The 230,686-nt window shown below is 62.1% G+C and carries 209 protein-coding genes and 1 pseudogene (1 of these 210 only partly in view); 131 read left to right on the top strand and 79 right to left on the bottom strand.

The window, feature by feature from the left end; all coding sequences use genetic code 11:
• The 4 genes from yajC to ACZ5G6_RS14080 form a co-directional block, all read left to right on the top strand.
• Positions 1 to 22, top strand: the end of a protein-coding gene (yajC, locus tag ACZ5G6_RS14095) for a preprotein translocase subunit YajC (RefSeq protein ID WP_223937591.1). 362 nt of this gene lie to the left of the window's left edge; the window shows 22 of its 384 coding nt (coding positions 363–384); its start codon lies beyond the left edge, outside the window; it ends in the stop codon at positions 20 to 22.
• Positions 23 to 136: 114 nt separating this feature from the next.
• A complete protein-coding gene (gene secD, locus ACZ5G6_RS14090) occupies positions 137 to 1,888 on the top strand; it encodes a protein translocase subunit SecD (protein ID WP_223933028.1) in 1,752 nt (583 codons plus the stop codon).
• Positions 1,888 to 2,877: a protein translocase subunit SecF gene (secF, locus tag ACZ5G6_RS14085; protein ID WP_223933027.1), complete on the top strand. Its 990-nt coding sequence runs from the start codon at positions 1,888 to 1,890 to the stop codon at positions 2,875 to 2,877. The genes secD and secF overlap by 1 nt, the downstream gene beginning before the upstream one ends.
• Before the next feature lie 161 nt (positions 2,878 to 3,038).
• Entirely contained in the window at positions 3,039 to 5,432 is a 2,394-nt protein-coding gene (locus ACZ5G6_RS14080; RefSeq protein WP_223937590.1) for a RelA/SpoT family protein, read from the top strand.
• Here the strand turns inward: ACZ5G6_RS14080 and ACZ5G6_RS14075 are convergent.
• From ACZ5G6_RS14075 to ACZ5G6_RS14065, 3 genes are all read right to left on the bottom strand, one after another.
• The gene (locus tag ACZ5G6_RS14075; protein WP_223933026.1) at positions 5,429 to 6,031 is read right to left on the bottom strand and encodes a hypothetical protein; all 603 of its coding nucleotides are present in this window, start codon (positions 6,029 to 6,031) and stop codon (positions 5,429 to 5,431) included. The two genes, ACZ5G6_RS14080 and ACZ5G6_RS14075, sit on opposite strands and share 4 nt — an antisense overlap.
• A gap of 113 nt (positions 6,032 to 6,144) precedes the next feature.
• A complete protein-coding gene (locus tag ACZ5G6_RS14070; protein WP_223933025.1) occupies positions 6,145 to 7,698 on the bottom strand; it encodes a DUF349 domain-containing protein in 1,554 nt (517 codons plus the stop codon).
• 66 nt (positions 7,699 to 7,764) lie between these two features.
• Positions 7,765 to 8,559, bottom strand: coding sequence for a peptidylprolyl isomerase (locus ACZ5G6_RS14065; RefSeq protein ID WP_223933024.1), 795 nt, complete (start codon positions 8,557 to 8,559; stop codon positions 7,765 to 7,767).
• A 207-nt stretch (positions 8,560 to 8,766) separates the two neighbouring features.
• On the opposite strand from ACZ5G6_RS14065, the gene hisS reads away from it, so the two are divergent.
• The 3 genes from hisS (at position 8,767) to ACZ5G6_RS14050 (ending at position 12,856) form a co-directional block, all read left to right on the top strand.
• A complete protein-coding gene (hisS, locus tag ACZ5G6_RS14060; protein ID WP_223933023.1) occupies positions 8,767 to 10,116 on the top strand; it encodes a histidine--tRNA ligase in 1,350 nt (449 codons plus the stop codon).
• Between the two features lie 96 nt (positions 10,117 to 10,212).
• Positions 10,213 to 11,994 carry an aspartate--tRNA ligase gene (gene aspS, locus ACZ5G6_RS14055; protein ID WP_223933022.1) on the top strand — a complete coding sequence of 594 codons (1,782 nt, stop codon included), beginning with the start codon at positions 10,213 to 10,215 and terminating at the stop codon, positions 11,992 to 11,994.
• A gap of 70 nt (positions 11,995 to 12,064) precedes the next feature.
• Entirely contained in the window at positions 12,065 to 12,856 is a 792-nt protein-coding gene (locus ACZ5G6_RS14050) for a GNAT family N-acetyltransferase (protein ID WP_498686052.1), read from the top strand.
• 10 nt (positions 12,857 to 12,866) lie between these two features.
• Here ACZ5G6_RS14050 and ACZ5G6_RS14045 read toward each other — a convergent pair whose 3' ends face one another.
• The gene (locus tag ACZ5G6_RS14045) at positions 12,867 to 13,547 is read right to left on the bottom strand and encodes an acVLRF1 family peptidyl-tRNA hydrolase (RefSeq protein ID WP_498686050.1); all 681 of its coding nucleotides are present in this window, start codon (positions 13,545 to 13,547) and stop codon (positions 12,867 to 12,869) included.
• A 40-nt stretch (positions 13,548 to 13,587) separates the two neighbouring features.
• On the opposite strand from ACZ5G6_RS14045, the gene ACZ5G6_RS14040 reads away from it, so the two are divergent.
• The 14 genes from ACZ5G6_RS14040 (at position 13,588) to nusB (ending at position 27,203) form a co-directional block, all read left to right on the top strand.
• A complete protein-coding gene (locus tag ACZ5G6_RS14040; RefSeq protein WP_498686048.1) occupies positions 13,588 to 15,084 on the top strand; it encodes a replication-associated recombination protein A in 1,497 nt (498 codons plus the stop codon).
• A 167-nt stretch (positions 15,085 to 15,251) separates the two neighbouring features.
• Positions 15,252 to 15,872: a 30S ribosomal protein S4 gene (gene rpsD / locus ACZ5G6_RS14035; RefSeq protein WP_011774968.1), complete on the top strand. Its 621-nt coding sequence runs from the start codon at positions 15,252 to 15,254 to the stop codon at positions 15,870 to 15,872.
• Positions 15,873 to 16,051: 179 nt separating this feature from the next.
• Positions 16,052 to 16,423 carry a DUF948 domain-containing protein gene (locus ACZ5G6_RS14030; protein WP_498686046.1) on the top strand — a complete coding sequence of 124 codons (372 nt, stop codon included), beginning with the start codon at positions 16,052 to 16,054 and terminating at the stop codon, positions 16,421 to 16,423.
• A 22-nt stretch (positions 16,424 to 16,445) separates the two neighbouring features.
• The gene (locus ACZ5G6_RS14025) at positions 16,446 to 16,688 is read left to right on the top strand and encodes a DUF6167 family protein (RefSeq protein ID WP_223933017.1); all 243 of its coding nucleotides are present in this window, start codon (positions 16,446 to 16,448) and stop codon (positions 16,686 to 16,688) included.
• Between the two features lie 115 nt (positions 16,689 to 16,803).
• Positions 16,804 to 19,482 carry an alanine--tRNA ligase gene (gene alaS / locus ACZ5G6_RS14020; protein WP_223933016.1) on the top strand — a complete coding sequence of 893 codons (2,679 nt, stop codon included), beginning with the start codon at positions 16,804 to 16,806 and terminating at the stop codon, positions 19,480 to 19,482.
• A 3-nt stretch (positions 19,483 to 19,485) separates the two neighbouring features.
• Positions 19,486 to 20,076 (top strand): Holliday junction resolvase RuvX, encoded by a 591-nt coding sequence (gene ruvX / locus ACZ5G6_RS14015; protein WP_223933015.1) that lies wholly within the window; start codon positions 19,486 to 19,488, stop codon positions 20,074 to 20,076.
• Complete coding sequence (gene mltG / locus ACZ5G6_RS14010; RefSeq protein WP_498686044.1) at positions 20,073 to 21,812, top strand: endolytic transglycosylase MltG; 1,740 nt, start codon at positions 20,073 to 20,075, stop codon at positions 21,810 to 21,812. Before ruvX ends, mltG begins: the two co-directional genes overlap by 4 nt.
• Positions 21,809 to 22,663, top strand: a complete 855-nt coding sequence (locus ACZ5G6_RS14005; protein ID WP_498686042.1) for a shikimate dehydrogenase family protein — start codon at positions 21,809 to 21,811, stop codon at positions 22,661 to 22,663. The genes mltG and ACZ5G6_RS14005 overlap by 4 nt, the downstream gene beginning before the upstream one ends.
• A 26-nt stretch (positions 22,664 to 22,689) precedes the next feature.
• On the top strand, positions 22,690 to 23,889 hold the full coding sequence (gene aroC, locus ACZ5G6_RS14000; protein ID WP_498686041.1) for a chorismate synthase: 1,200 nt from the start codon (positions 22,690 to 22,692) through the stop codon (positions 23,887 to 23,889).
• Between the two features lie 56 nt (positions 23,890 to 23,945).
• Positions 23,946 to 24,455, top strand: a complete 510-nt coding sequence (locus ACZ5G6_RS13995; RefSeq protein ID WP_263422396.1) for a shikimate kinase — start codon at positions 23,946 to 23,948, stop codon at positions 24,453 to 24,455.
• Positions 24,452 to 25,543, top strand: coding sequence for a 3-dehydroquinate synthase (gene aroB, locus ACZ5G6_RS13990; protein WP_498686039.1), 1,092 nt, complete (start codon positions 24,452 to 24,454; stop codon positions 25,541 to 25,543). The genes ACZ5G6_RS13995 and aroB overlap by 4 nt, the downstream gene beginning before the upstream one ends.
• Positions 25,540 to 26,061, top strand: coding sequence for a tetratricopeptide repeat protein (locus tag ACZ5G6_RS13985; protein ID WP_223933010.1), 522 nt, complete (start codon positions 25,540 to 25,542; stop codon positions 26,059 to 26,061). The genes aroB and ACZ5G6_RS13985 overlap by 4 nt, the downstream gene beginning before the upstream one ends.
• Positions 26,062 to 26,229: 168 nt before the next feature.
• On the top strand, positions 26,230 to 26,793 hold the full coding sequence (gene efp / locus ACZ5G6_RS13980) for an elongation factor P (RefSeq protein WP_011774957.1): 564 nt from the start codon (positions 26,230 to 26,232) through the stop codon (positions 26,791 to 26,793).
• Complete coding sequence (gene nusB, locus ACZ5G6_RS13975; protein WP_223933009.1) at positions 26,793 to 27,203, top strand: transcription antitermination factor NusB; 411 nt, start codon at positions 26,793 to 26,795, stop codon at positions 27,201 to 27,203. The genes efp and nusB overlap by 1 nt, the downstream gene beginning before the upstream one ends.
• A 77-nt stretch (positions 27,204 to 27,280) precedes the next feature.
• Here the strand turns inward: nusB and ACZ5G6_RS13970 are convergent, their stop codons facing one another.
• Complete coding sequence (locus ACZ5G6_RS13970) at positions 27,281 to 28,534, bottom strand: PrsW family intramembrane metalloprotease (RefSeq protein ID WP_498686037.1); 1,254 nt, start codon at positions 28,532 to 28,534, stop codon at positions 27,281 to 27,283.
• Between the two features lie 156 nt (positions 28,535 to 28,690).
• On the opposite strand from ACZ5G6_RS13970, the gene pyrR reads away from it, so the two are divergent.
• The 13 genes from pyrR to ACZ5G6_RS13905 all read left to right on the top strand — a co-directional run bounded on the left by pyrR (position 28,691) and on the right by ACZ5G6_RS13905 (position 43,784).
• Positions 28,691 to 29,275, top strand: coding sequence for a bifunctional pyr operon transcriptional regulator/uracil phosphoribosyltransferase PyrR (pyrR, locus tag ACZ5G6_RS13965; RefSeq protein WP_223933007.1), 585 nt, complete (start codon positions 28,691 to 28,693; stop codon positions 29,273 to 29,275).
• On the top strand, positions 29,272 to 30,300 hold the full coding sequence (locus tag ACZ5G6_RS13960; protein ID WP_498686034.1) for an aspartate carbamoyltransferase catalytic subunit: 1,029 nt from the start codon (positions 29,272 to 29,274) through the stop codon (positions 30,298 to 30,300). The genes pyrR and ACZ5G6_RS13960 overlap by 4 nt, the downstream gene beginning before the upstream one ends.
• Entirely contained in the window at positions 30,300 to 31,655 is a 1,356-nt protein-coding gene (locus ACZ5G6_RS13955) for a dihydroorotase (RefSeq protein ID WP_223933005.1), read from the top strand. Before ACZ5G6_RS13960 ends, ACZ5G6_RS13955 begins: the two co-directional genes overlap by 1 nt.
• Complete coding sequence (locus tag ACZ5G6_RS13950) at positions 31,655 to 32,176, top strand: PH-like domain-containing protein (RefSeq protein ID WP_223933004.1); 522 nt, start codon at positions 31,655 to 31,657, stop codon at positions 32,174 to 32,176. The genes ACZ5G6_RS13955 and ACZ5G6_RS13950 overlap by 1 nt, the downstream gene beginning before the upstream one ends.
• Complete coding sequence (carA, locus tag ACZ5G6_RS13945; RefSeq protein WP_223933003.1) at positions 32,157 to 33,407, top strand: glutamine-hydrolyzing carbamoyl-phosphate synthase small subunit; 1,251 nt, start codon at positions 32,157 to 32,159, stop codon at positions 33,405 to 33,407. The genes ACZ5G6_RS13950 and carA overlap by 20 nt, the downstream gene beginning before the upstream one ends.
• Entirely contained in the window at positions 33,407 to 36,715 is a 3,309-nt protein-coding gene (carB, locus tag ACZ5G6_RS13940; protein ID WP_223933002.1) for a carbamoyl-phosphate synthase large subunit, read from the top strand. Before carA ends, carB begins: the two co-directional genes overlap by 1 nt.
• Positions 36,708 to 37,592, top strand: a complete 885-nt coding sequence (gene pyrF, locus ACZ5G6_RS13935; RefSeq protein ID WP_223933001.1) for an orotidine-5'-phosphate decarboxylase — start codon at positions 36,708 to 36,710, stop codon at positions 37,590 to 37,592. Before carB ends, pyrF begins: the two co-directional genes overlap by 8 nt.
• 96 nt (positions 37,593 to 37,688) lie before the next feature.
• Entirely contained in the window at positions 37,689 to 38,015 is a 327-nt protein-coding gene (gene mihF, locus ACZ5G6_RS13930; RefSeq protein WP_223933000.1) for an integration host factor, actinobacterial type, read from the top strand.
• A gap of 21 nt (positions 38,016 to 38,036) precedes the next feature.
• Complete coding sequence (gmk, locus tag ACZ5G6_RS13925; RefSeq protein WP_223932999.1) at positions 38,037 to 38,609, top strand: guanylate kinase; 573 nt, start codon at positions 38,037 to 38,039, stop codon at positions 38,607 to 38,609.
• 39 nt (positions 38,610 to 38,648) lie between these two features.
• Entirely contained in the window at positions 38,649 to 38,909 is a 261-nt protein-coding gene (gene rpoZ, locus ACZ5G6_RS13920; RefSeq protein WP_017197559.1) for a DNA-directed RNA polymerase subunit omega, read from the top strand.
• 28 nt (positions 38,910 to 38,937) lie between these two features.
• Positions 38,938 to 40,197: a bifunctional phosphopantothenoylcysteine decarboxylase/phosphopantothenate--cysteine ligase CoaBC gene (gene coaBC / locus ACZ5G6_RS13915; protein WP_498686028.1), complete on the top strand. Its 1,260-nt coding sequence runs from the start codon at positions 38,938 to 38,940 to the stop codon at positions 40,195 to 40,197.
• An 88-nt stretch (positions 40,198 to 40,285) separates the two neighbouring features.
• The gene (gene metK / locus ACZ5G6_RS13910; RefSeq protein ID WP_223932997.1) at positions 40,286 to 41,515 is read left to right on the top strand and encodes a methionine adenosyltransferase; all 1,230 of its coding nucleotides are present in this window, start codon (positions 40,286 to 40,288) and stop codon (positions 41,513 to 41,515) included.
• A 163-nt stretch (positions 41,516 to 41,678) separates the two neighbouring features.
• Positions 41,679 to 43,784: a primosomal protein N' gene (locus ACZ5G6_RS13905; protein WP_498686024.1), complete on the top strand. Its 2,106-nt coding sequence runs from the start codon at positions 41,679 to 41,681 to the stop codon at positions 43,782 to 43,784.
• A gap of 30 nt (positions 43,785 to 43,814) precedes the next feature.
• On the opposite strand, the gene ACZ5G6_RS13900 is transcribed toward ACZ5G6_RS13905, so the two are convergent.
• From ACZ5G6_RS13900 to ACZ5G6_RS13885, 4 genes are read right to left on the bottom strand one after another with little or no spacing between them, the layout of a single operon-like run.
• Positions 43,815 to 44,891 carry a glycosyltransferase family 4 protein gene (locus ACZ5G6_RS13900; protein ID WP_223932995.1) on the bottom strand — a complete coding sequence of 359 codons (1,077 nt, stop codon included), beginning with the start codon at positions 44,889 to 44,891 and terminating at the stop codon, positions 43,815 to 43,817.
• A complete protein-coding gene (locus ACZ5G6_RS13895) occupies positions 44,888 to 45,832 on the bottom strand; it encodes an alpha/beta fold hydrolase (RefSeq protein WP_498686020.1) in 945 nt (314 codons plus the stop codon). Before ACZ5G6_RS13895 ends, ACZ5G6_RS13900 begins: the two co-directional genes overlap by 4 nt.
• 10 nt (positions 45,833 to 45,842) lie before the next feature.
• Positions 45,843 to 46,724, bottom strand: a complete 882-nt coding sequence (locus ACZ5G6_RS13890; protein ID WP_498686019.1) for an aldo/keto reductase — start codon at positions 46,722 to 46,724, stop codon at positions 45,843 to 45,845.
• 34 nt (positions 46,725 to 46,758) lie between these two features.
• Positions 46,759 to 47,721 carry a sugar-binding transcriptional regulator gene (locus ACZ5G6_RS13885; protein WP_223932992.1) on the bottom strand — a complete coding sequence of 321 codons (963 nt, stop codon included), beginning with the start codon at positions 47,719 to 47,721 and terminating at the stop codon, positions 46,759 to 46,761.
• A 123-nt stretch (positions 47,722 to 47,844) separates the two neighbouring features.
• On the opposite strand from ACZ5G6_RS13885, the gene ACZ5G6_RS13880 reads away from it, so the two are divergent.
• The 8 genes from ACZ5G6_RS13880 to holA all read left to right on the top strand — a co-directional run bounded on the left by ACZ5G6_RS13880 (position 47,845) and on the right by holA (position 59,611).
• Complete coding sequence (locus tag ACZ5G6_RS13880; protein WP_498691866.1) at positions 47,845 to 49,629, top strand: glycerol-3-phosphate dehydrogenase/oxidase; 1,785 nt, start codon at positions 47,845 to 47,847, stop codon at positions 49,627 to 49,629.
• Between the two features lie 169 nt (positions 49,630 to 49,798).
• The gene (locus ACZ5G6_RS13875) at positions 49,799 to 50,551 is read left to right on the top strand and encodes an MIP/aquaporin family protein (protein WP_223932991.1); all 753 of its coding nucleotides are present in this window, start codon (positions 49,799 to 49,801) and stop codon (positions 50,549 to 50,551) included.
• Positions 50,552 to 50,627: 76 nt separating this feature from the next.
• On the top strand, positions 50,628 to 52,142 hold the full coding sequence (glpK, locus tag ACZ5G6_RS13870; protein ID WP_498686017.1) for a glycerol kinase GlpK: 1,515 nt from the start codon (positions 50,628 to 50,630) through the stop codon (positions 52,140 to 52,142).
• A 301-nt stretch (positions 52,143 to 52,443) separates the two neighbouring features.
• Positions 52,444 to 54,972: a leucine--tRNA ligase gene (leuS, locus tag ACZ5G6_RS13865; RefSeq protein WP_498686015.1), complete on the top strand. Its 2,529-nt coding sequence runs from the start codon at positions 52,444 to 52,446 to the stop codon at positions 54,970 to 54,972.
• A 67-nt stretch (positions 54,973 to 55,039) separates the two neighbouring features.
• Positions 55,040 to 56,020: a DegV family protein gene (locus ACZ5G6_RS13860; protein ID WP_498686014.1), complete on the top strand. Its 981-nt coding sequence runs from the start codon at positions 55,040 to 55,042 to the stop codon at positions 56,018 to 56,020.
• A 62-nt stretch (positions 56,021 to 56,082) separates the two neighbouring features.
• A complete protein-coding gene (locus tag ACZ5G6_RS13855; RefSeq protein WP_498686011.1) occupies positions 56,083 to 56,931 on the top strand; it encodes a helix-hairpin-helix domain-containing protein in 849 nt (282 codons plus the stop codon).
• Positions 56,924 to 58,516, top strand: coding sequence for a ComEC/Rec2 family competence protein (locus tag ACZ5G6_RS13850; protein WP_498686008.1), 1,593 nt, complete (start codon positions 56,924 to 56,926; stop codon positions 58,514 to 58,516). The genes ACZ5G6_RS13855 and ACZ5G6_RS13850 overlap by 8 nt, the downstream gene beginning before the upstream one ends.
• A gap of 78 nt (positions 58,517 to 58,594) precedes the next feature.
• Positions 58,595 to 59,611 (top strand): DNA polymerase III subunit delta, encoded by a 1,017-nt coding sequence (gene holA, locus ACZ5G6_RS13845; protein ID WP_498686002.1) that lies wholly within the window; start codon positions 58,595 to 58,597, stop codon positions 59,609 to 59,611.
• A gap of 64 nt (positions 59,612 to 59,675) precedes the next feature.
• Here the strand turns inward: holA and rpsT are convergent, their stop codons facing one another.
• Together rpsT and ACZ5G6_RS13835 are read right to left on the bottom strand one after the other, a co-directional pair.
• Positions 59,676 to 59,936, bottom strand: coding sequence for a 30S ribosomal protein S20 (gene rpsT / locus ACZ5G6_RS13840; protein ID WP_223932984.1), 261 nt, complete (start codon positions 59,934 to 59,936; stop codon positions 59,676 to 59,678).
• Between the two features lie 168 nt (positions 59,937 to 60,104).
• Positions 60,105 to 60,641 (bottom strand): type II toxin-antitoxin system PemK/MazF family toxin, encoded by a 537-nt coding sequence (locus ACZ5G6_RS13835; protein WP_498686001.1) that lies wholly within the window; start codon positions 60,639 to 60,641, stop codon positions 60,105 to 60,107.
• Between the two features lie 203 nt (positions 60,642 to 60,844).
• Here ACZ5G6_RS13835 and lepA point away from each other — a divergent pair, with 203 nt between their 5' ends.
• Both lepA and hemW read left to right on the top strand, forming a co-directional pair.
• On the top strand, positions 60,845 to 62,698 hold the full coding sequence (gene lepA / locus ACZ5G6_RS13830; RefSeq protein WP_216925590.1) for a translation elongation factor 4: 1,854 nt from the start codon (positions 60,845 to 60,847) through the stop codon (positions 62,696 to 62,698).
• The gene (gene hemW / locus ACZ5G6_RS13825; protein ID WP_498685998.1) at positions 62,699 to 63,928 is read left to right on the top strand and encodes a radical SAM family heme chaperone HemW; all 1,230 of its coding nucleotides are present in this window, start codon (positions 62,699 to 62,701) and stop codon (positions 63,926 to 63,928) included.
• 29 nt (positions 63,929 to 63,957) lie between these two features.
• Here hemW and ACZ5G6_RS13820 read toward each other — a convergent pair whose 3' ends face one another.
• On the bottom strand, positions 63,958 to 64,371 hold the full coding sequence (locus tag ACZ5G6_RS13820; RefSeq protein ID WP_159699313.1) for a DUF4870 domain-containing protein: 414 nt from the start codon (positions 64,369 to 64,371) through the stop codon (positions 63,958 to 63,960).
• 134 nt (positions 64,372 to 64,505) lie between these two features.
• The gene (locus tag ACZ5G6_RS13815; protein WP_498691864.1) at positions 64,506 to 65,357 is read right to left on the bottom strand and encodes a DUF3097 domain-containing protein; all 852 of its coding nucleotides are present in this window, start codon (positions 65,355 to 65,357) and stop codon (positions 64,506 to 64,508) included.
• Positions 65,358 to 65,519: 162 nt separating this feature from the next.
• On the opposite strand from ACZ5G6_RS13815, the gene hrcA reads away from it, so the two are divergent.
• From hrcA to ACZ5G6_RS13800, 3 genes are read left to right on the top strand one after another with little or no spacing between them, the layout of a single operon-like run.
• On the top strand, positions 65,520 to 66,527 hold the full coding sequence (gene hrcA, locus ACZ5G6_RS13810) for a heat-inducible transcriptional repressor HrcA (protein WP_498685997.1): 1,008 nt from the start codon (positions 65,520 to 65,522) through the stop codon (positions 66,525 to 66,527).
• Between the two features lie 50 nt (positions 66,528 to 66,577).
• Entirely contained in the window at positions 66,578 to 67,705 is a 1,128-nt protein-coding gene (gene dnaJ, locus ACZ5G6_RS13805; protein ID WP_223932979.1) for a molecular chaperone DnaJ, read from the top strand.
• A 2-nt stretch (positions 67,706 to 67,707) separates the two neighbouring features.
• Positions 67,708 to 68,481 carry a 16S rRNA (uracil(1498)-N(3))-methyltransferase gene (locus ACZ5G6_RS13800; protein ID WP_223932978.1) on the top strand — a complete coding sequence of 258 codons (774 nt, stop codon included), beginning with the start codon at positions 67,708 to 67,710 and terminating at the stop codon, positions 68,479 to 68,481.
• Positions 68,482 to 68,527: 46 nt separating this feature from the next.
• Here ACZ5G6_RS13800 and ACZ5G6_RS13795 read toward each other — a convergent pair whose 3' ends face one another.
• Positions 68,528 to 69,400: a GerMN domain-containing protein gene (locus ACZ5G6_RS13795; protein WP_498685994.1), complete on the bottom strand. Its 873-nt coding sequence runs from the start codon at positions 69,398 to 69,400 to the stop codon at positions 68,528 to 68,530.
• A 422-nt stretch (positions 69,401 to 69,822) separates the two neighbouring features.
• Here ACZ5G6_RS13795 and ACZ5G6_RS13790 point away from each other — a divergent pair, with 422 nt between their 5' ends.
• From ACZ5G6_RS13790 to ACZ5G6_RS13770, 5 genes are all read left to right on the top strand, one after another.
• Entirely contained in the window at positions 69,823 to 70,908 is a 1,086-nt protein-coding gene (locus tag ACZ5G6_RS13790; RefSeq protein WP_498685992.1) for a PhoH family protein, read from the top strand.
• Positions 70,905 to 71,378, top strand: a complete 474-nt coding sequence (gene ybeY, locus ACZ5G6_RS13785; RefSeq protein WP_223932976.1) for an rRNA maturation RNase YbeY — start codon at positions 70,905 to 70,907, stop codon at positions 71,376 to 71,378. The genes ACZ5G6_RS13790 and ybeY overlap by 4 nt, the downstream gene beginning before the upstream one ends.
• Complete coding sequence (locus ACZ5G6_RS13780; RefSeq protein ID WP_223932975.1) at positions 71,375 to 72,706, top strand: hemolysin family protein; 1,332 nt, start codon at positions 71,375 to 71,377, stop codon at positions 72,704 to 72,706. The genes ybeY and ACZ5G6_RS13780 overlap by 4 nt, the downstream gene beginning before the upstream one ends.
• Positions 72,657 to 73,652: a GTPase Era gene (gene era / locus ACZ5G6_RS13775; protein ID WP_498685989.1), complete on the top strand. Its 996-nt coding sequence runs from the start codon at positions 72,657 to 72,659 to the stop codon at positions 73,650 to 73,652. Before ACZ5G6_RS13780 ends, era begins: the two co-directional genes overlap by 50 nt.
• 104 nt (positions 73,653 to 73,756) lie before the next feature.
• Positions 73,757 to 75,328 carry an LCP family protein gene (locus tag ACZ5G6_RS13770; RefSeq protein WP_498685987.1) on the top strand — a complete coding sequence of 524 codons (1,572 nt, stop codon included), beginning with the start codon at positions 73,757 to 73,759 and terminating at the stop codon, positions 75,326 to 75,328.
• 95 nt (positions 75,329 to 75,423) lie between these two features.
• Here ACZ5G6_RS13770 and ACZ5G6_RS13765 read toward each other — a convergent pair whose 3' ends face one another.
• Positions 75,424 to 77,376, bottom strand: a complete 1,953-nt coding sequence (locus tag ACZ5G6_RS13765; RefSeq protein ID WP_498685985.1) for a M13 family metallopeptidase — start codon at positions 77,374 to 77,376, stop codon at positions 75,424 to 75,426.
• A 251-nt stretch (positions 77,377 to 77,627) separates the two neighbouring features.
• Between ACZ5G6_RS13765 and leuA the strand changes: the two genes are divergently transcribed.
• The 3 genes from leuA to ACZ5G6_RS13750 all read left to right on the top strand — a co-directional run bounded on the left by leuA (position 77,628) and on the right by ACZ5G6_RS13750 (position 81,037).
• On the top strand, positions 77,628 to 79,367 hold the full coding sequence (leuA, locus tag ACZ5G6_RS13760; RefSeq protein ID WP_498685983.1) for a 2-isopropylmalate synthase: 1,740 nt from the start codon (positions 77,628 to 77,630) through the stop codon (positions 79,365 to 79,367).
• 87 nt (positions 79,368 to 79,454) lie between these two features.
• Positions 79,455 to 80,210 (top strand): DNA repair protein RecO, encoded by a 756-nt coding sequence (gene recO, locus ACZ5G6_RS13755; protein ID WP_498685981.1) that lies wholly within the window; start codon positions 79,455 to 79,457, stop codon positions 80,208 to 80,210.
• A 2-nt stretch (positions 80,211 to 80,212) separates the two neighbouring features.
• On the top strand, positions 80,213 to 81,037 hold the full coding sequence (locus ACZ5G6_RS13750; protein ID WP_223932969.1) for an isoprenyl transferase: 825 nt from the start codon (positions 80,213 to 80,215) through the stop codon (positions 81,035 to 81,037).
• A 15-nt stretch (positions 81,038 to 81,052) separates the two neighbouring features.
• Here the strand turns inward: ACZ5G6_RS13750 and ACZ5G6_RS13745 are convergent, their stop codons facing one another.
• The 3 genes from ACZ5G6_RS13745 to ACZ5G6_RS13735 are packed head-to-tail and all read right to left on the bottom strand — an operon-like array spanning position 81,053 to position 84,819.
• A complete protein-coding gene (locus tag ACZ5G6_RS13745; RefSeq protein ID WP_498685977.1) occupies positions 81,053 to 82,126 on the bottom strand; it encodes an alpha/beta hydrolase in 1,074 nt (357 codons plus the stop codon).
• Positions 82,123 to 83,130 (bottom strand): alpha/beta hydrolase, encoded by a 1,008-nt coding sequence (locus tag ACZ5G6_RS13740; protein WP_498685976.1) that lies wholly within the window; start codon positions 83,128 to 83,130, stop codon positions 82,123 to 82,125. Before ACZ5G6_RS13740 ends, ACZ5G6_RS13745 begins: the two co-directional genes overlap by 4 nt.
• Before the next feature lie 9 nt (positions 83,131 to 83,139).
• The gene (locus tag ACZ5G6_RS13735; protein WP_498685973.1) at positions 83,140 to 84,819 is read right to left on the bottom strand and encodes an FAD-binding dehydrogenase; all 1,680 of its coding nucleotides are present in this window, start codon (positions 84,817 to 84,819) and stop codon (positions 83,140 to 83,142) included.
• Positions 84,820 to 84,887: 68 nt separating this feature from the next.
• Between ACZ5G6_RS13735 and ACZ5G6_RS13730 the strand changes: the two genes are divergently transcribed.
• Positions 84,888 to 85,973, top strand: a complete 1,086-nt coding sequence (locus ACZ5G6_RS13730; RefSeq protein WP_498685969.1) for a quinone-dependent dihydroorotate dehydrogenase — start codon at positions 84,888 to 84,890, stop codon at positions 85,971 to 85,973.
• Between the two features lie 86 nt (positions 85,974 to 86,059).
• On the opposite strand, the gene ACZ5G6_RS13725 is transcribed toward ACZ5G6_RS13730, so the two are convergent.
• Complete coding sequence (locus tag ACZ5G6_RS13725; protein ID WP_223932964.1) at positions 86,060 to 86,653, bottom strand: DUF3043 domain-containing protein; 594 nt, start codon at positions 86,651 to 86,653, stop codon at positions 86,060 to 86,062.
• Between the two features lie 118 nt (positions 86,654 to 86,771).
• Here ACZ5G6_RS13725 and ACZ5G6_RS13720 point away from each other — a divergent pair, with 118 nt between their 5' ends.
• The 5 genes from ACZ5G6_RS13720 to ACZ5G6_RS13700 all read left to right on the top strand — a co-directional run bounded on the left by ACZ5G6_RS13720 (position 86,772) and on the right by ACZ5G6_RS13700 (position 92,028).
• The gene (locus ACZ5G6_RS13720) at positions 86,772 to 88,244 is read left to right on the top strand and encodes a dipeptidase (RefSeq protein ID WP_498685967.1); all 1,473 of its coding nucleotides are present in this window, start codon (positions 86,772 to 86,774) and stop codon (positions 88,242 to 88,244) included.
• Positions 88,245 to 88,453: 209 nt separating this feature from the next.
• Positions 88,454 to 88,843 carry a HesB/IscA family protein gene (locus ACZ5G6_RS13715; RefSeq protein ID WP_216925609.1) on the top strand — a complete coding sequence of 130 codons (390 nt, stop codon included), beginning with the start codon at positions 88,454 to 88,456 and terminating at the stop codon, positions 88,841 to 88,843.
• 182 nt (positions 88,844 to 89,025) lie between these two features.
• On the top strand, positions 89,026 to 89,898 hold the full coding sequence (ctaC, locus tag ACZ5G6_RS13710; RefSeq protein WP_223932962.1) for an aa3-type cytochrome oxidase subunit II: 873 nt from the start codon (positions 89,026 to 89,028) through the stop codon (positions 89,896 to 89,898).
• 10 nt (positions 89,899 to 89,908) lie between these two features.
• A complete protein-coding gene (ctaD, locus tag ACZ5G6_RS13705) occupies positions 89,909 to 91,630 on the top strand; it encodes an aa3-type cytochrome oxidase subunit I (RefSeq protein ID WP_216925611.1) in 1,722 nt (573 codons plus the stop codon).
• A complete protein-coding gene (locus ACZ5G6_RS13700; protein WP_223932961.1) occupies positions 91,627 to 92,028 on the top strand; it encodes a cytochrome c oxidase subunit 4 in 402 nt (133 codons plus the stop codon). Before ctaD ends, ACZ5G6_RS13700 begins: the two co-directional genes overlap by 4 nt.
• Before the next feature lie 64 nt (positions 92,029 to 92,092).
• On the opposite strand, the gene ACZ5G6_RS13695 is transcribed toward ACZ5G6_RS13700, so the two are convergent.
• A complete protein-coding gene (locus ACZ5G6_RS13695; RefSeq protein ID WP_223932960.1) occupies positions 92,093 to 92,386 on the bottom strand; it encodes an HPr family phosphocarrier protein in 294 nt (97 codons plus the stop codon).
• Positions 92,387 to 92,551: 165 nt separating this feature from the next.
• Between ACZ5G6_RS13695 and ACZ5G6_RS13690 the strand changes: the two genes are divergently transcribed.
• Positions 92,552 to 93,340: a GntR family transcriptional regulator gene (locus tag ACZ5G6_RS13690; RefSeq protein WP_223932959.1), complete on the top strand. Its 789-nt coding sequence runs from the start codon at positions 92,552 to 92,554 to the stop codon at positions 93,338 to 93,340.
• Between the two features lie 100 nt (positions 93,341 to 93,440).
• On the opposite strand, the gene qcrB is transcribed toward ACZ5G6_RS13690, so the two are convergent.
• The 4 genes from qcrB to ctaE form a co-directional block, all read right to left on the bottom strand.
• Positions 93,441 to 95,114, bottom strand: coding sequence for a cytochrome bc1 complex cytochrome b subunit (gene qcrB / locus ACZ5G6_RS13685; protein WP_223932958.1), 1,674 nt, complete (start codon positions 95,112 to 95,114; stop codon positions 93,441 to 93,443).
• Positions 95,092 to 96,162 (bottom strand): cytochrome bc1 complex Rieske iron-sulfur subunit, encoded by a 1,071-nt coding sequence (gene qcrA, locus ACZ5G6_RS13680; protein ID WP_223932957.1) that lies wholly within the window; start codon positions 96,160 to 96,162, stop codon positions 95,092 to 95,094. The genes qcrB and qcrA overlap by 23 nt, the downstream gene beginning before the upstream one ends.
• 99 nt (positions 96,163 to 96,261) lie before the next feature.
• Positions 96,262 to 97,050: a cytochrome bc1 complex diheme cytochrome c subunit gene (gene qcrC / locus ACZ5G6_RS13675; RefSeq protein ID WP_223932956.1), complete on the bottom strand. Its 789-nt coding sequence runs from the start codon at positions 97,048 to 97,050 to the stop codon at positions 96,262 to 96,264.
• 87 nt (positions 97,051 to 97,137) lie between these two features.
• Positions 97,138 to 97,776 carry an aa3-type cytochrome oxidase subunit III gene (gene ctaE / locus ACZ5G6_RS13670; RefSeq protein ID WP_309929666.1) on the bottom strand — a complete coding sequence of 213 codons (639 nt, stop codon included), beginning with the start codon at positions 97,774 to 97,776 and terminating at the stop codon, positions 97,138 to 97,140.
• Between the two features lie 148 nt (positions 97,777 to 97,924).
• On the opposite strand from ctaE, the gene trpD reads away from it, so the two are divergent.
• Entirely contained in the window at positions 97,925 to 98,992 is a 1,068-nt protein-coding gene (trpD, locus tag ACZ5G6_RS13665) for an anthranilate phosphoribosyltransferase (protein WP_498685959.1), read from the top strand.
• A gap of 15 nt (positions 98,993 to 99,007) precedes the next feature.
• On the opposite strand, the gene ACZ5G6_RS13660 is transcribed toward trpD, so the two are convergent.
• Together ACZ5G6_RS13660 and ACZ5G6_RS13655 are read right to left on the bottom strand one after the other, a co-directional pair.
• Complete coding sequence (locus tag ACZ5G6_RS13660; RefSeq protein WP_223932953.1) at positions 99,008 to 99,286, bottom strand: Lrp/AsnC family transcriptional regulator; 279 nt, start codon at positions 99,284 to 99,286, stop codon at positions 99,008 to 99,010.
• Positions 99,287 to 99,358: 72 nt separating this feature from the next.
• Positions 99,359 to 99,748, bottom strand: a complete 390-nt coding sequence (locus ACZ5G6_RS13655) for a DUF3054 domain-containing protein (RefSeq protein ID WP_498685956.1) — start codon at positions 99,746 to 99,748, stop codon at positions 99,359 to 99,361.
• Between the two features lie 131 nt (positions 99,749 to 99,879).
• On the opposite strand from ACZ5G6_RS13655, the gene ACZ5G6_RS13650 reads away from it, so the two are divergent.
• Positions 99,880 to 100,257 carry a VOC family protein gene (locus ACZ5G6_RS13650; RefSeq protein WP_223932951.1) on the top strand — a complete coding sequence of 126 codons (378 nt, stop codon included), beginning with the start codon at positions 99,880 to 99,882 and terminating at the stop codon, positions 100,255 to 100,257.
• Positions 100,258 to 100,309: 52 nt separating this feature from the next.
• On the opposite strand, the gene ligD (ACZ5G6_RS13645) is transcribed toward ACZ5G6_RS13650, so the two are convergent.
• Complete coding sequence (gene ligD / locus ACZ5G6_RS13645; RefSeq protein WP_498685953.1) at positions 100,310 to 101,554, bottom strand: non-homologous end-joining DNA ligase; 1,245 nt, start codon at positions 101,552 to 101,554, stop codon at positions 100,310 to 100,312.
• 102 nt (positions 101,555 to 101,656) lie between these two features.
• Between ligD (ACZ5G6_RS13645) and ACZ5G6_RS13640 the strand changes: the two genes are divergently transcribed.
• Positions 101,657 to 103,405: a pyruvate dehydrogenase gene (locus tag ACZ5G6_RS13640; protein ID WP_498685949.1), complete on the top strand. Its 1,749-nt coding sequence runs from the start codon at positions 101,657 to 101,659 to the stop codon at positions 103,403 to 103,405.
• Between the two features lie 44 nt (positions 103,406 to 103,449).
• On the opposite strand, the gene pdxR is transcribed toward ACZ5G6_RS13640, so the two are convergent.
• Positions 103,450 to 104,847, bottom strand: a complete 1,398-nt coding sequence (gene pdxR, locus ACZ5G6_RS13635; protein WP_498685947.1) for a MocR-like pyridoxine biosynthesis transcription factor PdxR — start codon at positions 104,845 to 104,847, stop codon at positions 103,450 to 103,452.
• A 160-nt stretch (positions 104,848 to 105,007) separates the two neighbouring features.
• Here pdxR and ACZ5G6_RS13630 point away from each other — a divergent pair, with 160 nt between their 5' ends.
• From ACZ5G6_RS13630 to ACZ5G6_RS13620, 3 genes are read left to right on the top strand one after another with little or no spacing between them, the layout of a single operon-like run.
• The gene (locus tag ACZ5G6_RS13630; protein ID WP_498685946.1) at positions 105,008 to 105,859 is read left to right on the top strand and encodes a dihydrodipicolinate synthase family protein; all 852 of its coding nucleotides are present in this window, start codon (positions 105,008 to 105,010) and stop codon (positions 105,857 to 105,859) included.
• Entirely contained in the window at positions 105,856 to 107,088 is a 1,233-nt protein-coding gene (locus ACZ5G6_RS13625) for an MFS transporter (RefSeq protein ID WP_498685945.1), read from the top strand. The genes ACZ5G6_RS13630 and ACZ5G6_RS13625 overlap by 4 nt, the downstream gene beginning before the upstream one ends.
• A gap of 57 nt (positions 107,089 to 107,145) precedes the next feature.
• Positions 107,146 to 107,601 (top strand): Lrp/AsnC family transcriptional regulator, encoded by a 456-nt coding sequence (locus tag ACZ5G6_RS13620; RefSeq protein ID WP_223932945.1) that lies wholly within the window; start codon positions 107,146 to 107,148, stop codon positions 107,599 to 107,601.
• 19 nt (positions 107,602 to 107,620) lie between these two features.
• Here the strand turns inward: ACZ5G6_RS13620 and ACZ5G6_RS13615 are convergent, their stop codons facing one another.
• From ACZ5G6_RS13615 to ACZ5G6_RS13595, 5 genes are all read right to left on the bottom strand, one after another.
• The gene (locus ACZ5G6_RS13615) at positions 107,621 to 109,036 is read right to left on the bottom strand and encodes an aldehyde dehydrogenase family protein (protein ID WP_498685944.1); all 1,416 of its coding nucleotides are present in this window, start codon (positions 109,034 to 109,036) and stop codon (positions 107,621 to 107,623) included.
• Positions 109,029 to 110,075 carry a homoserine dehydrogenase gene (locus ACZ5G6_RS13610; protein WP_498685943.1) on the bottom strand — a complete coding sequence of 349 codons (1,047 nt, stop codon included), beginning with the start codon at positions 110,073 to 110,075 and terminating at the stop codon, positions 109,029 to 109,031. Before ACZ5G6_RS13610 ends, ACZ5G6_RS13615 begins: the two co-directional genes overlap by 8 nt.
• A 150-nt stretch (positions 110,076 to 110,225) precedes the next feature.
• Positions 110,226 to 110,627 carry a RidA family protein gene (locus ACZ5G6_RS13605; RefSeq protein ID WP_223932942.1) on the bottom strand — a complete coding sequence of 134 codons (402 nt, stop codon included), beginning with the start codon at positions 110,625 to 110,627 and terminating at the stop codon, positions 110,226 to 110,228.
• An 89-nt stretch (positions 110,628 to 110,716) separates the two neighbouring features.
• Complete coding sequence (gene arfB, locus ACZ5G6_RS13600) at positions 110,717 to 111,136, bottom strand: alternative ribosome rescue aminoacyl-tRNA hydrolase ArfB (RefSeq protein ID WP_498685942.1); 420 nt, start codon at positions 111,134 to 111,136, stop codon at positions 110,717 to 110,719.
• 62 nt (positions 111,137 to 111,198) lie between these two features.
• Positions 111,199 to 111,861, bottom strand: coding sequence for a TetR/AcrR family transcriptional regulator (locus tag ACZ5G6_RS13595; RefSeq protein WP_223932940.1), 663 nt, complete (start codon positions 111,859 to 111,861; stop codon positions 111,199 to 111,201).
• A gap of 99 nt (positions 111,862 to 111,960) precedes the next feature.
• Here ACZ5G6_RS13595 and ACZ5G6_RS13590 point away from each other — a divergent pair, with 99 nt between their 5' ends.
• From ACZ5G6_RS13590 to ACZ5G6_RS13580, 3 genes are all read left to right on the top strand, one after another.
• Entirely contained in the window at positions 111,961 to 112,434 is a 474-nt protein-coding gene (locus tag ACZ5G6_RS13590; protein WP_498685941.1) for a nuclear transport factor 2 family protein, read from the top strand.
• A complete protein-coding gene (locus tag ACZ5G6_RS13585) occupies positions 112,431 to 113,312 on the top strand; it encodes an NAD(P)H-binding protein (protein WP_498685940.1) in 882 nt (293 codons plus the stop codon). Before ACZ5G6_RS13590 ends, ACZ5G6_RS13585 begins: the two co-directional genes overlap by 4 nt.
• A gap of 107 nt (positions 113,313 to 113,419) precedes the next feature.
• Complete coding sequence (locus ACZ5G6_RS13580) at positions 113,420 to 114,010, top strand: dihydrofolate reductase family protein (protein WP_223937586.1); 591 nt, start codon at positions 113,420 to 113,422, stop codon at positions 114,008 to 114,010.
• A gap of 19 nt (positions 114,011 to 114,029) precedes the next feature.
• Here ACZ5G6_RS13580 and ACZ5G6_RS13575 read toward each other — a convergent pair whose 3' ends face one another.
• Positions 114,030 to 114,449, bottom strand: a complete 420-nt coding sequence (locus ACZ5G6_RS13575) for a DUF1801 domain-containing protein (RefSeq protein WP_498685939.1) — start codon at positions 114,447 to 114,449, stop codon at positions 114,030 to 114,032.
• Positions 114,450 to 114,525: 76 nt separating this feature from the next.
• On the opposite strand from ACZ5G6_RS13575, the gene ACZ5G6_RS13570 reads away from it, so the two are divergent.
• Positions 114,526 to 114,879, top strand: a complete 354-nt coding sequence (locus ACZ5G6_RS13570; protein WP_223932936.1) for a TraR/DksA family transcriptional regulator — start codon at positions 114,526 to 114,528, stop codon at positions 114,877 to 114,879.
• Positions 114,880 to 114,897: 18 nt separating this feature from the next.
• Here the strand turns inward: ACZ5G6_RS13570 and ACZ5G6_RS13565 are convergent, their stop codons facing one another.
• The 3 genes from ACZ5G6_RS13565 to ACZ5G6_RS13555 form a co-directional block, all read right to left on the bottom strand.
• A complete protein-coding gene (locus ACZ5G6_RS13565; protein WP_346347141.1) occupies positions 114,898 to 115,116 on the bottom strand; it encodes a hypothetical protein in 219 nt (72 codons plus the stop codon).
• 95 nt (positions 115,117 to 115,211) lie between these two features.
• Positions 115,212 to 116,468: an MFS transporter gene (locus ACZ5G6_RS13560; protein WP_223937585.1), complete on the bottom strand. Its 1,257-nt coding sequence runs from the start codon at positions 116,466 to 116,468 to the stop codon at positions 115,212 to 115,214.
• 156 nt (positions 116,469 to 116,624) lie between these two features.
• Positions 116,625 to 118,559 (bottom strand): FAD-binding monooxygenase, encoded by a 1,935-nt coding sequence (locus ACZ5G6_RS13555; protein ID WP_498685938.1) that lies wholly within the window; start codon positions 118,557 to 118,559, stop codon positions 116,625 to 116,627.
• A gap of 181 nt (positions 118,560 to 118,740) precedes the next feature.
• On the opposite strand from ACZ5G6_RS13555, the gene ACZ5G6_RS13550 reads away from it, so the two are divergent.
• From ACZ5G6_RS13550 to ACZ5G6_RS13535, 4 genes are all read left to right on the top strand, one after another.
• The gene (locus tag ACZ5G6_RS13550; RefSeq protein WP_498685937.1) at positions 118,741 to 119,688 is read left to right on the top strand and encodes a 5'-3' exonuclease; all 948 of its coding nucleotides are present in this window, start codon (positions 118,741 to 118,743) and stop codon (positions 119,686 to 119,688) included.
• 138 nt (positions 119,689 to 119,826) lie between these two features.
• On the top strand, positions 119,827 to 120,378 hold the full coding sequence (locus tag ACZ5G6_RS13545; protein WP_223932932.1) for a hypothetical protein: 552 nt from the start codon (positions 119,827 to 119,829) through the stop codon (positions 120,376 to 120,378).
• 214 nt (positions 120,379 to 120,592) lie between these two features.
• Positions 120,593 to 121,012 (top strand): YciI family protein, encoded by a 420-nt coding sequence (locus tag ACZ5G6_RS13540; protein ID WP_223932931.1) that lies wholly within the window; start codon positions 120,593 to 120,595, stop codon positions 121,010 to 121,012.
• Positions 121,013 to 121,076: 64 nt separating this feature from the next.
• Complete coding sequence (locus ACZ5G6_RS13535) at positions 121,077 to 122,330, top strand: RNA polymerase sigma factor (RefSeq protein WP_498685936.1); 1,254 nt, start codon at positions 121,077 to 121,079, stop codon at positions 122,328 to 122,330.
• A 24-nt stretch (positions 122,331 to 122,354) separates the two neighbouring features.
• Here ACZ5G6_RS13535 and ACZ5G6_RS13530 read toward each other — a convergent pair whose 3' ends face one another.
• Positions 122,355 to 124,349, bottom strand: a complete 1,995-nt coding sequence (locus ACZ5G6_RS13530) for a DUF222 domain-containing protein (protein WP_498685935.1) — start codon at positions 124,347 to 124,349, stop codon at positions 122,355 to 122,357.
• A gap of 264 nt (positions 124,350 to 124,613) precedes the next feature.
• On the opposite strand from ACZ5G6_RS13530, the gene ACZ5G6_RS13525 reads away from it, so the two are divergent.
• Positions 124,614 to 125,822 carry an IS110 family RNA-guided transposase gene (locus tag ACZ5G6_RS13525; RefSeq protein WP_498685934.1) on the top strand — a complete coding sequence of 403 codons (1,209 nt, stop codon included), beginning with the start codon at positions 124,614 to 124,616 and terminating at the stop codon, positions 125,820 to 125,822.
• Positions 125,823 to 125,842: 20 nt separating this feature from the next.
• On the opposite strand, the gene ACZ5G6_RS13520 is transcribed toward ACZ5G6_RS13525, so the two are convergent.
• Together ACZ5G6_RS13520 and ACZ5G6_RS13515 are read right to left on the bottom strand one after the other, a co-directional pair.
• Positions 125,843 to 126,268 (bottom strand): (R)-mandelonitrile lyase, encoded by a 426-nt coding sequence (locus ACZ5G6_RS13520; protein WP_498685933.1) that lies wholly within the window; start codon positions 126,266 to 126,268, stop codon positions 125,843 to 125,845.
• A gap of 22 nt (positions 126,269 to 126,290) precedes the next feature.
• On the bottom strand, positions 126,291 to 127,196 hold the full coding sequence (locus ACZ5G6_RS13515) for a helix-turn-helix transcriptional regulator (protein WP_498685932.1): 906 nt from the start codon (positions 127,194 to 127,196) through the stop codon (positions 126,291 to 126,293).
• Positions 127,197 to 127,326: 130 nt separating this feature from the next.
• On the opposite strand from ACZ5G6_RS13515, the gene ACZ5G6_RS13510 reads away from it, so the two are divergent.
• Together ACZ5G6_RS13510 and hrpB are read left to right on the top strand one after the other, a co-directional pair.
• Positions 127,327 to 128,370, top strand: coding sequence for an NAD(P)-dependent alcohol dehydrogenase (locus ACZ5G6_RS13510; RefSeq protein WP_223932925.1), 1,044 nt, complete (start codon positions 127,327 to 127,329; stop codon positions 128,368 to 128,370).
• A 103-nt stretch (positions 128,371 to 128,473) separates the two neighbouring features.
• Entirely contained in the window at positions 128,474 to 131,101 is a 2,628-nt protein-coding gene (gene hrpB / locus ACZ5G6_RS13505) for an ATP-dependent helicase HrpB (RefSeq protein WP_498691855.1), read from the top strand.
• Positions 131,102 to 131,119: 18 nt separating this feature from the next.
• On the opposite strand, the gene ACZ5G6_RS13500 is transcribed toward hrpB, so the two are convergent.
• Positions 131,120 to 132,763: an amidohydrolase gene (locus ACZ5G6_RS13500; RefSeq protein WP_498685931.1), complete on the bottom strand. Its 1,644-nt coding sequence runs from the start codon at positions 132,761 to 132,763 to the stop codon at positions 131,120 to 131,122.
• Positions 132,753 to 134,210, bottom strand: a complete 1,458-nt coding sequence (locus ACZ5G6_RS13495; RefSeq protein WP_498685930.1) for an APC family permease — start codon at positions 134,208 to 134,210, stop codon at positions 132,753 to 132,755. Before ACZ5G6_RS13495 ends, ACZ5G6_RS13500 begins: the two co-directional genes overlap by 11 nt.
• Before the next feature lie 156 nt (positions 134,211 to 134,366).
• Between ACZ5G6_RS13495 and ACZ5G6_RS13490 the strand changes: the two genes are divergently transcribed.
• The 3 genes from ACZ5G6_RS13490 (at position 134,367) to ACZ5G6_RS13480 (ending at position 137,927) form a co-directional block, all read left to right on the top strand.
• A complete protein-coding gene (locus ACZ5G6_RS13490) occupies positions 134,367 to 134,984 on the top strand; it encodes a TetR/AcrR family transcriptional regulator C-terminal domain-containing protein (protein WP_223932922.1) in 618 nt (205 codons plus the stop codon).
• Positions 134,981 to 135,715, top strand: a complete 735-nt coding sequence (locus tag ACZ5G6_RS13485; protein ID WP_498685929.1) for a M50 family metallopeptidase — start codon at positions 134,981 to 134,983, stop codon at positions 135,713 to 135,715. Before ACZ5G6_RS13490 ends, ACZ5G6_RS13485 begins: the two co-directional genes overlap by 4 nt.
• Positions 135,716 to 135,842: 127 nt before the next feature.
• A complete protein-coding gene (locus ACZ5G6_RS13480; RefSeq protein ID WP_498685928.1) occupies positions 135,843 to 137,927 on the top strand; it encodes an elongation factor G-like protein EF-G2 in 2,085 nt (694 codons plus the stop codon).
• A 4-nt stretch (positions 137,928 to 137,931) separates the two neighbouring features.
• On the opposite strand, the gene ACZ5G6_RS13475 is transcribed toward ACZ5G6_RS13480, so the two are convergent.
• On the bottom strand, positions 137,932 to 138,597 hold the full coding sequence (locus ACZ5G6_RS13475) for an alpha/beta hydrolase family protein (protein WP_498685927.1): 666 nt from the start codon (positions 138,595 to 138,597) through the stop codon (positions 137,932 to 137,934).
• Positions 138,598 to 138,709: 112 nt separating this feature from the next.
• Here ACZ5G6_RS13475 and ligD (ACZ5G6_RS13470) point away from each other — a divergent pair, with 112 nt between their 5' ends.
• Positions 138,710 to 139,735 carry a non-homologous end-joining DNA ligase gene (gene ligD / locus ACZ5G6_RS13470; RefSeq protein WP_223932918.1) on the top strand — a complete coding sequence of 342 codons (1,026 nt, stop codon included), beginning with the start codon at positions 138,710 to 138,712 and terminating at the stop codon, positions 139,733 to 139,735.
• Between the two features lie 14 nt (positions 139,736 to 139,749).
• On the top strand, positions 139,750 to 140,877 hold the full coding sequence (locus ACZ5G6_RS13465; RefSeq protein WP_498685926.1) for a serine hydrolase domain-containing protein: 1,128 nt from the start codon (positions 139,750 to 139,752) through the stop codon (positions 140,875 to 140,877).
• A gap of 21 nt (positions 140,878 to 140,898) precedes the next feature.
• Here the strand turns inward: ACZ5G6_RS13465 and ACZ5G6_RS13460 are convergent, their stop codons facing one another.
• The 7 genes from ACZ5G6_RS13460 to ACZ5G6_RS13430 all read right to left on the bottom strand — a co-directional run bounded on the left by ACZ5G6_RS13460 (position 140,899) and on the right by ACZ5G6_RS13430 (position 148,189).
• Positions 140,899 to 141,519, bottom strand: coding sequence for an L-threonylcarbamoyladenylate synthase (locus tag ACZ5G6_RS13460; protein ID WP_498685925.1), 621 nt, complete (start codon positions 141,517 to 141,519; stop codon positions 140,899 to 140,901).
• Between the two features lie 20 nt (positions 141,520 to 141,539).
• Positions 141,540 to 142,400 carry an ABC transporter permease gene (locus tag ACZ5G6_RS13455; protein ID WP_223932915.1) on the bottom strand — a complete coding sequence of 287 codons (861 nt, stop codon included), beginning with the start codon at positions 142,398 to 142,400 and terminating at the stop codon, positions 141,540 to 141,542.
• Positions 142,384 to 143,358, bottom strand: coding sequence for an ABC transporter ATP-binding protein (locus ACZ5G6_RS13450; RefSeq protein ID WP_498685924.1), 975 nt, complete (start codon positions 143,356 to 143,358; stop codon positions 142,384 to 142,386). Before ACZ5G6_RS13450 ends, ACZ5G6_RS13455 begins: the two co-directional genes overlap by 17 nt.
• 40 nt (positions 143,359 to 143,398) lie before the next feature.
• Entirely contained in the window at positions 143,399 to 144,583 is a 1,185-nt protein-coding gene (locus ACZ5G6_RS13445; RefSeq protein WP_498685923.1) for a LolA family protein, read from the bottom strand.
• A gap of 117 nt (positions 144,584 to 144,700) precedes the next feature.
• On the bottom strand, positions 144,701 to 145,771 hold the full coding sequence (locus ACZ5G6_RS13440; RefSeq protein WP_498685922.1) for an SIS domain-containing protein: 1,071 nt from the start codon (positions 145,769 to 145,771) through the stop codon (positions 144,701 to 144,703).
• A gap of 40 nt (positions 145,772 to 145,811) precedes the next feature.
• The gene (locus ACZ5G6_RS13435) at positions 145,812 to 146,708 is read right to left on the bottom strand and encodes an N-acetylglucosamine kinase (RefSeq protein WP_498685921.1); all 897 of its coding nucleotides are present in this window, start codon (positions 146,706 to 146,708) and stop codon (positions 145,812 to 145,814) included.
• Positions 146,709 to 146,755: 47 nt separating this feature from the next.
• The gene (locus ACZ5G6_RS13430; protein ID WP_498685920.1) at positions 146,756 to 148,189 is read right to left on the bottom strand and encodes a sugar porter family MFS transporter; all 1,434 of its coding nucleotides are present in this window, start codon (positions 148,187 to 148,189) and stop codon (positions 146,756 to 146,758) included.
• 112 nt (positions 148,190 to 148,301) lie between these two features.
• Here ACZ5G6_RS13430 and ACZ5G6_RS13425 point away from each other — a divergent pair, with 112 nt between their 5' ends.
• Entirely contained in the window at positions 148,302 to 149,048 is a 747-nt protein-coding gene (locus ACZ5G6_RS13425; protein WP_498691854.1) for a GntR family transcriptional regulator, read from the top strand.
• A gap of 38 nt (positions 149,049 to 149,086) precedes the next feature.
• Here the strand turns inward: ACZ5G6_RS13425 and ACZ5G6_RS13420 are convergent, their stop codons facing one another.
• From ACZ5G6_RS13420 to kynA, 3 genes are read right to left on the bottom strand one after another with little or no spacing between them, the layout of a single operon-like run.
• Complete coding sequence (locus ACZ5G6_RS13420; protein WP_498685919.1) at positions 149,087 to 149,950, bottom strand: PaaX family transcriptional regulator; 864 nt, start codon at positions 149,948 to 149,950, stop codon at positions 149,087 to 149,089.
• Positions 149,947 to 151,185 carry a kynureninase gene (gene kynU / locus ACZ5G6_RS13415; protein WP_498685918.1) on the bottom strand — a complete coding sequence of 413 codons (1,239 nt, stop codon included), beginning with the start codon at positions 151,183 to 151,185 and terminating at the stop codon, positions 149,947 to 149,949. The genes ACZ5G6_RS13420 and kynU overlap by 4 nt, the downstream gene beginning before the upstream one ends.
• Before the next feature lie 37 nt (positions 151,186 to 151,222).
• Positions 151,223 to 152,092, bottom strand: coding sequence for a tryptophan 2,3-dioxygenase (gene kynA, locus ACZ5G6_RS13410; RefSeq protein ID WP_223932908.1), 870 nt, complete (start codon positions 152,090 to 152,092; stop codon positions 151,223 to 151,225).
• Positions 152,093 to 152,224: 132 nt separating this feature from the next.
• On the opposite strand from kynA, the gene ACZ5G6_RS13405 reads away from it, so the two are divergent.
• The 6 genes from ACZ5G6_RS13405 to ACZ5G6_RS13380 all read left to right on the top strand — a co-directional run bounded on the left by ACZ5G6_RS13405 (position 152,225) and on the right by ACZ5G6_RS13380 (position 156,896).
• Positions 152,225 to 152,731 (top strand): HAD domain-containing protein, encoded by a 507-nt coding sequence (locus ACZ5G6_RS13405; RefSeq protein WP_223932907.1) that lies wholly within the window; start codon positions 152,225 to 152,227, stop codon positions 152,729 to 152,731.
• Between the two features lie 180 nt (positions 152,732 to 152,911).
• Positions 152,912 to 154,117: an inorganic phosphate transporter gene (locus ACZ5G6_RS13400; protein WP_223932906.1), complete on the top strand. Its 1,206-nt coding sequence runs from the start codon at positions 152,912 to 152,914 to the stop codon at positions 154,115 to 154,117.
• Complete coding sequence (locus tag ACZ5G6_RS13395; RefSeq protein WP_223932905.1) at positions 154,114 to 154,335, top strand: hypothetical protein; 222 nt, start codon at positions 154,114 to 154,116, stop codon at positions 154,333 to 154,335. Before ACZ5G6_RS13400 ends, ACZ5G6_RS13395 begins: the two co-directional genes overlap by 4 nt.
• A gap of 92 nt (positions 154,336 to 154,427) precedes the next feature.
• Positions 154,428 to 155,417, top strand: a complete 990-nt coding sequence (locus tag ACZ5G6_RS13390; protein WP_498685917.1) for a hypothetical protein — start codon at positions 154,428 to 154,430, stop codon at positions 155,415 to 155,417.
• Positions 155,414 to 156,325 (top strand): hypothetical protein, encoded by a 912-nt coding sequence (locus ACZ5G6_RS13385; RefSeq protein ID WP_223932903.1) that lies wholly within the window; start codon positions 155,414 to 155,416, stop codon positions 156,323 to 156,325. Before ACZ5G6_RS13390 ends, ACZ5G6_RS13385 begins: the two co-directional genes overlap by 4 nt.
• Positions 156,326 to 156,338: 13 nt before the next feature.
• Positions 156,339 to 156,896, top strand: a complete 558-nt coding sequence (locus ACZ5G6_RS13380; protein ID WP_223932902.1) for a dihydrofolate reductase family protein — start codon at positions 156,339 to 156,341, stop codon at positions 156,894 to 156,896.
• Positions 156,897 to 156,930: 34 nt separating this feature from the next.
• Here ACZ5G6_RS13380 and ACZ5G6_RS13375 read toward each other — a convergent pair whose 3' ends face one another.
• Positions 156,931 to 157,395 (bottom strand): hotdog fold thioesterase, encoded by a 465-nt coding sequence (locus ACZ5G6_RS13375; protein WP_223932901.1) that lies wholly within the window; start codon positions 157,393 to 157,395, stop codon positions 156,931 to 156,933.
• Between the two features lie 160 nt (positions 157,396 to 157,555).
• Between ACZ5G6_RS13375 and polA the strand changes: the two genes are divergently transcribed.
• From polA to rpsA, 4 genes are all read left to right on the top strand, one after another.
• A complete protein-coding gene (gene polA / locus ACZ5G6_RS13370) occupies positions 157,556 to 160,198 on the top strand; it encodes a DNA polymerase I (protein WP_498691852.1) in 2,643 nt (880 codons plus the stop codon).
• Positions 160,199 to 160,282: 84 nt separating this feature from the next.
• The gene (locus tag ACZ5G6_RS13365) at positions 160,283 to 161,611 is read left to right on the top strand and encodes a GNAT family N-acetyltransferase (RefSeq protein WP_498685916.1); all 1,329 of its coding nucleotides are present in this window, start codon (positions 160,283 to 160,285) and stop codon (positions 161,609 to 161,611) included.
• A 48-nt stretch (positions 161,612 to 161,659) separates the two neighbouring features.
• The gene (locus ACZ5G6_RS13360) at positions 161,660 to 162,679 is read left to right on the top strand and encodes a polysaccharide deacetylase family protein (RefSeq protein ID WP_223932898.1); all 1,020 of its coding nucleotides are present in this window, start codon (positions 161,660 to 161,662) and stop codon (positions 162,677 to 162,679) included.
• Positions 162,680 to 162,884: 205 nt separating this feature from the next.
• Entirely contained in the window at positions 162,885 to 164,360 is a 1,476-nt protein-coding gene (rpsA, locus tag ACZ5G6_RS13355) for a 30S ribosomal protein S1 (RefSeq protein ID WP_216925808.1), read from the top strand.
• A gap of 181 nt (positions 164,361 to 164,541) precedes the next feature.
• Here the strand turns inward: rpsA and ACZ5G6_RS13350 are convergent, their stop codons facing one another.
• A complete protein-coding gene (locus tag ACZ5G6_RS13350; protein WP_498685915.1) occupies positions 164,542 to 165,231 on the bottom strand; it encodes an IMPACT family protein in 690 nt (229 codons plus the stop codon).
• Positions 165,232 to 165,253: 22 nt separating this feature from the next.
• Between ACZ5G6_RS13350 and coaE the strand changes: the two genes are divergently transcribed.
• The 4 genes from coaE to ACZ5G6_RS13330 all read left to right on the top strand — a co-directional run bounded on the left by coaE (position 165,254) and on the right by ACZ5G6_RS13330 (position 171,171).
• Positions 165,254 to 166,495: a dephospho-CoA kinase gene (coaE, locus tag ACZ5G6_RS13345; RefSeq protein WP_498685914.1), complete on the top strand. Its 1,242-nt coding sequence runs from the start codon at positions 165,254 to 165,256 to the stop codon at positions 166,493 to 166,495.
• Positions 166,496 to 166,524: 29 nt separating this feature from the next.
• The gene (uvrB, locus tag ACZ5G6_RS13340; protein WP_223932895.1) at positions 166,525 to 168,621 is read left to right on the top strand and encodes an excinuclease ABC subunit UvrB; all 2,097 of its coding nucleotides are present in this window, start codon (positions 166,525 to 166,527) and stop codon (positions 168,619 to 168,621) included.
• Positions 168,622 to 168,787: 166 nt separating this feature from the next.
• Positions 168,788 to 169,816, top strand: a complete 1,029-nt coding sequence (locus tag ACZ5G6_RS13335) for a TerC family protein (protein ID WP_223932894.1) — start codon at positions 168,788 to 168,790, stop codon at positions 169,814 to 169,816.
• Between the two features lie 29 nt (positions 169,817 to 169,845).
• The gene (locus ACZ5G6_RS13330; RefSeq protein ID WP_498685913.1) at positions 169,846 to 171,171 is read left to right on the top strand and encodes an MFS transporter; all 1,326 of its coding nucleotides are present in this window, start codon (positions 169,846 to 169,848) and stop codon (positions 171,169 to 171,171) included.
• A 2-nt stretch (positions 171,172 to 171,173) separates the two neighbouring features.
• Here the strand turns inward: ACZ5G6_RS13330 and ACZ5G6_RS13325 are convergent, their stop codons facing one another.
• Genes ACZ5G6_RS13325 through ACZ5G6_RS13310 form a run of 4 tightly spaced genes read right to left on the bottom strand, consistent with a single transcriptional unit; the run spans position 171,174 to position 177,012 of the window.
• The gene (locus ACZ5G6_RS13325) at positions 171,174 to 172,523 is read right to left on the bottom strand and encodes an alpha/beta fold hydrolase (protein WP_498685912.1); all 1,350 of its coding nucleotides are present in this window, start codon (positions 172,521 to 172,523) and stop codon (positions 171,174 to 171,176) included.
• Positions 172,516 to 173,028 carry a GNAT family N-acetyltransferase gene (locus ACZ5G6_RS13320; protein ID WP_223932891.1) on the bottom strand — a complete coding sequence of 171 codons (513 nt, stop codon included), beginning with the start codon at positions 173,026 to 173,028 and terminating at the stop codon, positions 172,516 to 172,518. The genes ACZ5G6_RS13325 and ACZ5G6_RS13320 overlap by 8 nt, the downstream gene beginning before the upstream one ends.
• A gap of 29 nt (positions 173,029 to 173,057) precedes the next feature.
• Positions 173,058 to 174,440 (bottom strand): CoA transferase, encoded by a 1,383-nt coding sequence (locus ACZ5G6_RS13315; protein WP_498685911.1) that lies wholly within the window; start codon positions 174,438 to 174,440, stop codon positions 173,058 to 173,060.
• A gap of 37 nt (positions 174,441 to 174,477) precedes the next feature.
• The gene (locus ACZ5G6_RS13310) at positions 174,478 to 177,012 is read right to left on the bottom strand and encodes a DEAD/DEAH box helicase (RefSeq protein WP_223932889.1); all 2,535 of its coding nucleotides are present in this window, start codon (positions 177,010 to 177,012) and stop codon (positions 174,478 to 174,480) included.
• Positions 177,013 to 177,082: 70 nt separating this feature from the next.
• On the opposite strand from ACZ5G6_RS13310, the gene ACZ5G6_RS13305 reads away from it, so the two are divergent.
• From ACZ5G6_RS13305 to ACZ5G6_RS13235, 15 genes are all read left to right on the top strand, one after another.
• Complete coding sequence (locus tag ACZ5G6_RS13305; RefSeq protein ID WP_223932888.1) at positions 177,083 to 177,862, top strand: trans-aconitate 2-methyltransferase; 780 nt, start codon at positions 177,083 to 177,085, stop codon at positions 177,860 to 177,862.
• Between the two features lie 175 nt (positions 177,863 to 178,037).
• Entirely contained in the window at positions 178,038 to 178,418 is a 381-nt protein-coding gene (locus ACZ5G6_RS13300; RefSeq protein WP_223932887.1) for a GntR family transcriptional regulator, read from the top strand.
• 65 nt (positions 178,419 to 178,483) lie between these two features.
• On the top strand, positions 178,484 to 181,411 hold the full coding sequence (uvrA, locus tag ACZ5G6_RS13295; RefSeq protein ID WP_498685910.1) for an excinuclease ABC subunit UvrA: 2,928 nt from the start codon (positions 178,484 to 178,486) through the stop codon (positions 181,409 to 181,411).
• A gap of 110 nt (positions 181,412 to 181,521) precedes the next feature.
• A complete protein-coding gene (locus tag ACZ5G6_RS13290; RefSeq protein WP_498685909.1) occupies positions 181,522 to 182,238 on the top strand; it encodes an HAD hydrolase-like protein in 717 nt (238 codons plus the stop codon).
• Positions 182,225 to 182,893, top strand: a complete 669-nt coding sequence (locus ACZ5G6_RS13285) for a lysophospholipid acyltransferase family protein (protein WP_223932884.1) — start codon at positions 182,225 to 182,227, stop codon at positions 182,891 to 182,893. Before ACZ5G6_RS13290 ends, ACZ5G6_RS13285 begins: the two co-directional genes overlap by 14 nt.
• A 43-nt stretch (positions 182,894 to 182,936) precedes the next feature.
• Positions 182,937 to 184,958: an excinuclease ABC subunit UvrC gene (gene uvrC, locus ACZ5G6_RS13280; RefSeq protein WP_498685908.1), complete on the top strand. Its 2,022-nt coding sequence runs from the start codon at positions 182,937 to 182,939 to the stop codon at positions 184,956 to 184,958.
• Positions 184,959 to 185,044: 86 nt separating this feature from the next.
• Complete coding sequence (gene rapZ, locus ACZ5G6_RS13275; protein WP_223932882.1) at positions 185,045 to 185,968, top strand: RNase adapter RapZ; 924 nt, start codon at positions 185,045 to 185,047, stop codon at positions 185,966 to 185,968.
• Positions 185,968 to 186,984, top strand: a complete 1,017-nt coding sequence (locus ACZ5G6_RS13270; RefSeq protein ID WP_223932881.1) for a gluconeogenesis factor YvcK family protein — start codon at positions 185,968 to 185,970, stop codon at positions 186,982 to 186,984. The genes rapZ and ACZ5G6_RS13270 overlap by 1 nt, the downstream gene beginning before the upstream one ends.
• A 13-nt stretch (positions 186,985 to 186,997) precedes the next feature.
• Entirely contained in the window at positions 186,998 to 187,978 is a 981-nt protein-coding gene (gene whiA, locus ACZ5G6_RS13265; protein ID WP_018777554.1) for a DNA-binding protein WhiA, read from the top strand.
• Positions 187,979 to 188,153: 175 nt separating this feature from the next.
• Complete coding sequence (locus ACZ5G6_RS13260; RefSeq protein WP_223932880.1) at positions 188,154 to 188,777, top strand: superoxide dismutase; 624 nt, start codon at positions 188,154 to 188,156, stop codon at positions 188,775 to 188,777.
• A gap of 270 nt (positions 188,778 to 189,047) precedes the next feature.
• Positions 189,048 to 190,058, top strand: coding sequence for a type I glyceraldehyde-3-phosphate dehydrogenase (gene gap, locus ACZ5G6_RS13255; protein ID WP_223932879.1), 1,011 nt, complete (start codon positions 189,048 to 189,050; stop codon positions 190,056 to 190,058).
• A gap of 9 nt (positions 190,059 to 190,067) precedes the next feature.
• The gene (locus ACZ5G6_RS13250) at positions 190,068 to 191,294 is read left to right on the top strand and encodes a phosphoglycerate kinase (RefSeq protein WP_223932878.1); all 1,227 of its coding nucleotides are present in this window, start codon (positions 190,068 to 190,070) and stop codon (positions 191,292 to 191,294) included.
• A gap of 74 nt (positions 191,295 to 191,368) precedes the next feature.
• Positions 191,369 to 192,184 carry a triose-phosphate isomerase gene (gene tpiA, locus ACZ5G6_RS13245; protein WP_223932877.1) on the top strand — a complete coding sequence of 272 codons (816 nt, stop codon included), beginning with the start codon at positions 191,369 to 191,371 and terminating at the stop codon, positions 192,182 to 192,184.
• Positions 192,185 to 192,220: 36 nt separating this feature from the next.
• Positions 192,221 to 192,478 carry a preprotein translocase subunit SecG gene (gene secG / locus ACZ5G6_RS13240; RefSeq protein WP_216925786.1) on the top strand — a complete coding sequence of 86 codons (258 nt, stop codon included), beginning with the start codon at positions 192,221 to 192,223 and terminating at the stop codon, positions 192,476 to 192,478.
• Between the two features lie 166 nt (positions 192,479 to 192,644).
• Positions 192,645 to 193,040, top strand: coding sequence for an RNA polymerase-binding protein RbpA (locus tag ACZ5G6_RS13235; protein WP_223932876.1), 396 nt, complete (start codon positions 192,645 to 192,647; stop codon positions 193,038 to 193,040).
• Here ACZ5G6_RS13235 and pgl read toward each other — a convergent pair.
• The 6 genes from pgl to tkt are packed head-to-tail and all read right to left on the bottom strand — an operon-like array spanning position 192,993 to position 201,216.
• Positions 192,993 to 193,811 carry a 6-phosphogluconolactonase gene (gene pgl, locus ACZ5G6_RS13230; protein WP_498685907.1) on the bottom strand — a complete coding sequence of 273 codons (819 nt, stop codon included), beginning with the start codon at positions 193,809 to 193,811 and terminating at the stop codon, positions 192,993 to 192,995. The two genes, ACZ5G6_RS13235 and pgl, sit on opposite strands and share 48 nt — an antisense overlap.
• Complete coding sequence (locus ACZ5G6_RS13225; protein WP_223932874.1) at positions 193,801 to 194,742, bottom strand: glucose-6-phosphate dehydrogenase assembly protein OpcA; 942 nt, start codon at positions 194,740 to 194,742, stop codon at positions 193,801 to 193,803. Before ACZ5G6_RS13225 ends, pgl begins: the two co-directional genes overlap by 11 nt.
• Positions 194,739 to 196,295 carry a glucose-6-phosphate dehydrogenase gene (gene zwf, locus ACZ5G6_RS13220; RefSeq protein WP_498685906.1) on the bottom strand — a complete coding sequence of 519 codons (1,557 nt, stop codon included), beginning with the start codon at positions 196,293 to 196,295 and terminating at the stop codon, positions 194,739 to 194,741. Before zwf ends, ACZ5G6_RS13225 begins: the two co-directional genes overlap by 4 nt.
• A gap of 15 nt (positions 196,296 to 196,310) precedes the next feature.
• Complete coding sequence (locus ACZ5G6_RS13215; protein ID WP_498685905.1) at positions 196,311 to 197,942, bottom strand: phosphoglucose isomerase-related protein; 1,632 nt, start codon at positions 197,940 to 197,942, stop codon at positions 196,311 to 196,313.
• 6 nt (positions 197,943 to 197,948) lie between these two features.
• Positions 197,949 to 199,067 carry a transaldolase gene (gene tal / locus ACZ5G6_RS13210; protein WP_223932871.1) on the bottom strand — a complete coding sequence of 373 codons (1,119 nt, stop codon included), beginning with the start codon at positions 199,065 to 199,067 and terminating at the stop codon, positions 197,949 to 197,951.
• Between the two features lie 22 nt (positions 199,068 to 199,089).
• Positions 199,090 to 201,216, bottom strand: a complete 2,127-nt coding sequence (gene tkt / locus ACZ5G6_RS13205) for a transketolase (protein ID WP_223932870.1) — start codon at positions 201,214 to 201,216, stop codon at positions 199,090 to 199,092.
• A gap of 429 nt (positions 201,217 to 201,645) precedes the next feature.
• On the opposite strand from tkt, the gene ACZ5G6_RS13200 reads away from it, so the two are divergent.
• Positions 201,646 to 202,608, top strand: coding sequence for a heme o synthase (locus tag ACZ5G6_RS13200; protein WP_223932869.1), 963 nt, complete (start codon positions 201,646 to 201,648; stop codon positions 202,606 to 202,608).
• 303 nt (positions 202,609 to 202,911) lie between these two features.
• On the opposite strand, the gene ACZ5G6_RS13195 is transcribed toward ACZ5G6_RS13200, so the two are convergent.
• From ACZ5G6_RS13195 to ACZ5G6_RS13185, 3 genes are read right to left on the bottom strand one after another with little or no spacing between them, the layout of a single operon-like run.
• Positions 202,912 to 203,856, bottom strand: coding sequence for a COX15/CtaA family protein (locus ACZ5G6_RS13195; RefSeq protein ID WP_223932868.1), 945 nt, complete (start codon positions 203,854 to 203,856; stop codon positions 202,912 to 202,914).
• A 32-nt stretch (positions 203,857 to 203,888) separates the two neighbouring features.
• A complete protein-coding gene (locus tag ACZ5G6_RS13190) occupies positions 203,889 to 204,653 on the bottom strand; it encodes an ABC transporter permease (RefSeq protein WP_223932867.1) in 765 nt (254 codons plus the stop codon).
• Positions 204,650 to 205,615 (bottom strand): ABC transporter ATP-binding protein, encoded by a 966-nt coding sequence (locus ACZ5G6_RS13185; RefSeq protein WP_223932866.1) that lies wholly within the window; start codon positions 205,613 to 205,615, stop codon positions 204,650 to 204,652. Before ACZ5G6_RS13185 ends, ACZ5G6_RS13190 begins: the two co-directional genes overlap by 4 nt.
• A gap of 109 nt (positions 205,616 to 205,724) precedes the next feature.
• Here ACZ5G6_RS13185 and ACZ5G6_RS13180 point away from each other — a divergent pair, with 109 nt between their 5' ends.
• The 6 genes from ACZ5G6_RS13180 to ACZ5G6_RS13155 are packed head-to-tail and all read left to right on the top strand — an operon-like array spanning position 205,725 to position 210,891.
• Positions 205,725 to 206,546: a helix-turn-helix transcriptional regulator gene (locus ACZ5G6_RS13180; RefSeq protein ID WP_498685904.1), complete on the top strand. Its 822-nt coding sequence runs from the start codon at positions 205,725 to 205,727 to the stop codon at positions 206,544 to 206,546.
• Positions 206,546 to 208,009, top strand: a complete 1,464-nt coding sequence (sufB, locus tag ACZ5G6_RS13175; protein ID WP_223932865.1) for a Fe-S cluster assembly protein SufB — start codon at positions 206,546 to 206,548, stop codon at positions 208,007 to 208,009. Before ACZ5G6_RS13180 ends, sufB begins: the two co-directional genes overlap by 1 nt.
• Positions 208,010 to 208,011: 2 nt before the next feature.
• The gene (gene sufD / locus ACZ5G6_RS13170; protein ID WP_498685903.1) at positions 208,012 to 209,337 is read left to right on the top strand and encodes a Fe-S cluster assembly protein SufD; all 1,326 of its coding nucleotides are present in this window, start codon (positions 208,012 to 208,014) and stop codon (positions 209,335 to 209,337) included.
• A 20-nt stretch (positions 209,338 to 209,357) separates the two neighbouring features.
• Complete coding sequence (locus ACZ5G6_RS13165) at positions 209,358 to 209,714, top strand: non-heme iron oxygenase ferredoxin subunit (protein WP_498685902.1); 357 nt, start codon at positions 209,358 to 209,360, stop codon at positions 209,712 to 209,714.
• Positions 209,715 to 209,759: 45 nt separating this feature from the next.
• On the top strand, positions 209,760 to 210,545 hold the full coding sequence (gene sufC / locus ACZ5G6_RS13160; RefSeq protein WP_223932862.1) for a Fe-S cluster assembly ATPase SufC: 786 nt from the start codon (positions 209,760 to 209,762) through the stop codon (positions 210,543 to 210,545).
• A gap of 13 nt (positions 210,546 to 210,558) precedes the next feature.
• The gene (locus tag ACZ5G6_RS13155; RefSeq protein ID WP_021470428.1) at positions 210,559 to 210,891 is read left to right on the top strand and encodes a metal-sulfur cluster assembly factor; all 333 of its coding nucleotides are present in this window, start codon (positions 210,559 to 210,561) and stop codon (positions 210,889 to 210,891) included.
• Between the two features lie 92 nt (positions 210,892 to 210,983).
• On the opposite strand, the gene ypfJ is transcribed toward ACZ5G6_RS13155, so the two are convergent.
• Positions 210,984 to 211,883, bottom strand: a complete 900-nt coding sequence (gene ypfJ / locus ACZ5G6_RS13150; RefSeq protein WP_223932861.1) for a KPN_02809 family neutral zinc metallopeptidase — start codon at positions 211,881 to 211,883, stop codon at positions 210,984 to 210,986.
• A 61-nt stretch (positions 211,884 to 211,944) separates the two neighbouring features.
• On the opposite strand from ypfJ, the gene ACZ5G6_RS13145 reads away from it, so the two are divergent.
• Both ACZ5G6_RS13145 and ACZ5G6_RS13140 read left to right on the top strand, forming a co-directional pair.
• On the top strand, positions 211,945 to 213,336 hold the full coding sequence (locus tag ACZ5G6_RS13145; protein WP_223932860.1) for a class I adenylate-forming enzyme family protein: 1,392 nt from the start codon (positions 211,945 to 211,947) through the stop codon (positions 213,334 to 213,336).
• Positions 213,308 to 214,609 (top strand): thiolase family protein, encoded by a 1,302-nt coding sequence (locus ACZ5G6_RS13140; protein WP_498685901.1) that lies wholly within the window; start codon positions 213,308 to 213,310, stop codon positions 214,607 to 214,609. Before ACZ5G6_RS13145 ends, ACZ5G6_RS13140 begins: the two co-directional genes overlap by 29 nt.
• Here the strand turns inward: ACZ5G6_RS13140 and ACZ5G6_RS13135 are convergent.
• The 3 genes and pseudogenes from ACZ5G6_RS13135 to ACZ5G6_RS13125 form a co-directional block, all read right to left on the bottom strand.
• Positions 214,534 to 215,172 carry an energy-coupling factor transporter transmembrane component T family protein gene (locus ACZ5G6_RS13135; protein WP_498685900.1) on the bottom strand — a complete coding sequence of 213 codons (639 nt, stop codon included), beginning with the start codon at positions 215,170 to 215,172 and terminating at the stop codon, positions 214,534 to 214,536. The genes ACZ5G6_RS13140 and ACZ5G6_RS13135 overlap by 76 nt on opposite strands.
• Positions 215,169 to 215,798 (bottom strand): annotated as a pseudogene (locus tag ACZ5G6_RS13130) (energy-coupling factor ABC transporter ATP-binding protein); the annotation flags it as partial. The gene ACZ5G6_RS13135 and the pseudogene ACZ5G6_RS13130, both read right to left, overlap by 4 nt.
• A gap of 138 nt (positions 215,799 to 215,936) precedes the next feature.
• On the bottom strand, positions 215,937 to 216,551 hold the full coding sequence (locus tag ACZ5G6_RS13125) for a biotin transporter BioY (RefSeq protein WP_223932856.1): 615 nt from the start codon (positions 216,549 to 216,551) through the stop codon (positions 215,937 to 215,939).
• Positions 216,552 to 216,830: 279 nt separating this feature from the next.
• Between ACZ5G6_RS13125 and ACZ5G6_RS13120 the strand changes: the two genes are divergently transcribed.
• Positions 216,831 to 218,429 (top strand): ABC-F family ATP-binding cassette domain-containing protein, encoded by a 1,599-nt coding sequence (locus ACZ5G6_RS13120; protein WP_223932855.1) that lies wholly within the window; start codon positions 216,831 to 216,833, stop codon positions 218,427 to 218,429.
• Between the two features lie 20 nt (positions 218,430 to 218,449).
• On the opposite strand, the gene ACZ5G6_RS13115 is transcribed toward ACZ5G6_RS13120, so the two are convergent.
• The 4 genes from ACZ5G6_RS13115 to ACZ5G6_RS13100 are packed head-to-tail and all read right to left on the bottom strand — an operon-like array spanning position 218,450 to position 220,564.
• Positions 218,450 to 218,935 carry a YbaK/EbsC family protein gene (locus tag ACZ5G6_RS13115; RefSeq protein ID WP_223932854.1) on the bottom strand — a complete coding sequence of 162 codons (486 nt, stop codon included), beginning with the start codon at positions 218,933 to 218,935 and terminating at the stop codon, positions 218,450 to 218,452.
• A complete protein-coding gene (locus ACZ5G6_RS13110) occupies positions 218,919 to 219,791 on the bottom strand; it encodes an SURF1 family cytochrome oxidase biogenesis protein (RefSeq protein WP_498685899.1) in 873 nt (290 codons plus the stop codon). The genes ACZ5G6_RS13115 and ACZ5G6_RS13110 overlap by 17 nt, the downstream gene beginning before the upstream one ends.
• A complete protein-coding gene (locus ACZ5G6_RS13105; RefSeq protein ID WP_498685898.1) occupies positions 219,792 to 220,067 on the bottom strand; it encodes a hypothetical protein in 276 nt (91 codons plus the stop codon).
• A complete protein-coding gene (locus ACZ5G6_RS13100) occupies positions 220,064 to 220,564 on the bottom strand; it encodes a DUF3099 domain-containing protein (protein ID WP_223932851.1) in 501 nt (166 codons plus the stop codon). Before ACZ5G6_RS13100 ends, ACZ5G6_RS13105 begins: the two co-directional genes overlap by 4 nt.
• 153 nt (positions 220,565 to 220,717) lie before the next feature.
• Here ACZ5G6_RS13100 and ACZ5G6_RS13095 point away from each other — a divergent pair, with 153 nt between their 5' ends.
• The 3 genes from ACZ5G6_RS13095 (at position 220,718) to ACZ5G6_RS13085 (ending at position 224,110) form a co-directional block, all read left to right on the top strand.
• Entirely contained in the window at positions 220,718 to 221,443 is a 726-nt protein-coding gene (locus ACZ5G6_RS13095; protein ID WP_223932850.1) for a beta-ketoacyl-ACP reductase, read from the top strand.
• Positions 221,444 to 221,566: 123 nt separating this feature from the next.
• Positions 221,567 to 222,319 carry an SDR family oxidoreductase gene (locus ACZ5G6_RS13090; protein WP_223932849.1) on the top strand — a complete coding sequence of 251 codons (753 nt, stop codon included), beginning with the start codon at positions 221,567 to 221,569 and terminating at the stop codon, positions 222,317 to 222,319.
• A gap of 174 nt (positions 222,320 to 222,493) precedes the next feature.
• The gene (locus tag ACZ5G6_RS13085) at positions 222,494 to 224,110 is read left to right on the top strand and encodes a sugar ABC transporter ATP-binding protein (RefSeq protein WP_498685897.1); all 1,617 of its coding nucleotides are present in this window, start codon (positions 222,494 to 222,496) and stop codon (positions 224,108 to 224,110) included.
• A gap of 82 nt (positions 224,111 to 224,192) precedes the next feature.
• Here ACZ5G6_RS13085 and ACZ5G6_RS13080 read toward each other — a convergent pair whose 3' ends face one another.
• Both ACZ5G6_RS13080 and ACZ5G6_RS13075 read right to left on the bottom strand, forming a co-directional pair.
• Positions 224,193 to 224,561: a hypothetical protein gene (locus tag ACZ5G6_RS13080; RefSeq protein ID WP_223932847.1), complete on the bottom strand. Its 369-nt coding sequence runs from the start codon at positions 224,559 to 224,561 to the stop codon at positions 224,193 to 224,195.
• 304 nt (positions 224,562 to 224,865) lie between these two features.
• Positions 224,866 to 225,294 (bottom strand): hypothetical protein, encoded by a 429-nt coding sequence (locus ACZ5G6_RS13075; protein ID WP_498685896.1) that lies wholly within the window; start codon positions 225,292 to 225,294, stop codon positions 224,866 to 224,868.
• A gap of 261 nt (positions 225,295 to 225,555) precedes the next feature.
• Between ACZ5G6_RS13075 and ACZ5G6_RS13070 the strand changes: the two genes are divergently transcribed.
• Positions 225,556 to 227,085 (top strand): SpaH/EbpB family LPXTG-anchored major pilin, encoded by a 1,530-nt coding sequence (locus ACZ5G6_RS13070; protein WP_498685895.1) that lies wholly within the window; start codon positions 225,556 to 225,558, stop codon positions 227,083 to 227,085.
• A 62-nt stretch (positions 227,086 to 227,147) separates the two neighbouring features.
• On the opposite strand, the gene serB is transcribed toward ACZ5G6_RS13070, so the two are convergent.
• Positions 227,148 to 228,041, bottom strand: a complete 894-nt coding sequence (gene serB, locus ACZ5G6_RS13065) for a phosphoserine phosphatase SerB (protein WP_223932844.1) — start codon at positions 228,039 to 228,041, stop codon at positions 227,148 to 227,150.
• A gap of 111 nt (positions 228,042 to 228,152) precedes the next feature.
• Between serB and ACZ5G6_RS13060 the strand changes: the two genes are divergently transcribed.
• Genes ACZ5G6_RS13060 through ACZ5G6_RS13050 form a run of 3 tightly spaced genes read left to right on the top strand, consistent with a single transcriptional unit; the run spans position 228,153 to position 230,559 of the window.
• The gene (locus ACZ5G6_RS13060) at positions 228,153 to 228,938 is read left to right on the top strand and encodes an ABC transporter ATP-binding protein (RefSeq protein WP_498685894.1); all 786 of its coding nucleotides are present in this window, start codon (positions 228,153 to 228,155) and stop codon (positions 228,936 to 228,938) included.
• Between the two features lie 18 nt (positions 228,939 to 228,956).
• Positions 228,957 to 229,742 (top strand): sulfite exporter TauE/SafE family protein, encoded by a 786-nt coding sequence (locus ACZ5G6_RS13055; RefSeq protein ID WP_223932842.1) that lies wholly within the window; start codon positions 228,957 to 228,959, stop codon positions 229,740 to 229,742.
• A gap of 7 nt (positions 229,743 to 229,749) precedes the next feature.
• Entirely contained in the window at positions 229,750 to 230,559 is an 810-nt protein-coding gene (locus ACZ5G6_RS13050) for a TrmH family RNA methyltransferase (protein ID WP_498685893.1), read from the top strand.
• Positions 230,560 to 230,686 lie beyond the last annotated feature (127 nt).

Here is a 230,686-nt window from a genome sequence, read left to right as displayed (position 1 = left end):
AGAGGACAAGAAGGACAACTAGCACCGTCAGTCGCGGCAACACCGCGCAAGAACACTTCTACGGCAGCGGAAAGCCGCCGGCAGACGCTTACCAGTGTCCGCCGGCGGCTGTCCGGCGATAACAGGAAGATCGATAATGGCACGGACCGGCCCCAAAAACTCAGCCCGCAGGGTGCTGACTTGGCTTGGAGCAATATTCGTTGTACTCACCGCTGTTCTGGGTGGCGGAGTCATTTCCGGCCATGCCAGCTGGGCTCCCAAGCTTGCCTTGGACCTCGAAGGCGGAACGCAGATGATCCTGGCACCCCGGGTAGAGGGTTCCAGCGAGATCAGTGAGGAACAGCTCAACCAGGCAGTTGCCATCATCCGCCAGCGTGTGGACGGCTCCGGTGTTGCCGAAGCCGAGATCAGCACCCAGTCGGGGCGGAACGTGGTGGTGAGCCTCCCTGGAACTCCATCCAAGGAAACACGCGACCTCATCCAGGCGTCGGCGGACATGAACTTCCGCCCGGTGATCGCTGCGGCTGACCCCGCAGCCATCCCAGTCGAATCCCGCACGCCGGATGACCAACTGCCTAAGCCCACCGCGGATCCCACCAACGCGAGTGACACCAACTGGGTGACTCCGGAGCTTTATAAGGAATTCGAAGCGCTGGACTGCGTCAACCCTTCCACTGAGAAGCGGGAACGTTCTGATCCCGCGAAGCCTTTGGTGACGTGCGAGGCCGCTACTGACAAGACTCCCGCCATCAAGTACATTCTTGGGCCGGTTGAGGTCAAAGGCCAGGACATCAGTTCTTCCTCGTTCTCCCAGGTCCAAGGGGCGCAGGGATCCGTGACCAACTCCTGGGGCGTGAACATCACGTTCAACGCCGAGGCAACTGCCAAGTTCAAGGAAGTCACGGAGCGGCTCAACCAGTTCTACACAGCGTCACTTGCCCAGGGTGGCAACGACCCCAAGGCACAATTCGCCATTGTCCTCGATGACAAGGTCATCTCGGCACCGAGGTCCCTTGCGGTCATTACTGACGGAAAACCGCAGATCACGGGTAACTTCACCCAAGCCTCAGCGAAGGCCCTGTCCGACCAACTCCGCTATGGCGCTTTGCCGATCTCCTTCGAGATCCAGTCCCAGGAGCAGATCTCGGCCACGCTCGGTGGCGACCAGCTTCGTCTCGGCCTGTTGGCTGGCCTCATCGGCCTCTTACTCGTGGTGGTGTACTCGCTCTTCCAGTACCGTGCCCTCGGCTTTGTCACCATCGCTTCCCTGGTGGTCGCCGGTGGTTTGACCTACCTTGCCATCGCGATTCTCGGTTGGACTGAAAACTATCGTCTTTCCCTTGCCGGTGTTGCTGGCCTGATCGTCGCCATCGGACAGACGGCCGACTCGTTCATTGTGTACTTCGAACGAATCCGCGATGAACTTCGTGAGGGCCGCGGACTCGTGTCCGCCGTCGAGAACGGCTGGAAGCGTGCCAAGCGGACCGTACTGGCCTCCAAAGCAGTCAATTTGCTGGCAGCCTTGGTCCTTTATTTCGTGGCTGTAGGCAATGTGCGCGGCTTCGCGTTCACCCTTGGCCTCACGGCTGTTGCCGACCTCATCGTGGTATTCATGTTCACGCACCCGATGCTGCAGGTCCTTGCCCGCACGAGGTTCTTTGGCGAAGGCCACCGGTTCTCCGGTTTGTCGCCTGATCGTCTGGGTGCTGTGCCGCTGTATCGGGGAGCAGGACGTCTCCGTACGCCCACCGAGAAGCCGGCCGTTGTCCGTGCACGCAATGCCGGTGCCGCAGCTGAAGCAGAACGCCGCATGACTATCGCCGAACGGCGCCTTGCCGAGAAGGGCCAGTTGACTGGTCCTTCCAACGGCACCAAGGAGGAGAAGTAATGACCACGAGCTTCGCAACCTTCGGCAACGAGCTATACACCGGCAAGCGCTCCTACAATTTTGTTGATTCCAAGAAGATCTGGTTCATCATTGCTGCTGTCGCTGTGGCCCTCTCCATCCTGATCCCGGTGTTGAAGGGCGGCTTCAACCTCGGCATCGAGTTCCGGGGCGGCTCGGAGTTCACTGTTTCCAACGTGAAGACCACTGACGCAGGCCTGGGCGAAAAGGCTGTCCACGACGTCGTATCCGGCGCCATTCCACGCGTTGCGAACGTGGCAGGCAACACCATGCGGATTCAGACGGATCAGCTGACCGATGACGAGACCAACCGCATCAAAGAGGGCCTGACCACCGCTTACGGTGTGACGGAGAACGAAGTGACGTCAAACTTTGTGGGTCCCACGTGGGGCCAGGATGTCACGCGCCAGGCACTTATTGGGCTCGCCGTGTTCGTCGGCCTCGCTGCCGTCCTCATGGCGTTGTATTTCAGGACCTGGAAGATGTCGCTATCTGCCCTGGTTGGCATGCTTGTCACCATGTTCACCACGGCGGGCGTCTACGCCCTGAGCGATTTCGAAGTGACGCCGTCGGCGATCATCGGATTTCTTACCGTCCTCAGCTACTCGCTGTACGACACCGTGGTGGTCTTCGACAAGATCCGCGAGAACACGGCAGATATTTCCACCTCCACGCGCCGGACTTTTGGTGAAGAGGTCAACCTTGCGGTCAACCAAACCCTGGTCCGTTCCATCAACACCATGATGGTTGCAGTCCTTCCGGTTGCTGCGATCCTCTTCATCGGGGCCGGACTGTTGGGCGCGGGTACCCTCCGGGACCTTTCCCTCGCGTTGTTCGTCGGAATCCTCATCGGAACGGCAGCTACCATCTTCATCGCGGCACCGCTCTACGCGTGGCTGCGCCAGAGCGAGCCGGACCTCGTGAAGCAGGCCAGGAAAGTCGCCCACCGCAGAGCCGAGGCCACTGTTTAGGCGATTTCCTATAGGACGTTACGTCCAGGAGCCGGACCCCGCATGACCAGGGGTCCGGCTCTTTGACTTGCTGGGGCCGCCGTCATGTGCTGTCCGGTTGCGGAAGCATTCAGTTGCGGGAATAGACTGGAAGAATTAAATCGGTCGTGAGGGGTACTTCTGTGGAAGAACGTGCGACGTCGGCACCACCGGCGGGCGGGGAGGACAGTCACAGCGGTGTGACGGTTCCGGCAACAAGCGTGGCTGGACGGACCGCTGGTGCGGTTCCGGTCGATACTCCCGGCGTGCGTCCAACCTTTCCGGGGCGGCGGGAGCGTACGCGTTCCCGGCTGGCGCGACTGACCGGACGGGGGGTGGCGCCGTACTCGCCCATTCTGGAACCGCTCCTGCGAACCGTGCGGGCCAACAACCCCAAAGAAGACTTCGAACTGATTCAGCGCGCTTTCGCGGTGGCAGAGCGCAGCCACCAGGGCCAGAAGCGCAAGAGCGGTGATCCGTACATCACCCACCCCGTGGCGGTAGCCACCATCCTTGCTGAACTCGGTATGACAGGAACCACCCTGGCCGCCGCGTTGCTCCATGACACCGTGGAGGACACCCCTTACACCCTCAATGACCTCACCCGCGACTTCGGCCCGGAAGTGGCGATGCTCGTGGATGGCGTGACCAAGCTGGACAAGGTCAGCTTCGGCGAGGCAGCCCAATCGGAGACGGTCCGGAAGATGGTCGTGGCCATGGCCAAGGACATCCGGGTCCTGATGATCAAGCTTGCCGACCGGCTCCACAATGCCCGTACTTGGCGGTTCGTGTCGGCGGAATCGTCGTCCCGCAAGGCCCGCGAAACGCTGGAGATCTTCGCACCCCTGGCACATCGCCTGGGTATGAACACCATTAAGTGGGAGTTGGAGGATCTGTCTTTCGCGGCGCTCTACCCCAAGGTTTACGAGGAAATCGTCCGCATGGTGGGGGACCGCACCCCCGAACGCGAGAAGAGCCTAAGCGTCATCCGCAACCAGATTGCAGATGACCTTCGGACGGCACGCATCAAGGCGACCATCACCGGCCGGCCCAAGCACTACTACTCGATTTACCAGAAGATGATCGTCCGCGATAAGGACTTTGACGATATCAACGACCTCATGGGCGTTCGCGTCCTGGTTGATTCCGTGCGCGACTGTTACGCGGCACTGGGTACCTTGCACTCGCGTTGGAATCCGCTTCCCGGGCGGTTCAAAGATTACATCGCCATGCCGAAGTTCAACATGTACCAGTCCCTGCACACTACGGTGATCGGCCCGGGTGGAAAGCCCGTTGAAATCCAGATCCGCACGCATGAGATGCACCGCCGGGCCGAGTATGGCGTCGCGGCCCACTGGAAGTACAAGGATCAGCCCAATCGAACTGCGGTGGGCCCTGGCAGCCCACGCGACGGCGATATGGGTTGGCTGCGCTCCTTGGTGGACTGGCAACAGGAAACTTCGGACCCGGGCGAATTTCTTGATTCCCTGCGGTACGAAATCAACGCACGTGAAGTCTTTGTCTTCACGCCCAAGGGCGAAGTCATGGCCTTGCCCGCTGGATCGACGCCGGTGGACTTTGCGTACGCGGTCCACACGGAAGTGGGTCACCGGACTATCGGTGCCCGGGTCAACGGCAAACTCGTGCCGCTCAACAGCGAACTCAACCATGGCGACTGGGTGGAGATCTTCACGTCCAAGGCCGAGGGTGCGGGTCCAAGCCAGGACTGGCAACACTTCGTCAAATCGGCAAGGGCCCGGAACAAGATCCGCCAGTGGTTCACCAAGGAACGCCGTGAGGAAGCGATTGACCGCGGCAAGGACATGCTGACGCGGGCGATGCGCAAGCAAAACCTCCCACTGCAACGACTCATGAATCATGACGCGCTGTCTGCGGTCGCGGAGGACTTCCACTACGTTGACATTTCGGGTCTTTATGCCGGCGTGGGCGACGGCCACACGTCTGCCCAGTCCGTCATGGAGAAGCTCGTAGAGCACCTTGGTGGGCACGAGACCCCGGATGAGGACCTTGACGAGGTCAGCATCCCTACGCAGGTGGCCAAGTCCAAGTTTTCCGATTCCGGCGTCATTGTTCGCGGTGTGGGAGATGTTTGGGTCAAACTGGCCCGGTGCTGCACCCCCGTGCCCCCGGACCCCATCCTGGGGTTTGTCACCCGCGGTTCCGGCGTCTCTGTCCATAGGACCGATTGCACCAACGTGGCCGGGTTGCGTGACCAACCGGACAGGATCGTCGAGGTTGAGTGGGCACCAACGCAGTCCAGCGTCTTCCTGGTGGAAATCCAGGTGGAAGCGTTGGACAGGAAGTCACTCTTGTCCGACGTCACGCGTGTCTTGTCAGAAAACCATGTCAACATCCTTGCGGCCTCGGTGCACACCTCAAGCGACAGGGTGGCGATCTCCAAGTTTGCCTTCGAAATGGGTGACCCAAAGTATCTGCACCATGTCCTCAGTGCCGTGCGGCGCATCGACGGGGTTTTCGATGTGTACCGCACAACGGGTAACAGGCGCAGGAGCTAGTTCGGGGAAACGAGCCTCGCAAGCGTAGCGAGGGCACGCTTCTTGTGGGGAACCCGCGGTGCCGCCTCCACAGCAAGCGTGAGCAAGCGGAGCCTGATGCCGAGATCCTGGTGATCGAGAAGTCGACGCAGCGCTGGCAGGGCTTGATCCGACTCAACGTGCAGGGCGATGTCCGCTGCTGTTCGCAACGGGCTGCTCACCAGCATGCCGCCAAGGCTCACAACATCCAGTTGGCCCAGGCGGACCTCATGGAGATTGCACCCCCGGGCGCCACGCACGCTGGAGATGCGATGCTTGGCGTCGACCAGGAGCGATAACCGCTCCGGAGGCTTGGCGCAGCCGTAGATCCAAGCTGCCGTAAGCCTTCCTGCGACCACTTTGGTCCGCATCCGGTCCGGGACCGCCAAGGAGGCTGCACGGGCGCGGAGGCGTGGCGTGACTGCAACACCAGGCGCCGCGTAACTCTTTCCGTACAAGGGAAGCAGGATGCCATCCAGCGCCATGCACTGCAATTCGGGCCACGTGAAGAGGCGGCTGGGTGCGAAGAGCTCGGGAAGAACGGGTTCCTGCAGGTGCGGGGCTGTGACGGGTGGGACCATTCGTTGATCATTGCGTGCCTGGGCCACAACAGTACAGGCCCCGCACCGGGTATGTGGATAACCGGTACAGGGCCTGCGGGGAAGTGTGGGCTCAGAACGAGCCCCAGGTTGGGTTAGGCGAGGTCGCTCGCCGAGCGCTGGATCTGGTCCAGCCATGCCTCACGTGCTTCAAGAGCCTCACGCGCAGCCTTGATACGGCGCTGGTCACCGGCCTTTTCGGCTTTCTCCAGGTCCTCCTTGAGCCCGGCGATAGCGGACTCAAGTTGCGACAAGGCACTGTTGGTGCGGGCCTTGGTCTCCGGGTTGCTCCGGCGCCACTTTTCTTCCTCGGCCTCTCGGACTGCGTCCTCCACCTTGCGCAGACCGGCCTCGATGCGGCCCATGTCCGCCCTGGGGACCTTACCGGCATCTTCCCAACGGTCGCGGATGGACTGCAAGGCCTTCTTCGTGGCGTTGAGATCGTTGATCGGCAGCAGCGCCTGGGCCTCGGCTACCAGCTGCTCCTTGACTGCGAGGTTGGCCGTGTACTCCTGGTCAATCTGCTCGTTTGCAGCCTGCCGGTTGCTGAAGAAGACATCCTGGGCGGCACGGAAACGGCCCCAGAGGGCGTCGTCATCTTTGCGGCTGGCCCGCGGGGTGGCCTTCCACTGATCCATGAGCCTGCGGTATTCGCCGGCCGCGTAACCCCAGTCAGTGGAAGAGGAAAGTGCTTCAGCTTCCGCGATCAATGCTTCCTTGGCGACCTTGGCCGCAGAATTGTTGCTGTCCAGCTGCGAGAAGTAAGCGCGGCGGTGGCGATCGAACACAGTGCGCGCCGAGCGGAAGCGCTTCCACAGTGCGTCTTCGTTGCTCCGGCCCAGCCGGACTCCGCTCTTCTGCGCAGCCTTCCACGTCTCGAAGAGCTCGTTCATACGCGCACTGGACGTCTTCCACTGGATCTGGGCAGGATCCTGGCCAGCAATGGCCTCTGCCTCCGCCACAATGGCTTCGCGGGCGGCGAGCTCGCTGGCGCGGACGGCCTCATGGGCGGCTTTCTCGGACTTTTCCAGCTCGGTAATCTGCGCAGACAACGTGTCCAGACGTGCTTCAGCCGAACGGATATCGCCCACCATGTTGCGCTCTGCGAGCTGCTCGCGGAGGTGGGTCACGGTCTTCTGCATGTCCGTTGCCGGCGCCTTGGATTCCACGCGGTGTTCCAGCAGGACTACCTGGGCGATGATGTCGTCGAACTTCCGGGCGAAGTAGCCCAAGGCTTCGTCAGGGCTAACACCCGGGTATTGGCCAACGGCAATCTCTTCGCCATCCAACGTGAGGAAAACGTGACCGTCGCCTTCAGCGCGACCCCACTTGGCTGCCTCTGCGAGCGATGCTGCAGATACCGCGGGTGCAGCTGGAACGACGGCGGCAGGGGCCTTGGGGCGGGCCGCAAAGGCAGCGGGGGAAGGCGTGGGGCGCGATCCGCCAGGCTTGGCTTCTGCGGGTGTTTCTTCAGCCGCTGGGGCTTCGGTTACTGCCGGTGTTTCGGTTGCTGCCGGTGTTTCGTCGGCTGCAGCGGCGGGTGTTGGATCAGCCGCAAGTGCTGCCTCAGTCCCATTGGGGCTGTTTGCCTCGACTGCGTCTTGGTTGGCCACTACTGCTGTTTCGTCGGATTTCTGACTGTCTGTCACCGCTAAAAGTCTTTCGCTTGGAGGGACTGCTATGGTAGTGCACCCCGTACCGGGGCCAAAGGCTGGTTACTTCAGAGAAAACGAGTCTATCGTGACAGGTGCCACAGGGGCGCCGTCGGTTGCATTTTCACCCGGTTTCAGGCCTGCTGCAGCGATCTTCGTGACTACGTCCAAACCACTTGTTACCTTGCCGACCACGGTGTAACCGCCGGCCGTGTCCGCGGGAATGGTGGTGTCCCTATAGACAATGAAGAACTGGTGACCATTGCCGTAGGCGTTGTTTCCGGAACGGGCAACGGCGATTGTTCCAGCCGGGTAGGTGTTGTCGGAGGGCGTGTTCTCAAGCGGGCCCCAACGGTAGTTGGGATCGTCTGCGCCGTCTTCGGACTTGGCGCCGCACTGCAGAAGGCCGAACGTCTCGGCGGTGGTCAGGCGGTGGCAGAAGGCCCCGTTGTAATAGCTGGAGTCGGTGAGGGATTTGATGACGGCCGCTGCCTGGGGCGCAGCAGTTCCGTTCAGTTCAACGCCTATAACACCGCTGTTCAAGGCGAGCTCGCCTGTGAAGGTTTTACCGGCTGCGGTGTCCGGGCTGGGAATGTCTGCGCTGTTTGACGCCGACGGTGAGGCCGAGGGGGACCTCAACCCAGCTTCGGCGGCGGCGAACTCTGCCTCGGTGGGGTTGGAACTGAAAACTGTCAATTGCAGCACGACTGCGAGAATCACGGCAGCAGCGCCCGCGCCGATGGCAATAGTGTTGTCGCGTTTGCGCCGCTTGCCCTGTTCCTGCCGCAGGGCACGCTTGGCTTCCATCTGCCGGATGCGTCGTCTCGCTTCGCGGTCATCCCGCGACCTTGTTGCCAAGAGTCCTCCTGATTGTGTCCACATTCGCCGGTTGCCCGCAGGGGCCGCGCATGCTGCATTAGATGTGCACGCGCGGAAAGCATAAACTGGCTGCCGCACATAGTTTATGCATGACCGGCTGGACGCCCGCCCCATAATCGCCGAAACGGCCTTTAAAGCTGCGGTGCTGATTCCTGAGTCAGCTTTCTTCGAGGAGATTTATCCACCATGGCACGTACCGCCTCCCTGTCCGGATTCCCCGAGTGGCTTCCCCAGGAGCGGTTGGTGGAGCTCCATGTGCTGGACACGCTCCGGAAGACGTTCGAACTGCATGGGTTCTCGTCCATTGAAACGCGTGCTGTTGAAACGGTCGGCCAGTTGCTGCGCAAAGGCGAAATCGACAAAGAGGTCTACGGGCTGAGCAGGCTGCAGGACGAGGAAGGCGAAGCTGCAACAAAGTCGGACAAGGCCGATCCCCACGCCTTGGCCTTGCACTTCGACCTCACTGTTCCCTTTGCGCGCTACGTCGTTGAAAATGCCGGCTATCTTGCTTTCCCGTTCCGCCGCTACCAGATCCAGAAGGTCTGGCGTGGGGAGCGCCCGCAGGAAGGCCGTGCGCGCGAATTCACCCAGGCAGATATAGATGTTGTGGGCGATGGCGAATTGCCGTTCCGCTATGACGTTGAAATCGCGCTGGTTATCGCCGAGGCGCTGAGCGCCCTCCCGATCCCGGACTTCCGTCTCCGGATCAACAACCGCAAGCTGGCTGAAGGCTTCTACCGCGGAATTGGCTTGACGGACACGGCAGGAGTCCTGCGCAGCATCGACAAGCTGGAAAAGATTGGTGCCGAAAAAGTCGCCGAACTGCTCAAGAGCGAGCTCGGCGCATCGGATGAGCAGGCTGCCCTTGCGCTCAAGCTTGCCAGCATCCGTACGGAGGACACCTCGTTCGTGGACCAGGTACGGTCACTGGGGGTGTCCGATGACCTCCTTGAGGAAGGACTGAGTGAGCTCCAGCAGGTCATTGAGGCTGCCGTCCAGCGCGCACCCGGCAAAGTGGTCGCCGACCTCAGCATCGCCCGCGGACTGGACTACTACACGGGAACCGTCGTCGAAACTGTCCTGGTAGGCCACGAACAACTTGGCTCCATCTGCTCGGGCGGTCGTTACGACGCCCTGGCCAGCAAGGGAAACCGGAAGTTCCCCGGCGTCGGGCTTTCCATCGGCGTCACGCGCCTTGTTTCGCGCATCCTCAGCCAGGAACTGGCAACTGCCTCGCGTTCGGTTCCGACGGCGGTCCTGGTCGCCTTGAACAACGACGACAGTTGGTCGGCGGCGCAGGACGTGGCCGCCCAGCTCCGCGGTCGCGGTATCGCTACCGAAGTGGCTGCCAAGGCTGAAAAGTTCGGCAAGCAGATCAAGTTCGCGGATCGTCGGGGAATCCCGTTTGTGTGGTTCACCGACGACGACGGCAAACACCAGGTCAAGGACATCCGCTCCGGCGAACAGGTGGATGCAGACCCCGCCAGCTGGTCACCGTCGGAGGAGGACCTGCATGTTCGGGTAACTACCGCCTGATAGAGGCCCGTGGCGGGAGCCGCGGCGGGTGCAGGTAAACTCGGACGGGATCGTCTTTGCAATGATCCCTTGAAAATTCATGTTGAAAGGAATGCTGTGCTGCGCACACATGACCTCGGATCACTTCGCTCCGAGCACATTGGACAAACCGTTACCCTGGCTGGCTGGGTGGGCCGCCGCCGTGATCACGGTGGCGTTGCATTCGTTGACCTTCGTGACGCTTCCGGTGTCGCCCAGGTGGTTGTCCGTGAGGAAGAGGTCTTCCACGGCCTGCGGAACGAATACGTCCTGCAGGTGACGGGCACCGTCAACAAGCGTCCTGAAGGCAATGAGAATCCTGCGTTGGCCACGGGCGAGATCGAGGTCATGGCGGACAAAGTCATCATCCTCAACACCTCGGACCCGCTGCCTTTCCAGATCGATGAGCACGTCGAAGTTGGAGAAGAAGCGCGCCTCAAGCATCGCTACCTTGACCTGCGTCGGCCCGGCCCGGCCCGCAACCTGCGCCTCCGTTCCGAGGCAAACCGTATCGCCCGCGAATTGCTGCACCAGCGCGGCTACGTCGAGATCGAGACCCCCACGTTGACGCGTTCGACGCCGGAAGGCGCCCGCGACTTCGTCGTCCCCGCCCGGCTTGCCCCGGGTTCCTGGTACGCGCTGCCGCAGTCGCCGCAGCTTTTCAAGCAGCTGCTGCAGGTGGGCGGATTCGAAAAGTACTACCAGATCGCCCGCTGCTACCGTGACGAAGACTTCCGCGCAGACCGTCAGCCGGAGTTCACCCAGCTGGACATCGAGGCGAGCTTCGTTGACCAGGACGATGTCATTGAGCTCGGCGAAGCAATCGTGAAAGCCCTGTGGCAACTGATCGACGTCGAGGTCCCCACACCGATTCGCCGCATGACGTACCTGGACGCCATGGCAAAGTACGGTTCCGACAAGCCGGACCTTCGCTTCGGCCTGGAGCTGACCGAGTTGACGGAGTTCTTCAAGGACACCAACTTCGGCGTCTTCAAGGCACCGTACGTTGGCGCCGTCGTCATGCCCGGAGGCGCTTCGCAGGCGCGTCGTGCCCTGGACGCCTGGCAGGAATGGGCCAAGCAGCGTGGCGCCAAGGGGCTGGCCTACGTTCTTTATAAGGAAGATGGCGAACTCGCTGGCCCCGTGGCCAAGAACCTCACCGACGAAGAGCGGGCCGGCCTGGCCGACGCCGTCGGCGCCAAGCCGGGTGACTGCATTTTCTTCGCTGCTGGCGAGAAGTCCGCATCACGGGCACTCCTTGGCGCAGCACGTGTCGAGATTGGCCACCGCACGGGCCTGATCGATCCCAAGGACTGGGCGTTCGTATGGATCGTGGACGCACCGATGTTCGAGCCCGCTGCCGCGGCAGTTGCCTCTGGTGACGTTGCTGTGGGGGCTGGCCAATGGACCGCCGTGCACCACGCCTTCACCTCTCCCAAGCCGGAGTTCCTTGACACCTTTGACAAGGATCCCGAGTCGGCGCTCTCCTACGCCTACGACATCGTATGCAATGGCAACGAAATCGGCGGCGGCTCCATCCGTATCCACGAGCGCGAAGTCCAGGAACGTGTCTTCCAGCTCATGGGCCTGGACAAGGAAGACGCCCAGACCAAGTTCGGCTTCCTGTTGGAGGGCTTCAAGTACGGCGCCCCACCGCACGGCGGCATCGCGCTTGGATGGGACCGTGTGGTGGCTTTGCTCGCCGGTGTCGAGTCCATCCGCGACGTCATCGCCTTCCCGAAGACCGGCAATGGCTTTGACCCGTTGACCGCCGCTCCTGCACCCATCACGGCACAGCAGCGAAAGGAAGCCGGCGTCGACTTCAAGCCGGAAACCAAGCCGGAAACCAAGTCCGAATAAGGCAATAGCCAAGGGCTCCCCACCGCAGTGGGGAGCCCTTGGTGTTCCCGCAGATGAAAGGTGCCGCAGGGTGTTGGACCAAGTATTCCTGGAAACCCTCATGGATACTGCGTGGCCAGCAATGGAGCGTGAAGACGCAGGGGAGTGGGTGCTCCGCGCGTCCGGGGGAGTGACGCAGAGGGCAAACTCAGTGTGGCCGAGGAACGTGCCTGGCACGGACGGAACTCCAGAGCTGGAGGAAACCGCAGACATAGCGCGGTCGGTTAGAGCGGCTTCGGATTGGTACAGGCAGCGGCGCCTCCCGCTCATTTTCCAAATATTCGATAATGTCCCAAGTGCCGGCCTCAACGCCGTTCTGGACCAGCAACGCTTCACCAGGCAGTCCGAAACGCTGATCATGGTCCGGGGCGTTGAAGCGTTGGGTGCCGGCTCCAGCGGCGTCGAATTCTCGGAAACACCCACGGAGGAATGGCTTCGCTTGTGGTGGTCAGTGGACGGGCGCGGTGGCGACGCGGAACTGGACGTAGCCCGCACCATTCTTACCGGATGCGAGTCGTTGTACGCGTTGGTGAGGGACGACGACGGTGTCCCCGCCGCCGTCGGACGCCTCGCCCTGGTGGGCGGCTGGGGAGGTCTCTACTGTATGGCGACCTCGGCCAGCCACCGCAGACGGGGATACGGGACGATGGTGCTGGCAGCACTACTGGACCAGGGAGCGGCCCGAAATCTCCAGGGTTTTTGGCTGTTGGTCACTGCGTCCAACCACGGTGCGCAGGCTTTGTATTCGCGGGCTGGGTTCGTTGAACGCGGGAGTTATCTGTATCGGCAGGCACCTTTGAGGCGGGCGCCTGGAGGCTGCTGAGCCGCAGCAGTTACGGTGCTGGATCAGTGACCAGGATCCGGATGGAACATGCATCCGAAGCAGCCTTTGCAAGCGCGGCAGTCTTGGGTTCCTGCACGTCGAGGAAGGCAAGTTGGGTTTGGTTGGCCAGAGTCCGCATGGAGGGTTGCGCCAGGACCATGTCCACCAAGGCCCTGTCTCCGCCGGGAACGATGTACTCAACGCGGTGGCCGGCGAAGATTCGCGCTGCGTGTTCGGCCGCGGAGTCCACCAAGGCGTCCGCCTGGTTGGAGCGTCGCCGGGCATACCGTTGTTGGGATTGGCCGCCGGCCGACGTTCTGGACTGAACATAGCGGTTTCCGCTTTTGGATTCGAGGACGTTGCTGCCGCTTGCAACCGCAACGGCGAAACCGCCCCGGCGTACCAGCAAGATGCCCAGGCCACGTTCTTGGCTGGCGAGTGAGGCAAGCCGCTCGATGTCGGTGGTGCCGCGGCCTGGCCGTCCATCGACCGGCCAGGGGGCCTTCAGCAGCGCAGAAGCTCCGTCACTTGCCCGGAGGAGGATTCCGGCGTAGCCGGTCTCTTCAGCGAGTGGACCGTGGCTCATCGCAAAGCGATCCACCCAACCGGACAGCCGTGATGCCGGGACAAAAGCGGTGCGGCTTGCGGCCTTCGGCTGTTGATGCTGGGCGGCGGATGCGCGGCGGTCCACTCGATGTCTCCTTTGCTGGAACTATGAGTAGCCTATCCATGTGGAAGATCTCTTTGGTGCCGGTGCAGACAACGACGACGAGTCGGAGGATTTGCCTGCCGCCGGGGGAGTCTCCGACGCCGGGTGGATGGCGTCCCAACGCAGCCCCCTTGCGGTGCGGATGCGGCCCCGGACCTTGGATGACGTGGTGGGCCAACAGCATCTGCTGGGTCACGGTTCCCCGCTCCGGCAACTTGCCGCTGGTGCAGAAGCCGCGGGGCCTGCCGGGCCGAGCTCCGTCATTCTTTGGGGGCCTCCGGGGACCGGAAAAACCACTTTGGCGCACGTCATTGCCCGCGGACCGGGGCGGAAATTCGTGGAATTGTCTGCCATCACCGCCGGTGTGAAGGATGTCCGCCGCGTGATGGACGAGGCTTTGACCGCTCGGGACCTCTATAAGAAGACCACCGTCCTTTTCCTTGACGAAATCCATCGTTTCAACAAGGCACAGCAGGATGCGCTGCTGCCTGGCGTTGAAAACCGGTGGGTGGTCCTGGTGGCTGCAACCACCGAGAACCCGTCGTTCTCGGTGGTGTCACCGCTACTTTCCCGCTCCCTCCTGTTGACGCTGAAGCCCCTGACGGACGACGACATCGCCGGGTTGTTGCAGCGGGCCGTTGCCGATGCCCGCGGCCTTGCCGGGAGGGTGGAACTCAGTCCGGAGGCGTTGGATCATTTGGTTCGGCTATCCGGAGGTGACGCCCGCAGGGCGCTGACTGCCCTGGAAGCTGCGGCCGGCGTCGCTTTCGGAGACAGCAACGCCGTATCGAACGCCGTCGAAGAGGAAGGCGACACCTCCGGGAGCAACGTCACCGACGACGGCGAGCCCGGACTCGCCGGCGACGGCGCCCCGGACGCTCCCGTGCTCGTGGAACTCAGGCACACCGAGCGTGCCCTTGACGCCGCTGCCGTCCGTTACGACCGGGCCGGCGACCAGCACTACGACGTCGCCAGTGCGTTCATCAAGTCCATCAGGGGCTCTGACGTTGATGCTTCCCTTCACTATCTGGCCCGGATGCTGGAGGCGGGGGAGGACCCGAGGTTCGTGGCGCGACGCATTGTCATCTCCGCTGCAGAAGACATCGGCATGGCGGATCCCACGGCGTTGCAAACAGCTGTGGCTGCGGCCCAGGCCGTCCAGTTGATCGGGATGCCCGAAGGCCGGATTGTCCTGGCTGAAGCTGTGGTCCACCTTGCCACCGCACCGAAGTCGAACGCGGCATACATGGGCCTGAACAAGGCCATTGCCGATGTCCGCGCGGGTTTCGGCGGCGGCATCCCCATGCATCTGCGCGACGCCCACTATCCGGGTGCCAAACAATTGGGACATGGCAAGAGCTACAAGTACGCGCATGACGAACCACATGGGGTGGCAACACAGCAGTACCCGCCGGATGACCTGGTGGGGAAGGACTACTACGAGCCAACCAACAACGGCGCCGAACGGGATATAGCCGCCAGGCTGGAACGGCTCCGCACGATCATCCGGGGACAGTAGCGTGGTAGGATAGTTGCTTGTCTGGCATGGCCCGACGCACACTCCCCTTGAAAATTTCCTCAATGGTGCTGTGCGCCTTGGCTAGTAGCAAGAGGCAGCGGTTGGCCGATGCTCTCCCTGATGGAGGCCAGTAACACTGACACACCGCAGTAATTGGAAGGACACAAGTGGCTAACAACACTCGTGCTCGCCGTACCGCACGTCTTTCGCGTGCACTCGGCATTGCTCTGACCCCCAAGGCCGCCAAGTACATGGAGCGCCGCCCGTACGGCCCCGGCGAGCATGGCCGTGCCCGCAAGAAGCAGGACTCCGACTACGCCGTACGTCTGCGCGAAAAGCAGCGTCTGCGCGCCCAGTACGGCATCCGCGAAGCACAGATGACCCGTGCCTTCGAAGAAGCACGCCGCACCAAGGGCCTCACCGGTGAAAACCTGGTTGAGCTGCTCGAAATGCGTCTGGACGCCCTCGTGCTCCGTGCAGGCTTCGCCCGCACCATCGCACAGGCCCGCCAGCTGGTTGTGCACCGCCACATCATGGTTGACGGCATCCGCGTGGACCGCCCGTCCTTCCGCGTTGGCGAAGGCCAGCTCATCCACGTTCACAGCCGCTCCGAGGTCATGCCCCCGTTCCAGGTGGCAGCCGCTGGCGCACACGTGCTCAACAACGTGCCAGCATACTTGGACGTCAAGATCGACGCCCTCCAGGCCCGCCTGGTTCGCCGCCCGAAGCGCTCCGAGGTCCCCGTGATCTGCGAAGAGCAGCTCGTCGTCGAATTCTACGCTCGCTAAATTCAAGCAGCGCATACAAGGAAGCCCGTGGCACACGCCGCGGGCTTCCTTTGTATGTAGGGTGCCGGTCCAATGTAGGTAAGGTACTGGCCTTTATGGATAAGGTACTGGGGGAGGCCTTGGCCGAAGCCGGATATCGGCCCGTGCCGGGCAGCGCAACAATCTAGGAGATGAATTTTATGTCTGGTGGCGACATCGCCGGCCTGATCGCAGCGGGAGTGTTTGCACTCCTGGTCCTGCTGTTGGCCGTGCCCATCTTGAAGCTCGGCGGCGTCTTTGACGAAGTGCGCACAACCATCCGATCCATCAGCGACGGGGCCACGCCCCTCATGGACGAAGTAACGGCGACGGTTTCCACTACCAACCAGCAACTGAAAAAAGTGGATGGCATCGCCTCCAACGTCTCCGACGCATCGGCGAACATTTCGGCGCTGTCCTCGCTGGTGGCGGCGACCGTTGGTTCACCGCTGATCAAGGTTGCAGCCTTCAGCTATGGTGTCCGTTCGGCCTTCGCCGGCCGTCGCGCCCCGTCCACCGGCCGCAGCCGCTGAACCAATTGGAGACCAGGAATACATGAAAAGAATCGTTTGGATGGGCGTTGGGGTGGCCATTGGCGTTATTGCCTTCCGCAAGGTCACCGAAGCCAAGGCCAACATCGGCCCGGATGGCTTGAACCGTGCGGTTGGGCGCCTGGCTGACGGCTTGTTCGATTTCGCAGATGCAGTGCGCTCAGGCATGCATGAACGCGAAGAGGACTTGAGGGCCGCGCTGGGCATTAACAGCGCGGATATCAACACCAACGCCGCCCGGCGTTAGCGAACACGGTTCGCCCCAGAGCCCACAACAAGGCAGAATGGAAAGCTGCGGAACGGCAACAGCCGGTGCCGCGCACAACGTGTGCAGTGAATTGAGAAGGGTAAGTAATCAGCTAATGAAGTCGCAGGAGATCACCAAACGCTGGGTGGACTTTTTTGTCAGCAAGGGCCACACCGCCGTTCCCTCCGCGTCGCTCGTTTCCAGCGACCCGTCACTTCTCTTCACTGTGGCCGGCATGGTGCCGTTCATTCCTTACTTGACGGCCCGCGAAGAGCCTCCCTACACACGCGCCACGAGCGTCCAGAAGTGCATCCGCACCGGCGACATCGAGGAAGTCGGCAAGACGGCACGGCACGGCACGTTCTTCCAGATGTGCGGCAACTTCTCCTTCGGAGACTACTTCAAGGAAGATGCCATCAAGTTCGCTTTCGAACTGCTCACCAAGAGCGTTGACGACGGCGGCTACGGGCTTCCTGCCGAACGCCTGTGGGTGACGGTCTACGAGGAAGACGACGAAGCCAAGGAACTGTGGCTCAAGAACACAGGTATTCCAGCAGAACGCATCCAGCGCATGGGCAAATCGGACAATTACTGGCACACGGGCCAGCCGGGCCCCGCAGGCCCCTGCTCGGAGATCTATTACGACCGCGGTCCCCAGTACGGCATTGAAGGCGGCCCCATCGCCGACGAAACGCGCTACATCGAAATCTGGAACCTTGTGTTCATGCAGTACCAGATCGAGAACGTGCGTTCCAAGGTGGACTTCGACATCGTGGGCGAACTGCCAAACAAGAACATTGACACTGGCCTGGGCATGGAACGTCTTGCGATGATCCTCCAGGGCGTTGAGAACATGTATGAGACAGACCAGGTCCGTCCTGTCATTGACAAGGCGGCCGAGCTGTCCGGCCGTGAATACACCTCTGCCGAGTCCGCAGATGACCCCCACCACACTGACGACGTCCGCATGCGCGTTGTTGCTGACCACATCCGCTCGGCCCTGATGCTCATTGCTGACGGCGTAGCGCCTTCGAATGAAGGCCGTGGCTATGTCCTGCGCCGGCTGATCCGCCGGGCCGTCCGTGCGATGCGCCTGCTCGGCGTTGAGAAGGCCTGCCTGCCGGACCTTCTTCCTGCATCCCGTGACGCAATGAAGGGTGTCTACCCGGTAGTAGAGACGGACTTCGCCCGCATCAGCCGTATCGCCTACGCCGAGGAAAAGGCGTTCCTGCGCACTATTGCTTCCGGTACAGCACGCCTGGAGGACGCAGTAGCCGAATCGAAGGCTGCCGGTGTTCCCTTGTCCGGCGCCGACGCCTTCGCGTTGCACGACACCTACGGCTTCCCCATTGACCTCACCTTGGAAATGGCTGAAGAAGCCGGCCTCAAAGTGGACGAAGCCGGCTTCCGCTCGCTCATGCTTGAACAGCGTCAGCGGGCACAGGCAGACGCCAAGGGCAAGAAGGGCGGCCACGCCGATCTAACCGCCTACCAGGAGATGCTGGGCCAGGGCGAGACCACGTTCACCGGTTATGACGAGCTTGAGGGCGAGTCCAAGGTCCGCGGCATCGTCAGCGGCGGCCAGCGGGTGGCACACGCCTCTACAGGCGACGAAATCGAAGTGGTCCTGAACGAGACGCCGTTCTACGCAGAAGCTGGTGGCCAGTCGGCCGATACCGGCCTGATCACTGGTGACGGATTCGTCGTCGAGGTTTTGGACGTCCAGCGCCCCATCAAGGGACTGAGCGTTCATAAGGCGATCGTCCGGGAAGGCGAGATCGCTACCGATGCGTTGGTGCGCGCCGCCGTCGACCGTGAACGGCGCCACGCAGCTGAGCAGGCGCACACTGGTACGCACATTGTGCATGCCGCGCTGCACCAGATCCTTGGCCCGGAAGCTACCCAGCGTGGTTCCTACAACAAAGCCGGCTACCTCCGCTTCGACTTCGCCTGGGGTGAGGGCTTGAGCCCTGCCACGCGATCGGAAATTGAAGAGGTTTCCAACATCGCCATCCGGAACAACTACCGGGTAGACACCAAGGTCATGGGATTGGCCGAGGCCAAGGCGCTGGGCGCAATGGCCCTGTTCGGCGAGAACTACGGCAGCGAAGTACGCGTCGTAGAGATCGACGGCGCGTGGTCCCGCGAACTTTGTGGTGGCACGCACGTTTCCAATACCTCTCTTATCGGCAGCCTTTCCCTGTTGGGTGAGCAGTCCGTCGGCTCGGGAAACCGCCGCGTTGAAGCCTTCGTGGGCTTGGATGCCTTCCGCCACCTTGCCGCCGAACGCGCCCTGGTCACCGAGCTCACCGAACTGCTGAAGGTTCCTTCCGGTCAACTGGCCGACCGCATCTCCAGCACGTTGAACAAGCTCAAGGCGACAGAGAAGGAACTCGACCGCCTCCGCAAGGAGCAGCTGGCTGCAGCAGCAGCCAACTTGGTGGGTACCGCCAAGGACGCTGCCGGTGTGCGGGTTGTAGCCCACGACGCCGGCCAGGTGGGTGGAGCAGACGATCTCCGGAACCTCGCCCTCGACCTCCGCAACCGTCTTGGCTCCGAAGCCGCTACGGTGGCCGTTGCAGGTGTCAGCAATGATCGGCCTGTCATTCTGATTGCCACTAATGAGGCTGCCCGTGAAGCAGGGGTGAAGGCCGGAGCGTTGGTCCGCCTTGCCGCAGGCATCCTCGGTGGTGGCGGTGGTGGCAAGGACGATGTCGCCCAGGGCGGGGGCACCGACGCTGGGAAGGTCTCTGAGGCCCTCGCAGCGGTGGTGGATGCGATAGCCAAGCGTTAACCGGTGAATTCCAGAACGAGCAGCGGCGTCTACCCCCAAGGCATCAAGCTGGGGGTAGACGTCGGCACCGTCAGGGTTGGGCTTGCCATCTGCGACCCCGATGAAATCCTCGCCACGCCTTTCAAGACAGTGGTCCGGGACGCCAAGAAGAACTCCGATGTTCGCGTGGTGGTTAAACAGGCCATGGAAATGCGGGCGGTGCAGATTTTCGTGGGCCTTCCAAGGACCATGAAGGGTGAGGAACGCAGCTCTGCTCAGATGGCTACGGAGTACGCTGAACTGCTGGTGGGCGAGCTTTCCCGCGCAGGTTTGGACGTCCCAGTGAACCTCGTGGACGAGCGTCTTTCCACTGTTACGGCGCACCGCAACCTGCACGAAGCTGGCATGAGCAGCAGGAACCACCGTAAAGTGGTTGATCAGGTTGCCGCTGCTGGAATACTTCAGCACGCGATCGACATGCAAAAAGCCAGAGGAACGGACGTTGGCCGCCGCGTAAACGCACCGGCGCGGTCCGAATCACCCAGCAGTGCCCCAACGCTGCGGGCTTCCTCAGGCAGTGAACCAGATTCTTCTACGAGGGGACTGCAACTGTGAGCCCGGTCAACTACGACCCCTCCAGCGGAACCGCCGGCGGCGGCATGCCGCTGACCCGCAAGGAACTGCGGGCGCGGGAAAGATTCCTCGCCACCCAGAACCAGAACGTCGTACCCGTTCCGGAAGCGACGCCGGGGGAAGCGGCGCCTTCTGCTGATATTGAGCCGGAACTGCCCCGCCCGATTCCCGCTGTTCCCAAGCCAGCTGCCGCTCCAGAAGTCCCTGCTCCTGAAACCCCTGCTCCAAGACCCCCTGCGGCTGAAGTCCCTGCTCCTGAAACCCCAGCCCCTGAATCCCCTGCCCCTGAACCCGTGCGGGCGGATGCTGCTGCTCCGGTCCCGCCGGTTCCGGAGGCGTTGCCGACGGTTGCGGCGTCTGCTCCTGCCGAACATGCGGATCCTGTGCTTCCGGAAGTAGAGCACCATGAGGACGCGCTCCCGGTCCCAGCGGTTGCGCACGCCTACGCCGGTCATGTCAACGAATCCCACGACTACGGCCTCCATGACGCCGCGGTCCACGTGGATGATCATGCATTTGCGGTGCATGACGACGCACACTACGACTACGAAGACCATGACGTGCATGAAGGTCATGAAGTCCACCACGAGCTTCATGACGACCACCACCACGCCCTCATCGCACCAGTAGAAGTCCCGGCGGCGTCCAAGGCCGCGGCCAAGAAGGCGCGCCGACGTCGTCGTGTCCTTGCTTTGCTGATCACGCTGGGAGTCTTCGTCGCAGCGATCGCGATCGGCGCGCAATTCCTCAAGCCCCTCCTTGGCATGGACAAAGTCACCGATTATCCCGGCCCCGGGACAGGCTCAGTGAGCATCACGGTGCCCGAAGGTGCCGGCCCCAAGGCCGTGGCAACCGCCCTCGTGGAAAACCACGTCGTGGCAGATGCCGATGCCTTCGTCAAGGAATTCGTGGCCGACGGCGGGGAACTCTCGCCGGGTGAATTCACCTTCCGTACCGAAATGAAAAACTCCGACGCCGTTGCGGTCCTCGTCAACAAGGACGCCTCCAAGGTGATCTACTTTGCCCTGAGTGCGGGCCTTCGGATCAATGAGTCGTTGGAGGCAATCTCCAAGGGCTCCGGTATTCCCATGGCCCAGCTCAACGGTTTCAACCAGGCGCCTGCACAATTCGGCGTCCCTGCGAAGGCGAAGAACCTTGAAGGTTTCCTTGCTCCCGGAGAGTACCGATTCCCCCTCGGGACCTCCGGTAAGGACATCATCCAGAAGCTTGTTTCCAGCACGCTGGATGAGCTGAAGGCGCAGGGAATTACCGATCCCGCCAAGCAGTACGACACCGTGACAATCGCGAGCATCGTCCAGGCTGAGGGCGGCCAGGCGGACTATGGGAACGTGGCCGGTGCGATCTATAACAGGCTCAAACCGAACAACACCGAGACCAACGGCCTCATCCAGTCCGATGCCACGGTCACCTATGGCCTGGGCAAGAAGTCCTTCCACCTCACGGACGAAGAGAAGGCCGATAAGTCCAACACCTATAACACGTACGCCAACCCGGGACTGCCTGCCGGTCCGATCGGTTCTCCGGGCAAGACGGCGATCGACGCGGCGGCAAAGCCGACGCAGAACGATTACCTGTATTGGGTGACCATTAACCTGGACACCAAGGAGACCAAGTTCTCCAAGACGCTGGCCGAACACAGCACCTACGTTGAGCAATACAACGCATGGTGCCAGGCGCACGCCGGACGGTGCGTGTGAGTCGTCGCGCCGCTGTCCTCGGGCACCCGATCTCACATTCGAAGTCCCCGGCGATGCACACTGCCGCCTATGCCAAGCTCGGTGTGGACATCGAATACTCGGCAATCGACCTCACGGTCGACAGGCTTCCGGCGTTCATGGACTCGCTCCGCGGGGACGAATCATGGTGCGGGCTGTCGGTAACCATGCCCTTGAAATCGGCCATGGTCAGGGAAGTTGACGACGTCCGTGGCGCTGGCGCCCAGTTAGGCGTTATCAACACTGTGGTCTTTGAGTACGACGGCGGTTCGGTCCGCCGCGTCGGTTACAACACCGATGTAGCGGGGATCGTGGAAGCAGTACTCTACGCGGGAATCGCTTCGGCCCCGCATGCTGCTGTTCTCGGCGGCGGAGGAACCTCCGCAGCTGCCATTGCTGCCGTACACGAGCTCGGAGCCGAGCATGTGGACGTTTTCGTCCGGGATGCCACCCGCGCTGCCGACGCCCAAGCCGCTGCGGCCGCCGTCGGTATATCCCTGAAGCTCCGCCCGCTGACTGAGGCAGCTACTGCCGTGGCCGGATCCGACCTTGTCATCTCCACCTTTCCGCCGCGGGCAGCCGATGTCCTTGCCGGGGAACTCGCAGCCCTGCCAGGTACAGGTGCGGGTGTCTTGCTGGACGTAGCCTACGATCCCTGGCCGAGCCGCCTCGCCGAGGTCTGGCACGGGCACGGGGGAGCGGTGGTTCCCGGGCTGGAGATGCTGATGTACCAAGCGGCGGAGCAGATCCGAAGGTTTAGTGGCTGTGACGTTGACGCCTCCGTCATAGATGTGATGTGCGACTCAGTTGGGCTTCCCCGGCGAGTGTTCTAGAGGCCTTACATGGCAGGATTGGTTATATGTTGCGTTGGTTGACTGCCGGTGAATCCCATGGTCCGGCTCTGATCGGAATTGTTGAAGGCGTGCCCGCCGGTGTTGAACTCACCAGCGGGCAAATCCGCGATGCCTTGGCGCGCCGCCGTCTGGGCTATGGACGTGGCGCCCGCATGAAGTTTGAACAGGATGAGGTCACGATCCTTGGCGGGGTACGTCACGGAATCACCCAAGGTGGTCCGGTTGCCATCCAGGTGGGCAACACGGAATGGCCAAAGTGGGAGCAGATTATGTCTGCTGATCCAGTGGACCCTGAAGTCCTTGCCGACCAGGCCCGTAACGCCCCGCTGACGCGTCCGCGTCCTGGGCACGCCGATTTCACCGGAATGCAGAAGTACGGCTTCGACGAAGCCCGCCCGGTCCTTGAGCGCGCCAGTGCTCGCGAAACCGCAACGCGTGTTGCTCTCGGTACCGTTGCTGCCCGGTTCCTTAAGCAATTGGGCGTCGAGTTGGTCAGCCACACCGTTTCCATCGCCAGCGTTACTGTGCCTGAAGGAAGGGCGTTGCCCCTGCCCAAGGACGTCATCGCCCTTGACGCAGATCCCCTGCGCTGCTTCGACCGCGAGACCTCGGACGCCATGGTCGCCGAGGTGGATGCCGCCCATAAGGAAGGCGAAACCCTGGGCGGAGTGGTTGAGGTCCTTGCTTACGGACTTCCCCCGGGATTGGGCAGCTATGTCCACTGGGACCGTCGCCTCGATTCACGCCTGGCCGCAGCGTTGATGGGTATTCAGGCCATCAAGGGCGTGGAGGTCGGTGACGGATTCCTCACTGCCGCCCGCCGCGGTTCGGCGGCCCATGACGAAATCCTCAAGGACGAGAACGGCAAAATCATCCGTCAGACCAACCGCGCCGGCGGCATTGAGGGTGGCATGAGCATCGGCGAGGTCCTGCGCGTCCGGGCAGCCATGAAGCCCATCGCCACCGTTCCGCGTGCCCTGCGCACCATTGATGTCACCACCGGAGAGCCGGCAAAGGCCCACCACCAACGTTCCGACGTCTGCGCAGTTCCTGCGGCAGGCGTTGTAGCCGAGGCCATGGTGGCCCTGGTCCTGGCGGAAGCCATGGCCGAGAAGTTCGGCGGTGACTCTGTGGCTGAGACCACGCGTAACCTGCAGAGCTACCTGGACAACATCCCGGCAACCCTGGACTCGGTCGGCCGGTAGTGGGCCACGCAATCCAGGACGGCTGCCCCGGCCGTCCCGTTGTCCTCGTGGGCCCCATGGCGGTTGGCAAGTCTGCGATCGGCCAACAGCTCGCACAGCAGCTCGGCGTTCCCTTCGTGGATACGGACGCCGTGGTGGTTGCGGCGCATGGCAGCATCGCGGACATTTTCGCTGGTCGGGGAGAACACGCCTTCCGTGAAATTGAGGCCAGGGCAGTGGCGAAGGCCATCGAAGCCGCCAAGCAACAGCAAACCGTGATTTCGCTCGGGGGCGGAGCTGTCCTGGACTCAGGAACCCAGCAATTGCTGGGGGAGTGCACCGTGGTTTACCTGGAATGCGATGCCTCGACCGTTGCCGACCGGATTGCGCGAAACACCGGACGGCCCTTGCTGCAGGGCGACGCAATGTCCCGTTGGGAAGCCCTGTTTGCCACCAGGCGTCCAGTGTATGAACGCCTTGCAGACATCGTCCTGGACGTCCGTTCGGGATCCGTGGCTGAAATCGGCCTCCAGTTGGAGGAGCGGCTGCGCCAGCATGCAGCCTTGAAAGAGGAAGTTGAAAAGTGAGCAACGAAGCAACTGTCATCAAGGTGACCGGCCAGTCAAGCGCTGAGAACTACGACGTCGTGGTGGGCCGTGGCCTCCTGGACTCCCTTCCTGGCAAACTTGGCGAGCGGGTTCGGCGAGTGCTCGTCATTCACCCGCGTGCCCTTCGCCTAACCGGCGACACCGTCCGCGATGAGCTCGAAGCTGCCGGCTTCACCGCCCTGACGGCCGAAATTCCGGATGCCGAAGAAGGCAAGCACATTCAGGTTGCCGCTTTCTGCTGGCAGGTACTGGGACAGAACGATTTCACGCGCTCGGACGCCATTGTGGCCGTGGGCGGCGGTGCGGTGACCGACCTTGCCGGATTTGTTGCGGCTACATGGCTGCGCGGAGTCAAGGTCATCCACATGCCCACCAGCCTGCTGGGTATGGTGGATGCCTCCGTTGGCGGCAAGACAGGCATCAACACTGCCGAAGGAAAGAACCTGGTGGGATCCTTCCATCCACCTGCGGCTGTACTGGCGGACCTCGATACCCTGAAGACTTTGCCCAAGAACGAGTTGATTTCCGGCATGGCAGAGGTCATTAAATGCGGCTTCATCGCCGATCCCGCCATCCTTGACCTTGTTGAAAAGAACACTGATGCTGTGATGGACCCGGAATCTGCCGTAGTTCGGGAGCTCATCGAGCGTGCCATCGCGGTCAAAGCCAACGTCGTCTCCCAGGACCTCAAGGAATCCGGCCTGCGCGAAATCCTGAACTATGGACACACCCTGGGCCATGCCATCGAGCTCGTGGAACGGTACTCCTGGCGCCACGGTGCGGCCGTTTCGGTTGGCATGATGTTCGCCGCTGAACTGTCGCGGAGCGTTGGACGACTCTCCGATGCCGATGCTGACCGGCACCGCACCATCCTAGAGAGCCTGGGCCTGCCCACCACGTACCGCAAGGACCGTTGGCAGGGCCTCCTGGACGGCATGCGCCGGGACAAGAAGTCCCGCGGCGACCTCCTCCGGTTCGTTGTCCTGGACGGCGTAGCCAAGCCCGGCATTCTGGATGTCCCTGACACCTCCCTGCTGTTTGCCGCCTACCAGGAGATTGCGTCATGATGACCGTCCTCAGAGAAGGCGTCAGCGATTGGCCAACCGCAGGGTTCCCGGGCGTGCGCATGAACCCGGATACCTTGCTGCCCGTCGTCGTCAACGAAGACGCACTGGAATCGGCCTTGGCGGCTTCGGAAGACCCTGCCGACCGCATCATGGCGCTGCTGCTGGAAAACCAGCCCAAGGAAGCGGCGGAATTGCTCGCCGAGGCCCGCTACAAGGATCCTGAATCTTTCAGGTTGCGGATTTTTGAAGCCGAAGTCCACCGGGCCACGAATCGCCTGGACCGTGCCATCCAACTGTTCCGCCAGTTGCTGCAGGAAGTCCAAGGCACCTCCAGGGAAGCGATCGTCCACCAATATTTGGGCCGTGCCTATTTCGTGAGTGGAAATGCGCTGGCAGCATCGGAAGAGTTCGCCAAGGCCCTGGACCTGAGGGTCGCCAAGGCTGCCGATGCCGCCCTGATTTACTCCTCCGCGGTGGCACTCCAGCGGGCCCGGGACGTGCTGGAACTCGCCTCCTGATCCAGGCTGGAACCAGGCGTAGGCAAGCCACTCCCCATTTGCCGGTAGAATGGTTCTTGGATTTTTGATAAATACGCGCTGGTGGGCCGTTTGGCATGCCGGCTTGGCATACACGGCTGGAAGCTAGAAACCTTAGCTAGAACCAGTGAGAGAAACCAGAGGATACGAGTGGCAACCACAAACGACATCAAGAACGGGACCGTACTGAAGCTCGAGGGCCAGCTCTGGAACATCATTGAGTTCCAGCACGTTAAGCCGGGCAAGGGTGGCGCTTTCGTTCGCACCAAGATGCGCAACGTTATGTCCGGCAAGGTGGTTGACAAGACCTTCAACGCCGGCCTGAAGATCGAGACCGCTACGGTTGACCGCCGTGACTACCAGTACCTGTACCAGGATGGCGAAGACTTTGTCTTCATGGACACCCAGGACTATGACCAAATTACCGTTTCCGGTGCCACGGTTGGCGATGCCACGAACTTCATGCTTGAGAACCAGATGGTGAACATCGCCATCCACGAAGGCACCCCGTTGTACATCGAGCTTCCCCCGAGCGTTGTCCTCGAAATCACCTACACCGAGCCGGGCCTCCAGGGCGACCGCTCCTCGGCAGGCACCAAGCCGGCAACCGTGGAAACCGGATACGAAATCCAGGTTCCGCTGTTCGTCGAGCAGGGCACCAAGGTCAAGGTAGACACCCGCGATGGCAGCTACCTGGGCCGGGTCAACGACTAGTGAGCGCACGCGGTAAAGCCCGTAGCAGGGCGCTCGAGGTACTTTTCGAGGCGGAGCAGCGCTCCGTATCGGCCTTTGATGCGCTAAAAGCGCGTCGGGAAAAGACGGATCTCGTCATTAACCCCTACACGGTGGAAATCGTTGAGGGTGTTGTCTCCATGCAGCCAACCATCGATGAGTTCCTGCAGACCTATGCCCAAGGTTGGACGCTGGAGCGGATGCCGTCGGTAGACCGCATCATCCTCCGCATTGGTGCTTGGGAACTTCTGTACAACGACGAAGTCCCTGACGGAGTGGCAGTCAGCGAAGCTGTGGCTCTCGCCAAGACGATGTCGACGGACGAATCTCCGGCCTTCATCAATGGTTTGCTCGGCCGGCTCCAGAAGCTCAAGCCGTCACTGCTCGCCTAGGCGTCGCTGGAGCTTTGTTCAGCAAGAGGACCCGCGTCCACAGGAAACTGTGGGGCGGGTCCTCTTCTGTTTGCGTCTCAGTTCAGCACTGCCGCCCGGAGCGCAGGGATCTCGCGAAGATGGTCAAGTTCGTCCCGCTGGTGGACGGGCACATCGCGCCCGCTGAGGACGCGTTGGCGCGTGAACGCCAAAGCCGTGGCACCCTTGATGAATGCCCGCATCTGGGCTGCGCGACCACGCGAGGCTGCCCACCGCATTGCCTGCCGCCTTCCTGGTGAGGTTGCCAGCATTTCAACTTCGGCAGGCGTGAACCATCCGGCCCTGGCATATTCGAGGAGCCGCTGGCGCGTGAGTTTCCCTTCGGCAATCCGGAGGAAAATGATGCCGAGAGCCGCGATCAGAAAGATCGGCACCTGCACCACGAAGTAGTCCAGCAGGAAGTCCTGGCCCATGCTGTTCCACCGGTTATGCAGGAACATGGCCGGCAGGAGGCCAATGATGAACGCCAGCACGGCATAGCCTGAATGCCACTTCCGGGCGGCAAATCCCATGATCAGCCCGGTTGTTCCCGTGAAAATGGCGTGCGCGAAGGGTGACATGACGCCACGCAGGATAAAAATCCGGACCAGGTCCGTGCCAGGCTCCGATGAAGACGCGATCTCACGGCCGAAGTAGAGGATGTTCTCAGTGAAGGCGAATCCGGCGGCGATCGTAAAAGCGAAGACCACGCCATCCACGGGACCATCGAAGTACTTCCGTGCGGCAAGGATGAGTACCAACAGGCCAAGCGATTTGGTGAATTCCTCCACGATCGGAGCTTGGACCGTGGCCATGAAATACGTGAACGCTTCCTCGCTGGTGGTCGGAGCTGCCAGGGCGAAGAGCGGCTGGATCAACAGTGTTCCAGCGATCGAGACCGCAGCTCCCCATGTGAAAGCGAACCAGAGAAGCCTGTTGGGCTCCGGCTCCCAACGGTCAATGAGCCGTACTGTAAGCAGCACCACAGACAGCGGTACCAGAGATGCGATGAACCCGATCACGAAGCCTGTGACACCGGTATTGCCCAGGAGGAACGGAACCACCAGGAGAAGGCTTCCGAAGACCAAAACGCTGCCTACCAGGAGCAGGGGGAGCGTACCCGGCGACCGGCGCGCCCGGGTTACTTCAGGAGCAGCCCAGGTCTGCGGCGGAAGGGTTCCCGGGTTGTCAGGGGCCGGTTGGTAGTTTCCGGGCTGCACGCGTCCGATCCACGTCGGATTAGCGGCCGGTTCCAAGTATGGCCGCGGGTAGGGTTGGTGCCCGCCCGGATTCCCAGGGTGGTTGGTGCTCATGGCCTAGAGCCTATTCCACAGCTTGGGCTGTGAGCTTTAACTCACCGCCCCGTCCGCTGTCCGGTGAGGCGGCAGGGCCCCGCTGTGGTAGTTTTGAAGGGCAAATATTCCTTTTTTAATTCCGTCCCGTGAGGCGGGGAAAGGGGAGACGAGCGAATGACTGAAGTCACTTCAGCGCAGGTTCCGTCGCGGGTTGTTCTCAACCAAGCGGACATCGACCGTGCGCTGACTCGTATCGCCCATGAGATCCTCGAAGCCAACAAAGGCTCCCAGGACTTGGTTCTATTGGGCATTCCCAGCCGCGGCTATCCATTGGCCGTGCGGCTCGCCAACAAGATCGCTGCAGCCGACCCAACGGTCAACGCAGAAACGATTGTTGGCCAACTCGATGTCACCATGTTCCGTGATGATCTCTCGCACCAGCCAACGCGTCCTCCGCACCACACGCGTCTGCCGTTGAGCGGCATCGACAACAAGGTTGTTGTCCTCATCGATGACGTCCTGTATTCCGGCCGCACCATCAGGGCAGCGCTTGATGCCTTGGTGGACCTTGGCCGTCCCCGGATTGTCCGCCTGGCAGTCCTGGTAGACAGGGGCCACCGCGAGCTTCCCATCCGTGCGGACCATGTAGGCAAGAACCTGCCCACCTCCTCCGCAGAAAAGGTCCGCGTCCACCTCGAGGAAATCGACTCCGTAAACGGCGTCCCAGTCAACGAAGTAGTTATCGAGGCCGGCAAGTGAAGCACCTCCTCTCCACTGAGAACCTCAGCGCCTTCGATGCCATCCGCGTCCTGGACACTGCCGAGGAAATGTCCGCAGTCGGTGACCGCGAGGTCAAGAAGCTCCCGGCACTTCGTGGCCGCACGGTAGTCAACCTCTTCTTCGAGGACTCCACGCGTACCCGGATCTCTTTTGAGGCCGCAGCCAAGCGGCTTTCAGCCGATGTCATCAACTTCGCCGCCAAAGGATCTTCGGTGTCCAAGGGCGAGTCCCTGAAAGACACTGCCCAGACACTGGCCGCCATGGGAGCTGATGCGGTTGTGATCCGTCACTGGGCTTCCGGTGCTCCGCATCGGCTGGCTGCCACGGACTGGATCGACGCCGCAGTGATCAACGCCGGCGACGGCACGCACGAACACCCTACGCAGGCCCTGTTGGACGCGTTTACCATGCGCCGCCACTGGTCGCAGCTCAATGGAAATAGATCCACTGGGGCTGACCTCAAAGGCATGCGCGTGGCGATTGTGGGGGATGTGCTGCACTCCCGTGTTGCCCGCTCCAACGTTTGGTTGTTGCGTACCCTGGGCGCCGAGGTGACGTTGGTTGCGCCACCTACGCTGTTGCCGATCGGCGTCGAGCACTGGCCCTGCAAGGTCAGCTACAACCTGGACGAAACTCTGGAAGCAGGCGTCGACGCGATGATGATGCTGCGCGTCCAGGGTGAGCGCATGCACGCCTCGTTCTTCCCCTCCACACGTGAGTATTCACGGCGTTGGGGTTTCGATGACGCCCGGCTTCGGGCACTGGATGACCTGGGCATGAAGGACACCATCATCATGCACCCTGGCCCCATGAACCGCGGCCTGGAAATATCCTCCGCCGCCGCCGACTCGCCGCGCTCAACTGTGCTTGCACAGGTGCGGAACGGTGTTTCAGTGCGCATGGCAGCCCTTTACCTGTTGCTCTCCGGGGATTCCCGCGAAGCAACCGCCACAACGGCAGTGACCACCCATGCTGTAAGCCAGCCCACCAAGGAGAGCAACTGATGGCCGAGAACACCTACCTGATCCGTGGGGCCGCCATTCTCGGCGGCGAAGCTGAAGACCTGTTGATCCGCGACGGCATCATTGCCGCCCGCGGCAAGGACCTCTCCGACGAGGACGCCACGGTCATCGACGGCAAGGGCCTCATTGCACTGCCCGGCATGGTGGACGTCCACACGCACTTGCGCGAGCCCGGCCGCGAAGACGCCGAAACGGTCGAGACCGGCACCCGCGCCGCAGCGTTGGGCGGCTTCACGGCTGTCCACGCCATGGCCAACAGCAACCCCGTGGCAGACACGGCAGGCGTGGTCGAGCAGGTCCACAGCCTGGGCCGCGCGTCCGGCTGGGTGGACGTGCGCCCCGTTGGGGCCGTAACGGTTGGCCTCGCCGGCGAGCAGCTCGCAGAGCTGGGTGCCATGGCGGACTCCCGTGCCCAGGTGCGTATGTTCTCCGACGACGGCATCTGCGTGCACGATCCCGTTCTAATGCGCCGCGCGCTGGAGTATGTGAAAGCGTTCGACGGCGTGGTGGCCCAGCACGCGCAGGAACCGCGCCTTACGGCCGGGGCACAGATGAACGAAGGCGCCGTTTCGGCAGTGCTCGGACTCACGGGCTGGCCTGCGGTCGCCGAAGAGAGCATCATTGCCCGCGACGTCCTGCTGACCCAGCACGTCGGTTCACGCCTGCACGTCTGCCACGTCTCCACTGCAGGATCCGTGGAAATCGTGCGCTGGGCCAAGGCCCGAGGCATCAACGTGACTGCCGAGGTCACCCCGCACCACCTGCTCCTCACGGACGAGCTGGTCCGCAGCTACGATCCCGTTTTCAAGGTGAACCCGCCGCTGCGCACGGACGCTGACGTTCAGGCGCTCCGCGAGGGCTTGGCAGACGGCACCATTGACGTCGTCGGCACGGACCACGCCCCCCACCCCAGCGAACACAAGGAATGCGAGTGGGCGCAGGCGGCAATGGGCATGACCGGCCTGGAAACGGCATTGTCCGTTGTCCAGGAGACCATGATCGAAACCGGCCTCATGACCTGGGCCGATTTCGCGAGGGTCACGTCGTTCACCCCCGCGGTCATTGGCCGCGTGGCTGACCAGGGCAGGCCGTTGGAAGAAGGCGAGCCGGCCAACGTCATCCTGGTGGACCCGGCTGCACGCTGGACGGTGGACCCCCATAAAATGGCTACCATGGGCCGCAATTCACCGTTCAAGGGCAAAGAGCTGCCCGGTTCCGTGGTGGCAACCTTCTTCAAGGGCCACCCCACGGTTCTCAACGGCAAGCTCAATACGCCGTACAGGTACGTCGAAAACTACCCCACCCCGGATTCCGCCGGGGCAGTCAGCGGTAGCTGATGAACAACCAGACTCTCACCGTGCTCATCACGGTGCCGTTGATCATCGTTGTCTTGATGATGATCTGGCTGGGGTGGCGGAGCCGCCTGAGGCGTCAAGCCGACGTCGAACGCCTCCCGGAGGTGCCGCAGCAACTGACGCCGGCCACGATCGTAGCCGAGGGCCAGTACGTTGCCACCACCACGGCAGGGGACTGGCTGGACCGGATTGCAGTGCAGGGCCTTGGGATCCGGACAAACGCGGAACTGAGTGTCCACGCCGAAGGCATCCTGTTCGACCGTTCAGGCGCCGGCCCGGTGTTCATCCCGCGCTCCGCAGTGGCTGACAGCCGCCAAGCCGCCGGAATGGCCGGGAAGTTCGTCGAGAAAGACGGACTCCTGGTCATCAGCTGGAAGCTGGGCGGCAGGGAACTGGATACCGGATTCCGGACCAGGCATGCAGCCGACAAAGAGCTCCTCCTCGAAGCCATCCAAGAATTGATCTCCGCAGCCCCTCAGGCAGATGCCGATAGTGGAAAGTAATAAAGTGACGGACAGTAAAGCAGCCACCACACCCGCCCCCTCAGCAGCAGTACTGGTGCTCGAAGACGGCCGCGTGTTCCGCGGCCGTAGCTACGGCGCCCAGGGAACGGCCCTCGGTGAGGCCGTCTTCGCCACCGGAATGACCGGCTATCAGGAGACCATCACCGATCCTTCTTACGCCCGCCAGCTTGTGGTGCAGACCGCACCCCATATCGGCAACACGGGCGTCAACAGCGAAGACGCTGAGTCCCGCCGCATCTGGGTCGCTGGCTACGTCGTTCGCGACGCCGCGCGCCGCCCTTCCAACTGGCGCTCGGAACGTTCCTTGGACGCCGAATTGGTAGAGCAGGGAATCGTTGGCATCCAGGGCGTTGACACCCGTGCCATCACCCGCCACCTCCGCGAACACAAGACCATGCGCGCAGGCATCTTCTCGGGCGAGGCTGCGCAGGCATCGGAGAAGGAGCTCCTGGACGCGGTCCTTGCAAGCGCCCCAATGGAAGGCGCAGCGCTGGCTGAAGAGGTCTCCATCGACGAGGCTTACGTCGTGGAGCCCAAGGACCACGGCTGGGAAGGAGAACCCCGGTTCTCCATTGCCGCCGTGGACCTCGGCATCAAAGCAATGACTCCGGTACGCTTCGCCGAGCGCGGCGTGCGTGTGCATGTCCTGCCGGCTACGTCCACGCTGGAGGACGTCAACGCGGTCAATCCGGACGGCTTCTTCATGTCCAACGGACCTGGCGATCCCGCTACCGCAGACCACCAGGTCTCACTGCTGCGCTCGGTGCTGGACGAGAAACTGCCCTACTTCGGGATCTGCTTCGGCAACCAGATCCTGGGCCGTGCGCTTGGCTTTGGAACCTACAAGCTCCGCTACGGTCACCGCGGCATCAACCAGCCCGTCATGGACCGCCGCACGGGCAAGGTTGAAATCACCTCGCAAAACCACGGCTTCGCCGTCGACGCACCGCTGAACGGCGCCACGGTGGCCCCTGAGGAGCGCTACGGCCGCGTGGAAGTCAGCCACGTCTCGTTGAACGACGACGTCGTGGAAGGCCTGGCGTGCCTGGACATCCCGGCGTTCTCGGTCCAGTACCACCCTGAAGCCGCTGCCGGCCCGCACGATGCCGCGTACCTCTTCGACCGCTTTATCGACCTCATGGCAGAAACGAAATCGGCCACAGCCGGCGCCGCCAACTCCACCGACTCCAAGACTGAGGACAAGAAGTAATGCCCAAACGTACAGATCTCAAGAGCGTCCTTGTCATCGGTTCCGGCCCGATCGTCATCGGCCAGGCGGCCGAGTTCGACTACTCCGGTACCCAGGCCCTTCGCGTCCTCAAGGAGGAGGGCCTGCGGGTCATCCTCGTGAACTCCAACCCGGCCACGATCATGACGGACCCCGAGTTTGCCGATGCCACCTACGTCGAGCCCATCACGCCCGAGGTTGTTGAGAAGATCATCGCCAAGGAACGTCCGGACGCCTTGCTGCCCACACTCGGTGGCCAGACCGCGTTGAACACGGCCATTGCGCTGGACAAGAACGGTGTTCTGGAGAAGTACAACGTCGAGCTCATCGGTGCGAACATCGCTGCCATTGAACTCGGCGAAGACCGTGAGAAGTTCAAGGGCGTCGTGGAGCGCTGTGGAGCCGAGTCGGCTCGCAGCCACATCATCCACACCATGGACGAGGCCTTCGCTGCGGCCGAAGACCTCGGCTACCCGATGGTCGTTCGCCCGTCCTTCACCATGGGTGGACTTGGCTCGGGCCTGGCGTACAACGAGGACGATCTCCGCAGGATCGTTGGCCAGGGCCTGCAGTACAGCCCCACCACAGAGGTCCTGCTCGAAGAGAGCATCCTCGGGTGGAAGGAATACGAGCTCGAGATGATGCGCGACAAGAACGACAACGTCGTTGTTGTTTGCTCCATCGAGAACTTCGATCCCGTAGGCGTCCACACCGGCGACTCCATCACTGTTGCCCCGGCCTTGACCCTTACGGACCGCGAGTACCAGAAGCTGCGCGATGTCTCCATCGCCGTCATCCGTGAAGTGGGCGTGGACACCGGTGGATGTAACATCCAGTTCGCCATCCACCCGGACACGGGGCGCGTTGTCGTGATCGAAATGAACCCGCGTGTTTCCCGGTCCTCCGCCCTTGCATCCAAGGCAACCGGTTTCGCCATTGCCAAGATCGCCACCAAGCTGTCCCTCGGCTACACCCTGGACGAGATCCCGAACGACATCACGCAGAAAACGCCGGCGTCGTTCGAGCCGACCCTGGACTACGTCGTGGTCAAGGTTCCGCGCTTCGCGTTCGAGAAGTTCCCGGCCGCGGACAACACGCTGACCACCACCATGAAGTCCGTTGGCGAAGCCATGGCCATGGGACGCAACTTCACCGAGGCCCTGCAGAAGGCCCTCCGCTCACTGGAGCAGAAGGGTTCCCAGCTGGACTTCAGCTCCGTGCCGGAGTACGAAGTGGCAGAACTGATCGAGAAGGCCAAGCGCCCCACTACGGACCGGCTGCACCAGGTACAGCGCGCCCTTCTGGGGGGCGCCAGCGTCGAAGACCTCTACGCTGCAACCAAGATCGATCCCTGGTTCCTGGACCAGCTCCAGCTGCTGAACGAAACCGCTCAGGAAATCCGTAAGGCTGGAGTGCTGACCGAGGACATGCTGCGCAACGCCAAGCGCCATGGTTTCTCGGACGAGCAGATCGGTGCCCTGACCCACAACAACGAGGCAGTTGTCCGCGGCGTCCGCCAGGCGCTGGGCATCCGTCCGGTCTACAAGACGGTGGACACCTGCGCTGCTGAGTTCGCCGCATACACGCCGTACCACTACTCGAGCTATGACGAGGAAGACGAAGTCGGCCTGCACGCCAAGCCGTCCGTGATCATCCTGGGTTCCGGGCCCAACCGCATCGGTCAAGGCATCGAGTTCGATTACTCCTGCGTTCACGCTTCCATGGCCCTTCGCAAGGCGGGGTATGAGACCGTCATGGTCAACTGCAACCCCGAGACCGTCTCCACGGACTACGATGTCTCCACCCGCCTGTACTTCGAACCGCTGACACTTGAGGACGTCCTTGAGGTCATCGCGGCCGAGGAACGTACTGGTGGAGTCATGGGTGTCTTCGTCCAGCTGGGCGGTCAGACCCCGCTTAAGCTCGCACAGCAGCTTGCCGACGCTGGCGTGCCGATCCTGGGCACCTCGCCTGAAGCAATTGACCTCGCAGAGCACCGTGGCGCGTTCGCCCGCGTCCTGGACGAGGCCGGCCTGACCTCTCCGAAGAACGGCACGGCTGTGTCCTTTGAGGATGCCAAGAAGATCGCCGACGAAATCGGGTACCCGGTCCTGGTCCGTCCGTCCTACGTCCTGGGCGGCCGCGGCATGGAGATTGTCTACGACGAAGCCAACCTGTCCCGATACATCGCCAACGCCACGGAAATCACCCCGGACCACCCGGTGCTGATCGACCGGTTCCTCGAAGACGCCGTCGAAATTGACGTCGACGCCCTCTTCGACGGCACCGACATGTACCTCGGTGGCATCATGGAGCACATTGAAGAGGCCGGCATCCACTCCGGAGACTCTGCTTGCGTCCTCCCTCCGATCACGCTCGGCAACAACGTGATCGAGCGCGTGCGCACAGCCACACGCGCCATTGCCGAAGGCGTTGGCGTGCGCGGCCTCATCAACATCCAGTTCGCGCTGGCCTCTGACGTTCTCTACGTCCTGGAAGCCAACCCGCGTGCCTCCCGCACGGTGCCGTTCGTTTCCAAAGCGACCGGCGTGCAGATGGCGAAGGCCGCGGCGCTGATCGGTACTGGTGTCACCATCAACCAGCTCCGCAGCGCTTACAAGATGCTGCCGGAAACCGGTGACGGATCCACCCTGCCCCTGGATGCCCCGGTCGCCGTCAAGGAAGCCGTACTGCCGTTCAGCCGCTTCCGGACCCCCGAGGGCAAGGTTGTCGATTCCCTGCTCGGCCCGGAAATGCGTTCCACTGGTGAAGTGATGGGTATCGACAAGCACTTCGACACCGCCTTCGCCAAGAGCCAGGCAGCCGCCAACAACGCACTTCCCACCGAAGGCAAGATCTTCGTCTCCGTGGCCAACCGGGACAAGCGCTCGGTGATCATGGGTGTCAAGCGCCTCTCGGACCTCGGTTTCGAGATTGTCTCCACGGGTGGCACGGCAGACGTGCTTCGCCGCAACGGCATCCAGGCCACTCCGGTCCGCAAGGTAGCCGAGGGCAGCAGTGCTGAAGGTGAAGGGACCATCGCAGACCTCGTCATTGCCGGCGAGATCGACATGGTGTTCAACACCCCGTCCGGCGGGGAAGCCCGCAGCGACGGTTACGAACTGCGCGCAGCCGCTACATCCATCGGCATTCCCTGCATCACCACGGTGGCTGAATTCAACGCAGCCGTGCAGGCAATCGAGGCACTGCGCACCTACGAATGGTCGGTCACCAGCTTGCAGGAGCACGCAGCCAACCTGAGCGCATCACAGGCCGCCGTCAATGCCTGACTCTCTTGAGGCGAACAAGGCCCAGGACGCACAGCAGCCGGTCCGGGAGTCCTTTGGCTCCCGGCTGGCCGCCGCGATGGCCGCCCGTGGTCCGCTTTGCGTCGGAATCGATCCCCACCCGCAGCTGCTGGCTAGCTGGGGACTGAACGACGACGTCGCCGGGCTGGAACGTTTTTCGCTCAGCGTGGTGGAGGCCGTGGCTTCCCTCGCTGCCGCAGTGAAGCCGCAAGTGGCACTGTACGAACGTCACGGCTCTGCGGGCATGGCTGTCCTGGAGCGAACGTTGGCCGCAGCTGCTGATGCGGATGTGCTCAGCATCGCTGACGCCAAGAGGGGTGATATTGGTTCCACCATGGCCGCGTACGCAGATGCGTGGTTACGCGACGGTTCGGCCCTGGCAGCGGACTCAGTGACCCTGAGTCCATACTTGGGCTTTGAGTCCTTGCGTCCGGCCCTGGATCTCGCTGCGCAGAATGGCAGGGGAGTGTTCGTTCTGGCGTTGACCTCCAATCCTGAAGGAAAATCTGTCCAGCACGTCGGCGGAAGCAATTCCGTCGCCCGGGGGATCGTCGATGCGGCTGCAGCCGAGAACCAGCGGTACGGGGGAGTCCTGGGTTCAGTAGGACTTGTTGTCGGCGCCACCATTGGTTCTGCGCTTGAGGATCTGGATATTGATCTCGGCCCGGTCCGCGGAGCGATCCTGGCCCCGGGCCTGGGTGCTCAGGGTGCCACTCCTGCTGACCTCCGGGCCACTTTCGGGGCCGCTTATCCCACGGTGCTTGCCACCTCAAGCCGTGGCATCCTGGCCGCCGGTCCTACGACGGCAGCGCTGCGGGCAGCTACCCAGGAAACGCTGGACGGCCTGCGGGCGGAATGATGCCGGCAGGCCGTTGCGCAACCCGGCGCCTCCCGGTAGGTTCAGGATCAGTTCGCGTGACGTGAATCACAAATCCGATCCGACAGGGGTTTGGCCGTGGGTTTGAAAGAGCTGACACCGCAGGAGCGTTCCGACGCTTTGGATAAGGCTGCAAAGGCGCGCGCTGTTCGCGCCGCAGCCAAAGAGCGGCTCAAACGTGGCGAAGTGAGCATCGCTGAGCTGATCTCTTCAGGCACCACGGACGAAGCCATTGCGCGCATGCGCGTGGTGGAGTTGCTGGAAGCGCTCCCAGGCATAGGACCTGTACGTGCGGCCGGGATCATGGCGGACATAGGCATCGCTGGTTCCCGGCGCATCAGGGGCTTGGGAATTCACCAGGCCCGGGCGCTGGTAGATTTTATGGATACCCAGCAAAGCGTTTGACGCATCTCCCCGAAGGAATCCGTGAGCAAGAAACCTGGACTGACTGTCCTCGCAGGCCCAACTGCTGTTGGCAAGGGAACCGTATCCACCTACATCAGGGACAACTATCCAGAGGTTTGGCTTTCCGTCTCGGCCACCACCCGCCCTGCGCGTCCAGGTGAGAAGGACGGGGTTCACTACTTCTTCAAATCCGCCGAAGAGTTTGACTCTCTGGTGGCTGATGGCGAACTCCTGGAGTGGGCAGTGGTCCACGGACAGAACCGGTACGGCACGCTCCGGAGTACTGTGAATGATGCTATTGCGGAGGGGAAATCGGTACTGCTCGAGATCGACCTCCAAGGCGCACGCCAGGTAAAAGCTGCCGTGCCGGATGCCAAGTTCGTCTTCCTGGCCCCGCCCAGCTGGGAAGAAATGGTGCGTCGGCTTGTGGGTCGCGGCACCGAAACTGCCGAGGAACAGCAGCGCAGGCTGGAAACCGCTAAACTGGAACTTGCTGCTGAACCGGAGTTTGACCACACCGTCATCAATGACGACGTTCGCCGGGCAGCGGACGAGCTTGTTTCACTCATGGGGCTAACCCCGCACGAGCGCTAAGCGCTTGCACTTGTCGGCCCGCTAGAATTTGGAGATTTCGTGTCCACGAACCTTGAAGGCATCATCAACCCGCCGATCGATTCGCTGCTTGAGGCTGCCGATTCCAAGTACGGCCTGGTGATCTTCGGCGCCAAGCGTGCCCGCCAGATCAACGCCTACTACGCCCAGCTGCACGAGGGCCTCTTCGAGTATGTCGGTCCGTTGGTAGACACCAAGCTGAACGAGAAGTCGCTCTCGATCGCCCTTCGCGAGATCAACGAAGGCCTGCTGGTTTCCACGCCGATCGAGCCCGCAGAATAACAACTGACTGCCTGTTGACGGAGGTCACGTGCGCATAGTCCTCGGAGTCGGGGGAGGGATCGCAGCCTACAAGGTTGCATCGCTCCTCCGGCTTTTTACTGAAGCCGGGCACCAAGTGACGGTGATCCCAACGGAAGCAGCCACCCGTTTTGTCGGCGTGGCTACATGGGAGGCGCTCTCCGGGAATCCGGTCAGCAACAGCGTCTTTGACGATGTCGAGAAAGTCAACCACGTCCGGCTGGGCCACGAGGCTGACTTGATCGTCGTCGCACCTGCTACCGCGGATCTCCTTGCGAAAGCAGCCACGGGCCAAGCCGGTGACCTCCTGACCAACACTCTGCTCATGGCCCACGGGCCGGTGCTCTTTGCTCCGGCGATGCACACGGAAATGTGGCAGCACGCGGCAACCCAGGCCAATGTGGAAACCTTGCGGAGTCGTGGCGTAACAGTCCTGGAGCCTGCCAGTGGCCGCCTGACAGGAGCCGATTCAGGCCCCGGCCGTTTGCCCGAACCCGAAGCAATCTTCACCGCTGCCATGGCGTTGGCCGAGGCCGCCACGGAAGTGGACGCGCCCGAGGCTGTACCCGCGGCACATGCTTCCCTCGCTGGCCGTACGGTGACGATTTCGGCGGGCGGTACCAGGGAAGCGTTGGACCCCGTGCGTTTCCTCGGTAACCGGTCGTCGGGAAAGCAGGGCGCGGCATTGGCTGCGGCTGCGTTGGCTGCCGGTGCCACCGTCCGTTTCATTGCCGCACATATGGACGTCGAGCCGCCTGCCGGCGTCGAGCTCGTCCGCGTTGAATCAGCCCTGGAACTGCGCGAGGCGGCGATGAAAGCGGCGGTCGATTCCGACGTCGTCATCATGGCCGCCGCTGTGGCAGATTTCCGGCCGGCTGAGGTTTCCGACACCAAGATCAAAAAGGTCGACGGCGAGGACGCGCCGTTGGTGCGCCTGGTTCGAAACCCGGACATCCTGCATGAGCTGGTCGAACGGCGCAACGCCGAGGGTGGCCGCCAACTGATCGTGGGTTTTGCGGCCGAAACGGGCGATGCCCAAGGCGATGTGTTGGAGCATGCCACTGCCAAACTCAAGCGCAAGGGCTGCGACCTCCTGGTGGTCAACCACGTGGGGGTGGGTCGTGTCTTCGGCCAGGACGATAACTCGGTGGTGATCCTTTCCGGGCACGGCGCCGAACCGCAGTCTGCGTCCGGATCCAAGTCTGATGTCGCCGCGGCCGTTGTAGATCGGGTGGGCGCCGAATTGACCAGGGTTTTTCCGGCCCCGTAACGCCCAGGGGCGTGGCCTCCGCCCCGAAATTCTTAGCATAGGGACACACGGCAGATGCCGCCGCCCCGCAACACAGTAAGGTGGTCGAGTGACTTTACCGCTGCACCATGAACACCATGGCACCCCGTCCAAGCTCCGGCTCTTCACTTCAGAGTCGGTCACTGAAGGGCACCCGGACAAGATCTGCGACCAAATCAGCGACGCCATCCTGGATGCGTTGCTGGCTGCCGATCCTGAGTCCCGCGTTGCAGTCGAGACCATGGCCACCACTGGCCTGGTGCACGTGGCCGGTGAGGTAACCACTGACGCCTACGTCGAGATACCGCAGATTGTCCGGGAGACTATTCTTGGCATCGGCTACGATTCTTCAGCCAATGGTTTCGACGGTGCCCGCTGCGGCGTCTCAGTCTCGATCGGGCAGCAGTCCAACGATATCGCCGGGGGCGTCTTCAACTCGCTGGAAGCGCGCGAAGGACGCCAGGAGGACGACTACGATCTCCAAGGCGCGGGCGATCAGGGCATCATGTTCGGTTATGCAAGCGATGAGACCGCTTCGTACATGCCAACACCCATCTGGCTTGCCCACCGTTTGTCCGAGCGGCTCACGGAAGTTCGCAAGAGCGGCGAACTTGCCTATCTTCGTCCTGACGGCAAAACCCAGGTAACGGTAGGGTACGACGGCGACCGCCCGGTTTCGGTTGAAACGGTGGTGATTTCCAGCCAGCACGCTGAAGAAGCAAGCCTGGACCAACTGCGCGCCGATCTCGCCAGCCACGTCATCGATCCCGTTCTGGCAACATCCAATCTGGATATCTCCCACGTGGCCAATATCCTGAACCCCGCGGGGGCCTTTGTGATTGGTGGCCCGGTTGGCGATGCGGGCCTGACCGGTCGAAAGATTATCGTCGATACCTACGGCGGATTCTCCCGGCACGGCGGAGGAGCCTTCTCCGGCAAGGACCCGTCCAAGGTTGATCGCTCGGCTGCATACGCCATGCGCTGGGTTGCCAAGAACGTTGTCGCGGCAGGGCTGGCAAAGCGCGCGGAGATCCAGATTGCCTACGCCATTGGCCAGGCACGTCCGGTGGGAACCTACGTGGAGACTTTCGGTACGGAGACCGTTGACCCGGCCCGCATCAGCGAGGCCATCAACGAGCTCTTCGATCTCCGTCCCCGCGCCATCATCGACGCTTTGGACCTCAAGCGTCCCATTTACACGAAGACTGCGGCGCACGGCCATTTCGGCCGCGACGAGCCCGACTTCACGTGGGAGCGTCTGGACCGCGTGGCGGACCTGAAGGAATTCTTCAACGCCTGATCTCCTCGATGATCGGCCGGTGCCGGCCCTGGGTTTACTGCTTTGTCGGTGGTCCATGATTGGCTGGAGCCAGAGAGATGCCCGCAGTGGGTTTCCCCACTGCGGGCATCCTTTGTTTAGCCTGCGCGGGAAGCCCCGTGACAAAGAGTTGGAGGTAGAGAGCATGGCGGGAAATGAAGCCCAGCCCTCCCTGCTTCAACCTTCTTTGCTTCAAGGATTCCCGGACAAGGCTCCTGTCAGCGGACCTCCGCTGGCGGCAGAGAATCCGGTGGCCCGTGTGGTGCTGGAATCCTCCCTGCCCCACTTGGACAGGCCCTTTGATTACAGCGTGCCCGCTGAGTTGGCTGATTCCGCCGTTCCCGGAGTCCGCGTGAAAGTGAAGTTCAACGGACAGGAGCTTAACGGGTATGTGCTGGCACGCGCCGACACTTCGGATGCCGGCCACGCGCTCACTGCGCTTCACAAGGTGGTCTCGCCGTTGCCGGTCCTTACTCCAGAGATCGCGGAGTTGGCTGGAACGGTAGCTGCGCGTTACGCCGGAACCTTGAGCGACGTCCTGCGTACCGCCGTTCCCCCACGGGTTGCCAAAGTGGAGAAAGAGTTGCTGTCTGGCGAAGCAGGGCACGGGCAAGAACCGCAGACCCCAGCAAACGTGCCGGACGCCCATGCTTGGGGCTCCTACTCCAACGGTGCGCCATACCTGCATCACCTGGCCGGTGGGGGTTCTCCCAAGGCCGTCCTCACCGCGTTGCAGGGATTCGGCCCCGACGGTTGGCCTTCGCTGGTTGCCTCCGCTGTGGCGTCAGTCCGGGCTTCCGGCCGTGGTGCAGTGGTTGTCGTCCCGGATTACAGGGACCTTGGACAGCTGGAGGCGGCACTGGCAAAAGTCCTCCCAGCCGGTGACGTTGCACGGCTGGCGGCTGATGACGGTCAAACGCCCCGCTACAGAAATTTCCTCCGGGTCCTGAGTGGAGAGGCTCGCGTGGCCATCGGCACGCGGTCCGCCGCTTATGCGCCGGTCCGGGAGTTGGGCCTCGTGGTCTGCTGGGACGACGGCGACGACCTCCATATCGATCAGCGCGCTCCCTATGCGCACACTCGGGAAGTCCTGCTCCTGCGGGCCGAGCAGGAGAACGCAGCCTGCCTGATGGCATCCCATAGTCGCAGCACCGAGCTCCAGCGCCTGGTTGAAATGCAGTGGGCTGTGCCGATCGAAGCGCCCCGAACCGTCATTCGCTCCACGGTGCCGCGTGTACTCAACACCGCTGACAGCTTTGAGCAGGAACGCGATCCGCTGGCCCGGATTGCACGTTTGCCCGGAGCGGCGTGGCGCGCGGCGAAGGAAGGCCTCGAACATGGCCCGGTCCTGGTGCAAGTTGCACGCGCCGGCTATGCACCCTCCTTGGTGTGCGAAACGTGCCGGGAGCTGGCCCGCTGCAACGCTTGCCAAGGACCTTTGGCCATCTCCAGCAGTTCCGCCCTGCCGATATGCCGCTGGTGCTCCACGCCGGCGCCGCAGTGGCGCTGTAACCATTGCAACGGCACCCACTTGCGCCGGGGCGCGACTGGAGCCGTGCGAACGGCAGAGGAACTAGGGCGGGCTTTTCCCGGAAAGACGGTGATCACCTCTTCCGGGGAGAACATCAAAGCCACGGTGCCAGACGCTCCGGCGCTGGTGGTGGCTACGGTGGGTGCCGAACCCGTGGCTCCCCAGGGATACGCTGCGGCGCTGCTCCTGGACGGCAATTCACTGCTCCGCCGGGAGAACCTCCGGGCCGGTGAGGACACCGTCCGGCGGTGGTTCAACGCTGCGGCGCTGGTGCGACCCTCCAACCAGGGGGGACTGGTAGTCATCACGGCGGACGACACAACTGCCACCGGAGCGCTGCTGCGCTGGGACGCACCAGGCTACGCGTCGCGTGAATTGGCACTGCGGAAGGAGCTTCAGCTTCCCCCGGCAGTGCGAGTGGCTTCCGTGACCGGGCCAAGGGCCGACGTCGCGCATTTTTCCGATGCTTTCGAGGCAGGCGCCAAACTGAGGTCCGGTACAAAGCTTCGCTTCGCCGGTCCAGCGCCCGTTCAGTTGGCCTCCAGCGGTCCCCAAGGCTCTGCAGGCGAGGCCGAGGCAGATGTCCGCATTCTGTATTTCATTCCTTATGCCGATGCCGCGGACGCCACTCGTGCCATGCGTGCCGTCAAAGCAGCGAATGCGGCAAAGCGTACAGGCGGCCCGGTTCAGCTACGGCTGGATGGCGTGGACGTCCTCTAGCCTTTGGCCACCCGTTGAGGGCTGCCACACCTAGCGCTTGCGAAGCGCAACCACCTCTTCTGCGGCAGCCAGCAGTTGCCGGGCGGATTCGTCCCAGTTGAAGTCTCCAGCACGTTCAACGGACCTGCGCGAACGTTCCTGCCACAACCTGTCATCGCCCAAGGCCGTGACGGCTGCAGCGAAGTCCGTGGGCGACTCGGGATCAACGTAGCTGACGGCGTCGCCGCCTACTTCCCGGAAGATCGGGATGTCGCTGGCGATGACAGGGGTTCCAAGCGACATCGCTTCCACCAACGGCAAACCATATCCCTCGGCCCGGGACAAGCTGATGAGTGCCGTTGCCCTGGTCAGGAGCCCCTCATACTCGGCGTCGGTCACACCGTTGTGGAACTGGACCTTTGCCCCATGGGGGACCAAGGCTTCGAGTTCTGCCCGGCGCTGGGGCGTGATGCGGCTCAGCAAGTGCAGTGTGTACTCCGGCAGGCCGGCCATTCCCCGAATCATGGTTTCCACGTTCTTGTACGGCATGAAAGAACCCATGTACAGCAGGGTTTTATCGGCCCCGGCCGCAGGATCGCGGGGCGTTTGACCGGGCTGCGGGGCATTGCCCACGATTCGCACCGGACGGCGGGTCAAAGTGAACTTCGCCATCAAGGCCTCTGTGGTCCTGCTGATGGTTGCCACGATGTCGGCCCGGTTCAGGAGTACGCGCTGGGGCCAGTACGCCTTATGGTAAAGCCGCCACAGGAAGCGCACTGGAGCTGGAAGGAACCCCGGGGGAGCGGGGTGTTCGTAGTAGATGAGGTCGTGAAGCGTAAGGATCAGGCCGTACTTCCGGCCCAGGGTGCCCATGGTCTGCATCGGGCACACTACGACGTCGGCGCCCAGCGGGTTGACTTTACGGGCCACGAACAGCTCAAGCGGGGATAACGGGCTGTTGATCATCACATAGGGGACGTCCGGAAGCAATGCGAGTTGGCGTTTGTCGTTGATGAGCATGGTGACATCCGCGATTTTGGATGTTGCTGCAATGAGGCTTGAACCGTAGCGGCTGATGCCATCGTGGTGGTCCGTCTTGGTGAAGCGGGCGTCGATGACAATTTTCACGCGGGGTGTTCCTCCAGGAATGTGCGGATAGCTGCGGCAGCCGGGGCCGGAGTCTCGTAATGGATCAAATGCCCGACGTCGGGAATCACTTCCAGCGTGGCCTCCGGAAGGCGCTCCATCAGTTTGTGCTGGTTGGGCAACGTGGCGATCTCGTCTTTTTCGCCGGCGATCAGCAGTACGGGGAGCCGTAGCTCCTCGGCGACGTCTGCCACAGTGCCCGACACGGATGCCTTGAAGGATTCGAGCAAGCTCCTCCGGTCCGCGAAAGCGCTGAAGTAGGCATCGTGCTGGCCGTGGATGAAGCGTCGCAGGTTTTTGTCTTTGGTCTTGGCCATGGTGATACTCATGACCCGGACGATGGCACGGTTGCGCAGGAGGGCAAGTCCAAAGCGCTTGGGGAGCTTGGCGGATACCTGGTAGTAGAACACCGCTAGCTTGGTCATGATCCCTTTGGGACCTTCCAACGCGGGCGCGGCGATGGGGTTGATCAGGATCAGCGGATAAATGGTACCGGGATTCCGGGCCGCAAAATGGCTGGCGACGATGGAGCCAAACGAGTGGCCGAGAAGCACTGTTTTGGGGCCCAGGTCCAGGGCAGCCATGAAACCGGAGATGAAATGGCCGTAGCGCTCGACGCTGTGTTGGCCGTCAAGGAAGGGTTCTGAACTGCCAAACGCCGGGAGGTCCGGCATGATGATCCGCATGTCCGGAAGCTGGTCCGCTACCCGGAGCAATCCATGGTGGTCACCCCGAAAACCGTGAATGACCAAGATGGTACGCGTATGTTGGGTGGGTTTGACGGGTTCGTACGTCCAATACGCTACATTGCTGCCGTCGACGTCTACATCGGAGGCGATGGTCCGCCCTGGCAGGGAGGTGCTAAAGAATTCAACAGGGGCCTCTGCACCTTCAGGGGTGTGCGCGGTGTCCACTTTTTCCATTCGGCCGTTCCTAGTTCACGTTGTCCGGGTGCGAGCCCGTGCGGTGGTGGCGTTCAAGAGCGGCCATGCCGTCCATATCTGCCGCCTCCAGTTCGAAGTCGAAAACGGCAAAGTTCTCCTTGATCCGCCCAGCGGAGCTGGCTTTCGGAATGACGAGGTTTCCGAGCTGGAGATGCCACCGGAGGATGATTTGGGCCGGTGTCCTGCCGTACTTTTCAGCCAAATCCACGATCGCGGGGTCGGCAAGGACCTGTCCCCGGCCCAGCGGGCTCCATGCTTCGGTACGGATCCCAAGTTGTTCGTGAAGTGTCCGAAGCCTGGGCTGCTGAAGCCAGGGGTGCAGCTCGATCTGATTGACGGCCGGAACCACTTCGGCTTTCTGCATGAGTTCTTCCAAGTGCCCCGGCTGGAAATTCGAGACCCCGATGGCCCGCACTTTGCCTTCCCGGTACAGGGTCTCCATGGCTTTATAGGTCTCTACGAACAGTCCTCGGCCGGCACAAGGCCAGTGGATGAGGTAAAGGTCCACGTAGTCCAGTCCAAGGTTGGCCATGGATGAATCGAAGGCACGGAGCGTGGAGTCGTAGCCGTGGTCGTCATTCCAGACCTTGGTGGTGACAAACACGTCTTCCCTGGCCAACGCGTGCACGGATTCTCCGGACCCACCCGTGCCGAGGTTTGCCTCGTTGGCATCTCCGATCGCACCACCGATTGCGCGCCCTACGCCCACTTCATTTCGGTACATGGCCGCGGTATCGAAGCGCCGGTACCCTTCGCCGAGGGCAGTGCTCACCAAAGCCTCAGCTTCTTTTGGCGGCACTTTATAGAGTCCGAATCCCAAGCGGTCAATCATCACGCCATTGTTCAAGGTCAGCCGGGCCGGGAATCTCATATCAACGACTCTACCCATTTCGCGGCGGAATGCCTCAGGACTGGCCACTGAAACTCACCAAGCGGCGCGCCGAGGCTTCATCGAGGATGAGATCCGTGGCAAGCCCTGCTGCCAAGGCGCCCTGCAGGCCGTTGATTTTGGAGGCGCCGGACACGACGCAAATCCGGCGCCGCACCTGCCGTAGCTGTTCATGGCTTGGGCCAGTGGACCGTTCGTTCAGGGTAATGCCGTCAGATGATCCATCACTGCGGAAGAAGACGGTGGCAACGTCGCCCACCACGTCGTCGGCAGCCAACATGCTGAGGTCTTGTTCGTCGAGGTATCCGCCGGCGTACACATGGCTTGGATAGTCCGAATCAACGGATCCAACGCCGAAAATAGCGATGCTCATGCGCGCCTGCAGATCCAGGATGCGTTGAACGCTGCGCTCATTCCACATGGCCGTCTTGGTAGCGGCGTGATCGAAAAACGCTGGGACGGGAAATTGTTCCACCCGCGCTCCGTAGGCGCTGCCAAAGCGTCGCATGATGTCGCTCGCGTAGGTGATGCCTGTTGTCTGCATGTTCCCGGCGCCATTGAGTTGGACCACGATCGTGTCATGCGTGACTTTTCGGGTCAGGTGCCGGCTCACGGCGCTGAGTGTGGCGCCCCAGGCAATGCCGATGATGGCATTGGAATCCACCAGGGGTCCTATGGTCCGCGCTGCCTGCATGGCCACGCGGTCAAGCGTTTCCGCCTCGTTCAAGGTGTCCAGCACCGGCACCACGTGGACGTCCACCTTGAATTTGTTGCGAATTTGGCTCTCCAACTCGGGAGCGGTGTCAAAAGGGCTGCGGATCTGGACCTGGACCAGACCTGTTTCCCGGGCGGAAGACAGGAGCCTGGAGACCGTAGAGCGTGAGGTCCTGAGCTCCCGCGCGATCGCATCCATGGTGAGGTCCTGCAGGTAGTACATCTGTGCGGCCCGGAGGGCATCCGAGTGACGTGAGCGTCCCATCTCATTTCCTTACTGCACGTTTGTGCAAATAGCTTGACTCCATTTTCCACCTTCGCCAGATTAGTGGTGAAAGGTGCAGCGACGGTCCAACGCCGCGCACAAACCAAGCCCAAGGGAGCAGTTTTGGGACACAACAGGATTTCCGGTACCTCCTCTGATGCGCATCGGCGTGAATCTGTTACCGCCCTGCGGGAGCGGCCTTCGGCGAAGGTGCTCATCATCGGTGGCGGTATCAACGGCGTAGGAACCTTCCGGGACCTTGCCCTGCAGGGCATTGATGTTGCCCTCGTGGAGCGTGGGGACTATTGCCAAGGCGCCAGCGGTGCATCGTCGCACATGATCCATGGCGGCATCCGATACCTGGAGAACGGTGAGTTCCGCCTTGTTCAGGAATCAGTGGTGGAGCGCAACAGGCTCCTGCGGATCGCCCCGCACTACGTCAAGCCGCTACAAACCACCATTCCCATCTTCAGCACCTTCTCGGGCGTCCTGTCCGCTCCCATGCGTTTCCTGACCCACAAGCAGGGCAAGCCGAAGGAACGGGGCGCCTTCCTCATCAAGCTCGGCCTGAGCATGTACGACTTCTTCTCCCGTGACGGTGGGAGCGTCCCCCGGCACCAGTTCCGCGGCAAGGACAAGGCTTTGGCTGAGCTACCCAAGCTGCATCCTGGAATCAAATACGCGGCAACCTACTTTGACGCGTCCGTGCACAACCCTGAGCGGCTCACCCTGGACGTGCTGCAGGATGGCGAGAAGGCGGGGCGCGGTGGTGGACTGCCGGGCGGGACGGCCCGTGCCAGCAACTACGTGTCACTGGTTTCCATGGGTACAGACGGAGTGCGGCTCCGTGACGAATTGAGCGGCAAGGAGTTCGACTTCCAGGCCGACGTCATCGTTAACACCACTGGCGCGTGGGTTGACCTGACCAACCAGGCCATGGGAGCCGCCAGCCAGTTCATGGGCGGCACCAAGGGTTCGCACATCGTGCTGGACCACCCGGAACTGCTGGCCGCCTGCAATGGCCGCGAGATCTTCTTCGAACACACAGATGGCCGCATCGTCCTTATTTACCCGATGGGGGACCGGGTGTTGGTGGGCACCACGGACGTTGACGCCGACATGTCGGAAGACGCCGTCTGCACCGAATCCGAAATCGACTACTTCTTCGACCTGATCGGCCACGTCTTCCCCACCATCAAGGTGGACCGTGGCCAGATCGTGTACAGCTTCGCTGGTGTCCGCCCCCTGCCGCGCCACGACGCCACGCAGCCTGGATTCGTCTCACGGGATTACAGGATCGAACGCAGCGTCCGATCCCGTGAGGGTGCCATGGCTACGCCAGGCGGCAAGGGCGTCGTCGTACTCAGCTTGGTGGGTGGCAAATGGACCACCTTCCGGGCGCTTGCCGAACACATGACCAACGACGTTCTCCGCGAATTGGGCCAGGAACGGAAGGTTTCGACGGCGAAACTCGCCATCGGCGGTGGCGCCGGCTTCCCTGCCACGGAACAAGGCGAACAGGAGTGGATCAAGAAGCACATGGGGCCGGGGCTGGACGCCGATCGCGTGGCTGGTCTCCTGACCCGGTATGGGACACGGGCAGAAGCAGTCATCGATTACCTGAACGCCGGACATGACCAGGCACTTCGGTCCACCCGGGAACTCAGTGTTCGTGAACTGGCTTTCATGGCTGAGCACGAGCAGATCGGACATCTGGTGGATGTCCTCATTCGGCGGACCTCGCTCGCGTTCCGCGGCCTGGTGACCGGCGAGTTGCTGAATGAAATCGCCGCAGCGTTGGCTGAACCGCTCGGTTGGGATGCCACCGTCCGTGAGGCAGAAATCCGCCACGCCCAGGAAGTCCTGCAGAGGTTCCACAAGGTTGACGTGCACAGTCTCGTAGCCTGAGGCCGACTGCACAAAATGCTTTACCGTCCCACTCTGCTGCAGGGACGGAAACGGGGTAGGTGGGCCCTTTGGGGCCTCACCACACCGGGATGGTTGCGGAAAACGGAACTATCCCCACAGCCTCTTCAACCCGCGAGGAGGCTGACAACAGAAAAATGAGGAGTCAAAGATGTCTCTTGGAATAGTTTTCCTTTCCGAAGTATTCGGAACCATGATGCTGACCCTGCTGGGTTGTGGCGTCGTGGCAAACGTTGCGCTCAAAGGCACCAAGGGCAACAACGGTGGTTTCTTGATGGTGACGTGGGGCTGGGGTATTGCGGTCTTCGCGGGCGTTTTCGTGGCCGCAAAGTCCGGTGCGCACCTGAACCCTGCTGTTACCCTGGGCCTGCTTGTTAAGGGAAGCAAGGAATACGCGCCCGATGTCAGCGTGGACTTCGCCTCCACGCTGACGTACTTCGGCGGCGAACTGCTCGGCGCTTTCCTGGGCGCCGTTGTCTGCTGGCTCGCGTACAAGCAGCACTTCGATGAAGAGCCCCTGGCAGCCAACAAGCTGGGAACGTTCTCCACAGGCCCGGCCATCCGTTCAACCCCATGGAACCTCATCACCGAGATCATCGGCACGTTCGTTCTGGTCTTCGTCATCCTGACCCTCGGCGGCACTCCCTCGGGACTGGGCCCGTTGGCGGTAGCGCTGCTCGTGGTCGGTATCGGTGTCTCCATCGGCGGCCCCACGGGTTACGCCATCAACCCGGCACGTGACCTCGGACCCCGCATCGCGCACGCCGTGCTTCCCATCAAGGGCAAGGGTTCCAGTGACTGGGCCTACTCGTGGATCCCTGTCGTCGGGCCCCTGGTCGGCGGTACGCTGGCAGGCCTCATGGCCAACATCGTTCCAGGGATCATGCCGTCCGTCGCCGGCTAGCTCCACACCTCTGAAGCGGGCAATCCGCCCTACCCGATCAAAAACCGCAGATAACCACTGAGACAAGGACGTCACCATGAATCAATACGTCATCGCCATCGACCAGGGCACCACCAGCTCCCGCGCCATCGTCTTTGACCACACGGGCAACATTGTGTCAACGGGACAGATGGAACACGAGCAGATTTTCCCGCAGGCAGGTTGGGTCGAGCACAACCCCGCCGAGATCTGGAACAACACCCGGGAGGTCATTGGTTCCGCCCTGTCCAAGGCGAACCTGACGCGGCACGATATTGCCGCCGTCGGAATCACCAACCAGCGTGAAACCGCCGTGGTCTGGGACAAGAACACGGGCGAGGCCGTTTACAACGCCATCGTCTGGCAGGACACCCGGACCCAGCCGATTGTGGACGAGCTTTCCAGGGACGGTGGACCTGAGCGCTTCAAACAGAAGGTAGGCCTGCCGCTGGCTACCTACTTCTCAGGCACCAAGATCAAGTGGATCCTGGACAACGTCGATGGCGCCCGCGAACGCGCTGAAGCGGGCGACCTGTTGTTTGGCAATACGGACGCCTGGGTTCTCTGGAACCTGACCGGCGGAGTCGACGGTGGCGTGCATGTCACCGACGTTACCAACGCGTCCCGCACTTTGTTCATGGACCTTGAGACGCTGCAATGGGACCAGGAAATCCTGGACATCTTCGGTGTTCCGGCCTCCATGATGCCCGCCATCAAGTCCTCCTCGGAGGTCTACGGTCACGTCCACACCTCCCAGCTGCTTCGCGAAGTTCCCGTGGCCGGCATCCTGGGCGACCAGCAGGCTGCAACATTTGGTCAAGCCGCGTTCCAAGCAGGCGAAGCGAAGAACACCTACGGCACGGGTTGCTTCCTGATCTTTAACACCGGCGAGGAAATCGTTCACTCCAAGAACGGTCTGCTCACCACCCTGGGATACAAGTTGGGCGACGACAAGCCGCACTACGCCTTGGAAGGTTCCATCGCCGTCACCGGTTCCCTGATTCAGTGGCTCCGCGACAACCTCGGCATGATCAGTTCCGCTCCGGAGGTCGAGGAACTCGCAGCGGCGGTCAAGGACAACGGGGGCGTCTACATCGTCCCCGCGTTCTCCGGCTTGTTCGCTCCGTACTGGAGGGCTGACGCTCGAGGCGCAATCGTGGGCCTCACCCGCTTCGCCAACAAGGGCCACATTGCGCGTGCTGCCCTTGAGGCGACTGCGTTCCAGACCCGCGAGGTACTCGACGCCGTCAACGCAGACTCGGGTGTTCCCCTCACCGAACTGAAGGTCGACGGCGGCATGGTCGCCAACGAGGCACTCATGCAGTTCCAGGCTGACATCCTCGGCGTGCCGGTAGTCCGCCCGAAGGTGGTTGAAACCACGGCCCTGGGCGCCGCGTACGCTGCAGGCCTGGCTGTCGGATTCTGGAAGGACCTGGGCGAACTCAGCGCCAACTGGGGCGAGGACAAGCGCTGGGAGCCGCAGATGCCCGCCGAAGAGCAGGAGCGCCAGCTGCGACTCTGGAAGAAGGCCGTTACTAAGTCCATGGATTGGGTCGACGAAGACGTTAAGTAGTCTGACCTGACGTTGACGGCAGCCGCGCCTGCCCCGCCCGCTTCGCGGTGCCCACCACACCCGGGCGAGGCGCGGCTGCCGTCAACTCAACCATCAGCTCTGTAAGCCGCTCGATGCGACCTGGGAGTTTGATCGTGCGCTATTGTAGATCTATGCGTGCGATCCTTCTGCTTAGCTAGCCGCCCGGCAATCAACAGCCGAGCGGCCGCCCCTCCATTGTCGAGGGGCTTTTGTGTGTCCGGGGCTTACCTGGAGCGCAGCAGGAGGCAAAACCGCCATCGAAGAACAGAAGAGGGCAGCAGTGAGCGTTCAGCCGGAGACAGAGACCGGAACAGCACAGACAGCCGCAGCTGGAGCGCCTGAAGAAGGCGTCTACAGCTTCGCCGCGATGGAAGCCAAGTGGCCGCAGGTCTGGGAAGACCTCAAGGTGTTCACCCCGCTTGACGACGGTTCGCGGGAACGCCGCTACGTGTTGGACATGTTCCCCTACCCCTCCGGCGACCTCCACATGGGGCACGCCGAAGCGTTCGCCATGGGCGACGTCGTAGCGCGCTACCTGCGCCAGAAGGGCTACGATGTCCTGCACCCCATCGGTTGGGACTCCTTCGGCCTCCCCGCTGAGAATGCGGCCATTAAGCGCAACGCCCACCCCAGCGAGTGGACCTACGCCAACATCGATACCCAGGCCGCCTCGTTCAAGCGCTACGCCATTTCGGCTGACTGGTCCCGGCGCCTGCACACGTCCGACCCCGAGTACTACCGGTGGACCCAGTGGCTGTTCAAGCGCTTCTACGAGCGTGGCTTGGCGTACCGCAAGGACTCGCCCGTCAACTGGTGCCCCAAGGACCTGACCGTCCTCGCGAACGAGCAAGTCGTCAACGGTGCCTGTGAGCGCTGTGGTACGGCTGTCACCAAAAAGTCGCTGAACCAGTGGTACTTCAAGATCACCGAGTACGCCGATCGCCTGCTGGAGGACATGGACCAGCTCCAGGGCCATTGGCCCGAGCGAGTGCTGGCCATGCAGCGGAACTGGATTGGCCGCTCCGAGGGCGCTCACGTCCGCTTTGTCATCGAGGGCACCCAGGACCGGGCCGAGCGCGAAGTCACCGTCTTCACCACGCGCCCGGACACCCTCTACGGGGCAACGTTCTTTGTGGTTGCTGCGGATGCGCATTTGGCCCTGGACCTCGTTACTCCTGAACAGCATGACGAACTCATGGCTTACCGGGAAAAGGTCAAGGCCCTCTCCGAGATCGAGCGCCAGTCCACAGAGCGCGAGAAGACCGGTGTCTTTACCGGACGCTACGCGATCAATCCGCTGAACGGTGAGAAGCTTCCTGTGTGGGCAGCTGACTACGTTCTGGCCGACTACGGCACCGGCGCCATCATGGCTGTTCCGGCGCACGACCAGCGCGACCTCGATTTCGCCAAGGCGTTTGACCTGCCCGTCCGCGCCGTACTGGATACCGGCGAGGACGACCCCGCCGAGACCGGCGTTGCCACTGCCGGCGAAGGAAAGCTCAAGAACTCCGGCGACTTGGATGGACTGTCCAAGTCCGAGGGCATCCCGGCCGCAATCGAGATCCTGGAGAAGTTGGGTACCGGCGAGAAGTTCGTCAACTTCCGGCTCCGCGACTGGCTGCTCAGCCGCCAGCGCTTCTGGGGCACGCCCATCCCGATCATTCACTGCGCCGAATGCGGCGAAGTGCCCGTACCCGACGACCAATTGCCCGTGAGGCTGCCCGAAGACCTGCGCGGCGAGGCACTGGCGCCGAAGGGCACCTCCCCGCTGGCCGCCGCCGTCGAATGGGTCAACGTCGAGTGCCCCAACTGCGGCCGGGCAGCGCAGCGCGACACGGACACCATGGATACGTTCGTGGACTCTTCCTGGTACTTCCTGCGGTTCGTCTCGCCCCACTACACCGAGGGCCCGTTTGATCCGGCGAAGATTAATGACTGGATGCCCGTGGGGCAGTACGTAGGCGGCGTGGAGCACGCCATCCTGCACCTGCTCTACGCCCGGTTCTTTACCAAGGTCATCAAGGACATCGGCCTGATCGAGGCCAGCGAGCCCTTCAGCGCACTGCTCAACCAGGGTCAGGTGCTCAATGGGGGCAAGGCCATGAGCAAGTCCCTTGGCAATGGTGTGGACCTTGGCGAGCAGTTGGACAAGTTCGGCGTCGACGCCGTTCGCCTGACCATGGTCTTCGCCTCGCCCCCTGAGGACGATGTTGACTGGGCAGACGTCTCGCCGTCTGGTTCGGCCAAGTTCCTGGCCCGTGCCTGGCGCCTCGGCCAGGACGTCATCAGCGAACCCGGAGCTGATGCCATCGCCGGTGACCGCGCACTGCGCACGGTAACCCACAAGACCATCGCTGATGCCGCCGAACTGTTGGACAACAACAAATTCAATGTCGTGGTGGCACGCCTCATGGAGTTGGTCAACGCTACGCGTAAGACCATCGACTCCGGAGCCGGTGGAGCAGACCCTGCCGTGCGTGAGGCCGTTGAGGCCGTTGCTGTGATCTTGAGCCTTTTCGCCCCTTACACGGCAGAGGATCTCTGGAACACCCTGGGACACCCCGCCTCCGTGGCCAACGCCGGCTGGCCGAAGCACGACGACGCCCTGCTCGTCCAGGACACCGTCACCGCCGTTGTCCAGGTCCAGGGCAAGGTCCGCGACCGGTTGGAAGTATCGCCGGACATCAGCGAGGACGAACTCCGTGAACTGGCACTGGCATCCGAAAATGTCCAGCGTGCCATGGATGGCCGTGGCATCCGCACCGTGATCGTGCGGGCGCCTAAACTGGTGAACATCGTCCCCGCCTAACCAGGCATAACGGACTTTGCGGCCGCCGGCATTGTGCCGGCGGCCGGTCACCATTGTTGGAGGTTGCGTGCCCGAGCGAGAACCACCCGCCTGGATGTGGCTCAAGGAACGGCTGTCCCGCCTCCGGCAGCCCGCGCTCCCGGTTCCCATTGCCGATGAGGCGCTTCCCGCCGTCGTAAAGACCGCCGTGGTGACGGATTCGGCAGCGGCCTTACCAGCCGACTGGGTTGCGGCCTTTGCCGCGGACGGCCGTCTTGCCGTGGTTCCCATGCCAGTCATGGTGGGGAGCGAGATCTACGGTGAAGGCGAAGACGACATCACCGAGACGTTGGCCGTTGCCTTGGCGTCGGGTGCATCCGTAAAGACATCCCGACCCTCACCCGGCCAGTTTGAACAGGCTTACCGTGCCGCCCAGAACCGAGGGTTCGAAGCTGTGGTGTCCATCCATATTTCCTCCGAATTGTCCGGAACCGCCGATGCCGCGCGTCTTGCTGCAGCCCGGGTCGGTATCCCGGTGGAGGTACTGGACTCACGCACCGTCGGAATGGCGCAAGGTATGGGAGTGCAGAGCGCCGTAGTTGCCGCGGCCGCAGGCCTGCCCGCTGATGAAGTTCGCGCTTTTGCGGAAAAGCGCATGGAACGTACCAAGGTCTACTTCTACGTTCCGAGCCTGGAACAGCTCAGGCGCGGGGGACGCATTGGAGCGGCGGCATCGCTGCTGGGGACGGTGCTGGCCATTAAGCCAATACTTGCGGTCGACGGCGGCAGGATCGTTCCGTTGGAAAAGGTCCGCTCCGCTGTGCGCGCTATAGCCCGGCTTGAGGAGATCGTGGCGGCTGATGTCGCTTCCAGACCTGCTGGTCAGCAACGGTTGGCGGTTCATCATTTTGGTAACCAGCTTGAGGCCGAAGCATTGGCCGCACGCCTTCGGGAGAAATGCCCGGACTGTCCGCCCGCCCAGATCAGCGCCCTTCCCGCCGTCCTCGCGGCGCACGCAGGTTTGGGAGTCCTGGCGGTCATCGTGGGGGAGAGCAGCACGCCCACTTGAGCTTATCCACATAACCCAAGAGGCCCACGCCGTTCACACAGCCTCCGACATAGGCTCGATTCATGCCACGCTGGAATCGGGATGCGTCCCCAGACGTCGCAGCGCTGGCCGCCAGACGGCGGCTTGCGGTGGGACTGAACCCTCCAGACGATCCCGCTCCCTTGCTTGCCATGCCTCTGTTGGAAGAGCCCCCGCCGGAGGCTTCGGTTCCGGACCCCCTCTACGCCCAAGAGACGGTGGCGGCGCGGCTTCGGTGGCGGACGTCCTGGAGGGTGGCTGTTGCGGTTTCCGTTGTTGGTGCCGCCTGTGCAGCGTGGTTCCTTTTCCAGGCGGCTAACGGACAACCCACTACCGAGCCCCTGAGCCAGTCGCTATCGGCCGACGGAACGGTGTCCGAAGGCGGGGAGCCTGATTCGACCCGCCCCCCGGCCCAGCCACAAGATACGAAGATGCTCCTGGTCCACGTTGCCGGCGCGGTACAGAAACCCGGTGTCGTTTCGCTTCCTGAAGGAAGCCGGGTCTTTCAGGCGATTGATGCTGCAGGCGGGGCAACCGCCAGTGCTGATGTAAATGGACTCAACCTCGCGGAAGTAGTCACCGATGGGGCAAAGATCCGTGTTCCGGCTGCGGGAGAGGCGGCGCAGGAAACGGGGACCGGGAACGGCACAGGTGGGTCGGCGGAAACCCAGGTCAGCCCGGGATCCGGAGGCGCCAAGGTCAATATCAACACTGCTTCTGTGGAAGAACTCGGGACACTGCCCAGGGTTGGTCCGGTGATGGCTCAACGCATCATAGATTGGCGCAAGGAACACGGAGCGTTTGCCTCGGTGGAAGAGTTGGACGCCATTGATGGCATCGGACCCAAGCTCATGGAGTCGCTCCAGGATTTGGTGACGGTGCAGGGTGGCTGAGGATTCAGAGGGAAATCCCTTGCTGAGGCGTCTGGATCTCCGTCTGGTCCCTGCCGTGCTTGTCACCTGGGCCGCTGCACTTGCCTGTGGTGTTCTCGCCGCTGGCTGGTCCGCGACTATTGGCATAGTCCTTGCCTGTGTTGGCAGCGCCCTGCTGCTTTATTCCCGCCTGCGTGCAACGACGGCGTCACGGGCCAGGACAGTTCCGGCTACTCTCGCCCTGGCCTGTGTGCTAGGTGCTGTGGCCGCTGGGCATTGTGCTTTTGCTGCCGGAGAACGAGACCAAGGTCCCCTTGCGGCCGTCGTCGGCACCCAGGCCGGTGTGGTCATTAAGGTGCGGGTCACGGGCAGCCCTTCAGAGGCGCCCCAACCCGGGCATTCCGGCGGTACACGATGGTCGGTTCCGGCCAGCTTGGTGGACCTTACGTCCGGCGGGAACGTCATTCGAGGTTCTGCCTCCCTTGTGGTCATGGGGGACGATGCGTGGCGGGACGTTCGCCCGGGACAGCTATTGAGAACAACCGGCACCCTCAAGGAGATCCGGCCCGGACAATCCGAAGCCGCGGTTCTCACAGCCACCACCAGGCCGGTGGTGATGGGTTCGGTCTTCGACCTGCAAGACTCGGCCGCAAAGCTCCGCGAGCACTTACGCGATGCGGCAGGTTGGTTGCCTCCCGATGCTGCGGGTCTGCTGCCAGGCATGGTGACTGGCGACACCAGCGAGCTTCCGGAGAGCCTGGAAGCTGACATGAAGACAACCGGAATGGTGCATCTGACGGCTGTGAGTGGGGCGAACTGCAGCCTCATATTGGGCGGCTTCATCCTGGTTGCGAGGATCCTGAGACTGGCTCGTCCTTTCGCCGCCGCTTTCGCGGGGTGTGGGCTGGCTGCGTTTGTAGTGCTGGTGGGACCGGAGCCCAGCGTCCTGCGGGCAGCGGTCATGGGATTTGTCGGGATGGCTGCGTTGACGGGCGGGTTGCGGGGGAGGCCGCTGACTTTCCTATGTTTGGCCACGGTTGTACTTCTTCTGCTGGATCCGACCCTTGCCACCAGCTTTGGTTTCCTCCTCTCGGTCCTGGCCACGCTGGGCATCGTGTTGCTCGCCAGCCGTATCGCGTCGTGGTTTCCTGACACCATTCCCCGGTGGTTGGCGGTGGGGGTGTCAGTGCCATTGTCTGCGCAAGTGCTGTGTGGACCGGTGATCGTGGCACTCCAGCCCCAGTTTTCGCCGTACGCGCTCATTGCCAACGTGATTGCCGGGCCCCTCGTGGCTCCTGTGACAATTCTGGGGAGCCTTGCCGTGCCGCTGTCCGCGATCCATCCTTGGGCGGCGGCGATTCCGATTGCGCTGGCGGGTGCCAGCGCGATTGGTGTGGCGGGCGTAGCGCGGTTCTTTGCCGGATTACCGGGCGCGGCACTCCCGTGGGCCGAAGGTCCGGCGGGCATCGTTGCCATGGCCGTTTCTTCGGCAGTCACCATGCTCATTGTCTGGACAGCCCTGCATCCAAGCGGTGTGCTCCGGTGGATCGTGGTCCTTCACCACCGCTTGATGGTTGTGTTGGGGCGGCTGGATCGGCGCCGCTAGCGCGGCATATCGGGCGTCCCCGCCGCCAAGGCATGGCAGACTTGAAGTCTGCAAAAAAACCTCCGGAAGGAACCATCTGTGGCTGCTGCCCAAAACACCCGGGCCAAGAGCGTCGCTGCGAACAACGTCAGTTGGCGTGATGCGACGCCGGCCGCCGTGGTGTTGATCACGGGTCCGGAGGAGTACCTCGGTATCCGGGCCATGGACCGCATCAGATCCCATGTTCGGACGGCGACGCCGGATGTTGAACTGAGCAGGCTGAACGCGGGTTCCTACGAGGCGGGTTCGCTTGCGATGACGGTGACCCCATCTCTGTTCGGCGAGGGAAAGCTCATCGAAGTAGAGGGCTTGGAAGCCATGAATGATGCGTTCCTGGCTGACTCTTTGTCCTACGTGTCCCATCCGGAGCAGGATGTGGTTTTGGTCCTGCGCCACGCCGGTGGTGTCCGGGGGAAGAAATTGCTGGACGCCGTGAAATCCGCTGGGTGGCCCGTGATCGATTGCCAGCCCCTTAAGAAGGAAGCGGACAAAACTGCGTTTGTTGTCTCGGAATTCAAAGCCGGAGGTCGCCGGATTGAAGGCGAAGCCGTCCAGGCCCTCGTCAATGCGGTGGGAGCCAATTTGTCCGAGCTTGCGGCCGCTTGCAATCAGTTGATCGCGGACGCTACAACGGCGGTGGATGCAGCCACCGTGGAAAAGTACTACGGCGGACGCGTGGAGGCCACGGCATTCAAGGTGGCCGATGCGGCCATGGCTGGCAACGGACCAGTGGCTTTGTCGACGCTGCGGCATGCCCTCTCCACTGGGGTTGATCCGGTTCCCTTGGTAGCCGCCTTGGCGGCAAAACTGCGAACTCTGGCCAAAGTTGCTGGAGCGCATGGCTCGTCGGCTCACATCGCGAAGAGCCTGGGCATGCAGCCTTGGCTCGTGGAGCAGGCGCAGCGGGACGTCCGCCGATGGACCCCGGAGGGCCTCATCCGCTCCATCCAGGTTATCGCCGAGGCTGACGCCCAGGTCAAAGGCCTATCCCGTGATCCCGTGTATGCCGTGGAACACGCGGTCACAATTATTGCCACGTCCGCACGGCGGGGTTAAACCCAAGAGGCCGGCACCCATGGGGTGCCGGCCTCTTGATCAGCTCAGTCGAACTGGAAAAACCTTAGAGTGCGTTGACCTTCTTGGAGATCGCCGACTTGCGGTTTGCAGCGTTGTTCTTGTGAATAACGCCCTTGCTGACAGCCTTGTCCAGCTTGCGGCTGGCAGCAACAAGTGCAGTTGCAGCAGCATCCTTGTCAGCAGACTCAACGGCGGTGGCAACGGCGCGGATGGCCGTCTTCAGCTCGGACTTGACGGCGTTGTTACGCAGACGAGCCTTCTCGTTGGTGAGGATGCGCTTCTTCTGGGACTTGATATTAGCCACGTATGAACTCTCTTTTTAATGCGGAAATGGTCTAGAGGGTTTTCAGGTTGGCCATCGACTGAGCGGCGTGGGGATGCCTATGGCAGCCAACCATGAGTGGCCGTCGACCTGCACGGACACACAGCTATAAAGGATAGCAGAAAGCTGATTAGGGTGGCGACCAAGGCATTAAGTCCAGCCGTGTCGCTCCTTCAGGGCCTGCGAAACCTCTTGGAACTGCGGTTTGCCGAGTACCGCGCCTTCGCGCCGCACCGCCTTGGGATTGAGGCGGATCACCCGATCCAGCTTCACTTCACTGGGACGGCCTTGCCGGTCCCATGGGCCGGCTCCGAGGTCAACGTAATCGCCGGCCCGGGTCCCGTTGTCGTGGTCCTTTGACGTCAGCATGAGGCCCAGCAGCCAGGCCCCGTCTCTTCCAACCAGCAGCACGGGCCGGTCCTTGCCCCGCGAGTAGTCCTCTTCAAAGGGAACCCAGCTCCAAACAATTTCACCAGGGTCCGGCTGGCCGTCCGGTTTGGGTGAGTAGTACAACTTTGCTACGCCAACGAAGTCGCCGGGGTAAGCGCCCTGTTGATGTCCGACGGCGGGTTGCCGGGTTCGCTGCCCAGAGAAACCACCGGTCGCCGAGTTCCTGGTACTGCTGCCGCCGAGCGCCTTGAGGGATCGAAGGATGAGTTTGCCCAGTGGGCGCAAGTCCAAAGCCATGCGGACAACGCTACCGCGATGGCTGGCCAAGCCAAGTTGCCAGGAGGTTCATCGAGTCCGGCAGGCGTTTCATCAAGTCCGGAAGGAATGTACGGCGAACGGCTTGTTCATGGGAGACTAGAGGATCAGATACGCGGCGTGTCCCGGCTGGCCACTGCCAGCCGGTGGGTTTGCCGTGTGAGTGTCGACAGTAAGGATCCTGCGTGTCTCCCATGGCCCGCACCGCACCGGTGCCCGCCGCAACAGATCCGGCCATCATCCGGAACTTCTGCATCATTGCCCACATCGACCACGGTAAGTCCACCCTGGCCGACCGCATGCTGCAGTACACCGGCGTCGTTCAACAACGCGACATGAAGGCCCAGTATCTGGACCGTATGGATATCGAACGTGAGCGCGGCATCACCATCAAGTCCCAGGCAGTGCGTATGCCGTGGGAACTCGATGGCACCAGCTACGCCCTGAACATGATCGATACTCCTGGCCACGTCGACTTCACCTATGAAGTATCGCGCTCCCTGGCAGCCTGTGAAGGCGCTGTGCTCCTGGTTGATGCAGCACAGGGCATCGAAGCCCAGACGCTTGCCAACCTCTACCTGGCGATGGAGAACAACCTCACCATCATCCCGGTACTCAACAAGATCGACCTTCCGGCCGCCCAGCCTGAAAAGTATGCGGCAGAACTGGCCAACCTGATTGGTGGAGACCCGGAAGACGTCCTCAAGGTTTCAGGCAAGACCGGAGTAGGCGTGGAAGCGTTGCTGGACAAAATCGTCCGCGACCTCCCGGCACCCGTTGGCAATCCCGATGCTCCGGCCCGTGCCATGATCTTCGACTCTGTCTATGACACCTACCGCGGCGTGGTCACATATGTTCGTGTGGTGGATGGCATGCTGCATCCGCGGGAACGTATCCAGATGATGTCAACACGTGCCACGCACGAGCTCCTGGAGATCGGCGTCAGTTCCCCGGAACCCACACCATCCAAGGGCCTTGGCGTCGGTGAAGTGGGATACCTCATCACCGGCGTGAAGGATGTTCGCCAGTCCAAGGTGGGTGATACCGTAACCAACCTCGCCAAGCCGGCATCGGAGTCGCTCAGCGGCTACGCCGACGCGAAGCCTATGGTGTTCTCGGGTCTGTACCCGCTTGATGGAACTGACTACCCTGTCCTCCGCGATGCCCTCGAGAAACTGATGCTTAACGACGCCGCCCTGGTCTACGAGCCCGAGACGTCCGCTGCCCTGGGCTTTGGCTTCCGCGTCGGCTTCCTGGGTTTGCTGCACCTGGAAATCACCCGTGAGCGCCTCGAGCGCGAGTACAACCTCGACCTCATCTCCACAGCTCCCAACGTGGAGTACGAGGTCACGCTGGAGGACAAGAAGGTTGTCCACGTGACCAACCCCAGTGAGTACCCCACAGGCAAGATCGCCGAGGTCCGCGAGCCCATGGTGTCCGCTACGATCCTGGCGCCCAACGAGTTCGTTGGATCCATCATGGAGCTCTGCCAGAGCCGCCGTGGCCAGATGCGTGGCATGGACTACTTGTCCGAAGACCGCGTAGAGCTGCGCTACTGGATCCCGTTGGCCGAAATTGTGTTCGATTTCTTCGACCTCCTTAAGTCCAAGACGCGCGGCTACGCATCCTTGGACTGGAAAGCGGACGGCGAACAGGTTGCCGACCTCGTAAAGGTGGACATCCTTCTGCAGGGTGAGCAAGTGGATGCTTTCAGTGCCATCACCCACCGGGACAAGGCCTACGCCTACGGTGTCATGATGACCGGCAAGCTGCGCGAGCTCATCCCGCGGCAACAGTTCGAGGTGCCCATCCAGGCGGCCATCGGATCGCGCATTATTGCCCGCGAAAGCATCCGGGCCATCCGCAAGGACGTTCTTGCCAAGTGCTACGGCGGTGACATCACCCGTAAGCGCAAACTGCTTGAGAAGCAGAAGGAAGGCAAGAAGCGCATGAAGATGGTTGGTCGCGTTGAAGTGCCTCAGGAGGCTTTCATTGCCGCACTGACCACCGACGAGTCCAAGGACAAGGCCAAGAAGTAGATGCCCAGCGTCCTTCCTTTGGGCGACCCTGCACCTGCGGATGGCTTACTGCCCCCGCAGGTGCTGACCGGCGTCGAGCATCGCAAGTTCGGCCTCTACGTGCACATCCCGTTCTGCGCCGTGAGGTGCGGTTACTGCGACTTCAATACTTATACGGCCACGGAGCTCGGCGGTGGTGCATCGCAGGATGCCTATGCCCAAACGGCTGTCACGGAACTGGACTTTGCGGCAACGGCCCTGGATGCTTCCGGCTTGCCGGAGCGGCCGCTGAGCAGTGTATTTTTCGGCGGCGGAACACCCACGTTGCTACCTGCGGAGGACTTGGCGCGGATCCTGCGCGCCGCCGTCGGGCATTGGGGGCTTGAGCCCGGCGCGGAGGTGACCACCGAAGCCAACCCCGACTCCGTAACGCCCGCGTCGCTCAAGGTGCTGGCTGATGCCGGATTTACGCGCGTCTCCTTCGGCATGCAATCCGCGGTCCCGCATGTGCTTAAAGTGTTGGACCGCACCCATACCCCGAGTCGCGTTCCGCTGGTGGTGCAGTGGGCGCGGGAGGCTGGCCTCGCCGTTAGCCTGGACCTCATCTACGGCACGCCGGGCGAGTCGATGGCGGACTGGCAACTGTCCCTCGAGACCGCCCTATCCTATGAACCCGATCACATCAGCGCCTATGCGCTGATCGTGGAGGACGGCACAAAGCTCGCAGCCCAAATCCGGCGGGGCGAAGTTCCCGGAATCGACGACGACGACCACGCCGCCAAATATGAGCTCGCTGACAAACTGATTTCGGAAGCCGGCCTGACATGGTACGAGGTCAGTAACTGGTCGAAGACGCCTGAACAAGCCTGCCGTCACAACCTTGCCTATTGGCGGGGCGATGACTGGTGGGGGATTGGTCCGGGCGCCCACTCACACGTGGGCGGGGTCCGCTGGTGGAACGTAAAGCACCCAACGGCTTATGCCAACAGGCTTGCTGCAGGAGCCTCGCCGGCAGCTGGCCGGGAAACCCTCGACGCCGAAACCCGGGAAGTCGAGCGCATCATGCTTGAGGCGCGGCTTGGTACCGGGCTGGCGGTGGATGCGTTGGACAAAGTTGGCCGCCATGCGATGGCGGGACTTATCGCTGAAGAGCTGGTGGATCCGGTTGCGGCCTTCAAGGGCCGCCTTGTTCTTACGCTTAAGGGCCGACTACTGGCGGACGCCGTGGTGCGAAGGATTCTGCCGGACTGAATGCGGCAGTAGCCTGCAGAACCTGTGGGCTACTTGATCCAGCGCAGGTTGAGCTTGTAGCGGTGGGGCTGTCCGTGGTTGACACGAATACCGGCCGAGACTGAGAAGCACGTTAGAGCTACCCAGATTCCCGTGGCGATGACTGCAAAGATATTGCCGACCACGGGAAGCAGGACCAGGATATTTGCGAGCACCGCCGCGATGGTCGGCGGAAGTGTGAAGTTCAGTGCTTCCTTCGACTCCTGTGCCGTAAACGGCCCGCGATCACGGAAAATCAGATAGATCAGCAGGGACGGCAGGCATCCCAGAATTCCTCCGAAGTGCGCCAATGTGGCCCACTGCCGGTCTTCGCTTGCCGTCAGTGGGAGTGCGTTTGCAGGCGCGCCATGGTACTGGGGCTGGCCTGCGGCGCTGCCCGGTTCTTCAGGAGCGTTCTCTGCCACGGTGTCTTCCCTTTGCTGTAAAGATGCTGCGGTGTTGCTGTCCCAGAATACTGGGTCCCGGGTCATCCCGGGACCAACGCCCCGTTGCGTCCCTGAGGAAAGCGTATTCAGGGGCGCAGATCAGGAACTGGCATTCAGGGCGTAGTGAGGAAGTCGATGACTTCCTCCACCCTTCCCAGGAGCGAGGCTTCCAGGTCCGCATAGCTGCGTACCGCGCCGAGCAGGCGTTGCCAGCCGAGGCCAATGTCTTCAGCCGTTTCGTGCGGCCAACCGAAGGCGGCCAGAATCCCGGTCTTCCAGTCAGTCCCTCGTGGAACTTCCGGCCAACGCTCCATACCCAGCACTTTTGGCCGGATAGCTTGCCAGACATCCACGTAGGGGTGACCGACAATAAGGACGTTTCCGGCGGCTCCGGGCACCGTCATGGCTTCTTCGGCGATGCGCGATTCCTTTGAGCCCGCCACGAGGTGGTCTACCAGGATCCCGAGCCTGCGGCCCGGCCCGGGGGAGAACGCGGCGATCGCCGACTTGAGGTCGTCCACGCCGTGGAGTGGCTCGACCACGATGCCCTCAATGCGGAGATCGTCGCCCCAAACTTTCTCCACCAGTTCGGCGTCGTGCTTGCCTTCTACCCAGATGCGGCTCGCCTTGGCCACCTGGGCACGCTGGCCCGTGACCTTCACGGAACCAGACGCCGTCCGTCCTGCTTGCACAGGCGTAGCCGGAGCCTTTGCGGCAGGAGGCATGAGCCGAATGGCCTGGCCTTCAAGCAGGAAGCCAAACCCAAGCTGGAAGGACTTTGTCTTGCCGCGCCTGTCCTCCAGGGAGACGATGTGCATGCCCCCGGATTTCTCCACCCGGGTAACCTCGCCCACCCAGCCGGACTGGACATCTTCCAGGACCATTCCGCGCTGGACGGCTACCTCGGGGAGTTTGCGTTTGGCAGGAGCGGACAGATCCTGCGGGCCCCACGTGTCGAAAGCCAAGGACTTCATACCCCTTTGTGCTGGTTGTGCTGGGAATAACTCCCGCGGGCGGTTTCAATGCTAGCAACGCCCTGGCTCATACTAGACTTGTTAGCACTTAGGCATGTTGAGTGCTAAGTATTGGTCCGATGTAGGCCCGGACAGTCGTCAGGAGGTGTTGCAATGAGTGAGCCACGCAAGCTTGAGGTGCTGCGCGCAATCGTTGAGGATTATGTGCATTCCCGCGAGCCTGTTGGATCCAAGGCACTTGTGGAGCGGCACCATCTCGGCGTTTCCAGCGCCACCATCCGCAATGATATGGCCGTACTTGAAGAAGAGGGCCTCATCGCGGCGCCGCACACCAGCGCGGGCCGGATCCCCACGGACAAGGGCTATCGGCTGTTCGTGGACCGAATCTCGCAGGTCAAGCCGTTGTCCGCCGCGGAGCGTCGAGCCATCCATTCGCTCCTGGAGGGGCCGGACGACCTCGATGACATCCTTGAGCGCACAGTCAGGCTGCTGTCGCAACTGACCAACCAGGTCGCCGTCGTTCAGTACCCACACTCCAACCGGGCGTTGGTCCGCCACGTAGAGTTTGTCCTCCTGGCACCAAAGCAGGTGCTCGTTGTGCTCATCGCAGATACGGGAAGCGTTGGCCAGAAGGTCATCGAGGCCGGCTCCGATGTCAGCAACGAGGCCCTGATGTCTCTGCGTTCCAGGTTCCTTGGCAGTATCGCGGGAACCCAGCTGGCTTTGCTGCCGCAGGTGTTGCCTTCCGTGGTGGCACTGTGCCCGCCGGACCTTCGGGGGATCGCGCAGCATCTTGCCCATGGTCTGCAGGCGCTGAGTGACACCAGCCGTGAAGAGCGCATCGTCCTTGCCGGAACAGCCAACCTTGCGCGCTCCAACGTGGACTTTCCGTTGAGTATTGGGCCAGTGCTGGAGGCCCTTGAGGAACAAGTTGTCATGCTCCGGTTGTTGTCCGACATGGGGGATGATCCTCGCGGGGTGTCAGTGAGCATCGGGCGCGAGAATCCCTATGACGGCCTGGCTGAGGCATCAGTCGTGGCAACGGGGTATGGCTCCGGCGCCAAGGTGGGAATCCTCGGACCAACCCGGATGGACTATCCCACCACCATGGCTGCCGTGCGCGCCGTGGCCCGTTACCTTTCCCGCATTCTCGGCGGCTGACGCCAGCCCCGAGGTAAGAATCGCAGTACAACAAGGAAGAGATACCGACTTTGAGCAGCCACTATGACGTTTTGGGAGTCTCGCCGGAAGCCACCGGGGAAGAGATCAAGAAGGCGTACCGCAAGTTGGCGCGCAAGCTTCACCCGGACGTCAACCCTGGTGAGGATGTCGCGGAGCAGTTCAAAGCCGTGACGCATGCCTACGAAGTGCTGTCCGACCCCCAAAAGCGCCGCGTCTACGATGCCACCGGTAACGAGAACGGCACTGACAACGGCTTTGGTGGCGGCTACTCCGGCCAAGGCTTTGCGTTCCAGGACATCTTCGATACCTTCTTCGGCGGTGGCGGCGGACACGCTGGTCCGGCCTCCCGCGTACGCAGGGGCCAGGATGCACTCATCAGCGTCCGCATCGACCTCAAAGACGCCGTGTTCGGTGTCAACAAGAAGCTCGAAGTTGATACGGCCGTTGTCTGCCCCACGTGTGATGGCAGCTGCTGCCGGCCTGGCACGCACCCGGAGCGTTGTGACATTTGTGGCGGCAGCGGCCAGGTCCAGCGGGCTGTTCGTTCCATCCTGGGCCAGGTCATGACCACGGCGCCGTGTGGTTCCTGCGAGGGCTTCGGTACGGTCATCAAGGATCCCTGCAACGAGTGCAACGGGCAGGGGCGCATCCGCAGCCGCCGTTCCCTCACCATCAAGGTCCCTGCCGGTGTTGCCACGGGTACCCGCATCCAGCTCTCCGGGCAGGGCGAGGCGGGACCGGCTGGCGGACCTGCGGGCGATCTTTACGTAGAGATCCGCGTCAACAATGACTCCACGTATATCCGTGAAGGCGACGATCTGCACGCAACTCTGAGCGTTCCGATGACCGCAGCCGCCTTGGGCACGGAACTGACCCTGGAAACCTTTGACGGGCCCCAGGAGATCGATGTCAAGGCCGGCACCCAGTCCGGCGAGGTCATCACTCTTCGCGGTTTGGGCGTTACCCACCTCAGGGGCTACGGCCGCGGCGATCTCAAGGTGCACCTGCACGTTGAGACACCGGTCAAGCTGGATCCCGCACAGGAAGAGCTGTTGCAGCAGCTTGCCAAGTTGCGCGGAGAGCAGTTCAGCGAAGGCAAACTCGTGGCCAGCGGCGGCATGTTCGCCAAGCTGCGGGACAAGCTCGGTAACCTGTAGCGGTGAGCAACCCCGTTTTCTTCGCGCCCGCCGGGAGCCTGGATGGCGTTGAGCCGGGCGCTTTGTTCGCCATTGACGGTGCAGAAGCCAGGCATGCCGTAACGGTGAAGAGGCTCACGGTGGGTGAAGCCGTGGACATTGCCGATGGCGCAGGGGCCCGCCTCACGGGCACAGTGGCAGAGGTTGGTCCCGGAAGCTTGTCCGTCAAGGCATCCGAGGTAGTTTTCGAAGAGCAGCCTGACGTGCGTCTGGTACTTGTTCAAGCATTGGCCAAGGGTGACCGTGACGAGCTGGCTATTGAAACAGCCACAGAACTGGGCATTGATGCCGTGATCCCTTGGCAGGCTGAGCGATCCATTGTCCGCTGGAAGGGCGATCGCGCTGCCAAGGCCCACGCGAAGTGGCAGTCAGTGGTCACTGCCGCGGCCAAGCAGGCCCGCAGGGCATGGATACCCGAGGTGCGTCCCATCCTGGATTCCGGGGCGTTGGCAAAGGCTGTTGCTTCGGCAGACTTGGCCGTAATCCTTCACGAGGACGCAAAGAGACCCCTACGGGCAGTGCTTGAAGCGCTGGTGGAGACGAAGGGCACCGGGCTGGATTCACCCCGTGAGGTCCTCCTGATTGTCGGCCCCGAGGGTGGCATCTCGCCGCGCGAGGTGACGCGCCTCAGTGACGCTGGAGCGGTCACGGCTTTGTTGGGACATCATGTCCTGAGGTCCTCGACGGCGGGACCAGCCGCCGTCGTACTCGCCTCTGACGTCCTGGGCCGCTGGTAGGCTGTTTCGGCCTACAGCCGCCCCTGGCCGACGCCCGCCGCTGATCTTAGCCGACGCTGAAAAGCCGGGTGTCCGTGGTTGATGCGTTTGCTTGCCCGGAGTCCTGAACCTGGGCCACCCGCAATTCGTACTTCCCGGGCTTCAGGGTCGCGCTGAAGGAGAACACGCCGAATTGTCCCGGCTCTCCTGTGGCCTTCGTCTGGCCGGTGAGCAGGCTGGTTTTTTCGCCGCTGCCATTGTCCTGGAGGATCTGCCAGCTCACGGGCTTGGAGCTGTCAGTACTCCGGCCATTGAATTTGACGGAACCCGCGGGGAGCGAGGTGTCCTCTTGCGGATCGATAATCCACAGCGGCGCTACCAAGGAGGCGTCCCTGGCCATGGGCTGACCAAGCCGCACCTGGCCGAAGGCCATGAAGTCCGTATGGCCGTCCACCAGGATGACCACCTGGATTTGCTGGCCGGAGTTGATCAGGCCCGATGACGAGGCTGCCGCGGTAGCTGTGTAGACCAGCTGCTGTACCGCCCTTTGCGCCATGCCTGCATCAAGGTTGGAATTGAAGGCGTCGCGCGAAATATCAACAGTGATGACGTTCTTGCCCGAAATGGATGTTGCCAGGCTGCCTGGATCCTGCCAGGGCGTAAAAAAGTCGTGGTCCAACGGCTTTTCGGCCATCATGATCCGCAGCGCCGTGGTTACGGGGTTTCCATCGCCCCGGATGTCCCTGAATTCGCGGTACAGGTAGACATCGTCCTTGCTCCGACCAATCCAGTACACCGGGATCTTTGTTGATGCTTGGGTGGTCTCCAGAGGAGCGTTGCTGGCGGGCGCCTCCTGGAGGCTGACCGGCGGCGGGCTGGAGGTGGCCTGGGTGGATCCGCCGTTGGCGATGCACCCGGTCAGCAGCAGGACAGCAAGCATCGCAGGCGCTGCGACGACGGATTTGTTCCGCTTTCGCCCGCCAGGCTGGTGGCTTGCTGACTGCGTGATGGGGTGTCCCTTGCCTTGCGGCTGGCGGTGTCGCCAGCCCTTTTCGAATGCGCGTATTCTTTCTACCCGCCCTGCCAGCTTGGCATATCGTCGACGGCGGCTGGCCGGGTTTGCGGATACTGGCAGTAACTGAAACAGGATTGATACCCGCTTGATGCCGAGTTGAGACAAAATGTCGTCCGCCAGCGAACTGTGCACGTGGACGAAGCACGCGCGTACGCCCTGGGCGTGCCGGGCTGGCGTAGGATTGAAGGCATTCCGGCATATGGCCTGGCGGTTAAGCCAGTCCCGTTGTCGAAACGATGGACTAACTGTATTCCGACCGGAGGAGAAGAGGCCGCACGGCCACCACTATGAGTGAATCCCTGAATGGGCGGTTGCGGACCGGAAACGGGAACCCAGCCACCACCGAGTTCCCGCACACCTTACCGGGCACGCGCACGGAAATCGTCACGTTCGACAACTCCGATCAGATGGTTCACTCATTGGGCAGCCATGACGAAGCCTTGCGCTACATCGAGGAGCAGTTTCCCGACGTCAACTTCCACGTTCGCGGCAATGAATTGTCCATGTCCGGTCCCTCCACGGTCATACCGCGCATCATGCGCCTCCTCGAGGAGGTCCGGGGACTCGTGGCCAGGGGCACATTGGTGACTCCTGACGTCCTGCAGCAGCTCGTTTCCTTGTTGAGGACGCAGTCCGTCCAGAATCCTGTGGATGTCCTTACCCACAACATTCTCTCCAGCCGGGGCAAGACCATCCGGCCCAAGACGCTGAACCAGAAGAACTATGTGGATGCCATAGATGCGAACACCGTGATCTTCGGCATTGGCCCGGCAGGTACCGGCAAGACCTACCTCGCCATGGCCAAGGCCGTTCAAGCGCTCCAGCTGAAGGAAGTCAGCCGGATCATCCTGACCCGCCCGGCTGTTGAGGCGGGGGAGCGGCTGGGCTTCCTGCCGGGAACGCTGAGCGACAAGATCGATCCCTACCTGCGGCCGCTTTACGACGCTTTGCACGACATGATGGACCCGGAGTCCATTCCACGGCTGATGGCTGCGGGCACCATTGAAGTCGCACCCTTGGCGTACATGCGTGGACGGACGCTCAATGACGCGTTCATCATCCTGGACGAGGCCCAGAACACCACTCCTGAACAGATGAAGATGTTCCTGACCCGCCTCGGATTCGGTTCCAAGATGGTTGTTACCGGCGACGTTACGCAGATCGACCTGCCTTTTGGCTCCACCTCCGGACTACGGATAGTACGGGAAATCCTCACTGGGATCGATGACGTCAATTTCTCCATCCTGGAGGCCGCTGACGTCGTTCGGCACCCTCTGGTCGGCGACATTGTTTCGGCCTATAGCAAGTGGGATGAGGCACATCGTACAGATGGGGCCGCAGGCACACATCACAAACGTGGAGAACGAAAATGAGCATTGAAATCAATAACGAATCCGGTGTGGAGGTGGACGAAGCCCAGCTGGTCACATTGTCGCGGTTCATTTTTGAGCGCCTCTACATCCATCCGCAGGCTGAGCTGTCCATCCTGCTGGTGGATGAACCCGCCATGGAGAAGCTGCACATTGAACTCATGGACGAACCCGGAGCCACGGATGTGCTCTCGGTGCCCATGGACGAGCTGACGCCGGGCACTCCTGACAAGCCCACGCCGCAGGGAATGCTTGGAGACATCGCCATATGTCCTCAAGTGGCCCAAGTGCAGGCGCGGAACGCCGGACACACCACCCAGGATGAGATGCTGTTGCTCGCTACGCACGGCATCCTCCACCTGCTCGGTTTCGACCATGCTGAACCGGAGGAAAAGGAAGAAATGTTCGGTTTGCAGCGTGAGTTGCTGTCTGAGTTCCTGGGCAAGGATGCCCCCATGGAGACCATGCAGTGACCTCGCTCATCCTGGTCGGCATGGCGCTGGTTTTTCTCAGCTTCGTCGCCTTGCTGACCGCAGCTGAGGCTGCGTTCAATTTCCTGCCGCGGCACGAAGCTGAACAATCAGTGGTCCGCAGCAAGGGCAGGGCCTTGGGGAGCATCCTCAAGAACCCCATCGCACATATGCGGGCCCTGAGGTTCTGGCGCGTGTGGTTCGAGATGGCAGCCGCAGTGGCCGTCGCTGTCGTCATGCATAGTTTGCTGGACAACGTATGGCTTGCAGGCCTGGCGGCGACAGGCATCATGGCAGTCATCGGATTCGTTTTGGTTGGCGTCTCGCCGCGGCAGTTGGGCCGCGCCCATTCCGGTCCCGTTGTCAGGTTTACCGCCCCGCTGATCAGGTTCTTGTGCTGGGTCCTTGGGCCGATTCCCGGCTGGCTGGTCGCGTTGGGGAGCGCGGTGGCTCCCGGCGCCCCCGGTGGTGATGACGCGTTCGTCAGCGAGGAAGAATTCCGTGAGTTCGTGGATCGCGCGGCGGAATCGGACATGATCGAAGACAACGAGGCAGAGCTCATCCACTCAGTCTTCGACTTCGGCGATACCTTGGTTCGCTCGGTCATGGTTCCCCGTACGGACATCGTCAGCATTGGAGCGGGTTCGGACCTCGAAGCTGCCATGGCGCTTTTCCTCCGTTCCGGCTATTCCCGTATCCCGGTCATTGGCGAGAATACGGACCAGATCCGCGGCATTCTCTACCTCAAGGACGTTGCCGCGGCGATGCATCGCGGCGAACCCGGACTGCAACAGCACGACGTCGATTCGCTCGCCCGGGAGGTTAGATACGTGCCGGAATCCAAGCCTGTGAGCGACCTCTTGAAGGAACTGCAGAAGGAATCCACGCATGTGGCCATTGTCATTGACGAGTATGGCGGCACCGCCGGCCTTGTCACCCTGGAGGACCTCATCGAGGAAATCGTGGGCGAGATCGTTGATGAGTATGACGCCGCGGCGGAAGAGGCGGTGGACCTCGGCGATGGAAGCTACCGTGTCAGCGCCCGCATGAGCATTGATGACCTGGGGGAGCTGTTCGATATCGACCTCGACGACGACGAAGTGGACACCGTCGGAGGCCTCCTTGCCAAGGCGCTCGGCCAGGTCCCCATCGTCGGAAGCTCCGTTGAAGTGAACGGTGTGTCGCTAAAGGCAGATAGGCTTGAGGGTCGCCGAAACCGGGTCAGCCACATCATTGCGGCAGCCATGCCAAAGGAAGACACTGACTTTGAAGACCTTCTCGATGAGGCCGACACAACGCAACAGGGAGTTCCACGTGAGCAAGCAAAATAAAAAGTTCGACGCCGATGACGATTTCGGTGGCTTCCACGCCGGATTCTCGGTCCTTGTTGGCCGCCCGAACGCGGGTAAGTCCACGCTGACAAATGCCTTGGTGGGCCAGAAGGTGGCCATTACATCGGCCAAACCGCAGACCACGCGCCACACGATTCGCGGCATCGTCCACCGCGAGGACGCACAACTGATCCTGGTTGATACTCCCGGCCTCCACCGGCCCCGCACTCTCTTGGGAAAGCGGCTCAACGACCTCGTTGCCGACACCTTGTCCGAGGTGGACGCTATTGGCTTCTGCTTGCCGGCCAATGAGAAAATCGGTCCCGGCGACAAGTACATCGCCGCTCAGTTGGCTGCCGTGGGCCGCAAGCCCATTGTTGCCATTGTGACCAAGACCGACCTCGTGGACCGCCAGGCTCTCACGGAGCAGCTGCTCGCTGTTGCCGCATTGGGCCGGGAAGTCCTCGGGGACCAGGGCTGGGCGGACATCGTCCCCGTTTCTGCAGCCGATGGTTTCCAGGTGTCCACTGTTGCGGACGTACTTATTGGGCATATGCCGTCGTCGCCGCCGCTTTATCCGGACGGCGAGCTGACCGACGAGCCCGAGGCCGTCATGATTGCCGAACTCATCCGCGAAGCTGCCCTCGAAGGTGTCCGGGATGAACTTCCCCACTCCCTGGCCGTTGTTGTCGAGGAAATCGTGCCACGCGAAGGCCGCACCGAAGACAATCCGTTGCTGGACGTCCGGGTCAATCTTTACGTGGAGCGTCCTTCCCAAAAAGCAATCATCATCGGCAAGGGTGGCAGCAGGCTGCGTGAAGTCGGAACCAATGCGCGTAAGGGAATCGAGACGCTCCTGGGAACCCGGATCTACCTGGATTTGCATGTCAAGGTTGCCAAAGACTGGCAGCGGGATCCCAAGCAATTGGTAAAACTCGGCTTCTGACCCGGTGTCACGGCAACGGCGTGGCTTGGGCCCGATAAGGAACTTCCCAGAATCGGCCACTATGATTGCGGGGATCCACGTGTTTGAGGAAAGGTAACCGAATAGTGCGACGTCGTGACGCCCGCCCGCCGGGCCCCGGCACCGCTGCTCCCGATGCGGCGCGCCATGGGGAGGACCCCGAGGGAACTCCGCGCCACATGAACGCGCCCAAGGGGCTCCCGTTGTGGCTAAAGATTGTTACCGGCCTCGTGTCGGTGGCTCTCGTTGCCGGCGTTGCTTTTGCAGCCTTCTGGTTTATCCGGCTACAGACCAACATCACCAAGGCCCCGCTATCCGCGGGCGAAACGCGTGATGCCACCGACGCCGTGGTGAATGACAAATCGGACCGGCTGCAGATCCTTATCCTCGGCTCGGACACCCGCGACGGGAAAAACTCGCAGTACGGCAACGCGGACGATTCCACTGGCTATGGCCACTCGGACGTCATGATGCTGCTGGACATTTCCGCTGACAACAAACGGGTCAGCGTCATGAGTTTCCCGCGTGACCTCCTTGTTGATGTGCCCCAGTGCACGGACCACACCAACAACCAGACGTTCCCCGCCCGTAGCGGCGTGATGATCAACGAGGCCATGGCAGAAGCCGGTATCGGTTGCGCCGTGGACACCATCAATAAACTCACCGGCCTGGAAATAGATCACTTCATGATGGCCGACTTCAATGCGGTGAAGGAACTCTCCAAGGCCGTCGGCGGAGTGGATGTTTGTGTCAGTGATCCCGTCTTTGATCCCGACTCCCATCTTCGTTTGCCGAAGGGCAATTCCCAGGTGGAAGGCGAGCAGGCCCTGGCATTCCTGCGTACCAGGCATGCCTTCGGAGACGGTGGCGACCTTGGCCGAATCAAGGGCCAGCAGGCGTTTCTTTCATCCCTGACGCGGAAGCTCAAGGCCGACGGCACGCTCGGCAATCCACAAAGGCTCCTGCAGATCGCCGACGTCGTGACGCAAAACCTCACTGTTGATGAGGGGCTGGCGTCAGTGCCATCACTGTTGACGATTGGTGGAAGGCTGAAGGACATTGATGTCTCCAAGGTCGCGTTTGTCGCCGTCCCCACCCAGCCTGCCGCATTGGACCCCAACCGGTTGGAGCTCGTTGAGCCCCAGGCATCACAGCTCTTCGCAGCCCTTCGCGCCGATCTGGACCTGACAAATCCCGGAGCAACCTCAAGCCCGGCTCCAACAGCGCCCGGGGACGGAACACCTTCGGCGGCCCCTACCACTGTTGCTCCTGCAGTTCCGGCCTACAACAAAGCCATCCAGCCGGTGGCAGTCGCCAACGGCAGCGGAGTTGGGACCAGGGCGCAGGAGATTTTGGCGACCTTGACCGGCAATGGATTTGCGCAGTCAGTTTCCTATCTGGCAAACCCTGTGGAGAAGACTGTGGTCTACTACGGTCCGGACTTCGCTGACGTTGCTACGGACATTGCCACGCTCTTCGGCATCCCGGCGGCACAGGTTCAGCCATCCCCACGGGTTTCGGGCGTACAGCTCTACGTGGGCACGGACTTCGCCACCGGGACAGCCTATGGGGCGGCCTCGGTTCCACCCGATGTAGTCAACCAGACGGCCAAAGAAGCAGTGTGTCAACAGGTGAACCCGCTCTACATCACCCAATAACAGTCATCTCAGCGGTAACAGGCTGCAAAGGCAGCCAAAGACGAATGGCCGGACCCCGATTCATCCACGGGATCCGGCCATTCGTCGTAGGGGCCTTACCAGATGCTGACCCTGTCCCCGGGTTCCATCCACATCCGGTCTCGATCGTTGACCTGGAATGCTTCGTGGAAGGCGTCAAGGTTGCGGGCAATGGCATTGGTGCGGAATTCGTTGGGGGAGTGTGGATCGGTGGCGAGCCTGCGGATCGCTTCCTCGGGCCGGATCACCTGGCGCCAGCCGGCAGCCCATGACATGAAGAACCGCTGCTGGCCCGTGAAACCATCCAGGACCTCAGGCTCGGCGCCGTCGAGACTGAGAAGGTAGGCCTTGTACGCAATCGTGAGCCCGCCGAGGTCGCCGATGTTCTCACCCAGCGTCAGCTTCCCATTGACCTTGTGGTCAGGTGCCGCATAGGGCGATAGGGCATCGTATTGGGCAACCAACTTTGCCGTCCGGGCTTCAAAAGCCGTCCTGTCCTCTTCTGTCCACCAATTGCGGAGTGCTCCGCTGCCGTCGAATTGGGATCCCTGGTCGTCGAATCCATGGCCGATCTCATGGCCGATCACGGCACCAATGCCACCGTAGTTGACGGCGTCGTCTGCCTCTGCCGTGAAGAAGGGTGGCTGGAGGATAGCGGCGGGGAACACGATTTCGTTCAGCATCGGGTGATAGTAGGCGTTCACGGTCTGTGGCGTCATGAGCCACTTGTCCAAGTCAACGGGCTTGCCTATTTCGTCCAGGTGGCGGTCGACGTCGGCGTCATGGGCCCGTTCTACGTTGCCCAAAAGGTCATTGGGGTCGATCTCAACGGCGGAGTAGTCGATCCATTTCTCAGGGAAACCAATCTTGGGGCGGAACGCATCCAATTTCTTGAGGGCCTCGGCCTTTGTATCCTCACCCATCCACTCAAGGGAAGAAATGCTGTCCCGGTAGGCCTCAATCAGATTGGCCACGAGGGTTTGCATCCTTGCCTTGTGACCTTCAGGAAAATGCCGCTCCACGTAAATTTGGCCCACGGCCTCGCCGAGTGCTGCTTCGACGACGGCAACGCCGCGCTTCCAGCGCTCCTTGTTCTGGGGGGTGCCGCTGAGGGTGGTCCCGTAGAAGTCGAAGTTCGTGTCCACAAACACCGAGGAAAGGTATGGCGCGGCGGAGCTGAGCACCCTCAGGGTCAGCCATTCCTTCCAGACATCCAGTGGTTCCGATTCCAACAGCGAAGCGGCGCCTGCAAAGAAGTCCGGTGTGCTGACCACGATCTCGCTCCGCTTGCCGGCGTCGACACGGCCGGCGTCAAACCAGGTATCCAGTAGGGGGAACAGCTTCGCTGCTTCTACCGCGGTCTTGAGGTTGTACGTCTTTTGGGGGTCACGAAGGGTGACGTTGTCCCAGTGGTGGGATGCGAGGGCCTTTTCCAAGGCGACAATGCGGCCAGCAGCGGCTTCTGCGTCAGGAACACCGGCGAGGCTAAACAACTTGGCGATGTATTCGCCGTAGGCAACCACGATCGCGGCAAACTTTTCATCGCGATAGTAGGACTCGTCTGGGAGGCCCAGGCCGCCTTGCCCGATGTACAGCAGGATCCGCTCCGGGTTTCCGGCGTCCGGCGCCGGGTAGATGGAGAACAGGCCGGACACATCGCACCGGAACAGCCGGCCCAGTAGCGCCGCGAATTCCTCGGCCGAACCCACTGAACGGACTTCTTCCAGACGCCCCCGGAGTGGCTCGAGCCCCTTCGTCTCCGCTGCGGCCTCGTCCATGAAGCTGGCGTAAAGTCCGCCGACCTTCTGTTCGACGCCGGTGGCTGAGGCTCCCTTGTTTGCCGCTTCCTCGATGATCGCCTTGACGGCCAGTTCTGCTTCGTCCCGCAAAGCGGTGAATGTGCCTTCCAGGGGGCGGTCGTCAGGGATCGTCGTGCTGTTCAGCCATGCACCGTTGACGTGCTGGTAGAGGTCGTCCTGCGGCCGGACGCTGTGATCTATGTTGGAAAGAGTGATCCCCGACTGTGGCACTGTTGCTCCTTGAATGGACGCTGCAGCCGGCGTTGCCACCGTCGCGGCGTCTGCATAGTGGACGTTGCATGAGGTGTTGCAATGTCATCATACGCACCGTGTTACTGTGAACTTGTGCGTGCGGGAATGCTTCTTCTTAGCTGCCGCGGCGAGGCCTGAAAGCTATCTGAAAAGCTGGGCCATCCTCGCCGCGGAGTTTCGTTGTGCCCGGCTAAGCTTTCACTTAGATCTTAGAGAAAAGGCCACACGACATGCGTAATGCACAAAAGCCCTCCGGTATGCCGATTCACCGCTACCTGCCGTTCCGGGACCAGATCACAGTTGAGGTTCCGGATCGTACTTGGCCGGACAAAGTCATCACCAAGGCACCACGCTGGTGTGCAGTTGACCTGCGTGATGGCAATCAGGCGCTCATCGATCCCATGAGTCCGGCGCGCAAGCTGAAGATGTTCCAGCTGCTCGTCAACATGGGGTTCAAGGAGATCGAAGTTGGGTTCCCGTCAGCATCCCAGACCGACTTTGATTTCGTTCGGCAGCTGATCGAAGGCGGCCATATTCCGGACGATGTCACTATCCAGGTCCTGACCCAGGCGCGTGAACACCTGATCGAACGAACCTACGAGTCGCTGGTAGGTGCCAAGCAGGCGATCGTGCACCTGTACAACTCCACGTCGGTGCTGCAGCGTCGCGTGGTCTTCAACCAGGACGAGGACGGCATCCTGGATATCGCCCTGCAGGGGGCCCGCTTGTGCAAGAAGTACGAGGAGACCCTGACGGACACTCACATCACTTACGAGTATTCACCGGAATCCTTTACGGGCACCGAGCTGGAGTATGCCGCCAGGGTATGTAACGCGATTGCCGATGTCTTTGAGGCATCCGCGGACAAACAGGTCATCATCAACCTGCCGGCCACCGTGGAGATGGCCACGCCGAACGTCTATGCGGACTCCATTGAGTGGATGCACCGAAATCTGCACCCGCGCGATGGCATCATCATTTCGCTGCACCCGCACAACGACCGCGGAACAGGTGTGGCCGCTGCTGAACTCGGCTATCTGGCCGGCGCGGACCGCATCGAGGGGTGCCTGTTCGGCAATGGTGAACGGACTGGAAACGTGGACCTCGTCACCCTGGGCCTGAACATGTTTGTCCAGGGCGTGGATCCCATGATCAACTTCTCCGACATCGATGAGATCCGCCGCACGGTTGAATACTGCAACCAGTTGCCTGTTCCGGAACGCTCACCATACGGTGGCGACCTCGTCTTCACAGCGTTTTCCGGTTCGCACCAGGACGCCATCAAGAAGGGCTTCGAGGCACTGGAGAAGGACGCCGCGGCGGCTGGCGTCCCTGTTGACGACTTCACGTGGCAGGTTCCCTACCTGCCTATTGACCCGAAGGATCTGGGCCGAAGCTATGAAGCCGTGATCCGGGTCAACTCGCAGTCCGGCAAGGGCGGCGTGGCGTATCTGCTGAAGAACGAGCACAACCTGGATCTGCCGCGGCGCGCACAGATTGAATTCTCCGGCGTCATTCAGCGCAGGACAGACGCTGTTGGCGGCGAGGTCAGCGGTGCGCAGCTCTGGCAGATCTTCCAGGACGAATACCTGCCCTCGGACGAGGAACAAGCACAGTGGGGCCGGTACTCCTTGGGCAGCGTAAGCACCGAGACGGACGAGTCGGGTGCCATGACCATGAACGCGAACCTGCGGATCGACGGCGTCGAGGTCCGCAGGACCGGCCACGGTAATGGTCCAATCGCCGCGCTGCTGGACATCCTGCACCATGACGGCGTAGATGTCCGCGTTCTCGATTACAGCGAACATGCCCTGTCGGAGGGCGGCAGCGCCAGTGCGGCCGCATATGTTGAATGCGCTGTCGGAGAGCGTGTCCTGTGGGGTGTGGGAATCGACCCCAGCACCACGACGTCGTCGCTGAAGGCGCTGATCTCTGCTGTGAACCGGGCAGTCCGGGACGCCCAGGCGTAAACGCCTGAACCGTGTGGTGACGGGAATCGCCGTCACCACACGGTCCGGCGGTCCTCCTTGGCCGCCGGCTTAGTGCGAAGATTAGTTGTGGCCAATCCCTCATCGTTTGCAGCACGGTCCTACCGGGACGATGCCGTGGTGCTCCGTACCCACAAACTGGGTGAGGCTGACCGCATCATTACCCTGCTGACCAAACACCACGGGCAGGTCAGGGCAGTGGCTAAAGGGGTGCGTCGGACCAGCAGCCGGTTCGGTGCACGGCTGGAGCCCTTCATGGTGGCAGACCTCCAGCTCATTTCCGGCCGCACCCTGGATATCGTCACGCAGGCTGTCGCCAAGGGGTCATACGGGAGCAGCATCGCGGCGGACTACGGCCGTTTCACGGTGGCAGCTGCCATGACCGAAACCGCGGAGAAGCTCACGGACGCGGATGCCGAATCCGGTACAGCCCAGTACAACCTCCTGGTGGGTGCGTTGGCCGCGCTCAGCCGCTCGGACCATCCTCCGGAGCTCATCCTGGATTCGTATCTCTTGCGTGCCCTGGCTACCGGCGGGTGGGCACCCAGCTTTACCGACTGCGCTCGGTGCGGCAGGCTTGGCCCCCACACAGCTTTCGCGGCACCTCTTGGAGGCATGGTGTGTGGCGATTGCCGTCCGCCCGGTTCGCCCGCCCCCGCGCCGGAGACTGTGGTACTTCTTGGCGCCCTGCTGACCGGGGATTGGGGCGTTGCTGACGCTTCGGATTCCCGGCATCGACGCGAAGCGGCCGGGCTAGTGGCCAGCTACCTGCAATGGCATTTGGAACGCGCCTTGAAATCACTCAAACACGTGGAGCGAAGCTGACTGTGGCACTTGGAAAGAAAAGCAAGACGACCCCCGCGAGGACTTCGCCCGTAGTAGCCCCGTATGGCCACCCTTCAGGTGCCGTTCCGCCGAACATTCCAAGTGAACTTATTCCACAGCACGTGGCAATTGTGATGGATGGCAATGGCCGTTGGGCCAACCAGCGGGGATTGCCCCGCATTGAAGGGCACAAGGCCGGCGAACCGGCACTGCTGGACGTGATGGCCGGAGCCATCGAGCTAGGCATCAAGTACGTTAGCGTCTACGCGTTTTCCACGGAGAACTGGCGACGATCTCCAGAAGAAGTCCGCTTCCTGATGGGATTTAACAAGGATGTGCTACGTCGCCAACGGAACCAACTCGACGAATGGGGAGTCAGGATCCGCTGGGCCGGGCGACGGCCCAGGCTCTGGGGCTCGGTTATCCGTGAGCTTGAAGAGGCCGAGGAATTTACCAAGGCCAACGACACTTGCACCTTGACCATGTGTGTTAACTACGGCGGCCGGGCTGAAATAGCCGACGCCGTCTCTGCCATTGCCGAGGACGTTGCCGCCGGGCGACTCAAGCCGGGATCCGTGACCGAAAAGACCATCCAGAAATATCTGGATGAGCCCGACTTGCCCGACGTAGACCTCTTCCTGCGCAGTTCCGGCGAGCAGAGGTTGTCAAACTTCCTGCTGTGGCAGTCTGCCTACGCTGAATTCGTCTTCATGGACACGTTGTGGCCGGACGTAGACAGGCGGACGCTTTGGGACGCCGTCGAGATTTACGCTAGGCGGGACCGCCGGTATGGCGGAGCGGTAGACGCGGCGCCAGCCGCTAATTAGCACGGGCATGCTGGATCAATACGGGTAGGACGAGAGCCAAACCGACACATCACGATAAGCCTGTTGGCGAATTGTCCTCCGGGACAGGAAAATGTCGTGGAGTGCCCCTGGGTAGCGGAACACAGCCGTTCGCCGGCCCAGGCCCAACGCACGGCGCGATGTCTCCTCGACGTCGATTACGGCGTCCGCCCTCATGAGGTCTGCCGTCCATTCGACCTGGATCCTGGTCCGGCCCGATAAAAGCACCAGGACCGGGGCATCGATGTTGAGTTTTCGCTCCACCGTTTTGTGGCCGGCGAGCACTGCCTTGGTCCATCCGGCGCGAATGGGGAATGAGGCGCGCGGCCGCCAGACCGAATCCAGCACCCATTCGCCGTGGGCTTGGTTGCTGACGCTCTTCCAGTACGCGGGCATCTCGGGGAACCTGAATGGACGCTTGGGGTCAGTTCGTGCGAAGGGCTCCACCAGATGCATGGCGATGCTGCGAACCAGGCTGCTGCCCTGGAGCTCAAGCCAAGGCGAGTTCAGCACCAGTGTCCCAATCCGGCCTGGGTGGCGGTCCGCCCACAAGGAAGCAATCAGCCCGCCCAAAGAGTGTGCGAGCACATGAATGGTTGGCGGCGCTGGATTGTTGGTCCTTGCCAAAACGTCCCGTTCGACCTCCAGCAAGGCTGCCTCGATGTCTTCGTCGTAGACAGCAAGGTTGGTTGTATATCCGGGCGTCTGACCGGGCAACAGGCTCCGCCCAAATTTCCGAAGGTCCAGCGCGTAGAAATGAAAGCCTGATGCAGTGAGGTACTCAGCGAGTTCGGTCTGGAGGAAATAGTCAGCCCATCCGTGAAGATAGAGAACCACGCGTGGCGCCCCCGCTGGATCCGTGGAAGCTGCCCGGCGCCTGCCTTTTGTGAAGGTGGAGAGAAAGTCAAGGATGCCGTGGGGAGTTGTGGCTGTAACTGGTGGGGCATGCCTGACGAGGGTCGCTTTGACGGTGCCCTCGTCGTCAGGGGGCAAGGGGAGTTCCAAGCACTGATACCCGCTGCCCAGGATGTCCGGTCGCCACAGTGATACTGATTCTTCGGTGGTGGTCATGCGTCCCCTTCCTGCCGTTCCTGCGGCAAGCCCTCTTCCATGTACCCGCGAATCCAACGTGAAAGCCTCGCGTAGGCATCTGCCCGGACGTTGGGTGCGGACAGAAAGACATCATGCAGGCCCCCGTCCACTCTCTCCAACGTCACGCTGCGGCCCAAGGCCATGGCCCTCAGTGCGATGATGCCAACGTCCAATACCGCATCCGAACGCCGCATGGACTCCTGCCACACCATTCCATTGGCACTGGCAGCCGACGTGAGTACCAGGACCGGGATGTCCAGGTCCAGGCCACGCGCAACCTGCGAGTGGCCGGCCAGAACGGCTCTGAGCCACCCCGCCCTGACAGGAAAAGCCAGGGGAGGCCGGTATTTTTCATCCAGCGGCCATTCTCCTTCGGCCGTGTTGCTTATGCTACGGAAGTAGAATCCACGCTCCGGGAGCCTCAGGACCATCTCCGGCCGGAGTTTTGCGAGAGGTCCAACCATCACTTGGGCGGCGCGCCGAACGATTGAGTTGCCATGCATTTCGAGCCAAGGGCTGTTCAGTATCAGGTGTTGCACTTGGCCCGGGTGCCTGCTCGTCCACAGCGCCGCGATAAGGCCTCCGGTGGAATGCCCCATCATGGCAACGTTGTCCCTGCGATGTGCAGGGCTGTCGCTGCGGATGACCTCGATGGCGCGACTGATTTCGGCATCGTAGTCCCCAAGGTTGGCCACATAACCACCATGCGAACCGTATATCAGGCTTCGACCATGGTTGTGCATGTCCAAGGCATAGAACTCATAGCCGTTCCTTGCCCAAAACCTGGCGAGCTCCACATTGAAGAAGTAGTCGCTCCAGCCATGAAGGAAGAGCAAGGCACCATGTGTTTCTCTGGCCTCCTGGGTCATTGATTCCGGTCGGTAACGGACCAACGTTGCCCGGCGCAGCACACCATCAGGTCCTTCGGCGTCCAGGACACGCGATTGGAAGTCCATTCCCAGGATGTCAGTCGACCAATCCATGCCTTCAGCTTAGACACTCGCTGCGGCATCGCGTCCCGCAGCCCTGCCAGTGAAAAGGCAACCACCCAGGAACGTTCCCTCCAATGCCCTGTACCCGTGGATGCCGCCTCCACCGAAGCCGGCCGCTTCACCCGCAGCATAGAGGCCAGGGATCACCTGGCCGTCTTGGTCCAGGACGCGGGAACGAAGGTCCGTCTGCAGCCCTCCCAGGCTTTTCCTCGTGAGGACGGAGAGCCTGATGGCAATGAGGGGACCGTGGGCAGGATCTGCCAGCCGGTGTGGGGGAGCCACCCTCATCAGTTTGTCAGTGGCAAAACGGCGGGCCGCCCGGATGGCGGCAAGTTGAGGGTCTTTACCCAGCCCGCTCGCCACTTGAAGGTCGCGGGCCCGGACCAACGCGTCCAGGTGATCAGCGCTGACCAGCTGATCCCCGGTGAGTCCGTTCATTTTCGCGGCCAGGTCCCGGGGCGTCGTGCCCTGGATGAAGTCGATGCCTTTGTCCAGGAAACGTTGTATTGGGGTATCGCCACCGGGCTTCAAGCGCGAGACGAGCAGTGAGACGTCCTTCCCCGTGAGGTCCGGATTCTGCTCGGAACCGGACAGCGCAAGTTCCTTCAGTGCAATAGTGCGGTTCAAAACGAACCACGAATAGCTGTGACCCGTGGCCACGATGTGGCGAAGCGCGCCAAGGGAATCGAAACCCGGGAACAGCGGCGCCGGGAGTTGTTGCCCGAGGGCATCCAACCACAGGGACGAGGGCCCTGGCAGTATACGGATGCCGTGCTTGGGCCATATGGGAGCGTAATTGTGGATTCCCTCGGGGTAGTGCCACATGCGGTCACCGTTCACCAAGGCTGCGCCGATGGATTCCGCAACCGGGAGGAAATCACCATCCACTGAGGCAGGAACGCCGCTGAGCATGTATGCCGGTGCATCATCGCCCGGCCACTGCCGGCGAACCGAACCGTGGTTGCCGCCAATGCCGCCTGTCGACACTACGACTGCGCCCGCCATCGCGTCGAAACCCCCGACGGCGGTGCGTGAGGAAGCTTGGCCGCGCACCGCCGTCGAGGGTTCCAGAACCTGGCCTGAGACGCCCACGACCCGGCCGGCCGTCGTCGTCAGTGAAGTTGCCCTATGCCGGAAATGCAGCGTTACCCGTCCGGCCTGGACACCTTCCTGCACCTTCGCAAGAAACGGTTCCACAAGGGCAGGACCAGTTCCCCACGTGACGTGGAACCGGGGAACCGTGTTTCCGTGTCCCTGGGGCCCGTAACCGCCGCGTTCTGCCCATTGCACGAGGGGGAAGATTCCGACGTCGAGGCTCTTCAACCATGCCCTTTTCTCACCCGAGGCGAAGTGGACGTACGCTTCTGCCCACTGCCGCGCAACCGCATCGTGAGGCTGATCAAAGCCGGCGGACGCCAACCAGTCCGAGAGTGCCAACTGAGCGCTGTCCTTGACACCGAGTCGGCGCTGCTCCGGGGTGTCCACCATAAACAGGCCCCCGAAGGACCAATGCGCCTGCCCTCCCAGGGATGCCGCCGGTTCCTGGTCCAGGATTGCCACGCTCTTGCCTGCCGCATATGCGCTTGCAGCTGCAACCAGCCCGGACAAGCCTGCACCGACAACGATGATGTCGGCGAGGATTCGATTCCCATGATTTGCGTCACGATCCGGTAGGGGCATGCGTACATGCTAGCTGTCGGCATGGTCACGGGTTTGGTGAGTTGTCAGTAAACCGGAAAACTAGGACCATGCGTGTTTACCCCACCTTCTTCAAGCTCGCCTTCTCCTGGATGGATGCCGAGAAAGCCCATAAGATCGGCTTCCAGGCCATCCGGGCGGCCCACCGCTCCGGTGCAGGGCGGATTCTGGCCAGGATCACAGCTCCGGATGCTTCCCTCCGGACCGAGGCCTTGGGCCTGACATTCCCGTCTCCCTTCGGCCTGGCGGCAGGTTTCGATAAGGAAGGCCATGGGATTGAAGCGCTGGCAGAGCTGGGATTCGGCCATGTGGAGGTCGGAACCATTACAGGCCAGGCCCAGCCGGGCAACGAGAAGCCACGCCTGTTCCGATTGATTGATGACCGTGCGGTTATCAACCGTATGGGCTTCAACAACGATGGAGCTGCTGCAGTGGCTCCGCGGCTCAAGTCCGCCAAAGCCGCACTGCAGCGCATGCACGCCGACGTTCGTCCAGTGATCGGCGTCAACATCGGTAAGACGAAAGTTGTTGAGTTGGATGAGGCCACAGAGGACTACTTGGTTAGCGCACGCAGCCTTGCACCGGCTGCGGACTACCTGGTTGTCAACGTCAGTTCGCCCAACACGCCAGGACTGCGGCTCCTCCAGAACGTGGAAACCCTTCGGCCGCTGCTCCGGGCAGTGGGGGATGCAGCTGATGAGGCAGCTGGCCGCCATGTTCCACTACTGGTCAAGATCGCGCCTGACCTCAGTAACGAGGACATCGACGACGTCGCCCGGCTTGCGCTTGACCTCAAGCTCGACGGCATAATCGCCACCAATACCACCATTACCCGTGAGGGCCTCGTCACTGACGCCGCCAAGGTTGAAGCACTGGGAGCCGGAGGGCTTTCAGGTGCCCCGCTGAAGCAGCGATCATTGGAAGTCCTGCGACGACTTAAGGAAGCAGTGGGAGATCAGCTCGTGCTGATTGCCGTGGGGGGAGTGGAGTCAGCCCAGGATGTTCAGGACCGTTTGGACGCAGGGGCAACCCTGGTGCAGGGCTACACCGCGTTCCTTTACGAGGGTCCGTTCTGGGCGTCACGCATCAACAAAGGCCTCGTGAAGATCCAGAAGCGCGGCTCCCGCTCGGTATAGGCTTCCGTCCCGAATCAAGAAGAAGACCCCGGACCATTGGTCCGGGGTCTTCGTGTAAGTAGGTTGGTCGGCGGTTAGGGGTACCGCTAGGCCGGGTACTGGCCGCGCTTGACCTGTGGCTTGGGGAGGCGGAGCTTGCGGAACTGCAGGGCGCGCATGCATCCGTACCAGACTGAACCGCGCTCGACTTCGCCGAACTTCTCGCCCAGGCGCTTGCGGAGCTTGCGTGAAAGGATGAAAGCATCGATGAAGACGGCAAGGAACATGATCCAGAATCCCACCAGGACATAAGTAATCTGCGCACTGTTGGACGGGATGATCAGCGAGACCACCACGAAGAGCAGGGCCCCGAACATCAGGTATTCACCAAGGCTGAACCGTGCGTCTACATAGTCCCGAACGAAGCGTTTCTGGGGACCCTTGTCCCTCAGCGGGAGGTACTTTTCGTCCCCCGTGTCCAATGCCTGGCGCATCTTCTGCCGCTGGTCCTGAATCGCGACGCGCTCGGCCTCCTTGGAAGCTTTACGGTCATTGGGCACCAACGGGCGCTTGCGGGCTGCCTCCTGGGCCTTCCGCTTGGGCGTAGGGGCGCCCTTTCCGGCACCCGGTTCCTGGGCGGCGGCGTGGGCCTGGTCTACTACTGCTTGAGCGCTGGGCTCTTCCTTTTTGCGTCCGAACACCCATACAGAATACCCCGCAGGGAGGTGGCGCAGGTTACGTGACCCCGCGGTACGTTTGGCGCGTGGGAGCCTGCCGCGCCGTCCCTTGTCGCCCCGTGGTCAGCGGTAAAGTTTGGGCATGACATCAGCACATGCGGGGATCCCGCAGAACCAGCAACGGAACTCCGGCCACAGCACGGAGGGATCGTCGTCGAACCAGGTCATCGGCAACGAAGCCGTGGCCGCTTTGGCCCACGCAGTCGATGAATCCTTTAGCGCCACTCTCAGCACGCTCAAGGACCTCGTGGGTATCCCGGGAATCGCGTGGCCCAGCTTTGACCCCGCCGAACTGGATCGCAGCGCCGAAGCTGTCGCATCTTTGGTAAAGGCCACCGGCATGGATGATGTCCGCATTCTGCGCTGCGACAAATCGGATGGAACGCCCGGCGGTCCCGCCGTCGTCGCCCGCCGTCCTGCCCGCGACGGAAAGCCGACCATTCTCTTGTACGCACACCACGACGTGCAGCCCCCGGGCGACCGGGCCCTTTGGACCTCCGAGCCTTTCATTGCGGAAGAGCGGGAAGGCCGCCTGTATGGCCGTGGCGCTGCTGACGACAAAGCCGGCATCATGGCCCACCTGGCTGCATACAGTGCTGTGATGAGTGTTCTGGGGGATGCGTTTGGCCTTGGTGTGACTTTCTTCTTCGAGGGCGAGGAAGAAGCGGGCTCGCCCACCTTCCGGACGTTCCTCGAGGAACACCGCGAACTTCTCCGGTCCGATGTAATCGTCGTGGCGGACTCCAGCAACTGGAAGGTTGGCCTTCCTGCACTGACCACAAGCCTCCGAGGGCTCGTGGATGGCACTTTCGAAGTCCGCGTGCTGGAACATGCGGTGCATTCGGGAATGTTCGGCGGCCCGGTGCTGGACGCCCCTACACTGCTGTCACGTCTCATCGCTACCCTGCACGACGACGAAGGAAATGTCGCCGTGGCTGGCCTCGTTCGGAATGACGACGTTGCGGTTGACCTGACGGAGGCTGAATACCGCGCCGACGCTTCAGTGCTCGACGGCGTCAAGCTCGCCGGGAGCGGGACAATCAGTTCGCGTTTGTGGACCAAGCCCGCGTTATCCATCATCGGCATGGATGTTCCCGCAGTTGACGTTGCCTCAAATACGCTCATTCCCGCAGCCCGGGCCAAGTTCAGCATGCGTCTGGCCCCCGGGCAGGATCCGGAAGCCGCAATGGAGGCTTTGAGGAACCACGTGGAGTCCCACGCGCCTTTCGGGGCCAAAGTTACCTTCACGCCGGGGGAGCGGGGCAACGCCTTCTCGACCGACACCTCATCAGCAGCTGCCAGGGTGGCACTCTGGGCCCTGGGCGAGGCATGGGGAGTCCAGCCAGTGGAAATGGGAATCGGCGGTTCCATCCCGTTTATTGCCGACCTGACCGAGGCATATCCCGATGTCCAGATTCTGGTCACGGGGGTGGAAGATCCCGATTCCCGCGCGCACAGCGCCAACGAATCATTGCACATCGGCGATTTCCGCCATGCAGTGCTGGCAGAGGCGCTCATGCTGGCGCGGATTAACGCTGAGGGCCTGGACCGCTAAGTAGCGTTGCCGTGTTCCCGGGCCGCTTGTTCGGGTGCCCTTCCGGGACGCGGACACGCCGGGAACAAGTCAATGCGGTCCGTGGTTACGTCAGAAGTTATAGCTCAGCGTCTGCGCGACGTAGCATGGAGCTATAACCCGCACGTAATTGGGTAAGGGCAGGCAGCGTTCCGGCGCCGCCGCCAGGAGCGTCATAAGAAGGTAGGCCAATGAGCACTGCAACCAACGAAAACAGCACCGGAGCACAGCTCGTCCCGGACGAGGAGCTTCCCACGCACGAGGTCAATCTGACCGATGTCGCAGCAGGCAAGGTCCGTAGCCTCCTCGAACAGGAAGGGCGCACCGATCTGCGGCTGCGCGTTGCAGTCCAGCCGGGCGGCTGCTCCGGCTTGATCTACCAGCTCTACTTTGACGAGCGCCTGCTGGATGGAGACGCCGTTCGTGACTACGACGGCGTTGAGGTCGTCGTGGACAAGATGAGCGTCCCGTACCTTAGCGGCGCCAGCATTGACTTCGAGGACACCATCTCGAAGCAGGGCTTCACCATTGATAACCCGAACGCCGGCGGGTCTTGCGCTTGCGGCGATTCGTTCCACTGACGTGAGCTGTCGCCGCATGTCGGCGCCCGTCTGGATGCGTTCCAACGCATTCGGAGCCACGGGGCCGACATGTGCGCGAAAACCGCTTCATAGCGGTAAGCTCTACATCGGGTAGTAAAACTTTTAGTGTGCCCGGTGGCCTTTGGCCTGCCGGGAGACAGCAACAAGAGGAAGGGCCGTCTGTGAGTTCGCAGAACCGAACCGGCAGCCGACGCATAAAGATCACCTCGATCACTGGCTTGGCACTAGCCGGCGCGTTGGTTTTGACCGGATGTTCACCAGAGGTAGAGAAGGGTTGGCTGCCAACAGAGCGCGGCACGACCAACCACACTGACCGGATCATGGACCTCTGGGTCAACTCATGGATCGCCGCCTTGGCAGTCGGTATCATCACGTGGGGCCTTCTGGTCTGGTGCATCATCGCTTACCGCCGCCGCAAGGGCACCACGGGATTCCCCAAGCAGCTCAGCTACAACCTGCCGCTTGAGGTCTTCTACTTGACCATCCCGCTGTTCATGGTGCTGGTGTTCTTCTACTTCACCGACCAGGACCAGCGGGCGATCGATGACCGCTCACAGCCGGCAGACGTCGTCGTTGACGTCCGCGGCAAGCAGTGGGCCTGGGACTTCAACTACAAAAAGGGCGAGGTCGTCAGCGAGGACCTCCACGAGGCCGGCGTTCAGGCCCACCTGACCGGCAACGAGGTCAACAAGGACCTGCTCCCCACGCTGTACTTGCCCGTTGGCAAGTCGGTTGACCTGGAGCTGAACTCCCGCGATGTCATCCACTCTTTCTGGGTTCCGGCCTTCCTGCAGAAGCGGGACATGATCCCCGGCAAGACCAACTACATCAGGTTCACTCCCACCAAGGAGGGCACTTTCGATGGCAAGTGCGCCGAACTCTGCGGTGAATACCACTCCGAAATGCTGTTCCGCGTCAAGGTTGTCTCCGAGTCTGAATTCCAGGCCCACATGGACAAGCTTCGCCAGGACGGCAACACGGGCCTGCTCGGTGCGGAATACGACCGCAACCCGGACCTGATCGAAACCAAGTAAGGGGAGCGACGTGGCTACTTACACTCAATCCGCCGGGACCCTAGAGGCTCCCGTAGTTCCTAAATCCAAGGGACGCATCGTCGTCAACTGGATCACCTCCACGGACCACAAGACCATCGGGTACATGTACCTCATCGCGTCCTTTGTGTTCTTCTGCCTCGGCGGCGTCATGGCGCTGCTGATCCGTGCCGAACTGTTCGAACCGGGTATGCAGATCCTGCAGACCAAGGAACAGTACAACCAGATGTTCACGATGCACGGCACCGTGATGCTGCTGATGTTCGCGACACCGCTGTTTGCGGGCTTCACGAACGTCATCATGCCACTGCAGATTGGTGCCCCCGACGTCGCCTTCCCGCGATTGAACGCGCTGGCCTTCTGGTTCTTCCTCTTCGGCTCCACCATTGCTGTGTCCGGCTTTATCACGCCGCAGGGTGCTGCATCGTTCGGCTGGTTCGCGTATGCGCCGCTGTCGAACACCACCTTTACGCCCGGCGTCGGCGGTGACCTGTGGGTCTTCGGTCTCGCACTGTCGGGCTTCGGTACCATCCTTGGTGCCGTCAACTTCATCACCACGATCATCTGCATGCGTGCCCCTGGCATGACCATGTGGCGCATGCCGATCTTCACCTGGAATGCCCTGGTGACGTCCATCCTCGTCCTGATGGCGTTCCCGCCGCTGGCCGCTGCCCTGTTCGCCCTCGGCGCGGACCGCAAATTTGGTGCCCACATCTTCGACCCCGAAAACGGCGGCGCAGTACTCTGGCAGCACCTGTTCTGGTTCTTCGGCCACCCTGAGGTTTACATCATCGCCCTGCCGTTCTTCGGCATCGTTTCTGAGATCTTCCCTGTCTTCAGCCGGAAGCCGATCTTTGGTTACAAGGGCCTTGTCTACGCAACCATCGCTATTGCCGCACTTTCCGTCACCGTGTGGGCTCACCACATGTACGTGACTGGTTCCGTGCTGCTCCCGTTCTTCGCCTTCATGACCATGTTGATCGCGGTGCCCACAGGCGTAAAGTTCTTCAACTGGATCGGTACTCTCTGGCAGGGTTCCATCACCTTCGAGACTCCGATGCTGTGGAGCATCGGCTTCCTGGTGACCTTCCTGTTCGGTGGCCTCACCGGTATTATCCTGGCGTCGCCGCCGCTGGACTTCCACGTCTCGGACTCGTACTTCGTTGTGGCCCACTTCCACTACGTCGTCTTCGGCACCGTGGTGTTCGCCATGTTCGCGGGCTTCTACTTCTGGTGGCCCAAGTGGACCGGCAAGATGCTCAACGAACGCCTGGGCAAGATTCACTTCTGGCTGCTTTTCCTTGGCTTCCACGGAACCTTCCTGATCCAGCACTGGCTGGGTGTTGAAGGTATGCCCCGCCGCTACGCCGACTACATGCCGCAGGACAACTTCACCTGGATGAACCAGTTCTCCACGATTTCGTCCTTCGTCCTGGGTGCGTCCCTCCTGCCCTTCTTCTGGAATGTCTACATCACCTGGCGTAGCAACAAGAAGGTAGAAGTTGATGACCCTTGGGGCTTCGGTGCGTCACTGGAGTGGGCAACGTCCTGCCCACCGCCGCGCCACAACTTCACTTCCCTGCCCCGTATCCGCTCTGAGCGCCCGGCACTGGACCTTCACCACCCGGAGTTGGCCCAGGTCCACACTGCCCAGTCCCCGGACCCGGCAGCAGTGCTGCTCGGTAACGCTGACCAGAAGGACGTCCGCAAGTGAAAATTGAATCGTGGCTCTTTGGAGCAGGAGCATTCTTCTTCATCCCTGTCGCCATCGCCTACGGCTTCCTGACGGAATGGCATGAGTGGGTCGGCGTTCTGGGCATTCTCCTGGTTGGCGGTCTCGTGGGCATGATCGGCGCCTACCTGGGCTTTACTGGCAAGCGGATTGGCATGCGTCCGGAAGACCGCCCTGATGCTGAAATTCACGAGGGCGCGGGCGAGCAGGGGCACTTCAGCCCTTGGAGCTGGTGGCCGCTGGTTCTCGGCATTGCATGCGCAAGCGGCTTCCTGGGCCTTGCGGTGGGTTTCTGGATCACCTTCATCGCGGGTGGCCTTGCCGTTGTGGCACTGGTCGGCTGGGTCTTCGAATACAGCCGCGGCGACCACGCCCACTAGCAGCAAACAGCATAACGACGACGGGCCCCACCTTCTGGTGGGGCCCGTTCTCGTGGTTGGGGTTTCAAGGGGCCTGAGTGCCCTCCAGCACAGCAGAAAGTCCCACGAGGGCATCGTCGGCGTCGGAGACATTTTGGCCCTCCTGGAGGGCATCCAGTGCCACCTCAAGGAACACCTCGCAGCCGTGGCCAAAATCTTCCGTCATGACTTCCAGGAGCGAGCGTGCGTCGACCGGAAGGCCATCCTGCTTCCGTATTGTTACGGGCAGGCCTGTCTCGGTTACTGCCCGGACAAATACCGCTGCTGCACGCGCATGCAAGCCAATTTCTGCTGCGACGAAGGATTTCTGCTCCGGCAAGCCCAGCTCCTTTGCTAAGACGGAATAGCCGTCCGTGAAATTTGATCCATACAAGCGTAGCCGCCTCCAGGCCAGCTCTCCATATCGCGTACTGCAGCTGGTCTAGACCTGTGCCCCGACTGATCTACCCTTAATGCATGATTCATTTGATGTTGGGCACTTGTCATGCCTGAAGCCGCGAGTATCGCCGGTGAAATTGACCGGACCAGCAGCACTCCCATTTATATCCAGCTCCGGGAGATACTGAGGAGTTTCATTGCCCAATCATGTCCGCCGGGTTCCTCGCTGCCGTCCGAACGGGATCTCTCGTTAAGGTTTGGCCTTGCCAGGATGACCGTACGCCAGGCCATTGACGCCCTGGTGGGTGAAGAAGTCATCGAGCGTGTGGTTGGACTAGGTACGTTCGTGAAGAAGCCCAAGCTTGACCTCCAAGTGAAGTTGACCTCCTATAGCGAGGAGATGCAACGCCGAGGGATGGTCCCGGCAGCCAAAGTGCTGAGCTTTGAACAGATTGCTGCCAGCGCCTTTTTGGCGAGGGAGCTTCAGCTGGAAGAAGGTACGCCGTTGGTCCGTTTCAGGCGCTTGCTGTTGGCCGACAACGAACCAATGAGTGTCGACGAGAACTTCATTCCGGCACACCGCGTCCCTGGGCTATTGGACGAGGCACCGCCCACTTCGCTCTACAACGTCCTGAGCGAACGCTATGGCCTGGTCATGGAATGGGGGGAGGACATGATCGAGGCCACCGCCGCTTCCCCGTCAACTGCAAGGCTGTTGAACGTGGACGTAGGCTCACCCCTGCTGAAGATCCAGCGTCACGCCTTCGTGGCCCGGGCAATGGTGGACTACTCGGTTTCGTACTATCGAGCAGACCGCTATAAGCTCTGGGTTCCGCTGCAGCGACCAGGCGTTCGGCCCACACGCAACTATTCCTCCGGCTACCGGACTCAATAGTGCAGGCAGTGGTCCCTAGTGACCACTCACAAGTAGCAAGTAAAAACACGGAAGGGCCCGATCCATATGGATCGGGCCCTTCCGTGTCTTCAAACAGGAACTAGTGGCTAAGACTCTTCTGGTCTTCGCCAGCTTCGATGGCCTCGTGGTGGCCATGCGCGTGGGCGGCTTCGAGTTCCGCAGGCGTCGCCGGAGCAACACGGTCTTCGAAGAACCACTTGGAGAGCGCTGCCCGGCGCTTTTCCTTGCGGGTCACAACACCATGTTCGTTCGGCGTGGCCGGCAACGGAACCGGAGATTCGAACCCAACGAGCTTGTAGCGCTTGTACTCGTCCAACGGAGCGTGTACTTCGATGAACTCACCGTGGGGGAGTCGTACGATGCGGCCGGTCTCACGTCCGTGGAGCGCGATCTCCCGGTCCTTACGCTGCAGAGCCAGTGCGATTCGCTTGGTCACGATGAAAGCAATGACAGGGCCGATGAAGAACAGAGTGCGCAGCCAGTACGTGACATCGTTCAGGGATACGTGGAAATGCGTTGCGATGAGGTCCGAACCTGCTGCAGCCCACATGACGCAGTACCAAGTGAAACCGGCAACACCGATCGCGGTACGGGTAGGTGCGTTGCGGGGACGGTCAAGGACGTGGTGCTCACGGTTGTCCTTGGTGACCCAGCGTTCAATCCACGGGTACATGAACAGCACGGTGAAGATGATGCCGGCGGGCACCAGTGCCGGGAGCAGGACGTTCAGGGTCAGCGTGTGTCCGAAGACGATGTACTCAAAGTGGAAGTTGTTGACGACACCAGGCATGAGGCGAAGTGCACCGTCAACGAATCCGATGTACCAGTCAGGCTGGGTACCTGCGGAAACCGGGGAGGGGTCGTAGGGACCGTAGTTCCAGATCGGGTTGATCGTAAAGGCAGCTGCCATGAGGGCCAGCACGCCGAAGACGATGAAGAAGAACCCGCCAGCCTTGGCAGCGTAAACCGGGCCAAGGGGGTAGCCGACGACGTTGCCGTCGTTGCGTCCTGGGCCGGGGTACTGCGTGTGCTTGTGAACAACCACCATGAACAGGTGAATAACGATCATCAGCAGAATCAGGGCAGGGACCAGAAGGATATGAAGCACGTAGAGGCGACCAATGATCGCAGTGCCCGGGAATTCTCCGCCGAAGAGGAAGAACGAGATGTAGGTACCAATGACCGGGATGGACTTGATAACGCCATCGATGATGCGCAGACCGTTGCCGGAAAGCAGGTCATCGGGGAGCGAGTAGCCGGTGAAGCCGGCAGCCATTGCCAGGATCAGCAGGACGCCACCCACCACCCAGTTCATCTCACGCGGCTTGCGGAACGCGCCGGTGAAGAAGACGCGCAGCATGTGGACGCCAAGCGAAGCCACGAACAGCAGCGCCGCCCAGTGGTGCACCTGGCGCATGAAGAGGCCACCACGAACATCGAAGGAGATGTTCAGGGATGAGCTGTAAGCCACCGACATTTCGACGTTGTACAACGGCGTGTAAGAACCCTGGTAGTGGGTTTCAGCCATGGACGGGTCGAAGAAGAAGGTCAGGAACGTACCCGACATCAGGAGGATGACGAAGGAGTACAGCGCCACCTCACCGAACATGAATGACCAGTGGTCAGGGAAGACCTTGCGGCCGAACTCGCGCAGGATGCCGGAGCCGCCTACACGCTCGTCTACGAAGTCAGTGAAACGGCCAACTTTGGTCTTCGCTACGAAGGGGGCTTCAGCTGTTGATGAGGCGCTCATGCTCGTCACGCTCCCAGTAACTCGGTCCTACAGGTTCTTTGAAGTCGCTGGTAGCGACGAGGTAGCCCTCTGCGTCAACTGCGATGGGCAGCTGGGGGAGCGGACGGCTTGCCGGTCCAAAGATGACCTTGCATTCCTGCGTGAGGTCGAACGTGGACTGGTGGCACGGGCACAGGAGGTGGTGTGTCTGCTGCTCGTAAAGAGCAACCGGGCAACCAACGTGCGTGCAGATCTTGGAGTAGGCAACAATGCCGTTGTAGCTCCAGTTCTCGCGGCCCTCGGACGGGTTCAGCGAGTTCGGATCGAGGCGCATCAGCAGAACGACGGCCTTGGCCTTTTCGTTCAGCTTGCCCTCGTGAAGTTCGTTGAGTCCCTCGGGAATGACGTGGAAAGCCGAGCCGATGGTGACATCCGAAGCCTTGATGGGAGTGCCATCGGGGTCGCGGGTCAGTCGCTTGAGCTTGCCACCTTCGGGAGCCCACATGGTGTGTGCGAGCTTGTCATCCGGACGCGGTCCCAAGTCGCCGAAGATGGCGAGGGCAGGGAGCGGAGCAAGGGCAACGGCGCCAAGAAGGGTGTTGCGGATCAGCGGGCGGCGCTTAATGCCGGTTTCCTCGACGATGTCGTCGACGATACGCACGGCAGCCTGGCGATCTTCCTCATGACGGATAGCGTGGCGCTCTTCCGACACTTCGTGATCGGGCATAAGGGCCTTGGCCCAGTGCACGATACCGGTGCCGATGCCAAGCATCGCGAACGCCGTACCTAGGCCCAGGAGCAGGTTTTGGGTACGGATGGTTGCAATCGTCGAATCGTCGCCCAGATCGATGGCGAAGTACGCCACCAGGAAGATCAGCGTGCCAATGACGGAGGTGCCAAACAAAATGGCTACCTGACGTTCGGCTCGCTTTGCGGCTACCGGGTCCGTGTCAGCCAGGCGCAAACGATGCGGAGGGAGTCCAGGATCCTGGAACTTCTCCACCTCATTCTGACCAGCCGTAGCTACGGTGCCCGAGTGGTTCGGACTGCCGTCACTATGGTTGCCCATAATTCGCCTCATCCTTCTCTCGTTGTCTCGGCCTGAGCCGAGTTAATTTTCAGTTCGAAACTGCTGACCATGCAGCAGAAGTTTGTTGTCTCGTCCGGACTATGACGTGCGTGACGTCAGCCAGATGGTGAAAGCGATGATGACGCCCAATCCGGCAATCCAGACGAAGAGACCCTCTGACACGGGGCCAAGGGAGCCGAGATCGGCACCGCCTGGCGAGCCGTTGGCTTCGATGGTCTTGAGGAAGGTGATGATGTCGCGCTTACCTTCAGGGGAGACGTTCGAGTCGTTGAACACAGGCATGTTCTGCGGACCCGTGGCCATGGCTTCGTAGATGTGCTTGCCAGTGACATCGGCCAGCGCCGGAGCGAACTTGCCGCGGGTCAGGGCGCCACCGGCTGCTGCCGCGTTGTGGCACATGGCGCAGTTGACTCGGAAGAGCTCGCCACCGTTGGCTGCATCTCCCTTTTCGTCAAGGAGGTGTTCTTCCGGAATTGCAGGGCCTGCGCCGAGCGATGCAACGTAAGCGGACAGCTGGCTGGTCTGCTCTTCGTTGAATTGGACGGGCTTCTTCTGGGCCTGTGGGCCATTCATCTGCATGGGCATGCGTCCGGTGCCAACCTGGAAGTCAACTGCTGCGGCACCTACGCCGACCAGCGAGGGGCCGTCCTTGGATCCGCTTGCACCCATGCCGTGGCAGGTGGCGCAGTTGGCAGCAAACAATTTGCCGCCTTCTTCTACGTCACTTGCGCTGTAGCTGGTGGTGTCGGCTTTGGCCTGGTTGACAGATGTGGCAACGGCGTACAGCCCACCAGTGAGGAGGAGGCCCATCAGCAGCAGCGCAATGGCTGCCAGTGGGTGACGTCGCTTCTGCGAGAGTGCCTTCACGTGGTGGTTCCTTTATTCGATCCTGCGTCGGCTCCGCGAGCCGCTTCTTGAAATTCTGCCTCTTGTAGAAAAAGAGTCAAAGCCGGGCTACTTGAGGACGTAGATGACCAGGAAGAGGCCAATCCAGACGACGTCAACGAAGTGCCAGTAGTACGAGGTGACGATCGCGGATGTCGCTTCAAAGTGCCCAAACTTCTTGGCTGCAAACGCGCGGCCAATAATGAACAGGAACGCGATCAAACCGCCGATGACGTGAAGGCCGTGGAAGCCTGTGGTCATGTAGAAGGCGGAACCGTAGGCATTGGATGACAGGGAAACATGCTCGGAGACGAGCATGGCGTATTCCGTGGTCTGTCCGGCTACGAAGAAGGCACCCATGATGAAGGTGAGAACGAACCATTCGCTCATGCCCCAGCGGGTGAACTGGAGGCGTCCGCCGGTGCGGCGCGGTTCAAGCCGCTCAGCAGCGAAAACGCCCATCTGGCAAGTAAAGGAACTGGCCACAAGGACGATGGTGTTGACGAGCGCAAACGGGAAGTTGAGCTTGGCCGACTCCTCGGCCCACATCAATCCCGATGTGGAACGCAGGGTGAAGTACATGGCAAAGAGACCGGCGAAGAACATCAACTCACTGGACAGCCAAACAACGGTTCCAACAGAAACCAGATTGGGGCGGTTCAGCGTCGGGTGCGCCGGGGTACTGGGGGCATGGGTCGCAGATGTCACAAGGACATTATGTCTGTAAAAGTCCAGAGTTCCCAATGCAAACCACCGATTCGGGAGACTTTTTCTACAAAGACGCGAAATCGCGCGGAAAAGTTCCCGGTCCGGTTCACATTGGTCATCGGTGTAGCTCGGTCGATAGCATCAAGGGGTGACTTCTCCGGCATCGGCACCTGCAGCCAGCAATACCTGGCCAGGGCTCATCTCTGCACTGATCAACGGCGACGACCTTGCAGTGGGCAATACTGAGTGGGCCATGAACACGATCATGGCCGGCGAAGCGACTCCTGCGCAGATCGCGGGTTTCCTGGTTGCCCTGCGCGCCAAGGGCGAAACAGTGGAAGAACTGGCCGGTCTCGTGGAGGCCATGGTTCAGAATGCCAACCCGATAGAGATCTCGGGTGAAAAGCTGGACATCGTGGGAACGGGCGGTGACAGACTCAACACTGTCAACATCTCCACGATGGCAGCCCTTGTTGCCGCCGGAGCCGGTGCCAAAGTTGTCAAGCACGGAAACCGTGCGGCGTCGTCCACCTCCGGTTCTGCTGATGTGCTCGAAGCCCTGGGTGTCCGCTTGGACCTTTCGATTGACCAGGTTGCGCGGAACGCGGAGGAGGCAGGAATCACATTCTGCTTTGCGCAGGTTTTTCATCCCTCGTTCCGTCACACTGCAGTACCTCGCCGGGAGCTGGCAGTACCCACGGCCTTTAACTTCCTCGGCCCCATGACCAATCCAGCCCATGTGCAGGCTTCTGCTGTTGGTGTGGCCAACGCTCGAATGGCGCCCCTGGTTGCCGGCGTCCTTGCCCGGCGCGGCAGCCGTGGCCTGGTGTTCCGCGGTGACGACGGGCTGGATGAATTGACGCCCACAGGACCATCAACCGTCTGGGAGATCAGGAACGGAACTGTCACGGAGCAGGTGTTCTCACCCGCGGAGCTTGGTATCAAGCCATCCACCGTGGCCGATTTGCGAGGCGGCGACGCCGCCGCAAATGCAGTAGTTGTCCGCGAGGTCCTTGACGGCAGGACAGGTCCTGTACGCGATGCTGTTCTCTTGAATGCTGCCGCTGGCTTGGTGTCCGTTGATCTGAACGCCGAAGGCGACCTTTTGGACCGTATGCGGCTGGCGTTCGCACGGGCAGCGGAATCCGTGGATTCAGGGAAGGCTGCCGGCGTTCTGGCAAAGTGGATTGCCCTCAGCCAGGCCTCGAACGGCTAGCCCAGGGTCCCGGCCCTATTCGAATCCCAGGGCAAAGGCGGCGTCGAGGTCGTGCTGCGAGTAGGCACGGAACGCTATGTGCGTAGTGGTGTGGACCACCGAATCGACCTTCGACAAGCGATCAGCGATGACGTCCGCAAGGTCTTCATGCTTTGAGACTCTCGCCACGGCAATCAGGTCCCATTCTCCAGTGACGGAGTAGACCTCGCTGATGCCCTGGATGGCCGAAATCTGCTCGGCGGTTTCCGGAATGCGCGAGGCATCGGTCTTGATCAGGACGAAAGCAGTGATCACGTGGGGCCCTTCCGGAAAAGCATCGTTGCGGACGCTCTCCAGCCTAGTGCATGGGAGATGTCGGGGACCTGTTCAGGCCTTGCGTTGCCGCTTTCGTGACGTACGCAGAATTAACGCGAGAAGGGCGCGGAAGCCGAGCAGGAAAATGCCCAGGCTGATAAGTGCCACGATGACAAACGGCAGTACCACCGTCTGACCTGTCACGGCCCTGAGCAACATGCCGATCAGGACGGCACCGATCCAGACACACACGCCCGAAGGCCAAACGGCATACGGTGCACGCCAAACCCGCATGACCACCCAGGCTGCGCTGGCACCTGCGAGAAAGGGCCACGCGGTGATGAATGCGCCGGTGATGATGTCTCCCCGGGCATGGGCGTCGCGGCCGATCGCGGCGAAGACAAGAATCAGCACGAGGTCTGCGGCGGCAGCAGGAATCCAGGATCTCAACGATGACGGCATGTTCTGACAGTATCGGGGCTGCAGTGCTGGCGCGAAGTTGACGGCGCGCAGTTTCTCCCTTGCGCTTGGATTGGAGAGCGGCCACGATGACTGGCAGTAACCCAAAGACGCGCCCAGTTCAGGAGGAAACGATGCGATTCGTTCAGGTAGCCCAGCATGCCGAAGACCTGAAGAGGGCGGCTGCCTTTTACGCCGCGTTGCTGGGGACCGAGCCCAAGGCCTTGTATGACCCTCCCGGTCTGCTTTTCTTTGATGTGGGCGGCGTGCGGCTTCTGCTGGAGAAAGGTGCGCCGTCATCCCTTCTCTATTTCGAGGTGGGAGACCTTCACGGAACAGTGGCGGCATTGCGGAGCAAAGGTGTCAGGATCGTTTCGGAGCCACACCTGATCTTCACCCATGAGGACGACCTCCTTGGACCTGCAGATTCGGAGGAATGGATGGCATTCATTGAGGACAGCGAGGCCAACACCGTAGGCCTGGTCAGCCGTATCCGGACAGCAGGCGACTGACTCTGCCCCAACAGTCATGAGTGGACAGGCATTGACGTCGGCCAAACGTAAATCAGGATCCCGGACGCCCTGCCCAGTCCTTGCCGGCCCACGGGTCATAGTCGGCGATGAGCTCTTCCTGTGGCGGACGCTTGGCTTCGGCGATGTGCTGCAGGTTCACCCGGACCCTGTACCAGAGCGAACTCGATCCGCGCATCCCATCGATGAGCACATCCGCCGGGTGAAGGCCCGCGACAACGTCCGCATGCCTGGCCTTCCACTCATCCAGTGCAGCAACCGCCTCAGGCTTGGTCTTGGTGCGGGCAACCTCAATGAGTGGCATCGTCGAGACCCGGCGGCCCGAGCCGTCGCCAGCCCGAGGTGCTTTGTCGGCGGGACCCAGTTCTTTTGCCAAAGCCAGGAGGCCGTCGAGGGAGCCAATGGCATCATCGATGCCGGCGTGGGGGTCGCCCAGGTCAGCGAAGCGCTCGGGCACTGTCAGGACGGTGAATAGTTCAGGCCGTGAGGAAGTGACCTCGGCCCACGTCAGGGGAGTTGAGACCCGGGCGTCGGGCCGGGGCCTGATTGAGTATGCCGATGCAACGGTCCGGTCTTTGGCATTCTGGTTGAAGTCGACGAAGACGCTCTCGCCGCGTTCTTCCTTCCACCACCGCGCGGTGGCGAGCCCTGGTGCCCGGTTCTCCACCTCACGGGCAAGGGTTTCGGCGGCGAGCCGCAGCTGGCTATACGACCATTCCGGGGCAATGCGCACCAGGATGTGGAGTCCGCGTGAGCCGCTCGTCTTCGGCCATCCCACCAGTCCGACGTCGTCAAGCACCTCGCGTGCGACGTAGGCGACGTCGACGATCTGTGACCAGTGAACGCCGGGCATGGGATCGAGGTCGATCCGGAGTTCGTCGGGATGATCCAGATCCTCGGCACGCACGGGGTGGGGGTTGAGATCGAGGCAGCCAAGATTCACCACCCACGCTAAACCGGCTGCGTCCCGGATGACAGTCTCTTCTGCTGACGTCCCCGACGAGTAGTGCAATGTTGCGGTTTCAATGAAGTCCGGGTGGTTTTCCGGAACGCGCTTCTGAAAGAACGGCTCGGCTTCTATGCCTTTGGGGAAGCGCTTGAGCACCATGGGGCGGCCGCCCGCGCCCCGCAGCGCACCTTCGGCAACTGAGAGATAGTAGCGGACCAAATCCAGCTTGGTCAGTCCGGGTTCGGGGAAAACCACTTTGTCCGGATTCGAGACGCGAACCTCGGCCTCACCTATGTCCAGGATCTCTGCCGGAGTCTTCGACGGGTTCATGCCGCCACGCTAGCAACGATCGGCTGTCCCAGCCAGACCAAGGCCAGGCCGACTATATTTGCCCTGTCAGCCCACCACCACAATCGCGGGAGTCTGCACACCATGGCCAAGGAACTTGCTACACAGCTCATTGAACAACTCCAGGCTGCCGGGGTGCAGCGGATCTACGGAATCGTCGGCGACAGCCTCAATCCGATCGTGGACGCTGTCCGTCAAACGGGAGGTTCGGCCAAAGGTGGTATCGATTGGATCCATGTACGCCATGAGGAGGCGGCCGCTTTTGCTGCTTCAGCTGAGGCGCAACTGACTGGCAAGCTTGCTGTCTGTGCCGGCTCGTGCGGCCCTGGCAACCTCCACTTGATCAACGGACTCTATGACGCCAATCGCACGGGTGCGCCCGTACTTGCCATCGCCTCGCACATCCCCAGCAAGCAGATCGGCAGCGGATTCTTCCAGGAAACTCATCCCGACCGGATCTTCACTGAATGCTCGGTGTATTCGGAACTGGTCAGCACCGCCGAGCAGGCGCCTCGCGTGATGCACAGCGCCATCCAGAACGCTGTAGCCCTTGGGGGAGTCGCCGTCGTGACACTTCCCGGTGACATCGCCGGACTTGAGGCTACCGCTCCGACGCCGTTGCCAGCCATTTTCCGGCCTGCCCGCCTGGTCCCGGACCAGTCGAGCGTCCAGGAACTGGCTGAGGCGATTAACGACGCCGGTAAGGTCGCCATTTTCGCGGGGGCGGGCGTCGAGGGGGCCCACAGGGAGCTCATTGCTTTGGCGGAACTGGTCAACGCTCCGATTGGCCATTCGTTGCGAGGTAAGGACTTCGTCCAGTTCGACAACCCGTTCGACATCGGCATGACCGGCCTCCTGGGTTACGGGGCTGCGGCTGAGGGCATCGAAGACGCAGACCTGCTGGTCCTGCTGGGCACCGATTTCCCCTATGACCAGTTCCTGCCCGACACCCGGACGGCCCAGGTTGACCGGGCCGCCCAGCGGCTGGGGAGGAGGACCGACGTCGACATTGCCGTTCATGGCGACGTCCTGCCTACCTTGGCCGCCCTTCTGCCGTTGGTGAAGCCGAAGAAGAGCCGCCGGTTCCTGGACCAGATGCTGAAGAAGCACGACCGCCTAATGAACAAGGCCGTGGGCGCGTACACAAGGAAGGTCGAAAAGAAGCAGCCCATTCATCCTGAGTATGCGGCTTCCTTGCTGGACCAAGTAGCCGCCGATGATGCCATCTTCACCGCGGATACCGGAATGTGCAATGTATGGACAGCGCGCTACATCAACCCACTGGGCACCCGAAGGCTGATTGGTTCCTTCCTTCACGGGTCAATGGCCAACGCCCTTCCTCACGCGATAGGTGCACAGGTTGCATATCCAGGGCGCCAGGTGGTTTCTGTCTCGGGTGACGGGGGCCTGTCCATGTTGCTTGGTGAGCTCATCACGGTGGCCGCACATCAACTCCCCGTCAATGTGGTGGTCTTCAACAACTCCACGTTGGGCATGGTCAAGCTGGAGATGTTGGTGGACGGGCTCCCCGACTTCGGCGTTGATGTGCCGGACGCCAACTACGCAGCCGTTGCCAAGGCCTTGGGCTTCCATGCCGTGCGGGTCACGGATCCAGCCAAGATTGAGGCGGCGTACCGGGAAGCGTTCGCCCATCCCGGTCCTTCGCTGGTGGAGCTCATCACCGATCCCAATGCGTTGTCCATCCCGCCGAAGATTTCCGGGCAACAAGTCATCGGCTTCGCAACCGCCATGTCCAAAGTGGTCTTGAACCGCGGGGCTGGTGAAGCTGTGAGCATGGCCCGGAGCAACCTGCGCAACATTCCGCGGCGGTAAATGCGTCCTTACACCTCACTTGTTTTGGGGCCAGTGACATGCGCTTATGGCTGCTCGCTGAGCAGGGTTCCAAGGACGGTGAGGGCCTTGGACAGCTGGAGATCGGTCACGGCGCCGTACCCGATGACCAAGCCGTTCTCTGGCGGGCGCTCGGCGTAATATCCGGCCAGGGGGATGACCCGCACGCCACGTTCCAGTGCTTTCGCAGCGACCTCCGCCGCGTCAGGCTGGTCGAAGCGGATCACTGCATGCAATCCGCCGTCCAGGGCTGCAAGCTCCACATCTGTCCGTGAGCCCAAGCGCTCAATGAGCAGGGAACGGCGGTGCGAATATTCCCGCCGGGCCCGGGCGATGTGGCGGGAGAGGCCGCCGCCCTGAAGGTAATAGGCAAGTGCTGACTGCAGGATCCCTGCCACCGGAGTGTCCAGGGCAACACGCGCGGCCTTGAGGCGTCGGCCGGCATCGCCCCGGACCGCCAGGTATCCGCAGCGCAGCCAAGGACTCAGGTTTTTGGAGAACGTTCCCAAAAGAACGACGTCGGCCTGTGCGGGCAGGGACGCAATGGCCGGCAGGGGCATTCTGCTGTGGCGGAATTCGCTGTCGTAGTCATCCTCCAGTACCAGCACGCCATGGCGGTCAGCCCATTTCAGAAGGCCCAGCCGTTCCTGGACTGCCATCCTGCCGCCCAGGGGGTACTGGTGGCTTGGTGTGATGAGGACAGCATCGGGAATGACCTTGAGCCCGGCGAGTTGGGAACTCTTCAGACCGTCCTCGTCCACGGGAAGCAGCTGAATTTGGGCGCCGGCAGCGGTCATGACACGACGCGCCGTGGGGTAGCCGGGGTCCTCGACCAGGATGCGCGGATTGTTCCTCCTGCCGCGAAGCATGGCTACCACCAGATGCAGTGCATCACTGGTACCCCCCGTAATGATGACGTCCTCGGGTTCTACGGCCAGACCCCTGGAGACCGCGAGGTGACTGGCCACGGCTTCCCGCAGGGCCAACGTTCCAAGGGCTGGTGGCAGATGCGTGTTTCCTTGCTCCGCCAGAGCTCTTTTCCACGCGTTTCGCCACTCCCTGTCTTGGAACGGCGACCCCGAGGGGCGGCCGGGGGTCAGGTCAATCACCTCGGCGTGGACAGGGCTGCTGCTATTCGCCCTCTCCTCAATCGGGCCTTGTTGAATGTCCGGCCGCACCGCCACTTTGGTCCCGCCAGTACCGAGGCTTTCCAGGAAACCTTCTCCAGAGAGTTGCTCGAAGGCACGCACCACTACGCCGCGGGAGACCCCTAATTCCGTCGCGAGCCGGCGCGTAGCGGGAAGCGTGTGCTCGGCTTGCAGGAGTCCGCTGAGGATGGCCGAGCGGAGCTGGCTTGCAACTTGGGCGGACAGGGAGGCCGGACTTGTCCTGTCGAGCTCGATGGGTATTTCGGCCTCGCTCATTGGACCTCCGGAGTTGTTGATTCTTGGATCTAGTGTAGGACCAAGGTGATTGGCAGCATAAGACATGCAGTCGCCTATGGCTGTGTTCGCATCCGGTCACAGCCACAAAGAAAGCAGGACTGAAGTGTTCAACGGCCTTAGCGCATTCCCCCTGACACCTATGAGCGGCGACCGTGTCGATCTGGACGCCGTGGTCCGGCTGGTGGCCCGCGCGGCACAGTCAGGTGCGGATTCACTCGGTGTCCTCGGTTCGACGGGAAACTACGCCTATCTCGCCCGCGAAGAACGGCGCATGGTCCTTGAAGCGTCCGTGGAAGCTGCGCGTGGAGTGCCCATTCTGGCCGGCGTGGGATCAGTGCGCACGCGCGAGGTCCTCCTGCTTGCTGGTGATGCACAGACCGCTGGCGCTTCGGCATTGCTCTTGGCCCCGGTGTCCTACCAACGCCTCTCGGAGGCAGAGGTTTTTGGGCTGTTTGAAGACGTTGCGTCGGCGTCAGACGTCCCGGTCATTGTGTATGACAACCCCGTCACCACGGGCTTCACGTTCTCGGACGAGCTGCACGCCAGGATCGCCCGGATCCCAGGAATCGCATCCATCAAGATTCCGCCGCCGTCTGCCACTGACATTGCCACCAGGCTCGGCAAGCTCCGTGCAGCTTTGCCCCAACAAATATCTGTGGGAATCAGCGGGGATTGGATTGCCGCCGAAGCACTGCTTGCTGGTTGCGATCTCTGGTACTCGGTGATCGGCGGGATTCTTCCCCGCCAGGCCATGGAAATCGTTGATCACGCTTTGGCTGGTCGAAGGGACGATGCGATCGCAGCTTCAGCCGCGCTGGAACCTATCTGGTCCCTGTTCCGAACCTACGGCAGCCTCCGCGTCACGGCAGCACTGGCTGAGGATCTGGGACTCATTCCATCCTCAGCTTTGCCGTTGCCCTTGCAAGGCTTGGATAGCGAGGGCCGGAACAGGGTTGCCGCGGCCGTCCGTCAGTGTGGCTTGGAGGCATGAGCCTCCTCGACGGGCGCAAAGGCAGCCGCGCAACTACCGGCGGGCAGACATCGCGGAGCGGGTTGGCCCGCTATGTCATTGCAGCCACCCTGGCCCGGAGTGCCGACGGAGGCGCGGTTGTCGCCATTGTCCTGCTGGTGACAACCAGCGGGGCGCCCGGTTGGCTGGCCGGAATACTGGGTGCATGCATCACGGCCCCGCACCTCTTCGGTCCATTCGTTGCCCGAACCCTCGACACGGCCCGGGACGGAAGGACAGTCATCGCTTGGGCGTGCCTGATGCACGGTGCCACCCTCGCCGCAGCTGTCCTGCTGTATCCGGTGACTCCGCCAATCGTGCCGGGTTTGCTGCTGATAGCATCCGGGCTGGTCGGTCCACTACTGACCGGCGGCATCAGTAGCCGGCTCTCGGCAATCGCCGGAGGAAGCAGAACCAGCCAGCGACGCGCACACGGATGGGATGTAGCAACGTGTGGCATCAGCGGAACGATTGGGCCCACTCTGGTCGCAGCGGTCTCGGCCTGGGCGAATCCGGCTGTAGCGGCATTGATCCTTGCCGGATTGACGTTTGTGGCCGCCGCCGTCGTCAGGGTTTTGCCCCCTTCGCCTCCAGGGCCGGCCCCGTCGGAGGTGCCCCGCGCGGCCCGTACATTGCTGATGATGCTTTCAACCGGACCCTTGCGCCGCACGCTCTACATGACAGTCGTCATCGCCCTATCGGTCGCGGCGCTGCCCATCAGCGCGGTGGCTTCGGCTGCAGGAATGCGGGTGGAGCCAGCCGCTGCAGGCGTCCTGACCGCTGTATATGGTCTCGGCGGACTCCTCGGATCTGCCTGCGTCATGATCCGGCCGCTACGGAGCGATGCGGACCACCTCATGACCTGGTTGGGTGCTGCTGTTGGGATGGCGTTGTGTGGGGCGGCGTTTGCCGGACAGTTCCCGGTAGCGGTGATTGTGTACTCATTCGCCGGAATGCTCAACTCCTTCTTTTTCGCCGCAACATTGGCCGCGCGCAGCGAGTATGCGCCAGCGGGCGCGCGCGGCCAGGTCTTCGTTTGGATCGGTGCTTTGAAGATTACTGCTGGTTCTGCCGGCACAGCGTTGGCAGGGGCCATGGCCCTGCCCATGACCCAGCTGCCCTTGCTTTTCGCGGCAGCCCTTGTTGCTGTGACCGTGGGCGCTTCCCTGCTTGACCGCCGTCGTGAAAGGTCCACCACGCGCCGAGGCTAGAAGCATCAGAGCAATGGGATATCTTTGTGTGTCCACATCCCCCAGACAGGAGCGTCCGTGCCGAAGAGTCCACGTGATGAGATCGACGCGCAGATTCTGGCCCAGCTGAGGCGTAATGCGCGCATCAGCCTTGCCCAGCTAGGCGAGAAGGTGTTGCTCTCACGCAACGCGGTGCGGCAACGGATTGAGCGGCTTGAACGGGACGGGTTTATCCACGGGTACACCATCAAGGAATCAGCTGGAGAGGGGGCGCCCACCGTCAATGCGGTGCTCTTGATCCAACGGCACGACAGGATGCGGGGCGGCGACGTGATCGCCGGATTAAAGGCAATCCCTGAAATAGCCACCTGCGATGTAGTCAGCGGCGAACTGGATATCGTCGTTAGGGTTGAGGCTCCCGACGCCGCAAGAATCCAGGAAATCTGGCGGCAAGTCTCGGAGTTTCCCGGAGTCCGGGATATCACCACCGCCTTGTCCCTCTCCACCGTCATCGACAGGCAGGCGCCTCGCTGAGGCAGCATGACGCCTGTGATCATGAGGTGATCGCTATGACTTTGGGCTGCGTCATTTCCTCGTAGGCGAAGCGGACACCTTCCCGGCCCATGCTGCCGTACTTCGAGCCACCGAACGGCATGGCATCGAGACGGTAGTCGGACGAATCGTTGATCATCACTCCGCCGGCGTCGATGGCCTTGGCGGTCTGCAAGGCGCGGTTTAGGTCCTTGGTGAACACGCCGGCCTGCAAGGCGTACTCGCTGTCGTTGGCCAGTTCGATGGCTTCCTCAGGCGAATCGAACGGCTCCACCAGGACTACGGGTGCAAACAATTCTTCGCTCCACGCCTCGCAGCTGCGGGGGACTCCGGTCAGGACAGCTGGTGTCAGGAGCGGGCCGTCCAGGGTGCCGCCGGTGAGCAGTTGCGCCCCGGCCGACACCGCCTCATCGATCTTGCGCTTGGCTTCTTCGGCGGACGCGGCGCTGATCATGGGTCCGACGTCGGTCTGTTCCTTGCGCGGATCGCCCGTCCTCAGGGCGGCTGTTTGGGTAACAAAGGCGTCCAGGAAGGTATCAAAAATTGCCCGCTGGACGAGGATCCGCTGCGCGCCGATGCAGTTCTGCCCAGCAGCCCAGAAGGAACCAGAGACACTGGCCTCGACGGCGGCAGGAAGGTCCGCGTCGTCGAAGACGATGACGGGCGCGTTGCCGCCAAGTTCCATGGACAGGCGCTTTATGCCCGCGTTCGCGGCGATGGCCCGGCCGGTGGCGAATCCTCCCGTGAAGGAGACCATCCGGACCAAGGTGGAGGAGATGACGGTTTGCGCGATGGTGCGGTCGCCCAGGACCACAGTGACGAACTCCGCGGGCAGGCCTGCCTCGCGGAGGAGGTCCACAAGAAGCATGGCCGTCAAGGGTGTCAGCTGGGATGGCTTGAGGATGACTGTGTTTCCTCCCGCTATCGCCGGCCCGAGCTTGTGCGCTACCAGGTTCAATGCGTCGTTGTAAGGAGTAATGGCGGCGATGAGCCCTAATGGCTCACGGGTGAACCATCCCTGGCGGTTTTCGGAGCCGGCGAAGGAGTCGAAAGGAACTACTTCGCCAACGTTGCGGCGCGTTTCCGCCGCAGACAGTTTGAGCGTGTTCACCGCACGGGAGACCTCTTTGAGCGCCTGCTTGATGGTCTTCCCGGCCTCGGCGACGATCAAGTCCGCCACTTTCTGCGACCGTTGCTGAAGCATCTCGGCTGCGGTATCCAGAATCCGTCCCCGCTCATGGCGGGGCATGGCCGCTGCAGCAGGAGCGGCGGCAGCGGTGCGGATAATTTCCAAACGTACGTCCGCCTCACTGCACTGGGGCAGCGTGGCCAGAACCGTACCGTCAAACTTGTCGTACACCACCAGGTCAGTGGTAGCGGCTGCCGTTGTGGTGTCTGCGATGGCTGTCTTAGGCACGGACCGCTCCTTTGACGAATTCGTTGACAGCAATGATGTCGGAGATGAGGGCGTAGGCGGTTTCCACGCGTCCGGCTCCCGGGCCGGAGACGGTCACGGCGCCGAGCAGGTCGGTGGTGAAGGACACGGCGTTGGTGGCACCGGAAATGCCTGCCAGCGGGTGATCGGCGGGGAGGGCTATGGGCTGGACGGTAGCTAGGATGCGGCCGTTTTCTTCGCGGCGGGCTTCGCCAATCAGCTTCCAACGAAGGCCGCTTGCCAGGGCTTGGGCGACGTCATCACTCTTGATGCCCTGGATGCCGGTGGTTTCCACGTCGCTGGGGCGGATGTTGGCGCCGAGCAGTTCGTTGGCCAGGATGGCGACCTTCAACCGGACGTCCGAACCGCCGATGTCTGCCGTCGGATCTGCTTCGGCATATCCGAGATCCTGGGCTTCGGAGATGGCTTCGTCCAGGCGTAGCCCGGCTTCCATCCGCCCGAGGACGTAGTTGCTGGTTCCGTTCAGGATCCCTTGAACGGCGTTCAGCTCCAGACCTCCGAGCATCTTGTGCGCCAAGCGGATCACGGGTGTGCCGCTCATGACAGCGCCCTCGTACTCGAAACGGACGCCGTTGTTTGCAGCTAGTTTGCTCAGTTCCTGGCCGTGCAACGCCACGGGACCCTTGTTGGTTGTCACCACATGCTTGCCGGATTCGATGGCCCATTTGACGTGCGAAACGGCGGGCTCGCCGTCAATGGGGCTGGTGAAGGTGGCTTCGACGACGATATCGGCGGGGCTGTTCTTGATGACGTCTTCGTTGCGGGGATCCGGGCTTCCGCCGGGGAGACCCTCGAAGGAGGATCCCCGCGGCATCGCAAGGATAGCGGCCAGATCGATGCCGTCTCCCTGGACGAGGGAACCGAAGGCAAGATCGGTGATGGCCACGACGCGGAGTTCGAATCCGAGTGAGGCAAATCGCTGGGGTTCGTCCCGGATGAGTTCGGCCAAGGCGCGGTTGACGCCTCCGAAACCGATGAGGGCCAGGTTGTAGGTAGTCACGGGATCTCCTTGGTAGGCGGTGGTGCTGTCCTTTAAGCCTCGGTTCCCGGAGTGTCAGTTCCCTAGAAGCGAATCGCCCGCCAAGGATGACGAAACGCCCAAAAACGCTGCCAACCATGCTCAAACGCCCGTGGTGCGGCCGCCGCCCGTTTACCGCTCGACGGCGGCTACCGCACTGATCTCCACCAGCGCCCCGGGAACGCCCAAACGGGAGACAAACGCTGCTGTCACGAGGGGCGGCTCGTCTGCGGCGAGGTCGGACGCAATGGCCCCATAACCTGCGGCGAGGTCGGCACCGTCCACGAAGAGAACCGTCCACTGCACAACGTCGTTGAGGGTTGCGCCAGCAGCCGCCAGCGCGGTCTTTGCGTTGGCCAGGGCGCGGGCAGATTGCACTCCCACGTCACCCTCGCCGACGAGCGAACCGCCGCTGTCGACCGAGTTCTGGCCGCCGACATAGATGGTGGTGGCGTTTGGAGGGACGATGGCTACGTGGCTGAAGGCCGGGCTGGAGACAAGTCCCTCGGGGCGGATGCGCTTGATGGATGACATGACTGTATGCTGCCATCCCCAGCCAGTTGCCAAAAGGGGGTGCGCTCCCTAAAGCCCCGGTTGGTCCGGTCTCGTCATTCAGGCGCTCGTCACTCAGGCGAGGGCCGCCGTCGTTGCTGTTTGGTTGCCGCTCTCTGTACTTTTGCTGCGCGATGCCGCTGGGCGGACCCCCGCGTGGGTTTCGTTGCCCTGCGCGCAGTCCTTGTGGCAAGGCCCGCCACCACAATGTCAGCGAGCTTAGCCAGGGCGCTCTCGCGGTTTCGTAACTGCGAGCGCTGCTCGGAGGATGTAACAGTGATGACTCCATCGACGAGTCGTTTTTCCAGTCGGCGCAGCAAGATCTCCCGTTGGCTTTCTGTCAACGCCTCCGAAGTGGCTACGTTCCATGAGAGCTCAGCCCTGCTGTCAGTCGTGTTGACGTGTTGACCGCCCGGTCCTGATGAACGGGAGAACCGCCAGCCGAGTTCCGAAGCCGGAATCGTGAGGGAGGGCGAGATTTCCAGGTCCATGGAACTAGCGTTGCACGTCAGGGGCGGGTCTTCCCAGCGGAGCGGTGCGACGGCACGACGTGTCAGAGCAGGTTTGCAGTCAGCGTTGCGGCGATGAACCGCCCGTACTGCTCTGCCTTCCACCCTCGTTTCACGACGAGGCTCTCGAACAGTTCGGGGGTGGTGCACGCAAACATGATGTCGGCGGCCTCGTCTGGGGACATGCCGGGGCGGAGCAGGCCGCGGGCCGTCAGTTGACGCGCGTTGTGCAGCATCCGCCGATGGCGGGCGACGTCGACATCCTTCAGGAGGCTGGCCATGTCGGCATCGCCTGTTGCGGCGGCGTCACGGATGAGCAGGCTGATCGGTGCCGCAAGGGGGCTGATTTCCGCTGTGAACAGACCGAACTGCTCCATCAGTTCCCGCGGGTCGTCTGCCCTTACTTGTGCGAGGTCTGAGCGCTGTTCGGCTGGCGTGCCGCCCTTGCCAAGGAGGCTCTGCTCGTGGAGAGCCCGGACGAGGCCGGCTTTGCCGCCGAAGTTCTTGTAGATGGACTCCGCCGATACTCCGGACGCAGCGGCAATTTCGGAGATGGTGGTTGCGCCGAACCCCTGCAGGAGAAATAGTTCCCGGGCGCGCGCCAGGATGGTGCGCCGGGATGCCTCGGCTGCTTGGCGGCGACGGCTGGCATCGTAGGTGCGTTGACTCCGGGATGTTCCATCGGGACTCTTGATTCCGGTTGCCATGACTTCTAGACTCCAATCAATACAGAGAACTGTATTGAATTCAAGATACCAGCCCTGCCCGCCCCTGAAGGGAGAATTGCAGGGCACCAAGGAGCCACCATGGCAACCGTGGAGGGCCTTGAGCGTCTTCCGGAAGGACCCGTTCGCCGGATGTTCGCCGCTTCCGGACGCCACGACCTTGAGGCCTTAGTCGCCGAATTCGCCGACGACTATCTCAACATCACGCCGATTCATCCCGAACGGAATTTCACCGGCAGCGCGCAGGTCCGCGCCAACTGGACCAGCCTTTTTGCTGGTATTCCTGACCTCACACCGGCAATCGCCGACGCCACTGAAGGCAGGCACGGAACCGTTTGGGTTGAGTGGGGCGCCCGGGGCACAAGACGTGATGGTACGGCGGTGGAACTTGCCGGTGTTGCGATTTTTACTGTGCGCCAGGAGCGGATCGCCTCCGTCCATTTCTATCTCGAACCTGTGGAACGTTCTTCAGGTGACATCGACGACGCCGTCCAGGCCACTGCGGGCGCGGGTCTTCAGGCTGGGACGGTACTTCCGACATCGCAGGGGTCATGATCCTCGTAGTGGGCGGCACGGGCCGCTTGGGCTCGCGGCTTACCGCGGAGCTGGTTCGCCGCAGCGCTTCCGTGCGGGTCCTGGCCAGGGGCGAATCCCAGCCGTTCCCCCGGAAGCCGATCGACGGCGTCGAGCTTGTCCGCGGGACCCTCGCCTCAGGCGCGGACTGCCGGCGGGCCGTTGCCGGATGCAGCCAAGTGGTGTTCGCGGCGTCGGGCTTTGGGCTGAAAAGGGACGGCAACCCACGAAGTGTGGACCGCGACGGCGCACTTCGGCTCATCGATGCCGCATCCCGGGCGGGCGTGGAGCAGATGGTCATGATGTCGATGCATGGGGCAGCTCCCGATGCCCCTCTGGATTTCCTGCGCATGAAATACGCAGCGGAGGAGGCGTTGAAGGCCTCGGGCATGGCATGGACGGCGATCCGAATGGGAGCGAACCTTGAGCAGTTCCTCGATTCAATGAGCCAGCCCCTCCCTACGAAGGGCAGGGTCCTTGTCTTCGGCTCAGGACGGGCACCTGTGACATTTACGTCGACGGCGGACGCTGCTGCCGCTGTTTTGTTGGCTCTTTCCAGCCCTTCATTGCGTGGCAGGACCATTGAGTGGGGGTCCGAAACGCACCCCTTCAACACGCTCGCGGAAGCTATCCTCGCGGACGCTGGAAAGGGCTCCATCCAGCGGATACCAGTGGCCGCCTTGCAGGTGATGGCCGCCGTTGCACGTCCGATTTCGCCGTTTATGGCCCGGATGGCGAAGGCGGCTCTTTGGATGGAATCAGGCGCGGCGGCCTTCGATCCAGCTGTGGAACGAGCCGCCTACCCTGAAATTCCCGTGATCGGACTGCGTGCGAGTTTGGACCAGATCAGGAGCACGTGAGTCGTGGTGCAAACCGGCCTTCGGGAGGACAATGCTAGGCACAACCCGAAATCCCGTGAGGAGTAGCCGTGGGCGAGTCAGGTACAGAAGCGACATCAGCGAAGTTGATGGTGGACTTGATCATATCCCTGGATGGGTATGCCTCAGCGGAGGGGTGGCCCGGTTGGTGGGGGCTTGAATCCCCGGAATACCTTGCCTGGCTCGAGGAAGAAGGGAAGAAGGATTTCACGACACTTATGGGGGCCAACACCTACCGGGTGATGTCAAGCATGTCGGAGCAGGCCGCGGGCGAAGACTCCGGGTTCTCCGAGGAAGAGGGAGCGGCCTTGACCGGGCTGGCGGCACTGCCAAAGGTTGTTTTCTCGTCCACTCTGCAAGAACCTCTGGCTTGGCCGAACTCCGAGCTGGTAAGCGGGGATGCTGTGGAAGCTGTCAAGGAGCTGAAGCGGACCCGGACCGGTACCCTGACCACACTGGGAAGCCTTAGCCTTTGCCGCTCGTTGTTGAGTGCCGGTCTCGTTGACCGATACCGGATCGTCGTTTTTCCGGTGATCACAGGCCGCACAGGCAGGGAGCGGATTTATGACGGCTATCCTGATGTCTCCCTTGAACTGGTGAACAGCAGGACTTTCGATGGTCAACTACAGCTGCTGGAGTACATACCGACGCTGATCAGCGGTCCACCTGCCCGGAAGTAGTGTACCGAGAGGTCAGCTCTCAAAGTGAGTCAGAAGACTCCTGAAAACCTGCTTTGATCTTGCGCCACCCACCTGCACGATTGTTGTCGGCAATCTTTCGCAGCATCTCGATGAGTGGTTCCGTCGGTACTGCGTCATTGATGTAAAAGCTGATCATTCGGCCGGTCTTGTTATCGTGTCCGGCTGTGATGATCCCGGCGGGGTCAGGAACGATAGCGCCGTCGTAGAGAAAGAGATTGACGTGGTTCTTCGCCGCGAGCAAGGCACAGACGTTTCCATCCAGGACAAAGTAGGGCTGAACGCGCCTCTTGATAGTCTCCACAATCTCCGGTTCTGCCTCGTGGATCAGATCCCGCAGCTCCTCACAGACTGCTCTTTGCCAGTCCGGGAGGGCCTCTATGTAACTATCTACACCGGGATGGCGCTCGTAGGTTCCCATGACGTTATTAGGGCACCACGCCGCTTGACCTGTCCAGACCGGAGGACTGGGCAGGGCCATTAGTAGGCTTACTCACATGATCGACGTCGAACGGTTCCGGATTCTGCTGGAGGAGGAGCGAGGCCGGAAGCTTGCCCTGCTGAAGGCGTTGCGTAGCGACATCACCTCAGTCAGCCTTGCCCGCCAGGACTCGAATGTCGACGACGAACACGATCCTGAAGGCACAACCATCGCCTTCGAGCTCTCACAGGCCTCCGCGCTGCTTGACCAGAGCCGTGTAAGCCTCGAGCAGATTGAGGCCGCATTGCAGCGGATTTCCGATGGAACTTTCGGCATATGTGCGGTTTGTGGCATCGCCATTCCGGAAGGGCGACTCGAAGCAAGGCCGTGGACGCCCTATTGCGTCAATCACGCGTCCGGCCCACAGTAAAACCCGGACAGGCGCGACTCATGCCTTGTCGGGGCTGATGGGTACGAACTCGATGCCCTGCTGGACTTTCTTTTTCGGCCCCCTTTCGAAGCCCTTGGCGTCGAGGTTGTTTCCAGCCCGGAATGCAGCCAGGGCGTCGTCGAAGATTTCGTTGAGCCGCCGGCCCGTGAAAACCTCCTGCGTGCCGTCGGTAAACGTGACGGACACGGAGGCGCTGGCGGGAAAATGCCTGCTCATCCGGATGAAGCCTTGGGAATCCTGCCGTAGGGAGATCATTGCTTGTCCACGCTTTCAGTATCTGGTTTCAACCACTCTTTCACGTCGCTGCCCGTTCAAGGCGACTCGGCGGCCTCGGTGGTGGCCCGGTCTGCGGATGAGCCCTGCTTACGGCTGGCCAGCAGGAATGGTACTGAAATGAGCTCGATGATACCTGCCATGGCCAGCGAGGCCGGATAGCCGTATAGGTCAGCGCCACGGCCTAGAAGTGGCTGAACCACCACTCCACCGCTGGATCCCATGAGCGAATCGAAGCTCAGGACCGTGGCGCGCTGCTTCGAGGGGATCATGTCATTGATGTACGCCTGCCGGACGGGAGTTGCCGCAGAGCCGACCACAGCCCACAGCGCCAGCAGCACCAGCGCCACCCAGAAGACGCGCGTGAAGCCGAGGACCAGCAAGATCACGAATCCCACCAGGCCTCCGAGTACCAGTACCGACGTTCGTTTATGGAACAAGCGCCGGGCATGTGGTGCCAGCCAGCCGCCCAGGATTTGCGAGCCGGCCACGATTGCGGCGGCGAGGCCCGCAATGGAATAGGCATGGGGGTCGCCAAACAGGTCCAGGAGGTAAGGCTGCAGGGCGTAGAAAACATAGATCCCGACGCCGGCACTAAAGGGAGCGGCCAGCATCACGTACCGGACCGGTGGGTTTTTCAGGCCATTTTCGATCGAGGCCGAGAGCACTGCACGAGTGGCACGGAGAGGGTGGGTGGAGCGCTCAGGTGAGAATCCGACGTCGTGCATTAACCCAAACGCCACGGCGAACATGGCAACCAGAACGAAAACCCGCAAGAGGAACGGCACACCAAGGTTGGTGGCTTGGGCGATCACCCCACCTGCCACCGAGCCCAGCAGCATAGCCACACCCTGCACCATCTGGCCGCGACCCAGAACAGTCTCGAGGCCACCTTCATACCCTGAGAAGCGCAAGGCGTCCACAAGCCAGGCCTCCACAGCTCCGGAGAAGAACGTGAAGCCGAGGCCAAGGAGCACTGAGACAACTGCCCACATCCAAAACGGTGCGGAGATCTGCCACAGCACGAAGTACAAGTATGTAGACGCCGCCAGCGTGATGGTGCCAAGTAGGAAGGAAGCACGGCGACCCCAGCCGTCCGCGATGACGCCAGTAGGCACCTCGAAAAGGACCATACCCACTGTGAAGAAAGCGTTGGCCGCGAAGGCTTCAAGGTTGCTCAAGCCTGCATCCAGCAGGAAAAGCGTGTTGATTCCCCAGATGAAGGAAGCGGCCACTGTGTTTCCCAGCGTCAGCGTGAGATAGACGCGTTGAATCTTCCTGGCGGCGTCGTTCATGGTGTCGCCGCCAGTGCTGCGAGGGGTGACCACACGCTCATTCTCGTCCGGTTGCCCGGCCTCCGCCAGATCCCGGGGGAACAGATTGCGAGCGCTGCGGCGTGGCGGTTGCGCTGCCGGGAGCCTGGCCCGGCCCCCGGCAGCTGCGTCCAGTCCTTACGCCTGGTGGCTGACCAGGTCTGCTCCGCTTGTGGTGGCCTTGTCCCGCTGGCCGGAATGCAGGGTCGCAAAGAACGCGCCGAGCTCCGCCGTCGCGGTCAGTGGGAGCACGTTTGCCACGTACTGGTCCGGACGTACCACCACCACCACACCGTCGCGGCTCAGACCGCGCATCTCGAAGATGTCAGCGTTCGGGTCCGTGCCGAAGACCTTCTCGAGGTAGGTGAGCTTGAATGGTCCAACGGTCGGTTTGAAGGCGGCCGGAACGGCATTGATGTCCACGTTGGTGTGGTCCTGCTGGTAGATCACCTTTACGTCGAACCAAGCGTCGCGATCAGCGTCCGACGGCGTTGCGGCCAGCGGAGAGTCCGGGGAGTTCGCGATCCACTCGGCGAAGTCCGCGACAGGGCCCGGGGCGCCGGCATGTGCGGCATCGGCGAACACGTAGATGCGCCAGCGGCCGTCCGCCTTCGCATGGTGGCCTAGGTGCATCGGGTTTGTATCGCAGACCCGCAGGACAGGGGCGGATTTGAACCGTTTGCCGATTGGGAAGCCGGTGGCCAAATCCTGGTGGTTGGGCTCGGCCACCAGGATGGAGGGTGCGTACTGGGTCATGAAGCCTGCAGGGAACTCCGCGGTGCTGGTGTAGAAGTTCTCAAGCTCTGTGGGGTCGTCGAACTCCTCGGGCTTCTTGGCCATGAGCGTGGACCACTGCTTGTCAAAGTCGATGAGGTTCTTTGCCACCACCTGGCGTTCGGCCGAGTAAGTGTCCAGCAGGCTCTCCGGACTGCGGCCTTCCAGGACGTGCCCGAGCTTCCAGCCGATGTTGAAACCGTCCTGCATCGAGACGTTCATTCCCTGGCCGGCCTTCGCACTGTGCGTGTGGCAAGCGTCGCCGGTGATAAACACCCGTGGAGTGCGCGTGCCGCGCTCCTCCGGCAGGACGTCGTCGAACCTGTCCGTGAGGCGGTGGCCCACCTCGTAAACGCTGTGCCACGCGACGTTGCGGACATCCAGCGTGTACGGGTGCAGGATGGCGTTGGCCTTCTGGATGATCTGCTCGATGGTCGTTTTCCGCACTGCCCCGTGATCCTCGGGCCCAACCTCGCCAAGGTCCACGTACATGCGGAACAGGTGGCCGCCCTCGCGGGGGATAAGCAGGATGCTTCCGCCGGCACCGGACTGGATGGCGCACTTGGTGCGGATATCCGGGAAGTCCGTGACGGCCAGGACGTCCATGACACCCCAGGCATGGTTTGCCTGGTCACCTGCGAGGTGGCATCCGATGGACTCGCGGACCTTGCTGCGTGCCCCATCTGCCCCGACGACGTACTTGGCCCGGACCACACGTTCCTGTCCTTCGTTGGGACCAGCGGTGTGCACCAGGGTGACAGCGACGGGGTAGTCGCCAACGCCGGTGACTTGGAGTCCGCGGAACTCGTAGCCATAGTCAGGCTTCATGCGCGTGGGGGAGTTGGCCATGAACTCCGCGAAATAGTCCAGCACACGTGCCTGGTTCACGATCAGGTGCGGGAATTCGCTGATGCCAGTGGGGTCATCCACTGTGCGGGCCGCGCGGACGATGCGCGAGTGGTCGGCGGGGTCCGGCTTCCAGAACGCCATCTCGGTGATGCGGTACGCCTCCGCCGTGATGCGTTCGGCGAAACCGAAGGCCTGGAAGGTCTCGACGCTGCGGGCCTGGATGCCGTCGGCCTGGCCGATAGCCAAGCGGCCGGGACGGCGCTCGATGATACGCGTGGTGATATCCGGGAACTGGGCCAGTTGCGCGGCGGCCAGCATCCCTGCGGGGCCGGTGCCAACGATGAGAACGTCGACTTCGTCGGGAAGCTCGGCCGGGCGGTTTATTCCGACGCCGGCGGCTGGCTCGACTCGCGGGTCACCGGATACGTAACCGTGGTGGTGAAACTGCACGGGCTTTCCTCACTTCTTTGTGGGCTGAGTACTGAGCTTGTTCTATAGTTGAACGCTCTGTTCTATTATTGCTCACATAATCGTAATGCGGCTCACAGTGGTGTTCAAGTCTTTGTGTGGCCGTCGACGAGGTTGAGGCCGGGTTCGCGTGGATTTCGGGAATGACGTGTCAGGATCAGGTATGCCTCGACTCATGCTCCTGGACACTGCCTCACTGTATTTCCGCGCCTTTTACGGGGTGCCGGACTCCATCCGCCGCTCCGACGGCACGCCCGTCAACGCCATCCGCGGCCTGATGGACATGATCGCCCGCCTCACCACCGAGTATGAAGCGACCCACGTGGTTGCTTGCTGGGACAACGACTGGCGCCCCAAGTGGCGCGTTGAGCTGATCCCGAGCTACAAGGCCCATAGAGTTGCCGAAATCACTCGGGTCGGCCCCGACGTCGAAATCGTCCCCGATCCGCTCGAAGCGCAGATCCCGCTGATCCGCCATGTGCTGGACCTGGCGGGTATTGCCGTGGTGGGCGTCGATGAGCATGAGGCTGACGACGTTGTGGGTACCTATGCAAGCCAGGCGCAGTTGCCTACTGACGTGGTCACGGGTGACCGGGACCTTTTCCAACTCGTCGACGACGACCGGGACATCCGGGTCATTTACACCGCGCGGGGGATGAAAAACCTGGAAGTGGTCACCGACGTCGTAGTGGTGGGAAAGTACCGCGTGCTGCCGCAACAATACGCCGACTACGCCACCCTGCGCGGCGATTCGTCCGACGGCCTGCCAGGCGTTGCCGGCATCGGCGAGAAGACCGCAGCTTCCTTGCTCGCTGAATACGGCTCGCTTGAGGGCCTCCTGGAGGCAGCAGAGGATCCCGACGGAGGACTGTCCACTTCCGTACGCGCCAAACTGGCCGCAGCGGCCGAGTACCTCAAGGTGGCGCCCGCCGTCGTTAATGTGGTTCGCGATCTGAAGGTGCCCACCCTTGAGGAGGCGGGAGCTCAATTGCGCCCCGTTACGGGTGAGGCGCGCGCTGAGCTTGAACGCTTGGCTACGGAATGGAACCTGGGCGGTTCAGTCAAGCGATTGCTTGCGGCCTTGGACACCCAACCGGACCTTCACAGCTGATTGACAGCTTCACAACAGCGTGGGCTTGGGTGATCGACTCATTGTAGTAACAGGACGGTGTTACAGATCGTCTGGAAGTTACCAGCCGTTCGCACGGCTCAGCAGCCGTTACAGCGGCGGCGGATTGAGGAGAGCACCATGTCAAAAACCAAGAGAATCACGCTGGGCATTACAGCCGGAGCGTTAGCGCTGGGCGCTGGGCTGGGTGTCACCAGCGTTGCTTCAGCTACCACGACGCCGACGCCGAGCGCAACGTCGTCAGCCGATGCCACTACGCCCCCGCAGGGCCACGGAAGGCCTGGAGGCCACGGCCCCGATCGTGGTCAGCTCGCAGCGGACCTCGCCAGCAAGTTGGGCGTGGACGAAGCCAAGGTCACCGACGCATTGAAAGCCTTCCGGGAGGCGAATAAGCCCACCACTCCGCCGACGGAAGGCACGGAAGGAACCAAGCCGGACCGGGCGGCGCATGAGGCCGCCTTGGCCAAGTCCCTGGCTGCAGCACTGGGCATTGATGAATCCAAAGTTACTGCCGCCCTGGAAGAAATCCGCACTGCGGCCCAGGAGGAGCGCGCGGCTGCTCTCAAAACCAGGCTGGACAAGGCCGTTGCCGACGGCAAGCTGACACAGGCCGAAGCTGATGCCGTGACCAAAGCTGTCGAAGCCGGAGTTATCGGAGGCGCCGGCCACTAGGCGTCGCAGCTGCACAGAAAGAACCACGACGCCGGCACTCGGTAGCAATAAGGATCCCCTGGACAGCTCCAGGGGATCCTTGTCCTTGCTGAACGCAGCTTCTGGAAGGACCCGGAAAATTCTTTTGGGTGGTTGTCGATTTTGCCTCGCACTGTTCGACCTGTGAATGAGAAGGTCGAAGGGCGACCTTCCACAACACAGGAGATTGAGTGAAATGGCCAAGTACATGCTGATCATGCGGGCAACTGACGAGTCGTTCGCCAAGTTCGAGAACATCGACTTCAACGAAATCCTCGAAGCCATGGGCAAGTTCAACGACGAACTAATCCGCGCCGGAGTACTGCTGGCAGCCGAAGGACTGGACGATGCAAAGGAAGGCGTCGTGGTTGACTTCACCGGTGACACGCCGGTGGTAACTGATGGCCCCTATGGTGAAACCAAGGAACTGTTCGCCGGTTACTACATCCTGGATGTTGCATCCAAGCAGGAAGCAATCGAGTGGGCCAAGCGGGCGCCGATGACAGCCGGCACCAAGACGGAGATCCGCCGGGTGACCAGCATTGACGAGTTCCCGCAAGACAACGAATGGATCCAAAAGGAGCGGGCTTGGCGCGAGCAGACCGGACAGCTGTAGTCCGGAAAGCCACTGCTGTGAAAGGCGACCGACGTGGCAACTACTGGACTGGGCAGCGACTGACGTGAGCAGCAATGAGGCAAGGGCCGCCGTCGAAGCAGTGTGGCGCAGCGAATCCGCCCGCATCGTCGGCGCCCTTGCCCGCTATACGGGAGATTTTCCGCTGGCCGAGGATCTCGCGCAGGAGGCACTCGCGGAGGCACTCGTTTCGTGGTCCGTCAATGGCGCACCCGCCGAACCTGTGGGATGGCTCCTGACAGCGGGTCGCCGTCGCGCCATCGATACTTTCCGCCGGCGGGCAGCCCTGGACGACAAATACGCCCTCCTGGCCCGTGACCTTTCAGAGGAGGAAGCGGGCGTGGATACGCTGTTCGACCCCCAAACAATCGATGATGACGTGCTGGCCCTGATGTTCGTTTCATGCCACCCGGTCCTATCCAAGGAAGCCCGGATTGCGTTGACACTGCGGGTTGTGGGTGGCATGGCTACAGAAGAGATTGCGAAGGCATTCCTGGTCCCGGTGCCAACCATTCAGGCCCGTATCACCCGGGCCAAGAAGACTCTCGCCGCGGCGCGCGTCCCTTTCGCGGTGCCCGAAGCCCACGAGGTTCCGCAGCGGCTTGGTTCGGTACTGAATGTGGTCTACTTGATCTTCACCGAGGGGGCGTACGCTTCCGGAGGGAACTCCTGGATGCGCACCGAACTCGCCAGTGAAGCACGTCGGCTAGCCAGGGTGCTTGTTCGCCTCGCGCCGGAACCTGAAGCGTTCGGCCTGCTGGCATTGATGGAACTCACCGCCTCGCGATTCCCGGCGAGGCTCGACGCCGCCGGGCAACCGGTCCTGCTGGAAGACCAGGATCGACGGCGGTGGGACCAGTCAGCAATCAGGCGCGGACGCGCAGCTCTTTCGACTGCGGTGGCTGCCGGCCGAGGGCTCGGCGCCTATGGGCTCCAGGCCTCCATCGCCGAATGCCATGCTGCTGCGCGTTCAGTGGAGGAAACGGACTGGGAGCGAATCGTGATCCTTTATGAGGCACTCGGGCGACTCACGCCGTCGCCGATCATTGACCTGAACCGCGCCGTAGCTGTGTCCATGGCCTCTGGCCCTGTAGCCGGACTGGACCTCGTTGACGAACTTGCTGCTCGGGGTGAACTCAAAGGCCTGCATCTCCTGCCAGCGGTCAGGGGAGAACTGCTGTCCCGGCTTGGGCGCCATGAAGAGGCCAGAGAGGCGTTTCGACAGGCCCTTGAGCTGTGCTCCAACGGTGCGGAACGCTGGGCCCTTGAGCGGAAGATCCTGGGCTTGGGACACAGATAGCGCCAGGTATTGTTTGTGGCGCCTTTATGTTCTGAGGGGTGTGTGGTGGTGGTTGCGGCGTGGTGTTTGGTGGGGGTCGATGTGTGGTGGTGGGGTGAACCAGGGCACGCCGGTGTTGGTGGTGATGGTCCAGTGTTCTTTGTGGATGAGGTGGTGGTGGTGGCTGCAGAGCAGGGTGCCGTTTTCGGTTCCTGTGGTGCCGCCGTGTGACCAGTAGGTGATGTGGTGGGCTTCGCACCAGGGTGCTGGCATGGTGCAGTCGGGGAAGGCGCAGCCTTGGTCCCGGGCGGTGATGGCTTTGCGGATGTGTGGTGGGAAGATCCGGGTGGTGCGGCCGATGTCCAGGACCTGGGATTCGGTGCCGAGCAGGACCGGGATGATGTCGGCGTCGCAGGCGATTTTTCGGATGGTGTTGGGGTGGATCGGGCCGCTGAACGTGGCGGCGCCGGAGCTGGGCCGGGTTGGGGTGTTGGCCGTGTTCGTGAGTTCCTGGAGGAGGTCGTGGTGGTTGATGGTGACCATGACCTGGGGCCGGAGTCCGCCGTTGGCTGGCAGCTTCGCGGTGGTCAGGGCGACACCGCAGGCTCCGACGAGGCCGTCGAGGAGTTTCTGGGCGCGGGAGCGGCGGTCCAGGTCCGGGCTGGCTGATCCGTTCCGGCCATGACGCTGACCGGCAGGCTCACCAGCTTGGCCGCCCGTGCCCGGCCCGCCCGTCGTGTGGTTGTCCCCGGTGGTGTCGCCTTTCCCGGTGTCGCCGTTGCCGGTGGTGAGGCGGGGGTTGGTGGCGGTGTTCATGGCGGTGGTGAGTGTTTCGTATTGTTCGGTGGTGGCGAAGATTTCCAGGTGGTGCAGTCCGTGGCGGGGTTTGCGGATGAAGGTGCCTTGGAGTTGGCGGAGGATTTCTTCGCTGGGTTCGGGCCCGTCCTGGTCGATCGAGTCGGTCCAGCGTTTGGCTATTTTGAGGACGAAGCCGGGATCGGATTCACGGGCGGTGGTGGTCAGGGCTTGTTCCATTCCGGCGAGGGTGTCCTCGTCGGTGAGGAGCTGTACTTTGTCCAGGGCGGTGCTGATGATGGTCGCTGAGCGGGTGGGTATCTGCGTGGTCTCGAGGGCCTTGGCAAGGATTTCGCGGCGGGGCGGGATGTGTTGTCCGGCGATGCCGACGCGGGGGAGCGCCTGGGCTGCGAGGGCGAGCCGGCGCCTGGCTTCGCCGATGCCGATCCTCAGGCGGGCGCGCAGGAATTCCGCGGCGTTGCGGTACCCATCATCCACCACCGCGGCAGCATCCGCCGACCCAACAGCAGCGGGCCCAACAGCAGCGGACCCAACAGCAGCAGGCCCAACAACGGCAGGCCCAACAGCGGCGGCGGAGTCCGGACTCGAGGATGCGGTCCCGGCCCCGGGTTCGCGTTCAAGTTCGGTTGTGGTTTCGGTCCCGGCCCCGGGTTCGCGTTCAAGTTCGGTTGTGGTTTCGGTCCAGCCTGTCCGCCATCTGGTGCCCGCGGCGGAGGAGTGTGCCTGCTGGGCTTCCTGCCGGGTCCGTTCCACCGCCTGGGCCGCGACCACCTGAAGGTACTCCACGGTCCGGGCGATCTCCTCCACCCGCCCGGCGAAGTGTGATGCCTCAACAAACCCGAACAGCCGGGCTTCAGTGGCGGCCATCCCGCGTGGACCTTCCAAAGCAGAGACCAGCGTTTCCATGGCGCCGGCTAGTGAAGGCGGTGTGGGCTCTGAGTGCACGTCTTCATGGCCGGTGCCTGGTTGGGCCGGACTGGCGGTGGCATCCAGGGTTTCATCCGGGACGGATGGGGAATGCGGTGCACTCCTTATCGAATCGAGCCCGCGAAGCAGCTCAGGGCGTCTGGGATTATCCGCTCGTGTCAGCATCGACGTCGAACTCTTGTATGCCATGACGAGCCGGGTAGGCGCTCCCAGGCTCCGCATCCTGGCCCGGGAGAGGGCAGCACCGTCACCGGAGGCTACCGCCCCACGTGCCGCGAACTGCCCAACCCTTTCCATGAATCAACCCTCCCACCAGGGTCTGACAGTAATGATGGAATTGGCTTGTGTTGCGGTGTGACTCTGCCTCCGACTGACGCCCTTGTGGTTTGTCTTCAAAATGATCTGTCCGCCGTGACGCAGGCTGTAATAAGCGCGGCGGCCAGGTGGACATGACCTCATAGGAGCCTGCTCAAAGAATCCCATTACTGTCTTGTCTGACCACCCGGCCGGCGTGCCCTTCATGTTCCATTGCACGCAACAGAAGGTCAGGGCAGTTTCATCATGGCAAAACAACATCCGAAAGTCATCGCTGGGATCGACACGCATGCCGATACCCACCACGTCGCCGTCATCAGTGAAACAGGGCGGCATCTAGGGGACAAGGAGTTCCTTGCCGTCGGTTCCGGCTACCGGCAGATCGTGGAGTTCATCACCGGATTTGGCCCGGTCTCGTCCATCGGCGTGGAGGGCACAGGCAGTTACGGAGCGGAGCTCGCACGCGTCCTGAGTCGGGAGCACTTCTGGGTCCTGGAAGTGATGCGTCCAAACCGGCAAGAACGCCGGCTACGGGGCAAGTCTGATCCGTTGGATGCCTATCAGGCTGCGGAAGCTGCACTTGCCGGCAGCAGGGTTGCGACGCCAAAAGCCAGGGACGGGGCTGTGGAATCACTACGTGTTCTGCGCGCTGAACGAAACTCTGCCATGCGGGCAAGGGTCGCGGTCATGGCTCAGATCAAGAGCATCCTGGTCTCTGCTCCTGAGCCCATCCGGGCGAAGTACCGCGGCTTAAGCCGCGTTGCAATGATGAGCGCACTGGAGAAAAGCCGACCGATCGGTGACCCTGCCGAGCCTCCAAACGCCACCGCCATCGTTCTCAAGCGCTTGGCTGTCCGCTACCGGCACCTGAACACGGAAGTGGCCCTGATCGATACTGAACTCGACGCAATCCTCACCATGCACGCCCCTACGCTCAGGGACATTCAGGGTGTTGGCACTGACGTTGCAAGTCAGTTGCTGGTAACCGTAGGCGACAACTCCGAAAGGGTCACCTCGGAGGCAAGGTTCGCAGCCCTGGTCGGCGTTGCCCCCATCCCGGCCGCCTCAGGGAAAACCACCCGGCATCGACTTAGCCGTGGCGGAGACCGGCAAGCCAATAAAGCCATCCATCGCGTAGTGCTCGTACGGATGATGAGTGATAGCCGGACCAAAACCTACGTGGCCAGGCGCCGACAAGAAGGCAAAACCACCAAGGAAATCATGCGCTGCCTCAAACGCTACGTTGCACGTGAAATCTATGACCAGATCATGCACCCCCACCCAGCACCCTTCGCCGGGCAGCTCCGGGCCCTGCGGAAAGCCAAGAACATCACCCTCCAGGCCGCCGCTGATGACCTCCGTGTCTGGCCTACCGCACTATCCCGTCTCGAACGCGGACTCACCCGCGACGACAACTTCCACAAACGCTACGAAAGCTGGCTCAACGACCATTGACAGCAATAGGAGCATCATTTTTAGGATCGAGAGCCACCACCCTCAACCGGATAGCCATATTCCTCATCGGTCACCAGCTCACCCCACGTTGTCTCGGAACCGTCCAGCGTGCCAGTGGTTTCCCACATGGCGAGGTGACTCATGAAGTGCTCCGGAGCCGCACCATGCCAGTGCCATTCGCCCGGCGGGGTGTAGATGGTGTCGCCCTGACGCACCACCTTTACCTCGCCTCCATGCGCTTGTACCAAGCCCACACCATCGGTCACATGGAGCGTCTGGCCAGCGGCATGCGTGTGCCAGGCTGTGCGGGCGCAAGGAGCAAAGCGAACGGTGTTCACGCGCATCCGCGAAGGCTCGTCTCCCTTGGCGATCACGTCGAAGTAGACGTCGCCCGTGAAGAGCTCCGCCGGTCCCTTGGTGCTGGTGGTCTTAGGGGTGATATTCATGGTTCCTTTTTTCGTTGCGGAATCAGTTGCGGTTTGTCTTCGGGAGAACTTCGCCGAATCCGGACTCCTGAGACGCCGGATGCGTGGTGGCTGCCCAACTCGCGAGCAGCCGCAAGGCATCCTCCGTTCCAGTGCCGGGCTCGGCGTTGTAGATGGTCATCGTCAGGCCGTCATCGGCGGACAACTCAAACGCCTCGTAGAGCACGTGCAGGTCCCCGACGATCGGATGCCGGAAGTGCTTCTTCCCGGTGTAGTGCTGCCGGACGTTGTGGGATGCCCAACGCACGCGGAATTCCTCGCTGCGGGTGGACAGCTCACCCACAAGGTCACTGAGTCCGCGGTCATAGGGGTTTCGCCCGGCCTCGGTCCGCATGATGGCGACAGTGTCGTTGGCAGCCCGTTCCCAATCTGCGTAGAAGTCATGGCTGCGGGAATCGAGGAAAAGGAAACGGGCAAGGTTGGGTGGCCCGGAAGGGGCGTCGTAACTGTCTGCGTACAGCGCCCTGCCCAAGGCGTTGGTAGCCAGGATGTCGAGTCGGCCGTTCCGGACGAAAGCGGGGGAATGCGTGATTGCGTCCAAAGTGAGTTGGACACTTTGCCGGATGGACTGCTTCCGTACCGGACGCCGTCGCGAGCGGCCACCATCATTTGCGGCACGGGCGAGGTCGAATAGGTGTGCACGTTCGGCGTCGTCCAGTTGCAAGGCGCTGGCCAGGGACTCAAGGACGCTATCGGAAACGCCTGAAAGGTTCCCTCGCTCCAAACGGGTGTAGTACTCCACACTGACGCCTGCAAGCATGGCAACTTCGCCGCGGCGTAGTCCAAGGACTCGCCGGTTGCCGCCATAGGCGGCCAACCCTGCTTGCTCGGGGGTGATCTTCGCTCTTCGCGTCGAGAGGAAATCGCGCGTCTCGGTACGGTTATCCATGTTTCCAACGGTAGGGGTTTTGGCCTGCCAAGGGAGTCCCTGTCAGTACCCCTAACAGCAGTAACTCCTTGCGGTTTGGAAAAGGGGGTTAGATGGAAGCATCCGAAAATCTTCACCACGCAGGAGAAACATGCCTACCGCTAACGCGTATGCTTCACCCTCGGCCACGGGCGACCTCACCCTGACCACCATTGAACGCCGTGAGGTTGGTCCCCACGACGTCCACATCGACATCAAGTTCGCTGGCATCTGCCACTCGGACATCCACACCGTCCGGGGCGATTGGGGTCCCCAGCAGTACCCGCTGGTCCCCGGCCATGAAATTGCCGGCATCGTTACCGAAGTTGGTCCGAACGTCACCAAGCACAAAGTGGGCGACCGCGTAGGCGTTGGCTGCATGGTCAACTCCTGCAAGGAATGCAGGAACTGCTTGGCGGGCGAGGAACAGTACTGCCTCAACGGCAACGTGGGCACCTACGGCGCAGTTGACCGCGATGGCACCATCACCCAGGGCGGCTACTCGAGCAGCGTCGTGGTGAACGAGGACTTCGTAGTCACTATCCCTGAGGCGCTGGATCTTGATGTCGCCGCTCCGCTGCTGTGCGCAGGCATCACGACCTTCTCCCCGCTGCATCACTGGGAGGCCGGTCCTGGCAAGAAGGTCGCGATCGTGGGCTTGGGCGGCTTGGGCCACATGGGCGTCAAGATTGCCCACGCCATGGGTGCCGAGGTAACTGTCCTCTCGCAGTCCCTGAAGAAGATGGAAGACGGCCTGGAGCTGGGCGCAGACCACTACTACGCAACCAGTGATCCTGCCACGTTCGAGCAGCTGGCAGGTACGTTTGACCTCATCATCAACACCGTCAGCGCGTCCATCGACATCAGCGCCTACCTGCAACTGCTGAGCCTCGACGGCACGCTGGTGAACGTTGGTGCGCCGGCCGAGCCGCTGCCCGTGAATGCTTTCGCCCTCATCGGTGGGCGCCGCAGGTTCGCCGGCTCCATGATTGGCGGAATCCGCGAAACCCAGGAGATGCTGGACTTCTGCGCTGAGCACGGCCTCGGCGCCGAGATCGAAGTCATACCGGCCAGCAAGATCAACGAAGCCTACGAGCGCGTCCTCGCCTCTGACGTTCGGTACCGTTTCGTCATTGATGCGTCCACCATCGGCTAGAACCCACAGCACCACCGAAAAGGCCACGCTCCCGTCAAGGGGCGTGGCCTTTCACCTTCCACACAGCAGGGACAATGGTCTGGTGACTTTCAGACTGGACAGCATGGGGACGGGACTGGTCTTTGCTGATTCCCTCACGGCACTGGCAGCGGCCCTGACAGACCAGGGCGACGGCGGCACGGCAGTCGTGCAGGCACCGCCCGGTACCGGCAAGACCACGCTTGTTCCTCCGCTGCTGGCCAACCTTGTTGCGGAGAGGCACCCGGACCGGCCACGCGTCGTCGTCACTCAACCGCGGCGTGTCGCCGCCCGTTCTGCGGCGCGCCGCCTCGCGTCGCTGGACGGCACCCGTCTCGGGGACAGGGTTGGATATACCGTTCGTGGCGAGAGCAAAACGGGTTCGGAAACTGTGGTGGAGTTCGTGACGCCCGGCATCCTGCTGCGGCGCCTCCTGGCTGATCCCGGACTTGAGGGCATACAAGCCGTGATCCTGGATGAGGTCCACGAGCGCGGCCTCGAAACCGATCTTCTCGTGGGCATGCTCGCCGAAGTCCGCGAACTCCGTGGCGACCTGATGCTGGTCGCCATGTCGGCAACTCTTGATGCCAGGCGTTTCGCCGCCCTGCTGGGAAGGAACGGACAAATGGAGGACGGCGACGGCGGCCCTGCTCCAGTGGTCGATTGTCCATCCGTGCTGCACCCCTTGGAAGTTGACTGGGCTCCTGCCGCGGGTCAGCGCCTGGATGATCGCGGCGTCACGTTCAGCTTCCTGAACCACGTTGCCGAAACAGCAGCGGCGGCGCACGAAGAAGCCCTCGCACATAACGGGGACATTGACGCCTTGGTCTTCCTCCCGGGCGTTCGCGAGGTGTCCGACGTCGCCAGCCGGCTCCGCGGGCGGGTCCGGGCTGGTGTTGAGGTGCTTGAGCTGCACGGCCAGATCGGCCCGGGAGCGCAGGACCGGGCGGTATCCGGCCGGGAACCTGGCGGACCGCCCCGAATCATCGTTTCAACACCGCTTGCAGAGTCTTCACTCACGGTGCCAGGCGTCCGGCTGGTAATAGATTCCGGCCTCGCACGTGAACCACGCCGCGACGCCGGCAGGGGCATGTCCGGATTGGTGACAGTCTCCTGCTCACAGGCCTCGGCCGATCAGCGGGCCGGCCGCGCTGCCCGCCAAGGTCCCGGAAGGGTGGTTCGTTGCTACGGCCAGCAGGCATTCGCAGCGGCGCCGGCACATCAAACCCCTGAGATTTCGGTGGCCGACCTCACCAGCGCCGCCTTGGTCCTCGCTTGTTGGGGCGCCCCGGGAGGCCGGGGGCTTGCCTTGCCGGATGCGCCGCCCCGCGCAGCCATGGACGAGGCCATCGAGGTCCTTCGGGAGCTCGGTGCGGTGACTGCGGAGGGAACTGTCACGGACTTGGGCAGGACTTTGGCCAGGGTACCGGCAGACCCTCGGCTCGCCCGGGCGCTGCTGGACGGTTCGGCGATGGTGGGCCGCCGCCGTGCGGCTGAAACGGTCGCAGTTGTGGCCGGTGACCAACGCGCGCCGGGCGCCGACCTCACAAAGCTGTTGGCCTCATTTCATTCGGGATCGGAGCCGGCAGCCCGACAATTTGCTGAGGACGTTAAACGGATGGAATCGATCGCGCGTCAGGAGAGCTCCGACGTCGTGGAAGGCGCGCTGGACGTTACAGCGGGGGAGGCGCCTGGGTTCGTGGTCGCGTTGGCCTTCCCGGACCGTATTGCCAGGCGGGTTCCTGGCCAAGGGTCACCAACGTATCTGCTGACATCGGGCACCCGGGCTGGTTTGCCGGCAGGTAGTTCCCTGGCCGGGCATGACTGGTTGGCCGTGGCCGAGGTTTCCCGTGCCCAAGGCCGGGATGCCGCGGGCACGGGCGCCGTGATCCGATCGGCGGCGCCCCTGTCCGCCGGGCTGGCGGCGGCCGCGGCGCCGGAACTTTTGGTCGAGGAGGTGACGGCACGTTTCGCCCAGGGGCGGGTGACCGCGAGGCTTGAACGGCGGCTGGGAGCCCTAGTGCTGTCCTCCACGCCCGTTCGCCCCAACGCGGTGCAGGGCCGGCATGCCGTTGCGGTTGCACTGGAGAAAGCAGGACTCTCGATGATCGGGTGGTCCGCTGCCGCAGATACCCTGCGCCGACGGCTCGCTTTGTTGTACCGGGTACTCGGCGATCCGTGGCCTGATGTCAGCGAATCCGCGCTGTTATCCAGGTTGGATGACTGGCTTGCCCCCGAACTCGAATCCATGGCCACCGGCACGCCCACCAACACCATTGACCTCAGCGATCCACTTCGGCGCCTGCTCCCATGGCCCGATGCTTCAAACTTGGACAGCCTTGTTCCTGAGCGCCTTGAAGTGCCAAGCGGCTCGCGTGTACGGATCGAGTATCCAGAGGTCTCGGAGGCCTCCGAGCACCCTGACCGGCAGAACGAGCAGCACGACGGCGGGAGCCCGGTTGTGGCGGTCAAGCTGCAGGAATGCTTCGGTTGGGACCGTACGCCCCGCCTTGTTGGCGGACGGGTGCCAGTACTTTTCCACCTTTTGTCTCCCGCAGGCAGGCCGTTGGCCGTGACAGGCGATCTCGCATCGTTTTGGTCCGGACCCTACTCCCAGGTTCGGGCAGAGATGCGTGGGCGCTACCCCAGGCATCCCTGGCCCGAAGACCCGTGGACGGCGGTTGCTACTGGCAAAACCAAGAGGCGGATGTAACCCTCCGGATCAGTGGAGCTAGGGGAGCCTTTCCAGCATGAACTGGATCTCGCCCTCCACGAACGTTCCCAGCACGCTGCTGGCGGCTAACTCATCAGCGGCCGTGGTGAGCGGATCGAGTTCGAACACGGTGAAGTCGGCGCGTTTGCCCACCTCGATGGACCCCGAAACGTCCCATATTCCTGCAGCGCGTGCCGCGTGCGAGGTGTAGCCCTCAAGGGCCTGGAGTGCCGTGAGTGCCTGGGCAGGTGCGATGGGCTCCTGCTCCGGATGTCCGGAACGGCGCCGCAACTGGGCGTCTGCAATGATCGGCAAGGGCTCGTAGGGAGCGATCGGCCAGTCGGAGCCGATGCCCAAGGTAACCCCAGCATCGCGAAGGTCCCTGCAGCGCCAGGCGCGGTCGGCACGGACCTGGCCAAGCCGGGTGGACCAGTTGTCGCTGTGGTCGGCCACGGAATAATGCGTGCAGTGTGTCGGCTGCATGCTCGCCACCACGCCGGCGTCCTTGAAGCGTTGCACAAGCTCATCCGGCACGGTTTCGATGTGTTCGATCCGGTGGACGGATTGGCGGAGGACGTCCGCGGGCACAACGCCGCGGAGAGACTCCAAGGCGTCCAGGACATGTTCCACTCCGGCATCGCCGATGGCGTGGGTGGCCGTCGGGATGCCACGGGAGGCAAAATAGCGAACCGCAGCTGTGTATTCTTCCGGCCGCGGCCAGAAGGGCGCAGTAGATTGGCCGTAGAGATCCGGCTCGTAAAGCCACGCGGTCCCGTTGTCCACGGTTCCATCGACGAACAGCTTGATGGCCTCGATGGACCAGCGGCGCCCGCCCTTGCCTACGCTACGGGCAAGTTCCTTCCATTCAGCCTCGCCGGTGCCTGGCATGCACCACGGGGCGGTCCGCAGCCGCAGGGGCAGCTCGCCCTCGGCTTCCAAAGCCTGAAAAAGTGCTGTCGACTCTTCGTCATGGTCCATGACGTGTCCGCCGGTCAGGCCTGACCGTGCGAAGTCCCGCAGCAAGTTGCCGAGTCGGGTCTTCCGTTCGTCAAACGACTCCTTCGGGATATGCCGTTGCACGAGGTCAATGGCCGCCGCTTCCAGGAGCATGCCGGTAGGGACGCCGTCCGCGTCGCAGACCACCTCAGCGGTCTGGTCGAACTCAAAGCGGCCATGGATCCCGGCCACTTCCAGGGCCCGACTGTTGGCCAAAGCCGAATGGCCGTCGAACAACCGGATCATGGCTGGCCGGTCTCCGGAGACTTCGTCGATCACACTCCGGTGCAGGGGTGCCGAGCCAAACGCGTTCGGGTTCAGGCCCCATGCACGCAACCAGCCGCCGTCGTTCGCTGATTCTGCCTGCAGCAGCGAGCGTACTTCAGCCAACGTCGAGGCACCGGACAGATCACAGCCGATGGTCAGGTCCAGGCCAAACACCGGGTGGATGTGGCAATCCACCAGGCCCGGTGTGAGCGTTGCGCTATCAAGATCCACAACCCGGGTGACGGCCTTCCGCCACTCCTGGGCGTCCTCCCGTGTTCCGACGGCGGTAATCACCCCGTCGCTGACGGCAACGGCCTGGATGGACTGGCGGGAATCGCTGACCGGGTGGTCGTCGAGCGTGTGGATGGTGTCGGCAAGGACGATGAGGTCAGGAGTCATGGGTTTCGAAGCTTCCAATCCGGGCAAAGACGTCAGGGCGGGCATTGCGCAGGCTGCGGGCTATCAGCAGGCCTGCCATGAAAACAAGGGGGGTCACCAGCAGGAGGATGGTGTTGGTGAGGGCATCGGCGAACGTCAGGAGCTCGATGTTGATGGCGATCAATGCGGCTACGCCGAAGAGCAGGATGGCTGAAGCAATGCTGAGGGGAATAAGTAGCCGGTTGGTCGCGGCCGCGGGATTGCGACGAAGGTAGATGAACGCTGCCACCGATACCAGTCCCTGCAAAGCGACAATGCCGAAGATGCCGGGCGTGTTGACCCAGATCAGCAGCTGCTTGTAAGGATCGGCGCCGGCAATTGCGCAAATGATGATGACGATTGCGGCGAGGGCTGTCTGGATCTGCCCGGCTCGGTGCGGGGACTTGTACTTCGGATGCGTCTTGCCGAGGAATGCAGGAACGACGCCATCTTTGGCGAGCATGTAGACATAGCGGTTGATGGCATTGTGGAAAGCAAGTTGGGAGGCATAGACACTGGTCACGATCAGCACGTACATCACCACTTCTGCCCATGGACCCACGTAGTGGTTGATCGTGGCGAAGAACATGCCGTCGGCCAACTCACCCGCAGCCGCCATCACGTCGCCGTCGCCATAGGCCTGGATGACTGTCCACACGATGAAGGCGTAGAACACGGACATGAAGCCGACAGCAATGTAGGTTGCCCGCGGGACTGACTTGTCCGGATTGCGGGCCTCACGCCGGTACAGCACCGTGGATTCGAAGCCCATGAAGGCGGCGAAGCAGATGGCCAGGATGGCCAGGACGCCAGGGGTGAACGCATGCTCGGGGGAGAAGGAGGCAAGGCTGATGCCTTGTGCGCCGCCGTTCGCCAGAATGCCGGCGCCCATGATGGCAAGAATTGCTGTTTCGGCGATGAGCAGGACGCCCAGGACCTTTGCGCCAACGTCGATGCCCCGATAGCCAAGGAACCAGACGGCCGCGACAGCCACCAACGCTACTGTCGGCCATGGAACGTCCAAGCCGAAGAGCGTCCGGAGCATCGCCTGGGTTTGGACCGCGAACAGCCCGTAAACGCCGATCTGCAGGCAGTTGTAGGAAACGATCGCGAGGATGGCGGAGGCCAATCCCACCGTTTTTCCCATGGCAAGTGTGATGTAGGTGTAGAAGCCGCCGGCTGCTTTGACGTGCTTGGTCATGGCCATGAATGCCACAGCAAAGATCAACAACACAGCGCCGGCGATGACGTAGCCCATGGGAGCGCCAATGCCCCCGATACCAATGGCCACAGGTGCGACGCCGGCCATCACGGTCAAGGGTGCTGCTGCGGAGATTACCAGGAAGGCGATGCCGCCTGTGCCAATGGCATTCCGCTTGAGCCCGTTTCCAGCATCCGCTGCTGGAGGGCGGGTTTCGATTTCAGACATGGTGTCCTCGGGGGTCTAATGCGGGGAAGTTTCGAAGGGGGAGCCAATCCATAAGCGAAAGGCTTTCGTTTATCGTAGAGCCTTGTGATTCGGCGCACAATACCGTCGAGCAAAGTTCTGGCTAGAGTCGTAACAACACTTTGATTGGAGACCCAAATGCCACGCCCGCTGGTTCCGCTGATATCCATCGACGCACTCGTCACTGCCGCCCTGGAGCTGGTAGACGAAGCCGGCGACTTCAGCCTGCCCAAACTGGCCAAGAGGATCGGCGTCAGCCAATCATCCATTTACAACCACGTCAGCGGACGGGAAGAAATACTGGAGCTCATGCGCGGGCGGATCATCGCCGAGAGCCCCTACACCCTCCATGAAGGGCAGGACTGGGAGGACGCCCTGAGGGTCATCGTCCGCAGCTACCGCGATGCCTTCGCCCGGCACCCCCGCCTGGCGCCCCTGCTCGTCCTGCAAACGGTTCAGGACGACCAAGTGCTGGCCCTGTACGAGAACCTGGCGGTCGCCTTGGAAAACGCTGGTTTCCGTGGACAGGATGTGGTCTCGGCGATTTCCACCATTGATAGTTTCGCGTTGGGATTTGCCCTGGACCTGGCCGCTCCCGACGTCGTGTGGGCGCCTCCAGTTCACGGCTACCCGACGCTTACGCAGGCGCTCACGCATGCAGGTCCGCCGGATCAACGCGGTGAAGCAGCCTTCGATTTCGGTTTGGAGATCCTGGTTGCGGGACTCCGTTCCCGCCTCCAATCGCCGGTGTTGTGAACCTCCTGCAGAACTGGTGGGCGGCTGTAGTCCGTGGCTTCACCGAGGTCCATACCACCGCCGTGCCCCTGCCCGCACTGCTGGCCATTCTCGCCGGCGCCACTGTTTTGAGCATCCCCCGCGCCACCTGGCGATGGTTCGGCCTGTACGTGACATTCGTCCATGAGCTTGGCCACGCCTATGCCGCCCTCATGACGGGGCGCTTCGTCCACAGCCTTCGCATAGGAATGGACCATTCGGGCCGCCTCGTCAGCAGCGGCCGGAGTCCTTTCGGTGCGGCCTGGTCCGGCTTTTGGGGTTATCCAGCACCGGCAGTCGTTGGACTTGCCCTGATTGCGGCGTTCGCCGCAGGCCGATCAGGAGCCGCGATGTCCGTCGGTGCCCTCATCCTGCTGGTCTCCCTGGTTTTCCTGCGTAACCTCACCGGGATCCTCGTCGCCGTAGTCAGCGCAGCGATCGCCCAGTTGCTGGTCCTGTTCGGATCGCCCGCAGTGGTCAACTACGCCGTGCTTGCCCTGGGGTTGGCCCTTTCAGTGGGTGCTGTGCGGGATCTGTTCAAGCTGGCCGGTGTCCACACGCGTCGCCGGGACCGGCTCGCGGCCTCGGACGCCTATATCCTGGGACGCACCACCGGCATCCCATCCTTCCTGTGGTTGACTGGGTTCTGCGTGGTCATCACCGCAAGCGCCCTCACCTCAGCATGGCTGTTGTGGGGGATGGTCCAGTCCTAGCGCCTGTCCGCCATTTCCGAAGCTGGGTCTTGCCCTCCGGTCGCCTCAGGGTGTCCAATCCTCTTACACGTTCGAACCTTTCGACGCGTTCGAACTTCGAGCTTGGATACGACACCAGGAGGTGCTCATGTCCGCGAAGGGCACACGGGAGACGGCCAAGGCGGCCGGGCCCGGCACACCCGAGACCCGGCGAAGCGAGAACGGTACGGCCCTGGCGGCAACCGATCCTGCCAAGATACGCAACGTGGCACTCGTGGGACATTCAGGTGCAGGGAAGTCAATGCTGGTGGAGGCGCTGCTGGCGGCGACCGGGGCGATTACGAGGATGGGCTCGATCACCGAAGGAACCACAGTCAGCGATTCGGACCCGTCGGCCATCCATCAGCAGCGATCCGTCACCCTATCAGTGGCCCCGATCCTGGTGGGTGAGGTCAAAGTGAACCTGATCGACACGCCCGGGTACACGGATTTCACGGGCGAATTACGGGCAGGATTGAGGGCCGCTGACGCGGCCCTCTTTGTCGTCTCCGCCGTGGACGGCATCGACGGCGCCACCATTGCCTTATGGGGTGAATGCGAGAAGATCCGCATGCCGCGCGCTGTCGTGGTCAGCCGCCTGGACCACCCACGCGCGGACTTCAACGCCGCCGTCGTGCGTTGCCAGGAAGCTTTCGGTGAGTCCGTCCTCCCGCTTTACCTCCCCTCCGGGGGCGAGCTGGCAGGGGTGCTCCACGGGAGCAGCGATGATCCCGCAGTGGAGGAAGCCCGTGGGCCCTTGATTGAAGGGATTATTGCCGAAAGCGAAGACGAAACGCTCATGGACCGCTACCTGGGCGGCGAGGAGTTGCCACTGGAGGATCTCATCAACGACCTGGAGACCGCAGTGGCAAGGGGCTCGTTCTTCCCCGTGATGGCTACGTCGGCGGAAACGGGATTGGGGCTTCCCGAGCTCATGGCGCTGATGATTGATGCTTTGCCTTCGCCTTTGGAACGCACCGCTCCGCCCGTGATGAAACTCGATGGCTCGTCCCTCAAGCCGCTGGACTGCGATCCTGCAGGACGTCTCGCCGCCGAGGTGGTACGAACCACGGTGGACCCCTTCCTGGGACGCGTTTGCCTGGTCCGTGTCTTTTCCGGGAGCCTTCGTGAAGATTCCGCCATCCACATCGGGGGTAGGGGATTGGCGGACAGAGGCCATGAGGACCACGACAGCGATGAACGGGTAACGCATTTGTATTCGCCCGTCGGATCGGGCTTGAAGGCGGTTTCGCAGTGCATCGCCGGTGACATATGCGCCATCAGCAAGCTGGCAAATGCGGAAACCGGGGACACTGTCTCGGACAAGGAAGCTCCACTGCTGATCGAAACCTGGAACATGCCTGAGCCGCTGATGCCCATAGCGATCGAAGGTCTCTCCCGTAGCGATGAGGACGCGCTGGCCAAGAGCATCGGGAAGGTAGTCGCCGCAGATCCGACGCTTCGGGTGGAACGCAACCAGGACACCCACCAGTTGATTCTTTGGTGCATGGGTGAGGCGCATGCCGAGGTGATACTGGACCGGCTCCGGGGCCAGGGCGTCAAGCTTCAAACAGTGGAGGTCATCACGCCGCTGCGGGAAACCTTCGCCAGCAAGGCCGCAGGGCATGGCCGGCACGTCAAGCAATCCGGCGGACATGGACAGTTCGCCATCTGCGACATCGAAGTTGAGCCCTTGGCGCGCGGAGAGGGGTTTGAATTCGCTGACAAAACAGTGGGCGGCGTTATTCCTGGCACCTTCGTCACCTCCGTGGAGAAAGGCGTGCGCTCCCAGATGCTCAAGGGTGTTTCGGCTGGGTTCCCCGTGGTGGATATCAAGGTCACCCTGGTGGGCGGAAAGACCCACAGCGTGGATTCCTCGGACGCGGCTTTCCAGGCAGCCGGTGCGTTGGCCCTTCGCGAAGCCGCATCAGCGGCCAAGATCCAGCTGCTGGAGCCCGTGTCAGCCGTGGTGGTCAGCGTCCCCGACGAACACGTGGGGGCGGTGATGAGTGATTTGTCGGGCCGAAGGGGACGGGTCACCGGCACTACGGCAGCCAACGGCGAAGGTACGGAGATCACCGCCGAAGTCCCTGATCAGGAACTTCTACGCTACGCCGTGGAACTTAGGGCCCTGACCGCAGGAACGGGCCGCTTCCGGCGGTCTTATCTGCGTCACGAACCGGTGCCGAAGTAGTCCCTCAACCGTTTTCCCTCAGGAAACCAGCGACTGCGGGCGCGAGTGAGGCGCCTATCTCAGCGGCACTGCGCTTAACGCCCTTGACCACGAACGAATGGTCAGCGTCTTCGCTCCACTGGAGTGTGGCCGTCGGGCCAATCCGGGCCACCACAGATTCCAGGAGTTCCGGCGTCGCGAAGGTATCGCGTGTGCCTTGGAGGAAGAGCATGGGCACGGTTACCCCGTAGAGGTGTTCATCGCGCAGCTTCTCCGGTTTGCCCGGTGCGTGCAGCGGATAGCCGAGATACACCAAGCCACGCGCGGGCATTCCCTCGGCCACGGCCATGGAGGCCATCCGACCACCGAAGGATTTGCCCCCTGCCCACAACGGTTCATCGCCGGCGATCTCCGCTGCCTTTTCCATAACCGCCCGCCACGTCGCAATGGCCGCCGGCGGACGGTCGGGGAAGCGTCGTCCTGCTTCCCGGTAGGGGAAATTGAAGCGCAGCGTACTGACGCCTTCCTCGGCCATCGCTTCGGCAAAACCCTGCAGGAAGGGGTGTTCCTTACCGGCGCCGGCGCCGTGGGCCACCACGAGGGTTGCGAACGGTTTGTCCGGCCGAACGTGGATTCCGGATACCTTGGTGTCTCCCACGGCAACAGTCAGGGCGGTTTCAGTGTTTGGCATGTATCCATCATGGAGCAGTTTGGCCGCGGGCTGTCAGTCAGTACGTCACGCCACCGGAAAAAAGGAACGCGGGATGCTGACGCGGGCGCCCGTCACGGGGTAGCTTGTGGCCATGGCGAGCGAATCAGCAACAGTTTCCGTGCCCGGCCCCGAAGGGCCCCGGGAAGTAAGGATTTCGAGTCCAAGCCGTGTGATGTGGCCTGAGGCCGGTCTGACGAAACTGGACCTGGCCAATTACCTGGTGGACGTTGGCGAAGCCTTTGTGGCGGCCAACGGCAACCGGCCTGTCAGTCTCCAGCGCTACTCGGGCAACATCGAAGGTGAGATGTTCTTCTCGAAGAACCCTCCCAAAGGAGCGCCGGACTACGTCCGCTCGGTCATGGTGACCTATCCAAGCGCCCGGACCCATCCGCAGTTGGTGATAGACGAACCGGCCACCGCCGTGTGGGCAGCTCAAATGAACACCGTGGTTTTCCATCCGTGGGCTTCCCGTGCCAATGATCCTGATAATCCCGACCAGCTGCGAATCGACCTTGATCCCCAGCCTGGAACCGACTTCGATGACGCCATCCCGGCCGCGCAGGAGCTCCGTGCGTTGCTTGACGAAGCCGGGCTGACGGCCTTCATCAAGACCTCAGGCAACCGCGGTTTGCACGTATATGCACCCATCCATCCCAAGCATGAATTCCTGGAAGTCCGCCACGCAGTGATCGCTGCGGGACGGGAGTTGGAGCGCCGGATGCCGGAGAAGGTCACCACGGCGTGGTGGAAGGAAGAACGCGGAACCAGGATCTTCGTGGACTTCAACCAAGCCAACCGCGACAGGACGATTGCTGGTGCGTACAGCCCCCGTGCCGTGCCCCAGGCACAAGTATCGTGCCCGTTGACCTGGGAAGAGCTGGAGAACGCCGATCCAGCAAAATACACCATCGCCACGGTTCCGGATCGACTGAAGAAAACAGGCGACCCCTGGGCCACCATGCATGACAAGCCCGGAGACATCGACGTCCTTCTGCAATGGTGGGAACGGGACGTCAAGAACGGCCAGGGCGAAATGCCGTTCCCGCCGGAATTTCCCAAGATGCCGGGCGAACCGATGCGGGTGCAGCCCAGCAGGGCCCGCAAGCAGGAGGAGTAACCGCAGGAGCAGGAGTGCATCCAGGTTCACGGAGGGGTATTTTTACCGCAGTGCTCGTGTGCGGCCTGATCCTTGCTGGCTGCACTGGTGAACCGCGGCCAAGCCCGCTGCCGCCGGCACCAGTGACAAGCTCGACGGCGGTACCTCCCACGGCGCCTGCCTCACCACCCTCCATAGCGGCATCACCCTCGCCACCAGCAACAGCGGCCTTCCGCGAGTTGCAGGCAACTTTGGAGCTCTTTAGCCGGGAGATGCTCCAGCACGGTGCACCGGCGGTGGTGATGGAGGCCAAAGCCGACACACAAGTGTGGACGCACGCTGCCGGCCTTAGGAGCCTTGAGGGTGGTGCTCCCGTGCAACCGGGTGATCCCATCCGCGTGGGAGGGCTGACCCGGAGCATGGTGGCGGTTTCGGTGCTGAAGCTTGTGGAAGAAGGCCGGCTGGTACTTGAAGATTCCATCGCCAAATACCTGCCGGGGATCGAGGCCCTCCTGCCGCCAGAGCCAGCATCGGTAACAGTCCGGCGCTTGCTGGGCCACACCACGGGGGTTCCCTTTGCCGGGGGACTTTCGGACTACGCAGTCCTCGGTTTCCTGGTGGAGCGGCTCCGGGGCGTTCCTCTCGCCGAGGTGCTGCGGGCGGACATCCTTGATCCCCTGGATTTGCACTCAACCATGGTGTTGGACGGGGACCCCCTTCCAGACACCTTGATCCATGGTTATGCCCTGGTGGGGAACCAAACTGTGGACGTCACGCGTTCCTCGCAGCAAGGTGGCCCGGTTTCCGAGGGCGTGATAGCCAGTGTGGCCGACATCAACGCCTTCTACGCCGCGTTGCTTGAGGGGCGGCTGCTGTTACCGGACAGCCTCGTGGAGATGAAGGGTTCGGTCTTCGCCGATTACGGACTAGGCCTGGACCACTGGAAGGACAGGTGCACCAACGGCTTCTATTACGGCCATTCAGGTGATGTACCCGGCTTTGGCACCATCTCAATCAGCAGTGCAGATGGAAACCGCCAGCTCACCATTTCCGTGGCCTACCCGCCGCTGCCCTTGACCACGCAACCCTCGCCCATCGCTTTGGAAATGACGGGACTTGCCCAGGTTGCTTTGAACGCGAGTTGCCGTTTCCACTTCCGATGAACCGGTAGCCCGACCAGGGACTTATTCGAACCGTGAAGGATCGCCCGTTCCGCGGCGAACTACTTCCGCAACGCCGCTGGAGAAGTCGATCACTGTGGTGGGCTCTGAACCGGTATCGCCGGAATCGATCACTGCGTCTACTTCATTGTCCAGCCGTTCCTTGATTTCCCAGCCTTGGGTCAGGGGCTCTTCCTGGTCAGGCAGCAGGAGCGTGCTGGAAAGCAATGGTTCACCGAGTTCGGCAAGGAGCGCCTGGACCACTTTGTGATCTGGAATGCGCACGCCTACTGTCTTCTTCTTCGGGTGGAGCAGGCGCTTGGGAACCTCACGGGTGGCCGGGAGGATGAAAGTGTAACTGCCCGGGGTGACGGCCTTGATGCTCCGGAAAACATCGTTATCGATCATCACGAACTGCCCCATCTGGGCGAAATCCTTGCAGACCAAGGTGAAGTGGTGTTTGTCGTCCAATTGCCGGATGGTCCGGATGCGATCCAATGCTTCCCTGTTTCCGATCTGGGCGCCCAAGGCGTAGCAGGAGTCGGTAGGGTAGGCGATCAGCCCGCCGCTTTGCAGCATGCTAACCACTTGGCTGATGGCGCGTGGTTGCGGATCTTCAGGGTGGACGTCAAAGAATCTGGCCATGGAGAGAGCCTACGGCAAAGCTAGGACAGGATGTCCTTGGTGGAGAACTTCCCGTAAGCCAGTGCGCCGCAGACGGCAATGTAGCCGGCTTGGAGCAGCGCGTTTTCTCCAAACGACGTCCAGGAGATCGGTTGCCGCAGGATGTCGGCGAACCCAAGCCAATGGTGGCTGAACAGCCAAGGGTGCAGCCATTCCAGTTGTGGCAGGTTGTCCAGCACTTGCGATACCACCGAGAGGACGATGGTCGCGGCCATCGCCCCCACCGGGACGTCCGTAAAAGTAGAAATGAGCAGCCCGATCGCGGACAAGCCCAACAGCGAGACCGTGATGTAGGCAGCGATCAACAGTGACCGCAGCGCTGACTCGCTTACCCCGATCGTGTCACCGGACAGCAACGTGACAGGACCGATGGGGAAGAACACGACGCCGGCCAAGGTACCCGCCGCTGCGACGGTGGCTGTAGCGGCACAGCAGAAAGCAACGGCCCCGGCGTACTTGACCAGGAGCAGGCGGATGCGCCCCGCCGGTGCCAGGAGCAGATACCGCAAAGTTCCCAGGTTGGCCTCTCCGGCGACGGTGTCGCCGGCCACCACGCCGATGGTGAGCGGCAGGAACAGCGGGACACAAACCACCAGGGCCGTCACAGCGACAAACAGGCCGTTCTGTGTGATGCGGTCCAGAAACAGTGGACCGCGGCCAGGCGTCGCGGGCCGGGATGAGAGCTTGACGGCAATGGCAATGAGGATGGGAACAGCGGCGAGGGCCAACAGCATGGCCCAGGTCCGGAGGCGGCGAAACAGTACGGACAATTCGGAGCCAAGCAATGCCCACCCGATCCCGGGCCGGACCGGCGGAGCGGAACTTTCAGCCAACAACGTCAAACCCCTCTCCTGTCAGGGACACGAACCGCTCTTCCAGGCTTGCGTTCTCCACGGAGAAACCCCGGACGCGGACGCCCTCGGCCACCAAGGCGGCAACGATCTCTTCAGGCTCAACGCCGTCCAAGCCGGTTCCCTGGACCAGGCCGCGGCCAGGCGCTTCGCCGGGAACCAAACCCAGGCGGGCCAGGACACGGACAGCATGTTCGACGTCGGGCGTTCGCACCAGAACGTGCGCTTGTCCGGCAGACCGCAGTTCATCCAACGGTCCTTGGGCCACCAGCCGCCCGGCGCTCATGACCCCCACATGGGTGCACATCTGTTCCACCTCGGCCAAGAGGTGGCTGGAAACGAAGACGGTGGTCCCGCCGGCGGCCAGGGAGCGCACCAGGCCGCGCACCTCCCGGGTCCCTTGGGGGTCAAGCCCATTGGTTGGTTCGTCAAGAACCAGCAGTTCCCGCGGCCGGAGCATGGCGTTGGCGAGCCCCAGGCGCTGTTTCATCCCCAGTGAGTAGGCCCGTACTTTCTTCCCCGCAGCGTGGCCCAGGCCAACGCGGTCCAGTGCCTCGTTGACGCGCTGGCGTCGGGTGGACGAGGAGGCATGGCGGTCTGCGGAGTCCAGCCGCAGGAGATTGGCCGCTCCGGAAAGAAACGGATAGAAGCCTGGCCCCTCCACCAGCGCGCCCACCTCGGGCAACACCGAAGCCAACTGCTGCGGCATCTCCTTGCCCAGAACGCGTATTTCGCCACTGTTCGCTGAAGCCAGGCCAAGTAAAACGCGGATGGTGGTGGTCTTTCCCGAACCGTTGGGACCCAGGAAGCCGAACACCGCGCCGCGGGGGACGGCAAGATCAATGCCGTCCACCGCAGAACGGCGGCCAAAGCGCTTCACCAGGCCATGGGTTTCTATGGCAAGGTCAATCGATGGGGTGGTGGGAGCAGCTTCACGGACCTCCGTCACAGGTCGCCGATCATAGGGGCGGCGATCATTGAACGGCCGGTCATTGGGCTGCAGCGGCTGATTCCAGCCGGTCCAAAGGCACCAAGCCCGCAAATACGCGGCCGTCGTCGAGAATAAGGACGCTCACCAGCGACGTTGTCAGTGCCCGTCCGCCGCTGACGGGTGGCAGCGCCTGGGCGAGCTGGGGGTTGGAGGTGAGTTCGGCGGGCGCCGTTCCAGCAGGCAAGCCGATCACAGTGGCCCAGCCTTCGCCGGTCACTGAACCGCCGTGGCGGGGGAGCGCCGGTATGGCTGATGCCTCAGGTGCCGGAACGGGCTGAACAGGGGCGGGCTGATCCGGGGCAGGGGCGGGGGCAGGGGCGGGCTGATCCGGGGCAGGAACAGTGGGCCCTTGCATCGTAGGCGGCAATGGCTTGGTGGGAACCGGCATCTCTGTGACAGTTGCGCCGACCGGCGGGGTGAAGTTAAACAAAGCGGCGTCCGGGGTGGAAAGGTTCACCTCGGTATAGGCAAGTGAATATGCAGGCTCCGGCTGGCCCTTCGCGCGAACCTCGACGCCCAGTGGCAATCCAGTTTCGGAGTCGACGTCGATCGACACAGAATCAACCAAGGTCCCGTCACTGCGCGGCAGCAGGCTCAACCGGTACGCGCTGCGACCCGCAACCGTAGAAGCTTCGCCCACCGTAACTTCAGTGCTGGAATCAATGGCTGACAGGAAGTGACTGGCCATTGCCTCCGGAGTGGGAATGTCAGGACGCGTTGATTCGCTTGGAAGGGATTCCCCCCGCTCGGCCAATGAGGGCACAGGGACGTTTAGATGCGTAGCGCTGTTGTCCGCGGAATTGTAGAACCAGGCATCGCCGCCATTGACCACAAAGTCACGTTCGGCCATCCTGTCCAGGATTTGCAGTTTGGCTTTGGAGGGGCCGTCCAGATAAACGCGCGCGGTGTGTGATCCTGTGAGCAGTTCAAGCGCCGAAGTGGCTCCAGGTACGATTCCCGGGCCAGCTGTGGGAACTTCAGGCAACCCCAACTCAGCGGTTTGCACCACAGTGCCGGATAAAGCGCGCACCTCCGTACGGGCGATCATGGCCAGGATCTCATCCGCCGTTTTGGGCGGCAGGGAAACGGTCGCGCCGGCCTGGACGGAGCCGATGAGCGCCGCCAGCGCCAGTGCAAGGGGAACCAGGAGAGCTGGCAGCCACCGCTGCCTGGCCCGCGCCATTAGTACCGACCACCACACGTGAGAGGCATGAATCCAGACTACTCCGGTTATCTGCGCGGATCATCGGTCCGCGTGGCTGGATGCGGTGTGCACATCCAGCCACGCACGCACCGGCGTCTACCAGGTTTCAGTCACCTTCAGCAGGCCGCGCGGAGCATCGGGATCATTGCCGCGTTCCACCGACAACTGCAAGGCCAATCGCTGGAGAGGCAGGATCTGCAGGATAGGCGAAAGCTCCTCCGGAACACCGGCCGGCAAAGGAAGGACCAAACTACCTGGAAGGGCGGCAGAGCGGTCGCCCACCACGCATACGTGGGCGCCACGGTCCGCAAGCCTCTCCAGGACAGGGCGCATGGCCGTTCCCCCGATTCCCTCCGGGACAACGGCAATTACAGGGTGCTGGGAGTCGATCATCGCGAACGGTCCGTGCAGGAGATCCGCACCGGAGAATGCCTGGGCAGGTAGGTAGGAGGTTTCCATGAGCTTCAGGGCACCCTCCCTCGCCGTGGGGTAGGAATAGCCACGACCCGTAGTGATGATGCGGTCGGCAAAGCGGTAACTGCCAGCCACGTCCAGCACGGCATCATCAGCCAACACAGAATCGGCCCAGTCAGGAATGCCCGCCGCGTTGACGGACGTTCCACCACGCCACGCATCAACCAACAACCACAGAGCCAGAAGCTGCGCCGTGTAGCTCTTGGTAGCCGCCACGGCAGTTTCGCTTCCGGCCAGGATATCCAGGTGATGTTCCGCAGCCCTGGCCAGCGGGGACCCGGGCGAGTTGGTCACGGCGACGGTGAGGGCGCCAAGGCGGCGGGCTGCCGCCGTCGACTCCACCAGGTCCGGTGAACCGCCGGACTGGCTGACCGCCAACCACAGCACACCTTCCAGTTGGGGCGTGGCTCCATACGCGGTAAGGGTCGACGGCGAGGCAAGGCCAACCGGCAACCCAAGGCTGATTTCAATGAGGTACTTCGCGTACAACGCCGCATGGTCACTCGTGCCGCGGGCGGCGAGCAGGACAAACCGTGGGGACGCCCTCTTGATAATGTCCGCCATGGCAACGAATTGCTGGCGGCCCGAATCCAGGAGTCCGGCGAGTACCTGGGGTTGCTCTCTGATCTCGTTGGCCATTTTGACACCGGGAGTGGAGTGCGGGACACCTGGGGAGGTAGGAGTGATGGTCATGGTTCCTGTCTGTTTTTCGAAGGGGCAAAATCTCTGCGAGTCAGGGCTCGATCAGTTGCCGGGCCAGCTTTACGGCGCCGTGCACCGGGGCCTGGCCCAGGATCCTGATCAGTGAGGGATCCTCCAAGGCAACCTTGCGGGCAACGGCGCCTGCCAGTTGCTGTTGATTGACCAGGAGACCACCAGCCATCACCAAAGGCAGGTCCAATCCAAGCTCGCCCAGTACTTGCCTGGCCAAAGTGGCCAGGGAATGCGAGGCTTCAGCCTGGATCCGCAACGCAGCAGGATCACCTTCAACCGCAAGGTCCAGGACCAGCGGGGCAAGGCCCGCCCAGTGGTCCGGTTCAGGCTTGGCATAGAAGAGATCCATGAGCTGCAGTGCGTCCGCGCTCGCCGTCGCGGACATGAGGGCGCTGACCATCGTGCCCGGTTCCAGTCCCGCGTAGTACTCCCGCAAGGCCTCCCGGACAGCGTCACGTACCACGGAGTATCCTCCGCCTTCATCGCCGAGCAAATAGCCGTAGCCTCCGCTGCGGGCCTCTTGTCCCTCGCGGTTCCGCCCCCAAGCGACGGAGCCGGTGCCTGCTACCAGGACCACTCCGGCGTCGAGGTCCGCGGCGGCGAGGACGACGCGGGTGTCATGGACGACGTCGATCCTGGCGCCGGGAAAATGTTCAGTAAGAAGGGCACTCAGTACGGCCCTGCTGGCAGGGGTGTCCGCTCCCGCGGCGCCTGCGCATACGGCCTGGATACCCTCACCGACCGCCGCAGCGATCCGTCGCAGCACGGCGTCTGCTCCCTGGTGACCCACTGAGGACAGGTTGGCGCTTGCCTCGGTAATCTCAAGATGTGCGTCGCTGTTCGCGCCAGCGCCCTTGCTCCGGCCCTGTCCCTGCCTCCGGCCCTGTCCCTGCCCCCGGCCCAGGTCCGAACGCACAGCATGTGTCTTGGAACCGCCAATATGCAGGCCCAACACCGCCGGCGTCACCGGACAACCGCCGGTTCTGTGTCTTCATGTGCAGGGATGTGTCCGGTCGCCTCAGGCTCCGGCCACTTCCCACCATTTTCCCAGTACTGCTGTATTTCCTCCAAGGGGCGGCCCTTCGTCTCGGGAGCGAACTTGCGGACAAACATAAAGCCGAGGATAGCCAGAACACCGAACACTGCGAAGGTGCCCGCGCCACCCAAACGCTGGAGCATGGTCAGGAAGAACGCTGCCACCAGGACGTTGGCCACCAGGTCCGAGGTCAGCATCGCGCTTGCCCCGAGCGAGCGGAGCCGGGAAGGGAAGCTCTCGCCGGCGTATACCCACACCAGTGCACCGAAGCCGAACGTGAAGCCCACAGTGAAAAGAAGGACGCCAAGGAAGCCAAGGACTGTGAGCAGGCCGCCGAAGTCCTGGCCGGCCATGAACACTCCTACCAACAGGACGTTGGCCGCTACCATCATGCCGATGCCGGTCAAGAGCACCGGGCGGCGGCCCAGCCGGTCTACCAGCGACAAGGACACGAAAACAGCCACGAGCGAGGCCACCTGCACTGCCGCGGGCAGCAACAGCAGTGCTGCGTTGCCGCTGAAGCCCATGGCTTCAAAGATCCTGGGGCTGTAGTAGACCACAGCATTGATGCCGGTGATTTGGATGAAGAAGCCCAGGCCAACCACGAACACGGTCGCCCGGAGGTAGGCAACGCGCAGCATTTCGCGGAGGCCGCCGCCGCGTTCTTCGCTGATGGCCCGCTGCATCTCTGCCAACTCTGCGTCTACGTCTGTCCCCGGCTCAATAGCGGACAGGGTCCGCCTGGCTTCCGCCGTCCTGCCCCGCATCATGTACCACCGGGCGGTGTCCGGCAGCTTGACCACTATGGCGAGGACAATGATTGCCGGGATTGCTGCAAGGCCAAGCATCCACCGCCAAGAGCCAGTGCCGGCGAGGGCGTAGGCAGCCAGATAGCCAACGATGATGCCGAAGACGGTGGCCACCTGGTACGCAACCAGCAGGGCGCCGCGGACCTTTGCCGGCGCCGACTCCGCGACGAACACGGGGACCACCACCACGGAGATGCCGATGGTGAGGCCCAGCAGCAGTCGGGCGATGAGCAGCGTCGGTACATCGTCGGACATGGCGCTGAGCACTGCGAAGAGCGCGTAGCCGATCGCCAGACCCACCATGCACGCCTTGCGGCCCACGCGGTTGGATAGCCAGCCACCCACCAGCGCGCCCAGGACTTCTCCGGCAACCACTGCGGTGGTCACAAGTTCCTGCTGGGATGTGGTGAGGCTGAACTGCTTGGTGATGAACAGCAGGGCGCCGGCAATGTTGGACATGTCGTAGCCGTAAATCACGCCGATGGTGGCGGCGGCGCCGCCCACCAGGAGCCCTAGCCTGGGTGTTTGCCGTAGGTCTTGCAGGATCGACATCTTTGTCCCTTGGATCTGTGGAAAAGTAGGGGTTTAGCGGAGTTTCTCCGAAATTGGTTTAGACCAACCTGCACTAGATTGGCATAGACCAATCACCTTGTCTACAAGTAGGATGTCCAATATGTCCACAGATGTCGCGGCGGCAATGCCCAAGTACTACGTCCTCAAGACCGAGCTGCTTGCGTCGATCGCTGGACTCCAGCCGGGCACTCTCATTCCCACGGAACGGGCGCTGGCGGAGAAGTACAAGACGTCCCGCACTACCGTTCGGCAAGCCATCAGTGAGCTCGTTGCAGAGGGGAAGCTGGGCCGCATCCAAGGGCATGGCACTTTTGTGGCGCCGCCAAAGATGACCCACGTGCGGCAGCTTACGTCCTTCTCCGACGACGCAAGGAACCAAGGCTTGCGGCCTGACTCGAAGCTCCTGTCCCTGGCCGTGGCCAAGGCGGACATCGACGTCGCAGCACATTTGGGAATCGACCCCGGCGATGGCGTCACACGCCTGGAGCGGATCCGGTTGATCGACGGCGAACCTCTGGCCCACGAGGTCGCTTACCTCCCGGGCAAGTTGCCGCGCTTCAAGGCAAACCTTGAGAAGGCCGGTTCGCTCTATGCAGCCTTGGCCGACATTTACGGCGTTCACATTTCCGACGTCGAGGACACCGTGGAGACGGCGCTGGCCGGGCCGGAGGACGTAAGGCTGCTCGGGATCGAAATGGGGGCGCCGTTGCTGGTGGTCCATCGCCTGGCGAGGGATGCTGCCGGTGTCCCCGTTGAGTGGACGCGCAGCACGTTCCGCGGCGACCGGTTCCGCTTCGTCTCACGGGTCAACAGCACCGCCTCAAAGGGCATTCCCTAAAAGCAGCGGCTGTCGAACCACAGCGGCTGTCGAACCACTCAGGGCGCCGGGACCGCCAAGTCGCTCCCAAGGGTACGCCGCACGAAGTCCGCACTTGGCTCTGCGTAGGCGTCCATAATCTGCTCGAACAACGCAGTTCCTTGGGCCCCGGGCCAGTCTTCGGGCAGGAAGGTCCGGGGCAGCCCGGGGTCGAGGTAGGGGATGATCCGCCAGCGGTCGATGCATTGGACATACCTGGCAAAAGCATCGGCGTTTGCATCAATACCGACGCTGTCCGGAGCGGGCGCGGCAGTGCCGTGCTCGCGGATGAAGTCCTTGTACAGCTCCGCCACCGCGTCCAGATCCCACCACTTCGATGCGGCATCGGCCAGGTTGCCGCCTACCAGCGGGGTTTGCGTCACGAAGAGGGTGGCCATTCCCCGGAGTTCAAGGTCGGTGAGGATTTCCTCCACCTCGCCGCGAAGGGTATCCGGGCAGATCCACAAGCCGGCGGCGACAGTCCCGCAACCAATCCAGTGGAGCCTCCGCCGCAACTGGTGGCGTTTTTCCCGCTCCGTCTCCGGAATCGAAAAGGAGACCAGGCACCACGGATCGGCCGGTGACATGCTTATCGGGTTGTAGATCCTGCGGTCGCCGCGGGCAAGCATGGTGGCGGCTCCCTCGGTCAGGGTGAACCCAGGGATCCCGTCACGCGCCTCCTGCAGGACTACGTCCTTCTTCCGCAGGCGGCCCAAGGCCGTCCGGGTCACCGTCCCGGACGTGCCCAGGGCCTCCATGAGGACAACCATGTCCTTGACCGACATCCATCCACCGGCATCGCGCAAATACAGGCCAATGACTGTTCGCAGCAACGACGTTGTACTCCCGGGACGGGAGTCCATGTCGTCAAGGACGGCACTCACAGCAGCTCGGCGAGGGCGTCGCGGATAGCGGTTACTCCCAGCTCAACCTCAGCGTAGCTTGTGCTCAAGGGGGACAAGCCGATGCGCAGGCCATGCGGGGGACGGAAATCGGGAATGACGCCACGCTCCCACAGCTTGGCCGTGACATCGGCAAACAGTGGGTGGTCCACAGTGATATGCGAGCCACGCTCGGCAGCGTCGCGGGGGCTCACGATGTCCACGCCAAGGGGTACCAGGAGCTCATCGGCGAGGGCAATGGCGTACTCCGTGAGCTTGACCGACTTCTCGCGAACGGCGTCCATGCCAACAGAGGCGATCAGTTCCACCATGTCCTTGATTGGCTGCATGGCCAGCACCGGAGGCGTGCCCGTGATGAACCGGCGGATTCCCTGTGCGGGACGGTATGACTCCGTCATGCCGAACGGATTGTCCGCCCCCATCCACCCCCAGATGGGCTGCTGGAGCAGGTCCTGCCGTGCGGCGTTGACGTACGCGAATGCGGGGGAGCCCGGACCGCCGTTGAGGTACTTGTAGGTGCAGCCGACAGCCAGGTCAACGTCCCAGGCGTCAAGCTCCAGCGGTACGGACCCAACCGAGTGGCAAAGGTCCCACAGCATCAGTGCGCCGGCTTGGTGCACCTTGGCGGTGATCGACTGCGCGTCGGCCAGGAACCCGGAGCGGTAGGCTACATGGCTAAGAACCACCACGGCCGTCCGCTCGCCAAGGAGCCCGTCGAGGTCCGCGGCACGAACGCCGCTGGCGGGGTTGGCGGCGATCCATTTGATGCTTGCCCCGCGTTCCTTGGCGATGCCTTCGATGATGAAGCGGTCCGTGGGAAAGTTGTCGCGATCGATGATGATCTCGTCACGGCCCGGTTGGGCATCTACGGCCGCGCGGATCAGCTTGTAGAGCATGACCGACGTCGAATCGCCCACAGTGACCTGCCCGGGCGCGGCGCCGAGCGCCACTTGGCCGATGCGGTCGCCAACACGGGTGGGTTCGTCCATCCATTGTTCGTCCCAGCCCCGGATGAGGCGGCTTCCCCAGGCGTCGTGGACAAAGGATTCCAGGTTCGCGGCAGTTGCCTTCAGTGGACGTCCGAGAGAGTTGCCGTCCAGGTAAGCGGTGAGCTGGCCGGCGTCGGGCGTGTAGAAGGCCTCACGCTGGGCGGCGAGAGGATCTGCGGCGTCCAGCTCGGCCGACGTTGGCCGCTGGGTCTGCTGGGCAGTAGTCATGGGTTCCCTCCTTGGGGAGTGCTTGTCGGGTATTTGCTTAGTTGCCGATCTCGGTGCGGACGGCGTAGAGCTCGGGGAAGAAGGTGAGGTCAAGGGCGCGTTTGAGGAAGTCGACACCTGACGAGCCGCCTGTGCCCACCTTGAATCCGATGGTCCGCTGGACGGTGCGCAGGTGGCGGAACCGCCAGGCCTGGAAGTTGTCTTCGATGTCCACCAGGTCTTCGCAGGCCTCGTACAGTCCCCACTGGGTATCGTCCGATTCGTAGATCTTCTGGAAGACGGGGACCAGATCCTTGCGGAACGTCCACGGCTCGCTGGTATCCCGCTCCAGGATGTCGGCCGGAATGTCGTATCCGGCGCGGGCCAGCACCGCCAGGAAGGCGTCGTACAACGTGGGTTCCTCGAGAAGCCGGCTGAGCAGCGCATGTGCCTCAGGGTCGCTTTCGAAGACCCGCAGCATGCCCCTGTTCTTGTTGCCCAGCAGGAATTCAACGCCGCGGTATTGGTACGACTGGAAACCTGAGGAACTGCCCAGGAAGCCGCGGAACTGCGCATACTCACGGGGCGTGAGGGTACCCAGGACAGACCACTGTTCAGTCATGGTGCGCTGGATGGCCTTGACGCGGGCGATGCATTTGAGGGCCTTGCCCAGGTTGTCAGCGTCGAAGAGCCTGCGGGCTTCAAGCAGCTCATGAAGGACCAGCTTGAGCCACAGCTCACTGGTTTGGTGCTGGATGATGAAGAGCAGTTCGTCGTGGTGCTCCGGCTGGCTGAGCGGGTGCTGGGAACTGAGCAGGTGGTCCAGGTCCAGGTAACCGCCATAGGACATCGCATGCCGGAAGTCGGTGCGGACTGTGTCTTCTATGGGGCGGACACTCTGCGGGGAATGGACTGGGGGCTTTTCCATACCTACGAGGTTATCACTTCCATGACGAACGTCAAGGAAATGATTTCTTGCGCATATTTTTCATCTCAGGATCGCCGACGTACCGTACGCTGGGCTTGACCCCACCAGAAAGTGGGGGAAGGGAGAACGGCCATGGCCTCCAACATGCCGGTGTCCATATACCTGGACGTCGACGGCGTGGTGAACCCGTTCGGCCCCCAAGGCGTCACTGATTGGGGTGGTGAGTGGAAAATTGCCGACGCCGGCATCCTTGACGTCGCGTTCGCGCCCGAGGCAGTGGCCGAACTCAACGAGCTGGCAGCGCATCCCCTCGCCCGTTTTGTATGGCTCACCACATGGGAGCGCCTTGCCCCGGAGTTTCTCTGCCCGGCCATTGGCCTCAAGGGCGAGGATTGGCCTGTACTTTCCAGCCAGGGCTGGGACCAGAGCCCCGAATGGTGGAAGCTCGGGGCGCTCCAGAAAGACCTGGCCGCGACGGGTGCGGAGCGCTTCGTGTGGTTGGACGACCAACTTGGCCAGGAGTCCGACGCCCGCTCCTGGGCCGAATACCACCAGGACCGTGTGCTTTGCATCTCACCGGATCCACGCAAGGGACTGTCCCGGCGCGATCTCGCCGCGGTCCGGACCTTCCTCGGTTGAGCCCAAGCACAGGCACACGTTTGTTCGCTCAGTGGTTGGCACGTAGGATTCTTAAGGTTTCAAGCCCGCCGGATAGAGTGCGGCAAGTCCAGTCAAGTAAACAGTGGCTGAACTATGCTGTGCATGGCAGGTATGGGGAAGTGGAACTGCTGAACGTCGACTCTGCAGATTGGGCAACAGGTGGAAATCACCTTCATGGTCGCGCTTGTCATAGCGTTGGCCCTATTCTTTGACTTCACCAACGGCTTTCACGACACAGCCAATGCGATGGCCACGCCTATCGCTACGGGGGCGATCAAGCCCAAAACGGCGGTTGCCTTGGCCGCCGTGCTCAACCTTGTTGGAGCGTTCCTTTCAACCGAAGTGGCAAAGACCATTTCCGGCGGACTCATCAGGGAAGGCTCGGACGGTATCCACATCACGCCGGATATCATCTTCGCCGGCCTGATGGGTGCAATCCTCTGGAATATGGTCACGTGGCTCAAAGGCCTGCCATCCAGTTCCTCGCACGCGCTGTTCGGCGGCCTCATCGGCGCCGCAGTGGTGGGTATCGGCCTGCACTCCATCAACTTTGAAACAGTGCTGCAGAAGGTGATCCTGCCCGCTGTCTTTGCACCACTCATCGCCGGAGGCGTGGCGTACCTTTGCACCCGCCTCGCGTATGCCCTGACTTCCCGGCACGATCCCGAAACGGGCGACAAGCTCACGCAGAAGCGTGGGGGTTTCCGTACCGGCCAGATCTTCACCTCCAGCCTGGTGGCCCTCGCGCACGGCACCAATGACGCCCAGAAGACCATGGGCATCATCACCCTGGTGCTCATCGCCGCAGGTACGCAGGCGCCGGGTTCCGGGCCGCAGTTCTGGGTTGTCGCCGCTTGTGCCCTGGCCATCGCCATCGGCACCTATGCCGGCGGCTGGCGCATCATCCGTACCATGGGCTCGGGCCTGACCGAAGTCAAGCCTGCGCAAGGCTTCTCGGCCGAGACCAGCACGGCCTCAGCCATCCTGGCTTCTTCCCATCTGGGCTTCGCGCTCTCAACAACGCAGGTCGCTTCCGGCTCGGTCATCGGCTCCGGGCTGGGCCGCAAGGGAACCTCCGTGCGGTGGGGCACTGCGGGCAAGATCGCCATAGGGTGGCTGTTCACGCTCCCGGCATCGGCGATCGTGGGTGGGCTCACCGCGCTCCTGGTGAATATCGGCGTCGTAGGTGTGGTCATTGCTGCGGTCGTCGGTAGCGGTGCCGTCCTGTTCATGTTCGTCGCGTCGCGTAAGTCGCATGTCGGCCACCACAACGCCGTGGAAGTCGAAGAGGCCGGCCACGCCGTCAAGTTCAGCAAGAAAAAGAAAGCCCGAAAGGCCGCCAACAACAAGGATGTGCAGCGATGAAGTGGTTGGAGTTGGTTCAGGTTGCCGGCGTCACGCTCGTGGCTGCTGTGAGCCTGGTGGTCCTCTACTCCCTGGGAGTACGCCTTACCGCCATTGCAGGTGACGCCCAGCAGAAGTCACCCGGACTCATACGCTCCCTCGCCGCCATATGCTTTGGCATTTGCGGACTGGCTGTTCTGTTCGGCATCTACCTGATCGTGCCGTACTTCGGAAAATAACGGCCTCTCTGGCAGCAATGTGCGTTCGGGAGAATAATCTGCAGTGTAGTTACATTACTGCGTGGTCGTGATCCGGCAGATGTGGGGCTGTCATGAAGTGCCATTCCCGAAGCCATCTCATCGGACTGGCGCTGGTTCCGGTCCTGATGCTGGCACTTTCTGCCTGCGTCCCCAACGCAACCTCGCCCGGGAGTCCATCGCCGAACCCTGCTCCGCCGGCCACCAGCGCAACATCACAAGGAGTTCCCAGCAGGGTCGATCCCACGGCGGGGCAGCCCGCTGGCCCGGCGGGACCGGGGGCCCCACAAGCAGAAGCGCCGGTGGTGCGCTGGGTACCCATCGGGCCGGTAGGCCCCAACGATCCCACCTCTGGCCAGCGGTATCTCCTCCTTCAGCAATTCCAGTGCGATGCACTGGCCCAGAGCCTGGAGGGCGCGGAAGACGCTGCGGTGTGGCAGGCGGGTGCGGCTGTCTGCAAGGCCCTGCAAAGTGGGACCCAGCAGGACTGGCAGCGGGCTTCCAACGCGGTTGCGGCAACACCCCGCATACCCCAGACCCAGTGCCTTGAATTTACGGTCGCCGCCACGTCAGCCTCTGCGATCGCCCAGCACCGCAGCAACCCAGGAGTTCCACTCAAGCCTGAGACCGCCCCGGGCGAGGCTTGCCCGCGCCACTTAAGCGGCCTGACGGTGGTCGACAGCGACTTGAGGCCCGTAGCAGGCACAGCACGTGCCTCCGGCCCCCGCTCGGGCGGAACGGTCGTAAGACTGGACGGCTATTACGTCAGAGTCGGGGACATCCTGTTCGACGGCGTCCCGGCATCACCGGAGATCGTTGCCGGCGGAGGGGACTACGAGACGCTGTATGTGAGGATGCCGCCGTCGGACGGCAGAGACTCCGTCCGCATTTCCATTACGGACACCGTGGACATCAGCGGAACAGTGACGTTCTTCTATGATGATTCCGCCCCCACCAGCACGGGCCCTGGAACCCAGAGCACAAGGCCAAGCGCCGAACCCACGCAGAGCGGCCCGTCGGCCACCATTCCTTCCGTCGGTGCGTCCCCAACGGCAACTCCATGAGCGTCGCCCAGGAGCCCGCTGCCTCACAGGAATCCGATGATCGGAGCCTGGTCAACAACCGCTGGCAACGGACCCTGGACGTCCTTTCCGTCATTGGTCCGCCCTTGACCGTCGCCACGGCCCTGCTGGTCTACTTCGGCTGGGCGCGCACTGATGCGCAAGCAAAGGCCATGGGCCTGGACGTCAGCCTCTTTGGTTATACGGTGCAGGACTTTATCCTGCGGAGCATCCAGTCGCTCTTCCAACCGTTGGCCTGGCTCGTAGTGATCGGCTTGTTGTGGCTCATGGTGGACCGGCTGGTTTCCCGCCTCCTTGGCGCTGCACGGCACCGGTCGCTGCTTCGAAGGGGCGCCATGGTGGTGTTGGTTCTTGGCTTCGCCTATGCAGCCGTGATGTGGGTGGCAATCGTAACGCAGCCAGAACGGATCCTGCTCTATGCGCCCTTCCTCATCGCCGCAGGTTTGCTGGTAGGGGCGTGGGGGCTCAGTGTGCGCCGAAGGGCTGCGGTTCCGGCCCAACGAATACTCCGCACCACCACGCCGCGCTCGCTCGAGAGGTCACTTGTGTTCGTCCTGGTCACCCTGCTGCTTTTCTGGGGAACCTCCGATTACGCGCAAGCCCTCGGACGGGGCGCTGCAGTCGATTACCAGGAACGGTCCAGCCTGCTGCCCACCGCCGTCGTGTACAGCAAGGAGCGGCTGGCGGTGACGGCACCCAACGTTCATGAGGACTCAGCTGGTACAGAGGCGGAGCCGTTGTACCGGTACACAGGGCTGAGGCTGCTGGTGGTCAGTGGAGGAAGGATCTTCCTGCTGAACGACGGATGGACGCTGGCCCAGGGCCGCGTGGTGGTACTCCGCGATGATGGCAGTGTCCGTGTGGAGTATGGGAACGCAAGTGCCAACTGACTAGTCTGGGGCCATGTCGATCTTCCAGTACTACGTCGCTTCCACCGTCGATGGCTTCATTGCTTCCCCGGACGACGATCTCGGCTGGCTCCTGCAATTTGACCAGGTTGAGGGCGTAAGTGGCAGCTATGAGTCCTTCTTCGCAGGTGTGGGTTGCATTGCGATGGGCGGCGGGACCTACCGTTGGCTCATGGAACACGAGCCCGGCAAGTGGCCGTACCCGGACACCCCCTGCTGGGTGTTCACCCATCATGAATACTCGGCTCCGGCCGGTTCCAATGTCACCTTCGTCCGCGGGGACGTGCGCGAGTTCGCCCCGGATCTCCTGGCTGACGCCGGAGACAAGAACGTGTGGCTGGTGGGTGGCGGTGACCTCGTCGCCCAGTTCGCCAATGCCGGTTTGCTCCACGAGATGATCGTCACCATCATCCCGGTTGTTTTGGGCGCCGGAAAGCGGCTGCTGCCGCTCAACGGCCCGACGGCGCCACTTGAGTTGCTCTCCTCACGCATCCTTGGTGGGGCCGCCGCGGAGCTGCACTACCGCATGCCGCCGCAGGTCGCCCGGCCGTAGGAGCGGCAGAAGAAGCGGCGGTGGCAGCTGCTGCTTAGTGGCGGTTGTTCCGGATCATGTTGGTGATCCGGGCAGTCGACAGCCTGCGGCCCTTTTCATCGGTGATCACGATCTCGTGCGTGGCCAGCGTCCCGCCCAGGTGGATTGCGGTGCACGTACCAGTTACCGTGCCGCTGGCGATGGAGCGGTGATGCGTGGCGCCGACTTCGATTCCCACAGCGTGCCGGCCTCTGCCGGCGTGAAGGGACGCCGCGAATGACCCCAGGGTTTCCGCGAGGACCACGTGGGCTCCGCCATGGAGGATGCCAGCTACTTGGGTGTTCCCCTCCACAGGCATGGTTGCCACAGTGCGTTCGGCGCTGAGTTCGGTAAACCGAATGCCCATTTTTACCACAAGGGAGCCAACGCCGTGGCCGGAAAGCCAATCATGGAACTCCTCCGGTACACCTGCCTCGTTGAGTTCGTCGACAAACCGGTTCGGCGTGAAATTGTCCATCATGCCAACTAGGCTGGCACCTGTGAGTGAAACAACCAAACCGGACCAGGTTCCAACGGCCCAAGCTGCTGCCATTGCAACAGCACCCACCCCCTCTGCCTCCGCTTCGTCCAGCACCACGGGGGAGGGCCGGCCCAGGCTGCTGGTCCTGGATGGCCACTCGATGGCGTTCCGGGCCTTCTATGCGCTTCCTGCCGAAAACTTCTCGACGGCCAGAGGCCAACACACCAACGCCGTGCACGGATTCACCTCCATGCTGATCAACCTGATTAAGGACCAGAAACCCACGCACGTCGCCGTCGCGTTTGATGTTTCTGACGACACCACTTTCCGCAAGGCCGAGTACAGCGAGTACAAGGGTGGCCGCAACGCGACGCCCGCGGAGTTCCAAGGCCAGATCGCCTTGATCGCGAAGGTCATGGAGGCGTGGGGGATTAGGACTATCGCGCTTCCCGGTTACGAGGCCGATGACATCCTGGCAACCCTTGCTGCCCAGGCTGATGCCGCGGGCTTCGAGGTCCTTCTGGTTTCCGGGGACCGTGATTCGTTCCAGCTGATCAACGAGAACGTTTTTGTGCTCTACCCCAAACAGGGCGTCAGCAACATCCCCAAGCTGGACGCCGCAGCCATCGAAGAGAAATACTTCGTCAAGCCAGCCTTCTATTCGGACCTCGCCGCATTGGTGGGCGAATCCGCGGATAATCTCCCGGGCGTACCCGGCGTGGGGCCAAAGACCGCCGCCAAGTGGATCAACCTCTACGGCGGCCTGGACGGCATCCTTGAAAACCTGGACGCCATCGGCGGCAAGGTAGGTGGAGCGCTCAAGGAGAACGTGGAAAACGTCAAGCGCAACCGGAGGCTCAACAGGTTGCTGACGGACCTTGAGTTGCCGATCACGCTTGAGGACCTTTATGAACCCCGCCCTGATCGCCAGGCAATGGAAGAACTTTTTGAAGAGCTGGAATTCCGCACACTGCGGGCCCGCCTGTTCGATCTCTACGGAGACGATACCGCCGGTGCTGCACCGGACACCATCGAAGCCCCTGAGTTTGCCACGCTGAAGGAGGCCGATGAGCTTGAGGCGTTCTTCAGCGCCGGATCGGGCATGCGTTCGGCTATTGCCATCCAGCCCATCCCGGGCCGCATAGGCGAGGACGCCAGCGCGTTGGCCGTGGTGCGGAACAACGGCGCTGCCTGCATCGAGCTCACCGGGCTGGATTCTGCAGCCGAGTCGGTGCTGGCCCGTTGGCTGCAGGACCCTGAAGAAGCCAAAGTGGTGCACGAGTTCAAAGCCGCCCTCAAGGCCCTGCACAACCGTGGCCTGGGCCTGGAAGGCGTTGTTGACGACACGTCGATTTCGGGATACCTAATCCAGCCGGACCGCCGCAGCTACGACCTCCCTGAGCTCGCCCAGGTCCACCTCAAGATCTCCTTGGGCGCTGTGACTGCAGCGGTTGGGCAATTGGAGCTGGACCTCATGGGTGGCAGCGATCAAGCGGCGGCCGCCGCGCTCGTCCAGCAGGCCGCCGTCGTGCATTCCCTTAGCAAGCACTTCGAAAAGGAACTTGCCGAGCGGAAGGCCGACGCCTTGCTGACAACGCTGGAGCTCCCGGTGGCCCGTGTCCTGGCACAGATGGAACTCACCGGCATCTACGTCTCCATGGATCGCATGAACGAGCAGCTTGCGGACCTCACCAAGGTGATCGAGAATGCCCAGGAGCAGGCATTCGCCGCGATCGGGCACGAGGTAAACCTGGGTTCGCCCAAGCAGCTGCAGACAGTCCTTTTCGAGGAACTCGGCCTGCCGAAGACCAAGAAAATCAAGTCCGGTTACACCACGGATGCGGCGTCCTTGAAGGCCTTGCTGGAAAAGACCGGCCACGAATTCCTGGTGCAGCTCATGGCCCACCGGGAATCGTCCAAGCTTGCCCAGATGGTTGAAACCCTCAAGAAGTCGGTAGCGGACGATGGCCGCATCCACACCACGTACGCGCAGAACATTGCAGCAACAGGCCGTATCTCCTCGAACAACCCCAACCTGCAAAATATCCCGGTCCGCAGCGAGGAAGGCCGCCGGGTCCGCGGGATCTTCGTGGTCAGTGAGGGGTATGAATGCCTGCTGTCAGCTGACTACTCGCAGATCGAAATGCGCATCATGGCCCACCTCTCCGGTGACGAAGCTCTGATCCAGGCATACAGGGACGGGGAGGACCTGCACCGCTTCGTGGGCTCACGGATCTTCAACGTCGCTCCGGCCGAGGTCACCAGCGCGATGCGGTCCAAGGTGAAGGCCATGTCCTATGGCCTGGCCTATGGCCTGACCTCATTTGGCCTCTCAAAGCAGCTGGAGATCTCGGTGGACGAGGCCAGGACGCTGATGAAGGACTACTTCGACCGCTTTGGCGGCGTGCGTGACTACCTCAGGGGTGTCGTGGACCAGGCAAGGGTGGACGGTTACACGGCCACTATTGAAGGTCGCCGCCGTTACCTCCCGGACCTCACCAGCACCAATCGCCAAGCACGCGAAGCGGCCGAGCGCATTGCCCTCAACTCGCCTATCCAGGGTTCCGCCGCCGATATCATCAAGCGGGCCATGCTGGGCGTCTCCGCAGAACTTGCAAGCCAGGGCTTGAAATCACGGATGCTCCTCCAGGTGCACGATGAACTTGTCCTCGAGATTGCACCCGGAGAGCGCGAAGCCGTCGAAAAACTCGTGGTGGAGCAAATGGGTGCTGCTGCTGAGCTGTCAGTCCCGTTGGACGTCCAGCTCGGCGTAGGGTCCAGCTGGTTCGAGGCCGGCCACTAGTCAGCCGAACGATCCACAGGATCGTCCGAGGGGCGCGCCGCCTGGATGGTGGCGCGCCCCTCCACGTCTGGCTAGGCTCGGGGCGTGGCTGATCCCAATGAAAGTTATTCCGAAACGAACTCCGCCGAAAAATACAGGATTCAACAATTCCCTGCTGTAGCTGATCGTGAGGACCCTGCCTACTCCCGCTGTGCAGCGTGGATCCAGGCAGTCTCGCACGGCTTCCACCAGCACAGGCGCGATGACGACTACATCGCCAAGACACTCGCGGCTTACCGCGCGGACCACCGTGAATTGACCGGGGTGTACATCAACGGTGACGTTCCCGAGCACGCTCTGGGTGCGGAGTTCCCGGTGGCCACGTACGGCACCATGCGCAAATCCCTGAACATCGGGTTTGGCCGACAACTGGAATCAAACCTGGTGACCGCCGTGACCGTCCGTGGAACGCACCGGCGCAAAGGCCTGCTCCGCGGCATGATCACCGCTGACCTTGCGGGCGCAAAGGACGATGGCCTCGCCATGGCAGCGCTGACCGCCTCGGAGGGTTCCATCTATGGCCGCTTCGGTTTTGGCGTGGCTACATTTGAACGCAGCATCAAGGTCGATACGGGCCCCCGTTTCCGCCTCAAGGGGCAAGCGACGGGGACAGTGGAGGTCGCTGATCCAGCTGTGCTCCTGGAGGTTGCACCGCAGGTCTTCGAACCTGTCCAGCGGGCGACTCCAGGCTCAGTAGACCGTCAGGAGTATTATCGCTTGCTGGCTTCCGGCGCGATCGGCCATGACGGGAAGCCGGACACCGGTGTCCGGAGCGCCCTGCACTACGACGCCTCCGGGACGCTGGACGGCTACGTTTCCTATCGCTTCAAAGGGTGGGATGAGAAGCCCTACACGATGGAGATTGTGGACCTCGTTGCTGGTACAAACCCGGCGTACCTCGATCTCTGGCGCTTCCTTGGGAGCATCGATCTCATTGACCAGGTGACGTGGGCCGAAGCGCCGGTGGATGATCCGCTGGCATGGGCCTTGGAAGATCCCAGATGCATTGACTCCTCGGATGTGCGCGACATGCTGTGGTTACGCATCCTGGATGTTCCGGCAGCACTGGCCGCCCGCCGTTACCCGGTTGCCGGAAAGCTCGTCATGGACGTCTCGGACACGCTTGGTCTGGCTGGTGGCACCTGGGCGTTGGAGTCCGACGGCGGTGCTGCCGCGGTGGTCACGGACGCATCCGGCCAGGAACCCGATCTCCGCATGGACGTCGCCGATCTCGCGTCCATATACCTCGGTGCCGTGTCCCCGGTGACGCTCACCGCGGGCGGGCGGATGAGTGAGTGCAAGCCGGGTGCCGCGTTCAGGGCCCAACAGCTTTTTGCCGTGGAGCGGCCGGCACACTGCCTCACGCATTTCTAGAAATACACTTCTACTAACAGCTCAAACACCCAATAGACAAGGACATCCATGGGGGATTCCAAGCGGCGGCCGCTGGCCGGCCGGCGATCAGTGCTGCTTGGAATGGCAGGATTGGCAACTGCTGCCCTTGCGGCTTGCGCGGACAACGGCAGGGTGGCAGTGCCAGACGCCCCCGGACCAGGGCCGACGTCGCCTGTTGCTCAGCCAAGCGGACCGGGTGCCGGCCCTGCGACGCCGCCGCCATCCATCGCTGCGCTCTCGAGCGAGCAGGCCGCTGCGGCCATCGCCGCCAAACCCGGCGGCGGTGAGGGAGGCGACGGCACTGTAGCTCCGCCGTCGAACGCCCCCGCAGCACCTGCCGCTGTCCCCAGCAAGGAACAAATCGTTGCCGAGTTCGGGACCCTGCGCCCACAGGAATGGGGCCTTCACGTTGCGGGTGTCGTGAACAATTCCGCATCCCGGCATGTGGCCCTTACCTTCGACGCCTGCGGCGGGCCCGGCGGAACCGGCTGCGACCACAAATTGCTGAAGTCCCTTCGCAGCCTCAACGTCCCGGCCACCCTTTTCATTAATAGCCGCTGGATCACGGCGAACAGGTCACTTGCCGCCGAATTGGCAGCCGACCCCTTGTTCGAGCTCGCCAACCACGGCACACTCCATTTGCCGTTGTCAGTCAACGGAAGGTCCGCCTACGGCATTGCCGGAACGGCGAACCCAGCCGCGGTTTACGAGGAGTTGATGGGCAACCAGGCCCTCATGCATGAGTTGACGGGGGTTTCGCCGCGCTTCTTCCGGCCGGGAACGGCGTTCTACGACGACGTCGCTGCCGCGATGACGCGCAGGCTTGGGATGCTGCCGGTCAACTTCACCGTGAACGGCGACGGCGGTGCCACCTTCGCGCCCGCAACTGTCGCCGGGGAAGTGGCTCGGGTTGCGGCGGGGGACATCGTGATTTCGCACTTCAACAGGCCGGCCTCAGGAACTGCCGAGGGTTATGCGAGGGCTTTGCCGCGCTTGTTGGACGGCGGGGTTACCTTCGCGCGGCTGGGTGACGTCCTGCCTGGGTGAAGGCCTTTGCTGGTCCTGCCGGGGTCCTTTTGACCCTGCTTTGCAGATACGACTAGAATAAACGGGCGTGTACTACGTGCATGCGTCCATTTTGTATTAATCCACAAATCAGGATGACCCGGTATTTTGCCGTGTTCTGCCGTCCGGACCCGGGCGGCAGCGGTTTGCCTGACCGACACACTATCCACAACGGAGCCCCTACTACATGACCATCACCTCCACCGAGAAGCCCGGTACCCCCGTAGTCGCCATTAACGACATCGGTACCGCTGAGGACTTCCTCGCAGCTGTCGACGCCACCATCAAGTACTTCAACGACGGTGACCTCGTCGAAGGTACCGTCGTCAAGGTCGACCGCGACGAAGTCCTGCTCGACATCGGTTACAAGACCGAAGGTGTCATCCCTTCCCGCGAGCTTTCCATCAAGCACGACGTTGACCCCGGCGAAGTTGTTGCCGTTGGCGATCAGGTCGAAGCTTTGGTTCTCACCAAGGAAGACAAAGAAGGCCGTCTGATCCTCTCCAAGAAGCGTGCTCAGTACGAGCGCGCCTGGGGCGACATCGAGAAGGTCAAGGAAGAAGACGGCGTCGTTACCGGTACCGTCATCGAGGTCGTCAAGGGTGGCCTCATCCTGGACATCGGCCTGCGCGGCTTCCTGCCCGCATCGCTCGTGGAGATGCGTCGTGTCCGCGACCTCGCTCCGTACATCGGTCAGCAGATCGAAGCCAAGATCATCGAGCTGGACAAGAACCGCAACAACGTTGTGCTGTCCCGCCGTGCATGGCTTGAGCAGACCCAGTCCGAGGTCCGCTCCACGTTCCTCAACAAGCTGGAAAAGGGCCAGGTTCGTCCCGGCGTCGTTTCCTCCATCGTCAACTTCGGTGCATTCGTGGACCTTGGCGGCGTAGACGGCCTCGTTCACGTTTCCGAGCTCTCCTGGAAGCACATCGACCACCCGTCCGAGGTTGTCGAGGTTGGCCAGGAAGTCACCGTCGAGGTCCTCGAAGTGGATCTGGACCGCGAGCGTGTCTCCCTGTCGCTCAAGGCTACGCAGGAAGACCCGTGGCAGACCTTCGCCCGCACCCACGCCCTCGGCCAGGTTGTTCCGGGTAAGGTCACCAAGCTGGTTCCGTTCGGTGCGTTCGTTCGCGTCGAAGACGGCATCGAAGGCCTCGTGCACATCTCCGAACTGGCTGTCCGCCACGTGGAGCTGGCCGAGCAGGTTGTCTCCGTTGGCGACGAACTGTTCGTCAAGGTCATCGACATCGACCTCGAGCGTCGTCGCATCTCCCTCTCCCTCAAGCAGGCTAACGAGGGCGTTGACGCTGACAGCACCGAGTTCGATCCCGCTCTGTACGGTATGGCCGCTGAGTACGACGAAGAGGGCAACTACAAGTACCCCGAGGGCTTCGACCCCGAGTCGAACGAATGGCTCGAGGGCTACGAGACCCAGCGCGCCGCTTGGGAGCAGCAGTACGCTGACGCCCAGACCCGTTGGGAAGCCCACAAGAAGCAGGTTGCACAGCACGCTGCTGACGACGCTGCCGCTGCAACGTCCGGTGAGAGCGATTCCGGCACCACCAGCTACTCCTCGGAGCCGGCTGCTGCTGAGTCCAACGCTGGCACCCTGGCGTCCGACGAAGCTCTCGCAGCACTGCGCGAGAAGCTGACCGGCAACTAATTCCGCCACCCCTCACGGGATGCGCTGAATAGCCAAAGAAGGACCCCTGCCTCACGGCAGGGGTCCTTTTGCTTAAGCTGTGTGGCCAGGGACGGGCTATCAGAGCGCCAGGCGGCCAAGGCCTTGGCCCCGGAAACTCCGGCCCAACCAGATGCCAGTCTCCACGGAACCCGGGTCCGGCTCAGTCCTGGACATCGATCCACTCCGTTCCTTCCGGCTGGAGCACTGCAGACCCGGCGGTCAACGCCGCGAGCCGGGCCACGGCGTCGGCTATTGCTGCCGGCTCATCGGGGAGCGCCAGCCGCAGGACTGTGTGCTTGGCTTCATAGCTGGTCTCCGCCATCACGTACCTGGCCGAGCGGAGGTCATTTTCCAGTCGCCCGGCAGCGGCATGCGGAACGCTGACGGCGTATAGCCGCAAGCGGCGGCGCTCTACCAGCGGGGCGGCATCAAGCGCCGCCGAGACCGACTCCGAATAGGCGCGGACGAGCCCGCCGGCACCCAGCAGAATCCCACCAAAATAGCGGACGACGACGGCACTCACGTCGCTAAGGTCAGTCACCCCGGGCGCTGTCTCACGCTTGAGCAGTGCTTCCAGCATGGGGATACCCGCCGTGCCCGACGGTTCGCCGTCGTCACTGGAACGTTGAATCATCCTGTCCGGACCGATAACAAAGGCAGAGCAGTGGTGCCGTGCATCATGGAACTCACGCCGCAGCGCGGCCACAAGGGAGCGTGCAGTGTCTTCATCGGGTGAGCGGCGGAGAACGGTGATGAAGCGGGAGCGGCGGATCTCCAGCTCGTGACGGAAATCGGGACCCCCGGCCAGCGTTGTGTAGGCCGTCGCGCGGCTGTCATCCTCAATTTCCACCGCTTCAGTCTAGTGTGGAGGGGTGTTGAAGATCGGGCTGACGGGCGGCATCGCCTCGGGAAAATCGTTGGTGGCGGCCAGGCTGCAAGAGCTGGGGGCTCTGCTCATTGATGCCGACCTCATCGCCAGGCAAGTAGTAGAGCCTGGAACTCCTGGCCTCGCCCGCGTAGTAGAGGCTTTTGGGCCGGGGATCCTGGACGGGCAGGGCAGGCTGGACCGGCCCGCCCTTGGCGCCATAGTTTTCCAGGATCCATCACGGCGCGAAGTCCTCAACGGCATCATCCATCCGCTGGTCCGGGAGTCCGCAGCCGGGATCATGGCCCAAGCTGCCGATGAAGACATTCTGGTCCAGGACATTCCCCTTCTGGTCGAGACAGGGCAGGGGAGCGCATTCCATTTGGTGATTGTGGTGGATGCTCCCGATGAGGTCCGGATTCAACGCATGGTGGACCTGCGCGGAATGACCCTGGAAGACGCCCGTTCGCGGATGGCCGCCCAGGCCACCCGGGAGGCCAGGAGCGCTGCCGCGGACATCATCCTGGAAAATTCCGGTAGCCGGGAGGATCTACTCGCCAAGGTGGACGACCTGTGGTTCGGGCGATTGGTTCCTTTCGCGGACAATTGCCGGCGCGGGATTCGTGCCCGGCGAACTAAAGGTCCTGTCCTTTCTGCCCCAAGGGGCGACTGGGGCCTGCAAGCGGCCCGTCTCTCATCGCGGATCCAGGCGGCAGCACCGGATGACATCCTTGCCGTGGACCACATTGGGTCTACGGCAGTGCCCGGACTGGCCGCCAAGGACGTTATCGACCTTCAAGTGACTGTTGCCGGCCTTGACGTGGCGGATCGGATCGCTCCACGTCTGGCGGCCGCAGGATACCCACGTGTTCCTGGCGTCGCGACGGACACCCCGAAGCCGTCACAACCTGATCCGGCCCAATGGCAAAAGCGCTTCCATGCCAATGCAGATCCAGGACGCCCGACCAACCTGCATGTGCGCGTTGCCGGCACGCCGGGTTGGAGATACGCTCTACTGTTCCGTGACTGGTTGAGGGCGGAACCTTCTGCAGTTGCCCTGTATGAGGCGCACAAGCGCGAAATGGCCGCACAACATGCAAGCGACCCCGGCACCTCTGGCTATGCCGATGCCAAGGAACCGTGGTTCACGGATGTAGCGTGGCCGCTGATGGATGGGTGGGCCAGCCGCACAGGCTGGCAACCGCCGTCGTATTCTTCTGTCGCAGCGGCACATAAATCCGGACGGTAACTGTCCGGGGGCGGGGGTAGATTGGTCTCATGAGTCTTGCCCAGGAGATCAACCGTGTCGTCGCGCCCTTCGAAGTCGTCAGCGACTACAAACCCGCCGGAGACCAGCCGGCGGCAATTGCGGAACTGACGGAACGCATCAGGAACGGCGAGAAGGACGTTGTGCTGCTTGGCGCCACCGGCACGGGCAAGAGCGCCACCACGGCGTGGCTTATTGAGCAGGTGCAGCGCCCCACGTTGGTCATGGTTCAAAACAAGACCCTGGCAGCCCAGCTCGCCAACGAGTTCAGGGAACTCCTGCCCAACAATGCGGTGGAGTACTTTGTTTCGTACTACGACTACTACCAACCGGAAGCCTACGTACCCCAGACGGATACGTTCATCGAAAAGGATTCATCGGTCAATGAGGAAGTCGAACGCCTGCGGCACTCGGCCACCAACGCGCTGCTGACCCGGCGGGACGTCATTGTGGTGGCCACAGTGTCCTGTATTTATGGTCTGGGAACGCCCGAAGAATACATCGCGGGCATGGTGACGCTCACCAAGGGCGCTGAAATGAACCGCGACCACCTCCTTCGCAAGTTCGTTTCCATGCAGTACACGCGAAACGACATGGACTTCCACCGCGGCACCTTCCGCGTCCGCGGGGACACTGTAGAGATCATTCCCATGTACGAGGAACTCGCACTCAGAATCGAATTTTTCGGTGACGAAATCGAGAACATCTACACGCTGCATCCAGTTACCGGTGAGGTCATCCGCGAGGAAACCGAGATGTACGTCTTTCCGGCCTCGCACTACGTGGCCGGACCGGAGCGAATGGGCCGGGCGATCACGGCCATCGAAGACGAACTCGCCGAACGCCTGAAGGTGCTGGAGAGCCAGAACAAGCTGGTGGAAGCCCAGCGGCTGCGGATGCGCACCACCTACGATCTCGAAATGATGCAGCAGATGGGTTTCTGCAACGGCATCGAGAACTACTCCCGGCACATTGACGGCCGTGCAGGCGGTACCGCTCCGCACTGCCTGCTGGACTACTTCCCTGACGACTTCCTCCTGGTCATCGACGAATCCCACGTCACCGTCCCGCAGATCGGCGCCATGTACGAAGGAGACATGTCCCGGAAGCGCACGCTGGTGGACCATGGGTTCCGGCTGCCCTCGGCCATGGACAACAGGCCTCTGAAGTGGGATGAGTTCCTTGAACGCATTGGACAGACCGTTTACTTGTCGGCCACGCCAGGCAAGTACGAGCTCGCCAAGGCGGACGGCTATGTCCAGCAGATCATCCGCCCCACCGGCCTCATCGACCCCGAGGTGATCGTGAAGCCCACCAAGGGCCAGATCGATGACCTCCTGGGCGAAATCCGCCAGCGTACCGAACGCGATGAGCGCATCCTGGTAACCACCTTGACCAAACGTATGGCCGAAGACCTCACGGACTACCTCCTGGGCCATGGTGTCAAAGTCCAGTACCTCCACTCCGACGTCGATACCCTGCGCCGGGTTGAGCTGCTCCGTGAGCTCCGAATGGGCGTCTTTGACGTCCTGGTGGGCATCAACCTCCTGAGAGAAGGCTTGGACCTGCCTGAAGTCTCGCTGGTCAGCATCCTGGATGCGGACAAGGAAGGCTTCCTTCGTTCATCCACGTCCCTTATCCAGACGATTGGCCGTGCCGCTCGAAACGTGTCCGGGCAGGTCCACATGTACGCGGACAGGATCACGGACTCCATGGCCCACGCCATCGAGGAAACCAACCGTCGCCGTGCCATCCAGGTCAAGTACAACACCGATAATGGCGTTGACCCCCAGCCGCTTCGGAAGAAGATCGCTGACATCACGGACCAGCTGGCACGCGAAGACGCCGATACCCAGGAACTGCTGAACAACAACAGGCTCGCCAAGGGAGCCAAACGAACGTCGGGCAGCAAGGGTGCAGCCACCGTCCGGAAGGACGGGCTGGCCGCGGCTCCCGCGGAGGACCTCGTGGGCCTGATCGAACAACTCACGGAACAGATGCACGGGGCGGCTGCGGAGCTTCAGTTCGAGGTCGCCGCCCGAATCCGCGACGAGGTGGGGGAACTGAAGCGCGAATTGCGTCAAATGCAGTCCGCAGGGCACGCCTAAGGTAAGGTTGTGGTCACGTAGGGGAGTATCCCAAGCGCTATGTCCGTCAGCACGCAAGGCACAGATGCCTCGCCGGACTTAGCGGGCCGCCGCATCCGCATTCACCGCATTGGCAGGCCGGAGAGACTTACACCGCTTTCCCGTACCCTGCGAAAGGCCCGCATTAATGGAGCTTCCAATCTGGTTTGAGGTCGGCTCGTTTGTCGCCCTCGGAATCATCCTGCTGATCGACCTCCTCTTGGTAGTCAAGCGCCCCCACGAACCATCAATGAAGGAAGCCGGCCTCTGGGTCGCTTTCTACGTTGCCTTGGCCCTGGTCTTTGCCGGTGCCATGTTCTACTTCACTGGCCCCGAATATGGCAGCCAGTTCGTCGCTGGCTGGGTTACTGAATACAGCCTGAGCATTGACAACCTGTTCGTCTTCATCATCATCATGGCCCGGTTCTCCGTGCCCCGGAAATACCAGCAGGAAGTGCTGATGGTGGGCATCATCATCGCACTGGTCCTGCGTGGTATCTTCATCGCCTTGGGCGCCGTAGTCATCGAGCAGTTCAGCTGGATCTTCTACATCTTCGGCGCGTTCCTGCTGTGGACTGCGTGGAAGCAGGCCACCGATTCCGGTGAAGACGAAGAAGAAGGTGCCGAAAACCCCCTCGTGGCGCGCCTGCGCAAGGTCCTGCCGATGTCCGAAAAGTTCGACGGCGGCAAACTGCGGACCACGGTAAACGGCAAGAAGGTCTTTACCCCGATGCTGATCGTCTTCGTGACCATCGGCATGACCGACCTCCTGTTCGCAGTGGATTCCATTCCGGCGATCTTCGGCCTGACCCAGAGCGCCTTTATCGTCTTCACAGCCAACATCTTCGCGCTCATGGGCCTCCGTCAGCTGTACTTCCTGCTGGGTGGGCTGATGAGCCGCCTGATCTACTTGAAGCACGCACTGTCAGTCATCCTGGCTTTCATTGGCGTCAAGCTCGTCCTGCACGCGATGCATGTCAATGAGCTTCCGTTCATCAACAACGGCCACCACATCGAGTGGGCTCCCGAGATTCCCACCTTCGTTTCGTTGGCGGTCATTATCGGTACGATCGTCGTAGCGGTCGTGGCCAGCCTGCTCAGCCCGGCGGCGCGCCAGTCCAAGCTGGACGCACGGCTGGAAGAGGACGCGAAGAAGAGCTTGAGCGAAGCAGAGTAACTGGGCAGTGAAGGTTGTAGTCTCTTGAAGTGACTACCACTTCTACTACGGCGCTGGACCCCCAACGGGTTCAGCGCCGTACTGTTTTCCTGCTCAGTTCGGCCCAGCTCCTCAGCGGAATTGGCAACGGCGCCACACTGTCCATTGGATCCCTCCTGGCTGTAGATCTGTCAGGCTCCGAGGCATGGGCGGGATCCATCACCACTATTCTCACCCTCGCCGCTGCTTTGTCTGCATTACCGTTGGCACGGCTGGCGGAGGCGCGCGGACGGCGCGTGGGTCTGGTCTCTGGCCTGGTGGCTGCCACTATCGGGGCGCTTCTGGTGATGGCATCCGTGGTGGTCGAATCGTTCCCGCTGCTCCTGCTTGCTGCCGGTTTCCTCGGGCTTGGTTCAGCCGCCAACCTCCAAGCGAGGTTCGCCGCCGTCGACCTCGCCCACGCTGAACACCGCGGCAGATCGCTTTCCACGGTTGTCTGGGCGATCACGATTGGAGCTGTGGCCGGCCCAAACCTCATCCAGCCAGGTGCCGTAGTGGGGGCCGCCTTGGGCCTGCCGTCCATTGCCGGGCCTTTTGTGTTCTCTGCTGCGGGCTTGTTCTTGGCGGCAGTGCTGCTTTTTGCCGGCTTGCGGCCGGACCCGTTGTTGTTGGCGCGGCGGCTGGCCTCGGAGGCCGCAGGCGCTGGGACCCTCCCTGCAAGGGGCACTATCCGCTCCGGCCTCCGGGCTGTTCGTTCCTCGCCCCGGGCCCTCCTGGCGCTAGCAGCCGTGATCACGGCCCACGGCGTCATGGTGGCCATCATGTCCATGACCCCCTTGCACCTGCAGCAGTTGGTGGGTGGTTCCCATGCCGGCCACCACGGCGGAACAACTGACAGCACGGACGCCTTGGTTGTCATCGGGCTGACCATTTCGCTGCACATCGCCGGCATGTTCGCCCTGTCGCCGCTCTGGGGCTGGTTGACTGACAAAGCCGGCCGCATCCAGACCATCGCCATCGGCCACGGACTCCTGCTGGTCGCGGTGCTGATCGCTGGAATCGGCCAGCAAGAGCCTGTGTTGGTCACCACGGGGCTGGTCATTCTTGGCCTTGGGTGGTCCGCGGCGACCATCGCGGGCTCCACCCTCCTCGCCGAGAGCGTCGCCGAAACACAGCGGGTCACCGTGCAGGGCGTTTCAGATACGCTCATGGGCGCGGCTGGCGCCACCGGGGGCGCTACGTCCGGACTTGTCCTCGCCTGGCTCGGCTATGAAGGGCTCAACATTACCGCTGGAGTGCTGGCCGCAGCAATGCTGGCGCTAACCGCCGCCACCGCTGTCCGGGTGCGCCATTCCGCCGCTGTAGGAAACAGGTGAGGTTAGCGGGAACCCCTCACCAGCCCGAAGAGCCGCCCAAAGATACCCTCCCCGTCTTCCCCTATGCCGTCGTGGTGGAAGTCGTCGGTGACCCACGTTTGAAGTCCACGGACTGCTTCCGCGGTTTCCATTGAGAGGTCATGGTCCACATAGATGTCGTCCTTGTAGACGGCGGCTGCCACCGGAATGATATTGGCTGCTAGCTGCTGATGATCGTAAAGGGAACTCCAATCCGATTTGGCAGCCAGCAAAGCCGCCACGTCCCGGAGCGGGACAAGGGCCGGATCCTGTTCGAAGTACCAGGGGTAGATCATTTCTCCCGTGAGCAGGGGTGCCTCTGCTTCCGGCTTGAACTCCGGGAATTCGTCCAATACCCGCCACGCCGCCCAGTCCGTGGCCTCGCCCTGCCCGTAGATCGATTCGTGAAGTACTGCGTATAGCGGATTCCCGGCCCGGCTGACGAGATTGCGTACCTCCTCCAGGAACGCCTCTGACAGGCGTTCACCCAAAGGCGTTTCGATGAAGGCGTCCTCCAAGAGGTAATGCAAGGAGTCAACACGGGTGTTGCCGCCAAGGAAGGACCCCACCATCTGGAACCGTTCCGGCGTCAACCGTTCTCCGCTGGCCAGGAACTCCTCATGCCGTTCGAGGTGGCGGACGATCCTTGTGACCCTCTCACGGTCCTCCGGATACCACGCGAAGTACTCGGCATTCCTCTCCGCCACCCGGCGGAAGGTGGCGCGGTAAACGCGCTCTGCCGGGCCGTGCAGTGGAGCCAGGCCTCCGGTGATGAGCACCTCCCGCAGCCCCTTCGGGGCGAACGACAGATAGGTCAACGCGCAGAATCCACCGAAGCTCTGGCCCAGCACTGACCATGGCCCGGAATCCAAGGCGTGCCGGATGAATTCGGCGTCGGCCACGATCGAATCGGCCCGGAAATGCGTCAGGTAGTCAGCCTGGGCTGCGGCGTCTCCCCGGAGCGCCAATGACTGTCGCTCAACAGGAGTGGAAAGCCCCGTGCCGCGCTGGTCCAGCATCAGGATCCGGAAGTCCTTGGCGGCTGCCTTCATCCAACCGGAAAGGGAAGTGACGCGGTTCCCGCGTCCGCCGGGTCCGCCTTGGAGAAACAGCAACCACGGCAGTTTGGCGGCCTCCTCTGCGGAGTACGCGGTTGAGGAATACTCCCGTGCGAAGACGGTGATCGTCTCGCCGCTCGGCTGGGCCTCTTGAACGCCTTTGGCCGAACCATGGTCAAGGGGGACGGTGAAGTAGTGCTCGGCGGTACGGAGACCGCGGAATTCGTGCCGTGCGCGGATGCGGTGAGCGTCGGTCAAAGCTTGCATCTCAGCCATTGGCAAGAGCCTTGTTGCCGGTACTGGCACCTGCTCCGAACGCATCCAGCGCCTCACCGGTCAGCCTGAAGGTTGACCACTCCTCCATGGGGAAAGCGCCGAGGTTCTTATAGAAGTTGATGGACGGCTCGTTCCAGTCCAGGACGCTCCACTCCACCCGTGCGTAACCGCGTTCGACGGCGGTCGCGGCCAGATGCTGCAGGAGGGCCTTGCCGTGGCCCTCGCCGCGCGCTTCCGGAATGACATAGAGGTCTTCGAGGTAGATGCCGTGTACGCCTTCCCACGTTGAGTAGTTCAGGAACCACAGGGCGAAACCCTGCACAGTCCCAGCGGCATTCGCGGCCATGGTCGCGTACACCCGGGGGTTTTCACCGAAGAGCACCTCGGTAAGGAGCTCCGGGGTGTTCCTGACGGCGTCGGGTTCCTTTTCGTAGATCGCAAGATCGTGGATCATACGCAGGATGGCGGGAACGTCTTCAACGGTGGCAGGGCGGATTACACTCATGCTTCCGAGCTTACTAGGGCCCGGGCCGCCTACCGCCAGCGCAGAGCGGAGGACCCGTACGTAACGGGAGGTTCTTTATAGCGAAGGGGAATACCGTCCACCATGATGGGCGGGCCAACGTAGCGCAGGCGCCCGTACGGGCTGTCTACTTCGTGATAGTCCGGTTCCGGAAGTACAGCGTCAGAGTCCGTTAGTGCCGGAAGAAGAAGTAGTTCTTCCGCTGTGCGGGCAAGTGAAAGCCGGGCTGTACCACCACGTCCCGTGCCAAGGCGTTGGGTCAGCAACGAGAACACTGAAGCAGCAAGGCCATAGCCCGTGGCGTGATCGAGTGCCTGCACGGGCAGCGCTCCGGGCTTCCACCCGCCGTCGGCCGAGCGGCCGTACCGGTCAGCTATTCCGCATGCTGCCTGGACCAGGCTGTCGAAGCCGCGGCGCCCCTTCCAAGGACCTCCCTGGCTCCAAGCGCTCAAGGACACCACAACGAGGTCCGCGCGGGGAGCAAGCAGGGCGCCAGGGCCTAAACCAAAGCGATCCAGCCCGCCGTCGCGATATCCCATGACCACTACGTCGGCGGTCGCTATGAGGCTCTTGACCATGTTCAGGGCGTCAGGATCCCGGAAGTCGGCTTCGGCGCTTCGCTTGTCAAAGCCTGAGTCAATGAAGGCGTCCGTGAGTTCCGGGAGGTGGGGAGGGTCGATCCGCAGGACGTCCGCGCCCAGGGCGCCGAGGAGCCGCGTAGCCACGGGGCCGGCAATGACGCGGGTCAGGTCCAGGACCTTCAGGCCTGCCAGAGGGTGATCAGGGTCCGTGGAAGGAACCCACGACGACGGGCGGCCGGCTTCCGCGGATGGTGCAGGTTGGTCGAAGCTGATCCAAGGCCCGCCGCTGGCTGCTGCATGCATGGGAGTGGCCGCCCATTCGTCCCTTGTTCGGACGGCGGCAGCCACACCGTTGTTGCCAGTAATAACGTCTTCGGCTTCCAAGGACGTCATGGCCAGCAGGGCGCGGTCCACATCCGCAGCTTCGCTGGCCGAGACTGCTTCCATGAGACGGGCTGCGTGGTGTGGGTAGTTGGCGTGGAGGCGGATCCAGCCATCGGCAGTTCGTCGGAAACCGGACAACGGAGCGAAGCCTTCAGGTTTCTGCCCGGCTATCCTCAAGTGCCCCAGGGAATCGAACGCCGCCGCGGTGGGCCCGGCACCGACGGAATACCTGCCCGTGGTTCCCGTCAACGCGTTCAGCGCTGTTGCTGCAGCCCGCACCGCACCCAAAGCAAGGCCCTCAACGTCCAGTCCCGGAACTCCAGCAGCAGGGGCCCACCATCGCCGTGATCCGGTCCACGGAGCCGTAGGTTCTGCGCTCATGACCTCCAGCGACCGCAGGCTGCTGCCGAGATCAGGGATGGGTTCCATGGGACCTCCTAAAGCCGGTTAACCTGAGCCGATTGAACTAGAGCCGGTTGACGTTCGTCACGCGAACCACAGCAGTGCCCGTCTCGTCGGATGCCGCGAGATCCACGTCGGCCGAGATGCCCCAGTCGTGGTTCCGGGCGGGGTCATCAAAAATCTGCCGGACCCGCCACGTACCGGGTTCCTCGGTGATGATGAGCAAGCCCGGACCCCGGGCGTCGGGGCCCGTGCCGATGTCGTCGTGTTCATCGAAATAGTCGTCCAGAACCTCTTCCCAGCGTTCTGCGTCCCAGCCGGCGTCAGCGTCCAGTTCACCCAAGGCAGCAGAATCCTCGTCCGCGAAGAGCTCCACCCTGCGGAACATCTCGTTCCGGACCATGACGCGGAAAGCCCTGGTGTTCGTGGTCAAGAGCGGCGGCGGGGGTGGGGGAGCGTCGTGCGGTGTTGGCGTCAGCCCTGAGGTGAGCTCCTCCCATTCATCAAGGAGGCTCGAGTCCACTTGACGGACAAGTTCGCCAAGCCAGGCGATGAGGTCTTCGAGATCCTCGCGCAGCAAATCCTGGGGCACGGTCTGCCTGAGTGCACGGAATCCATCCGCCAGGTAGCGCAGCACTATGCCTTCAGAGCGGGCCAGGCCGTAAAACTGTACGAACTCTCCGAAGTTCATGGCGCGTTCATACATGTCGCGGATGATCGATTTGGGCGCGAGCTCGAAGTCGCCCACCCACGGCGCGGCCTTGCGGTACACCTCGAAAGCTTCACCGAGAATCTCCGCCAGGGGCATCGGGTACGTCACTTCGTCGAGCATGGCCATGCGCTGCTCATATTCGATGCCGTCAGCCTTCATGGCGGCAACGGCCTCTCCACGGGCCTTCTTCTGCTGCGCCGAGAGAATCTGGCGCGGCTTCTCCAACGTGGCCTCGATAACTGAGACAACATCCAGGGCATACGACGGCGACTCTGGATCAAGGAGCTCAAGGGCGGCAAGGGCAAACGGGGAAAGCGGTTGGTTGAGGGCGAAGTTGGCCTGCAAGTGAACCGTCAAGCGGACAGAACGGCCCTCGGATTGTTGTTCGTCTTCCGGAATGCGTTCCACCACACCTGCTGCCAGCAGTTCGCGGTAAATTCCCAGCGCCTTCCTCATGAGTTTCAGCTGCGCGGGCCGGTTCTCGTGGTTTTCGCTGAGCAAACGCCGGGTTGCCTGGAACGGATCTCCGGGGCGTTCCATGAGGTTAAGGAGCATCGCGTGGGTAACGGCAAAGCTTGAGGTCAGCGGCTCCGGAACGGACTCCACCAGCCGCTTGAAGGTTGACTCACCCCACGAAACGAAACCCTCGGGAGGTTTCTTCTTGACCACTTGGCGCAGCTTCTTCTGGTCGTCGCCGAACTTTGCGGTGGCCTTTGCCATGGCCTTGGCGTTCTCCACTACGTGATCCGGAGCCTGGACCACCACAGTGCCGGCGGTATCGTATCCTGCGCGCCCGGCGCGGCCGGCAATCTGGTGGAACTCACGCGGGTTGAGCACCCGCGTGCGTACGCCGTCGTATTTGCTCAAGGCTGTCAGCAGAACTGTCCGAATGGGCACATTGATGCCTACGCCCAGGGTGTCGGTGCCGCAGATGACCTTCAGGAGCCCGGCTTGGGCCAGTTGCTCCACCAAACGGCGGTACTTCGGCAGCATGCCGGCGTGATGGACGCCGATGCCGTGGCGGACGAGCCGGTTGAGCGTCTTTCCGAAGCCTGCCGCGAACCGGAAACCGGCGATGAGCTCTGCGATGCGGTCCTTTTCCTGCCGGCTGCACATGTTGATGCTCATCAGGTTCTGGGCGCGCTCGATCGCCTCTGCCTGGCTGAAGTGCACAACGTAGACGGGGACCTGCTTGGTGGAGAGCAGTTCTTCCAGGGTCTCGTGGACCGGTGTCTGGTGATAGTAGTAATGCAGCGGGATGGGTCGTTCCGCGGAGCTGACGGTAGTGGTGGGCCGTCCGGTCAGTTCGCTCAGGCCGGTTTCGAAGCGGCTGACGTCTCCCAGCGTGGCGGACATGAGCAGGAACTGGGCCTGGGGGAGTTCCAACAGTGGAACCTGCCAGGCCCATCCGCGCTGGGGATCGGAGTAGAAGTGGAACTCATCCATGATCACAGCGCCGAGTTCCGCGGAGGCTCCCTCACGCAGGGCAATGTTGGCGAGGATCTCTGCGGTGCAGCAGATAATCGGCGCATCCTGGTTCACACCGGAGTCACCCGTAATCATGCCAACGTTTTCGGCGCCGAAGATGTCACAGAGCGCGAAGAACTTCTCCGAAACCAAAGCCTTGATGGGAGCGGTGTAATAGCTGCGTTGGCCGCGGGCCATGGCTTCGAAGTGGGCTGCAATGGCAACAAGGGATTTTCCCGAGCCCGTGGGCGTGGCCAGGATGACGTTGGCGCCGGAGGCGAGCTCCATGATCGCCTCGTCCTGCGCAGCGTACAACTGCAGGCCGCGGCCTTCCGTCCATTCAACGAACCGGGTGTAGATCTCGTCCGGACCGAGGGGACTGGAGGCGTTGGAACCAGGGAGCTGCTCAAGAAGTTTCATTGGTTTCCAGCTTAGTGCCCGCACGGTTTAGGCTCGGCCCAGCAGTGCTGCCAAACGCAAGGAGGGTTATATGAGGTGGGATCCGTCCAAGTATGTGGAGTTTGGCAATCACAGGGATAGGCCCTTCCACGACCTCGTGGGCAGGGTTCAGGCCCGGGGTCCGCGGAAAGTGGTGGACCTTGGATGCGGCCCTGGGAACCTCACCGCGACTCTGGCAGTCCGCTGGCCTGGCGCCCGCATCGTCGGCCTGGACTCCTCAGCGGAGATGCTTGCGAAGGCAGCCAGCCAGGCCCTGCAATTTGCCAACCTGGAATTCGAAAAGGCTGATATCGCCAGCTGGCAGCCCGACCAGGAGACAGACGTCGTGGTCACCAATGCCGCACTCCAGTGGGTTCCAAAGCATCAGGACATGCTCGCTGGGTGGTTGCGTGGCCTTAAACCGGGTGCGTGGTTCGCGCTGCAGGTACCGGGAAACTTCACTTCCCCTTCGCATGCGTTGATGAGGGAGCTCGCCGAGTCACCCAAGTGGTCCTCCCGCCTTGGCGGTGTTCTTCGGCATGATGGCGTTGTGGGTAGTCCTGCGGATTACCTGGGGATCATGCTCGACGCCGGTTGTGCCGCTGACGCTTGGGAAACTACCTACCAGCAGGTACTACCGGGCAAGGATCCGGTCCTTGAATGGGTGCGTGGCACCGGACTGCGGCCGGTGCTTGCAGCTTTGCCTCCAGGGGATGCCGCCGACTTCGAGAAGGAATACTCTGCTTTGCTGCGGGAGGCTTATCCGGCGACGAGACACGGAACAGTGTTCCCGTTCCGCCGTATCTTCGCAGTGGCCCGGAAAGACACATGAGTGGCCCGGAAAGACACATGAGCGGGCGGGACCCGTTGGGACGCGTAGCAATCAAGTTTCCAGCCCTCGGTGGCTTGTACCCTTTCCGCGTCGCTGGTCTAATTCTCGACATGGACCAAGGACGCTTCATTGAGCTAACCCCCGGATTGGTGCCGGCACCTGGCCGGTGTTCGCGATGACTGCCATGGACGGGTTTCCTGGCAGTTGGCGCCCCAACACCAGCAGCGGAGTGGCCCTTTTTGAGCAATTAAGGCTGCGCATCATCGAACTGGCAGACTCCGGGGTCCTCGCAGTTGGAGCAAAACTTCCGCCGGTCCGGAACCTGGCTGGCGTGCTGGACGTGGCCCCGCATACGGTGGCCAGGGCTTATAAGGAGCTGGAGGTTGCGGGCGTAGTCGCCACGAGGGGCCGCAACGGCACCATAGTCTGCGCGCGGGATGACCGCTGGGGTGCGCTGGCCGAAGTTGCCGGCCAGTATGCCGCTGCGGCCAAGGCCCAAGGAGCCTCTTTCGCGGAGGCTGTACAGCTTCTTGCCGCCGCTTATGACGCCGATTGATACCGATCAGTAGTGTGTGAGGCACGACATGGAAATTCGAAGAAGTTTTCGATTAGCATTGGTAGGTGCCCAAAGCCTTAGCTGAAGATGCAGCCATCGATGCCCTGAAGAGCGTATCCGCCGTTCCCGACACCAAGCCCACCAGGCCGGACTTGTCCCGGCTCGTCGTCAAGGGTGCACGGGAACACAACCTGCGCAATGTAGATCTGGACCTGCCCAGGGACGCGATGATCGTGTTCACAGGCCTCTCGGGTTCAGGCAAGTCCTCCCTTGCATTCGATACGATCTTCGCCGAGGGGCAGCGGCGGTACGTGGAATCGCTGTCCGCCTATGCCCGACAGTTCCTGGGCCAGGTGGATAAGCCGGACGTGGACTTCATTGAGGGCCTGTCGCCGGCAGTGTCGATCGACCAGAAGTCCACCAGCAAGAACCCTCGTTCCACAGTGGGCACCATCACCGAAATTTACGACTATATGCGTCTGCTCTGGGCGCGTGTGGGCCGTCCGCACTGCCCTGTCTGTGGCGAACCCATTGCCCGGCAGACCCCACAGCAAATTGTTGACCAGCTGTTGGAACTGGAAAAGGGCACGCGCTTCCAGGTCCTCGCTCCCGTGGTACGCGGCCGCAAGGGCGAGTTCGTGGACCTCTTCAAGGAACTGACCGCCAAGGGATATTCGCGTGCGCGGGTGGATGGCGAACTGGTCCAGCTCAGCGAGCCTCCCAAGCTCGGCAAGCAGTTCAAGCACACCATCGAGGTAGTGGTGGACCGCCTGGTGGTCAAGGAAGACATCAGCCAGCGGCTCACGGATTCCATTGAAACGGCACTGGGGTTGGCGGAAGGCCGGGTACTGATCGAATTCGTGGACGTTGATGCCGGGGACCCCGCACGCATCCGCGCTTTCTCCGAGAACCTCGCATGCCCCAACGAGCATCCACTGGCAATTGATGAAATCGAGCCCCGGTCCTTCTCGTTCAACAACCCCTTCGGCGCCTGCTCCGCGTGCAGTGGAATTGGGACCAGGCTTGAAGTGGACGAGGAACTGATTGTTCCCAATCCTGAGCTTTCCCTGGCACAGGGTGCTATCGCTCCATGGTCGCTGGGCACCGCCACCACTGAGTACTGGAACCGTCTCCTGGAGGGCTTGGCCCATGAGCTCGGCTTCTCCATGGACACATCGTGGGAGAAACTGCCCAAGGATGTCCGGAACACTGTGCTGCACGGCAAGGACCACAAGGTCGTCGTCCAGTATCGGAACCGGTTCGGGCGCGAACGCAAGTACAGCACCGGCTTTGAAGGTGCCATCCAGTATGTGCACCGCAAGCACGGAGAAACTGACTCGGATTGGGCCCGGGACAGGTACGAAGAGTACATGCGTCAGATTCCCTGCCCCGAGTGCAACGGCGCGCGACTCAACCCAGCTTCGTTGTCGGTTCTGATCAATGGAAAGTCGATCGCTGAAGTAGCGGCCCTTCCCATGCGTGAATGTGCAGCGTTCCTGGGTAGTCTGACCTTGACGGACCGCGAGGCACAGATTGCCCACCAGGTCCTGAAGGAAATCCAGGCCCGCCTGACGTTCCTTCTGGACGTGGGGCTTGAATACCTGAACCTGGAACGGCCTTCCGGTACGTTGTCCGGCGGCGAAGCCCAGCGTATCCGCCTTGCCACGCAAATTGGTTCCGGTCTGGTGGGAGTGCTCTACGTCCTGGACGAGCCGTCCATCGGCCTTCACCAACGCGATAACCGCCGGTTGATCGAGACGCTCACCCGCCTGCGGGACCTCGGCAACACCCTGATTGTGGTGGAACATGACGAGGACACCATTCATGAGGCGGACTGGGTGGTTGACATTGGACCTGGCGCCGGCGAGCACGGCGGCCAGGTGGTGCATTCCGGTACATACAAGGAGCTCCTGGAAAACAAGGACTCCCTTACCGGCGACTACCTGTCCGGGCGCCGCAAGATCGACATCCCGGCCAAGCGCCGCAAATATGACAAGAAGCGTGAACTAAAGGTCATCGGTGCCAGGGAAAACAACCTGGACAACGTGGATGCCACCTTCCCGCTGGGGCTGTTTACGGCCGTGACCGGCGTCAGTGGTTCGGGCAAATCCACGTTGGTGAACGAGATCCTTTACAAGGTCCTTGCCAACAAGCTCAACGGCGCCAAGCAGGTGGCAGGCCGTCACCGGAGCGTGAACGGGCTCGAGCACCTGGATAAGGTGGTCCACGTAGACCAGAGCCCCATCGGACGCACGCCGCGCTCCAACCCGGCAACCTATACAGGCGTGTTCGATAACATCCGAAAACTGTTTGCTGAAACCACTGAAGCAAAAGTCCGTGGCTACCAGCCCGGCCGCTTCTCGTTCAACGTCAAGGGTGGGCGCTGCGAAGCGTGCTCCGGCGACGGCACGTTGAAGATCGAAATGAACTTCCTGCCGGACGTCTATGTTCCCTGCGAGGTGTGCCACGGCGCCCGGTACAACCGGGAAACCCTTGAAGTGCATTACAAGGGAAAGACCATCGCCGACGTCCTTAACATGCCTATTGAGGAAGGTGCGGAATTCTTTGCCGCATTCACCCCGATAGCAAGGCATCTGAACACCTTGGTGGATGTAGGCCTTGGCTATGTCAGGCTCGGCCAGCCAGCTACAACGCTCTCCGGTGGTGAAGCACAACGCGTGAAGTTGGCCGCCGAACTGCAGAAGAGGTCCAACGGTCGCAGCATCTATGTTCTGGACGAGCCCACCACGGGCCTGCACTTCGAGGACATCCGGAAGCTACTTATGGTTCTGCAGGGGCTGGTGGACAAGGGCAACACTGTGATCACCATCGAGCACAACCTGGACGTCATCAAGTCTGCGGACTGGATTGTGGATCTGGGACCGAACGGTGGTTCAGGCGGAGGAAAGATCGTCGCCACCGGCACACCTGAGCAGGTCGCCAAGTCCACTGACAGCCACACCGCAACGTTCCTTGCGGAAATTCTGGGCTAACGGCTCGACTGCTCGGGAAACGCCCAAAGAAATATCTTCAGGACGACCGAAGTATTCCGGTAGCGGCATGCGAGTTTCAGGCATGCCGCTACTCGTGAGAAACTAACCCGGTGACTCAAACAACGGTGCCCGTAATTTTCGATCTGGACGGCACCCTTGTCGATCCAGCCGGTGGTATCACGGGAGGAATATCCGCAGCCCTGCGCGAAATGGGCCTCCCAGTTCCGGAACAGGCCTTGCTGAATGCCATGGTTGGCCCCAAGCTCAGCGACGCATTGCTGCATTTGGCGGATGTGCCCACGGAATTGGTCGATGAAACCATTTCCCGCTACCGGCGGCATTACAAGGAAACCGGTATTGGCCAGAGTAAGTTGTATCCGGGAATCTTCGACCTCCTTGAATTCTTCGCCGAAACAGGACGGGCCGTTGCCGTAGCAACCCAGAAGCCGCAAGGTATTGCCCGGGTAGTCCTTGAGCATCACGGTATTTCGGATTTCTTTGTATCCATTCGAGGAGCTGCTGACGATGAGTCGCTGGCGGCCAATTCTGCTTCCGGCAAGATCGAGATTGTTGGCGCAGCCTTGGCGGACCTCCACTCGCAGCCCGCAGTGATGGTAGGGGACCGGCACCAGGACGTCGCCGGTGCGATGGCCAACGGACTGGATTGCATTGGTGTTCGCTGGGGCTTCGCCCCCGACGGCGAGTTGGAGGATGCCGGCGCGGTGGCCGTGGTTGGCACTGCCCTTGAATTGCGAACCAAGATTGAAGAACTTGACGCTGTCCGCGCGGCAGCCCTGAGCGAGGTACAAAACGATGGCAGTCTTTGATGCGATCCGCTGGACTACCCGTGGACTGATCTCCACCACGTGCCGGCCTACGGTCATTGGACTGGAGAACGTGCCCAAAGAAGGCCCGTTCATCGTGGCGCCCAACCATCTCTCTTTCCTGGACAGCGTCATTGTGCAGGCGCTCATGCCGCGTCCGGTTGCGTTCTTCGCCAAAGCGGAATACTTCACCACGAAAGGCGTCAAAGGCGCTGTGATGAAGTCCTTCTTCGAAGCCGTCGGTTCCATCCCGGTGGAACGCGGTGAGCAGGCAGCAAGCGTGCAGGCGCTCAAGACCCTCCTGGACATCCTGGAGGCCGGAAAAGGCATTGGCATCTACCCTGAGGGCACCCGGTCCCGCGACGGCATCCTTTACCGCGGCCGGACCGGCGTGGGTTGGTTGGCGCTCACCACTGGTGCACCAGTGATCCCCGTGGGGCTTATAGGCACAGAGAAACTACAGCCCGCGGATAAGAACGCGGTCCGTCCCCAGCACTTCACTATGAAAGTTGGCGAGCCGCTCTACTTCGACAAGACGGGCCCGGACCATTCCCTCCCTGCGCGCCGGCAGGTTACGGACAAGATCATGGATGCCATCGCTGCCCTGAGCGGACAGGAACGTTCCACGAGCTACAACCAGAGCAAGTCGGTGGACTGAGCGACTGGCGTTGGCTGTCGGTCCTGTTCACTAGACTGGAATCGTGGCAAATCCAGCAAGTTACCGGCCCCAGACGGGTGAAATTCCCACCACGCCGGGCGTCTACCGTTTCCGCGACCCCCACGGTCGCGTCATCTACGTGGGCAAAGCCAAGAACCTCCGCTCCAGGCTGAATTCCTACTTTGCGAATCCCTCCGGGCTGCTACCCAAGACGCATGCGATGGTGCATGCCGCGAGCAGCGTGGAGTGGACCGTGGTGGGCAGCGAGCTGGAGTCGCTACAGCTGGAGTACACCTGGATCAAGGAATTCAAGCCGCGCTTCAATGTGGTCTTCCGGGACGACAAGACGTATCCCTACCTGGCCGTCACCATGGGGGAGAAGTACCCCAGGGTGCAGGTCATGCGTGGCGAGCGGAAGAAGGGCACGAGGTATTTTGGCCCCTACACCGCGGGCGCCATCCGGGAAACGATGGACACGCTCCTTCGCGTGTTCCCCGTGCGCAGTTGCAGTGCGGGCGTCTTGAAGCGGGCGCAAGCCAGCGGGCGCCCGTGCCTCTTGGGCTACATCGACAAATGCGCGGCACCCTGTGTTGGCCGCGTGACGCCGGAGGAGCACCGCCAACTGGCGGAGGACTTCTGCGCCTTCATGGGCGGCGAGGCCAAGCGCTTCATCGGCCGGCTTGAAAAGGATATGGCGGCTGCCGTCGCGGAACTCGACTACGAGCGCGCCGCGGGGCTCAGGGACGACATCATCGCTCTGCGCAAGGTCTTTGAGCGCAACGCCGTTGTCCTTGCGGAGGATACGGACGCCGACGTCTTCGCTCTGCATGAAGACGAGCTCGAGGCCTCGGTGCAGGTTTTCCACGTCCGTGGCGGGCGGGTCCGTGGGCAGCGTGGTTGGGTGGTGGAGAAAGTCGAAGACGCCACGACGCCGGAACTCATCGAGCACCTGCTGCAGCAGGTCTACGGGGAAGACAGCGAGGTCCAGGGCCGCATCCCGCGGGAAGTACTGGTCCCGGAGAACCCGAGCAACCACGCCGAACTCAGCGAATGGCTGGGCGGGCTCCGTGGGGCCAAGGTGGATATCCGCGTACCCCAACGTGGTGACAAGGCTGCGCTTATGTCCACGGTCCGGGAGAACGCCGAGCAAGCGCTGAAGCTGCACAAGACCCGCCGCGCCGGGGATATCACCGTCCGCTCGCTGGCCCTTCAGGAGCTTCAGGAGGCCCTTGAGCTTCCGGTGCCGCTGCTCCGGATCGAGTGTTTCGATATTTCACATGTCCAGGGGACCAACGTCGTGGCGTCCATGGTGGTGGTAGAAGACGGCTTGCCCAAGAAATCCGATTACCGCAAGTTTTCCATCACGGGAGCAGCGGCAGCGGATGACACAGCCGCCATGCATGATGTCCTCACGCGCCGCTTCCGCCATTACTTGACGGACAAGGCCGCCCAGGTGCCTGTCTCCGGCGAAATCATCAATCCAACGCGTGTGGGCACCGCCGCAGCTCCCAACGGGACTGAAGCGCCGCCGTCGGACCCCACCATGCCGGCCCCCAAGGCCAAGTTTGCGTACCCGCCCAACCTGGTTGTGGTGGACGGTGGCCAGCCACAGGTCAATGCCGCAGCCCGTGCGTTGGCGGAGTTGGGCATCGACGACGTCTATGTGGTTGGCCTGGCAAAGCGCCTCGAAGAAGTCTGGCTGCCCAACAGCGACTTCCCGGTGATCCTTCCCCGGACTTCGCAAGGCTTGTATCTGCTGCAGCGTATCCGCGATGAAGCCCACCGCTTCGCCATCACCTTCCATCGGCAAAAGCGGGGCAAGGCCATGACGGTCTCAGCCCTGGACGGCGTTCCGGGCCTGGGAGAGGCCAAACGCAAGGCCCTGGTGGCGCATTTTGGCTCCCTCAAGAAGATCAAGGCGGCCAGCGTGGAGGAACTTACCTCCGCCAAGGGCATCGGTCCGGCATTGGCAGCTGCCGTCGTGCAGCATCTGGGATCCAGCGAAGACGCAGGTGAAGCCGCTCCCGCCGTGAACATGACCACCGGCGAAATCCTCGAATCTTAGCTAGGGTAAGAACTTGACCGGTGGCCGCGACTGCGATGCCACCGGTCAGGCTGTAACAACCACTTCCAAGGAAACGGGGACCACTGATGGATGAGGCAACGGCAGGAGCCGGCGCGGAGCAGGACGGACTGACGCCCGTCAAGCCACCGGAGGCGGAACTGCTGGTGGTTACCGGCATGTCGGGGGCGGGTCGTAGTACCGCTTCGGACGCGTTGGAGGACCACGGTTGGTACGTTGTGGACAACCTTCCTCCGCAGATGCTTGGCACTTTGGCGGAAATCGTCTCGCACGCGCCAAAATCCATCCCTAAGCTGGCCGTAGTTGTGGACGTTAGAAGCAAGGACCTCTTCACCGACATCCAGACAGCCCTGGGCGCCTTGAGCGCCACAGGCATCACCTTCCGGGTACTGTTCCTCGATGCCAGCGACGAAGTCCTGGTCCGCCGGTTCGAACAAGGCCGGCGCCCTCATCCGCTGCAGGGCGGGGGACGGATCCTTGACGGAATCGGCATTGAGCGGGAGGTCTTGCGCGAACTCCGGGAGCATGCCGACGTTGTATTGGACACCAGTGAATTCAACGTGCACGGGCTTGCAACAGCGATCACTGAATTGTTCAGCGATACCGGACCTGTGACGCTCCGGCTGAACGTCATGAGTTTTGGATTCAAGTACGGTTTGCCTGTAGACGCAAACTTCGTTGCCGACGCCCGTTTCATTCCCAACCCGCACTGGGTTCCGCAGCTTCGTCCCCACACAGGACTGGATGAGGACGTCAGCGATTATGTGCTCACAGCCGATGGGGTCCAGGAGTTTGTTGACCGTTACGTCAAGGCCCTGGAGCCGGTTCTGGACGGCTACCGCCAGGAAAACAAGCACTACGCCACACTGGCCGTGGGGTGCACCGGTGGCAAGCACCGTTCGGTAGCAGTCGCCGTCGAACTCTCCAAGCGCCTTGCCCAGTATCCGCGCGTTACGGTCACAACATCCCACCGCGACCTGGGGCGTGAGTAATGGGAGTCCTGACGGGCCCGTTGCCGCTGATCCCGCCCAAAGGCGTTCCGGGAAGCCAGCAACACAAAAGTCCTTCCGTGGTTGCGCTCGGAGGCGGACACGGCCTTGCGGCCTCGCTCTCCGCCCTTCGTTTGTTGACGTCGGAACTGACGGCCATCGTCACAGTAGCTGACGACGGCGGCTCCTCCGGGCGCCTCCGGGACGAGTACGGTGTCCTCCCGCCCGGCGACTTGCGGATGGCACTGAGTGCGCTCTGCGACGACACCGACTGGGGGCGGACATGGCGGGACGTCATGCAGCACCGCTTCAATGCGGGCACCGCCAAGGGCGGCTCGCTGGATCATCACGCCATGGGCAACCTGCTCATCGTCACGCTCTGGGAGCTGCTGGGGGATACCGTGGCCGGCCTCAAATGGGCCGGAGCGTTACTGGGGGCGCGGGGCCAAGTACTGCCGATGTCCAGTGTTCCTTTGACCATTGAAGGCCAAGCCCGGGTGGAGCTGCCCGGCGGAGGGCATGAACTGCAGACTGTCAGTGGCCAGGCGAAGTGCGCAGTTGCGGGAAAACTCGAGGAAGTGCGGCTGCTGCCCGAGGATGCACGCGCGTGCACCGAGGCCCTCACAGCGATCGAGCTCGCCGATTGGGTCATCCTCGGACCGGGATCCTGGTACACGTCTGTATTGCCCCATTTGTTGCTGCCGGAGCTTCGCCAGGCCCTGGGCGATACCGCAGCCAAACGCTGCCTCACCATGAACCTTGACGTCGAAACCAAGGAAACGTCCGGCATGACGGCGGCGGACCACTTGGATGTCCTGCGGCGCTACGCACCGGAGTTCAGCGTCGACGTCGTACTCGCCGACCCCGCTGCGATCCAGGACCTCAAGGCCTTTGAGAAGGCGGCGGGGATGATCGGTGCGGAAGTGGTGTTGGGTAGAGTAGGGGCTTCGAGGCGCCGCCCCGTCCATGATCCACTGCTCTTGGCAGCGGCGTACCACGATATCTTCGGGAACAGTTAGGAATACATACGCGATGGCACTTACCGCGTCGGTCAAGGACGAACTGTCCCGGCTGGACATCAAGAAATCTTCAGTCCGTAAAGCTGAGGTTTCGGCGATGCTCCGCTTTGCAGGCGGCCTGCATATTATTTCGGGACGAATCGTCATCGAAGCCGAGGTGGACCTGGCCTCGACTGCCCGGCGCCTGCGCGCCGCGATTGCCGAGGTTTACGGACACCAGAGCGAGATCATCGTGGTCTCCGGCGGCGGCCTGCGCCGGGGAAGCCGCTACGTGGTCCGTGTCGTCCGCGACGGCGAGGCACTGGCCCGGCAAACAGGACTTCTGGATGGTCGTGGGCGCCCGGTTCGTGGCCTGCCTTCCGTGGTGGTCAACGGGTCCGCGGCAGATGCTGAAGCCGTGTGGCGCGGAGCTTTCCTGGCTCATGGATCCCTCACTGAACCAGGACGTTCCTCGTCCCTGGAAGTAACCTGCCCAGGGCCCGAGTCTGCGCTGGCACTCGTAGGTGCTGCCCGCCGGCTGGGCATACAGGCCAAGGCCCGCGAAGTCCGCGGGGTGGACCGCGTGGTTATCCGCGACGGTGACACCATCGCGGCGCTCCTTACGCGGATGGGCGCACACGACGCCCTGATGGTCTGGGAGGAGCGGCGCATGCGCAAGGAAGTCCGGGCAACTGCCAACAGGCTGGCCAACTTTGACGACGCCAACCTGCGCCGTTCGGCGCAGGCTGCCGTAGCGGCAGGCGCCAGGGTGGACCGCGCGCTTGAAATTCTTGGCGACGACGTTCCGGATCACCTGAAGTACGCAGGGGAGCTTCGGGTCGCCCACAAGCAGGCAAGCCTGGACGAACTGGGCCGCCTTGCCGATCCTCCCATGACCAAGGACGCCATTGCGGGCCGGATCCGTCGCTTGCTCGCGATGGCCGACAAGCGCGCGCTGGATCTCGGAATTCCGGGTACTGAGGCAAATGTGACTCCGGAAATGATGGACGAGTAGTTCCCGCCCATAGAATCGAGAGCGTGCGGAGGAAATACTGCGAGGCGGCGGCGGGTTGTTCCCGGTGGCGGCAGGAGCAGGCTTCTTCCCCAAGGATTTCCGGCTGGCCTGCCGGCCGGATGAACACAACGAGAGTTACCAAACCGGACTTCGGTCCATTACATTGGAGGATTTCGTGACAGAGTACGTTCTGCCCGAGCTCGGCTACGACTACGCAGCACTTGAGCCGCACATTTCGGCAAAAATCATGGAGCTGCACCACAGCAAGCACCACGCTGCCTACGTTGCAGGCGCCAACAACGCCCTCAAGCAGCTCGCAGAAGCCCGCGAAACGGGTGACTTCGCCAACATCAACCGCCTCTCCAAGGACCTTGCGTTCCACACCGGCGGCCACATCAACCACTCCGTGTTCTGGAACAACATCTCCCCGGACGGCGGCGACAAGCCTGAAGGCGAACTCGCAGCCGCCATCGAGGACGCCTTCGGTTCGTTCGACGCTTTCCGTGCCCAGTTCACCGCTGCTGCACTCGGCCTGCAGGGTTCCGGCTGGGCCTTCCTGGCCTACGAGCCCATCGGTGGCAACCTGGTCATCGAGCAGCTCTACGATCAGCAGGGCAACGTCGCCGTTGGCACTACTCCGCTGCTCATGCTGGACATGTGGGAGCACGCGTTCTACCTGGACTACGTCAACGTCAAGGCTGACTACGTCAAGGCATTCTGGAACATCGCCAACTGGGCAGACGTCGCCAAGCGCTTCGAAGCAGCCCGCGCCAACGCCACGGGCCTCATTGTTCTGTAGCTGGTGAGCCCCGGTTCACGCTGATGTAACAAAAGTCACATTATCGGCGAAAAGGGACCAAATACTGAAAAGCCTGCCCCCGCAGTTGCGGGGGCAGGCTTAGTTAAACGTAAGATGGGTCACGGAAGGCGGTTAGCCTTCAGCAACGTGGCTGGTCGCCCTCCGATCTGATAATCACCTCTGCCCAATGACGTGCGGGGTCTGTTAGTTGGAAATATTGATCCGACTCACTAGGCGTGCTTGCAAGAGCACCAAGGAGATTGACACACAGTGACCACCCGTATTGGTATCAACGGCTTCGGCCGCATCGGCCGCAACTACTTCCGCGCAGCACTGGCCCAGGGCGCAGACCTTGAGATCGTCGCAGTCAACGACCTCACCAGCCCCGAGACCCTCGCCCACCTCCTGAAGTACGACTCCGTCGGTGGCCGTCTGACCCAGTCCGTGGAGGTCAAAGAAGGCAACCTGGTTGTCAACGGCGAGTCCATCACCGTGCTTGCTGAACGCGATCCCGCAAACCTTCCCTGGGCCGAGCTCGGTGTCGACATCGTTATCGAATCCACCGGTTTCTTCACCAAGGCGGCAGCTGCGCAGAAGCACATCGACGCCGGCGCCAAGAAGGTCCTGATCTCGGCACCTGCAAGCGACGAGGACATCACCATCGTCATGGGTGTCAACCACGAGCTCTACGACCCCGCGGCGCACCACATCATCTCCAACGCATCCTGCACCACCAACTGCCTTGGCCCCCTGGCAAAGGTAGTCAACGACGCCTTCGGCATCGAGCGTGGACTCATGACCACGGTTCACGCCTACACGGCAGACCAGAACCTGCAGGACGGCCCCCACAGCGATCTCCGCCGTGCCCGCGCTGCTGCCATCAACATGGTTCCTACCTCCACCGGTGCCGCCAAGGCCATCGGCCTGGTCCTGCCGGAGCTCAAGGGCAAGCTGGATGGCTACGCGATCCGCGTTCCCGTCCCCACCGGTTCGGCCACTGACCTCACGGTCACTGTTTCCCGCGAAGTTACGGTCGAGGAAGTCAACGCCGCTGTCAAGGCTGCCGCTGAGTCCGATCAGTTCGCCGGCATCCTGAGCTACACGGATGCACCCATCGTCTCCTCGGACATCGTGGGCGACCCCGCTTCCTCGATCTTCGACTCCGGCCTGACCAAGGTCATCGGCAACCAGGTCAAGGTTGTTTCCTGGTATGACAACGAGTGGGGCTACTCCAACCGCCTCGTGGACCTTACGGAGCTCGTCGCATCCAAGCTGGGCTAGGGTAGACACATGACATCTCACACCCTCAACGAACTCATCGCTGAAGGTGTCCGCGGGCGGTACATTCTGGTCAGAAGTGACCTTAATGTGCCGCTCGACGGCTCTACAGTGACCGACGACGGCCGCATCAAGGCCTCCCTCCCGGTCCTTAAGAAGCTCTCGGACGCCGGTGCCCGTGTGCTCGTAACCGCCCACCTCGGCCGCCCCAAGGGCGCTCCGGAGGAAAAGTACTCGCTGAAGCCCGCTGCAGCCCGCCTCGGCGAACTCGCGGACTTTAACGTCCAATTGGCTGCTGATACCGTTGGCGACTCCGCCAAGGAGCTGGCAGCTGCACTGCAGGATGGCGACGTACTCGTTCTCGAAAACGTGCGATTCGACCCCCGCGAGACCAGCAAGGACGACGCCGAGCGTGGCGCTTTCGCTGACGAGCTGGTTGCCTTGACTGGTGACAACGGCGCCTTCGTGGACGACGCCTTCGGCGCAGTCCACCGCAAGCACGCCAGCGTCTACGACGTCGCAACGCGCCTGCCGTCCTACCTCGGCGATCTGGTGCACACCGAAGTGGAAGTCCTGCGGAAGCTTACCGCCGACACCCAGCGGCCTTACGTCGTTGTCCTGGGCGGGTCCAAAGTCTCCGACAAGCTGGCAGTCATCGACAACCTGCTTGGCAAGGCGGACACCATCCTGGTTGGTGGCGGCATGCTGTTCACCTTCCTGGCAGCAGAAGGCCACAAGGTAGCTGGGAGCCTTCTGGAAGAGGACCAGATTCCTGTGGTGCAGGACTACCTCAAGCGCGCGGCCGACGCCGGAACTTCGTTCGTGATCCCCACGGACGTCGTCGTGGCCAGCCGTTTCGCAGCGGATGCCGAACACGAAGTTGTCCGTGCGGATGCCATTGAGGAGAGCTCCTTTGGTGCCTCCGGCATTGGCCTGGACATTGGCCCTGAATCCGCGTCCGCTTTTGCAGCGCAGATCGAAGGAGCCAAGACTGTCTTCTGGAACGGCCCCATGGGCGTCTTTGAATTCGAGGCGTTCTCCAGCGGCACCCGAGCCATCGCCCAAGCCCTGACTGACACCGTAGCCTTCACCGTGGTGGGTGGCGGCGACTCAGCCGCAGCAGTACGGACCCTAGGCTTCGAAGATTCCCAGTTTGGCCACATCTCCACCGGTGGCGGCGCCAGCCTGGAATACCTCGAAGGCAAGGAACTTCCCGGCCTCAGCGTCCTGGACCGCTAAACAGCAATCCAGCCGGCAGGACGCCCACGCGTCCTGCCGGCTGTTCCATATATCAACGCATTCTTGGAGTTCATGTGACTACCTCTGCCAACGGCAACTTTGTCCGAAAGCCCTTCATCGCAGGCAACTGGAAGATGAACATGGACCACGTCCAGGGCATCACCCTGCTACAGAAGCTTGCCTGGACCCTCTCGGACGCTAAGCATGATTACAACCGTGTCGAGGTTGCCGTCTTCCCGCCTTTCACTGATCTCCGCGGCGTACAGACGCTTGTCCAGGGCGACGAACTTGACGTCGTTTATGGCGGCCAGGACCTGTCCCAGTTTGACTCCGGAGCATTTACCGGCGACATCTCCGGTCAGTTCCTCAGCAAATTGGGCTGCGCCTACGTCCTGGTGGGGCACAGCGAACGCCGCACCATCCACAACGAATCCGATGACGTCCTGAACGCCAAGGTCAAAGCCGCGTTCCGTCACGGTGTCACACCGGTCCTCTGTGTCGGTGAAGGCCTCGAGATCCGTCAAGCGGGAACGCACGTGGAGCACACGCTGGCCCAGTTGCGGGCCGGCGTCGAAGGTCTCACGCCGGAGCAGGCCGCTGAGCTCGTGGTCGCCTATGAGCCCGTGTGGGCTATCGGAACCGGTGAAGTTGCAGGTCCGGAAGATGCGCAGGAAATGTGTGCCGCCATCCGCGCCGAACTTGCAAAGCTCTTCGACGAAGGCGTCGCTGAAAAGACGCGCCTTCTGTATGGAGGTTCCGTCAAGGCAAACAACGCTGCCGCGATCATGGCGGAAAACGATGTTGATGGCCTGCTTGTGGGTGGCGCCAGCCTGGACCCCGCCGAGTTTGCTAACATTGTCAGGTTCGAGAGCCACCTCGTCACGGACTAGTCCGGCTCCCGATTTCCGCTTCTTCGAAAGGCCGTCGTGGACGTTCTTCATGTCATTCTGCAGATCCTGCTGGGCGTTACCAGCCTTCTGCTGACGCTGCTCATTCTTCTCCACAAGGGACGTGGAGGCGGTTTGTCCGACATGTTCGGTGGAGGAATGAGTTCCGGATTGAGCTCGTCCGGCGTCGCTGAGCGGAACCTGAACCGCTTCACCATCATTCTTGGCGTCACGTGGGGAGTTGTCATCATCGGCCTGGGCCTGATCATGCGCTTCACTTCGGGTGGCGATTCCTAGGCATTCGCGAGGGAGGCTCCTTCGCTTTGGAGCCTCCCCAACACTTCTGAATCAATCGGCACCAAACACTAGTGCCGCCGTCGTACCCCTCGCATTAGACTGGGCCTGTCGGCCGTAAGGCCTACGGGCCGTGACGGCCAACCACCGAGTCGCTAGGGGTTCGAAAATGGTTCATGGCACGCCTGGTTACCGGGGCACCCGCGTTGGTGTAGCACTGGGATCTGCTCCGAGAAATCAAAGCGACCACGGCGATGGAGAACAACTGCCGCGTATTCGTGTCCCCTATTGGTGCGCCAAGGGACACGAGACGCGGCTTGTTTTTCTTAAACTGCCGGACGAACAAATACCCAGGAATTGGGACTGTCCCAAGTGCGGCCTCCCCGCGTCGAGAGATCCAGGCCAGGTTCCGGAAACCCGGCCGGAAGACGAGCTCTTCAAGTCCCACCTGGATTACGTTAAAGAACGACGCTCCAGCCAAGACGCAGAAATTGTCCTGGCTGGAGCGTTGGAGCGGTTACGCGCCCGCGGGGTCCTTCCGGACCAACTGCTGGGGGACACGTGACGCAGCGTTTTCGTCGATGAGCCAAAGAGTCCTGGAGCGCCCAACAGGTCCGGCTGCGGGGACCTGAACGGGGTTGGCACCTGCCAAGGCAAGGCCCACGGCGCCGGCCTTGTCTTCACCCGCTACCACCATCCAGATCTCCTGCGCCGTATTGATGGCGGGCAGGGTCAAGGAAACGCGCGACGGCGGTGGCTTGGGTGAGTTTTCGACGCCGACCACTGTGCGGTTCTTCTCCCTGATGGCTGCCTGCTCCGGGAAGAGGGAAGCTACATGGGCGTCGGGACCTACACCGAGTAGGAGTACGTCGAAGCGAGGCAACACTCCAGGGTTCTCCGGCCGGTCATCTGACATGTCAGCGGCATGCTCTGCCTCTGCTGCTGCCTTGAGCTCTTCAGCGTAGGCTGCAGCGGCTTCCTCCGCGGTGGCGAACTGGTCTGCCGAACCCGGCTCGTGGACCCGGGCAGGGTCAACTGGAAGGTGTGCTAGCAGGGCCTGGTACGCCTGTCGGGTATTGCGGTCGTCACTGTCTGCCGCAACAAAGCGCTCATCACCCCACCAGAAGTTCACCTTCGACCAGTCGACAGCTGGTGCCGCCGCAGAGTCTGCCACCGCCTTCAGGGTTCCAATCCCGACAGTTCCTCCTGTCAGGACTACCGTGGCCTCGCCGTGCTTGTCCTGGACATCCACAAGCTTGGTGATAAGGCGGGCCGCAATGGCTGCCATGAGCACCTTGGAATCGGGGTGGATGCTTACTCTGGGCTCAGCGTGCACTGGTCTGGACTCTCCTCTGACTGGTTAATGGCAGTCCCATCGTAATCACTTCTCCGAAGACTTCGTCGGGGTCGAGCCGGCGGAGTTCCTCGGCGAGGCAGTCCTTGAGGCTGCGCCGGGGGAGCGTGATGCGCTGTGCGGGCTGCCCCGGCTGCGTCAGTTCAGCCACGGACAGACCGGGGCGGAAGAGCTGGACGTCGCCGCTGGCGCGGGTCAGGCGGACGCGCCGGATGCCAGTGCCGGCAGGGTCTGCAACGATCGTCACGGGCGCCTGGAGGGCCAAGCTCAGCCATGCTGCAAGGAGCAGTGTACTGGGAGAGTCCGAGGCACCTTCAACAGCGACGGCGGAGACGGGGTCACCATCAACTTGGTCGAACACAGCGGCAAGCTGCATGCGCCAGTTCGTCAATCGGGTCCAAGCGAGGTCGGTGTCGCCCGCTTTGTAGGTCTGGCGAATGTTCTCCAGTGCCTGGGCGGGATCGGGCTCGTTCGCGGAGTCGGTGATGCGGCGGTGGGCGATGCGGCCAATGGACGTCTCGCATGCGCTTTCGGGTGCTCCGTGCGGCCACCAAGCCACGATCGGAGCGTCCGGGAGCAGGAGCCCTGACACGAGGGACTCGCTTTCGTGGGCCATATGGCCGAAGCCACGCAGCACGATGACTTCGGATGCACCGGCATCGCCGCCGACGCGGATCTGCGCGTCCAGGCGGTCCGGAGCCTCTGCCCCGGCGTCGGCAAGCACGATAATGCGGCAGGGGTGTTCGCGGCTGGCCTCGTTGGCTGCCTCGATGGCGTCTTCTTCCTGGCCGGACTTGGTGACAACCACCAAAGTAAGCACTCGGCCCAACGCGATCACGCCACCCTGTTCACGCAAGGCCATGATCTTCTTGGAGATCTTGGAGGTGGTTGTGTCAGGAAGATCTACGATCATGGCCTTCTCCAGGTTCGTCCATCGCGGGCAAGGAGTTCATCGGCCGAAGCCGGCCCCCAGCTACCGGGTGCGTAGGGTTGCGGTTGTTCTTCCAGGCCCGCCCAGTACTCTTCGAACGGGTCAAGGATCTTCCAGGACAGCTCGACTTCCTGGTGGCGCGGGAAGAGCGGCGGTTCACCCAGGAGTACGTCCAGGATGAGGCGTTCGTAGGCTTCGGGGCTGGACTCGGTGAACGAGTGGCCATAGCCAAAGTCCATCGTGACGTCGCGGACTTCCATTTGCGTGCCCGGGACCTTGGACCCAAAGCGGATGGTGGCGCCTTCATCGGGCTGTACGCGGATCACCACGGCGTTCTGGCCGAAGTCATCATCGTTGTGGTCCCGGAACAACAGGTTGGGTGCACGCTTGAACACAACCGCGATTTCGGTCACGCGGCGGCCCAGACGCTTGCCGGCCCGCAGGTAGAACGGAACACCGTTCCAGCGGCGGGTGTTGATGTCCACGCGGATCGCGGCATAAGTTTCAGTCTTTGAATCGGCCGGGATGCCGTCCTCATCCAGGTAACCCAGCACTTCCTCGCCGCCCTGCCAGCCGCCGGTGAATTGCCCCCGGGCGGAATGCGTGGACAAGTCATCGGGCAGCTTGACGGCCGCGAGGACCTTTTCCTTCTCGGCGCGCAGGTCATCGGCGTTGAAGGAAATAGGCTCTTCCATTGCCGTCAACGCAAGGAGCTGCAGCAGGTGGTTCTGAATCACGTCGCGGGCCGCACCGACGCCGTCGTAGTAACCTGCACGGCCACCGGTGCCGATGTCCTCGGCCATGGTGATCTGGACGTGGTCAACGTAGTTGGCGTTCCAGAGAGGCTCGAACAACTGGTTTGCGAAGCGCAGCGCCAGGATGTTCTGCACAGTCTCCTTGCCCAGGTAATGGTCGATCCTGAATACCGCATCCTGCGGGAACACGGACTCCACGATGTCGTTGAGCTGACGGGCAGACTCGAGGTCGTGGCCGAACGGTTTCTCGATGACCACCCGGCGCCACTGCCCCGGCTTCGCCTGCGCCAGACCGTGCTTGGACAGCTGGCGACAGACCTGCTCGAACGCTTTGGGCGGGATGGAGAGGTAGAAACCGTGGTTGCCGCGCGTGCCCCGGGTCTCGTCCAGTTCGTCAAGGACGTCGCCGAGACGCTCGAAGGCGTCGTCGTCGTCGAAGTCGCCCTGCACGAACCGGATTCCGGAAGCCAGCTGTTCCCACACAGCTTCATCGAAATTGGTCCGGGCGTTGGCCTTGACGTTCTCTTTGACCTCGGCTGCGAAGTCGGCGTCGTCCCACTCACGCCGGCCGAAGCCCACCAGGGCGAAGCTCGGCGGCAGCAGGCCACGGTTCGCCAGGTCATAGACCGCGGGCATGAGTTTCTTACGGGCGAGGTCGCCGGTGACTCCGAAGAACACCAACGATGACGGCCCGGCGATGCGGTTCAGGCGCCGGTCCCGCGGATCCCGCAAGGGATTCCGCAGGCCGGCGATCTTCCTGCCGTTTTCAGTTTCTGGCATGTTTGGTTTTGTGCCTTAGCTTTCGAGTGCGCTGGCCTGGCCGGCCAGTGCAGCGACGACTTCCTGGAGCTGGGCCACGCCGGCAGCACGCTCGGTGAGGTGCAGGCGCAACACGGGACGCCCATGGCCTTCCAGGACCTGGGCATCGCCCGAGGCCTGTGCAGCAATGAGCTCCCCGAAGGTGAAGGGGCGGTCAGGGATCTCGAGATCCAAGGAGGATGCTGCCGTGATCTGAAGGAACACTCCGATAGCCGGACCGCCCTTGTGGAACTGGCCTGTGGAATGCAGGAAGCGCGGGCCCCATCCGAAAGTTACCGGACGGCCGGAGACTGCGGCGAGTTCGTCGCGGATGCCTTCAAGAGGTGCGTGGGAGATGCGGTCGAGGTAGGCCTGGACACTGAGGTAGCCATCCGTGCCGAGCTGGGCCAGAAGGGCCTGCACGGCTTCGGATGCAGTGCTGGCATTGCCCAGCCAGTCGCCGCCTCGAACTTCCACAGCGCCGTCGGTGAAGGCCGCTGGCGTGGGTTCAGGGCGGGCATCCAGCAGTCCGCGCGCGGCCACCTTGGCAGCCTCGACGTCGGGCTGGTCAAACGGGTTAATGCCCAGGAGGCGTCCTGCTACAGCGGTCGCGAATTCCCAGAGGAACATCTGGGAAGCAAGGCCACCTGCGATGGCAACTTCGTTTTCGCGAAGTTCGACGTCGGCGTCCGCACTTACCAGCCGAACCACCAGGACATCCTCGGCCCCGTTGAGGGCCTCGGGGGAATCCGGTCCTGCTACAACAGGCAACACACCTGTGCCGAGCTTGCCCGTGGATTCAGCGATGAGCTGCTCGGCCCAATCGGCGAAGCCGACGATGCCGGAACCATCCTCGGCAATAACGATCTTGTTGCGCAGCGGGTTGGTACCGCCGAGGGCAATGCCCAAAGCCAAGCCAATGTTGTCTTCGGAATCCTCATTAAGGATCTCGGCGGCCTCCTCTGCCTCGTCCAGGAAAGCCTGGATGTCGACGCCGGCCAGGCCGCAAGGGACCAGACCGAACGCGGTGAGGGCAGAGAACCGGCCCCCGACGTTGGGATCGGCGTTGAAGACGGCGCGGTAGCCTGCTTCGCGGGAAGCCTTGTCCAGCGGCGATCCCGGGTCGGTGACGATGATGATGCGGCTCTTGGCGTCGATGCCGGCGTCGTTGAACGCTTTCTCGAACACCCTGCGCTGGGAATCTGTCTCAACCGTCGAACCCGATTTGGAGGAGACGACAATTGCGGTCTCGGCCAGCCGGTCCGTCAAAGCAGCGCTTACCTGCTCAGGGTCTGTGCTGTCCAGCACAGTCAGCTCGACGCCGGCGGTGCCGGCGATGACCTCGGGAGCCAAAGAGGAGCCACCCATGCCACAAAGGACAATGCGGGAGACGCCCTCGGCGCGGAGAGCATCACGAAGTTCGAGAATGCCGTCCACCAAAGGTTGCGATACGGCGGCAGCCTCAACCCAGCCCAGACGGATGGCCGATTCGGACTCCGCTTCAGGACCCCACAGTGTGTGGTCCTTGGCGAAAATCCTCGTGGCGACGTGGTCGTCTACAAGGCTGGAGATGTTCTGGGCGATGGCCTGCTGCGCGGCACCGCTGGCGTCGTAGCTGATTGTGCTCATTGTGGGTTAGGAAGCCTTCCGTGCGGTGGCGAGGGCGCCTTCGACGTCGGCCAGGAGTTCCTTCCAGCTGGCCACGAACTTCTCGAGGCCTTCGGACTCGAGCAGCGCTACGACGTCATTGTAGGAAACACCGAGTGCCTCCAGGGCGTTGAGGGTCTCGTTGGCGTCTTCGTACGTGCCGGTGATGGTGTCGCCGGTGACCACGCCGTGGTCAAACGTAGCGTCAAGCGTCTTCTCCGGCATGGTGTTGACCACGCCGGCAGCGACGAGTTCCGTCACGTACAGGGTGTCAGGGTAGGCCGGGTCCTTGACGCCAGTGGACGCCCACAGCGGACGCTGGGGGAGGGCGCCGGCTTCGGACAGCACGGCCCAGCGCTCGGTGGAGAACAGCTCTTCGTAGACCTGGTAGGCCAGGCGTGCATTAGCGACGCCAGCCTTGCCCTTGAGCGCCTTGGCTTCATCGGTGCCGATGGCGTTCAGGCGCTTGTCGATCTCGGAGTCCACGCGGGAGACGAAGAACGAAGCCACGGAGTGGATCTTGGAGAGGTCGTGGCCGTTGTCCTTGGCCTGCTCCAGGCCGGACTGGAAGGCGTTGATGACGGCGCGGTACCGCTCCAGGGAGAAGATCAGGGTCACGTTGACGCTGATGCCCTCGGCCAGGGTTGCCGTGATGGCCTCCAGGCCTTCCAGGGTTGCCGGGATCTTGATGTGGACGTTGTCCTTGTTGACCTTGCCGTAAAGGTGCTTGGCCTCAGCAATGGTGGCCTCGGTGTCCCAAGCAAGGCGGGGATCCACCTCGATGGACACGCGGCCGTCCACACCGTTGGTGGCCGCAGCGATCGGTGCGAAAAGATCGCAGGCATCGGCGACATCGGTGGTGGTGATCTCGAAGATGGTCTCTTCGACGCTGGCACCGGCTGCGGCCTGGGCGGCGATCGTGGCGTCATAGTCCGTGCCGGTGGTGATGGCGGCGTGGAAGATGGACGGGTTGGTGGTCACACCGACGACGTTCTTTTCGTCGATGAGCTTCTGCAGCGTGCCCGTCTCCAGGCGGTTGCGGGAAAGGTCATCGAGCCAGATGGAAACGCCGGCGTCGGAGAGCTGCTGCGTGGGGGTGCTGGTCATTGTTTTCTCCTTGATAGAGGTATCAGGCGCTCAGGCCTGCGAGGGAGTCTTTTGCGGCGGCGGCAACGGCTTCGGCCGTGATGCCGAATTCCTGGAACAACCGCTTGTAGTCTGCCGAGGCACCGAAGTGCTCAAGGGAGACCGAACGGCCGGCGTCACCGACGAATTCCTTCCAGCCCAGTGCAAGGCCGGCTTCGACGGAAACGCGTGCCTTCACATCCGTGGGGAGCACGGACTCGCGGTAGGCCTCGTCCTGTTTGTTGAACCATTCCACGCACGGCATGGAAACAACGCGGGTGGCGATGCCTTCAGCCTGGAGTGCTTCGCGGGCTGCAACAGCGAGCTGGACCTCGGAGCCGGTGCCGATCAGGATGACCTGGGCGTCAACGGTTTCGCCGTCCTTGGAAGCCTCGGCCAGGACGTAACCGCCCTTGGCCACACCAGCGGTGGAACCAAAGGTGTCGCCCGCTGCAGTGCCTTCGCCGCGGGCGTAGGTGGGGATGTTCTGTCGGGTCAGCACAATGCCGGCAGGGTTCTCGTGGTTCTCCAACATGGCCTTCCATGCCGCGGAGACCTCGTTGGCGTCGCCGGGGCGGACCACGTCCAAGCCGGGGATGGCGCGCAGGGATGCGAGCTGTTCCACCGGCTGGTGCGTGGGTCCGTCTTCGCCGAGGCCGATGGAGTCGTGCGTCCACACGTACAGGGACGGAACGCCCATCAGGGCACCCAGGCGGATGGCCGGGCGCTGGTAGTCGGAGAAGATCAGGAACGTGCCCGAGAAAGCACGGGTGCGGCCGTGCAGGGAGATGCCGTTCACGATCGAGGCGGCTGCGTGCTCGCGGATACCGAAGTGCAGAACGCGGCCGTAGGGGTTGCCCTTCCAGGCTTCGGTGGAACGCGAGGCCGGAATGAACGAGGGCGAGCCTTCGATGGTGGTGTTGTTGGACTCGGCGAGGTCGGCGGAACCGCCCCAGAGCTCCGGCAGGACGGGTCCGATGGCGTTGAGGACCTTGCCCGAGGCCGCACGGGTGGAAACGTCCTTGCCGGCTTCGAATACGGGGAGAGCGGCGTCGATGCCGACGGGAAGCTTCTTGGCTTCGACACGCTCAAGCAGGGCAGCGGCGTCCGGGTTGGCGGACTGCCAGGCCTCGAACGAGCTCTGCCATGCGGCGCGGGACTCGGCGCCGCGGTCAAGGACCTTGCGGGCGTGCGCCAGGACCTCTTCGTCAACGTCGAAGGACTTGGCCGGGTCGAAACCGAGCACGGTCTTCAGTGCGGCAACTTCCTCGGCACCCAGGGCAGAACCGTGGATCTTGCCGGTGTTCTGCTTCTTCGGGGCCGGGTAGCCAATGATGGTGCGCAGCGAAATGATCGACGGCTTGTTCGTCTCTGCCTTCGCTGCGAGGAGTGCGGAGTAGAGCTCCTGGACGTCTTCGACGTAGTCGCCGGTCTTGGTCCAGTCAACGCGCTGGGTGTGCCAGCCGTAAGCCTCGTAGCGCTTCAGGACATCCTCGGTGAAAGCGATGTCGGTGTCGTCCTCGATGGAGATGTGGTTCTCGTCGTAGATCACCACGAGGTTGCCCAGTTCCTGGTGGCCTGCCAACGAGGACGCCTCGGACGTCACGCCTTCCTGCAGGTCGCCGTCGGAAGCGATAACCCAGATCGTGTGGTCGAACGGCGACTCGCCGGCGGGAGCATCGGCGTCGAACAGGCCGCGCTGGCGACGCTGGGAGTAAGCGAAACCGACAGCCGACGCAAGACCCTGGCCCAGCGGGCCGGTGGTGATTTCCACGCCGGCGGTGTGCTTGTACTCGGGGTGGCCCGGAGTCAGCGAACCCCAGGTACGCAGAGCCTCAAGATCCTTCAGTTCCAGGCCGTATCCGGAGAGGAACAGCTGAATGTAGAGGGTCAATGAGGTGTGTCCCGGGGACAGGACAAACCGGTCACGGCCAATCCAGTCAGGGTTCTTCGGGTCATGGCGCATCAGCTTCTGGAACAGCAGGTACGCTGCCGGTGCCAAGCTCATTGCCGTGCCGGGGTGGCCATTTCCAACCTTCTCCACGGCGTCGGCGGCCAACACGCGGACGGTGTCAACAGCCTTCTGGTCCAGATCGGTCCATGACAGTTCTTGCTCTTCCAAATGTGGCACGAAAACCGAGCCCCTCTCTGTGCTGACGGCAGGCGGAAGGACACGGCGCGCAGGAAGCACAGGATGGCGCCCGCTGCAATGTGTCTACCAGCCGTTCACCATTGAAACGTTGATCCTTCATCCAGACGCACGGATTTCCGAGAATACGGTTTCCCGGATTGTCAACGTGTGCTGATCTGCTCAACAGCTTAGCCCCAAACGTGTCGTGAGACTCAGGGAATCCCACTAACTGGACAGAATTTCCCTTATATGAATCACGATGGCGCCGCGCGGAAGTGATCTTTCCGAAACATTGGCGTATTTTGCGGACATGGGCGTACTTCCAGCCACGGTATGATATTTGGAGGCCACCAGCGGTTCATGCGCCCGCGGTTCCATGTCAGAAACCCGGACGGCTGCCGCTGCGAGAACCCCAGAGCATAGAACAGAGTGACTGCCGCCGTGAGCACAACTGATACGCCCCTCAACGCGTCCCCGGCCCGGGGAAACATCGGAATCTCCCGTAAGTTCAAGGCGTATCTGGCTCTGACCAAGCCCCGTGTGATCGAACTGCTCCTGGTTAGTACCCTCCCCACCATGATTTTTGCCCAGCGGGGCTTCCCGTCCATCGGGCTGATTCTGGCAACACTCGTGGGTGGTGCTTTCGCCGCAGGCAGCGCCGGCGTGTTCAATTGCTACATCGACCGCGACATCGACAAATTGATGCACCGCACCGAAAAGCGTCCCCTTGTTACCGGGGAAGTCACCCCGCGCGAAGCCATTGTGTTCGCCTGGATCCTCGGCGCGGCTTCGATCGCGATCCTCTGGTTCGGGGCGAATCCGCTGTCCGCGTGGCTGGGGTTGGGTGCAATCGTCTTCTACGTGGTCATCTACACCATGATCCTCAAGCGCCGCACCGCACAGAACATCGTCTGGGGCGGCGCCGCCGGCTGCTTCCCAGTGCTCATCGCCTGGGCCGCGGTCACCAATACTGTCGAGTGGCCCGCCGTCGTTCTCTTCATGGTCATTTTCCTGTGGACACCCCCGCACTACTGGCCGCTGTCCATGCGCTACGGCGAGGATTACCGCAACGCCAAGGTGCCCATGCTTGGCGCAATTGCCGGGGCAAAGGTCGTCTCTGTCCAGGTGGTCCTGTACGCCTGGGCCATGGTTGCCTGCTCGCTCCTGATGATTCCCGTGGGCGGTGCCGGCTGGGTCTACTCAATCGCCGCCGTCGCTGCCGGTGCATGGTTCCTCTATGAGAGCCACGCACTCTACAAGCGCGCACAAGGTGGCGACGTCTCCAACAAGGGCGCCATGAAGGTCTTCCACGGCTCCATCAGCTACCTGACGCTACTGTTCATCGCGTTGGCCGTGGACCCGTTCATCGGATCACCGATCATCGGCGGCTAGGCCGCAACGCAAGTTGCCCAACCAAAAGGCACGACGCCGGCACTCACCCCCGAGTGCCGGCGTCGTGCCTTTCGTCTCCCACCAGCGATGCTCTCTCACTTCCAGCCCCATTTGGCCGGTTGTTCTCTCACATCCCACCGATCCGAAGCGGATGCTCCCAATGGACGTTCGACGTCCGCAGGATCCGAGAGAGCAACCGGGCCAGGGCTGCAGGATCTGAGAGAGCAACCGGGCTAGGGCTGCAGGATCTGAGAGAGCAACCGGGCCAGGGCTGCAGGATCTGAGAGAGCGTAGTGGGGGTTGCTACTTGGCCGGGCTGTATTTAGCGGTGTCGGCCGCGTTGGTGGATGCGCTCATCAGCAGGGCTGCTCCAAGCATGTGCGCACCCACGAGAAGTGCGGGAATTCCGTTGTAGTACTGCGTGAACCCGATGATGGCCTGGAGCACTGTGACACCCAGCAGCAACCATGCAGCGGTGCGGAACGGTCCACCTATCTTGTGGCGGATCACCAAGTAGACGGCAAACAATGTTCCCGCGGTGATGAGGTAGGCCGGCACGGCGTGAATGTGTGAAAAGAGGTCCCAATCGAGGTCGTTTCGGGGAGCATCGGCGTCGCCGGCGTGCGGACCTGCGCCGGTCACAACCACGCCCAGCATGACCGCGATGGCGGAGAATACAGCAACGGCCATCATGACGGGCCGGACAATCGCGGGAAGCGCGGGCAGGGACCGGTCCATGAAGCGTCCAGTGCGTCCGTAAGCACGGTTGACGAGCAAGGTGGCGAAGACCACGAGGGCCATTGACACCAGGAAGTGAAGCCCGACGACCCAGGGGTTCAGGCCGGAGAGAACTGTTACGCCGCCGATGACAGCCTGGGCGGGGATGCTCGCCAAGAGGCCAAGTGCCAGAAGGAAGAGATCGCGGCGTTCCCTGCGCAGGTTCCACAAGTACACCAGCATGAGCGCGGCAACCGCGGCCAAGGCGAAAGTCAGCATTCTGTTGCCGAACTCGATGAAGCCGTGGATACCCATCTCGGGCGTATTCACCAATGAGTCGCTGGTGCAACGCGGCCAAGTCGGGCACCCAAGTCCGGAGGCGGTTAGGCGGACCGCGCCGCCAGTGACCACGAGGACCGTCTGCCCAATGAGCGAGAGCACTGCGAGTCGGCGGATGGTGCGGTTGACCTCCGTTGGCAGCTTGGAGGTGAACCGCTGAACAGTTTTCGGAAGGCGGGATGCCGTACTCACAGTTTTCTCAATTCTCAGTTCTGCTTGGTTGGTCAGTTCCACTTGAACCAGCGGATGGCTGCGGCGCCGGCAAGCACGGTCCACAGCAGGAGGACCATTACGGCCGGGAGGGGGACGACGCCCAACAGGAAAGCATCCCTCAACGCCTGTCCCAGTGCACCGGATGGAAGGAAGTGCACGATCCCCTGAGCCAAAGCGGGGAGCCGTTCTGCCGGAACGACGATGCCGCCCAGTGCTCCCAGCAGGATCCATAGCAGGTTGGTGATGGCAAGGGTGGCTTCGGGCCGCACAGTTCCTGCCACCAGCAAGCCCAAGGCCGTAAACGCGGCTGCTCCGAGAATCAGCAGGCCTATGCCCGGGAGCCAGGCCTCTGGCCGTGGCTGCCAGCCCAGCAGTCCAGCGACGGCGGCCACCACCAGTACCTGCAGGAACAGCACCACGAGCACCGCCAGGACCTTGCCCGCAATCAGCCCACCGCGCCCCAGGGGAGTAGTGGACAGGAACCGCAGGACTCCGTAGCGGCGGTCAAATCCTGTGGCTATGCCTTGCCCCGTAAAGGCTGTGGACATGGCGCATAGGGCGAGGATTCCAGGCGTGGCGACGTCTATACGGGAGCCGCCAAGGCCATCCAATAAGGGCGTAACGGTCAAGCCGGCCATGGCCAGCAACGGCAGGACGATTGCGAGAATCAATTGCTCGCCGTTGCGGAGCATCGTTATGGTCTCGTAACGGCCCTGCTGCAGAATACGGCGGGGCAGGGAAGCAGGTCCGGCGTTTGGGGACAGTAGTTTGCTCATCGGAGGTCCCTTCCGGAGATGTCCAGGAAAACGTCTTCGAGGCTGCGCGCCTCGAGTCTCAGTGACGCTGGCATGATTTCGCGTTCCGCCCACCAAGCGGTCAAGGCGGCAAGATCGGCGGGCCCCAGGGCACCTGTGATGGAGTAGCTGCCAGGACGGGTTTCAAGGACTTGCAAACCTGCGCGAAGGACGCCTTTAAACTCGAGTCCGGCCGGTGCATCGAAGAACAGGGTCCGGTCAGTAATAGCGGTGTCGGCAGAATGGTCGTGCCGTAGGAGGTCGGCGACCGTTCCCTCGGCGACGTTGTGTCCGCCGTCGATGATGTAGACGTAGTCAGCCAGGCGTTCGGCGTCGTCCATCAAATGCGTCGTGAGGATGATGCCCATGCCGGCGTCGCGGAGTTCAGCAATGAGATCGAACACCACCTGACGCGAATGCGGATCCAGTCCAGCGCTGGGCTCATCAAGGAAGAGGACTTCCGGGTTACCTACCAAGGCTGCAGCCAGGGCCACACGCTGCTTTTGGCCGCCTGACAGGCGCCGTACGCTGGTGCGGCTGAACTGGGCAATGCCCAAGCGCTCCACGAGCGCATCGACGTCCATGGGATTCCGGTACATGCCGGCAACATGACGCAAGAGGGGGACGGGACGGGCCGACGGCGGGAGGCCGCCGTCCTGGAGCATGACGCCTACGCGGGACCTCAAGTCAGCGCCAGCCGTATCCGGGTCCGCGCCCAGGAGTGAGATGCTCCCCCCGGTCCGTTTCTGCAGACCTTGTGCACACTCAAGCGTGGTGGTCTTGCCGGCGCCGTTGGCTCCAAGGAGGGCCGTAATCCGGCCTCGTTCAGCCGCCATGGACAGCCCACTGACAACCCGGAGCATTTTGCCGTCAAGGGAGGCCAGGGGGCCTACATCCTTAATGAGTCCGTCTATAGTGAGGACAGGGGAATCGGTGGATCGCACCAAAGTATTCTACGTGAAGTAGTACGGTCACACTTGGTGGGCGGCTAAGGTCAGTCTTGCCTTACTGGATGCATGAAACAAATTACGACATGATTGTGTTGTGTATTCCATGAGCAGTCCAGTTTCCATGCCCTCAAAGCGGCATGCTGCAGCAGCCGAGGCCTTCGCGCCTTTGCATGCGCTGCCTGACGCGGAAGACCGCACAAGGGACCGCGTCCTTGGCGCAGTTTTGGAGAACGGCCCCGTCAGTGCTGCTGAGCTGGGCGATCTTCTTGGCTTCACGCCTGCAGCGGTTCGCCGCCACCTGGATCACCTGGAGCGGAGCGGCGTGATCGAAGTCAAGCGCGTCGCCAAGGCAGGAGCCGGCGCCGGACGCCCTGCGCGCCGCTATGTCCTGAGTTCACAAGGCCAATCGAAGCTTGGCGATGACTACCTGAACATCGCCAGTTCCGCGCTCCGGCGACTCCAGGAGATTGCCGGCGAGGATGCAGTCCGCGAATATGCGGAGGAGCGCTTCTCTGAAATGGAGCGTCGATACGCACCGGAAGTCGCGGCTGCCGGGCAGGACATCACCGCCCGCGCCTTGGCCTTGTCCAAGGCCCTGAGCCGTGACGGTTACGTTGCCTCTGCCCATTCCATTGAGGCCAAAGCCCCTCTGCCCGCAGAGTTTTCCAGTGTCCAGCTGTGCCAGGGACATTGCCCCATCCAACAACTCGCAGCGGAATTCCCGGTCTTTTGCGACAGCGAGACCAAGGTCTTTTCCCGCTTGGTGGGCGTCGATGTCCGGCGTCTTTCAACCCTGGCGCAAGGCGGGCACGTCTGCACCACCCACATACCTACCGGGCGACCAGCTGCCACGGTGCCTCACAGCACCGCAGTGCAGTCCGGGAACCCGTACCAGGAATCAAACAACCAGCAAGAAAGGCCGTGATGACGGACCAACTAGCAGAGAAAGCGGTAGCTGACGGCACTGTGATCTCGGAGATTCTGGAGAAGAATCCCGAACTGCACGGTATCGGAAACTACGAGTACGGCTGGGCCGACAAGAACGACGTAGGCGCGAACGCCCGTCGTGGCCTCGACGAGGAGGTTGTCCGCGACATCTCCTCGAAGAAGAACGAGCCCGAATGGATGCTCGATCTGCGGCTCAAGGGCCTGAAGTACTTCGACCGTAAGCCCATGCCAACCTGGGGCGCAGACCTCTCGGGCATCGACTTCGACAACATCAAGTACTTCGTGCGTTCCACCGAGAAGCAGGCGGCAACGTGGGAAGACCTTCCCGAGGACATCCGCAATACGTACGAGAAGCTCGGCATTCCCGAAGCTGAGCGCAGCCGCCTCGTCTCCGGCGTGGCAGCCCAGTACGAGTCCGAGGTTGTCTACCACCAGATCCGCGAAGACCTGGAAGCCCAGGGCGTTATCTTCCTGGACACGGACACCGCTCTGCGGGAACACCCGGAAATCTTCCAGGAATACTTCGGCACCATCATTCCCGTCGGCGACAACAAGTTTGCCTCGTTGAACACAGCGGTATGGTCCGGTGGATCGTTCGTGTACGTGCCCAAGGGCGTGCACGTGGATATCCCGCTCCAGGCTTACTTCCGTATCAACACGGAGAACATGGGCCAGTTCGAGCGCACCCTGATCATCGCCGATGAGGACTCCTACGTTCACTACATCGAAGGTTGCACGGCTCCGATCTACACTTCGGACTCCCTGCACTCCGCCGTTGTGGAGATCATCGTGAAGAAGGGCGCCCGCGTCCGCTACACGACCATCCAGAACTGGTCCAACAACGTGTACAACCTGGTCACCAAGCGTGCCATCTGCGAAGAGGGCGCCACCATGGAATGGATCGATGGCAACATCGGCTCCAAGGTGACCATGAAGTACCCGGCCGTTTACCTGGTGGGCGAACACGCCAAGGGTGAAACCCTGTCCATCGCCTTTGCCGGCGAGGGCCAGCACCAGGACACGGGCTCCAAGATGGTGCACATCGCACCCAACACCAAGAGCTCCATTATTTCAAAGTCGGTTGCCCGCGGCGGAGGCCGTGCGGCTTACCGCGGCTTGGTCCAGGTCCGCGAAGGTGCAAAGCACTCGGCCAACACGGTCCGTTGCGATGCCCTCCTGGTAGACACCATTTCCCGTTCGGACACGTACCCGTACATCGACATCCGCGAGGATGACGTTGTCATGGGCCACGAGGCCACCGTTTCCCGCGTCAGCGAAGAGCAGCTCTTCTATCTGATGTCCCGCGGCATGCCTGAGGACGAGGCCATGGCCATGATCGTGCGCGGCTTTATCGAGCCGATCGCCCGTGAGCTGCCCATGGAATATGCCCTTGAGCTGAACCGCTTGATTGAACTGCAGATGGAAGGGTCCGTCGGTTAACAATGACTGATATCACTACTGAAAAGGCGCGCATCGGCGCGCCCTCGGCCCAGCCGTACATCAACGGCTTCACCGAGGAAGGCGAAAACCTTTCGCCCGTCAACACAGGCACCAATGCTTCGCAGAGGCTGGAAAAGCCGTCGGAACAGCCCTCAGCTGGTCCGCTCGCCGGTGCGTCGGCCAAGAGCCACTCGCACGGTGGCGGGGTAGGCATCCCGGACAGCTCCCGGGCCGGCCGCCTCACCTCCTACAAGCTTGAGGACTTCAAGCCCCTGACGGGTCTTGAGGAAGACTGGCGGTTCACGCCCTTGAAGCGTCTGCGTGGCCTCCACACGGATGTCCTCAACGGGGCAGCTCCGGCTGTGAACGTAACGGCACCGACCGGCGTCGTGGTTGAAACTGTTGGCCGCGACGACGCCCGGATCGGCCAGGCAGGCATTCCGGAAGACCGTGTGTCCGCCAACGGCTGGGAGAACTTCTCCGAAGCCACTGTCGTGACGGTTCCTGCGGAACTGCAGGCTGAGAGTGAAGTTTCCGTCCTGATCACAGGTGCTGGCGAAGAAGCATCCGCCCAGCACATCGTGATCGTGGCTGAGCGCTTCTCCAAGGCTGTTGTTGTCCTGGACCACCACGGCACCGCGGTGGTTTCCGAGAATGTCGAAATCATCGTTGAAGACGGCGCCGAACTGACCGTCGTGTCCTTGCAGGAATGGGACGACAAAGCAGTTCACGCTTCATCACAGCAGGCCAAGATCGGTCGCGACGCCAAGTTCAAGCACATCGTCGTCAGCCTGGGCGGGGACCTGGTCCGCGTCACGCCGTCCACGCGCTTCACCGCACCTGGTGCCGACGTCGAAATGTTCGGCCTGTACTTCGCCGACGCCGGACAGCACCTTGAGCAGCGCCTGTTCGTTGACCACGCAGTGGCCAACTGCAAGTCGCGCGTGCTGTACAAGGGCGCCCTGCAGGGCCGCAACGCCCACACCGTGTGGGTCGGCGACGTCCTGATCCGCAAGGAAGCCGAAGGCACCGACACCTACGAGGCCAACCGCAACCTGGTCCTCACCGACGGTGCGCGTGCCGACTCAGTGCCGAACCTGGAAATCGAAACCGGCCTGATCGAGGGTGCGGGCCACGCCAGCGCCACCGGCCGTTTCGATGACGAGCACCTGTTCTACCTCATGGCACGCGGCATCCCGGAGAAGGTTGCCCGCCGTCTGGTGGTGCGTGGCTTCCTCAACGAGATCATCCAGCAGATCAAGGTTCCGGCAATCGAAGATCGCCTGACCGACGCTGTTGAGCGCGAGCTCGCTGCAACAGACAACTAAGACAGGTCAGTCAGAGAATCATGAGTGAACAAACCAAGGGCGAACTGGTATGCAACGCCAATGACATTCAGGTCAAGCAGGCGCTGCGAATCCTGATTGATGACTACCCCGTAGCCATCGTGAAGGACTCGATGGGGGACATCCATGCCATCGGGGATACTTGCTCGCACGCGGATATCTCACTGTCGGAGGGCGAGATTGAAGGCTGTGCCATCGAATGTTGGGGGCATGGTTCCCAGTTCGATCTTCGCAGCGGACAGCCCCTCCAACTGCCTGCCTACGATCCCGTGCCCGTCTTTGCCGTCACCCTCGACGGCGACGACGTCTACGTGGACGTGACCAACGTTGTGAACGGCGCCTCGGTAGAGAACTACTGAGCGCCAAGTATCGCCAGACTTACGAACGAAAAAAGAAAGAAGAGCATGTCTACTCTTGAGATCAAGGACCTGCACGTCAGCATCGAGACGGAGCAGGGCACCAAGGAGATCCTGAAGGGCGTCAGCCTCACCATCAAGACCGGTGAGACCCACGCCATCATGGGCCCCAACGGATCGGGCAAGTCCACGCTGGCCTCCACCATCGCCGGCCACCCGCGCTACACCGTCACCAGCGGTACCATCACGCTGGACGGCGAAAACGTCCTCGAAATGAGCGTTGACGAGCGCGCCCGTGCAGGCGTCTTCCTCGCCATGCAGTACCCGGTAGAGGTTCCCGGCGTCACCATGACAAACTTCCTGCGTACCGCCAAGACGGCTATCGACGGCGAAGCGCCCGCCCTGCGCACGTGGACCAAGGACGTCAAGGCTGCCATGCAGCAGCTGCGCATCGACGCCGACTTCGCACAGCGCAACGTCAATGAAGGCTTCTCCGGTGGCGAGAAGAAGCGCGTTGAAATCCTGCAGCTCGAGCTCTTCAAGCCGAAGTTCGCTGTCCTGGACGAGACCGACTCCGGCCTCGACGTCGACGCCCTGAAGGTTGTTTCCGAAGGCGTCAACCGCGCACATGCAGAGGGCAAGATGGGCACGCTGCTCATCACCCACTACACCCGCATCCTGCGCTACATCAAGCCTGACTTCGTCCACGTCTTCGTAGACGGCAAGGTTGTTGAAGAGGGCGGCCCCGAGCTCGCTGACCGCCTTGAAGAAGAAGGCTACGACCGCTACGCCGCAGGCGCCGGCGTTGCCGTTGCTCCTGCCGTACAGGCCTAGTTAGGATCGTTCCATGACCGAAATCAACGCGGCGCGCACCAGCCTCGAGGACGTCGAGGAAGCGCTCAAGGACGTCATTGACCCGGAACTCGGTGTCAACGTCGTGGACTTGGGCCTCCTCTATGGCCTGAAGTACTCGGACGAGGACGGCGCACTCCTCATCGACATGACGCTGACGACTGCGGCCTGCCCGCTGACTGACGTCCTGGAAGAGCAGGTGGGCAAGTCCCTCGACGGAATCGTCGATGACTGGCGCCTCAACTGGGTATGGATGCCGCCATGGGGTCCTGAGCGGATCACCGACGACGGCAAGGACCAGATGCGGGCCCTCGGGTTCAACATCTGATCAGTAGTTTTCGCCCTCCAAGGGCAAAGAAAATGGTTCCGGGCCAATTGGCCCGGAACCATTTCTGCATTAAGTCTGCGTTAAACGCAGGTTTACGGCGTCGCCACGCCAAAGGTGTCGCACTTGTTGATATCACCAGTGGCATATCCCTGGTAGAACCACTTCTGCCGCTGTTCACTGGAACCATGCGTCCAGGACTCGGGCGAGACCCGTCCGGTTGCGGCTTTCTGGATGCGGTCATCACCGACGGCGGATGCGGCCGACAGCGCGTCCTGAAGGTCCTGCTCGGTGAGGGGATCCAGGAACGGCTTGCCGGTTGCCGGGTCTTGCTGGGTGGTTGCATGGCGAACCCAAAGTCCCGCGTAGCAATCGGCCTGCAATTCAACACGAACGGCACCGGACTGCGGCCCTTGGGGATCCTGTTGTGCTTGGTCAAGGTTGCCAAGGATGTTCTGGACGTGGTGGCCGAATTCGTGGGCCACCACATATTCCTGCGCCAGTGGTCCGCCTGATGATCCAAAGCGTGTTACGAGCTCGTCGAAGAACCCGGGATCGAAGTATGCCTTGGTGTCCGCCGGACAGTAGAAAGGTCCAACAGCCGTGGTGGCAGTGCCACATCCGGTATTGGTCCCTTGTTCGAAGATGACCGTGCCGGGCCTGGAATATTGCACGTTGTACTGGGCGAGGTATTCCGGCCAGAAAGCATTAAGGCTGTTCACAGTGCCTGTAATCCGGCAGTCGAGTCGTTTGTCCGCATCAGCACCGGTCTTGCACTCCTGCACACCACCGCTCCCACCGTCGACGGCGGGCGGCTGGCTTCCGCCGCCCGTGAGGTCCCCAAGGATGTTGGGGTTGATTCCGAAGAGGGCCAGAAGCAGCACGACGATGCCACCACCAATCCCGCCGCCTATCTTCGTCCCGCGGCCCATGCCTCCGCCGCGTCGGTCTTCTACTTGGGATGGGTCAAGCTGCGCACCGTCATTGAAACTCATACAGTCAGAATAGACGTCACCATTGGTGCCGGAGGGCGGACACTGCCGTAAAATTGCGGGGATGCCTTTCCTGGACAAAATTCAGCTCTGGGCCGATGAGCGACCCCACGACACCGCCGTCGTTGTGGGCCGCAGCCGGCTCAACTGGGCCGAGCTCCGCGACGCCGCGACGGAGCTGCTTGGCCACACGACGGCCACTACCGTGCTTGCCGAACCCAACTCCACCGGATTCGTCGCGAAGTTTGTAGCCGCAGTGGCGGGGGAGCGCCGCTGTGCCGTGCTGGACCCACAGTGGCCCGCAGCGATGGTGGAGGAAGTGACGTCCCGTATCGTCGACCCGGCCATTGCATCCGGCGTCGAACTCATTGACGGGGATCCCTCCACCACTTTCCTGATTGGGCTTACGTCGGGCACCACATCGGTGCCGAAGGCCTTCACGCGGTCCCGCCGCTCGTGGCAGGTTTCCTTCAACGCTTCGATCGAGTTCTTTGGGCTCTCACAGGACGACCGGACTTTGGCGGCGGGCCCCCTCTCCTCCAGCTTGAACCTCTACGCCCTGTCCGAGTGTCTGTATGCGGGCTCTGCGTTCCATACGCTGGAGTCCTTCGACGTCGGTGATGCGCACGCGGCCATCAGCCACGACGACATTACAAGGCTGGTCCTCACCCCGACCATGCTTCGTTTGCTCAGTGAACGGGGCCTGGCCGGAGATGTGGATGCTTCCGGAATCCGGAGCATCATCTGCGCCGGTTCCAAGCTCGACGGCCGCACGTTGGAGGCAGCTCGCCGTTGGGCTCCACATGCTGCCATCTTTGAGTATTACGGAGCCTCCGAGTTGAGCTTCGTCTCGGGCACGCGGCTGGCCGCGGGTGAACCGCTGGACGTCGGAGGTACGGGGATAGGCAGGCCGTTCCCAGGTGTGGAACTGCGAATCCTGGACGACGCTGGCCGGAACCTCCTGGACGGCGCCCATGGCAACATCAGCGTCCGCAGTGGAATGGTCAGCAACGGTTACCTTTGGGGGGACGACGGCCAGGCCCTTCGATGCCTGGACGGTTGGTACACCGTGGGGGACCAGGGCTATCTCGCCAACGGGATCCTGCACATTCTGGGACGTCGTTCGGACATGATCATCACTGCGGGCAAGAACGTCTACCCACACGAAGTGGAACTTGCCCTCGCCTCCGTTCCAGGCATCGAAGTTGCCGTGGCTGCCGGGGCCCCGGATGACATCCGCGGACAAAAGGTGATTGCCGGCGTCGTTCCTGCGTATGGTGCCGTCACGGCCACCCAACTCCGCACGGGCCTTGACGGCCTGCTCGCCCGGGACAAGTGGCCATTGCAGTACTACGTGCTTTCCGAGCTACCCATCACGGATCGGGGCAAGGTCAGCCGGATGGTGCTCCTTGACTGGATCAAGAACCATGATTCACGGGCGCAGCCCCTTGGATAGCGGCAGCCACTTGAGTAGCGGCAGCCCGTCGATTCACGACGCCGACGAGTCCCGCCAGCCGGTCATCATCGCGGCGCTGCGGACTCCAATTTGCCGCGCGAACGGGCAACTGAGGCATCTCCGCGCCCCGGACCTTCTGGCACCGGTCATCCGTTCCCTCATTGCGTCGGTGGGCGTTGATCCGGCTGGGGTGAACGACGTCATTATGGGCAATGCAGTTGGCGGTGGCGGGAACGTGGCGCGCTTTGCCGCGCTCCAAGCGGGTTTGCCCATCACGGTGCCGGGGCTCACCGTTGATCGGCAGTGTGGTTCCGGACTGGATGCCATTGCCCTTGCGGCTCGTCTGGTTGGCGCCGGCGGAGATCCCCTGTATGTGGCTGGCGGGGTGGAAAGCATCAGTACCGCTCCCTCCCGTGCCAACAGGAACGACGACGGCGGACTGGACTTTTACTCGCGGGCCACCTTTGTGCCACCCGCGTTTGGTGACCCTGACATGGGTGTTGCTGCGGAAAATGTGGCCAGCGAGTTTGGTATCAGCCGCAATCGGCAAGATGAGTTCGCACTCCGTAGCCACCAGCGGGCTCTTGAGGCCGCGGCAACGGGCAAGCTCGCCGGCGAAATCGTCCCGCTTGATGGCCGTGGCGCTATAGTCGACGCCGACGACGGCCCCAAGGCTTCGCTGCGCGCCTCCCTGATGTCGCGGTTCCCGGCAGTATTCGTCTCCGATGGAACTGTCACGGCGGCGAATTCGTGCTTCGACGCCGACGCAGCGGCCGCCGTCGTCATAACGTCCCTCAAGCGCGCCCGTGAGATGGGTGCTGCTGACGGCCTGCTGGTTTTGGGTTGTGAGACCACGGGCGTGCATCCGGAGTTGCTGGGTATCGGGGCTGCACACGCGGCGGAGCGGTTGTTGGCTCAGCACGGCGTGGCTGCCAACGATGTTGAGCTCATCGAATTCAACGAGGCCTTTGCTTCTCAGACCATCGCTTGCCTGGACCATTTGGGCATCGATCCGGCCAGAGCCAATGCAGAGGGCGGAGCGCTGGCGCTTGGCCACGGCTACGGCGCTTCTGGGGCGGTCCTGGTGACCCGGCTGCTTGCCCAGGCTCGCGGCCTATCTGCAAATTCCGGGTCAGCGCCGCTGGGCTTGGCGATGATCAGCATCGCGGGCGGCATGGGTACGGCAGCCCTGCTGCGCTATTCCCGGCTCTTGGGCTCGTCCGGCTCTCCGAGCCCGCGGGCGGCCAACGCATCGCCTGTTTGGCGGGCATAAGCGACCGTCGTGATAAAGACGGGGAGTACCAGGGCCCTGGGGTTGCGTTCCAGTCCGCGGGCCCGGGCCGCATCCCTGACGTCCGAAAAGGCGCCCGCAATAAACGGGATGCTCCTGAGCATCACGGCAATGGTTAGCGCGAAACGCTCGGGATCGGCACCCAGTCGCTGGAACGGCTTGGCGAGGGAGACAACGCCGTCCAAAAGGTCCTGAACGGGAGTGGTGGCAGTCAGCACGGAAGCTGCGACGACGCACACCAGGATGTTAAAGATGATGCGCGCAGCCGTGGGGCCACCCAACTGCCACCACTGGAACAAGCCGATCACTACGAGGATGGGCGCCACCATCCAGATGGCCCGCGCCAAACGCCGCCAACCGGCCCCGCTGAGCAGGAACAGGCCGCACATCGTGGCGAAGACCAGCAGCGACACGGCCCAGTCGACGATCAGGAAGGACGCCGTTCCGCAGGCCGCCACCACGAGGAACTTCAGCCACAGCGGGGTGCGGTGGATGACCGACTTGCCTGGCACATAGTTTGCGATCAGGAAGCCGTGGCCCCTCATGGCTGGCCCCGCCCCGGAAACTCGTGCAGCGCAGTTGCGCACAGCTCCCGGTACCGCGCAACGCCGTCGGCCGGTCCGCCGTCGAAGATGATGCGCCCTGACTCCACGACAAGGACCCGGTCCATATCCAGTGCGAGGTCGAGGTCGTGCGTGGACATGATCACTTGCTGGTCCAAGCCCGCCACCGTGCGGCGAAGGAGTTCGCGGTTGCGTAGATCAAGCAGGGTGGAAGGCTCGTCCAGGACCAGCACTTTGGGGTCGACGGCGAGGACCGCTGCCAAGGCAAGCAACTGACGCTCTCCACCGGAAAGCTCATAGATGCTCTGGTCGGCCAAGGGCAGCAGGCCAAACCTGTCAAGAACCGATTCCGCGCGTGTGGCTCGTTCGCGCGTGTTCTTGATGGTGCGGCGCAGCGAGAGCTCAACGTCCTCCCGGCCGGTGGGCATCACCAATTGCGACAAAGGATCGGTGAAGACGAACCCGACGTTCGCACGAACCCGGCGGACAGCCTTGACCGTGTCATCGCCGTGGACGTCGACAGTTCCGTCGCTGGGCTCCACCAAGCCGTTCAACAGCCGCAACAGTGTGGACTTTCCGGAACCGTTGGCACCGATGACGCCGATGCGACGCTCCGTGAGGCTCAAGGAGACGTCGTGCAGCAGGGTCTTGGGTGTGTTGCTGCCATCTATGGCTACACGAACCGAGACCCTGCTGAAGTGGATGGAATTCATAGAGTGATTGTGTCTGACTTTGCCTGGCGCAGGCTATTTGACCTTGCGGACCAGGACGTCCGGGAAGGCTTTGTGGATAGCTACGGCAATGATCACGGCCAGGATGTTCTTAAGAATGTCTCCGGGGTAGAACGCGAGGTCGGCAATGAAGGCTTTGGTGAAGTCCAGCTTGCCGTTGACCATCATGCCCAGGACACCCAGGCCATGGATGAGAACGATGCTGCTGACCATGGCGGCAGCAAACAGCAGCAAGGAACGGTTCCGGATCGTCTTACGGATGATCAGGGCCGCCAGATAGCCTGTTGCGGCTGCCGCAAGCGGGAACGCAATGATGTAGCCTGCGGACGCAGTAGCCAGGATCCCGAGCCCGCTGCGGCCGCCGCTGAAGATCGGCAGCCCGGCCAGCCCAAGGAGGACATAGAGCCCGACGGCGGCGAATCCGCGCCCGGGGCCAAGCACCAGGCCGCTGAGCATCACCGTGAGGGTCACCAACGTGATCGGCACGCCAAGGGCACCAACCGGAATGCCGGGAACGATCGCGGACGCTGCCACCAGGGCTGCGAAGACGGCAATGAGGCCGAGGTCCGTGGCGGTCCATCGCTTGCGCGAAGAGTTGCGCTCCACAGAGGCGGAGGTGGTTTGGCTCATGACGGGTCCTATCAGGAAATGCTGTGGGTGCGAGGTTAGTGTGTGTTTCCCCCAAGAGTGAGGATACGGAGCTTGAGAAGGGGTGTTTTTGGTGCATCTCCACAATCGCTAGGCTGAATTCTTTGGTGGGATGCCACAAATGGCACTGTGGGCGATGCTATGTCCGGGGGAGGTCGGGGTGCCGGTAGACTTGAACAGGCTGTTCTCACAGCCACCCCCGCCGCAACTACCGGGCCAACCGGTCACGCAGGCGTTCCCCATTGAAAGGCATCACCCGAATTGATTACCGTCCAGGAACTCGAACTCCGCGCCGGCGCACGCCTGCTCATGGACAAGGTCAACTTCAGGGTAGACAAAGGGGACAAGATCGGCCTCGTTGGCCGCAACGGAGCGGGAAAGACAACCCTGACCCGCGTTCTCGCGGGCGAAGGTCTTCCGGCCGGTGGCAAAGTGACCCGCAGTGGTGAGATCGGCTACCTGCCCCAGGATCCCCGCACCCCGGATATGGAGCAGCTCGCCCGGGATCGCATCCTCTCCGCACGTGGCTTGGACGTGGTGGTCGGGAAGCTGAAGAAGGCGCAGGCCGAAATGGCAAGCGAGGATGACGCCGTCCAGCGCAAAGCCATGAACCGCTACGATCGCTTGGAAGCTGAGTTCCTGGCTGGCGGCGGGTATGCCGCTGAAGCCGAGGCAGCCGCGATCTCCTCAAACCTTGCGCTCCCGGAACGCATTCTTAATCAGCCGCTGAAGACCCTCTCCGGTGGCCAGCGCCGCCGCGTGGAGCTCGCCCGCATTCTCTATTCCTCGGCCGAGACCCTGCTCCTCGACGAACCTACCAACCACTTGGATGCCGACTCCATCACTTGGCTGCGCGACTTCCTCAAGGACCACCAGGGTGGACTGATCGTGATCAGCCACGACGTCGAATTGCTTGAGGCCACGGTCAACAAGGTCTATCACCTTGACGCAAACAGGGCCCAGATCGACTACTACAACATGGGCTGGAAGCGCTACCTCCAGCAGCGCGAAACGGACGAGCGCGCCCGCAAGCGCGAACGTGCCAACGCGGAAAAGAAGGCCCAGGTCCTCATCGACCAAGCCAACAAGATGCGTGCCAAGGCAACCAAAGCCGTCGCAGCGCAAAACATGGCAAAGCGTGCTGAACGTCTCCTTGGCGGTTTGGAAGCTGTCCGCGAAAACGATCGCGTCGCAGCCCTGCGCTTCCCGGACCCGTCACCCTGCGGCAAGACCCCGCTGACCGCGGAAGGGCTCAGCAAGTCCTACGGCTCATTGGAGATCTTCACAGACGTGGACTTGGCGATCGATCGCGGCTCCAAGGTGGTCATCCTTGGCCTCAACGGCGCGGGCAAGACCACCCTCCTCCGAATGCTTGCAGGAGTGGACAAGCCGGACACCGGCGACATCATCCCGGGACACGGGCTGAAGGTGGGCTACTACGCCCAGGAACACGAAACGCTGGACCACGATCGCACCGTCCTTGAAAACATGCGTTCGTCCGCGCCGGATATGAAGGACGCCGAAGTCCGGGGCATCCTGGGTTCGTTCCTGTTCTCGGGTGACGACGTGGAGAAGCCTGCAGGAGTTCTGTCCGGCGGCGAGAAGACCCGCCTGGCCCTCGCCACCATCGTTGCCTCAAGCGCCAACGTGCTGCTCCTCGACGAGCCCACCAACAACCTGGACCCGGCCAGCCGCGCGGAAATCCTCGGTGCCCTGAAGAACTACAGTGGCGCCGTCGTCATGGTCAGCCACGATGAAGGTGCCGTCTCTGCCCTGAATCCGGAACGCGTGGTGCTGCTGCCGGACGGTGTTGAAGATCACTGGAACGAGGACTACCTGGACCTGATCACGCTGGCGTAGGGCGCCTGACCTCTACGGATCTAACGAACCTGGAGTTCTTCGGCGTTGGTGATTGTTCTTAGCCGTTCGTAGGTGATGGAGAACATGGAGTTGTGGTCGCCCGCGCCTGCCCACAGGACACGGTGTTCCTGCAGGGACGTGTCAAGAATGGTTCTTATGCGTTGTGGGTGACCGACCGGGGCTACGCCGCCCACTTCCTGGCCCGTGTGGGCGAGCACGAAGTCGGGCTTCGCCCGGCGGATTTTTCCCGTGCCCAGAAGTTTGGCTACCAGGGTTGTGTCTACTTTCGCGGCACCGCTGGCGAGGATCAGCAAAGGTTTGCCGTCGAGTTCGAAAATCAGGCTGTTGGTGATGGCCGCAACCCCGCAGCCAAGGACAGACGCGGCAGCAGCTGCCGTGGGCACCTTGTCCTGAAAGATCCGGACGGTGTCCTCAGCGCCTGCTGCCATCAGGGCCGACTTCACGTTGAGTACTGGGTCCGGAACCGCTTCAGTAACCTTGTGCATCCAGGATCGCGTCTTCCTCTTCTTCCGACGTGGGGCGCTTATTTCTCCGGTTTGACGGCACACGGCGCTTGGGCGGCCCGTTGGCAGCGATAACTTCCTCGGCGTCCTGTTCATCCTCTTCAGCGTCGATGGCCGCGTTACGGGCCTGCTGCCGGGCCGCATAACCGAAGCCAATGAACATCAGGACGCCGAAGGCAAACCACTGCAGGGAGTATGAAAGGTGCGTGCCCTCTTCAGTGGCTGGTTTGGGGAACGGTGTGGGCATCGGTTGGACAGCGGGGACCTCGCTGGCCAGCTGGCCATAGGCGCCCATGGCGATGGGGTAGGGGAGTTCGCTTGCGAAGCTGGCCAGGTCAATGGAGGCCAGTTGTCCGTCCACCGCGCCGCGGTCCAGCTTCGGTTCGGACGGCTTGAGTCGGGCCACTACTGTGACCTCGCCCTTGGGAGGTGCCGGAACGACGTCGGGCCGGCCCGGAGTGTTGTTGCCAATCGGCAACCAGCCGCGGTCGATGACCACCGCTTCGCCGGTAGTCAGGCGGAAAGGAACCACGACGTCGTAGCCTGGCTGCCCGTTCAACGGACGGTTGCGGACAACACGCTGGCCGTCGAGGTCATAGCTGCCCCTCAGCTCCACCTGGGTCCATTCCCGCTCCGGGTCCAAGGCGCGGAACTGGTCCTTGATGTCAGCGAAGGGGACGGGCGTCGCGGAGTAATTACTCACAACGCGGTTGATCTCTGCAAGCGTCTCGGCCCGCCGATCCATTTGCCAGCGGCCGAGGAACACACAGGCTGTGGCGAAGATAACAGCCAGAATGAAGTAGCCCAGCCACTTGCTGGAAAAAAGAAAGCGGTACATTCAGCGGGCCTCGCCAACAGCTGCGTCATCTGCCTCGAAAGGGATGGTCTCTTTCCAAAGGCCCCGGGTTTGAAGGTAGTCCTCAAGCCATTCACGGTGCTCGTTGCACGAAAGCCAAATCTTGCGCCGCTCAGGGGTATGGATGCGCGGGTTGTTCCACAGGAGTTGCCAGGTTGCTCCATCCCGGCATCCCTTACGGGAGCAGAGGGCAGGGCCGGTGGCACGTTCGGACTCCTGGCTGCCCAAACCGGCGCCGCCAAGGTTAAAGATGTTCATGAAGCCGCCCGTTCATCGCCGGAGTCCCCGGCTTTCGGTGTATGAGTCGCGTCAGGCTCTGTGCCCTGACCCGGTGGCTCGTCGTCTACTACTTCGCCTTTTAGCACCGTGATGTTGTCCATAGCTTGGTCGTCGCTGGATTGGGGCGAGCCCTCGATTTCCGTTGCTGCCACGTAATCCAGCAGGGAATCGCTGTGGTCCTCGGCCTTATCGCTACCATTCGCGATGACAACGGCTATCCAGGGAAGGAACACGGCGCCAGCCACGGCCACTATCTTGAACCAGCCATCCACCACGAAGATCAGGATGATGCAGACCATGCGAATACCCATTGCCACTGCGTACTTGATCATGCGCTCCCGCATGTCTTCCGAGTGGGCAGCCGCGGCATCGGTGATGCTATGGACTTCGGGGTCGCCGGAAACGGCGTCCGGATCCCCGGGCACCTGCTGCAGGGGACTGTTTTCTCGTGTCACAACTGAATCATCACGCTCCAAAGGCTTGTTCCAATTCTCTCACCAAGGCGGTAGCCGCCCAAACCGCTGGACAGGCCGGTTACCCGCGGGTTGCAGCAGGTGCCCGATAAGATCGAGGCAGGAAATCCCCTCTTCACCGCAGCACACCCATGCCGCAGAACCTGGAGCGAAAGTATGTCTGAAGCAGTATCCACCGGCCGCAGCGTCCTCATTACCGGCGGCAACAGGGGCATCGGCCTTGCCATTGCCGAGTCCTTCCTTGCAAACGGTGACAAGGTGGCAGTGACATATCGAAGCGAAACAGAACTGCCTGAAGGCATCCTGGGAGTCAAAGCCGACGTCACCGATGAAGCCTCGATTGATGCAGCCTTCAAGACAGTCGAAGAAGCGCACGGTCCGGTAGAGGTTTTGGTAGCCAACGCGGGCATCACCAAGGACACACTGCTCCTGCGCATGAGCGAGGACGATTTCACCTCTGTGCTGGACACCAACCTGACCGGAGCCTTCCGCGTCATCAAGCGGGCTTCAAAAGGCATGATCCGGCTCCGCAAGGGCCGCGTGGTCCTCATCTCCTCGGTGTCCGGCCTATACGGGGCCCCAGGCCAGATCAACTACTCCGCCTCGAAGGCGGGCATGGTAGGCATCGCCCGCTCGCTGACCCGGGAACTGGGCAGCAGGGGGATCACGGCCAACGTCGTGGCTCCAGGATTCATCAACACGGACATGACGGCAGAACTGCCGGAGGAAACCCAGAAGTCGTACTTGGCAAACGTGCCGGCGGGCCGTTTCGCCGAGGCGTCCGAGGTAGCCAATGTTGTTCGTTGGGTGGCCAGCGACGAGGCCGCCTACATTTCCGGCGCTGTGATTCCTGTTGACGGTGGTCTTGGGATGGGCCACTAAAGGCCACGCTCTGAGGCGACCAACAAGTTTTTGTTGCCGCCCTACAAAGGGATTCGAGGCTGCCGCTGGCATGATGGATTCCGAGCCCACACGTTTTAGATGAAGTGAACAAAAGGAGCACGAATGGGAATGCTGGATAACAAGACCGCGATCGTCACTGGATCTTCCCGGGGCATCGGCGCTGAAGTTGCCAAGATCCTTGCGGGTGAGGGTGCCGCCGTCGTCGTCAACTACCGCCAGAAGGCGCCGCGCGCCAACAAGGTTGTTGCGGAAATCCAGGCAGCCGGCGGCCGCGCGGCGGCCGTTGGTGCGGACCTCACCACCGATGAGGGCGTACACGCGCTTGCCAGTACTGCGATGGAGGAGTTCGGCTCCTTGGACGTCCTGGTGCTCAACGCATCCGGGGGCATGGAGTCCGGCATGGAAGAGGGCTACGCGCTCAAGCTCAACCGCGACGCCCAGATCAACATGCTCAATGCGGCTGTTCCCCTGATGCGCGAAGGCTCGCGCGTAGTCTTCGTGACCAGCCACCAGGCACATTTCGTGGAGACAGTGCCCACCATGCCTGAATACGAGCCGGTTGCCAAGAGCAAGCGGGCCGGCGAGGATGCCCTGCGCGCACTCCTGCCCAACCTTGCTGACAAGGGCATCTCGCTGGTGGTTGTTTCCGGTGACATGATTGAGGGCACCGTCACGGCCACCCTGCTTGACCGCTCCAACCCCGGCGCCATCGAGGCCCGCCGTGCAGAAGCCGGAAAGCTGTATTCGGTTGAAGAATTCGCGGCAGAGGTTGCCAAGATGGTGACGGCGGATGTCGAATCCGGCCACACCGAGTATGTGGGTGGAGCAGACTACTTCGGCAAGTCTGCCGAGTAGCTCCCTGATTACATTAGTTGCGGCCCGGACAAGTGTCCGGGCCGCAACTTTTTAACTGTGGGAAGGCAGCCAAGGGTAGGCAATGTCGATTTGGTAAATTGTTCGGATTTTCGCGACACGAAATAGGATTAGTTGTTTCGCAAGGGAGTTTTTGCATTAAAGAGATCTATCTGATTGAATCTGCAAGGCGTCATCGTCCCTCATTGTAAGCAAGCTGTATTAAGCCAAGGTAGCGAAGTCTATGGCAGTGTCCAGGGTCGAACCCATAACTGTGAACCAGGAGCTTCTTTGGATCTGTTAATGCATGCTGATGATATTCACGCGTCTTACGATCAAAGGCGCATCCTCAAAGGCGTCGAACTTTCCCTCCATCGCGGCGAAATTCTGGGATTGATCGGGACCAATGGTGCCGGAAAAACGACGCTCATGGGAGTGTTGGCTGGATCCCATAAGCACGACGGCGGCAGAATTACGTTGGCCGGTGAAAAATATGGACCGGACTCGATGGAGGAAGCCCAGGCTTGTGGCGTCGGCCTTATCCCGCAGAACTTCCGGCTGGACCCCGACCTCACTGTGGCCAAGGCAATTTTTCGCGGAACTTTCCAAGCCGATAAGCCCCATGATGAACTCCGCGGTCAGGCGCTTGAGCTCATTAAGGATATCGGCATCACCATGGATCCCGACGTGAAAGTGGGCACGCTGATTCGTGCCGAGCAGACCCTCGTGGAAGTTCTGAGAATTGTTGCCGAAGAGGCCCAACTCGTGATTATGGATGAGGTTGCCGCCTCCCTGCCAGATCACGACGTCGCCGTCCTCCACCAGGTTTTGCGGATGCTGGTAGGGCAGGGGCGCGCGATTATCTACATCACCCACCGCCTTGATGAAGTCCGGTCCATCGCGGACCGTATCGCGGTCCTACGGGACGGCAAGGTCCACAGGATCCTTGAAGCCAGCCGGACCGACGTTCGCGAGCTCTCCTTCCTTTTGCTTCAACAGGAGCTGGCAAACAACGCCAGGCCCACTGATCCGGCGGCCGGCGACGAAGCTATGCGGGTGGTGCAGCTCAGTGTCGGAGACAGTATTCGCGACGTCTCCTTCAGTGTGGCTAAAGGCGAGATTTTTGGCCTGGCCGGAACACATCGCTCGGGCATTTATCAGTTGATCGAAGCGCTGGTAGGCATACATCCGAGCACCTCAGGGCAGATTCTCATCCACGGCAAGCCTGTACAGATCCGGGGGCTGGAGGACGCGCTCCGTTTGAAGATCGGTTACCTGTCAGACACTGCTGACACGCTTGATTCCGCAACCGGAATAGTTGATGGCCTTCAGCGCAGTGACGATTCGGCCGGGGCGAATTTACAGGATGAGATCACTCAGCTTCGTGGCGTGATTGAACTGGTTCGCCGCATGCGCATTAACACGACGAACATCCATGGCGCCATCACTACTCTCTCCGGCGGCGACCGTCAGAAAGTGCAGCTTGCCAAATGGATGACGAGCGACTGCGACGTGTTGATCCTCAGCCATCCCAGCCGTGGCATAGACATCGGGGCCAGGGAAACTGTGTACAGGATGCTCAACGAGCTCAGCCGGACGGGGGTTGCGATCATCCTGCTGTCTTCAGATTTATCGGAACTGGTCAGCTGGTGCCACCGGATTGGTGTGATGCGTAATGGCGAACTAGTAGCCATTGAGGCAAATGCCAATACCAATGAGGATGCCTTGGTGCACCACATGTTGGGTGAGAAATTCACGTCCGCCGGCGGCGAGGCACGCCGCGTGAAGCTTTAACGCCCCATTGCCCATCCCAGGGTGGAAACAAAAGGGGCGGCCGCGCATGCGCAGCCGCCCCTTTTCGGTCTTCCGGGGGAGATCAGATGGTAATTCCCTTGGCCAGGTTGTTGAGCTTGTGGCGTGCCAAAGCAAGGTTTGCATACGTACGGTCCAGCACCAAGTAGACGAAGAGGCCCTTGGCGCCGCCTGAATTCAGTACGTTGATGAGGTGGTACTGGGAACCCAGAGTAATGAGGATGTCCTCGATATCACTGTCGACGTGCAGGTCCGCCATGGTGCGGAGTTTTGCACTGACAACATTCGAGTTGCCGGCAGCGGCCACTCCGAGGTCAAAGCCGGGGCTTCCGCCCTGAGCCAAAGCCATTCCGCTGGAGTAGTCCACCACGGCCGCGCCTGTTGCGCCTTCAATGGACAGCAACTGCTTTATGGATTCGTCAAGCGTGCTCATATAATTTTCTTCCATTTCTGTTTTTTCATCGTCGGTTTGCGTGAAGTAAACCGCCCGGGTTTCCTGGTCCACTGGGGTATTACGAAGTGATCGTCTCCACCACCTTCGTGCGTGCCGCGAACGATTCACTTTCTGCCCCTACTGGTCTTCCTCCGGGCTGCATTATGCATCACCACACCGTCTTGGAGTTTCCAACATTACACACCAACAAGCCGCATGAATGTATTGTCTCAAGAAGCGAACATGTTGATGACAATCGAATAAATTATTCATACTTTGGCGTCACGAAATATGATCCGGAGTTTCAGGAACCGTTTCGCTGGCGCGGTGCCCGATTAACGAAGGCGACGTTAATTATGTGGTCTCCTCCGGCCTCGGTCGTGTTTTGGAAGATCACTTGATAGGGCGTTTGTCCGATGAGCAGGGCTATCCCATCAGGTGCCCTGTCCGGCGCTGCCGATACGGTGGCGAGCATCTCCCGGAAACCTGGATGGTTCTCCACCTGGCCACGGATTCCGGATTCGTCAAAGGATGCCAAGGCAGACAGCCACACGGTTCCGTCGGCCTCGATTATTCCGTGCGCGGGGTGGACGGCATGGCCAGTTTCCGTGGTGAAGCCCGAATCGGTTGGGAAGATCTTGAACCGGGCGCACCAGGCTGCGAAGTGCCTCCCTAAGACGCCGTCAGGATCTGCTGGAACAACAGACCTGCAGAGAGTTTCATGCTCCAGCAACGCTTCTCCTTCGGATGGGCAAACCGACGTTGGCCCTATTTCAGGGTGACCGTGGGTTCGCTGTTTCCTTCTTGCCGTGGTCGAGGTCGCCTGGACTGTCCTGCGGCGTCATGACTACTTCTGCTGAGTGTCCGGACAACCTGAATTGTGTTGCGACAATGCTCGTTTTGGAATCCGCGACACAAACCGTGTGGGAGCACTACTCCGATGGTGGAGATCCTTGGGCATGTGTTCAGGGCCCCATCAATCGAAGGGATAAACGTGATCAACCAACGCGCTTCACGACCTTGGCGAGCAGCCGCTGCCGCCCTGGCAGGAGCGGTGCTGACTGTGTTGCTGTCCGTCACGCCGGCCTCGGCAACCCCGGTGATCGATGGTGGCCAAACCGGTTCCATCACTGTTCACAAGTACGAGAAGCCGAACAACGGCGGCGGCGGGAACAACGGCGGCGGCGGAAACGGGGGAGGCCACAACGGTGGCAATAACTTTTCCCGTGCCGTTCCTGATACAACAGGCCTGGCGCCCTTGCCTGGTATTGAGTTCACGATCCAGCAGGTCAATACCATTGATCTATCCACCAATGCTGGCTGGGACGCGGCACACAACCTAAGCTTTGTCTTTTCTACGTCCGACCCGTCCGGTTCCATCACTGCCGCTGGATACACGCTGGGTGCCAGCCAGGCGCAGGTCACTGCTGCCGATGGCACTGCTATCTTCGCCACCTTGCCCATAGGCCTGTATCTAGTGACCGAGACGAACTATCCTGCCGGCGTCACCCCATCGGCTCCGTTCCTTATCTCGGTGCCGATAACCGATCCGGACAACCATGACAACTGGATCTACGACGTTGACGTGTACCCGAAAAACTCTGTTTCCGGTGCGGAGAAGATCGTCACTGATGCTCCCGACGTCAAGCTCGGCGACCAAGTCGATTGGACAATCACGGCTGATATCCCGAACGAGGCTGTGATTGACGGTTACAAGGTGGTGGATCAGCTCGACGCCAAACTCACCTACGTCGGTGCGACCGCCAGGCTGGAAGACGGTACTGAACTTGCTGAAGGAACCGAGTACGTTGTGAGCTTCGATGCCACAACCAACACCGTCTCGGTGGTCTTCACCGATGACGGGCGTGCCTTCCTGGCCTCCCGCACCGAAACCCGTGTGCAGATCGTTGTGAGCACCAAGGTCAACACCATAGGTGAGATTGAAAACGTCGCACTTGCCTACCCGAACGCTGCGAGCTTCAACATCACCCCCGGCCAGCCCGGCGGGCCCGTAGTGACGCCGCCTGTCGTGACCAAATGGGGCGGGATGACGTTGCAGAAGGTGGACGAGAACGCTGCCGCCCTGGCCGGGGCTTCTTTCTCGGTCTACACCAATGAGGTTGATGCCAAGGCAGGCACCAACCCCGTGGATATTGACGGCCAGAGTGTCTTCACCGTTGCCGGTGATGGAACTTTGAGCATTTCGGGCCTGCGCTACTCGGACTGGGCCAACGGGGCAGCTGTTGCACCTGGCGACGCGGACTACCGCACGTACTACCTGGTGGAGAACGCTGCTCCGGCAGGGTACGAACTGCTCGCTGAGCCTGTGTCCTTCCTGATCAACTCCGCCACCACAACTGTCGGCATCGACCTTAGCGTGAAGAACATGCCGTCCAACAGCGGGTTTGAGCTGCCGTTGACCGGTGGAGTGGGAACCGGTCTGCTCTATGCAGCTGGCGCTCTCTTGGTGGTTGGTGCCGGCCTGCTGTTTCTCCGCAGCCGCAGGAAGAGCGCCAACAGCTAAATACCCTGGGCAGTGGGGAAGGACGCCACCAAGGTTCTTCCCCACACTGTTGGCCTGGTGCTTCAGACGTTGGCGATGTGCCGCACAGCATCAAGGTACGGCATGTTGATCACAGCGTCTGCCACAGCGCGGACCGCGGGTTTGGCATTAAAAGCGACGCCAATTCCGGCCGCCCCAAGCATGTCGAGGTCGTTGGCGCCGTCTCCCACTGCGATGGTGTTCTTTAGGTCGATCCCCTCAGCAGCTGCCCACTCACGGAGGTACTTTTCCTTCGCCGCGCGATCAATTACGTCGCCAAGCACCCTGCCCGTCAAAGCGCCATCGATGATTTCAAGCTCGTTGGCGATCCAATAGTCCAGGCCAAGTTCCTCGGCAATGGGCCCCAGGATCTGGTTGAAACCGCCGGAAACGACAGCCACTACGTGGCCTGCTGCCTTGAACGCGGCCACAAGTTCTGCCGCACCGAGGCTGAGCCGGACTTCCTCGCGCACAGAATCGACGACGGCGGCGGGTAGTCCAGCAAGGACCTCAACGCGGGCGTACAGGCTCTGCGCGAAATCCAGCTCCCCACGCATGGCTGCTTCGGTGACAGCTGCAACTTCGTCGCGCTTGCCGGCGTATGCGGCAAGCAACTCAATGACTTCCTGCTGGATCAGTGTGGAATCCACATCCATGATCAAGAGTTTCCTCGAGGCCTGGCGAAGGGACTCCGGAACGATCGCAGTATCTACTCCGGCGTTCGCCGCCTCAGCCACCTGACGCCGGATAGCTGCCAGGTCTGTGGGCGTGATTGCATCAACCGCGAGACCGGCGGTGTGAACACCAAAGCGGTGGTCCCCGGATTGTGATTCCGATGACACTGCGACGCCGGCATCAGCCAACACTTTGCGCACGTTATCAAGCGATTCAGGGGACAAATTCACGCCATAGCTGACCGCAGCCAAGTTCGAAGTCATGGCCTCAATCCTACTGAGCGTGCTACGTTCACCCGAATTCGTTTCCCCTGATAAACCAGCGGGCGTGACGGGTTATCAGTCATCTGCATTTTTGTCCTAGTGTCTACTGCTATGAGTGATGTTCTGGAATTGGCTTCCGTCAGCGTTGTCCGAGGCAAGAAGACCCTGCTGGACAAGGTCGACTGGCAGGTCAACGAGGGCGAACGCTGGGTCATTCTTGGCCCTAACGGCGCTGGCAAAACGACACTTCTGCAGATTGCTGCAGCACGGATGCACCCGTCCAGCGGGAGGGCCGGAATCCTTGACGAAACCCTGGGCCGCGTCGACGTCTTTGAACTGCGCCCCCGGATCGGCCTTTCCTCGGCAGCCCTCGCTACCCAGATTCCGGAACAGGAAAACGTCCTCAACGTCGTGGTGACCGCGGCTTACGGCGTCACGGGCCGCTGGCGCGAAGGATACGAGCGCGATGACGAACGGCGCGCGTTCGGCCTCCTTAATGACTGGGGGATGGGCCCGTTGCTCAACCGTACGTTTGCCACTCTGTCTGAAGGAGAGCGGAAGCGGGTGCAGATTGCGCGTGCACTCATGACCGACCCCGAACTCCTGCTGCTGGACGAACCGGCCGCCGGTCTGGACCTTGGGGGGCGAGAAGAACTCGTGCATAAACTCGGTGAACTGGCCAAGGACGAGGCAGCTCCGGCGATGGTCCTGGTAACGCACCACCTGGAAGAAGTTCCCCCGGGCTTCACTCACGCCATGCTGCTGCGCGAAGGTGGAGTAGTGGCTGCTGGTGCCATCAAGGATGTCCTCACAGATAAGCACCTGAGCAACACCTTCGGCCTGGCCCTGGACGTCACGGAAAACGCCGGCCGCTACACGGCAACTGCCCGCCGCTAGGCAGGCCGGTAGTCGACTGTGGAGATTCTTAGCAGCATCCTGGTCTTTTTCGCGGGCTTGTGGGCCGGCACCATCAATGCGGTGGTCGGCTCCGGCACCCTCGTGACTTTTCCTGTGCTCATCGCGCTGGGCGTGACTCCGGTGGTTGCCTCGATGAGCAATGCCATGGGCCTGGTTGCCGGCACTGCCGCCGGAGCGTGGGGATATCGTCGCGAACTCGCGGGCCGCGGCAGGCAGTTGATGAAGCTGCTTCCGGCCTCACTGCTGGGCGGTATCACGGGGGCTTGGCTGCTGCTTCATCTGCCGGACAAAGTCTTCCACTACGTGGCCCCGGTCCTGCTGGTGGTGGCGCTGCTGATGGTGGTGTTCCAGCCCCGGCTCCAGGCGTCGGTGCGAAACCGTGAGCAGAACCCGGAGCATGCCCTCAGGGACCGGAGCCATGGCATCCTCCTGGTGGTCCTGGTTTACCTGGCAGGCGTTTACGGCGGCTACTTCGTAGCGGCCCAAGGTATTTTGCTTGTAGGAATACTGGGCGTGTTCCTCACGGGGACAATGCAGAATGCCAACGCCATGAAGAACATCCTGGTGCTTGGCGTCAACATGGTTGCGGCTGTGTCCTACCTGATCTTTGCCTTCGATCGGATTAACTGGCTGGTGGTCCTGCTTATTGCCGTGAGTTCAACCATCGGTGGCCTGGTGGGATCCAAGGTTGGCCGCAGGCTTTCCCCGCGCGTCTTGAGGGCGGTCATCTTTACGCTTGGCATTGTTGCCCTTGGCTTCATGGTCGCCAATCTGCTGAAATAATCACCCGGTGACGTTCCACTACCTAGAGTCCGCCGATGATCCCCGCGTGAGTGATTACACCACGCTGACCGATGTGCACCTCCGCAAGCTCCGCGAGCCTGAAGAAGGCATGTATATCGCCGAATCTTCCAGGGTCCTTCGCCGCGCACTGGCAGCAGGTCATCAGCCACGTTCCTTCTTCCTCGCGGAGAAGTGGCTGGAAGACCTCGACGACGTTTTCCAGGCCTATCCCGACGTTCCGGTCTTCATCGGCAAAGCCAAGCTGCTGGAAGAAATCACGGGATTTCACCTGCACCGCGGAGCGATGGCAGCCATGCATCGTCCGGCACCCCTGCCGCTCACGCATCTGCTGGCCGGTGCCCAGCGGGTTGCCGTCCTCGAAGACATCGTGGATCACACCAACGTCGGCGCTATTTTCCGTTCAGCTGCCGCCCTGGGCGTGGACGCCGTTCTCGTATCGCCACGCTGCGGGGACCCGCTGTATCGCCGGAGCGTGCGGGTCAGCATGGGGACGGTCTTCCAGGTTCCGTGGGCGCGCCTTGAAAGCTGGCCTGGCGATCTTGCAAGGCTCAAGGAGCAAGGCTTCACAGTTGCCGCCATGGAATTGACTGATAACGCTGTGGACCTTGAGGAACTTGCAGCCCGCAATATACCCAAACTCGCCCTGGTGTTGGGTACGGAAGGTGCGGGCATGAGCGAAGAGACGCTAGCCGTCGTCGACCTCGCGGTCAAGATTCCAATGCGCGCCGGCGTCGATTCGCTTAACGTCGCATCCGCCTCGGCGGTGGCGTTCTGGGAGCTTCGTCCGCGGCAGTGAGCCTGGTTCGTGCGCCGCGCTGGTTTCGGCTATTATTGATTGTTGGCCCGGCCGCTGAAATTTCTACATGGCAGCAGGTCGGACCACCTCCATTCATACCTGGCAGCTGGCAAAATCCAGTTGCGTG

This window comes from Arthrobacter sp. TmtSoilC51 (genome assembly GCF_055388015.1).
This window is presented reverse-complemented; position numbering and strand designations above follow the sequence as displayed.

Bases quoted from the DNA above. Each gene is read 5' to 3' on its own strand.
- ACZ5G6_RS13300 (WP_223932887.1), top strand. From the start codon at position 178,038: ATGACTGCCATGGACGGGTTTCCTGGCAGTTGGCGCCCCAACACCAGC.
- ACZ5G6_RS13235 (WP_223932876.1), top strand. From the start codon at position 192,645: ATGGTTCATGGCACGCCTGGTTACCGGGGCACCCGCGTTGGTGTAGCA.
- ACZ5G6_RS13640 (WP_498685949.1), top strand. From the start codon at position 101,657: ATGGCCAAGGAACTTGCTACACAGCTCATTGAACAACTCCAGGCTGCC.
- carB (WP_223933002.1), top strand. From the start codon at position 33,407: ATGCCCAAACGTACAGATCTCAAGAGCGTCCTTGTCATCGGTTCCGGC.
- ACZ5G6_RS13440 (WP_498685922.1), bottom strand. From the start codon at position 145,771: ATGACCATCACTCCTACCTCCCCAGGTGTCCCGCACTCCACTCCCGGT.
- ligD (WP_223932918.1), top strand. From the start codon at position 138,710: ATGGCGAGCGAATCAGCAACAGTTTCCGTGCCCGGCCCCGAAGGGCCC.
- ACZ5G6_RS13135 (WP_498685900.1), bottom strand. From the start codon at position 215,172: ATGAGGGGCCACGGCTTCCTGATCGCAAACTATGTGCCAGGCAAGTCG.
- ACZ5G6_RS13405 (WP_223932907.1), top strand. From the start codon at position 152,225: ATGGCCTCCAACATGCCGGTGTCCATATACCTGGACGTCGACGGCGTG.
- ACZ5G6_RS13490 (WP_223932922.1), top strand. From the start codon at position 134,367: ATGCCACGCCCGCTGGTTCCGCTGATATCCATCGACGCACTCGTCACT.
- ACZ5G6_RS13720 (WP_498685967.1), top strand. From the start codon at position 86,772: ATGACATCAGCACATGCGGGGATCCCGCAGAACCAGCAACGGAACTCC.
- ACZ5G6_RS13375 (WP_223932901.1), bottom strand. From the start codon at position 157,395: ATGATGGACAATTTCACGCCGAACCGGTTTGTCGACGAACTCAACGAG.
- ACZ5G6_RS13520 (WP_498685933.1), bottom strand. From the start codon at position 126,268: ATGAATATCACCCCTAAGACCACCAGCACCAAGGGACCGGCGGAGCTC.
- ACZ5G6_RS13885 (WP_223932992.1), bottom strand. From the start codon at position 47,721: ATGGGACGCTCACGTCACTCGGATGCCCTCCGGGCCGCACAGATGTAC.
- ACZ5G6_RS13745 (WP_498685977.1), bottom strand. From the start codon at position 82,126: ATGACCACCACCGAAGAATCAGTATCACTGTGGCGACCGGACATCCTG.
- ACZ5G6_RS13305 (WP_223932888.1), top strand. From the start codon at position 177,083: ATGAGGTGGGATCCGTCCAAGTATGTGGAGTTTGGCAATCACAGGGAT.
- alaS (WP_223933016.1), top strand. From the start codon at position 16,804: ATGAAGTCGCAGGAGATCACCAAACGCTGGGTGGACTTTTTTGTCAGC.
- ACZ5G6_RS13250 (WP_223932878.1), top strand. From the start codon at position 190,068: ATGACATCTCACACCCTCAACGAACTCATCGCTGAAGGTGTCCGCGGG.
- ACZ5G6_RS13495 (WP_498685930.1), bottom strand. From the start codon at position 134,210: ATGTCTGAAATCGAAACCCGCCCTCCAGCAGCGGATGCTGGAAACGGG.
- ACZ5G6_RS13090 (WP_223932849.1), top strand. From the start codon at position 221,567: ATGGGAATGCTGGATAACAAGACCGCGATCGTCACTGGATCTTCCCGG.
- ACZ5G6_RS13895 (WP_498686020.1), bottom strand. From the start codon at position 45,832: ATGGAAAAAGTGGACACCGCGCACACCCCTGAAGGTGCAGAGGCCCCT.
- ACZ5G6_RS13425 (WP_498691854.1), top strand. From the start codon at position 148,302: ATGTCCAATATGTCCACAGATGTCGCGGCGGCAATGCCCAAGTACTAC.
- ACZ5G6_RS13510 (WP_223932925.1), top strand. From the start codon at position 127,327: ATGCCTACCGCTAACGCGTATGCTTCACCCTCGGCCACGGGCGACCTC.
- ACZ5G6_RS13180 (WP_498685904.1), top strand. From the start codon at position 205,725: ATGAGCAGTCCAGTTTCCATGCCCTCAAAGCGGCATGCTGCAGCAGCC.
- ACZ5G6_RS13335 (WP_223932894.1), top strand. From the start codon at position 168,788: ATGGAGCTTCCAATCTGGTTTGAGGTCGGCTCGTTTGTCGCCCTCGGA.
- hisS (WP_223933023.1), top strand. From the start codon at position 8,767: ATGGCACGTACCGCCTCCCTGTCCGGATTCCCCGAGTGGCTTCCCCAG.
- ACZ5G6_RS13560 (WP_223937585.1), bottom strand. From the start codon at position 116,468: ATGAACGACGCCGCCAGGAAGATTCAACGCGTCTATCTCACGCTGACG.
- ACZ5G6_RS13395 (WP_223932905.1), top strand. From the start codon at position 154,114: ATGAAGTGGTTGGAGTTGGTTCAGGTTGCCGGCGTCACGCTCGTGGCT.
- glpK (WP_498686017.1), top strand. From the start codon at position 50,628: ATGAATCAATACGTCATCGCCATCGACCAGGGCACCACCAGCTCCCGC.
- sufC (WP_223932862.1), top strand. From the start codon at position 209,760: ATGTCTACTCTTGAGATCAAGGACCTGCACGTCAGCATCGAGACGGAG.
- kynA (WP_223932908.1), bottom strand. From the start codon at position 152,092: ATGGAAAAGCCCCCAGTCCATTCCCCGCAGAGTGTCCGCCCCATAGAA.
- ypfJ (WP_223932861.1), bottom strand. From the start codon at position 211,883: ATGAGTTTCAATGACGGTGCGCAGCTTGACCCATCCCAAGTAGAAGAC.
- ACZ5G6_RS13080 (WP_223932847.1), bottom strand. From the start codon at position 224,561: ATGAGCACGCTTGACGAATCCATAAAGCAGTTGCTGTCCATTGAAGGC.
- ACZ5G6_RS13735 (WP_498685973.1), bottom strand. From the start codon at position 84,819: ATGCCCCTACCGGATCGTGACGCAAATCATGGGAATCGAATCCTCGCC.
- ACZ5G6_RS13060 (WP_498685894.1), top strand. From the start codon at position 228,153: ATGAGTGATGTTCTGGAATTGGCTTCCGTCAGCGTTGTCCGAGGCAAG.
- polA (WP_498691852.1), top strand. From the start codon at position 157,556: ATGGCGTTCCGGGCCTTCTATGCGCTTCCTGCCGAAAACTTCTCGACG.
- ACZ5G6_RS13985 (WP_223933010.1), top strand. From the start codon at position 25,540: ATGATGACCGTCCTCAGAGAAGGCGTCAGCGATTGGCCAACCGCAGGG.
- pyrF (WP_223933001.1), top strand. From the start codon at position 36,708: ATGCCTGACTCTCTTGAGGCGAACAAGGCCCAGGACGCACAGCAGCCG.
- hemW (WP_498685998.1), top strand. From the start codon at position 62,699: ATGCCCAGCGTCCTTCCTTTGGGCGACCCTGCACCTGCGGATGGCTTA.
- qcrA (WP_223932957.1), bottom strand. From the start codon at position 96,162: ATGGGCAACCATAGTGACGGCAGTCCGAACCACTCGGGCACCGTAGCT.
- ACZ5G6_RS13995 (WP_263422396.1), top strand. From the start codon at position 23,946: ATGGCGGTTGGCAAGTCTGCGATCGGCCAACAGCTCGCACAGCAGCTC.
- ACZ5G6_RS13905 (WP_498686024.1), top strand. From the start codon at position 41,679: ATGGCGGGAAATGAAGCCCAGCCCTCCCTGCTTCAACCTTCTTTGCTT.
- sufB (WP_223932865.1), top strand. From the start codon at position 206,546: ATGACGGACCAACTAGCAGAGAAAGCGGTAGCTGACGGCACTGTGATC.
- ACZ5G6_RS13835 (WP_498686001.1), bottom strand. From the start codon at position 60,641: ATGGCTTTGGACTTGCGCCCACTGGGCAAACTCATCCTTCGATCCCTC.
- ACZ5G6_RS13790 (WP_498685992.1), top strand. From the start codon at position 69,823: ATGAGTGAATCCCTGAATGGGCGGTTGCGGACCGGAAACGGGAACCCA.
- ACZ5G6_RS13225 (WP_223932874.1), bottom strand. From the start codon at position 194,742: ATGATCGTAGATCTTCCTGACACAACCACCTCCAAGATCTCCAAGAAG.
- ACZ5G6_RS13530 (WP_498685935.1), bottom strand. From the start codon at position 124,349: ATGGAAAGGGTTGGGCAGTTCGCGGCACGTGGGGCGGTAGCCTCCGGT.
- ACZ5G6_RS13385 (WP_223932903.1), top strand. From the start codon at position 155,414: ATGAGCGTCGCCCAGGAGCCCGCTGCCTCACAGGAATCCGATGATCGG.
- era (WP_498685989.1), top strand. From the start codon at position 72,657: ATGAGGCCGACACAACGCAACAGGGAGTTCCACGTGAGCAAGCAAAAT.
- secF (WP_223933027.1), top strand. From the start codon at position 1,888: ATGACCACGAGCTTCGCAACCTTCGGCAACGAGCTATACACCGGCAAG.
- ACZ5G6_RS13145 (WP_223932860.1), top strand. From the start codon at position 211,945: ATGCCTTTCCTGGACAAAATTCAGCTCTGGGCCGATGAGCGACCCCAC.
- ACZ5G6_RS13500 (WP_498685931.1), bottom strand. From the start codon at position 132,763: ATGACTCCTGACCTCATCGTCCTTGCCGACACCATCCACACGCTCGAC.
- ACZ5G6_RS13625 (WP_498685945.1), top strand. From the start codon at position 105,856: ATGAGCCTCCTCGACGGGCGCAAAGGCAGCCGCGCAACTACCGGCGGG.
- ACZ5G6_RS13585 (WP_498685940.1), top strand. From the start codon at position 112,431: ATGATCCTCGTAGTGGGCGGCACGGGCCGCTTGGGCTCGCGGCTTACC.
- ACZ5G6_RS13655 (WP_498685956.1), bottom strand. From the start codon at position 99,748: ATGCCGTCATCGTTGAGATCCTGGATTCCTGCTGCCGCCGCAGACCTC.
- ACZ5G6_RS13430 (WP_498685920.1), bottom strand. From the start codon at position 148,189: ATGTCGATCCTGCAAGACCTACGGCAAACACCCAGGCTAGGGCTCCTG.
- ACZ5G6_RS13875 (WP_223932991.1), top strand. From the start codon at position 49,799: ATGTCTCTTGGAATAGTTTTCCTTTCCGAAGTATTCGGAACCATGATG.
- ACZ5G6_RS13955 (WP_223933005.1), top strand. From the start codon at position 30,300: ATGGCCGAGAACACCTACCTGATCCGTGGGGCCGCCATTCTCGGCGGC.
- qcrB (WP_223932958.1), bottom strand. From the start codon at position 95,114: ATGAGCGCCTCATCAACAGCTGAAGCCCCCTTCGTAGCGAAGACCAAA.
- ACZ5G6_RS13525 (WP_498685934.1), top strand. From the start codon at position 124,614: ATGGCAAAACAACATCCGAAAGTCATCGCTGGGATCGACACGCATGCC.
- ACZ5G6_RS13565 (WP_346347141.1), bottom strand. From the start codon at position 115,116: ATGAGCAGGCATTTTCCCGCCAGCGCCTCCGTGTCCGTCACGTTTACC.
- ACZ5G6_RS13165 (WP_498685902.1), top strand. From the start codon at position 209,358: ATGAGTGAACAAACCAAGGGCGAACTGGTATGCAACGCCAATGACATT.
- ACZ5G6_RS13155 (WP_021470428.1), top strand. From the start codon at position 210,559: ATGACCGAAATCAACGCGGCGCGCACCAGCCTCGAGGACGTCGAGGAA.
- zwf (WP_498685906.1), bottom strand. From the start codon at position 196,295: ATGCCAGAAACTGAAAACGGCAGGAAGATCGCCGGCCTGCGGAATCCC.
- ACZ5G6_RS13115 (WP_223932854.1), bottom strand. From the start codon at position 218,935: ATGCACAAGGTTACTGAAGCGGTTCCGGACCCAGTACTCAACGTGAAG.
- ACZ5G6_RS13315 (WP_498685911.1), bottom strand. From the start codon at position 174,440: ATGGAACCCATCCCTGATCTCGGCAGCAGCCTGCGGTCGCTGGAGGTC.
- ACZ5G6_RS13580 (WP_223937586.1), top strand. From the start codon at position 113,420: ATGGTGGACTTGATCATATCCCTGGATGGGTATGCCTCAGCGGAGGGG.
- ACZ5G6_RS13190 (WP_223932867.1), bottom strand. From the start codon at position 204,653: ATGAGCAAACTACTGTCCCCAAACGCCGGACCTGCTTCCCTGCCCCGC.
- ACZ5G6_RS14025 (WP_223933017.1), top strand. From the start codon at position 16,446: ATGAAAAGAATCGTTTGGATGGGCGTTGGGGTGGCCATTGGCGTTATT.
- sufD (WP_498685903.1), top strand. From the start codon at position 208,012: ATGACTGATATCACTACTGAAAAGGCGCGCATCGGCGCGCCCTCGGCC.
- ACZ5G6_RS13460 (WP_498685925.1), bottom strand. From the start codon at position 141,519: ATGGCCAGATTCTTTGACGTCCACCCTGAAGATCCGCAACCACGCGCC.
- ACZ5G6_RS13595 (WP_223932940.1), bottom strand. From the start codon at position 111,861: ATGGCAACCGGAATCAAGAGTCCCGATGGAACATCCCGGAGTCAACGC.
- ACZ5G6_RS13325 (WP_498685912.1), bottom strand. From the start codon at position 172,523: ATGGCTGAGATGCAAGCTTTGACCGACGCTCACCGCATCCGCGCACGG.
- ACZ5G6_RS13515 (WP_498685932.1), bottom strand. From the start codon at position 127,196: ATGGATAACCGTACCGAGACGCGCGATTTCCTCTCGACGCGAAGAGCG.
- secD (WP_223933028.1), top strand. From the start codon at position 137: ATGGCACGGACCGGCCCCAAAAACTCAGCCCGCAGGGTGCTGACTTGG.
- ACZ5G6_RS13140 (WP_498685901.1), top strand. From the start codon at position 213,308: ATGATTCACGGGCGCAGCCCCTTGGATAGCGGCAGCCACTTGAGTAGC.
- ACZ5G6_RS13690 (WP_223932959.1), top strand. From the start codon at position 92,552: ATGCCTGAAGCCGCGAGTATCGCCGGTGAAATTGACCGGACCAGCAGC.
- ACZ5G6_RS13715 (WP_216925609.1), top strand. From the start codon at position 88,454: ATGAGCACTGCAACCAACGAAAACAGCACCGGAGCACAGCTCGTCCCG.
- ACZ5G6_RS13570 (WP_223932936.1), top strand. From the start codon at position 114,526: ATGATCGACGTCGAACGGTTCCGGATTCTGCTGGAGGAGGAGCGAGGC.
- ACZ5G6_RS13360 (WP_223932898.1), top strand. From the start codon at position 161,660: ATGGGGGATTCCAAGCGGCGGCCGCTGGCCGGCCGGCGATCAGTGCTG.
- hrcA (WP_498685997.1), top strand. From the start codon at position 65,520: ATGAGTGAGCCACGCAAGCTTGAGGTGCTGCGCGCAATCGTTGAGGAT.
- ACZ5G6_RS13285 (WP_223932884.1), top strand. From the start codon at position 182,225: ATGGCAGTCTTTGATGCGATCCGCTGGACTACCCGTGGACTGATCTCC.
- ligD (WP_498685953.1), bottom strand. From the start codon at position 101,554: ATGAACCCGTCGAAGACTCCGGCAGAGATCCTGGACATAGGTGAGGCC.
- kynU (WP_498685918.1), bottom strand. From the start codon at position 151,185: ATGACTACTGCCCAGCAGACCCAGCGGCCAACGTCGGCCGAGCTGGAC.
- ACZ5G6_RS13630 (WP_498685946.1), top strand. From the start codon at position 105,008: ATGAGCGGCGACCGTGTCGATCTGGACGCCGTGGTCCGGCTGGTGGCC.
- uvrB (WP_223932895.1), top strand. From the start codon at position 166,525: ATGAGTCTTGCCCAGGAGATCAACCGTGTCGTCGCGCCCTTCGAAGTC.
- ACZ5G6_RS13125 (WP_223932856.1), bottom strand. From the start codon at position 216,551: ATGAGCCAAACCACCTCCGCCTCTGTGGAGCGCAACTCTTCGCGCAAG.
- ACZ5G6_RS13855 (WP_498686011.1), top strand. From the start codon at position 56,083: ATGCCACGCTGGAATCGGGATGCGTCCCCAGACGTCGCAGCGCTGGCC.
- ACZ5G6_RS13605 (WP_223932942.1), bottom strand. From the start codon at position 110,627: ATGTCATCCATCAAGCGCATCCGCCCCGAGGGACTTGTCTCCAGCCCG.
- ACZ5G6_RS13740 (WP_498685976.1), bottom strand. From the start codon at position 83,130: ATGGATTGGTCGACTGACATCCTGGGAATGGACTTCCAATCGCGTGTC.
- ACZ5G6_RS13890 (WP_498686019.1), bottom strand. From the start codon at position 46,724: ATGAGATTCCCGGCCCGGCTGACCTTGAACAATGGCGTGATGATTGAC.
- ACZ5G6_RS13540 (WP_223932931.1), top strand. From the start codon at position 120,593: ATGGCCAAGTACATGCTGATCATGCGGGCAACTGACGAGTCGTTCGCC.
- ACZ5G6_RS13215 (WP_498685905.1), bottom strand. From the start codon at position 197,942: ATGAGCACAATCAGCTACGACGCCAGCGGTGCCGCGCAGCAGGCCATC.
- ACZ5G6_RS14030 (WP_498686046.1), top strand. From the start codon at position 16,052: ATGTCTGGTGGCGACATCGCCGGCCTGATCGCAGCGGGAGTGTTTGCA.
- ACZ5G6_RS13970 (WP_498686037.1), bottom strand. From the start codon at position 28,534: ATGAGCACCAACCACCCTGGGAATCCGGGCGGGCACCAACCCTACCCG.
- ACZ5G6_RS13590 (WP_498685941.1), top strand. From the start codon at position 111,961: ATGGCAACCGTGGAGGGCCTTGAGCGTCTTCCGGAAGGACCCGTTCGC.
- ACZ5G6_RS13650 (WP_223932951.1), top strand. From the start codon at position 99,880: ATGCGATTCGTTCAGGTAGCCCAGCATGCCGAAGACCTGAAGAGGGCG.
- ACZ5G6_RS13795 (WP_498685994.1), bottom strand. From the start codon at position 69,400: ATGCTTGCTGTCCTGCTGCTGACCGGGTGCATCGCCAACGGCGGATCC.
- ACZ5G6_RS14075 (WP_223933026.1), bottom strand. From the start codon at position 6,031: ATGGTCCCACCCGTCACAGCCCCGCACCTGCAGGAACCCGTTCTTCCC.
- pdxR (WP_498685947.1), bottom strand. From the start codon at position 104,847: ATGAGCGAGGCCGAAATACCCATCGAGCTCGACAGGACAAGTCCGGCC.
- ACZ5G6_RS13730 (WP_498685969.1), top strand. From the start codon at position 84,888: ATGCGTGTTTACCCCACCTTCTTCAAGCTCGCCTTCTCCTGGATGGAT.
- ACZ5G6_RS13550 (WP_498685937.1), top strand. From the start codon at position 118,741: ATGCCTCGACTCATGCTCCTGGACACTGCCTCACTGTATTTCCGCGCC.
- rapZ (WP_223932882.1), top strand. From the start codon at position 185,045: ATGGATGAGGCAACGGCAGGAGCCGGCGCGGAGCAGGACGGACTGACG.
- pyrR (WP_223933007.1), top strand. From the start codon at position 28,691: ATGACTGAAGTCACTTCAGCGCAGGTTCCGTCGCGGGTTGTTCTCAAC.
- aroC (WP_498686041.1), top strand. From the start codon at position 22,690: ATGTTGCGTTGGTTGACTGCCGGTGAATCCCATGGTCCGGCTCTGATC.
- hrpB (WP_498691855.1), top strand. From the start codon at position 128,474: ATGGGGACGGGACTGGTCTTTGCTGATTCCCTCACGGCACTGGCAGCG.
- ACZ5G6_RS13545 (WP_223932932.1), top strand. From the start codon at position 119,827: ATGTCAAAAACCAAGAGAATCACGCTGGGCATTACAGCCGGAGCGTTA.
- ACZ5G6_RS13320 (WP_223932891.1), bottom strand. From the start codon at position 173,028: ATGAGTGTAATCCGCCCTGCCACCGTTGAAGACGTTCCCGCCATCCTG.
- whiA (WP_018777554.1), top strand. From the start codon at position 186,998: ATGGCACTTACCGCGTCGGTCAAGGACGAACTGTCCCGGCTGGACATC.
- arfB (WP_498685942.1), bottom strand. From the start codon at position 111,136: ATGGACCTGGAAATCTCGCCCTCCCTCACGATTCCGGCTTCGGAACTC.
- ACZ5G6_RS13110 (WP_498685899.1), bottom strand. From the start codon at position 219,791: ATGTACCGCTTTCTTTTTTCCAGCAAGTGGCTGGGCTACTTCATTCTG.
- ACZ5G6_RS13475 (WP_498685927.1), bottom strand. From the start codon at position 138,597: ATGCCAAACACTGAAACCGCCCTGACTGTTGCCGTGGGAGACACCAAG.
- ACZ5G6_RS13095 (WP_223932850.1), top strand. From the start codon at position 220,718: ATGTCTGAAGCAGTATCCACCGGCCGCAGCGTCCTCATTACCGGCGGC.
- ACZ5G6_RS13380 (WP_223932902.1), top strand. From the start codon at position 156,339: ATGTCGATCTTCCAGTACTACGTCGCTTCCACCGTCGATGGCTTCATT.
- rpsA (WP_216925808.1), top strand. From the start codon at position 162,885: ATGACCATCACCTCCACCGAGAAGCCCGGTACCCCCGTAGTCGCCATT.
- serB (WP_223932844.1), bottom strand. From the start codon at position 228,041: ATGACTTCGAACTTGGCTGCGGTCAGCTATGGCGTGAATTTGTCCCCT.
- tal (WP_223932871.1), bottom strand. From the start codon at position 199,067: ATGACCAGCACCCCCACGCAGCAGCTCTCCGACGCCGGCGTTTCCATC.
- carA (WP_223933003.1), top strand. From the start codon at position 32,157: ATGCCGATAGTGGAAAGTAATAAAGTGACGGACAGTAAAGCAGCCACC.
- leuA (WP_498685983.1), top strand. From the start codon at position 77,628: ATGCGTAATGCACAAAAGCCCTCCGGTATGCCGATTCACCGCTACCTG.
- ACZ5G6_RS13950 (WP_223933004.1), top strand. From the start codon at position 31,655: ATGAACAACCAGACTCTCACCGTGCTCATCACGGTGCCGTTGATCATC.
- ACZ5G6_RS13575 (WP_498685939.1), bottom strand. From the start codon at position 114,449: ATGGGAACCTACGAGCGCCATCCCGGTGTAGATAGTTACATAGAGGCC.
- ACZ5G6_RS13105 (WP_498685898.1), bottom strand. From the start codon at position 220,067: ATGAACATCTTTAACCTTGGCGGCGCCGGTTTGGGCAGCCAGGAGTCC.
- ybeY (WP_223932976.1), top strand. From the start codon at position 70,905: ATGAGCATTGAAATCAATAACGAATCCGGTGTGGAGGTGGACGAAGCC.
- ACZ5G6_RS13390 (WP_498685917.1), top strand. From the start codon at position 154,428: ATGAAGTGCCATTCCCGAAGCCATCTCATCGGACTGGCGCTGGTTCCG.
- ACZ5G6_RS13310 (WP_223932889.1), bottom strand. From the start codon at position 177,012: ATGAAACTTCTTGAGCAGCTCCCTGGTTCCAACGCCTCCAGTCCCCTC.
- ACZ5G6_RS13270 (WP_223932881.1), top strand. From the start codon at position 185,968: ATGGGAGTCCTGACGGGCCCGTTGCCGCTGATCCCGCCCAAAGGCGTT.
- ACZ5G6_RS13480 (WP_498685928.1), top strand. From the start codon at position 135,843: ATGTCCGCGAAGGGCACACGGGAGACGGCCAAGGCGGCCGGGCCCGGC.
- ACZ5G6_RS13445 (WP_498685923.1), bottom strand. From the start codon at position 144,583: ATGGCGCGGGCCAGGCAGCGGTGGCTGCCAGCTCTCCTGGTTCCCCTT.